We start from the raw sequence: 230686 nt of genomic DNA, 5'->3' as shown, positions 1-230686 counted from the left end.
TCCACCGCATGGCGATGGCGATGCTGTGCTCGTCCGCCACGGTGAACAGGTAGTTGGTGTACGCGGTGCACACCGCGCTCATGCCGATGCCGACGAGGACCAGCCGGTAGGTGTCCACGCCGCCGCGCCAGGCGAGCGCGTACACGAGCCCGACGAGGACGAAGGAGCCGGCGATCGCGGCCACCGGGGCGCCCACGACGTAGGCCGCCGGTGCGAACAGCAGCACGGTCACCGCGCCGGCGCCCGCGCCCGCCGAGATGCCGACGACGTCGGGGGTGGCCAGCGGGTTGCGGATCAGGCGCTGGTAGAGCGCCCCGGCGAGGCCGAACAGCGCCCCGGAGAGCAGCGCCGCGAGCGCCCGCGGCATCCGCAACTGGAAGATCATGTAGTCGGCGAGGCCGGTGCGCAGGCCGAAGGCGGCCGGCAGCACGTCGGCGGGGTCGACCTTGCCGATGCCGCCGAGCAGGACGGACGCGACGGTCAGCCCGAGCAGGGCGGCCACCAGCGCGGTGGCGACCACGGTGGTCCGGCGGTTGCGGGTGCGCCGGCCGGCCCGCAGCCGGGCCACGGTGGCGGCCCGGGTGGTGGGGTCCGGCGCGGTCCGGACGTCGGTGACGGTCATCAGACACGCACCAGGTTGCCGCGCCGGGCCAGCCAGACGAAGAACGGGGTGCCGACGACCGCGGTCATCACGCCCACCTGGATCTCGCCGTGGTCGAGGACCAGGCGGCCGGCGATGTCCGCGCCGGTGAGCAGGATCGCGCCGGCCGCCATGGACAGCGGCAGCGACCAGCGGTGGTCCGGGCCGGCCAGCATCCGGGAGCAGTGCGCGGCGACCAGGCCGACGAACGCGACCGGCCCGACGGCGGCGGTGGCCGCCGCGCAGAGCAGGACGGCGACCGCGGCGCAGACCAGGCGGGCGCGCTGCGTCCTGACGCCGAGGCCGAGGGCGGTCTCGTCCCCGAGGCTCAGGATGTTGAGCGTACGGCCCAGCGGCAGCGCCAGCAGCAGCCCCACGGCCGCGAACGGCAGGATCTGGCCCAGCACTTCGGCGCGCCCGGTGAGCTGGCCCACCGACCAGAACCGCAGGTGGGCGAAGACCGCCTGGTCGCGGATGACGAGCAGGGTCACCAGCGAGGACATCACGGCGGCCAGGGCGACGCCCGCGAGGACGAGGCCGATGGTGGAGCTGCCCGCGTTGGTGCGGGTGCCGATGAGGTAGACCAGCGAGGCGGCCACCGCGGAGCCGGCGAGCGCCAGCCAGAAGTAGCCGCCGACCCCGGTGACTCCGAGCGTCATGATGCCGATGACGACGAACATGGAGGCGCCCTGCTCGACGCCCAGGATGCCCGGGTCGGCCAGCGGATTGGCCGTGAGCGCCTGCATGATGAGCCCGGAGGCCCCGAGCGACGCGCCGACGGCCGTGCCCAGCAGGGTGCGCGGGATGCGTTCCGTCCAGAGCACATGGGCGTTGTACGCCTCGCCCGAGGGGTTGAGCAGGATACGGACGATCTCCGCGGGCGTGATGTCCCGGGCGCCGAGCCCGATGCCGGCGATCACCGTGACGACCAGCACCGCGGCGGCCAGGACCAGGACGGTGACGCCTCGCGAGGAACGGGTCCGGGCCAATGGCGGGGGTGACGTCACCGGCGGGGACGTAGCTGTCATGGGTCTTCTCTGCTCCTCGGGAGGTCGTACGCCGGGTTAGGTTACCCTTGCCTAACTCGAGCGGATCCAACCGGGAGACGCACGGATCACACTCAGGGACCGCCGGCCGGTCCCGCGGGGGGCGGGGGCGGGATGGCGGACGGGGTCGACGACGGATTCCTCACGGCGGAGGGGCACCCCACGCATGTGCACGCCTTCCACCAGTTCCTCTTCGTGCCGGTGGGGCGGGTGGTGGTCGCGGCGGGGGGCGCCGAGCACGAACTGTCGGCCTCCGTGGGGCTGTGGGTGCCCGCCGGGGTGCCGCACAGCGCGCGGTTCTCGCCCGACTCGCTGGTGCTGGGGGAGGGGTTCGACGCGGAGCGGCACTGGCTGCCGTACGCGGCGGCGACGCCGGTCCACCTCGACGAGGCGCGCCGCCGGAGGCTGCTGGGGCGGGCGCGGGTCTCGGCCACCGGGGACGGCGACCCGGGGCTCTTCGCCGTGCTCACCGCCGGTCCGGAGGGCTGCCTGCCGCTGCCGGACCCGGTGAGCGCGACGGCCGTGGCGGTGGCCGCGCGGCTGCGCGACCGCCCCGGGGACCCTCGCACCGTGACCGACTGGGCGCAGGAGCTCTACACCAGCTCGACCAGCCTGCGGCGGGCCTTCCGGACCGAGACGGGGCTCGCCTTCACCGAGTGGCGGACCCGGCTGCGCCTCAACCGCTCACTGGAGCTGCTGGAGCAGGGGCAGTTGGTGGGCGTGGTGGCGGCCCGGGTGGGGTTCACCAGCACCAACGGCTACATCCTGGCGTTCCGGCGGCACTTCGGGCGGACCCCCGGCGCGTATCTGCGCGAGCTGAACGACGGTGCCGTGATCCCCGGGGGGCCGGCGGCCTGAAGGCGCCGGGCGGGCGTCCTGGGGTGTGCTGTTAGGTTAGCCTAAGCTAAGGTCTTGCGGCGGGGGGCGCACGAGGCCGCCACGACGCGTCCGAACGCGCCTGCCCGGGCCCGGATCCGCGCCAAGCAGGGCACGGCGCCGAGGAGTTGCCACCTCGGACGGGGGACACACCCGTCCCGTACCACCGCGCCCCGTCGCCCCACGCGCCCGCCACCATCACGAGGAGTACGACCCATGAGTGCCACCAACCCGTTCGAGGACGCCGACGCCCGCTACCTCGTCCTGGTCAACCACGAGAACCAGCACTCGCTGTGGCCCGCCTTCGCGGAGGTGCCGGCCGGCTGGACCGTCGTGCACGGCGAGGACAGCCGCGAGGGCTGCACCGCCTACACCGAGCAGCACTGGACGGACATGCGCCCCGCGAGCCTCGCCGCCCGCGGCTGATCCGCCGGCGCCGGCGCGGACCGGCACACCACAGGCGCCACGCGCGACGCGTGCCGCGCCCGACACCCCTCACAGCAACGGGGAGAGGACACCACCATGGCCGACACGGCCGCACAGCACCCCTTCACTCTGGAGAGACTCGTCCGGGACGTCGCCGACGTGCTCTACCTCGACACGGACGACGTCTCGGCCGACGAGAACCTCCTGGAACAGGGCCTCGACTCCATACGGCTGATGACCCTGGTGGAGAAGTGGCGGGCCGAGGGCGCGCGGATCGCGTTCGTCGACCTCGCCGAGCGCCCCACACTGACGGAGTGGGCCGCACTCCTCGCCCCGGCGGGAGTCCCCCGTGCGGGTGCGTGACCTCCTCATCGACATCGAACCGCTGCGCACCAGCAGGGACTTCCGGGCCATCTTCACCGCCCGCGTGGTGTCCCTGTTCGGGCTCGGCATGGCGACGGTGGCGCTGTCCGCCCAGGTCTACGAGATGACCGGGTCGACGTTCCAGGTCGCCGTCACCAGCATGATCATGAGCATCACCGTGCTCGTGGGCTCCCTCTGGGGCGGCTGGATGGCCGACCGCACCGACCGGCGCACCCTCATCGTCTGCGCCCGCGGCGCGGCCGCCCTCGCCTTCGGCGGCCTCGCGCTCAACGCCTTCCTGCCCGAACCCCGCCTCTGGGCCGTCTTCCTGTGCGTCGCCTGGGACGGACTGGCCACCGGAGTGAGCGTCACCGCCCTCATGGCGGTCGCGCCGACCCTGGTGCGCCCCGACCAGCTCCCCGCCGCCGGCGCCCTGATCTCCCTCACCGGCGAGATCGGCTCCATCGCCGCCCCCCTCCTTGGCGGCCTGCTGCTCGCCGCCGGAGGCCCGGGACCGGTCTTCGCCTTCACGGCCCTCACCACCGCCGTCACCACCCTGCTCATCTCGCGCATCCGCCCCCTGCCCCCCGTCAGGGACGACGACGAGGACGCCGAGGATTCCGGATCGCTGCTGGTCGCCTTCAAGTTCGCGGTACGCAACCGCGTCGTCGGCGCCCTGGTGGCCCTGGGCGGCGTCACCGCCCTGTTCAACCTGCCGGTCGTCCTCTTCCCCGAGATGGTCGACAAGCAGCTCGGCGGCAACGAGGTCATGCTCGGCCTGCTCTACACCGCCCCGGCCGTCGGCGCCGTCGTCGTCTCCGCCACCAGCGGCTGGCTCACCCGCGCGGCCCGCCCCGGCCGGCTGCTGCTCGCCGCCGCGTTCACCGGCGGCATGGCCACCGTCGGCTTCGGCCTGAGCGGCCACATCCTGCCCGCCTTCGCCGCCCTCGTGGTCGCCGGAGCCGCCGGCACCGTCTACGAGATCCTCGAATACGCCCTGGTCCAGCACAACACCCCCGACCGGCTGCGCGGACGGATCGTCAGCGTCATCACCACCCAGGGCACCACCGGCGACGTCGTCGGCGACGTCGAAGTCGCCCTCGTCGCCCGCTGGTTCAGCCCCGCCGGAGCGGCCGTCGTCAACGGCGCCGTCTGCGCCGCCGCGGCCGTCGCGATCGCGGTGCTCGTCCCCGGCCTCCGCAAGGCCGTGCTGCCCCGCGACGACGAGCCCGGCGACGCACCGGGCGACGGCCCCGCCGGAACCGGACCCCCGGCCGCCGCCGGCGCCCCGGCGGCCACCGCCGGCTGACCCGGCCCACCCCGCGCGACGCCGGCCGGGCCGCCACCCGCGCCGGCGCGCCGCCCCGGCCCCGCACCCCTGCCGTACGACGCGCCCGCCCCCGTACCGCATCCGCACCCGCGCCGGACGTCCCCGACGGCCGGCCGTGACCCCGCCGGGACACGGGACTCCCCGGCCCCGTCCCCGCCCCGCCCCCACCGCCCTCCTCACGCGGTCGGTCCGCCCGGTCCGCCGCATGCCCACACTGGAGCAAGATCCCATGACCGAGCGTGCTTTGCGGCGTCTTCCCCTCACCGGGGCGCAGACCGGTGTCTGGTACGGCCAGCGGCTCGCCCCCGACTCCCCGGTCTACAACGTCGGGCAGTACGTCGAGATCGACGGTGCGACCGACCCCGCGCTCCTGGAGGCCGCCGTGCGCCGCACGGTCGACGAGTGCGAGGCCCTCACCGTCCGCTTCGAGGAGGACGACAACGGCGACCCGTGGCAGATCCCCGCCACCGGCCCGCTCACCGGACCCGTGCTGGAGATCCACGACCACACCGGCGCGCCCGACCCCCGCGCCGCGGCCCTGGCGTGGATGCGCACCGACATGAACCGGCCCGCCGACCCGCGGACCGAACCGCTCTTCGCCTTCTCCCTGCACCTCCTCGGCCCCGACCGCGCCCTGTGGTACCAGCGCGTCCACCACATCGCGCTCGACGCCTACGGCTTCTCGCTGCTGTCCCGCCGCACCGCCGAGGTCTACACCGCCCTGGCGCGCGGCGAGGAACCCGCGCCCACCCCCTTCGGCCCGCTCGCCGCCGTACTGGACGAGGAGCGCGCCTACCTGAACTCCGCGCGCCGCACCGAGGACCGCGACCACTGGCTTGCCCGCCTCGCCGACCGGCCCGAGCCCGAGCCGCTCGCCGGGGCGTCCGTCCCCGCCTCCCCCACCTTCCTGCGCGAGACCGCCACGCTCACCCCCGAGGCCACGGCCGGGCTCCTCGCCGTCGCCCGCGCCGCCCGCGGCAGCTGGGCCGACGTCGTCACCGCCGCCTTCGCCGCCTTCCTGCACCGCTCCACCGGCAGCCGCGACGTCCTGCTCTCGCTGCCCGCCATGGCCCGGCTCGGCTCCGCCGCCCTCCGCGTCCCCGCCATGGTCGTCAACGTGCTCCCGCTGCGCGTGCCCGTACACCCCGGCCAGACGCTCGCCGCGCTCACCGCCGACGTCGCGGGACGCGTCCGCGACCTGCGCCGCCACCAGCGGTACCGCGCCGAGGACATCCGCCGCGACCTCGGTCTCGTCGGCCGCGAACAGGGCCTCCTCGGGCCCATGGTGAACGTCAAGGCGTTCGACAACGCGCTGGACTTCGCCGGCGCCCCCGGCACCGTGCACAACGTCGCCGCCGGCCCCGTCGACGACCTCACCCTCGGCCTCCACCACGACGCCGCCACCGGCCGCATCCGCTTCGAACTCGACGGCAACCCCGGCGCCTACGACCAGGACACCCTGGCCGCCCGCAGCGCCGAGTTCGCCCGCTTCCTCACCGAGGCCGCCGAGGCCGGCCCCCAGGCCCCCGTCGGCCGCCCCGACCTGCTGGACGCCGCCACCCGCCGCGCCCTCACCGACACCGTCAACGACACCGCCCACGAGGTGCCCGCCGGCACCGTCGCCGACGCGTACCAGGAGCAGGCCCGCCGCCACCCGGACGCCACCGCCCTGATCGCCGGCGACCACCGCCTCACGTACGCCGAGTTGGACGCCCGCGCCAACCGGCTCGCCCGCCTCCTGATCGCCCGGGGCACCGGCCCCGAGACCTTCGTGGGCCTCGCCCTGCCCCGGTCCGCCGACCTCGTCGTCGCCATGGCCGCCGTGCTCCGGGCCGGCGGCGCCTACCTGCCGCTGGACCTCGACTACCCCGCCGACCGGCTGGAGTTCATGGTCCGCGACGCCCGCCCCGCCTGCGTCCTCACCACCCTGGACGCCGCCCCCGCCGCCCCGGACGTCCCCGGCACCGCCACCCTCGTCCTCGACGCCCCCGACACCCTGGCCGCCCTCGCCGACCTGCCCGCCGCCCCGCTCGACCCCGCCGAGCGGACCGCGCCCCTCTCCGGCGCCCACCCCGCCTACGTCATCCACACCTCCGGCTCCACCGGCCGCCCCAAGGGCGTCGTCGTCCCGCACTCCGCGCTCGCCAACTTCCTGCACATGCAGGCCCGCGAACTGGCCCTCACCCCCGGCGACACCCTCGTCGCCGTCACCACCGTCTCCTTCGACATCGCCGCCCTGGAGATCCACACCCCGCTGATCAGCGGCGCCACCGTGGTCCTCGCCGACCGCGACACCGTCCGCGACCCCGCCGCGCTGGCCGCGCTCGTCGACACCCACCGGCCCGCCGTCATGCAGGCCACGCCCTCCCTGTGGCACGCCCTGCTGGAGGACGGCCGCCCCACCTCCCTCGGCGGCACCAAGGTCCTCGTCGGCGGCGAGGCCCTCCCGGCCGCCCTCGCCGAACGCCTGGCCCGCACCGCCCGGTCGGTCACCAATGTCTACGGCCCCACCGAGGTCACCGTCTGGGCCACCTCCACCGCCCTCGCCCCCGACCACACCGGCACCCCGGACATCGGCACCCCCTTCTGGAACACCCGCGCCTACGTCCTCGACAGCTCCCTGCGGCCCACCCCCGCCGGCCGGCCCGGCGAGCTGTACCTCGCCGGCGCCCAGCTCGCCCGCGGCTACCTGGGCCGCCCCGCCCTCACCGCCGAGCGCTTCGTCGCCGACCCCTACGGCGAGCCCGGCACCCGCATGTACCGCACCGGCGACCTCGTCCGCCGCCGCCCCGACGGCCGGATCGACTTCCTCGGCCGCGCCGACGACCAGGTCAAGGTGCGCGGCTTCCGCATCGAACTCGGCGAGATCGAGAGCGCCCTCGGCGCCTCCGCCTCCGTCGGCCGCGCCGTGGTCACCGTCCGCGAGGACCGCCCCGGCTCCCAGCACCTCGTCGGCTACGTCACCCCCGCGGCCGGCGCCGAGAGCGCCACCGCCCCCGAACCGGCCGCGCTGCGCCGGGCCGTCGCCGACCGGCTGCCCGAGTACATGGTGCCGTCCGCGATCGTCGTCCTCGACGCCTTCCCCCTCACCGCCAACGGCAAGATCGACCGCCGCGCCCTGCCCGCCCCCGACCCGGCCGGCCTCACCGGCAGCGGCGGCCGGGCCCCGCGCGGCGCCCGCGAGGAGATCCTGACCGGGGTGTTCGCCGACGTCCTCGGCCTGCCCGCGACCGGACCCGACGACGACTTCTTCGAGCTCGGCGGCCACTCCCTGCTCGCCGCCCGGGTCGTCGCCCGCGTCTGCACCGCCCTCGGCACCGAATGCGGCATCCGCGACGTCTTCGAGGCGCGCACCCCCGCCGGCCTCGCCGCGCGGCTCGCCGGCCGCGCCACGGCCGGACGCCCCCACCCCGCCCGGGCCGGTGAGCGTCCGGAGCTGCCGCCCCTGTCGTACGCGCAGCGGCGCCTGTGGTTCCTCCACCAGATGGAGGGCCCCAGCGCCACCTACAACATCCCCTTCGTCGCCCGCTTCGACGAGCCGCTGGACGCCGCCGCCCTCGACGCCGCGCTCGGCGACGTCGTGGCCCGGCACGAGGCGCTGCGCACCGTCTTCGGCGAGCGGGACGGCGAGCCCTACCAGACGGTGCTCGCCCCCGAACGGGCCGGTGTCCGGCTGCGCGTCACCGACGTCACCCAGGACCGGTTCGACACAGAGGCGGAGGCCGCCCTCGGCCACCTCTTCGACCTCGCCACCGAGGCACCCGTCCGGGCGACCCTGCTGCGCGACCCGGCGGGCGGGGCGTACGCCCTGGTGGTGCTGCTGCACCACATCGCGAGCGACGAGTGGTCGATGGGTCCGTTCCTGCGGGACCTGGAGCACGCCTACGCGGCCCGGCTGGCGGGCCGGGCGCCGGAGCTCGCAGAACTCCCGGTGCAGTACGCCGACTTCGCGCTCTGGCAGCGTGATCTGCTCGGTGACGTACGGGACGAGGAGTCGGTGGCGGGCCGTCAGGCGGCGTACTGGCGCGAGGCGCTGGCCGGGCTGCCGGAGGAGCTGGCCCTGCCCACCGACCGCCCCCGCCCCGCGGTCGCGAGCAACGCCGGCGGCATGGTGCACCGCGCCGTGCCCGCCGAACTGGCCGACGCCGTACGGCGCCTGGCGCGCGAGAGCGGCACCAGCGTGTTCATGGTGGTGCACGCGGCGGTCGCGGCGCTGCTGCACCGGCTGGGCGCCGGTGACGACATCCCGCTGGGCACCCCGGTCGCGGGCCGGGGCGACGCGGCGCTGGACGACCTCGTCGGGTTCTTCGTCAACACCGCCGTGCTGCGCACCGACCTGTCGGGCACGCCGACCTTCGCCGAGCTGCTCCAGCGGGTCCGGGCGGCCGACCTTGCGGCGCTCGACCACACCGACCTGCCCTTCGACAGCGTGGTCGAGACCGTCAACCCCGAGCGCTCCCTCGCCCGCCACCCCCTCTTCCAGACGATGGTGTCCCACAGCACCGTCACCCAGGACGTCCAGGCCCTCTTCGGCCTGCGCACCCGGGTGGACCGGGTCGACCCGGGCGTGACCAAGTTCGACCTCGACATCACCTTCTCGGACACCGCCCACGGCGACGACCTCGACCTCGAAGTCTTCTACGCCGCCGACCTGTTCGACCGCTCCACGGCCGCCACCCTCGCCGACCGCCTGCTGCGGCTCCTCGCCCTGGCCGTGGCCCACCCCGCGACCCCCGTCGCCGACCTCGACCTCCACGACGACACCGAGCGCGCCCTGCTCGCCCAGTGGCACGACACCACCCGCGTCCACCCGGCCGGCACCGTCACCGACATCCTCGCCGAGCAGGTGGCCGCCACCCCCGGCGCCACCGCCCTCGTGTGCGGCGACACCCGGCTCACCTTCGCCGAACTGGACGACCGCGCCGACCGGCTCGCCCGCCTCCTCGTGCGCGAGGGCGTCGGCCCGGACTCCGTCGTCGCCCTCGCCGTCCCCCGCTCGGCCGACTCCGTGGTGGCCGCCTTCGCAGTGCTCCGCGCCGGCGGCGCCTACCTGCCGCTGGACCTCGACCACCCGGCCGAGCGGCTGGCCCACATGCTCGACGACGCCCGGCCCGCCTGCGTCGTCACCACCACCACCGCCGACGCCTCCGTACCGGCCGTGCCCGGCGTGCCCCGGCTCGTCCTGGACGCCCCCGCCACCGCCGCCCGGCTCGCCCAGGCCCCCACCGGGCCGGCCCTGCCCGCCGCCGACCCCGACGGCCTGGCGTACGTCATCTACACCTCCGGCTCCACCGGCCGCCCCAAGGGCGTCGCCCTCCACCACGCCGGCCTCGCCAACCTCTATTGGGACCACCACCGCGAGCTGTACGCGCCGGTCGCCGCACGGCTCGGACGACGCGTCCGGGCCCTGCACACCGCCTCGTTCTCCTTCGACTCCTCCTGGGAACAGCTCCTGTGGCTGGTCGCCGGGCACGAGCTGCACCTCCTCGACGAGTACGGGCGCCGCGACGCCGACGCCGTCGTCGCCCACGTACGCGAACACCGCGTCGACACCCTCGACGTCACCCCCTCCTACGCCCGCCGGCTCCTCGACGCCGGGCTGCTCGCGGGGGAGTGGCGCCCGCCGCTGTTCCTGCTCGGCGGCGAGGCCGTGCCGGCCGCGCTCTGGGACGAACTGCGCGCCCACCACGACGTGGAGACCGTCAACTACTACGGCCCCACCGAGTTCACCGTCGACGCCCTGATGGCGCGGGTCACCGACTGCGCCACCCCCGTCATCGGCCGCCCCCTCGACAACAGCCGCGCCCACGTCCTCGACGCCCGGCTGCGCCCCGTCCCGCCCGGTGTGCCCGGCGAGCTGTACCTCGCCGGAGTCCAGAACGCCCGCGGCTACCTCGGCCGGCCCGTCCTGACGTCCGAGCGGTTCGTCGCCGACCCCTTCGGCGAGCCCGGCGGCCGGATGTACCGCACCGGCGACCTGGTGCGCCGCCGCCCCGACGGGCTCGTCGAGTTCCTCGGCCGCGCCGACGACCAGGTCAAGATCCGCGGCTTCCGGATCGAGCCGGGCGAGATCGAGACCGCCCTGACCGCCCGCGAGGGCGTCGGGGCCGCCGCCGTCGTCGTCCGCGAGGACGTCCCCGGTGTGCCCCGGCTCGTCGCCTATGTGACCGGCACCGCCGACCCGGCGCAGCTGCGCCGCGACCTCGCCGCCGAACTGCCCGCGTACATGGTCCCGGCCGCGGTCGTCGCCCTCGACGCGCTGCCCACCAACGTCAACGGCAAGCTGGACCGGGCCGCCCTCCCCGCCCCGGCCCTCGGCACCGGCACGTCCTCCCGGCCCCCGCGCGGAGCCGCCGAGGAACGCGTCGCCGCCGTCTTCGCCGAGGTCCTGGGCCTCGCGGAGCTCGGCGCCGAGGACGACTTCTTCGCGCTGGGCGGCCACTCCCTGCTGGCCACCCGCGTCGTGGCACGGGTCCGCGCCGCCGGCACGGCGTGCACGGTCCGCGACGTCTTCGAGACCCGTACGGTGGCGGCGCTGGCGGCCCGGCTCGCCGAGCGGTCCGCGTCGGAGCGCCCGGCCCTGACCCGGGCCGGTGAGCGGCCGGAGCTGCCGCCCCTGTCGTACGCGCAGCGCCGCCTGTGGTTCCTGCACCAGATGGAGGGCCCCAGCGCCACCTACAACATCCCCTTCGCCCTGCGGCTGCGCGGCGCCGTCGACCCGGACGCCCTGCGCGCCGCCGCCGGCGACCTGGCCGCCCGGCACGAGGTGCTGCGCACCGTGTTCACCGAGACCGGCGGCGAGCCCCACCAGCGGGTGCTGCCCGCGGCGGACGCCGACGTCCCCTTCGCCGTCCGGCAGGTGGCCGCGCGGGACCTGGCCGACGAGGTGGAGCGCCTCGCCGGGGAGCCGTTCGACCTGGCCCGCGAGACCCCGCTGCGGATGACGCTGCTCAGCGCGGCGGACGACGACCACGTCCTGGTGGTGCTGCTGCACCACATCGCGAGCGACGAGTGGTCGATGGGTCCGTTCCTGCGGGACTTGGAGCACGCCTACGCGGCCCGGGTGGCGGGCCGGGCGCCGGAGTTCGCGGAACTCCCGGTGCAGTACGCGGACTTCGCGCTCTGGCAGCGCGATCTGCTGGGTGACGTACGCGACGAGGAGTCGGTGGCGGGCCGTCAGGCGGCGTACTGGCGCGAGGCGCTGGCCGGGCTGCCCGAGGAGCTGGCCCTGCCCACCGACCACCCCCGCCCCGCCGTTCCCACCCACCGCGGCGACACCGTCGTCACCGGTGTACCCGCCGACGTGGTGGCCGGACTGGACCGGCTGGTCGCCGAGTCCGGCGCGACCATGTTCATGGTGGTGCACGCGGCGGTCGCGGCGCTGCTGCACCGGCTGGGCGCCGGTGACGACATCCCGCTGGGCACCCCGGTCGCGGGCCGGGGCGACGCGGCGCTGGACGACCTCGTCGGGTTCTTCGTCAACACCGCCGTGCTGCGCACCGACCTGTCGGGCACGCCGACCTTCGCCGAGCTGCTCCAGCGCGTCCGGGCGGCCGACCTGGCCGCGCTCGACCACACCGACCTGCCCTTCGACAGCGTGGTCGAGACCGTCAACCCCGAGCGCTCCCTCGCCCGCCACCCCCTCTTCCAGACGATGGTGGCCTACGAGGGCGGCGGCCCGGACCTGTCGCACCTGCTGGGCACCCGGGCCGAGGAGCACAACATCCGCTCCGGGGCCGCCAAGTTCGACCTGGAGATCCTCTTCCGGCGCGGCGCCCCGGGCGACGGCACCGCCATGACCTGCGGCGTGCGCTACGCCACGGACCTCTTCGAGCGGTCGGGCGCCGAACGCCTGACGGCCCGTCTGCTGCGCCTCCTCGAGCGGGTGGTGGCCGACCCGGACGCCCCGCTGGCCTCGCTCGACCTGCTGGACGACGCCGAGCGGGAGCGGGTGCTCACCACCTGGAACGACACCGGCCGGGAGTTGGCCGGTCCGGTGACGCTGGCGGCGCTGGTGGAGGCGGGCGCGGGTGACCCCTCGGCGCCGGCGCTGGTCTTCGAGGGCGAGGTGCTGTCGCGCGGTGGGTTCGAGGAGCGGGTGAACCGGCTGGCGCGGCTGCTGATCGGCCGGGGCGTCGGCCCCGAGACCGTCGTCGGCGTGGCCCTGCCGAGGTCGTTCGACCTGCTGGTGGCGGTGCACGCGGTGGTCCGCGCCGGCGGCGCCTACCTGCCGCTGGACACCGGCCTCCCGGTCGACCGGCTCGCCCACATGACCGCCACCGCGACCCCGGTGTGCGTACTGACCGACCTCGCGTCGCTCGGCGCCCTGCCCGAGCGGCCCGGCACCGAGCCCGTGGTGCTGGACGCGCCCGAGATCCGGGCGGAACTGGACAAGCTGCCGGGCACCCCCGTGACCGACGCGGACCGGTGCGCGCCGCTGCTGCCGCGCCACCCGGCGTATGTGATCTTCACGTCGGGTTCCACCGGGCGTCCCAAGGGCGTGATGGTGGAGCACGAGGCGATCGTCAACCGCCTGGAGTGGATGCAGGGCGCCTACGGCCTCGGCGCCGGCGACCGGGTGCTCCAGAAGACGCCCATGAGCTTCGACGTCTCCGTCTGGGAGCTGTTCTGGGCTCCGGCGCGGGGCGTCCCGCTGGTGATCGCGCGCCCGGAGGGCCACAAGGACCCGGCATATCTGGCCGGTCTGATCCGTGAACAGCGGGTCACCGTGGTGCACTTTGTGCCGTCGATGCTGGCGGCGTTCGTCGCCGAGGTCGAGGTGGCGTCCTGCCCGTCGCTGCGGCTGGTGGTGTGCAGCGGCGAGGCGCTCTCCGGGGACCTCGTGGCGCGCTTCCACGCCTCGGCGGGCGCCATGGGCGTCGCGCTGGAGAACCTCTACGGCCCCACCGAGGCCGCCGTCGACGTCACGGCCGCCTCCTGCCCGCCCCGCGAGGCGTCCGCCGGTGCCGCGTCGGCCCCCATCGGGTCTCCGGTGTGGAACACCCGGGTCTACGTGCTGGACGCGGGCCTGCGTCCCGTGCCGGTCGGGGTGCCGGGTGAGCTGTACTTGGCGGGTGTGCAGTTGGCGCGCGGGTATGTGGCGCGTCCGGGGCTGACGGCGGAGCGGTTCACCGCCGACCCGTACGGCGTCCCGGGCAGCCGGATGTACCGGACGGGTGACCTGGTGCGGTGGCTGCCGGACGGCCGGCTGGACTACCTGGGCCGGGCCGACGACCAGGTCAAGCTGCGGGGCTTCCGCATCGAGCTGGGCGAGATCGCGGCGGTGCTGGCCGAGCCGGACGCGGTGGCCCAGGCGGTGGCCGTGGTCCGTGAGGACCGCCCCGGGCTGCAGCAGCTCGTCGGCTATGTCGTCCCCGCCCCGGGTGCGGCCGTCGACACCGGTGCGGTGCGGGCCCACGCCGCCGGACGGCTGCCCGAGTACATGGTCCCCGCCGTCCTCGTACCGCTGGACGCCATGCCACTGTCCCCCAACGGCAAACTCGACCGCCGCGCCCTCCCCGCACCCCCCACGGCGACCGCCGGGCCCTCCCGGGCCCCGAGGGACGCCCGGGAGGAGATCCTCGCCGGGATCTTCGCGGAGGTGCTCGACCTGCCCGCGGCCGGTGTCGAGGACGACTTCTTCGCCCTCGGCGGCCACTCCCTGCTGGCCACCCGCGCGGTGAGCCGCGTGCGCGCCGCCCTCGGCGTCGAGTGCGCCGTCCGCGACCTGTTCGAGGCGCGTACGGTGGCGGCGCTGGCGGCCCGGCTCGCCGAGCGGTCCGCGTCGGAGCGCCCGGCCCTGACCCGGGCCGGTGAGCGTCCGGAGCTGCTGCCCCTGTCGTACGCGCAGCGCCGCCTGTGGCTCATCGACAGCGTGCGCGGGCCCGGCACGGCGTACAACGTGCCGCTGGCCGTGCGGGTGCGCGGCGCGGTCGACCCCGCCGCCCTCGAAGCGGCCGTGGAGGACCTGGTGGCCCGGCACGAGGTGCTGCGCACCGTGTTCACCGAGGTCGACGGCGAGCCCTTCCAGCGGGTGCTGGCCGGGCGCGACGCGACGGTGCCGTTCACGGTCCGCCGGGTCGCCGCCGGGCGGCTGGCGGCCGAGGCGGAGGCCGCGGGCGGCCATGTCTTCGACCTGGCGCGGGAGATCCCGCTGCGGGTGACGCTGCTGAGCGCGGCCGAGGACGACCACGTGCTGGTGCTGCTGCTGCACCACATCGCCACGGACGAGTACTCCACCGGTCCGCTGCTGGCCGATCTCGACACGGCCTACGCGGCCCGGGTGGCGGGCCGGGCGCCGGAGTTCGCGGAACTCCCGGTGCAGTACGCGGACTTCGCGCTCTGGCAGCGCGATCTGCTGGGTGATGTACGCGACGAGGAGTCGGTGGCGGGCCGTCAGGCGGCGTACTGGCGCGAGGCGCTGGCCGGGCTGCCGGAGGAGCTGGCCCTGCCCACCGACCGGCCCCGCCCCGCGGTCGCCTCGCACGGCGGTGACGTCGTGCCGTTCGAGATCGACGCGGTGACGGCCGGCGCCCTGGCGCGGATCGCCCGGGAGACCGGCGCGACCATGTTCATGGTGGTGCACGCGGCGGTCGCGGCCCTGCTGCACCGGCTGGGCGCCGGCGACGACATCCCGCTCGGCAGCCCCGTCTCCGGCCGGGAGGACGAGCAGGTCGACCCGCTGGTCGGGTTCTTCCTCAACACCCTGGTGCTACGGGCCGACCTGTCCGGCGACCCGACCTTCACCGACCTGGTCGCCCGGGTCAGGGACACCGGTCTGGCCGCGTTCTCGCACGCCGACCTGCCGCTGGAGGCCGTGGCCGAGGCGGTGGGCCAGACCCGGGCGCAGTCGCGCAACCCGCTGTTCCAGACGATGGTCACGTACCACTCGGTGACCACCGAGGTGCCCGGGCTGTTCGGGGCGCCCGCCGAGGAGCTGCCGGTGGAGATCGGCGGGTCCAAGTTCGACCTGGAGTTCGCCTTCGGGGCGTCCTCCGGCGGTACGGGCATGAGCGGGGGCCTGCGGTACGCCACGGACCTCTTCGAGCGGTCCGGTGCCGAGCGTCTGACGGACCGTCTGCTGCGCCTGCTCAAGGAGGTCGCGGCCGGGCCCGACCGCCCGGTGTCCAAGATTGCCGTCATGGACGGCACCGAGCGGGAGCGGGTGCTGACCACCTGGAACGACACCGGCCGGGAGTTGGCCGGTCCGGTGACGCTGGCGGAACTGGTGGAGGCGGGTGCGGGTGATCTTTCGGCGCCGGCGCTGGTCTTCGAGGGCGAGGTGCTGTCGCGCGGTGGGTTCGAGGAGCGGGTGAACCGGCTGGCGCGGCTGCTGATCGGCCGGGGCGTGGGCCCCGAGTCGGTGGTGGCCGTGGCCCTGCCGAGGTCGTTCGACCTGCTGGTGGCGGTGCACGCGGTGGTCCGCGCCGGCGGCGCCTACCTGCCACTGGACCTCACGCTGCCCGCCGACCGCCTCGCCTACATGTGCGCGACCGCGGCCCCCGCCGCGATACTTACCGACACCGTGTCGGCAACCTTGCTGCCGGACGGCATTCAGGCCGAGCGCATCCGGCTCGGCTCGCCCTCCGTGACCGCCGAGCTGGACGGGCTGCCCTCGGGCCGGATCACCGACGCGGACCGGTGCGCGCCGCTGCTGCCGCGCCACCCCGCGTATGTGATCTTCACGTCGGGTTCCACCGGGCGTCCCAAGGGCGTGATGGTGGAGCACGAGGCGATCGTCAACCGCCTGGAGTGGATGCAGGGCGCCTACGGTCTCGGCACCGGCGACCGGGTGCTGCACAAGACCCCGGCCGGGTTCGACGTGTCGGTGTGGGAGCTGTTCTGGGCTCCGGCCCGGGGTGTTCCGCTGGTGATCGCGCGTCCGGAGGGGCACAAGGACCCCGCGTACCTGGCCGGTCTGATCCGTGAACAGCGGGTCAGTGTCCTGCACTTCGTGCCCTCGATGCTGGCGGCGTTCGTCGCCGAGGTCGAGGTGGCGTCCTGCCCGTCGCTGCGGCTGGTGGTGTGCAGCGGCGAGGCCCTGCCCACCGACCTGGTCGACCGCTTCCACACCTCCGCCGGCGGGCGCACCGTGGCCCTGGAGAACCTCTACGGACCCACCGAGGCCGCCGTGGACGTCACCGCCGCCTCCTGCCCCGCCGGGTCGGTCACGGCGGGCGGGCCCTCCGCGCCCATCGGGTCTCCGGTGTGGAACACCCGGGTGTACGTGCTGGACGCGGGCCTGCGTCCCGTGCCGGTCGGGGTGCCGGGTGAGCTGTATCTGGCGGGTGTGCAGTTGGCGCGCGGGTATGTGGCGCGTCCGGGGCTGACGGCGGAGCGGTTCACCGCCGACCCGTACGGCGTCGCGGGCAGCCGGATGTACCGGACGGGTGACCTGGTGCGGTGGCTGCCGGACGGGCGGCTGGACTACCTGGGCCGGGCCGACGACCAGGTCAAGCTGCGCGGCTTCCGTATCGAGCTGGGCGAGATCGCGGCGGTGCTGGCCGAGCCGGACACGGTGGCCCAGGCGGTGGCCGTGGTCCGTGAGGACCGCCCCGGGCTCCAGCAGCTCGTCGGCTACGTCGTCCCCGCCCCGGGTGCGGCCGTCGACACCGGTGCGGTGCGGGCCCACGCCGCCGGGCGGCTGCCCGAGTACATGGTCCCCGCCGTCCTCGTACCGCTGGACGCCATGCCACTGTCCCCCAACGGCAAACTCGACCGCCGCGCCCTCCCCGCACCCCCCACGGCCACCCCCACCGCGGCGCCCGCGCCCCGGGCCGGTGTCCCGGCGACCGGGGCCGAGGACACGGCCATCGCCCTGGCCCGCCTGATGGCGGAGGTCCTCGGACTGCCCGCCGTGGGCACCGGCGACAACTTCTTCGAGCTGGGCGGCGACAGCATCGTCTCCATCCGGCTGGTCAGCCAGGCCCGCAAGGCCGGCCTCACGCTCACCGCCCGGCAGGTGTTCCAGCACCCCACGCCCGAGCAGCTCGCCACCGTCTGCGAGCGGGAGACCGGCGGCGCCGAGCCGCGCACCGCCGACGACGGCGGCACCGGGCCGCTGGTCCTGCCGCCCGTCGCGCACTGGTTCGCCTCCCGCGGCGGCCCGATCGCCCGGTTCTGCCAGGCCCGGCTCGTGCGGCTGCCCGCCGGGGTCCGCCACGACGACCTCGCCGCCGCGCTGCGGGCGGTCGTCGACCACCACGACGGCCTCCGCCAGATCCTGACCGTCGCACGGCCGGGCCTGTGGAGCGCCGAGGTGCGCGAACGCGGCACCCTGGACGCCGCCGCGCTGCTGCGCACCGTGGACGCCACCGCGCCCGACGGCGGCGACCCGAGCGACCTGCGCGACCTGGTCGCCCGGGAGTCCGACCGGGCGGCCGGCGAACTCGACCCGGAGACCGGGGCCACCCTGCGCGCCGTCCACCTCGACGCGGGCCCCGCCCGGCCGGGCAGGCTGCTGCTGGTCGCCCACCACCTGGTGGTGGACGAGGTCTCCTGGCAGATCCTCCTCCCGGACCTCCGCTCCGCCTGGGAGGCGGTCACCGCCGGACGGCCCGTCGCGCTCGACCCCGTGCCCACCTCGCTGCGCACCTGGACCGCCGGACTGGCGGCCGAGGCGCACAGCGCCCGGCAACTGGCCGCGCTCGACCGCTGGCTGGACGCCGCGCCCCGCGAACGGGTGCTCACCGACCGGGCGCTGGACCCGGCGCGCGACACCGCCGCCACGGCCCGGCACCTCACCGTCCGCCTGCCCGCCGACCGCACCGCGCCCCTGCTCACCGCCGTCCCGTCCGCCTTCCACGGCACCGTCAACGACACCCTCCTGACGGCGCTCGCGCTGGCCGTGGGCGACTGGGCGGCACGCAACGGGCGCGCGGCGGCCGCCACCGGCCTCACCGTCGACCTGGAGGGCCACGGCCGGGAGCAGGAACTGGTGCCCGGCGCCGACCTCACCCGCACGGTCGGCTGGCTCACCAGCCTGTACCCGCTGCGGCTGGCCACCGGCGGCTACGACCCCGCTGCGGTCCTCGCCGGCCGCGAGGACGCCGGCGCCGCGCTCAAGGAGGTCAAGGAGCTGCTGCGGGGCGTACCCGACGGGGGCGTCGGCGCGGGGCTGCTGCGCCACCTCAACGCCGGCACGGCGCGGCTGTTCGACCCGGACGCCCGCCCCGAGATCCTGTGGAACTACCTCGGCCGCCAGACCGCCGGGGCCGCGGACGCCGACTGGGGCCCGGCGGCGGAGGCCGACTCCCTCGCCGTACGCCCCGACCCGGCCACCCCGCTCTCGCACCCGCTGGAGGTCAACGCGGAGATCGAGAACGGCGCGGACGGACCGGAACTGGCCGCGACCTTCATCTGGGCGGGCGACGCGCTCTCCCGGACCGCGGTCGGCGACCTCGCGGACGGCTGGCTGGCCGCCCTCGGCGCGCTGGCCGCCTGGGCGGACGGCGGCACCACCGCCGGGCACACGCCCTCCGACCTCGACCTGCTCGACCTCGACCAGGACCAGATCACCATGCTCGAAGAAATGTGGAGGGCCCAGCAGTGAAGCAGGCTCGTATCGAGGACATGCTCCCGCTGTCCCCCCTGCAGCAGGGCATGCTGTTCCATTCCGTCTACGACCAGGACGTCACCGACGTCTACACCGTGCAGGTGACGGTGGCCCTCGGCGGGCGGGTCGACGCCGCCCGCCTGGAGCGCGCGGCGGCCGCCCTGCTGCGCCGCCACCCCAACCTGCGGGCCGGCTTCTGGCACGAAGGCGTCCCGCAACCCGTCCAGTTCGTCCCCGCCGAGGTGACGATCGCCGTCGAGCGGACCGACCTCACCGCCTCCGGCGCCGACCCCGCCGAGGCGCTGCGCCGGGCCGAACAGGCCGAACTGGCCCGCCGGTTCGCGCTGCACCGGCCGCCGCTGCTGCGCCTGCTGCTGGCCCGCCACGGCGACGACGACCACCGGCTGGTGATCACCGTCCACCACATCCTGGTCGACGGCTGGTCCATGCCGCTGCTCGTGGGGGACCTCCTGGCGCTGTACGACAGCGACGGCGACGCCGCCGGGCTGCCGCCCGTCCGCCCGTACCGCGACTACCTGAAGTGGCTCAAGCGGCAGGACACCGGCGCCGCCGAGACGGCCTGGCGCACCGCCCTCGCCGGCCTGGAGGACCCCTCGCTGGTCGCCCCGGCCGACCACACCCGCCCGGCCGTCCGCCCCGGCACCCACGATCTGGAGCTGTCGGCCGGGGCCACCGCCCGGCTGACGGCCGCCGCCCGGCGCCTGGGCACCACGCCCAGCACCCTCGTCCAGTGCGCCTGGGGCCTGGTCCTCGCCCAGGCGACCGGCCGCCAGGACGTGGTGTTCGGGCTCACCGTCTCCGGCCGCCCCGACGAGATACCCGGCGTCGAGTCGATGCTCGGCCTGTTCATCACCACCGTGCCGGTGCGGATGACGCTGCGCCCCGGCGAGAGCGTCGAGCGGCTGCTGCGGCGCTTCCGCGACGAGCAGAACACCCTGCTCGCCCACCACCACCTGGGCCTGCGGCTCATCCAGAAGCAGGCCGGCGGCCGGGACCTGTTCGACACCCTCGTCGTCATCGAGAACTACCCGGTGGACCCCGACGCCCGGCCCGGCACGCCCGGCGGGCTGCACGTCACCGGCATCGAGGCGCGGGACGCCACGCACTACCCGCTGACCCTCGCCGTCGCGCTGGAGGAGCGGGCGCTGCTGCGCCTGGAGTACCGCCCCGACGTCTTCGACGCCCGCCACGCCGCCGCCGTCGCGGCCCGGCTGGAGCTGGCCCTGACCCGGATCACCGACGAGCCCGGCACCGCCGTCGGCGCGCTCGGGCTGCTGCCCCCGGCCGAGCTGGAGCGCGTCCGCCGGACCTGGCACGGGCCCGGCCGCCCGGTCCCGGCCGGCACCGTCGCCGACCGCTTCGCCGAACAGGCCGCCCGCACCCCCTCGGCGACCGCCGTGGTGTCCGGCGGGGTCCGCCTGACCTTCGCCGAACTGGACGAGCGGGCCGCCCGCCTCGCCGGACTGCTCGCCGCCCGCGGCGTCGGACCCGAGTCCGTGGTCGCCCTGGCCGTGCCCCGCTCCGCCGACTCCGTGGTCGCGATCCTCGCCGTCCTCAAGGCGGGCGGCGCCTACCTGCCGCTCGACCTGGACCACCCGGCCGACCGGATCGGCTACATGCTGGACGACGCCGCCCCCGTCTGCGTGGTCACCACCGCGCGGGCCGCCGGACCGCTCCCCGCCGGCGGGCCGCCGTGCCTCGTGCTCGACGACCCCGTGACCCTCGCCGAACTCGGGTGCCAGGACGCCCGGTTCGCCACCCGCCCGGCCGACCCCGCCCACCCCTCGTACGTCATCTACACCTCGGGCTCCACCGGCCGCCCCAAGGGTGTGGTCCTCACCCACGGCGGCCTGGCGAACCTGTACGCCAACCACATCGAGGACGTCTTCGGGCCGGCCGTCGCCGCCGCGGGCGGGCGCACCCTGCGCGCCCTGCACACCGCGTCGTTCAGCTTCGACACCTCCTGGGAGCAGCTGTTCTGGCTGATCGCCGGCCATGAGCTGCACGTCCTGGACGAGGTGGAGCGCCGGGACGCCGAACTGGTCGTCCGCCACGTCCGCGAGCACCGCGTCGACGCCATGGACGTCACGCCCACCTACGCCCGCCAGCTCCTCGACTGGGGCCTGCTGGACGCCGCGCACCACCGGCCCGCGCTGCTGCTGCTCGGCGGCGAGGCCGTGCCCGACGCGCTGTGGTCGGAGGTCCGCGCCGCGAGCGGGGTCATGTCGGTCAACCTCTACGGGCCGACCGAGTACACCGTGGACGCCCTCGCGGCCGACCTCGCCGACAGCACCGCACCGGTCGTCGGCCGCCCGATCGGCAACACCCGCGCCTATGTGCTGGACGCCGCGCTGCGCCCGGTGCCCGCCGGCACCACCGGTGAGCTGTACCTCGCCGGCCACGGCACCGCCCGCGGCTACCTGGGCCGGCCCGGGCTCACCGCCGAACGGTTCGTCGCCGACCCGTACGGCGGGCCCGGCGACCGGATGTACCGCACCGGCGACCTGGTGCGGCTGCGCGCCGACGGCGAGCTGGAGTACCTGGGCCGCACCGACGACCAGGTCAAGATCCGCGGCTTCCGGATCGAGCCCGCCGAGGTGGAAGCCGCCCTCGCCGCGCTCGACGGCGTCGCGGCGGCGGCCGTGGTGGTCCGCGAGGACACTCCCGGCGTCAAGCGCCTCGTCGGGTACGTCACCGGCACCGCCGACCCGGACGTGGCCCGGGCCGCGCTCGCCGCCGAGCTGCCCGACTACATGGTCCCCGCCGCCGTGGTGGTCCTCGGCACCCTGCCGACCACCGTCAACGGCAAGCTGGACCGGGCCGCGCTGCCCGCCCCGGTGCTCGCCGGGACGGCCGGCTCCAGGGCGCCGCGCGACGCGCGCGAGGAGACCGTCTGCCGGGTCTTCGCCGAGGTCCTCGGCCTCGCGTCGGCCGGCGTCGACGACGACTTCTTCGCCCTGGGCGGCGACAGCATCGTGTCGATCCAGCTGGTGACCCGCGCCCGCAAGGAGGGCCTCGTCCTCACCCCGCGGGACGTCTTCGAGCAGCGCACCCCCGCGAACCTGGCCGCCGCCGCCCGCGACACCGACGGCGCCTCCCCGGCCCGCCCGGCCGCCCGCGCCGGCGAGCCGCTGGTGGCGCTGGACGACACCGGACGGGACGCCGTCGAACGGGCCTTCCCGGACGCCGCCGAGGTCCTGCCGCTCGCCCCCCTCCAGGAGGGCCTGTACTTCCACGCCGTCTACGACGACCGCGCGCTGGACGTCTACCTGATGCAGAACTTCGTGGAGCTGCGGCACGCCGTCGACACGGCCGCGCTGCGCGCCGCGTTCGACGCCATGCTGCACCGCCACCCCAACCTCCGGGCCGGCTTCTGGCACGAGGGCCTCCCGGCCCCGGTCCAGGTGGTGCCCGCCGCGTGGGAGCTGCCCTGGGAGGTGCGCGACCTGACGCACCTGGACGCCGGGGCGCAGCGCGCGGCCCAGCGGGCGTTCTCCCTCGACGACGCCGCGACCCGGTTCGACCTGTCGGCGCCCCCGCTGATGCGGGTGACGTTGCTGAAGTTCGCCGAGGACCGCTGGATGCTGTGTGTGACGCAGCACCACATCCTCACCGACGGCTGGTCGGAGTCGCTGTTCTTCGAGGAGCTGTTCCAGCTGTACGGCCGGGGCGGCGACCCGGCCGGGATGCCGCCGGTCACCCCCTACCGCGACTACCTGCGCTGGCTGGCCGGCACCGACACCGACGCCGCCCTGGAGGCGTGGCGCGCCCACCTGTCCGGGCTCGACCAGGCGACCCTGGTCGCCCCGGACGACCCGTCGCGCCGCCCGGTGACCGCCGAGGTGGTCGACATCGCGCTGGGGGAGGAGACCAGCGACCGGCTGCGGACCCTCGCACGCGGCTGCGGCGTCACCCTCAACACCGTGCTCTCGGCGGCCTGGGCGCTGTCCCTGTCGGCCATGACCGGCAGGGACGACGTGGTGTTCGGCGCGACCGTCTCCGGCCGCCCGGCCGACATCCCCGGTGTCGACCAGGTGATCGGCATGTTCATGAACACCCTGCCGTTCCGGGTGACGCTGCGCCAGGGCGAGGCGCTGCGCGACCTGCTGGTGCGGATGCAGCACGAGCACGCCGGCCTGCTGCCCCACCACTACCTGGGCCTCGGCCGCATCCAGCAGGTCAGCGGGGTCGGCCGGCTCTTCGACACGCTGTACGTCTTCCGCAACACCCCGCTGGACGACGCCGCCCGCGAGGAGGCCGTCGCCCGCCACGACATCGGCTGGACCCACAGCGTCGACGGCACGCACTACCCGCTGACCCTCGCCGTCACCCCCGGCGCCTCCCTGGAGCTGTCCCTCGCCTACCGGCCCGACCTGTACGACCGGGAGGCCGCCGAGCGGCTCGCCGCGCGGCTGCGCCGGCTGGTGGAGCAGTTCGCCGCCGGCGGCGCCGCCCCGGTCGGCCGGCTGCAGCCGCTGGACGCCGCCGAGCGGGCGGAACTCCTGGCGCTCGGCGACGACATGGGGCACGACGTCCCCGACGTGCCGCTGCCCGACCTGTTCGCCCGCCAGGCCGTGGCCACCCCGGACGCCACGGCCCTGGTCTTCGAGGACGAGCGGCTCAGCTACGCCGAGCTGGACGCGCGCGCCTGCCGCCTCGCCCGGGCGCTGATCGCCCGCGGCGCCGGACCGGAGCGTGTCGTGGCGCTCGGCCTGCCGCGCTCGGCCGACTTCGTGGTCGCGCTGTTCGCCGTGCTCAAGACCGGCGCGGCCTACCTGCCGCTCGACCTCGACAACCCGGTCGACCGGCTGGCGGTGATGGTCGAGGACGCCCGCCCGCTGTGCCTGGTCACCAGTACGGCCGTCACCGGCCGGGTGCCCGCCGTGGCCGGGGTGCCGTCCCTGGTGCTGGACGCCCCGGACACCGCCGCCGGGCTGGCCGCCCTGCCGGACGGCCCGGTCCGGGACGAGGAGCTGACCGCCGCCCGGGACGGCCGCCACCCCGCGTACCTGATCTACACCTCCGGCTCGACCGGCCGGCCCAAGGGCGTCAGCGTCCCCTACGCGGGCCTGACGAACATGCTGGTCAACCACCGGGAGCGGATCTTCGACCCGGCGGTGAAGCTGGCCGGGGGGCGCCGGATGCGGGTGGCGCACACCGTGTCGTTCGCGTTCGACATGTCCTGGGAGGAGTTCTTCTGGCTGGTCGACGGGCACGAGGTGCACGTCATCGGCGAGGAGCTGCGCCTCGACCCGGCGGCGCTGACCGCCCACTACGACCGCGTCGGCATCGACGTGGTCAATGTGACCCCCTCGTACGGGCAGCAGCTCGTCGACGCGGGCCTCCTCGACGAGGGCAGGCACCGGCCCACGCTGGTGCTGCTCGGCGGCGAGGCGGTGCCCGACTCCCTGTGGACGCTGCTCCGGGAGACCGAGGGCACCATGGGCTACAACCTGTACGGGCCGACCGAGTACACCATCAACGCGCTCGGCGCGGCCGTGGACGGCAGCGACACCTCCTGCGTGGGCCGCCCCATCGCCAACACCCGCGCCCGTGTGCTGGACGCCGCCCTGCGGCCGGTGCCGCACGGTGTGCCGGGCGAGCTGTACCTGGCCGGCGCCGGACTGGCCCGCGGCTACGCCGGGCGCCCGGCGCCGACCGCCGAGCGGTTCGTCGCCGACCCGTACGGCGAGCCCGGCACCCGGATGTACCGCACCGGTGACCTGGTGCGGTGGCGCGCGGACGGCGGGCTCGACTACCTGGGCCGGGCCGACCACCAGGTGAAGATCCGCGGCTTCCGCATCGAGCCGGGCGAGATCGAGTCCGCGCTGACGGACGACCCCGCGATCGCCGCGGCGGCCGTCACCGTGCACACCGGGCCCGGCGGGGTGAAGCGGCTCGTCGCGTACACCGTCGCCGCGTCGGGCGCGGAGGCCGGGACGGCGCCCGAGGCGCTGCGCGCCCGCCTGTCGGCCGCCCTCCCGGAGTTCATGGTGCCCAGCGTCTTCGTGGCGCTGGACGCGCTGCCCCTGACGGTGAACGGCAAGGTCGACCGGGCCGCGCTGCCCGCGCCCGCCCTCGGCGAGACCGGTGCGGGCCGGCCGCCCAGGGACGGCCGCGAGGAGCTGCTGTGCCGGATCTTCGCCGAGGTGCTGGGGCTCGACCGGGTCGGTGTGGAGGACAACTTCTTCGAGCTGGGCGGCCACTCGCTGCTCGCGATGCGGCTGGTCGGCCGCATCCGCGCGGAGCTGGGCGTCCCGGTGCAGGTGGGCACCGTGATGTCGGCGCCCACGGTGGCCGACGTGGCGGAGCGGATCGGCTCCGACAGCCGGCGGGACGCCCTGAAGGTCCTGCTGCCGCTGCGCGAGAAGGGCGGAAGGCCGCCGCTGTTCTGCTTCCACCCCGCGTCCGGCTTCAGCTGGCAGTACACCGGTCTGCTGCGCCACCTGGACCCGGACCGGCCGGTGTACGGCGTCCAGTCGCCCGGCCTGTCCGGCGCGCTGCCCGACGTGGCCGACGTCGCCGAGCTGAGCGAGCTGTACCTGGCGGCGATCCGGGAGGTGCAGCCGTCCGGCCCGTACCACTTCGCCGGGTACTCCTTCGGCGGCACGGTGGCGCACACGCTGGCCGCCCTGCTCCAGGAGCGCGGCGAGGAGGTGGCGTTCCTCGCGCTGCTCGACGCCTACCCGCCGGAGCGCGACGACTGGTCCTACGCCGACGCGCCGGACTGGCGGGAGCGCCTGGAGCGGGAGGAGAGCGGCTTCCTGCTCTCGGTGGCGGGGGCCGGAGCCCCCGGGGCCGGGGAGGCCGGGGTGTCGCGGGAGGAGGCCGTCGCCGCGATCCGTGACAGCCAGGGCCTGCTGGCGGCGTTCGACGACACGCTGCTGCACGCCGTCGTGGACACCAATGTGCACTGCGTACGCCTGCTGTCGCGCAGCACGACCCGGCACTACCGGGGCGACGTGCTGTTCTTCACCGCGTCGCGCACCACGGCCGCCGAGGACGCCCCGGGGCTGGTGTGGCCCGCCCATGTGGACGGCACCCTCACCGAGCACGTCCTGGACCGCTCGCACGACGAGCTGATGGCGCCCGACGCGCTGGCCGAGATCGGCCCGGTGCTGGACGCGGCGCTGCGGGCGGCGGCGGTCCGCCACTGAGCGGACGGCACCGCCCCCTGGGGCGCGTACGGCGCGAAGGGCGCCGGTCCGGCTGCGGCCGGGCCGGCGCCCTCCGTACGTACGGGGAAAGCGCCTCCGGGGGAGGCGCCCGCGCGGGATGTCGGGGTGGACTTACTAGGACGTCCAACTATATCGTCGGGAGCACGAGGCCCGCGGTGTCGGGAAGCCGGACGGGAGCCCCGATCCGGGAGTCAGGACACCGGCCGCGGGTGTCCCGTGCTGTCCACGAGGATGGAGAAGACCCGCATGGCACCGGTCCGCACCCCTGGCCCTGGTGATCCGGCGAAGCACGCCCGCGTCCCCGCACACGGCCGTCGCTGAGGATCCCGCCCGCGCGTCCCACGGCCGGCCGTCGCACCGCACCCGACCGGTGCGGCCACGCCCGCCCGCCGTGCCCTCCCCGGATCCCTCCTGACGAGAGCAGGCTTCCATGGTCCGCGAACTGACACACTTCATCGGCGGCAAGCCCACCGCCGGCACCTCGGGTCTCTTCTCCGACGTGTACGACCCCAACACCGGCTCCGTCCAGGCCCGCGTGCCGCTGGCCGGACGCGAGGAGACCCTCGCGGCCGTCGCCGACGCCGCCGCGGCCCAGCCCGCCTGGGCCGACTGGAACCCCCAGCGCCGCGCCCGGGTCATGCTGCGCTTCCTCCAGCTCGTGGAGGGCGAGCGGGAGTCCCTGGCCCGGATGCTCTCCGCCGAGCACGGCAAGACCGTCGCCGACGCCCACGGCGACCTCCAGCGCGGACTGGAGGTCGTCGAGTTCGCCGCCGGCATCCCGCACCTCCTCAAGGGCGAGTTCACCGACAACGCCGGCACCGGCATCGACGTGCACTCGCTGCGCTCCCCCCTCGGCGTCGTCGCGGGCATCACGCCCTTCAACTTCCCCGCGATGATCCCGCTGTGGAAGGCCGCCCCCGCCCTCGCCTGCGGCAACGCCTTCATCCTCAAGCCCTCCGAGCGCGACCCCTCCGTTCCGCTGCGGCTCGCCGAACTGTTCCTGGAGGCGGGGCTGCCGCCCGGCGTGCTCAACGTCGTCAACGGCGGCAAGGACGCCGTCGACACCCTGCTGGAGGACCCGCGCGTCCGGGCCGTCGGCTTCGTGGGATCCACCCCGATCGCCGCGCACATCTACGCCACCGCCGCCGCCCACGGCAAGCGCGCGCAGTGCTTCGGCGGCGCCAAGAACCACATGATCGTGATGCCCGACGCGGACCTCGACCAGGCCGTCGACGCCCTGATCGGCGCCGGCTACGGCTCGGCCGGCGAGCGCTGCATGGCCATCTCCGTCGCCGTACCCGTGGGCGAGGAGACCGCCGACGCCCTCGTCGCCGCCCTCAAGGAGCGCCTCGGCACCCTGCGCATCGGCCGCTCCGACGACCCGGACGCCGACTTCGGCCCCCTGGTCAGCCGCGACGCCCTCGAGCGCGTCCGCGGATACGTCGACACCGGCGTTGCCGAGGGCGCAGAACTCGTCGTGGACGGACGGGACTTCACCCTGCCCGGACACGAGGACGGCTTCTTCGCCGGCGCCTCCCTCTTCGACCGGGTCACCCCGGACATGCGCATCTACCAGGAGGAGATCTTCGGTCCCGTCCTGAGCGTCGTCCGCGCCGCCGACTACGAGGAGGCCCTGCGGCTGCCCAGCGAGCACCCGTACGGCAACGGCGTGGCCGTCTTCACCCGCGACGGCGACACCGCCCGCGACTTCACCCGCCGGGTCGACACCGGCATGGTCGGCGTCAACGTGCCCATCCCGGTGCCCGTCGCGTACCACACCTTCGGCGGCTGGAAGCGCTCCGGCTTCGGCGACCTCAACCAGCACGGTCCCGACGCCATCCGCTTCTACACCCGCACCAAGACCGTGACCTCCCGCTGGCCCTCCGGGGTGAAGGAAGGCGCGAGCTTCACCATCCCGACGATGGGCTGAGCGCCATGACCACGACCACCACGCTCACCGCGGACCAGCTCCCCCTGGCCGAGGTGACCCTCGACTTCGCCAAGGAACACCTGGCGCCCAACGCCGTCGCCTGGGACCAGGACAAGCACTTCCCCGTCGACGTCCTGCGCAAGGCCGCCGAGTTCGGCCTCGGCGGCGTCTACGTACGGGAGGAGCACGGCGGCTCCGGACTCACCCGCGCCGACGGCGTCGTGATCTTCGAGGCCCTCGCCACCGGCTGCCCCTCCATCGCGGGCTACCTCTCCATCCACAACATGGTCGCCTGGATGATCGACCGCTACGGCGACGACGCCCAGCGCGCCCGCTGGCTGCCCGCGCTCTGCTCGGCCGAGACCCTCGGCAGCTACTGCCTGACCGAACCGGGGGCCGGCTCCGACGCGGCGGCCCTCACCACCCGCGCCGAGAAGGACGGCGACGCCTATGTGCTCACCGGCGTCAAGCAGTTCATCTCCGGCGCCGGCTCCTCCGGTGTGTACGTCGTCATGGCCCGCACCGGCGAGGACGGCCCCCGGGGCATCTCCGCCTTCGTCGTCGAACGGGACGACCCCGGCCTGTCCTTCGGCCCCAACGAACGCAAGATGGGCTGGAACGCCCAGCCCACCCGCCAGGTGATCCTGGACGGTGTCCGCGTCCCCGCCGACCGCCGCCTCGGCGCCGAGGGCGAGGGCTTCCGCATCGCCATGCACGGCCTCAACGGCGGCCGGCTCGGCATCGCCGCCTGCTCCCTGGGCGGCGCCCAGGACGCCCTGGACCGCAGCCTCGCCCACCTCGCCGACCGCGAGGCGTTCGGCGCCCGGCTCCTCGACGCCCAGGCCCTGCGCTTCCGCCTCGCCGACATGGCCACCGAACTCTCCGCCGCCCGCGCCCTGGTCCGCCAGGCCGCCGGCGCCCTCGACAGCGGCGACCCCGAGGCGCTCCAGCTCTGCGCCATGGCCAAGCGCTTCGCCACCGACACCGGGTACTCCGTCGCCGACCGCGCCCTCCAGCTCCACGGCGGCTACGGCTACCTCAGCGAGTACGGTGTCGAGAAGATCGTCCGCGACCTTCGGGTCCACCAGATCCTGGAAGGAACCAACGAGATCATGCGCGTGATCGTGGCCAGGGGCCTCACGGAGAGCCTCCGGTGACCGGCGGCACCGACGACGACGTCCTGCTGCGCACCGAGGGACGCGCCGCCCACCTCACCCTCAACCGGCCCAGGGCGCTCAACGCCCTGACCCACTCCATGGTGCGCACCATCGCCCGGGCCCTCGACGCCTGGGAGGACGACCCGTCCGTCGGGACCATCGTCATCAGCGGCGCCGGTGAACGCGGCCTGTGCGCCGGCGGCGACATCCGCGCCATCCACGACTCCGCCCGGGCCGGCACCGCCGAAGCGGCGGACTTCTGGCGCGACGAGTACCGGCTCAACGCCCGGATCGCACGGCTCACCACGCCGTACGTCGCCGTGATGGACGGCATCGTGATGGGCGGCGGCGTCGGCGTCTCCGCCCACGGCAGCGTCCGGATCGTCACCGAACGCTCCCGCGTCGCCATGCCCGAGACCGGCATCGGCTTCGTCCCCGACGTCGGCGGCACCCACCTCCTGGCGCGCGCCCCCGGCCTGACCGGCACCCACCTGGCCCTCACCGGAGCGCCGGTCGGCGCCGCCGACGCCCGGCTGGCCGGCCTGGCCGACCACTTCGTGCCCTCCGGCGACCTGCCCGCGCTGCTCGCCGCCCTCGCCGAGCTGCCCGCGCACGAGGCCGTCGCCCGGTACGAGCGGCCGGCCCCGCCCGGCGAACTGGCCGCGCACCGCGAGTGGATCGACCACTGCTACGCCGCCGGCACCGTCGAGGAGATCGTCCGCCGGCTGCTCGACCACGGCTCGCCCGCCGCCAAGGAGGCCGCCACCGCCCTCCAGGCCAAGTCCCCGACCGCGCTGAAGGTGACCCTCGCCTCCCTGCGCCGCGCCGGCCGGGCGGAGACCCTGGAGAGCGTGCTGGAACAGGAGTACCGGGTCTCCTGCCACATGCTCGCCCACCCCGACCTGGCCGAGGGCGTCCGCGCCCAGGTCATCGACAAGGACCGCGCGCCCCGCTGGTCGCCCGCCACCCTCGGCGAGGTGACCGACGAGGACGTGAACCGGATGTTCGCCCCCCTCGGCGACGCGCGCGAACTGCGCCTCGCCCCCACCGACCCCCAGGAGGTGCCCCGGTGAGCAGCGTCATCGCCTTCGTCGGCCTCGGCCACATGGGCGGCCCGATGGCCGCCAACCTGGTCAAGGCGGGCCACCGCGTCCTCGGCTACGACCTGGTCCCCGAGTCCCTGGCCGCGGCCACGGCCGCCGGTGTCGAGGAGGCCGGGTCCGCCGCCGCTGCCGCCCGGGAGGCGGACGTGGTGATCACCATGCTGCCCGCCGGCCGCCATGTCCTCGCGCTCTACCGCGAGCAGGGCCTGCTGGCCGCCGCCCGGCCCGGGACGCTCTTCGTCGACTGCTCCACCATCGACGTCGCCGACGCCCGGGCCGCCCACGAGGCCGCCGTCGCCGCCGGGCACCGGGCGCTGGACGCCCCGGTGTCCGGGGGAGTGGTGGGCGCCGAGGCCGGCACGCTCACCTTCATGGCGGGAGGCGGCGAGGCGGAGTTCACCGAGGCCGAGCCCCTGCTCCTCGCCATGGGCAAGCGGGCCGTGCACTGCGGTGAGGCGGGCTCCGGCCAGGCCGCCAAGATCTGCAACAACATGATCCTGGGCATCTCCATGATCGCGGTCAGTGAGGCGTTCGTCCTCGGCGAGAGCCTGGGCCTGTCCCACCAGGCGCTCTTCGACGTCGCGTCCACCGCGTCGGGCCAGTGCTGGTCGCTCACCGTCAACTGCCCCGTCCCGGGACCGGTGCCCACCAGCCCGGCCAACCGCGACTACCGTCCCGGCTTCGCCGCCCCCCTGATGGCCAAGGACCTCACGCTGGCCGCCAACGCCATCCGCGAGGCCGGTGTGGACGCCGCGCTGGGCCTGAACGCCGCCGCCCTGTACCAGGCGTTCGCCGAGGGGCCCGGCGCGGACCAGGACTTCTCCGGGATCGTCCGCGCCATCAGGGACCGGTCCGCGGCCCCCGCGACCCGCCCCGCCGACCAGAACGGAACACCCGCATGACCGCCCCCGCCGACCCCGCCACCGAGCCGTACGAGACCATCCTCGTCGAGCGCAAGGGCCGCACCGCGCTCATCACCCTCAACCGCCCCAAGGCGCTCAACGCCCTGAACCTCCAGGTGATGACCGAGGTCGTGGCCGCCGCCGAGGCGCTCGACCGCGACCCCGGCACCGGCTGCATCGTCCTCACCGGCTCGGCCAGGGCGTTCGCCGCCGGCGCCGACATCAAGGAGATGCAGCCGCAGGGGTACATGGACATGTACCTGAGCGACTGGTTCACCGCCTGGGACCGGTTCGCCGCCCTCCGCACCCCCACCGTCGCCGCCGTGTCCGGGTACGCCCTCGGCGGCGGCTGCGAACTGGCCATGATGTGCGACATCCTGCTGGCCGCCGACACCGCCGTGTTCGGCCAGCCGGAGATCAAGCTCGGCGTCATCCCCGGCATCGGCGGCTCCCAGCGCCTCACCCGCGCCATCGGCAAGGCCAAGGCGATGGACCTCTGCCTCACCGGCCGCACCATGGACGCCGCCGAGGCCGAACGCGCCGGGCTGGTCTCCCGGATCGTGCCCGCCGACGACCTGATCGGCGAGGCCCTCGCCGTCGCCGAGACCGTCGCCGGGATGTCCGCGCCGGTCGCCATGATGGCGAAGGAGGCCGTGAACCGCGCCTTCGAGACCACCCTCACCGAGGGCGTACGCTTCGAACGGCGCCTGTTCCACGCCGTGTTCGCCACCGCCGACCAGAAGGAAGGCATGGCGGCGTTCACCGAGAAGCGGCCGCCGGAGTTCACCCACCGCTGACCCCGGACCCGGCGCCGGCCCCGCCCCCGCACCCCGGGGACGGGGCCGGCGCCGCACCACGACCCTGGAGGCCGCACGTCATGAGCACGGACGAGGAGGCGGTGCCCGTCCTGCGGATCGCCGACGCCGCCACCGCGATCGCCTGGTACCGGCGCCTGGGCTTCGAGCCGCGGTGGGAGCACCGCTTCGAACCGGGCCTCCCCGCCTTCGTGGAGGTCGCCCGCGGCCCGGTGAAGCTCTTCCTGTCCGAGCACACCGGCGACGCCCGCCCCGACACCCTGGTCTACCTCCGGGTACGCGATGTCGACGCCGTCGCCGCCGAGTTCGGCGCCCCGGTCGCCACCGCCCCCTGGGCCCGCGAGACCGAGCTCCGCGACCCGGACGGCAACCGCCTGCGGGTGGGCACGCCGCACCCGTGAGCCCGGCCGTGCGCGGACCCTAGGTGACCACCGGGTACGGGACGTGCGTCCGCCGGTCCGGGTCGACCGCGAGCCGCCCGCCGGCCGGCGGCCGGGCGCGCTGGGCGCAGTCCCGGCGCTCGCAGATCCGGCACCCCAGCCCGATCGGGGTCGCCGCCCGGGGATCGTCCAGCGCCACCCCCTCGGCGTACACCAGCCGGTGGGCGTGGCGCAGTTCGCAGCCGAGCGCCACGGCGAACTCGGCGCGCGGCGCCCGGTGCCCGTGGCCGCCCCGCGTCACCGTGCGGGCCACCCAGAAGAACCGCTTCCCGTCCGGCATCTCGGCCACCTGCGTGACTATCCGGCCCGGCGCGGAGAACGCCTCGTACACCGTCCACAGCGGGCAGGTGCCGCCCAGCCGCGAGAAGTGGAAGTCCGTCGCGGACTGCCGCTTCGAGATGTTGCCCGCCCGGTCCACCCGCAGGAACGAGAACGGCACCCCCCGGCGGCCGGGCCGCTGGAGCGTGCTGAGCCGGTGGCACACCGTCTCGAAACCGACCCCGAACCGGGCCTGGAGCAGGTCTATGTCGTACCGCAGCTCCTCGGCCGCCGCCCGGAAGGCCGTGTACGGCATCAGCAGCGCGCCCGCGAAGTAGTTGGCCAGCCCGATGCGGGCCAGGGCGGCCGACTGCGCCGAGGACAGCGCGGTGCCGCCCGCCAGCGCGTCCAGCAGCGGGCCGTGCTCCAGCAGCGCCAGCTGGGTGGCCAGCTGGAAGGCCCGCTGCCCGTCGCTCAGCCACGGCGACAGGAAGAGCAGCCCCCGCCCGGCGTCGAACCGCCGCGCGTCCGCCGCCCGCTCCGGCGTCGACGCGATCGTCCGCACGCCGTGCAGGTCCGCCAGCCGGGCCTCCAGGGCGTCCGCGGTGCGCCCCGCCGTGCCCGGCCCCAGCAGCGCGGCGGTCCGCTCGGCCTCCTCGTCGAGCCGGCCGAAGTGGTTGTGGTGCGCGTAGAAGAAGTCACGCACCTCGTCGTGCGGCTCCACCGGCGGCAGCACGGTGTCGTCGGGGGAGGCGAGCGCCGCGACCCGCTCGGCGGCGTCGCGGTAGCGGTGGTGCAGGGTCACCAGGGCCCGCGCCAGCTCCGGGTGGTCGCGGGCGATGTCGCCGGCCTCCTCGGGCGGCACCGGCACACCGCACGCCTCGTCGGCCAGCGCGGCCCGCAGATCGGTGGTGAGCCGCTCCTCGGCGGCCTCCGAGAAGAACTCCGGGTCGACCCCGAGCACCTCGGCGATCCGCAGCAGCACCGGCGCGGTCAGCGGGCGCCGGCTGTGCTCGATCTGGTTCAAATAGCTGGTGGAGATGCCCAGTTCACGGGCCAGGTCCACCTGGTTCAGACCGCGCTCCCGGCGCAGTCTCCGCAGCTTGGCGTGGGCGTAGATCTTGCGGGCGGGTGGGCGTCCCATGAGCGGTTCCGTTCTCGGCGGGTGCCTCGACGCTTGCGAAGATACCATTCGCCGATTTCGCAACTTTCGCAGTTTCACCGCTCCGGACTGGACGGATTACACAGCGTGGAGCCGTGGCGGCGGCCCCGCCGGGCGGGAAGGCTGCAGGAGGCAAGCCGACCCACCGCACCGTCCGAGGAGTCCCGTGATCGACCACCAGGTACGCGTCCACCCCAGCGCCGACCGGCTGCCCCGCGAGGAGCAGCTCGCCTGGAAGCTGGCGGCCGTCGCCACCGGCACCCAGGACGCCGGGGACCTCGACCCCGAGGCCCGGGAGATGGCCGTCAACCGGGTCATCGACAACGCCTCCGTGGCCGTCGCCTCCCTCACCCGCCGCCCCGTCGCCGTGGCCCGCGCCCAGGCCCTGAGCCACCCGGCGGGCCCCGGCGCCTCGGTCTTCGGCGCCCCCGCAGCCACCCGCACGTCACCCGAGTGGGCCGCCTGGGCCAACGGCACGGCCGTCCGGGAGCTGGACTTCCACGACACCTACCTGGCCGCCGACTACTCCCACCCCGGCGACAACATCCCGCCCCTGCTCGCCGTCGCCCAGCACACCGGCCGCTCCGGCGCCGACCTGCTGCGCGGGGTCATCGCCGCGTACGAGATCCACGTCGCCCTGGTCAAGGGCATCTGCCTGCACCAGCACCGCATCGACCACGTCGCCCACCTCAGCGCCGCCACCGCCTGCGGCCTGGGCGCCCTGCTGCGGCTGCCCACCGAGACCGTGTACCAGGCCGTCCAGCAGGCCGTGCACACCACCACCGCCACCCGCCAGTCCCGCAAGGGCGAGATCTCCAGCTGGAAGGCGTACGCCCCCGCCTTCGCCGGCAAGGCCGCCATCGAGGCCGTCGACCGCGCCCTGCGCGGCGAGACCTCCCCCTCCCCGATCTACGAGGGCGAAGACGGCTTCCTCGCCTGGATGCTGGACGGCCCCGACGCCGCGTACACCGTCCCCCTCCCCGAGCCGGGCGAGGCCCGCCGGGCCATCCTCGACACGTACACCAAGGAGCACTCCGCCGAGTACCAGGCCCAGGCGATCATCGACCTGGCCCGCCGGCTGCGCGAGAAGACCGGCCCGCTGGACCGCGTCCGGTCCGTGGTGCTGCACACCAGCCACCACACCCACCACGTCATCGGCTCCGGCGCCAACGACCCCCAGAAGTACGACCCGAGCGCCAGCCGCGAGACCCTCGACCACTCCGTGCCGTACATCTTCGCCGTCGCCCTGGAGGACGGCACCTGGCACCACGAGCACTCCTACGCCCCGGACCGCGCCCGCCGCCCCGCCACCGTCGACCTGTGGCGGAAGATCACCACGGTCGAGGACGCCGAGTGGACCCGCCGCTACCACGACCCCGACCCGCTGCGCCGCGCCTTCGGCGGCCGGGCCGTGATCACCCTGGACGACGGCTCCGTCATCGAGGACGAACTGGCCGTCGCCGACGCCCACCCCGCCGGCGCCCGCCCCTTCGACCGGGCCGGATACACCGCCAAGTTCCGCACCCTCGCCGAGGGCATCGTCACCCCCGGGGAGCAGGACCGCTTCCTCACGGCCGCCGCCGGGCTCGACACCCTGGACACCGCCGGGCTCGCCGCGCTCTTCCCCGCCGTGGACACGGACGCGGTCGCCGCGTACGACGCCACCCTCCCGAAGGGGCTGTTCTGAGTGCTCCACACCCGCACCACCCCCGCCCAACGGCGGCGCGCCTTCCGGGAGAAGCTCGCCTCCGGACGCCTCCAGCGCGTCCCCGGAGCGATCAACCCCTACTCCGCCCGGCTCGTCCAGGAGGCCGGCTTCGACGCCGTGTACCTCTCCGGCGCCGTCCTCGCCGCCGACCTCGGGCTCCCCGACATCGGGCTGACCACCGCCACCGAGGTCGCCGGCCGCGCCCAGCAGATCACCCGCGTCACCGACCTGCCCGCGCTCGTCGACGCCGACACCGGCTTCGGCGAGCCGATGAACGCCGCCCGCACCCTCCAGCTCATGGAGGACGCCGGACTCGCCGGCCTCCACCTGGAGGACCAGGTCAACCCCAAGCGCTGCGGCCACCTCGACGGCAAGTCCGTGGTGCCCCGCGAGGAGATGACCCGCCGGATCAGGGCCGCCGCCGACGCCCGCCGCGACCCGGACTTCCTGCTGATGGCCCGCACCGACGCCCGCGCCGTAGAGGGCCTCGACGCGGCCGTCGACCGGGCCAGGGCCTACGTGGACGCCGGAGCGGACGCCGTCTTCCCCGAAGCACTGTCCGGCGAGGCGGAGTTCGAGGCGTTCCGCAAGGCCGTGGACGTCCCCCTGCTCGCCAACATGACCGAGTTCGGCAAGGGCCGGCTGCTGGACGCCCGCACCCTGGAGAACCTCGGCTACAACATCGTCATCTACCCCGTCACCCTGTTCCGCCTGGCCATGGGCGCCGTCGAGGACGGCCTGCGCACCATCGCCCGGGAAGGCACCCAGGAATCCCTGCTCGACCGGATGCAGACCCGCTCCCGGCTGTACGACGTGCTCGGCTACGAGCGGTACGCGGCCTTCGACTCGGCCGTGTACGACTTCACCCTCCCTCCCGGCAACTGACGCACCGGAGAACCGACATGACCAGCACCGCACCCGGGATCCACCGAGGTCTCGCCGGTGTCGTCGTCGACACCACCGCCATCTCCACCGTGGTCGAGGAGACCAACTCCCTCCTCTACCGCGGCTACCCCGTCCAGGAACTCGCCGCCCGCCGCTCCTTCGAGGAGGTCGCCCACCTCCTCTGGTACGGCGAACTGCCCGACGCCGGCCAGCTCCGCGAGTTCTGCGCCCGCGAACGCGCCCTGCGGCCCCTGGACCGCACCACGGCGGAAGTCCTCGCCCGGCTCCCCGAGACCTGCCACCCGATGGACGTCCTGCGCACCGCCGTCAGCTTCTTCGGCGCCGAGGACCCCACCGAGGACGACGGCAGCCCGGCCGCCAACCTCACCAAGTCGCTGGCCCTGTTCGCCCGGCTGCCCGTCGTGGTGGCCGCCGACCACCGGCGCCGCCACGGCCTGGCCCCCATCGCGCCGGACCCGTCCCTCGGCTACGCCGAGAACTTCTTCCACATGTGCTTCGGCCGGGTCCCGGACCCCGAGGTCGTCCGCTGCTTCGAGATCTCCCTCATCCTCTACGCCGAGCACAGCTTCAACGCCTCCACCTTCACCGCCCGCGTGGTCACCTCCACGCTGTCCGACCTCTACAGCGCGGTCACCGCCGCGGTGGGCGCCCTCAAGGGCCCCCTGCACGGCGGCGCCAACGAGGCCGTGATGCACATGCTCAACGAGATCGGCGACCCCGCGCGGGCCGAGGAGTGGCTGGAGGAGGCCCTCGCCTCCAAGCGGAAGATCATGGGCTTCGGCCACCGGGTGTACAAGCACGGCGACTCCCGCGTCCCCCTCATGCAGGAGGCCCTGGACCGGCTGGTCGCCCGCGCCGGCGACCCCGACGTCACCCGCCTGGCCACCCTGCACGGCGCCCTGCGGCACGCCATGGTCCGCCGCAAGGGCATCCACCCCAACCTGGACTACCCGGCGGGCCTGGCCTACCACCTGATGGGCTTCGACATCCCGGCGTTCACCCCGGTCTTCGTGATGAGCCGCATCACCGGATGGACGGCCCACATCACCGAACAGCTCGCGCACAACGCCCTGATCCGCCCCCTGGCGTCGTACGACGGCATCGGCCAGCGGCCGGTCCCCGCGGCCGGCTGAGGCCGGGCCGCACACCACGACGGCCGGGAGACCCGCTCGGGTCTCCCGGCCGTCGCCGGTGCGTCAGGACGTCAGTGCGTCAGACGCCGGAGCAGGACCTCACGAGGACGCCAGCTCCTCGCGGACCGTACGGGCCGCGGCCACCAGGTTCTCCAGCGACGCGCGGGTCTCGGGCCAGCCGCGGGTCTTCAGACCGCAGTCCGGGTTGACCCAGAGCCGCTCGGCCGGGATGGCCTCCAGACCCGTCCGCAGCAGGGCGGCGGCCTCGTCGGCGCTCGGGACGCGCGGCGAGTGGATGTCGTACACACCCGGGCCCGCCTCGCGCGGGTAGCCGTGGGCGGCCAGCTCACGCGCGACCTGCATGTGCGAGCGGGCGGCCTCCAGACTGATCACATCGGCGTCGAGGTCGTCGATGGCCTGGACGATGTCGCCGAACTCCGCGTAGCACATGTGCGTGTGGATCTGCGTGTCCGGACGCACCCCGCTGGTGCTGAGCCGGAACGACTCGGTCGCCCAGGCGAGGTACTCGGCGTGGTCGGCCTTCCGCAGCGGCAGCGTCTCGCGCAGCGCCGGCTCGTCCACCTGGATCACCGAGGTCCCGGCCGCCTCCAGGTCGTTCACCTCGTCGCGCAGCGCCAGCGCCACCTGCCGGGCGGTCTCGCCCAGCGGCTGGTCGTCCCGGACGAACGACCACGCCAGCATGGTCACCGGACCGGTCAGCATGCCCTTCACCGGGCGGCTGGTCAGCGACTGGGCGTACGTCGTCCAGCGCACCGTCATCGGCTCGGGGCGGGAGATGTCACCGGCCAGGACCGGCGGGCGGACATAACGCGTGCCGTACGACTGCACCCAGCCGTGCTGCGTGGCGAGATAGCCGGTCAGCTGCTCGGCGAAGTACTGCACCATGTCGTTGCGCTCGGGCTCGCCGTGCACCAGGACGTCCAGACCGGTCTTCTCCTGGAAGGAGATCACCTCCTGGATCTCGGCCTTGATGCGCTCCTCGTAGCCGGCCGTGTCGATCCGCCCGGAGCGCAGGTCGGCGCGGGCCGTGCGCAGCTCGCCGGTCTGCGGGAACGAACCGATGGTCGTGCTGGGCAGCAGCGGCAGACCGAGGTGGGCGCGCTGGGCGAGGGCCCGCTCGGAGTACGGCTGCGAGCGGCGGGCGTCGGCGTCCGTGACGGCGCCGGTACGGGCGCGGACGGCGGCGTCACGGGTGATGGGGGAGTTGGCGCGGGACGCCAGGTCGGCGCGGTTCGCGGCCAGTTCGGCGGCGATCGCGTCCGTGCCCTGGGCCAGGCCCCTGGCGAGGGTGACGATCTCGGCCGTCTTCTGCCGGGCGAAAGCGAGCCAGCGCTGGATCTGCGGGTCGATGTCGCGCTCCAGGGCCGCGTCGATCGGCACATGGAGCAGCGAGCAGGAGGCGGCCACGTCCACCCGGCCGGCGAGCCCCAGCAGGGTGCCGAGGGTGGCCAGCGACTTCTCCAGGTCGTTGATCCAGATGTTGCGGCCGTTGACCACACCGGCCACCAGGCGCTTGCCGGGCAGGCCGCCGACGGCGGCGAGCGCGTCCAGGTTGGCCGCGGCGGCACCGGTGAAGTCCAGGGCCAGACCGTCGACCGGCGCCTTGGCCAGCACCGGGAGGGCGTCGCCCAGCCGGTCGAAGTAGGAGGCGACCAGCAGCTTCGGCCGGTCGGCGAGCCCGCCCAGCTCGCGGTAGGCCCGCTCGGCGGCGTTCAGCTCGGCCGGGGTGCGGTCCTGGACGAGCGCGGGCTCGTCCAGCTGCACCCACTCGGCGCCGGCCGCCCGCAGGTCGGCGAGGACCTCGGCGTACACCGGCAGCAGCCGGTCCAGCAGGGTGAGCGGGTCGAAGTCCGCGGCCACGCCGGGCGCGGGCTTGGCGAGGAGGAGGTAGGTGACCGGGCCGACGAGGACGGGCCGGGCGGCGAGGTCCAGCGCCAGCGCCTCCTTCAGCTCCGCGACCTGCTTGGTGGAGTCCGCCGTGAACACCGTGTCCGGACCCAGCTCGGGCACCAGGTAGTGGTAGTTGGTGTCGAACCACTTGGTCATCTCCAGCGGCGCCACGTCCTGGGTGCCGCGCGCCATGGCGAAGTAGCCGTCCAGGGCGTCGGCGGCGACGGCCGCGCGGTGGCGCTCGGGGATCGCCCCGACCATCACCGTGGTGTCGAGCACGTGGTCGTAGTACGAGAAGTCGCCGGTGGGCACTTCCTGGACGCCGGCGCCGGCCAGCTCGCGCCAGTTGGACCGGCGCAGACCGGCGGCCGTGGCACGGAGGTCACCGGCGGTGACGCGGCCCTTCCAGTAGCCCTCGATGGCCTTCTTCAGTTCCCTGTTCGGGCCCTGGCGGGGGTAGCCGTAGACGGTCGCGCGTGCTGCCGCGGCTGCGGACTCGGTGGTCACGGAGATCTCCTTCGCGAGATGAATCCCTGAGGTCCCGGAGACGGACGGGGGCGCGAAGAAGCGACGGCCCGGGCGGGTACGGCCTCGCGCGACAAGCGCGGCCCTCCGCCTGGTGCATACGCCGACCCGCCCTCGAGGTCACCGGGAGCCGCGCGCGACGGTTCGCACGCGGACAGCGGGCAGGTCTTCGGACTCGCGGGCGCGTCCCGGACTTCGAGACACCTACTGGCCGTCGCTTCCCAGGCCCGGCACTCCGGGCCCAGTGCGTATGACGGCGGTCGTTCCCACTCACCGCTGCGGGGCAGTCCCGGATTCCCACCGGGTTCCCTCTTACGACGCGTCCCGTCTGGCGGACGGGGCGAACCAGCTGCGTCGGTCAGCCTACGGGCTGAGACCTCGGCCCGGAGTGGAGCGTCCATCATGCGGATGGTGAGATGAGACACCCGGGCAGGTCAGGGCCGGGAAACGGGGGAGGGGCGGGGCGCGCCGCGGCACGCTTCCCGCCCCTCCCGTCAGGGCCTCACCCGGGGTCCTACTCGTAGAGGTAGAACCCCCGGCCGGTCTTCCGGCCCAGCAGCCCCGCCTCCACCATCCGCTGGAGCAGCGGCGGCGGGGCGTACAGCGGCTCCTTGAACTCCTCGTACAGCGACCGCGCGATCGAGGCGACCGTGTCCAGGCCGATCAGGTCGGCCAGCCGCAGCGGTCCCATCGGGTGCGCGCAGCCCAGCTCCATGCCCGCGTCCACGTCCGCCGGGGAGGCGAAGCCCGACTCCGTCATCCGGACGGCCGACAGCAGATAGGGGACGAGCAGCGCGTTGACCACGAAACCGGCCCGGTCCTGCGACCGGATCGCGGTCTTGCCGAGCGTACGGGTGGCGAACTCCTCGGTGGCGGCGACCGTCTCGGGCGCCGTGTGCAGCGAGGTCACCACCTCCACCAGCGGAAGCACCGGCACCGGGTTGAAGAAGTGCAGTCCGATCACCCGGTCGGCGCGGCTCGTGGCCATGCCCAGCCGCATCACCGGGATCGAGGAGGTGTTGGTCGCCAGGATCGCGTCGGGACTCTCGACGATCTTGTCGAGGGCCGCGAAGACCTCGGTCTTGGCGGCGGGGTTCTCCACCACCGCCTCGACCACCAGCTGCCGGTCGGCCAGGTCCTCCAGGCTGCCGCTGAACACCATCCGGGCCAGCGCCGCCCGCGCCTGCGCCTCCTCCAGCTTGCCCCGCCGGACCGCCCGGTCCAGCGAGGAGGCGACCCGCTCCCGCGCGGTACGGGCCGCCACGGCGTCCACCTCGCACAGCACGGTGTCCAGGCCGGCCCGGGCGCAGACCTCCGCGATGCCCGCGCCCATCTGCCCGCCGCCGACCACCCCGACCCTGCGGATGCCGCCGCCCGGGAGGCCGTCGCTCACGAGCCGTCCTCCGCGCGCCGCACCAGGTGGCGGGTGTACGCGTCCGGGGTGAAGAACAGCGGCAGCTCGGCCGCCAGGGCCGTCCGCTCGAACAGCTCCCGCACCTCGATCACCGGCGACCGGGGCGACTCGGTGGCCAGCGCCGCGACCTCGTCGTCCAGCAGCCTCAGCACCGTCTCCCGGTCGATCACCCGGTGGCGCAGCCACTGCCAGATCTGCACCCGGGCGATCTCCGCCGTGGCGGCGTCCTCCATCAGCCCGTACAGCGCCACGGCTCCCTGGCCGCGCAGCCAGGCGTCGAAGTACCGCAGGGTGATGGCGATGTTGGAGCGCACCCCCTCGGTGGTGGGCGGGCCGCTGACGCGGCGCACCGACAGCAGGTCCGCGACGGTGACCTCCACGTCGTCCCGGGTGCGGTCGAGCTGGTGCGGCCGCTCGCCGAGGACCCCGTCGAAGACCTCCCGGCACACCGGGACCAGCCCCGGGTGGGCGACCCAGGAGCCGTCGAAGCCGTCCTCGGCCTCCCGCTCCTTGTCCAGCCGCACCTTCGCCAGCGCCGCCTGGTGGGCCTCCGGGTCCTTGCTGGGCACCTGCGCGGCCATCCCGCCGATCGCGTGGGCGCCCCGCTTGTGGCAGGTGCGCACCAGCAGCTCGGTGTAGGCGCGCATGAAGGGCGCCGTCATGGTCACCCGCGCCCGGTCCGGCAACAGGAAGTCGGTGCGGTGACCGAAGGTCTTGATGAGGCTGAAGAGGTAGTCCCAGCGGCCGGCGTTCAGCCCCGAGCTGTGCTCGCGCAGCTCGTAGAGGATCTCCTCCATCTGCACGGCCGCGGTGATGGTCTCGATGAGGACCGTGGCGCGGATCGTGCCGCGGGGGATGCCGAGCAGCTCCTGGGCGTGGACGAAGACGTCGTTCCACAGCCGGGCCTCGTAGCGGTTCTCCAGCTTGGGGAGGTAGAAGTACGGGCCGTACCCGGCGTCGATCTGGCGCTGCGCGCAGTGGAAGAAGTACAGGCCGAAGTCGACCAGGGACGCGGGCACCGGCTGCCCCTCGAACTCCAGGTGCTCCTCGGTGAGGTGCCAGCCGCGCGGGCGGACCACCATGGTGGCGGTCTTCTCGCCGAGGCGGTACTCCTTGCCGTCCTCGGTGGTGAAGTCGATCCGGCGCTCGATGGCGTCGAGCAGGGTGAGCTGGCCGCCGACGATGTTGTCCCAGGTGGGGGCGGTGGCGTCCTCGAAGTCGGCCATCCAGACCTGGGCGCCCGAGTTGAGGGCGTTGACCGCCATCCGGCGCTCCGGGGGACCGGTGATCTCCACACGCCGGTCGGTCAGACCGGGGGCGGGCGGCGCGACGCGCCACGTGGGGTCCTCGCGCACGGCGGTGGTGACCAGGGGGAACGAGAGCGGCGACCCGGCCGACAGGCGGATGGCCTGCCGCCGGCGCTCCTTGAGCAGCTCCAGCCGGCGCTCGCCGAAGGCGGCCACCAGGCTGCCCACGAAGTCCAGGGCGGCGGGGGTGAGGATCTCGTCGTGACGGGGGCCCGGGGCCGCGAGGACGCGGATCTGGCGGGTCAGTGCGCTGGTGGACATCACGTACTCCTGAGGCGGGAGCGGAGAGGGTGGCGGAGGGGGCGGCGGGACGGTGCGCCGCCCCCTCCACGGGGGGCCGGCCGGGCGGTGCATGGCGTCACCGCGCGGCCGGCGTCCGGGTGGGACGGCCTAGTGGAACTGCTCCTCCTCCGTGGAGCCGGCCAGGGCGGTGGTGGAGGAGGCGGGGTTGACGGCGGTGGAGACCAGGTCGAAGTACCCGGTGCCGACCTCGCGCTGGTGCTTGACCGCGGTGAAGCCCTGCTCCTGGGCGGCGAACTCGCGCTCCTGGAGGTCGACGTAGGCGGTCATGCCGTGCTCGGCGTAGCCGCGCGCCAGGTCGAACATGCCGTGGTTGAGCGAGTGGAAGCCCGCCAGGGTGATGAACTGGAAGCGGTAGCCCATGGCGCCCAGCTCCCGCTGGAACTTGGCGATCTGGTCGTCGTCCAGCGCGGCCTTCCAGTTGAAGGACGGCGAGCAGTTGTACGCCAGCATCTGGTCCGGGTGCTCCGCGTGGATCGCCTCGGCGAACTCGCGGGCCTGCGCCAGGTCGGGCGTGCCCGTCTCGACCCAGATGAGGTCGGCGTACGGGGCGTAGGCCAGACCGCGGGCGATGACCGGCTCCATGCCGTTCTGGACCCGGTAGAAGCCCTCGGCGGTGCGCTCGCCGGTGACGAAGCGGGCGTCACGCTCGTCGACGTCGCTGGTCAGCAGGTTCGCGGCCAGGGCGTCGGTGCGGGCGACGATCAGGGTGGGGACGTCGGCGATGTCGGCGGCGAGACGGGCCGCGTTCAGGGTGCGGATGTGCTGGGCGGTGGGCACGAGCACCTTGCCGCCGAGGTGGCCGCACTTCTTCTCGGAGGCGAGCTGGTCCTCGTAGTGGATGCCCGCGGCGCCGGCCGCGATCATCGCCTTGGTCAGCTCGAAGGCGTTGAGCGGGCCGCCGAAGCCGGCCTCGGCGTCGGCCACGATCGGCGCGAGCCAGTCGGTGGTGTCGGTGCCGCCCTCGGCCGTGGCGATCTGGTCGGCGCGCAGCAGCGCGTTGTTGATGCGGCGGACGACCTGCGGCACCGAGTTGACCGGGTACAGGCTCTGGTCGGGGTAGGTGTGGCCGGCCTGGTTGGCGTCGGCGGCGACCTGCCAGCCGGACAGGTAGATGGCCTGGAGACCGGCCTTCACCTGCTGGACGGCCTGGCCGCCGGTCAGGGCGCCCAGGGCGTGGATGTAGTCGCGCTCGTGGAGCTGGCGCCACAGCCGCTCCGCGCCGCGCCGGGCGAGGGTGTGCTCCTCGCGGACGCTGCCGGAGAGCCGGATGACCTCTTCGGCGGAGTAGGTGCGCTCGATGCCCTTCCACCGGGGGTCGGTGGCCCAGCGCCGCGCCAGTTCCTCGGCCGCCTGCGTGATCGCCTCTGCCATGACTGTCACCGTCTCCTCGGTATGTGTCGTCTGCCAACGCTCGTCCCTACCGGACGGTGGTGGCACTCTGTGTCGTGTTTCTGGGTGCGGCCCCCGTGACCCATGTCACGGAAGGGTGAGCAACGCTGCCGGAGCGAGCCGTCGCCTCTGCCGGGATCACCGACGTCAGGGCGTGAATCGAGCCCCGGTACCGGGCGCCGGCCGTTGGGTCCGGTGGGCCGCACCACCACTCTGGCACTGGCACTCAGTGCCATCAATCGTGGAACGCTGCCAAGTTTTGCGAATCTTCATTCGCTCTTTTGCCAAGGTTGTTAATGATTTTCCGTTCCCTGCTCACGTACGCTGAGCAGCACTCGGACCCCGAGGGAGCGCCACGCCCGGACCAGGAGGAACGCGCGGTGAGCAAGACCTACGCCGGAGCACGCCTGCGGAGACTGCGCGAGGAACGTCGCATGACCCAGGCCGAGCTCGCCCGCGTCCTCGCCATCTCCCCGAGCTACCTCAACCAGATGGAGCACGACTCACGGCCGCTGACCGTCCCCGTGCTGCTGAGGCTCACCGAGACCTTCGGCGTCGACCCCGGCTTCTTCTCCGAGCGCGACACCACCCGGCTCGTGGCCGACCTGCGCGAGGCGCTCACCACCGAGATCAGCGAAGCCCGGGTCTCCCCCTCCGACCTCGCCGAGCTGGCCTCCCGGATGCCCGCGATCGCCAAGGTCCTGCTGGACCTCGGCCGCCGCAACCAGCTCCTGTCCGAGCGGCTCTCGGCGGCGGCCGACGGCCGCGACGAGGCCGACATGCAGCCCCGCACGACCCACGAAGAGGTCCGCGACTACTTCTACCGCCGCCAGAACTACCTCCATGACGTCGACCTCGCCGCCGAGAAGCTGGCCGACGACATCGGCATCCACCCCGGCGACGTCATCCGCACCCTCACGGCCCGGCTCGCCACCGCCCACGGCGTCCGTCTCGCCGCCGAACCGGGGGACCGGCTCCACCACTACGACGAGGAGACCCGCACCCTCCACCTGGCGCCCGCCATGCGCCCCGGCCGCCGCGCCTTCCGCATGGCCACCCAGCTCGCCCTGCTGGAGCACGGCGAGATGCTGGACCGGCACGCCGGCGAGGACTTCACCGCCGGCACCCCCACCCACGCGCTCGCCCGCATCGGGATCGCCCACTACTTCGCCGCCGCGCTGATCCTTCCGTACCGCGCCTTCCACGCGGCCGCCGAGGAGAACCGCTACGACATCGAGCGCCTCACCGACCGCTACGGCCTCGGCTACGAGACCGTCTGCCACCGGCTCAGCACCCTCCAGCGGCCCCGCCTGCGCGGCGTCCCCTTCTCCTTCGTCCGCGTCGACCGGGCCGGCAACATGTCCAAGCGGCAGTCCGCGACCGGCTTCCACTTCTCCCGCGCCGGCGGCACCTGCCCGCTGTGGAACGTCTACGAGGCGTTCGCCTCCCCGGGCCGCATCCACGTCCAGATCGCCGAAATGCCCGACGGGCAGCGCTACTTGTGGACCGCCCGCGCCCTCACCCACCACCGCGGCGGCTGGGGCCGCCCGGGTAAGACCTTCGCCATCGGGCTGGGCTGCGAGATCCGGCACGCCCACCGGCTGGTGTACGCCGACGGCCTCGACCTCGGCAGCGCGGCCGTCGCCACCCCGATCGGCATGGGCTGCCGCGTCTGCGAGCGCCTCGACTGCCCCCAGCGGGCCGTACCGCCCCTCGGCAAGCCGCTGCGGATCGACCAGAACAGCAGCACCTTCGTGCCCTACCCCGTCGGGCCCTCCACGGCCTGAACCGGGCCCGTCAGGCGGCGGGGACGACGTCCTCCGGACCGGCCGGCACCGCCCCGCCCGCCACCGTCCCGGCGACGGACCCGGCGACGGCTCCCGCCACGGTCCCCGCGACCGGACGCCGCCGCGTCGCGGCCACGGCCAGCAGCCGGTCGGCGGCCGGCAGCGCGTCCTCCACCGCCCGCGTACCGGTCATCGCGCACAGCGCACCGCTCACCCGCTCCAGCTCCCGCCGCACCGCGGGGTCCTCCCGCCGCGCCAGCGTGATCCGCGCGTCGGCGTACCGCGCCAGCAGAACCCTCAGCTCCCGTGTGTCGGGCACAGCCACCGTGACAACCTCCCCATTTCGTCGGGCCCCCGCAGCACCTGCCCACACCGCGCCCCCCGCACACCTGTCCCCGGCGCGGAATGGGCCGGGCCCGCGCGGGCACCAGCAGCGTGTGGAGACCTCCGACGACACCGCTCCCCACCGCCCGGCCGCCCGCACGCGCCGCCGCCCCCTCATCGCCGTCACCGCGGCCCTGCTCGCCCTACTGCTTCTCTGGGCCGTCGCCGCCCGCCTCGGCCCGCTGTCCGCACTCGGCGGCCTCTTCGGCGAGGAGACCCAGGACCGCTCCGGACCCGCACTCCTCAAGTCCATCCAGGACATGAGCCGTTACGAGGGCGCCGCGGGGAACTTCCAGATCGTGGTCGACCTGGAGAAGGACGCCAACCTCCTCCCCGACGCCATCCGCGGCACCCGCACGCTCTACGTCGGCGCCGGCACCGTCAGCGCCTACGTGGACCTCGGCCGCACCGGCCCCCGCGGCGTCACGGTGAACAAGGACCGCACCGCCGTCACCCTGCGCCTCCCGCACGCCCGGCTCGGCGCGCCGGCCATGGACCCGGAGCGGTCCTACGCCGTGTCCAAGCAGCGCGGGCTGCTCGACCGGCTCGGCGACCTCTTCTCCGACAACCCCGCCGACGAACGGGCCGTGAACCGGCTGGCCGCGCAGCGCATCGCCGAGGCCGCCCGGCAGAGCGGCCTGACCGCGCGGGCCGAGAAGAACACCACCACCATGCTGGAGGGGCTGCTGCGCTCCCTCGGCTTCCGCAGTGTCACGGTCGTGTACGGCGACGACCCCGCACCCTCGTGACACTCCGGCCGTTCCGGGCGTGCCGCTCCGGGGACGCCCCGGAGCGCCCGGCCCGCACCCGCCGTCACGCCCGCAGCGCGAAGACCCGCTGGTTCAGCTCGCTCATCGCCCGGCGCGCCGCCCCGGCGTCCCCGCCGTCGTCGATCGCCTCCAGCGCGACGGCCGCCGCGGTGCGCACCCCGTGCGGCAGGCCCTCGTCCGCCGCGATCCGGTACGCCAGCGTCCGCCGCGCCACCCGCTCACCGGCCGACACCCCGCCCCCGGTGAGCGGGAACACCGCCGCCTCGTACGCCGCGACGCCCAGCAGCACCGCCTGGGCGAGCCCCTCGGCGTACCCCTGGTCGTGCGCGTCCCGCGCCGCCCGGGCCACACCGGCGAAGACCCGGCGCCTGATCACCACGGAACCGGCCAGCACCCCGGCGGCGGTCACCGCGCCCGCGACCGCCGCCACCACGGGCCCGCTCAGCGACAGCCCGCAGAGAGCGGCGAGCACACCCCCGGCGAGCGTCAGCTCCACCGACAGCAGCAGATGGACACGGGCCACGGCACGAGTGTTCATACCGGGCATTGTCGCCGGGCACCGGACGGAGCCACCCCGCGGCCCCGGACCCCCACCGGCGTACCCATAGGGTGCTGCCCATGCCTGCTTCACTCAGCTCCGCGAAAACCTCCGCCGCCCTGCGCACCACGGCGCGCACCTCCGTCGAACTGCTGCTGGTCCTGGTGGCGGCCTGGGCCGCGCTGTGGCTCCTGGGCCGGATGTGGTCGGTCGTCTGGCCGCTGATAGTGGGCCTGTTCCTCACCACCCTGACCTGGCCGGTGGCCCGCTTCCTGCGCCGCCGCGGCTGGCCGCCGGCCCTCGCCGCGTCCGTGGTGACCGTGGCGTTCCTGCTGGCGGTCGCGGGCATCGCGGCGCTGATCGCCGTCCCGGTGGCCTCCCAGTCGGGGGAGCTGGCCGACGGGGTCGCCGAAGGCATCCGGCAGCTGCGGGAGTGGGCCGCCGGGCCGCCGCTGAACATCGGCGACGACCAGATCACCGGCGCCCTCGACGCGGCCGTCGCCCGCCTCCAGGACAGCGCCAGCAGCATGGTCACGGCGGTGGTCACCGGGGTCGGCACCGTGCTGAACGGGGTGGTGACCGCCGTCCTCGCGCTGTTCCTGATGTTCTTCTTCCTCAAGGACGGCCCCCGCTTCCTGCCCTGGCTGACCCGCCAGCTCCCCGGCCGGCTGGCCACCGACGTCCCGGTGCTGGCCACCCGGAGCTGGGAGACGCTCGGCGCGTTCGTCCGCTCCCAGGCGTTCGTCGGCCTGCTCGACGCCGTCCTCATCGGCATCGGGCTGTGGATCCTCGGGGTGCCGCTGGTGCTGCCGCTGGCGGTGCTCACCTTCGTGTCCGCGTTCGTGCCCATCGTCGGCGCCCTGTTCGCCGGGCTGGTCGCGGTGCTCATCGCCCTGGTCTCCAACGGCCTGACGGACGCGCTGATCGTGCTGGCGATCATCGTGGTGGTGCAGCAGCTGGAGGGCAATGTGTTCCAGCCCATGATCCAGAGCCGGGGCCTCGGCCTGCACGCCGCCGTGGTGCTGCTGGCGGTGACCCTGGGCGGCAGCCTGGCCGGCATCGTGGGCAGCCTGCTCGCCGTCCCGGTGGCCGCGCTGCTGGCGGTGTTCTGGAACTATCTGCGCGAACAGCTCGCCGAGCCGGGGCAGACGGACGCGGCGGGTACGGCGCCGGGCGGGACGGACCCGGGGGAGCCGGGCGCCGGGGGGACGGGGCCCGGCGAGCCGCGGGACGGCGTGCCCGTCAGCCCGTGACGCCCGGCCGGCGGCCCGGCCCCGTGAGCGACTCCACCAGCCGCTCGGCCGCGTCCAGGAGCCGGTCCAGGCCGGGCCCGCCGCGCGCCACCCGGAAGCCGTGCCGCCGGCCCCAGAAGACGGCCGACACGGCGTGGAACTGGGCCCAGCGGTACACCCGTTCGCGGTCCAGCTCCGCCGCCTCGGCGAACACGTCCAGCACCCGGCGCACCGCCCCGGCCGGATCGTCCGCCCCCAGCAGCGCGGGCACCCGGGACTTGAGCAGCGTGCCGCCGTCGTAGGCGGGGTCCCCGGCGCACCCCTTGGGGTCGATCGCCAGCCACGGTTCCCGCTCGGCACGCAGGACGTTGCGGGGGTGCAGGTCGCCGTGGACCATCAAGTCCGGCTGGTCGCCGCCCAGTTCGCGTACGGTCGCCACCGCGGCGTCGACGGCCCGGCTCCCCAGCGTGTGCGGCACCTCCCGCGCGTCCCGCAGCAGTTCGGCCTCCCAGGCGTCCGCCCGGTCCCGCAGCAGGGGGACGCCGGGCGGCGCCGGCACCGCCAGCCGCCGCCCGAGCCGCGCCGCCACGGTCACCACCCGGTCGCCGTCCGCCACCTCCGCCAGGGTCTCGGGGCGGGCCCGCTCCAGCAGCATCGCGAACCGCGCGTCGTCCCGCGCGTACAGCCGTACGGCCCCCGCTCCGCCCCACGCCTCGAACGCGTCGGGCTCGTGCACATTGCCCGGGTGCGGGAACGACACCTTCACCACGGCCGGCACCCCGTCCCGCCACCGCACCGGGACGACCAGCCCGACACCCCCGTGGGTCACCGCACCGTCCCGCGTACAGTCCCAGCGCCCCAGCAACTCCGCTACCAGGCCCGGCAGTTCCGCGAGCCACACGCTGCCGCGCTCACCCTCCCGTTCGACGGTTCCGTGTGCGAGGGCCTCCGGTACGAGCGTCATCCGGGCACCCTACCCGCGCCGCCGCCCCCGCCACCCGACACCGCCGGTCCGGAGCCCAACGCCCCGCCGTCGCCGCCCCGTTCGCCGCGCCTGCCGGTCACCGTGACCCGCTCGGCGCCCTCCGGGCCGCTCAGAGTGCCGCGACCGACGCCGCCGCGCTGTCCAGGAGCATGTCCAGCGCCGTCGGATAGGCGCTGTCGTTCATCCGCGCCACCAGCAGCGGAGCCGTCGCCGCGATGTTCGGGTGGGTCTCCGGCGACAGCCGGGCGTAGGTCGCGCGCCAGACCGCCTCGTCGGCGCGGCGCGCCTTCTCCGGCAGCGCCAGGCTCGCCGCGTCCAGCGCCGCGAACGCCAGCGTCTGGTCGATGAAGGCGTGGTACACCCGCACCACCTCGCCGTCCGGCAGCCCCGTGGAGCGCAGCACGCCCAGCACCGTCTCGTCGGCGGCGATCTCGTGCGCCCGCCCGCTGACCCGGCTCGCCGTGAGCACCGCGGCCTCCGGATGCGCCAGGTACGCGGTGTAGATCCGCAGCCCCAGCCCCCGCAGGTCGGCCCGCCAGTCCCCGGTGGCCGCCCAGCCCCGCATCGCCCGCCCGATCAGCTCGTCGGCGATGGCCAGGGTCAGGTCGTCCGTGCCCCGGAAGTACCGGTACAGGGTGCTCGGGTCGGCCCCGAGGGCCGCGCCCAGCCGCCGTACCGTCAGCCCCTCCCGGCCGTGCTCGTGCAGCAGCCGCAGCGCCGTCTCCACGATCAGCCGCTCCGAGAGGACCACCCCCTGCTTGGTCGGCCTCCGGCGCCGCCGGTCGCTCTCCGGGACCACCTTCTTGGCCACGCCGCATCCCTCCTCCGCCCTCCCCGACACCTTATGCCAACACGCTTGACCTTCTCCCCGCCGGGCTCGTTACATGACGCCACCAGGCTTCGCCCCCCAGCGAAAGGCTTTCCCCTCCCATGCGCATCCTGCTTGTGGGCGCCGGCGGCGTGGGCACCGCGATCACCCGTATCGCCGCCCGCCGGTCCTTCTTCGACCACCTCGTCGTCGCCGACTACGACCTCGCCCGCGCCGAGGCGGCCGTCGCCGCGCTCGGCGACTCCGGCGGCCGGTTCAGCGCCGTCCGCCTCGACGCCTCCGACCCGGCCGCCGTCACCGCCCTCCTCCGCGACGAGCGGTGCGACGTCCTGCTGAACGCCACCGACCCGCGGTTCGTCCCGCCCCTCTTCGGCGCCGCGCTGGAGGCCGGCACGCACTACCTCGACATGGCCATGTCCCTGTCCGCGCCCCACCCCACCCGCCCCTACGAGGAGTGCGGCACCAAGCTCGGCGACGCCCAGTTCGAGCGCGCCGGGGCATGGGAGGAGGCCGGGCGCCTCGCCCTCGTCGGCATCGGCGTCGAACCGGGCCTCTCCGACGTCTTCGCCCGCTACGCCGCCGAGGAGCTGTTCGACGAGATCGACGAGATCGGTGTCCGCGACGGCGCCAACCTGACCGTCGACGGCTACGACTTCGCCCCCTCCTTCTCCATCTGGACCACCATCGAGGAGTGCCTCAACCCGCCGGTCGTCTGGGAGAAGGACCGCGGATGGTTCACCACCCCGCCCTTCAGCGAGCCGGAGGTCTTCGACTTCCCCGAGGGCATCGGGCCCGTCGAGTGCGTCAACGTCGAGCACGAGGAAGTGCTGCTGATCCCGCGCTGGGTGGAGGCCAAGCGGGTGACTTTCAAGTACGGACTCGGGGACGAGTTCATCGAGACCCTCAAGACCCTCCACAAGCTGGGGCTCGACCGCACCGAGAAGGTGACCCTGCCCGGCGGGGAGCGGGTGTCGCCGCGGGACGTGGTCGCCGCCTGCCTGCCCGACCCGGCCACGCTCGGCGACCGCATGCACGGCAAGACCTGCGCCGGCACCTGGGTGAAGGGCACCAAGGACGGCCGCCCGCGCGAGGTCTACCTCTACCACGTGGTCGACAACCAGTGGTCGATGGGCGAGTACGGCTCCCAGGCCGTCGTCTGGCAGACCGCCGTGAACCCCGTCGTGGCCCTCGAACTGGTCGCGAACGGCTCCTGGAGCGGCGCCGGCGTCCTCGGCCCCGAGGCGTTCGACCCCCGGCCCTTCCTGGACCTGCTCACCGCGTACGGCTCCCCGTGGGGCATGCGCGAGTAACCCGTACGGCCCTGCCGGGCGCGCCCCGCCCCCGTCCGGGCGGGGCGGCACGCCAGACCCGCGGGTCCCGGACCGGCGGGCCCGGACTGAGGATCATCCACTCAAGCCGCCGGTACCTCACAAGCGAGGCACGATGAACAAGGACATCACGGGCGCGGACCCGCCCCGCGAACTGAAGCACGACGCGATCGGGTTCACCGACGCGCTCGTCATCGGACTGAACTCCACCTCCCCCGCCTACTCACTGGCCGCGGTCATCGGCCCGGTGGTGGCCCTCGTGGGGGTGTACGCCCCGGGCATCATGCTCGCGTCGTTCGTCCCCATGCTGCTGATCGCGTCGGCGTTCTACTACCTCAACCGGGCCGACCAGGACTGCGGCACCACCTTCTCCTGGGTCACCCGGGCCCTCGGACCCTGGCTCGGCTGGATCGGCGGCTGGGCCGTCGCGATGACCGGCGTCCTGGTCGTCGGCTCGCTCGCCGACGTGGCGGTGACCTTCGGGCTGCTCACCGTCGGCCTCGACAGCTGGGTGGAGAACGACTGGACGCGCCAGGGCCTGACCGTCCTGCTCATCCTGGTCATGACCGCCATCTGCGTCATCGGCACCGAGGCGTCGGCACGGGTGCAGAACGTCCTCATCCTCGCCCAGGTCGCCTGCCTCCTGGTCTTCGCGATCGTGGCCCTCCAGCGCGTCTACGCCGACTCCACCACCCTCGAATCGATCACCCCGCAGTTCAGCTGGCTCGACCCCTTCGGGGCCGGCGGCGCGGCCCTCACCGGCGGCCTCCTGCTCGGCGTGTTCACCTACTGGGGCTGGGAGTCGGCCGTCAACCTCACCGAGGAGGTCAAGAACTCCGCCAGCGCCCCCGGCCGGGCGGGCCTCTGGTCGACCATCGTGCTGCTGGTGACGTACGTGTCGGTCGCCTTCGCCGTCGTCGCCTACGCCGGCACCACCTTCCTGAGCGAGAACGCGGGGGAGGAGGAGTACGTCTTCTCCCTGCTCGCCGAGGAGGTCATGGGCGGCTGGGACTGGATCGTGCTGCTCGCGGTCTCCACCTCCGCGCTGGCCTCCACGCAGACCACGATCATCCCCGCCTCCCGCACGGTGCTCTCCATGGCCCGCCGCCGGGCGCTGCCCTCCCTCCTCGCCCGCATCCACCCCCGCTTCCGCACCCCCCACGTCAGCACCTGGTGGGTCGCGGTCATCGCCATCGGCTGGTACCTCGTGGTGAACCGGATCAGCGCCAACGCCCTCTTCGACTCGCTGACCGCGCTCTCCCTGCTCATCGCCTTCTACTACGCCCTCACCGGCCTGGCCTGCGCGGTCTACTACCGCCACCGGCTCACCGAGAGCATCCACGGCTTCCTGTTCATCGGCGTCGGACCCGTCGTCGGCGCCGTACTGCTGCTCTGGCTGCTCGCGGAATCCGTCCTCGACATGGCGGACCCGGAGAACTCCTACAGCGGGGTCTCCTGGTTCGGCCTCGGCCCGCCGCTCGTCATCGGCCTCGGGATCGTCGTCGTCGGCCTGGTCATCATGCTGGCCCGGCGGGTGTTCGCCCCCGCCTACTGGACCGAGCCCCGCACCTCCGCCCCCCGGCCGCCCTCCCGCGAGGCGTAGCGGCGGGCGAGGGGCTCCACGCTCAGCCCGTGCAGCACGATGCTCAGCATCACGGTGATCACCATCACCCGGGAGATGAAGTCCCCACTGTGGTCGGGCAGCTCGACGGCCGCGAGCAGCCCGAACACGATGGAGGTCACCCCCCGGGGCCCCATCCACCCCAGGAACAGCCGGTCGGCCGGGCGCAGCCCCGTACCGGAGAGCATCAGCAGCACGGGCACCATCCGCACCAGGGAGATGGTGACCGCCGCGTAGAGGACGACCGAGAGATGGAAGCCGTCCCAGAACTCGTCGTTCACCATCTGCCCGAAGACGAACCACAACCCGAGGCTCAGCAGGGCGACCAGGTCGTCCGTCGTCGCCACCGCGTCCTCGGGCAGGTGCCGCATCGACGGCGCGAGGAAGACCCCGGCGACGAAGGACGCCACGAACCCGTTGCCGCCCAGGAACACCGACAGCGTGTACGCCGCCACCGGGACCATCAGCACACCGAGCCGGGTCGCCGAGGCCCGCGTCCACCCGCTCGCCCACGACCGGCGCAGCAGCCGCCCCGCGCCGTAGCCGATGCCCGCCCCCGCGAGCACCGCCCAGGCCGCCGCGCCGACCGCGTCCAGCAGCGCCTCGGTGTAGTCGGCGCTCCCGGTGTGCGACTCGACGGCCGCCGCCACGCACAGCAGGAACACCGGCGACACGATCCCGTCGTTCAGCCCGCCCTCCACGTTGAGCACCTCGCGCAGCCGCGCGGGGATCCGCTTGTCACGGACGACGGCGGAGGTGGGCGCCAGGTCCAGCGGCACGACGACCGTCGCCAGCGCGGCCAGGATCCAGCCGGGCCGGTCCGGGAAGAAGGCCAGCGCGGTGAGGAACGCGGCGAGCAGCGTGAGCGGCAGCGCACCGCCCAGCAGCCGCGCCACGAGTCCCCTCTCCCGCCGGATCACCCCCTGGGGGACCTCCGTGGCGTCCACGAAGAGGATCAACGCGAGCACCACCTCCACGGCGTGCTCGAACGCGGAGGTGTCGAAGTCGAAGCGGAGCGGCGGATCGTCCCCGTTGGTCAGCGCGATGCCGGCCACCATCATGGCGATCGGCGCGGTGATGCTCCAGCGTTCCAGCCGGTGCGACAGGACCGTCCAGAGGAACAGGATGGCCGCGATGACGGTGACGGCGAGCATGGCGTCCTGCGCTTTCGGGCCGGGCCTCTGCGGATGCTGCGCAGAAGCCTAGGCCCGCACGCGGGACACCACGGTACGAGCGCGCCGGTACCCGACAAGTCGGACAGTCCACCCGGGCCCCGCGGAAAGACGGCCCCGCCGAGCCGGAGGGCACGTTGACCGGCGGGCCCCGTCGCCCCGGAGGGCCCCCTGCCCCGGGAGTCCCGCCGAGCCGGACGGCCCGTCAGCGCCAGCCGAACCGCCGGTCCACCACCGCCGCGAACTCCTCCAGGGTCAGCACCGTGTCCCCGTTCTGGTCGGCGGAGTCGAACAGCGCCGACGACGCGTCCGCGTCACCCAGCCCCCAGAACGGCAGGTCGCCCGAGGCCGCCAGGGACGGCCCCTTCGTCCGCAGGGCGGAGATCACCTCTTCGCGGGTCAGCGTCCCGTCGTGGTCGAGGTCGAGCGCCTCGAACAGCTTGCGGGCCTTGTCACTGGTCACGGGGTCCCCGTCCCTTCCGGCGGCGGGCACCCCTCCGCGCCCGCTCACGTATCCGAACGTCTCCCGCCCCCGCCCCGGTTCCCGGCCCCCCTCCAGCACCGCCAGGACCATCACCAGCAGCACCACCGCGCCGTTCAGCAGACCGGCCGCCACATCGCTCGGGTGGTGCATGCCCCGGTACAGCCGGGACACCGCCACCGCCGGCGGCACGAGCAGCAGCAGCCCCGCCACGGCGTACCGCCACGGCCCCCGCAGCCGGGTGACCGCGAGCGCCGCCAGGGCGCCGTACAGCGCGAGCGCCGCACCGGCGTGCCCGGACGGGAAACCGGAGGTCGGCGGAGCGGGGTCGAGCCGCGGCACATCGGGGCGCGGACGGTCCACGCACAGGGTCACCACCAGGAACAGCGCCGACTGCGCGACCACCGCGCCGCCGAGGAACACCGCCTCCCGCCACCGCGCCGCCCGGGGCACCACCACCAGTCCCACCACGCACACCAGCGCCACCCCGGCCACGCACTCGGTGGAGGCGAGGAAGGTGAACCACTCCGAGACGGCCGTGGCGGTACGGGTGCGGTGCTCCGCCAGCCAGGACGTGACCGCGTCCTCCGCCGACAGCGGCCACCGGCTCGCCGCCGGACCGGTGATCAGCAGTCCGGCCGCCACCATCAACACCCCCAGGAACGGCAGCACCAGCAGTGCGCCGTACCGTCTCCCGCCCATGCCGCCTCCCGTCGCCATGGCGCTCGTATTGCCCGCCACGCCCGGGTGAACCGCCCGGCTGAACCGCGCCCCCGGCCCCGCCCCTCCCCGCGCCCCGCGCCCGGCGGCGAGCACAGCGGGCAGCGCCGCCCCGCGCCACGCGCCGGACAGGAGTCAGCGCCGCCCCGCGCCACGCGCCGGACAGGAGTCAGCGCCGCCCCGCCACACGCGCCGGACGGGACGTCAGGCGGCCTGCTCGCAGGGGTCCGGCCGCTCCGGCTGCCCGTCCCGCGCCAGCTCCGCGTTGAACTGCGCGCCCGCCAGCAGCACCACGTGCGACACCCACAGCCACACCAGGAACGCCACCACGCCCGCCAGCGACCCGTAGAGGCGGCTGTACGTCGCGATGTGCGCCGCGTAGAACGCGAACCCCACCGACGCCAGCAGCCACAGCAGCACCGCGAGCGTCCCCCCGGCGACCGTCCGCCGCAGTCCCCGCGCCTCCCGCGGCCCCGACCGGAACAGCAGCAGCACCAGACCGACCACCACCATGAACAACAGCGGCCACTTCAGACCCGCCCACACCAGGGCCACCTGATGGTCCGTCCCCGTGCCCCGGCCGATCGCCCGGGCGACCCGCTCGGCCGCCGTCAGCGTGAGGATCCCGCTCACCAGCAGCGCCAGCACCGCCAGCGCCCGCAGCAGCGTCGCCGGGAGCGCCCGCCACGCCGGGCGGCAGTCGGGCACGCCGTACATCGCGTGCAGCGCCCGCCGGAACACCGCCAGATAGCTGGATGCCGACCACAGGGCCGCCGCGCCGGTGAGCACGAGCAGCACCCGGCCCGCCGACGGGCTGTCGCCGCTGCCGGCCAGGGCCTCCGCCAGCACCGGGCGCGCCGCCGCCGGGACGAAGGCCGCCACCTGCGCGACCACGTCGTGCGGGGAGCCGGTGCCGAGCAGCGCGAGGGAGAAGACGACCACCAGACAGGCCGGGAACACCGCCAGCACCGCGTAGTACGTCAGCGCCGCCGCCCAGTCGGTCAGGTCGTCCTCCCAGACGGCGACCGGTGTACGGGCCAGGGCCCGCGCATACGCCCCCCGCTCGCGCGGGCCGGGGGCCGGACCCCGCCGGCCGGGAGCCGCACGGCCCGCCGGGACCCCGATTGTCATACGACCACCTTCAGCGCCGGTGCTTCCCCTTGGCGGGCTTGCCCTTGCCGGGCTTCCCCTTGGGCGGTACGGCCGTGGCCGCCTTCGTCCGCGTCTGCGGGGACTTCCCGGGCGGAGCCGTCCCGTCCGGCGTGTCCTGCCGCGTCGGCGTGTCCTGCGTCGTCGGCGCGTCGTCGCCCGGGGCGTCCGGCGCGTCTCCGTTCCCGCCGGCCACGCCGTCCGTGATCGTACCGTCGGCCGCCCCACCGCCGGTGTGCGCCCCGGAACGGGTCACCGCCGCGGCCTCGCGGACCGCAGGGGCGGGTGACGGGGCGGGCCGCTCGGCGGGCGCCGACGGCTCCGCCGTGACCGGCCGCGGCGGACGGGACGACGCCTGCGCACCGCCCGCCGCCCGGTCGCCCAGCGAACCGGTCAGCCCGACCCCGAGCATCGCCACCGCCGCGCCCGCCGACAGCAGCGCCCGCCCCGCCCGGCGCGCGGCCGGCCGCCGCCCGGACGGCGCCGGCGGCAGGGGCCCGGCGCCCTCCGTACGGGCCGGCCGCGCGGAAGGCGCCGCAGGGCCCTCGTGCCCGGGCGCGGACTCGCACTCCACCGCGGCGGCGGCCAGCGCCCGCCCGCACGCGGCCGCGTCCGGCCGGCGCGTCTCGTCCGCGTCGGTCATGGCGTCCAGGAGCCCCGCGAGGGGGCCCGGTATGTGCGGCGGCACCACCGGCGGACGGTGCAGCCGCGCGATCGCGGCCTCCAGCGGCATCCCGTCGTACTCCAGCTCGCCCTTCAGCGCCTCCAGCAGCACCAGGCCCAGGCTGTAGATGTCCGCCGCGGGGCCCGCGCCCCGGCCCAGCACCTGCTCCGGAGCCATGTACGCGGCGGTGCCCACCAGCGTCCCGGTGACCGTGTGCGCGGTGGTGTCGAGCAGCCGCGAGATGCCGAAGTCCGTCAGATGCGGGGCGCCGGACTCGTCCAGCAGGATGTTCGCCGGCTTCACGTCCCGGTGCACCACACCGGCCGCGTGCACATGCGCCAGCGCCGCGGCCAGCGCCGCACCGATCCGGCACGCCTCGGCGGGCGTCAGCCGCGACCGGGCGATGCGCCGCCGCAGGGTGGTGCCGCGGATCAGCTCCATCACCAGATACGGCGTCCCCTCGTCCCGGCCGCAGTCGTACACGGTGATCAGGCCCGGGTGCTGCAACTGCGCCAGCAGCCGCCCCTCGCCGTCGAACCGCTGCTCCGTGTCGGCGTCGCCGTCCGGGCGGAAGACCTTCACCGCGACCGGCCGCCGCAGCCGAAGGTCCAGCCCCTCGTACACATCGGCCGCGCCACCGCGCCCCAGCAGGTCGTCGAGCCGGTAACGTCCGGCCACCACATGGGCCGTGAGCCGGTGGTCCGGACGGATCGGCCACGAGCGGACTGTCATCACTGCGCTCCCCGCGTTCTGTTGTCACCTGCCAACGTCCGCCCGCCGCCTGCCGCGAGCACCATGTTTCCGCCTGCCCCCTGATCCGCCGGGCATACGCCCCGATCGTCCGGCGGCGCGGAAGGGTCCGGCATCATGGGACGCATGAGGACCCGTCCTGTACTCGTGTACGACGGTGACTGCGGCTTCTGCACGACGTCCGCGGGCGTCGTCGAACGGCGCCTGCGGCCCGACTGCGACATCGTCCCCCGGCAGTTCGCCGACCTCGCCTCGCTGGGCGTCACACCCGACCGGGCCGCCCACGAGGTGCTGTGGGTGACGCCCACGGGCACGGTGTACGGCGGCGCGCGGGCGGTGGCGAAGGTCCTGCTCCGCGCGGGCGGCGGCTGGGCGCCGCTGGGCGCCCTGCTGATGCTGCCGCCCGCCCGCTGGCTCGCCCCCCTCGTCTACCGGCTCGTCGCGGACAACCGGCACCGCCTGCCCGGAGCGACGGCGGCGTGCGCGGTGCGCCCCCCGGCGGCCGGGAGCCCCGGAGCACCGGGGCGCTGAGCGGACCGGCCGGGCGCGGGCGGGCGTGACCTCCGGGGTGGGGGACCCCTGCGTCAGGGCGCCGCGTCGCCCCGCTGCCGCTCCTGGTCGAGAAGCTCCTCCAGGTCCTTCAGCCGGTCGAGGCCGCGCACCGGCTGCGACATCCGCGGGTTGTGCTCCAGCCGGTCCCGGTGCCGGTGCAGGAACGCCCAGTACCCGGCGGTGTACGGACACGCCCGCTCGCCCACCCGCTCCTCCGGCCGGTAGGCGCAGCCGCCGCACAGGTCGCTCATCCGGTGCACGTACGCCCCGCCCGACGTGTACGGCTTGGTCGTCATCCGCCCGCCGTCGGCGTACTGCGACATGCCCACGACGTTCGGCACCATCACCCAGTCGTAGCCGTCGACGAAGCAGCGGTGGAACCAGTCCGTCACCGCCTCCGGGTCCCAGCCGCGCTGGAGGGCGTGGCTGCCCAGCAGCATCAGCCGGGGGATGTGGTGCGTCCAGCCGGTGTCGCGGACCTGCCCCAGCACGGTGGCCAGGCACCGGGCGGTGACCGCGTCCGCGTCCAGGTCCAGGAACCAGCGGGGGAGCGGCGCCCGGTGCCGCAGCGCGTTGCTGTGGCGGTAGTCCTCGCCGAAGTACCAGTACAGCTGCCACACGTACTCGCGCCAGCCGGCGATCTGCCGGACGAACCCCTCCACGCTGTTCACCGGCGCCCGCCCCGCCCGCCAGGCGTCCTCGGCCCGCTCCACGCACTCGGCCGGATGCAGCAGGCCGAGGTTGAGGGAGGACGACAGCAGGCTGTGGCTCATCACCGGGTCCGCCGCCAGCATCGCGTCCTCGTACGGCCCGAAACCGGCGAGCCGGTGCTCGGTGAACCGCCGCAGCGCGGCCAGCGCCTCCCGGCGCGACGCCGGGAACCGGCGCGGCCCGTCCCGCCCCACGAAGGACACCGCGCCCTCGCGCTCCCACCGGTCGAGGTCGTGCCGCACCTCCTCGTCGATCCCGTCCTCGCGCGGCCGGTAGGGCCGCGGGGCGTCCAGCGCGCGGGCGCCCCTGGGCGGCGGCTCGCGGTTGTCGTGGTCGTGGTTCCAGCGCCCGCCCGCCGGCTGGTCGCCGTCCATCAGCAGCTGGTGGCCGCGCCGCACCCACCGGTAGAAGTCCTCCTGCCGCAGCCGCTGCCCGCCGTGCCCGTCCGCCCAGGCACGGAAGTCGCCGAGCGGCACCAGGAACCCGCGCGCGGGCAGCACCGTCACCGCCTCCATCGACCGCACCAGCCGCAACGCCGCGTACGAGGTGGGGTGATGGACCGTCACGGGGCCGTCGCCCACCGCCTCGCGCAGCCCCTCCCGGTAGGTCTCCGCCCTGATGTAGCGGACGCGGTCGCCCAGTTCGACGGCCCGGTGCCGCATCGCGGACAGCACCAGATGGGCCTTCGCCCGGTGGAAGCGCCGGCGCCGGAACACCGACCGGGCCTCGATCATCACCACCGGCGCGTCCCGCCCGGGCCCGCCGTCGCCCGCCTCCAGGAAGTGCGGGCCGAGCTGGTCGCCGAAGAGCCAGTGGGGAGTGCCCATGAGCGCGCCGCCTGTCGTCGAATGTCCGTCCCGGGTCTTCACGGGGTGAGCAGCCGGCGCAGCGCCAGCCGGGCGACCGGGGCGTACGCCGCCAGGGCGAGCGCCGGGCCCGCCATCCGCAGCCGGGTCTCCGTCCCGTCCCCGTACGGCCGCACCTCGTGCGCCAGCCGCATCCGCACCGGACCGAGCCGCACACGCCACGACCAGTCGCGCCGCTCGTGGTCGACGGACTCCACCAGGAACGCGGCGCTCACCCCGAGGTAGGAGCGGACGGTGCCGCGCGCCCCCGGAAGGACGCGCTCGCCCGGGGCGTCCACCCGCACGATCTGCGGGGACCACACGGGCCACTGCCGGTACGAGGTGTAGCGGCGCCACACCGTGTCCGGGTCGGCACGGCCGGCGGCCCGCAGCGTCAGCGCGGCCACGACCGGCGGGCGTACGGCCGCGCGTGAAGACCTGGCCGCCGGATCACCGGACGTCGTCCTGGAGGAACTCGGTGAGCGCCTTGCCCGGCCGGAAGGACGCCGTGCCGCCGTCGCTGTGGAAGCCGCCGAAGCTGCCGAGGACGACCGTCTGGCCGTCGCGCAGCGCCCGGGCGATCGCCCCGGGCCGCTCCAGCGTGCCGAACAGCGCGTCGACCACCCGCTCGACGTCCTCCCGCGGCAGCGGCCGGCCGCCGCCCTGCTCTCCGGCGGTCGTCTCGATCAGCTGCGCCTTGTCCATGAGCCGTACCCGTCCGTTCGGTCGGAAGTCGGAAGTCGGAAGGAAGCCGTGGCACCAGGATCACGGGGCGCGCTGCCGCCCGCACGTCGAAGGCCCCCGGCACCGGCGGAGGCACTGCACCGGACGGGCCCGTGTCCGGCGAGCCTCACCCGGGGACGGGGCCGGCTGTGCAGGATCGATACGGCACATCGGCCGCGCACCGGAGGTCCCGCCGTGGAACTGCCCGACAGCCCGAGCCCCGGCACACCCCCCGGTACCTCCCCGGGCACACCCCCGGGCGCCTCCCCCGGTACGTCCCCCGGCGGTGACGGCCGCTACGGCGAGTCGGTGTTCCCCCCGGAGCGGCCGGGGGAGGGGGAGCGGATCGACCTCGGCGCGCTCGCCTACGACGGGATCACCCTCGCCCGGCTCACCGCGCTGGGAGCCGGCCCCGGCTGGCGCTGCCTCGACGTCGGCGCGGGCACGGGCACGGTGGCCCGCGCGCTGCTGGAGGGCGCCGGGGTCGACTCGGTCCTCGCCGTGGACCGCGACGTGCGCTTCCTCGCCGCGCGGCCCGTCCCGGGGCTGACCGCCCTGGAGGCCGACGTCACCGCCCCGGACTTCGACCCCGGGCGCTTCACGCTCGTCCACGCGCGGTTCGTCCTGATGCACCTGCCCGAGCGGCGCGCGCTCGTCGACCGGCTCGCCGGGCTGCTCGCCCCCGGAGGGGTCCTCGTCCTCAGCGACGCGATCGACGTGTCGTCCGCCGCGCCCGAGGCCGCCCCGGAGGCCGCCTCCACGCCCTGCGCGCGGGTGATGCGGGCGATGTGGCAGGGGCTGAAGGACACCATCGGGACGGACGTGGGCTGGGTGCCGTCCTACCCCCGCCTCCTGCGCGGGGCGGGTCTGACCTCGGTGGCGGCGGAGGTCCACGTCCCGCCGCTCCTGCCGGGCAGCGCCATCAGCCGGTTCTGGGCCGACACGTGGCAGCGCTCACGCCCGGCGATCACCGGCACCGGGCTCGTGGACGACACGACGGTCGACGAGGCGATCCGCTGTCTGGAGTCCCCGGACTGCGCCGAGTTGTCGCCCGGAATGATCACCGCCTGGGGCCGCCGGCCGGGCGGGGACACCACCTGACACTCCCTGGCACCACCTGACGGCGCCGTCCGGTGCGACCTCCGAAGGCCCGTCCCCGGCCGCCGGCCGACCGCGCGGGACGGCCGCCCTCACCCGGTGGCGTCGGAGCAAAAACGTATCTCTGCACCTGACTTGACGACTCACCACGCGTGACGCGCGACCGGGAGGACCGGCCACCCGAGCCACCCCGGCCACCCCGTCCGAAACCCATCGGTCGCCCCGGTAAACACCGCGCCGAGCAAGATCACTGCATCGAGGTACTCCGACGGCCTCATGGAGCCAGCCCGCCGCGCGGCCCGTTAGTGTTCCCGAGGATCTGGACGCATTCCCCAAGGTTCATCCGCATTCCTCCCCCCGCCTTCCCGTCCCTTCCGCCCGTCCGCTTCCCCACACCGAGCCGGTGCCGGCGTCCGCGCGCGACGCCGGAGCCGCTGTCGGTGCGGATGCCGGCGCGGAGGCCGGCCGGGAGAGGCGCCCCGTACACCCCCCGTCCCGAAGGAGACCCCGCCCGATGACCGTCGAGACCGGCCAGGGAGAACGGCAGGAGCAGTCCGGGCAGCAGCCGCGGCAGCCCCAGCAGTCCCTGAGCACCGCGGCCGCCCGCAACCTCGCCACCACCACCAAGTCCGCGCCGCAGATGCAGGAGATCACCTCCCGGTGGCTGCTGCGGATGCTGCCCTGGGTGGAGACCAAGGGCGGCGCGTACCGCGTGAACCGCCGGCTCACCCACACCGTCGGCGACGGGCACATCGAGTTCCTCCAGGACGGCGCCGACGTCCGGGTGATCCCGGGCGAGCTGGCCGAACTGGCCCTGCTGCGGGGCTTCGAGGACACGGCGGCGCTCACCGCCGTCGCCGACCGGTGCGTCCAGCGGGACTTCCGCGCGGGCGAGGTGCTGGTCGAGCGGGACACCCCGGCCGACCGCATCCACCTGATCGCCCACGGCCGCGTCCGCCAGACCTCCCTCGGCAAGTACGACGACGACGTCACCGTCGCCGTGCTCGCCGACGGCGACCGGTTCGGTGAGAACGCCCTGCTGGACGCCGACGCCACCTGGGACTACACCGCCACCGCCGAGACCTCCGGCACCCTGCTCACCCTCACCCGGGCCGACTTCGCCTCGGTGATGGCCGCGTCACCGAGCCTCCAGGCCCACATCCACGCCTTCAGCTCGCTCCCCCTCCAGCCGCAGAACCGGCACGGCGAGGCCGAGATCGCCATGTCCGCCGGACACACCGGCGAGGTCGAGCTGCCCAGCTCCTTCGTGGACTACGAACTCCACCCGCGCGAGTACGAACTGTCCGTCGCGCAGACCGTCCTGAGGGTCCACACCCGGGTCGCCGACCTCTACAACGGTCCGATGAACCAGACCGAGCAACAGCTGAGGCTCACCATCGAGGCGCTGCGCGAGCGCCAGGAGTACGAGCTGATCAACAACCGGGAGTTCGGTCTCCTCCACAACGCCGCCTTCAAGCAGCGCATCCAGCCGCACTCCGGCCCGCCCACCCCGGACGACCTCGACGAGCTGCTCTGCCGCCGCCGCGGCACCCGCCTCTTCCTCGCCCACCCCAGGACGATCGCGGCCATCGGACGCGAGCTCAACGCCCGCGGTCTGGTCCCGGGGCACACCGAGGTCGCCGGCGAGTACGTCACCGCCTGGCGCGGCGTCCCCATCCTGCCCTGCGACAAGATCCCCATCAGCCGGAACAACACCAGCTCGATCCTGGCGATGCGCACCGGCGAGGACAACCAGGGCGTCATCGGCCTGCGCCAGACCGGGCTGCCGGAGGAGTACGAACCGGGCCTGTCGGTGCGCTTCATGGGCATCAACGAGCAGGCGATCGTCTCCTACCTGGTGACCACCTACTACTCGGCCGCCGTCCTCGTCCCCGACGCGCTCGGCGTCCTGGAGAACGTCCAGATCGCCCGCAGGCGCGACTGAGAGCTCCCGCACCCAGGAACACGCCCACCGAACCCCCCACCAAGGAGCCACGGATGCCCGATTCCGGGCCTTCCCCGCAGCAGTCGAGCGTGCCTGCCGCCGCTGCCCAGTTCGGGGCCTACGTCCTGACGCAGTCGCTGTCGATGACGCGGACGACGACCCAGACGCAGGCACCCGCCGAGGCCCCGGCCCCGACGGAGACCCCCGCCCCGGCCTCCTCCGCGGCCTCCTCCCCGGCACCGTCTCCGGCCCCGGGCGACGTCCCGGCCCCCACCGCCGGCGTCACCCCCGGCCCCGCCGCCGGTGTCGCCGGGGCCGAACCGGCCGTCCGGAGCGCCGCCGCGCGGACCCTGCCCGGGCCGCCCGCCCCGCTCGTCCGCCCGGCCGGCACCCCGGACCCCTCCGGCACCGCCGGGGCCGCCGCCACGGCAGCACCGCCGGGGCCCGAGCTGGAACGCGTCATGCGCGGCCCCAGCGGCCTCGGCACCTCGGGCCTCTACTTCAACCCGCGCGACACCCCCGCCCCACCCGCACCCACCACCGCCCCCTCCGCCGCCTCCGTCGAAGGGCGGCCGATCCCCGGGCTCTACCACCACCCGGTCGCCGAGCCCGACCAGGCGCGGGTGGCGGAGGTCAGCCGCAGGATCAAGACGTGGGCGGTCGACGAGGTCCAGGCGTTCCCCCCGGAGTGGGAGGACCAGTTCGACGGCTTCTCCGTCGGGCGGTACATGGTCGCCTGCCACCCCGACGCCCCCACCGTCGAGCACCTGATGGCCGCCACCCGGCTGATGGTCGCCGAGAACGCGGTCGACGACTGCTACTGCGAGGACCACGGCGGCTCGCCCGTCGGCCTCGGCAGCCGCCTCCTCCTCGCGCACACCGCACTCGATCCGCTGCACACCACCGCGGAGTACGAGCCGGACTGGCTGGAGTCGCTCCAGTCCGACGCCCCCCGGCGCGCCTACCGCTCCGCCATGGAGTACTTCCTCCAGCTCGCCACCCCCTCCCAGGGCGACCGCTACCGCCACGACATGGCCCGGCTGCACCTCGGCTACCTCGCCGAGGCTGCCTGGTCCGAGGGCGACCACGTCCCGGAGGTGTGGGAGTACCTGGCGATGCGGCAGTTCAACAACTTCCGCCCCTGCCCCACCATCACCGACACCGTCGGAGGGTACGAGCTGCCCGCCGACCTGCACGCCCAGCCCGCGATGCAGCGGGTCATCGCGCTGGCGGGCAACGCGACCACCATCGTCAACGACCTCTACTCGTACACCAAGGAACTCGCGAGCCCCGGACGGCACCTCAACCTGCCGGTGGTCATCGCCGAACGCGAGGACCTGTCCGAACGGGACGCGTACCTCAAGGCCGTGGAGGTCCACAACGACCTCATGCGCACCTTCGAGGCCGAGGCGGCCGCCCTGGCCGCCGCCTGCCCGGTCCCCACCGTCCTCCGCTTCCTGCGCGGAGTGGCCGCCTGGGTGGACGGCAACCACTACTGGCACCAGACCAACACCTACCGATACAGCCTGCCCGACTTCTGGTAAATAAGGACTCCTCCGTGACCAACACCGAGCTCTCCACCGCCAACGGCGCCTCCGCGCACGGCACTTCCCCGCTCGTCCCCGCCCCGGCCTCCCCCTACCAGGGGGACATCGCCCGCTACTGGGACGAGGAGGCCAGGCCCGTCAACCTGCGCCTCGGAGACGTCGACGGGCTGTACCACCACCACTACGGCATCGGCGACATCGACCACGCCGCCCTCGGCGACCCCGAGGACAGCGCGTACGAGAAGAAGCTGATCGCCGAGCTCCACCGCCTGGAGTCCGCCCAGGCCGAAGTGCTGCTCGACCACCTCGGCACCGTCCGCCCCGGCGACACCCTCGTGGACGCCGGCTGCGGCCGGGGCGGCTCCATGGTCATGGCCCACCAGCGCTTCGGCTGCAAGGTCGAGGGCGTCACCCTCTCCGCCAAGCAGGCCGGGTTCGCCAACCGGCGCGCCGAGGAGCTGGGCATCGCCGACCACGTCCGCGCCCGCGTCTGCAACATGCTCGCCACGCCCTTCGAGACCGGCTCGGCCCGCGGCTCCTGGAACAACGAGTCGAGCATGTACGTCGACCTGCACGACCTGTTCGCGGAGCACTCCCGCGTCCTTGAGGTCGGCGGCCGGTACGTGACCATCACCGGCTGCTGGAACCCCCGGTACGGCCAGCCCTCCAAGTGGGTCTCCCAGATCAACGCCCACTTCGAGTGCAACATCCACTCCCGGCGCGAGTACATGCGCGCCATGGCCGACAACCGGCTGGTCCCGCAGGCGGTGGTGGACCTCACCCCCGAGACCCTGCCCTACTGGGAGCTGCGCGCCACCTCGTCCCTGGTCACGGGCATCGAGGAGGCGTTCATCGAGTCGTACAAGGACGGCTCGTTCCAGTACGTCCTGATCGCGGCCGACCGCGTCTGACCCCGCTGCTCCCCACCCGGCCGGGCCGTCCCCACGGACGGCCCGGCCGGTGGCGTTCGGGGACCGACCGCCGGTTCCGGAAATCCGAGGGTGAGATCGAGCCGGTGAACCCGGAGTGACCAGAAATCACCATTGGTGACCGGCTGTCAGTGCGACTCCCTACATTGGTTGTTGCGCGCGAGGGGCGCGTCACCGACCGTGGAGGGGGCTTCGGCCGTGCCATTCATCCAGCGTTACATCAAGCGGGACGGAACAGTGGTCCGGTCGCACTGGCGGGCTCCGGCCGGGGCGAACAGGGAGACGGCACTCGCCCTCGGAGTCGTGGCCGCCGTGGTCGTCTTCGGCGGCTCGGGGGCGCCGTCGGGGAGCGGGACGAGCACGGACCGGTTACCGGCGCCGCGGTCGTCGTCGGCGGTGACGTACCCGATCAAGTGGCCCGGCCGAGACGAACCGACCCCTCGCCCGACCCCTGCCGTGTCCTACCCGATCCGCTGGGCGGGGTGGGAGGAGACCACCCCGCGCCCGGTGCCGACCGTTTCGTACCCGGTCGCATGGCACCGGAGCGGGGGCGGGAAGTGAGCCGTGCCGCCCACCGCGCGGCGGCTTCGCCGAAGGCTCGCGGTCATGGGTGGCCCGCCCGGCTATGGCGCCACCTGGCCGGCGACGATTCCTGCCCACTGGGCGTAGCCGTGTGCGGAGGGGTGGAAGCGGTCCCGGGCGAAGAAGTCCGGGCCCATGGGCAGGACACCGGTGACGCCGCTCCAGGTCACGGTCGGGAGGTCTGCGCAGACCTGGCGCGACACCTCGTCCAGTGCTGCCGCGCGGGCCGCCAGGTAGCGGCGCAACGTGCCCGGCAGCGCGGGGAATTCACCGAACGGCGGGACCCCGGTCACCACTACGTGCTCCGCGCGGTCCGCGAGGGTTCCGGCCACCGCCGCCAGCTCCCGGCCCCACTCCCGGGGGTCGCGCCGCCGCAGTACGTCGTTGACCCCGGCCAGCAGGACGGCCACCGTCTGGCCCGGTTCCACCGTGGGCAGCAATTGGGACCGCATGCCCTCCAGCGTCGCCCCGTTCAGCCCGGCCACCGACCAGGCGACCGGGTGGCCCGTCCGCTCGTGCAGCGCCCGCGCGAACTGGCCGGTGAAACCGTCGGCGTGCCGTTCCACCCCGACGCCGGCCGCCGTGGACTCGCCCACCACCGCCACCCGCAGCACCCGCCGCGCCTCGGCCTCGTCCCCGTACACCCCGGTGACCGGACCGCCGGCGGGCGGCAGCGACTCGGTGGACCAGCGCACATAGAGGCCCTGTGCGGCGAGGACGGGCAGCAGGAAGGGGTTCACGACACACTCCCCGGCAGGTGCAGACCGGTGACCTTGGACGCCGCCGAGACCTCGTAGACCAGGACGACCGTGCGGTGTCCGCCCGGCGGGAGGGAGACGTTCCAGTGCGCCACGCCCTCCTCGTCGACCGCCTCCGGCGGCGGGGAGCACGCCTCCTCGCGCAACCGCACCTCCACCGCCGACACCTCCGAGACCGGGACGCGCTCCCGCACCGTGACCACCCGGTCGCCCCGCTCACCCGGGGCGGAGAACCGCGACAGGTGCAGCCGGACCGTGCGGGTGACGACCGTCCGGCCGGTCAGGGCGGCGGTCTGGCGGGTCTCCTCGGCGTACCGCACCACCCGGTGGTCGTCGCTGCTGCCGAAGGCCAGCTCGACCGGGGCGCCGGGCGCGGTGAACTCCAGCGTCCCGCGCCCGGTGAACCCACTGCCGCGCACCAGGTCGACCGGCCCGGCGAGCAGCGTGTGACCGGAGCGGTTGTCGCACCGTACCGACCGCGTCACCAGCGGGGACAGCTCCGGGGCGCAGGCGTACTCGCTGCGGGCGGGGGCGGTGAACGCGGACAGCGGTACGCGGTGGGCGCGGCCGTCCGACGGCACGGAGACCGGCGCCGGGGCGGTCAGCACCCGCGTCTCGCCGCCGTCGTCCACACCCGGCAGGCCCAGCACCGGAACCGGGCCCAGCTCGGTGATCTCCTCCTCGCGCAGCTCCACGTCCACGGCGCGGCGCTCGGCGGGGGAGCGGTCCATGAGCGTCAGCCGGTCCTCCGTGAGCCGGGGCGGGTCGGACGCGAGCGCGGAGCGGGCCGTCGACAGCGTCAGCCGTACGCCCGACCAGTCCTCACCCGTGCGCTGCCAGACCATCGCGTCGGTCTCCAGCGTGAGCGCTTCCCCGTCGAGAACGGCCCGGTAGGCGGGGCGCCACAGCGCGCACGGGGTGAGGTGCGTCAGCCGCAGCCCGGCCCGGCCGGCCGCCTCCGCCTCCACGGTCAGCTCGATGTGGCCGACCAGCTCGGCGGGCCCGGGCTCGGCGGCGTCCAGGGCGGCGAGGACCTCCCGCTCCTCGGCGCCGAGTTCCGCCAGGCGCGCCTCGGCGACGCGCAGCCGCTCGCCGTACGTGTCGCGCTCGGCGTCCACCCGGTCCAGCTCGCGGGCCCAGCGGGACGTCTCGCTCTCGCCCGCGCCGGTTCCCTCGCCGATCTCCCGCAGCAGGTCCGCCGCCAGACGGCCGAGCACATCGAGCCGGGTCCGCAGCCGGTCGCGGAGACGCTCGAACTCCGCACGCTGCGCTTCGAGTTCGTGCGCCCGGCGGCGCAGACCGGAGTCCTCGCCGGACGGCAGCGGTCCGCGCGGGGTCCACCGGCGCACGATCCGTACGTCGTGGACGGTCGCCGGCGGGCCGCCGGTCAGCTCGGCGTGCAGAGTCCGGTCGACGGCCGTCGCGCCGACCGGTCCCAGGCGCAGCCGCTGCACTCCGGCCGTCAGCACCAGCTCGGTGGCGCGCTCGATCTGGGCGCGGTCCTCCAGACAGGTGACGGCCGTGACCGGCAGGGGGAGTAGCGGGAGGAGGGGATCGGGGGAGTGGGCGGGCACCGGCTGGGGTGCGCCGGCGGGCGTGGCCGTGGTCATGGCGTGTGTCAGCTCCTGCGGTTGCCGCCGACCAGGGCCTTGCCGGCCGGTATGCGGATCTCGTAGCCGCCGTCGAGGGCGGCGGTGCCACCGGCGGGCAGGTCCACCCGCCGGACCCGGGTGCCCGGGGCGTGGTGGTCGGGGCCGGTGCCGGGCTCGGGCGCCGACCAGCCGGCCCGCTCCTCGATCCGGACGTCCGGGTCGGAGGTCACCGGCACCCGCTCGCGGACCTCCACGGTGACCGGCGCGGCGAGCCGGTTGGCCAGCTCCACATGCACCCGGTGGTCGAGGACGGTGGTGTTGCCGCGCAACCCGGCGGTCGACTCGTGCAGTTGCGTACGCCGGGTCACCTTGACGCCCTCCGCCGGCCCCAGGCCCACCCGGCTGACCCCGCCGGGAGCGAGCGTCGGCAGGGCGGCGGTCAGCAGGAAGTCGTCGTCGACGGTGACCTCCACCGGGCCGGCCAGCAGGGCCTGCCGGGTCGCGTTGGACAGCACCAGCGTCGCGTACACGGTCTGCTCGACGGACGGCACGGCTAGGTACTCGGTGCGCAGACCGACCGCGATCTCGCCGACGGTGACCGTGTGCCAGGTGCCGTCCGAGGGCACGTCGGCCGGGGCGGCGGCGTCGAAGCGGTGGTCGAAGGAGCCCGCCGACTCCCGGGGCCGCACCGCGTGGCCCGGCAGCGGGAGCGAGGCGACCGCCTCGGCGCGCCGCCGGTACTCCACCGCGACCGGGTCGTGGGAGGAGTCCGGGAAGAGCCGGCCCCTGCGCTCGCCCGGCTCGTCCGGGCCGGACAACGTCAGGGCCGCGTAGTCCAGTTCGGCCCCGCTCGGCCGGGGCGGGCCCGCCACCGGAGCGGCCGGGGGAGGAGGCGGAGGCGCGGCGGCCCCCGGAGCGGACGGCGCCAGGGCCGGGGGCGCCGCGACGGCACCCGTACGGGCCCGGGGCCCGCCACCCGGCCGGGGCCCCGCACCCGGCCGGGGCCGGGCCGCCTGCGCCGGTGCGGGCATCCCGCCGAAGGCGTCGACGGCCGCCCCGGCCGTACCGGGCGGCGGCGGGAAGGCCCCCGGTGGCGCGCCATAGACCGGAGCGGCGGCCACCGGCATCGGCACGGGCGGCGGCGGTGGCGGCACGGAACCCGGAGCGGGGGCGGCGGCACCCCCCGCGGCCACCCTCCCGGCCCGGGCCGACACCGGACGGGCGCCCACCGCGTCGTACCCCGTGAACAGGTCGGCGAGCCCGCCGGGCGGCTCCCGCCAGCCGGACGGCGCGGGCGCCGGCTGGCGCCGCCCGATCCGCAGCGACCGCAGCTTCGGCAGCCCGTTCTCGCGCCGCAGATCGGCGGTGGCCAGCGCCAGCCGTACGCCCGACCAGTCCTCACCGGTCCGCTGCGCGACCGACGCGCGCAGCACCAGCCGCCCCTCGCCGCTTCCCTGACGGTACGTCAGACGGTAGCCGGGCACCCACACGGCGCCCGGCACCCCGTACTCCAGCTCCACCTCGACGGCCACCCCGGCCGCCGCGTCCACACCGTCGCCCTCCAGGACCAGGAGCGCCGAGACGGTGCTCACCACATGCGCGGACGGCGCGTCCGTGGAGGCGCGGGCCAGCCGGTCCGCCGCCACCTCGTGCGCGTGCTCCGCGACCAGCAGCTCCTCCTCCAGCTCCGCCAGCCGGGCGTGCAGCGCCGCCAGCCGCTCGTCGACGAACGCCGCCAGCTCCAGCCACGTGTCCACCGCGGTACGCCGGTGCGGGTCCTCACGCCTGCGCGCCGGAGGCACCGGGCGCAGCGCCCCGACCTCCTCGATCAGGCCCAGGTGCCGGTCGCGCCGGGCGTACGCCGCCGCGCACGCGTCGGCCAGCCGCTCGACCTCCTGCCGCAGCCCCTCCGGCGCGTCCGCCGCCGGCGGCTCGGCCTCGACCTCCACCCGCGCCTCGGCCACCCGCACCCCGGCGGCGCCCACCACCCGCGCACGCAGGGAGCCCGGGTCCATCGAGCGCGGCAGCCCCGTCACCCGTACCCGGCCGTCCGGCGGCACGGTGCCCCGCGCCAGCCGGCGGCAGAGTGCGCCCCGCGCGTACACCACCACCGCGTCGAGGTCCGAACCCCAACGCTGCGCCGTCCCAGCCGTCATCCGTCACGCCCCCCACCACGTCCGTACCGACCGAAGCCTACGCCGGGCCGCACCGGACACGCCCGGGACCCGGGTCAGCCGATCCGCTCCGCGGCCTCCAGCACACCGGGCCGCAGCCGCGCACGCGCGTCCGGCACCTCGATCCCCAGCAGCCGCCCGTCGGCGTCCAGATCGAGCAGCGCCACACCGTCCTCACCGGCGGGCACCTGCCGTACGGCCTCGCCGGGGCCGATCTCCCCGCCCAGGCTGATGTACGCCATGTCCACCGAGGCGTCGTACTGAACCCGCATCGCTCTCTCCTCCGTACCTTTCATGATCACCGCAACGGCCGGACTCCGGCCCGCGCCGGGGAGGCCCGTTCGGCGGCGTGCCCGGGCGGGCAACCGCTGTGCGCCGGCAGCACACTTCGGCCCGCGCCGGCTTCCTACGGTGAGCCCACCCCGCACGAACCGGGGCACGCTCGACGAAAGGCTCACCGAGATGTCCGACGACCAGTCCAGCCCCTCCCCGGTGCTGGAGACGGCCGCCGCGGAGTTCGCCGCGGCCACCGCGGCGCCCCCGTACCTCTATCAGATCCCGGTCGACGAGGGCCGCAAGGCCGTCGACGAGGTCCAGTCGGGCGCCGTCGCCAAGCCGGAGGTCGACGAGGAGTGGGTGACCGTCGAGGGCGGTCCCACCGGCACCGTACGGGCCCGGATCGTGCGCCCGGCCGGCCACGACGGACCGCTGCCGGTGATCCTCTACATCCACGGTGCCGGCTGGGTGTTCGGCAACGCGCACACCCACGACCGGCTGGTGCGCGAACTGGCCGTGGGCGCACGGGCGGCCGTCGTCTTCCCCGAGTACGACTGCTCCCCGGAGGCGCGTTACCCCGTCGCGATCGAGCAGAACTACACCGTCGCCCAGTGGGTCGTCCGCGAGGGCGCCGCCCACGCGCTCGACGGGACCCGGCTCGCCGTCGCCGGCGACTCGGTGGGCGGCAACATGGCCGCGGCCCTCACCCTGATGGCCAAGGAGCGCCGAGGCCCCGGCCTCGCCCTCCAGGTCCTCTTCTACCCGGTCACCGACGCCGCGTTCGACACGCCGTCCTACCACCGGTTCGCCGAGGGCTACTTCCTGCGGCGGGACGCCATGAAGTGGTTCTGGGACCAGTACACCACCGACGAGACCGAGCGGGCCGCCGTCACCGCCTCCCCGCTGCGCGCCACCACCGACCGGCTCACCGGGCTGCCGCCCGCGCTCGTCGTCACGGCCGAGGCCGACGTCCTGCGCGACGAGGGCGAGGCGTACGCCGAGAAGCTGCGGCAGGCCGGTGTCGAGGTCACCGCCGTCCGCGTCCTCGGCGTCATCCACGACTTCGTGATGCTCGACGCCCTGCGCCCCACCCGCGGCGCCGAGGCGGCCATCACCCTCGCCGTGAACGCGCTGCGGACAGCGCTGTACGCCCTCTGACCAACCCCCCTCTCCCTGCCAGCCAGTTCTCATCCGATCCAGGAGGCTCCCGTGACCGTATTCAGCCCGGACGACGTCGTCGCCGCTCCCAGCCCCGACCTGCTCACGCCCGACAACGCGGTCTTCCTCTTCGTCGACCATCAGCCCCAGATGTTCTTCGGCACCGGCAGCGGCGACCGCGCCGCGATCGTCAACAACACCACCGGCCTCGCCAAGGCGGCCAAGCTCTTCGGCGTACCGACCGTCATCACCACCGTGGCCGCGGAGTCCTTCTCCGGCCCCGCGCTCCCGCAGCTCGTCGCCGTCTTCCCGGACCACAAGCCCGTGGACCGCACCTCCATGAACGCCTGGGAGGACACCGCCCTCGTCGACGCCGTCCGCGCCACCGGCCGCAAGAAGATCGTCATATCCGGCCTGTGGACCGAGGTGTGCCTCGTCCTGCCGGTCCTCTCGGCGCTGAGCCAGGGGTACGAGGTGTACGTCGTCGCCGACGCCTCCGGCGGCGTCACCCCGGCCGCCCACGAGCACGCCCTGGAGCGGATGAGCCGGGCCGGCGCCGTCACCGTCACCTGGGTGCAGGTGCTGCTGGAACTCCAGCGGGACTGGGCGCGCCAGGAGACGTACGACGGCGTGATGGAGATCGTCAAGGAGCACGCGGGCGCCTACGGCCTCGGGGTCGTCTACGCCAAGCACTTCCTCGGCGCCGACGCGGCCGGCTGATCCGGCCGGCCCGCCCCCTCACCGCCGCCGCCGGGGCCCCACCATCCGGCGGCGGTCCGCGTGGTGCCCTGCCCTGAGGCGCGTTGTCCGGGAGCGGTGTGTTCGTGCCTGTCCGCGCACACCTCCCGGTCCATCGCCGGGAGCGCCCGGCGCCGCCCAGCAGGATGGGGCGTGACCGCCCGTACCGGGCGGCGGGCGGGGAAGGAGGGCGGCGCGATGCCGTACCCGGGGCGCGGGGCCGGACAGCACTCGCTGCACGCGGAGGAACTGGGGCGCGGCCCGCACTGGCGGGCCCTGCGCGAGGCGATCGAGTCGGTGACCGGCGGGGGCCGGGCCCTGTGGCTGACCGGGGAGCCGGGCATCGGCAAGACCGTGCTCCTGGACCAGGCCGGGCGCCTCGCGGCGGAGCACGGGCTGCGGCTGCTGCGGGCGGCCGGGGCCGAGAGCGAGAAGGACCTGCCGTTCGCCGCGCTGCACCAGCTGCTGTGGACCCTGGACGACGAGACACGCGCTCTGCCGCCCGCCGCCCGCGCCGCCCTGGAACGGGCGTGGGGCAGTTGCCCCGACGCCTTCCTGGAGCCCGGCCTGGTCGCCGCCGCGCCCGGTCCGGCCGCCACGGAGTCCGGGGCGGGCGCCACGGAGTGCGGCGCCTTGTCGGAGCCCGGCCGGGTCGCCGCCGCGTCCGGTCCGGCTGCCAGGGAGTCCGGGGCGGGCGCCACGGAGTGCGGCGCCTTGTCGGAGCCCGGCCGGGTCGCCGCCGCGTCCGGTCCGGCCGCCACGGAGTCCGGCGCGGGCGCCACGGAGTGCGGCGCACTTTCGGAGCCCGGCCGGGTCGCCGCCGCGTTCGGTCCGGCTGCCACGGAGTCCGGCGCCCGGCCGTACGACGGCACCGGCCCCGCCGCCACCGGCCCCGTCGTCGCCGCGGCCACCGGCTCCGCTGTTGCCGCCGCCACCCTGGACCTGCTGGCCGCCGCCGCGCGCCGCCGCCCGCTCGCCCTCCTCGTCGACGACCTCCACTGGACGGACGCCTCCAGCGCGGAAGTACTCCACCACCTCCAGCGCCGCCTCGCCACGCTCCCGGTCGTCCTCATCGCGACGCTGCGGACCGGCGCGGCGACCGGGCTCGACCCCACCGGCTGCCGGACCCTCGACCTCGCCCCCCTGACCGGGCCGGACGCCGACACCCTGCTGCGCCGCCTGCACCCCGACCTCGCGCCCGCCGCGCGCGCCCGCGTCCTGCACGAGGCGGCGGGCAATCCGCTCGCGCTCGTCGAACTGCCCGCCCAGCTCACGCCCGACCAGCGCACCGGGCGCCTTCCGCTGCCGGACCGGCTGCCGCTGGGCGAGTGCCTGGAGGGCGTCTACGCCCAGCGGGTGGCCGCCCTGTCGCCCTCGGTACGCCGCACCCTGCTGCTGTGCGCCCTCGCCGGGCACGACGAGCGGTCCCCCGACCTGATCGCACGTGCCGCCCGTGAGGCGGGCTCCGCCGCGCCGGACGAGGACCTGGAGGCGGCGGCCCGCGACGGGCTCGTCCGGTTCGGCGAGCCGGCCGCCCCGGTCACCTTCCGCCACCCCCTGGTGCGGTCCTCCCTCGTGGCGGGCGCCACCGGGGCCGAGCGGCGCCGCGCCCACGCCGCCTGGGCGCGGGTGCTGCCCGCCGGCGACCTGCGCCAGGTCCAGCACCGTGCCGCCGCCACCGCCGTCCCGGACGAGACCGTGGCGGCGGCGCTGGACCGGGCCGCCCGCGTCACGGCCGCGCGCGGCGCCGAGGCGGAGGCCGCCCGGCTGTACGCCCGCGCGGCAGCGCTCAGCGGCGACGCGCCCGGCCGGGGCCGACGGTTCGTGACGGGCGCCGCGGCGGCGCTGCGCGGCGGACGGATCGACCTGGCGGCACGGCTGCTCGGCCAGGCCGAGGCGACCGGTGTGCCCGAGGACGCCCGCGGCACCCTGGACCTCGCCCGGGCGCACGTACGGATGCAGGCGGACGGCGACTTCGGCCCGGCCGTCGCCCTGCTGACCCGTACGCTCGACCTGCTCCCGGCGGGCCCCGATGAGCGGGCGAACCCGGCCGCCGACCGAGAGGCACACCCCACCGACCGGACGGCCCCGGCCTCCACCCCGGCAGCCCTCACAGGCCAGTTGGCCCCGGCCTCCGCCCCCGCCGCCGCTGGCCAACTGGCCCCCGCCGCCCCCGCCGCGCACATCGCCGCCGCCACCGACCCCGTACGCCTTCAGGCACTCTTCCTCCTGGCCCTGTGCGCCGGGTTCACCGCCGACCCGCGCGCCTGGGAGGCCGTACGGTCCCGACTGGCGCCCGGGCCCGGCCTCATGGCGCTCTGCCACGACGTCTGGAACGACCCCGCGCGCCACGCCCACGGTGCCACGCGGCGGCTGGAGGAGGCGCTGCGCGGCCTCCCGGACGCCGGGGACGAGCCGCGGCCAGCCCCGGAGGTCTGGGCCCTGCTGTGGTCCGCCGCCGGGCTCGGCGTGCTCGGCGACCACACCGCCCTGTGGGAACGGTTGGTCCGCCCGCACGCCTACGTCACCCAGAACCTCCTGGAGACCCTCGGCGCGTACGACGACTACCTGCGCGGGCACTGGGACCGGTGCGTCACGCGCGCCGGCACCGCGGCCGCCGCCGCGCGGGCCCGGGGCTTCCGCTTCAACGAGCGAGTGCTCTCCTACCAGGCGGGATACGTCCATGCCGCCCGCGGCCGGCACGACGAGGTGGAGCAGCTGGTGGCCCGGCTGGGGCCGTGGGCCGCCGCGCGCGGGCTGACCCTGGTGGTGCTCCGGCTGCGGGCGATGCGCGCCGCGTGCGCCCTCGCGCTGGGCGACCACGAGTCGGCGTACGCCCACGCCGCCGCCCTGACCCCGCCCGGGACGCTGCCGGCCGGCGTCGGCCAGTTCCAGCTCGTCTTCCTCGACCTGGTCGAGGCGGCGGTGCGCTCGGGGCGGGTGGAGGGCGCCCGGCGGCACGTCGCCGCCGGCGCGGCGGCCCACCTGGAACGGATCTCCCCGCACCACGCGTTCGTCCTGCTGGCCGCGCGGGCGCTGGCGGACGAGGACACCGACACCGCCTGCGCGGAGGCGTACGCCTGCCCCCATGCCACCCGGTGGCCCTTCGAACTCGCCCGCGTACGACTGCACCACGGCGCCTGGCTGCGGCGGCGCGGCCGGCGCACCGAGGCCCGGGAGCGGCTGGCCGAGGCCCGTGACACCTTCGCCGCCCTGGACGCACCGCCGTGGCTGGCCCGCGCGGAGGAGGAGCTGCGGGTCTGCGACGAGATCCGCCCCGCCCCGGCGGGCGGCGACACCGTCCCGCCCACCCCGCAGGAGCTGCGCGTCGCCCGGCTGGTCGCCGAGGGGCTGACCAACCGCGAGATCGGCCTCCGGCTCCAGCTCTCCCCACGCACCGTCTCCAACCACCTCTACCGCCTCTACCCGAAGCTGGGCGTCACCCACCGCGCGGCCGTCGCCCACGCCCTCGACGACCACGCGCACCTCACCTGACGCAACGTCAGTCAAAGTTGGCGGCCGGTACACGTGCCCCCACGGTCAACCCCTGTGCGCGCGGGGCACACCTCGGGCCTCCGTCCCCTCCTACGGTGAGCCGCACCCGGGCGCCGGCAGGCCCCGGTGATCCCCCTGGAGGTGAACGGCGTGACCAGCATGCCGGTCGCGGGCGTGGTGCCGGCTCGGCAAGCCGACGCCGAGCCCGCCGAACTGCTCGTACGCAACGCCAAGGTCCACACCGGCGACCCCGCCCGCCCCGAGGCGCACGGCGTCGCCGTCCGGGGCGGCAGGATCGTCGCCCTCGGTGACGACCACGCCCTCGCCCACCTCGTGGGCCCCGGGACGCGGGTGGTCGACGCCCTCGGCAGACGGGTGGTGCCCGGGCTCAACGACTCCCACCTGCACGTCATCCGGGGCGGCCTCAACTACGTCCTGGAGCTGCGCTGGGACGGGGTGCCCTCCCTCCGCCAGGCCCTGGCGATGCTGCGCGAGCAGGCCGGGCGCACGCCCACGGGGCAGTGGGTCCGGGTGGTGGGCGGCTGGACGCCGGAACAGTTCGCCGAGCGCCGGATGCCCACCGTCGCCGAACTCAACGAAGCGGCCCCCGACACACCCGTGTTCGTCCTGCACCTCTACCAGTCCGCGCTGATGAACCGGGCCGCCGTACGCGCCGCCGGCTTCACCGCGGGAACCCCCGACCCGCCCGGCGGCCGGTTCGTCCGCGGCCGTGACGGTTCCCCCACCGGGGTGCTCCTCGCCGCGCCCGGCGCGCTCATCCTGTACTCGACCCTCGCCAAGGCGCCCGCCCTCGACGAGGCCGACCGGCGGTTGTCCACCCGCCACTTCCTGCGGGAACTCAACCGGTTCGGGCTCACCTCCGCCGTGGACGCGGCCGGCGGCTTCCAGAACTTCCCCGACGACTACCGTACGGTCGTCGACCTCGCCCGCGCCGGTGAACTCACCCTGCGCATCGCCTACCACCTCTTCCCGCAGACCGCCGGACAGGAACTCGCCGACCTCACCCGGTGGGTGGAGACCGTCGACCCCGCCGACGGCGACGAGTGGCTCCGGCTCAACGGCGCCGGGGAGAACCTCACCTGGGCCGCCGCCGACTTCGAGAACTTCGTCCAGCCCCGGCCCGAACTCGGCCCGTACGAGGCTGAGTTCGAACAGGCCGTCCGGCTGCTGATGGAGAACGGCTGGGGCTTCCGCCTCCACGCCACGTACGACGAGACGATCCGCCGCGACCTCGCCGTCTTCGAACGGCTCGCCGCCGAGGGGCTGTTCCCGGCGGGCAACCGGTGGCTGTTCGATCACGCCGAGACCGTCAGTGACACCAGCCTGGACCGGATCGCCGCCCTCGGTGGAGCGGTCTCCGTGCAGAACCGGATGTCCTTCCAGGGCGCGGCGTTCACCGAGCGCTACGGCGCCGAGGCCGCCGCCCGCACCCCGCCCGTACGGCGCATGCTCGACCGGGGCCTGGTTGTCGGGGCGGGCACCGACGCCACCCGGGTGTCCTCCTACAACCCGTGGGTCGCCCTCCACTGGCTGGTCACCGGCCGGACGGTCGGCGGCCTCACCCTCTACCCGCCCGCCAACCGGCTCGACCGGGCGACCGCCCTCGAGCTGTACACCCGGGGCGGCGCGCGCCTGACCGGCGAGGCCGACGTCAAGGGGCGCCTGCGCGAGGGCTGCTACGCCGACCTCGCCGTGCTGTCCGACGACTACTTCACCGTCCCCGACGAGGACATCCCGCACATCGAGTCCGTCCTCACCGTCGTCGGCGGGCGCGTCGTCCACGCGGCGGCCGAGTACGCCGGACTCGACGAGCCCGTCGAACCCCCGCGCCCGGCCTGGAGCCCCGTGGCGCACTTCGGCGGCTACCGGGCCACCCCCCGGCCCCGCCTCACGGGCACCCGGCAGGCCGACCTGGTCGCGGAGGCGGTCGCCGAGTCGGAGCTGCACCGGCAGTGGCGGGCGGCACGGGGCGACACCCCGCCCACCCCGCCCGGGCCGTTCCCCGACCCCTGCTTCGCGCACTGACCCGCCCCACCGGAGGAATCCACCATGACCACGGGCATGACCACCGGACTGCTCGTCCTGCGCCTGATCGCCGGCCTGCTGATCGCCGGCCACGGAGTGCAGAAGGCCAGCCACCTGCTCGGCGGCACCGGACTGGCGGGCGGCGCACGGGAGTTCCGCGAGGACGGCTTCCGCGGTGGGCGCCTCACCGCGCTCGCCGCCGGCGCCGGACAGATCGGCTCCGGCCTCTTCCTGGCCGCCGGGCTGCTGACACCCCTCGCGGCGACGGCCGCCGTCGGCGTGATGACGGTGGCGCTCACCGTCAAGTGGCGCAACGGCCTGTGGGTCCAGCACGACGGGTACGAGTACCCGCTGGTCCTGATCGCCGTCGCGGCCGCCCTGTCCGCGACCGGCCCCGGCACCTGGTCGCTCGACCAGGCGCTCGGCCTCACCCCCTGGCCCGGCTGGTGGGCGCCCGTCGCCGTGGCGGCCGGCCTGGGCAGCGGGCTGCTGACCCGTGCCGTACTGCACCGGCCGGCCCCCGGGGTGCCGGTGCCTGTGGCGCACGAGACGCCAGGGCGCGGGCCCGGGCCCACCCCCACCGACGGCACCCCTCAGGAGGCGTGATGAGCGACGTACCCCCCGTACCGGCACGAAGCCCGGAACCGTCGCCGGATCCGGTGACCGACCCGGGGCCGCACCGGCCGGAACGCGCACCAGGGGCCGGGGCCGACGCATCCGGGGCCGACTCCCGGGCCGCCGAGCCCGAGCCGGAGCCCGAGGCAGGGGCGTCGCGACCCGCGCACGGAGGGCGGCACTTCGAACCCGACCTGCGGCCGATGACCCGCATCAACCTCCGGCCCATCGCCTCGCCGATGCCCGTCGGCTTCTTCGCCGTCGCCATCGCCTCCGTACTGGTCGGGTGCCTCCAGCTGGGGCTGTTCGGCGACGACGCCCACCGGGCGGTCGCCCTGACCATCCTGCCCGCCTTCGTCCTCCAACTGCTGGTCGCCGTCCTGGCGTTCGGCGCCCGGGACGTGCTCGCCGCGACGCTGATGGGCTGCTTCTCCGGCACCTGGCTGGCGTCCGGACTGGTCCTCGCCCTCGACCCGCCCGCCGGGGCCCGGGTGCTCGGCGTGCTGAACCTGGTGTTCGCGCTGTTCGCCCTGATGATGGCGACCGTCGCGCACCGCAAGCGGGCCATGTGGTTCGTCCTGTGCGTCGCCGTCCCGCGCTTCTCGGTCGCGGCCCTGTACAACCTCACCGGGGCGGACTGGCTGGCCCCCTTCTCCGGCGGCCTGGGACTGCTCCTCGCGGCCGTCGCGATGTACGCCGCGTTCGCGCTGATGCTGGAGGACATGCGCGGCACACCGGTCCTCCCGGTCGGGCGGCGCGGACCCGCGCACCACGCGGTGGAGGGCGACCTGGCCGTACAACTGCGGGACCTCGAACGCCAGGCGGGTGTCCGCCGCACCCTGTGAACCGGCCGGGCGCGCGCCGTACCGTCGGATGACCTAACCGGCGCGCCCCGCCCGCGCGCAGGGTGGAGCCATGGACCACACCACCGCACCCACCCTCCCGTACGTGTCCTGGGACGGCGCCGCCCACCCGGCGGGCGACCGCCTCGGGCCCCTGCGGGTGTCGACCCACCGGGGCACCGCCCCGTACGAGCTGCGCTCCTCCCGCGCCCGCCCCGGCCTCGTCGGCGTCGGGACCCAGCCCGAGGGGCGTGCGGTCCTCACCGGCCCCGGCACATCCCTGCCGTGCGCGCCCGGAGACGTCTTCGTGGCGGACCTGGCCCGCCCCTGGGCGCTGCGCGAGCGCGACGACTTCCGGCTGCACCTGTTCGTGCTGCCCCAGCGCCTGATCGGTACGGCCGAAGGCGACCTCGGGCCCCTGTGGGGCGTCCACCCGGCGTCCGGGGGAGTGGCCCGGCTCCTCGTCCCGCTGCTGGTCACGGTCGCCGAGTCGGCGGCGGCGTACCCGGCGCACGTCGGGCAGGGCGTCGCCGGGACGGTCGCCGACCTCCTCGGGACCCTCGCCGCCGGCCGCGGCCCGGGCGCCCGTGCGCTGTCGCGGGCCGGTGACCACGCCGGAATGGCCCGCCGCGTACGGCAGTTCGTCAACGAGAACCTGGGCGACCCGGCACTTGGACCGGAACTGATCGCGGCCCGCCACCAGGTGTCCGTGCGCTACCTGCACAAGGTCTTCGAGGGCGAGGGCACCACGCTCAGCCGCTGGATCCGCCGGCGCCGGCTGGAGGAGTGCCGCCGCGAACTGGCCCGGCCGGTACGCGGCGACGCCGGTACGTCCCTGGCCGCCGTCGCCAGACGGTGGGGGTTCGCCAACGCGGCGCACTTCAGCCGCAGTTTCCGCGCCGCGTACGGGATCTCGCCGAGCGAATGGCACCGGCTGCGCGCCCGCTCCGGCACGGTCTCCTGACCCGGGCCTCACGTTCCGTCGTCCGCGCGCATCCCGCCGTTGTGCGTCCGGTCCGGCGATCGCCCCGGCCTCCGCGTACCCCCGGTCCAGTGGTCGCCCGTGCGCCCTCGGTACAGCGCCGTGCACGGACGGGCGACCCGGGCCGCCCGCCCCGCCCTAGCGTCCGGAGCGGCAACCGCCCCTCCCCGCCCCCGACTCACCTGTGAGGAACCCGTGCCCACGTCCCACGACCTCGACCGGATCGACCGCGCCAACGCGGACGGCCGCACGCCCGTCGTCTTCATCCACGGCCTGTGGCTGCTGCCCAGCAGCTGGGACCGGTGGGCCACGGTCTTCGAGGCCGCCGGCTACACCCCGCTGACCCCCGGCTGGCCCGACGACCCGCAGAGCGTCGCCGAGGCCAACGCCCACCCCGAGGTGTTCGCGGGCAAGAGCGTCGGCCAGGTCGCCGACCACTTCTGCGACCTCATCGGCCGCCTCGCACGCAAGCCGGTCGTTGTCGGGCACTCCTTCGGCGGCCTCATCACCCAGATGATCGCCGGCCGGGGCCTCGCCGCCGCGTCAGTCGCCATCGATCCGGCGCCTTTCCGCGGGGTGCTGCCGCTGCCCTTCTCGTCGTTGCGCGCGGCCGGTGTGGTCCTCGGCAACCCGGCCAACTACCATCGCGCGGTGCCCCTGACGTACGACCAGTTCCGTTACGCCTTCGCCAACGCGGTGAGCCAGGAGGAGGCGGAGGAGCTGTACGAGCGGTTCGCCGTCCCCGCGTCCGGTGAGCCGCTGTTCCAGGCGGCCGTCGCCAATATCAACCCCTGGACCGAGGTGAAGGTCGACACGCTCGCCGCCGACCGCGGCCCCCTCCTGGTCGTGTCCGGCGAGAAGGACCACACCGTGCCCTGGGCCATCGCCAACGCCTCGTACAAGAAGCAGGTCCGCAACACGCACGCGGTGACTGAGATCGTCGAGATGCCGGGCCGCGGCCACTCCCTCACCATCGACAGCGGCTGGCGGGAAGTCGCCGACACGGCGCTCGCCTTCGCCCGGCGGTTCACCGGCTGACGGCCGGGGGGCGGGAACCAACGGTAGGGGGCGCCGAGCGACACCGGCGCCCCCGTACTCGTACCGGCGCCCCCGTACTCGTACCGGCGCCCCCGTACTCGTACTGCGGCCCCCTTCCCCGTACCGGCGCCCCTTTGCCCGTACGGCGCCCCCGTGTGCGCGTACCGGCTCAGTCGCCGTCCCCCAGCGCGCGGGCGAGCGCGGCGCGGGAGGAGATCCCCAGCTTGGGGTAGACCCGGGACAGGTGGTCGGCGACCGTGCGCGGCGACACCCGCAGCCGGTCCCCGATGTCCCGGTTGGTGAGCCCCTCGGCCGCGAGCCGGGCGATCCGCAGCTCGTGCGCCGTCAGCAGCTCCCGCCCGCCCGGCGCGGCACCGGTCGCCCGCCCTGCGGCGCGCAGCTCCTCCTCCGCCTGCCGCGCCCACGGCCCGGCGCCCAGCGACAGGAACGTCCGCCGCGCCTCGGCCAGCGCCTCCCGCGCCCCGGTCCGCTGCCGCCGCCGCAGCCAGGTGCCGTGCGCCAGCCGCAGCCGCGCCGCCGGGAACACCCACTGCTCGGCGCCCGGCACGGCGTAGGCCGACGCGAACAACTCGTCCGTGGAATAGTCCGGTTCGGCCAGCGCGACCGCCGCGGCCAGCAGGAACGCGTGGTGCGGCGAGATGTCCGCCATCCGCGCCGCACGGCCGGCCGCGATGTGCGCGCGGGCCTCCTCGTACCGCCCGGTGCGCGCGGCGGCGGCCACGAAGTCGAAGAACGGCAGGTGGAACCAGGGCAGGCCGGACGGGAGTTCACCGGGCGGGGTGAGCCGCGCCAGCCGCGCGTACGCCTCCTCGTGGCGGCCGTGCGCCAGGGCGGCGAGCGCCCGCAGATGCGCCAGATGATCCTGTACGAACACCATCCCGGCCCGCGCCGCCACCGGCCCGATGAGGCTCTCCATCTCGGCCAGCCCCGCCTCGTCGCCACGCCCGGCCAGGAAGTGGGCGTAGTGGTGACGGAACATCAGAGCGTTGCAGTGGTAGCCCAGTTCATCGGCGGCGCGCGCCTCGCGCAGGCACACCTCCGCCTGGTCCCAGCGGCCCTGGAGGAAGTCCTGGTACCCCCTGGCCTTGGCGATCGTGCCCTGCGTCGCGTACGCGTGCTGGCCGGTGAACCGGCGCCACATCGTCCCGTCCGCAGCGTCCACCGCCGCCGCCGTCCACAGCAGCAGCCAGGCCGCGCCCGCCTCCTGCTCCTCGCTCATCGCCCCGGCCAGCGACCGCAGTTCGCCCGCCACGCCGTGGGCGGTGCGTGCCGGGTCGGACCAGGCGCGGTGACACAGCCGGGCCAGCGGGGACACCCTGTGCCGGTGCCGGGCCAGCGCCTCACGGCCCCTCGGGTCGCCGGTGTACGTGGTGGCGAGCAGCAGCTTGAAGTACGCCTGCTCCGCCAGCCCGCCGAACGACTCCGCGCCCGGCTCCGCCAGCGCGTCCAGCGCCGCCGGCAGCAGCGTGAACGACGAGGCGAAGTCGACGCGGTGGCTCTGGTCGACATAGACGGCGGCGTACGCGAACAGCGGCGCGATGTCCGGCGGAACGGGGCCGCCGCGCAGCCCGGCCACGATCCGCTCGGTGTACGGCAGCCGCCCGCCGCGCGCCGCCATCACGGCCGCCCAGGTCAGGCGCCTGGTGCGGTCCCCGGGGTCGGGGCTCAGCCCGGCGGCGCGGTCCAGCAGCAGCGCGGCCTCCGCGTCGCCGCCCCGCCCCGACAGGCGCCGTCCCGCCGCGTCCAGCCGCGCCGCCAGGGCCTCGTCGGGGCCCCGCGCCGCGGCGGCCTCGTGCACCAGCCGGCGCGCCTCGTCGGGGGGTAGCGCCTCCGCCAGCTCCCGGTGCGCGTCACGCTTCTCGTCGTCCGGGGCACGGGCGATGACCGCGCTGCGCACCAGCGGGTGCCGGAACACCAGCCGCCCGGCCGGGTCCAGGTGCGCCAGCCCGCCGGCCTCGATGACGTCCAGGACCTCCACGGCCCGCTCACCCGCGTGGGCCCGCAGCCACCGCCCGGCGGACCAGGCGGCCGGCCCGCCGCCCAGCGCGACCAGCAGCAGCACCCGCAGCGCCTCGGGCGGCAGGGCGTCGAGCCGGTCGGCGAACAGCCCCTCCAGCCGGTCGCCGAGCGGATACGCGGCGGGCGGACGGCCGGGCGCGGGCAGGTCACCGTTCCACTGCTCGGGACTGCGGCGGCGGGGCAGCTCCACCAGGGCCAGCGGATTGCCCGCCGCCTCCCGCAGGATCCGCCGCATCGCCGGCGCGCCCAGCTCGGGGTGTTGCCGCCGCAGCAGCCGGGCCGCGTCCTCCGGGGCGAGGGCCCCGACGGTCAGGGCGCGTCCGGGGCGCCCGTCCGGGTCGGCGGCGTGCGGCCGGCCGGCGCTGACCACGACCAGGGGCAGTTCGGCGATCCGGCGCCGCAGGAACGCGAAGACGGCCGCGCTGGAGGAGTCCACCCAGTGCAGGTCGTCGACCAGCACCAGCAGCGGCCGGTGCCGGGTCGCCTCCGCCAGCAGGGACAGCGCGGCGGCGCCCACCAGTAGCCCGCCGAGCGCCGGCCCCTCCCGGAGCCCCAGCGCGCCCCGCAGCGCCTCCCGCCGGGCGGGCGGCAGGTGCGCCGCGTACCCCATCAGCGGCCGGAGCACCTGGTGCAGCGCGCCGAACGCCAGCCCGGTGTCCGCCTCGGAGCCGACCGCCCGCAGCACCGCGAAGCCGCGCTCACGCGCCCGGGACGCCGCCCAGTCCAGCAGCGCGGTCTTCCCGATCCCGGCCTCCCCGCGCAGGTGCGTGGCCGACCCCCCGCCGGGCCCGGCCGCCGCCTCGTCCAGCGCGCGCAGCAGCGCGACCGTCTCGCGCTCCCGCCCCATGAGCTCCATACGTACCCCGCCCCCCTGCCACCGGACCCCCCCCACGCCCCGATCCTCCCCCGCCCGGCCGGCCGATTCTGGCCCGTCCGCGCACGGTTCTGGCCCAGGACGGCACTCCTCCGGCGAACGGGCTGCGCCGGGGTCGGGCAGCGGTCGCAGCGGCAGGACGTCGCGCCGCCCCCGCCCGTCGCCCGGCGCCGTGCCCCGACTACAGCCCCGGGCAATCAGGGGCCGGACGCAGCAGTTCGGCGGTCCTCCCCTGTACGCAGGGTGAGTTGAAGAGCCGTCACTTCGGTCCCTCAGGGGGCCTGGAGGCGGAATATGCCGTCTGAGTTTCCCGCTTCCCGGCCTGATGCGCGCCCCCTACATTGGACGGATGGGGCAGAACTGGTGGTTGCATGCCGGCCGAGTCCTCGGTGCCGCGTGCGGTGTCGTGACCGGCGCCCTCATCGGCGCCTCGATCAGCTCATGGACCGGAGCTGTGGTGGGTGCCTACGGCGGCTTCGTCAGCGGGACGACCATCGGCAGCGGGTTCGTCCGTTCGATCGCCGGCACGGAGGACAAGGGGCGCCGCGAGGGGATCGGCAGGCTCGGCTACGGCATCGGTGCGGCCCTCGGAGCCATGCTCGGGTACTGGGCCGGAACGAGGGGTATCGACCGCCTGCCGCCGATGGGGGGCTTCTTCGGCGGGCTCGCCATCGGCAGCCTGGTCGTCGGGCTCACCGTCTCCGGTCTGGCGCGGGCGGAGATGCTGCCGCCCGCGCTTCCCGGGCTGCTCTGCACCGCGGGAGCGGGATGTGGCGCCTGGGCGGGGACGGCGCTCGGCCATCCGGGGTACGTCGCGACCCTGCTCGTGCTCGGGTGCGCCGTCGGCCTGCTGCTCAGCCACCTCCTGCTGCGCGCGATGGAGAGGGCCATCGACGACCATCTCGAGCACGGCAGAGCCGGGGAGCACGAGCGGCGCGGCAACTGGCCCGGTATCTACTGATCGTGGTCCAACCCGGTCGCCGGCCCGGGCCTTGAGTGCAAAGGCGGTGTGGAGCACGGCCGCACCGTCCGTCGTCAGGCCGAGCACACGCGGACGCCGGCAGCCACGGGGCACCCGTCAGGCGACCGCGCGGTCCGCCGGGTGGGCGGAGGGCGTGCGGAGCCAGTGGCGGGGGGCGTGGCCGTGGACGGACTTGAACAGGCGGCTGAAGTGCGCCGGGTTGCGGAACCCCCAGGTCTGCGCGACCGCGGAGATGGCCGGGCCCGACGGGCCGTGGCGGCGCAGTTCGCGGGCGCACTCCTGGACGCGGCGCCGCTGGATCAGGCGCCGTACCGTCGTCTCCTCGTCCTCGAACAGGCGGTGCAGATACCGGACCGAGATCCCGTGGGCCCGCGCCACCCGCTCCGGCGTCAGGTCCGGGTCGCGCAGGTGGGCGTCGATGTACCGGTGGACCGCCGCCACCAGCGGGTGACGGTCCGGGGCGGGCCGTTCCGCGGCGTCGTGCCGGGCCACCTCGTCGACCAGGGTGGCCACCAGGTCGGCGAGGTGCCCGCCGAGCCGGTCGCCGACCGGTACCACCGAGCCGGCCGTGTCCTCGGCCAGCGCGGTGAGCAGCGGGCCCAGCAGCGCGGCCACGCCCTCCCCGCCCGCGATCGGCCGCCCGGTCAGGCGGCGCGCCGCCGCGGCCGAGTCGCCCAGCGCCCGGCCCGGCACCCGCAGCAGCTGGACCAGGGACCGTTCCCGCTGCTCCATCACGAAGGGCCGCCCCAGGTCCAGCAGCGCCAGGTCCCCGGGCGGCACCCGCCCGCCGCGCCCCTCCTGGTGCACCGCCGTCGCGCCGGACACCGCCCGCAACAGCACCAGCCGGCCGCCCGGCCCGCCGGCGGGGGTACGGGGGCCCCGGCCGATCCGCAGCGGACCGGTCTCCAGCGACAGCAGCCGCACATACCCCAGGTCCACGGCGCCCAGCCGCGCCGCGAACGCGGGGTCCCTAAGGGTCACGTCGACCGGGCCCAGCCAGCGGCGCACCGCCGACCCCCACACCGCCGCCCCTTCCGGTCCGGCCGACGGCTTTGTACTCGCCACAGGTCGCACCACGCCTCCTCGTACTCCGATGTGCTCCGACGCTCCGACGCTCCGACGCTCGGATGCTCCGACACGCTCAGAGGCGCGCCGACTCCGCTCAGTCTCGGCCGCACCGGCGCGGTCCGCGTGAGTCATCCGGCGGGTGCCGTACGACGCCGGCCGCCGCCTTGCGCTCGGGTACGGTGACGACTGCCTCTCGGCGCCCTGTCGGGGCGTCAGGGGGCCAAGGACCGTTCAGAACTCATCGAGGGGGTGGCCCCGTTGCGGGTCAGGGATTTCGACCACGTGGTGCTCAATGTGGCGGACGTCGAGCGGTCGCTGGACTTCTACTGCGGGAGCCTGGGCCTGGAGCCCGTACGTGTCGAGGAGTGGCGCGCCGGGAAGGTGCCGTTCCCGTCCGTGCGCGTCACGCCCACGATGATCATCGACCTGTTCGGCCGCGCCCGGGGCGAGTCGAACGTGGACCACATCTGCCTGGTGGTCGACCCCCTCGACTGGCAGGAGGTCATCGACTCCGGCACCTTCGACGTCATCGAGGGCCCGGTCAGCCGCTTCGGCGCACGCGGCACCGCCCAGTCGCTGTACGTGCGCGACCCCGACGGCAACACCGTCGAGCTGCGCTGGTACCCCCAGGACGCCACCGACGCCTGAACCCACGCCTGGACCGGCGCCGATACAAGGACCGGCGCGGACACCGATACCGACGCCGGGTCCCGCGCCTGACGTGGCCCCGCCGCCGCCCGCGCCGTGCGGGCGGCGGCTGCCCCGCCCTCGCACCCCGCCCGCCGCGTCACCCGTCGTCCGTGCCCCACGCGCCGCAGGCGCCCCGCCGCATCACCCGGCCGACGCCCAGCCAGTCCGGGGCGCCCAGCCGTGGCCGGTCGTCCACCCGCGCCCCGGCGCGCGGGCGGAACGACCCGGCCAGCGCGGCCGTCTCGTACGCCACCCCGCCCCGGACCACCGTGACCGTACGCACCAGGGACCGGAAGTCCGCGAACGGGTCACCGTCCACCACCGTCAGGTCCGCCACCTTGCCGACCTCCACCGTGCCCAGGTCTCCGTCCAGCGCGAACACCCGCGCCGGCAGCAGGGTCACCGTGCGCAGCGCCTCCGCCGGGGACAGCCCGCCCAGGTGCAGCGCCCGCAGATTGAGGTGCAGCGACAGCCCCGGCGGCACGATCGGCGTGTCGGTGCCCAGCGCCACCAGGCCGCCCTCCCGGAGCACCCGCCGGTACACCCCGACCTCCGTACGCAGCGCCTCCAGCCGCGCGGCATCCGGCGGCTGCGCGGCCGTGTCCCGCAGCGCCGCCGCGTCCCACGGCGGCATCAGCGACGCCACCCGCTCGTCCCGCACCAGCTCCGGGTCGTCACCCACCAGCCACATCGCGGAGAACGGCGTGGCGATCAGCGAGAACCCCGCGCCCCGAGCGGTGTAGATCTCCCGCACGTCCTGGTACGCCCGCCCGGCGGCCGTCACCGCGTGTCCGGCCTCCGCCCGCTGCGTCGCCTGGAGGTGGCTGGTGAAGTCCTGCCCCGTCTGCACCCCCGGCGAGCAGAAGTGGCTGCCCACCCGCACTCCGAGGCGTTCGTGCGCGAACCGCGCCGCCTCCTCCATCACCCAGGCCGGGGCGCGCACATACGTCTTCACCACGTCCCAGTCCAGCGCCGCGCCCCGCTCCAGCGACCGCCGCAGCCCCTCGCGGGTCCGGTGCGCCCTGCCCATGCTGTACGCCACCCGTGAGCCGTCCAGCAGCTCGCCGCAGCCGAGCAGCCGCGGGCCCGCCAGCAGACCGGCTTCCACGGCCTCCCGGACGCGGGCCTGCTCGTGGGCGAAGCCGCCCAGCGAGACGGCGGTCGTGATGCCGTACGCCAGCTGACACACCGTCTGCCGACCGCCGTAGGTGTACTGCCACGGGTGGGTGTGGGCGTCCCACAGCCCGGGGAGCACCGTCCGCCCGGAGGCGTCGATCCGCCGCACCGCCGCCCGCGCCCGCCCCGGCCGGTGCGGCTCGACCGCGGCCACCCGCCCGCCCCGCACCACGATGTCGACGTCCTCCCGCACCGACGCGTCACCACCGGTGCCGTCCCAGAACCGGCCGGCCCGCACCACCGTGTCGGCGGGCTCCGGGCGCCGGAAGTCCAGCGGGACCCGCACCGTGCGTGCACCGCCGCCGTCGACCCCGGTGAGCCGGAGGCGGGTACCGGACAGGTACAGCAGGGTGCGGGAGTCGCCCGACCAGGTGGGGTGGTCGGCCGGTTCGGTGGTGAGCGTCCTCGGCGGTCCCGCCGGGCGGCCGTCGGGCGTCACCGGCAGCAGGCACAGCGCCGACTCCACCACCAGCGCCATCCAGCGGCCGTCCGGCGACCACACGGGCCCCGAGCCGTACCGGTCGGAGACCGACACATGCGGCGCGACGGCGTGCAGCCGCGCCGCGCCGGTCGCGGTGTCGACCACCCGGATCAGGTTGTAGCCCTCCCGGAACCGCTGGTTCAGCCGGTTGCGGTCGCACAGGGCGAGGAAGCGGCCGTCGGGCGACCAGCTCGGCCGGCCCGGCAGGCCGCCACCGCCCAGCGCGTCCACGAGCACCCGCTCGGTGCCCTCCGCCAGGTCCTTCACCACCAGGCGGCCCGTCAGGTCCAGGCACGCCAGCCGGGCGCCGTCGGGGGAGAGGGCCGGGTGGACCCGCCCGCCGCCGGCCAGCGCCGTGCGCGTACCGCCGGCCACATCGAGGCGGTACACGCCGAGCAGGCCGTCGGAGTCGTCCGCGTACACCAGGGACCGGCCGTCCGGCGCCCACGCCGGACCCATCAGGTAGCGGGTCGGGGCGGCGCGCACCAGCCGGCGCGGCGGGCGCCCGCCCCCGGTGTCCGCCAGCCACAGCGCGTCCAGCGCGGCGAACGAGATCCGGCGCCCGTCCGGCGACAGCGCCGGCAGATGCACGCCCCGCACCGGAAGGGTCCGGCCGGGCGTGAAGTCGTACCGCTTAGCCCGGTAGCGCGGCCGTCGCAGCCGTGCGACCGCCTCGAACGGCACCGGCCGCGCGTCGCCCGGCGCCTCCGGGCGTACGAGGGTGAAGCGGCCGTCGACGGTGAGCAGCAGCTCGCCCGCCGCCGTCCAGCGGGGCGGCACGGCCGCCAGGTCGCCGGGGACGGCCACCGGCTCACCGTCCACCACCAGCGTGCACCCGCCGCGCGGCGGGGCGGTGACCCGGAGGTACGCGAGCCGGGCCCCGTCCGGGGACAGCGCCGGGGCCATCACCTGAGCCCCGGTGGTGGCGTCGGTCCGCTCGACGGTCACCGGTCCGGTGCCGTCCGCCGGTACGGAGACGATGCTCCGGGCGTCCGGGGCGGCGCCCCGTACGGCCGCGCGGACGCACCAGATCCGACCGCCGTCCGGCGACCAGACCGGGTCGAAGTCCTCCCACCGGCCGTCCTGGAACGGCCCGCCCTGGCCGGGCAGCCCCGTCACGGCGGTCTGCCGCCCGGTCCGCAGGTCCAGCACGCGGATGCGGTACGGCGTACCGCTCGCGGGGTCGAGGCCCACCGGCATGCCGCCGACCGAGCCCGCGCCCACCGGGTCGCCGTCCGCCCCGTTCCCGCGCTCGGACGCGAAGGCGATCCTCGTGCCGTCGGGCGACCACGCCGGACCCCGGTCGTCGAAGGGCCCGTCGGTCCGGCGGCGCAGGTCCGTGCCGTCGGGCCGCACGGTCCAGATGTGGTAGGTCCCGTCCCGGTACGCGCTGAAGGCGATCAGCGAGCCGTCGGGGGAGTGGACGGGCCGGCAGGGCTCCAGATCCGGAGGGGTGAGCGCGACCGCCTCCCCGCCGCCGGCCGGTGACGACCAGAGGGCGTGCTGCACCTCGGCGACCAGCCGGTCGCCGGAGGGCGCCAGGTCGGCCGCGCCGTTGGTGGCCTCGGTGAACCGCAGGGGGACGACCCGGTCCCGGGCACCCGGCCCGGCGGCCGTCGCGGGCCCCGTGACCGCGGCCCCGGCCGCCGCCGAACCGGCGCCCGCGAGGAAGAGGCGCCGCGAGAGCGCCGGGGCCGCCGGTGTCCGGTCGTCACCCGGGGTGCCTGAGTCGTCGCCGGTGTCCAACTGTCCTCCCACTGACCGGGGTCGGCTCCGCCGGGTCGTGGCCGTCCGGGGGTACGGAAGCCGACACGAGGCCCATGATTCCGCACCCGGGCGGCCCCTGGGGGGTGGACACCACGACCGGGGCGGCGGTGAGGCATGATCGGGGGATGTCCGAACGCATCATCGCCGCCTGTGACGGGGCGGCCAAGGGAAACCCCGGCCCGGCCGGCTGGGCCTGGGTCATCGCCGACGCGGAGGGGCGCCCGGAGCGCTGGGAGTCCGGTCCGCTGGGCCGTTCCACCAACAACGTCGGCGAACTGACCGCGCTGCAGCGGCTGTTGGAGGCCGTCGCCCCGGGCAGCTCCCTGGAGGTGCGGATGGACAGCCAGTACGCGATGAAGGCCGTCACACAGTGGCTGCCGAACTGGAAGCGCAACGGCTGGCGGACCGCGGGCGGCAAGCCCGTGGCCAACCAGGATCTCGTCCGGGACATCGACGCCCTGCTGACCGACCGGGACGTCGAGTTCCGCTACGTCCCCGCCCACCGGGTCGGCGGCGACCCGCTCAACGCCATCGCCGACCAGGCCGCCAGCGACGCGGCCCTCACCCAGGAGGCCGCGGGTACCGCGCACGGCACCGCCGAGTGGCCGCAGCCCGCCCCGGAGCGCACCGGCCCGGCGCGCAAGCAGGCCGCCGCGCCCCGCAAGCGCCCGGGCGGCGCCTCGGGCTCGTCGCGCACCCTGAAGGCGAAGTTCCGCGGCACCTGCCCCTGCGGCACGCCGTACGCCGCGGGGGAGCCGATCACCAAGGTGGGCGCCCGCTGGGGCCACCCCGCCTGCGCGGCCACGGCCCCGGAGGAAGCGGGCCCGGCCTGACCGCCCCCGCGTGCGGGTGGCGCCGCGCGTACCTCGCGCAGCGGAGGGCACCGCCCAGAACCCGTGGTGGCCCTCGCGTTCCTCGCGATCTGGGTGAACGGCCTCATCGCCCTCTTCGACTGAGGCGAGCCGCCCCGGACGACCGGCCCCACAGCCCTACCGGCCGCCCGCCGGCGTCAGGCGGTGGTACGTGCCGTTCAGGTAGTGCTCGCCGATGTCGCGCAGCCGGTGCGCGGTGGACGAGCCGTGGGACGTCAGGACCCTCGCGTCGCGCCAGAAGCGGTCGAGGCCCGGGGCGTCGGCCAGTTCCAGGACGCGCGTGGTGATGTGCAGGGCCGCCCGGGCGGTCACGGTCTCGGCCGTGGCCACCAGGGCGGCGACGTCGGCGGGCTCGTCCACGTCGAGGTGCGGCCCGGCCTCCAGGGCGTTCGCCATCGATTCGGTGGCCCGTTCGACCACGGCGGCGGCCGTCCGGGCCGCGGACGCCAGCTCCCCGTACGCCAGCAGGAGGTCGGGGTCCCGGTCCGGTGACGGGCCGGGCGGGGGCTCGCGCAGCGGGTCGGGCGCCCGGCGGGGCGGCGGCCCGCTGCGGACCGCGTCGCGCGCCTCACCGAGGGCGCCCTCGGCGACCCCCAGCGCCACCTGGCACAGCGCCAGCCGGAGCGCGGGCCCGGCCAGTGCCGTGAAGGGCGCGGTCGACTCCGCGTCGTGCGGCCGGGCCCCGATCACCCGGCCCGGGGAGACGGCCACCCCGTCGAACGTCACCGACCCCGCACCGGCGACCCGCTGGCCCAGCCGGTCCCGCGCCGGTTCGGCGCGGACTCCGGGGTCGCCGCTCCGCACCCGTACCACCAGGAGGTCACCGGTCTCGGCGCACACCGCGTCCACCACGTACACGTCCGCGACCGTCACCGCCGTGTCCACCGCCGCGCGTCCCGTGAGCAGATGGCCGGCCCCGCGCGGGGTCAGCGTCAGCTCCGGCGCGCCGGGGCCCCCGACCGCGCCCGCCCACAGCCACCGCTCGCGCGCCGAGTCCCGTTCGAGGGCCGCCGCCTGGCGCCCGGTGCCGTAGAACCGCCCGCTCCAGGTGTGCGCGTAGTGGCGGGCGAGCACCTCGCCGACGGAACCGTCGGCGGTGGCGATCTCCCGCACGACCGCGCAGCCGGTGCGCCAGTCCGTGCCGCGGGCGCGACCCGGCGGGACCAGGGCGGCCGGCAGTCCGGCTTCCCGGAGCCGGGCCGTCTCGTCGGAGGGCGGCAGGCCCGCCCGGTCCCGGGCCACCGCGTCGGCGGCGAGGTCCTCCGCGACGTCCCGGGCGGCACGCAGCACCCGGCGGGGATCGCGGCCGCCGGCCGGCGCCGCGCGCTCGGCGGCGTCCGGTCCAGCGTCCGGTCCGGCGTCCGTTCCGGCGGAAGTCACGTCGGCGGGTTCGGCGGGTTCGGTGGCCGGCCGGGCGGCGAGGGGGGTGGCCGTGGTCATCTGGGGCACTCCTGAAGGTCCGGTGGGGTCGGGCTCTCGGGTACGGGTACGGGGGCGGCTTCCGGCCGGGGTCACGGCGCCACGCCCGCCTCCTCCCTGCCGGACGGGCCGGCGGCGTCCGGCGAGGCAACGGCCCCCGCCGGGGCGGCGCCGACCGCGGAGGGCGACGCCTGGCGGCGGTGCTCCCGGACCGCGTACGCCACGGCCGCCGCCCACAGCGCGTAGAGGAGGCCGTACACGGCCCACTGGGTGCCGTCGCCCGCCGCGAGCCAGTCGCTGCGCAGCAGCGTGCGGACGTTGGTGAGGATGATGAGTCCGCCGACCGCCGAACCGAGCACCCGCGGCGGCACATGGCGGACCAGCCAGGCGGCGAGGGGCGCCGCGATCAGCCCGCCGACGAGCAGGGCGACGGCCCAGGAGGCGTTGATCCCCTCCGAGCCGAGGCCGAGGAGGAATCCGGCGCTCGCGGCGACGGCCACCAGGAACTCGCTGGTGTCGATGGATCCGATGACCTTGCGGGGTTCCAGGCGCCCGCTCGCCAGGATGGCCGGTGTGCCGACCGGTCCCCAGCCGCCGCCCCCGGTGGCGTCGAGGAATCCGGCGACGACACCGAGGGGGGAGAGGAACCGCTTGCGCAGCGGCTTGCCCAGGTTGCCCGTGGGCAGCCCCATGAAGGTGAAGCGGCCGAGCACGTACACCCCGAGGCCGAGCAGGATCAGTGCCATCACGGGCTTGGCGAGGTCGGTCGAGAGCTGCGACAGGACGGTCGCCCCGGCGAACGCCCCGACCGCCCCCGGGATGCCGATCTTGGCCACGACGCGCCAGTCCACGTTGCCGAACCGCCAGTGGGCGGCGCCCGAGGCGAGCGTGGTGCCGATCTCGGCGAGGTGCACGGTCGCGGACGCGGCGGCCGGATTGGTGCCCACGGCGAGCAGCAGGGAGGTGGAGGTGACGCCGTAGGCCATGCCCAGGCTCCCGTCCACCAGTTGGGCGCCCAGCCCGGCAAGTGCCAGCAATATCAGGGTTCTCACGGCCACCTCACTGTTTCCCTAGTTTCCCTATCGGGTTGGTAGGGATAGTGATCGCACAGGAGCGGACGGGCAAGAGCCCGCCCGTATGGTGGACGAATGCGTCCCGTCAGGTGAGAAGGAGCAGGTCGGAGGCGTGCGACCGTGTCTCAGGGATTGGACCAGGCGGCCGGGTCCTCGGCCAGGGCGTGCACCTCGCCCGGAAGGTGACCGGACGCCACATCGGCCAGCGAGACACCCTCCAGGATGCGCCGGACGTTCGCCCGCAGCGCGATCCACAGGGGCAGCAGCGACTCGGCGGGCCCGCTGTACGACAGCTCCGGCGGCCGGACGTCCCGTACGGACACCAGCGGTCCGTCCACCGCGCGGACGACGTCGGCGACACTGATCTCGGCAGCGGGCCGGGCCAGTTGGTACCCGCCGTGCGCACCGCGCCGGCTGGTGACCAGACCGCCCCGCCGCATGTCGTTGAGGATGCCTTCGAGGAACTTGTGCGGAATGTCCTGCGCCTCCGCGATGGACTCCGCCTTCAGCGGTCCCTCGCTCTCGCCGGCGGCGAGCAGCAGGGCGGCACGCACCGCATAGTCCGCCCTGGCCGAGATCCGCATGGCGTCATTATCCCGTACGCCCCCACGGCCCGCCGCCCGCACGGCCCACGCGCCCCGATCAGCCGCGTGCCCGCGCCTCGGACGCCCGGCCCGGACGCCCGGCTCAGGCCCTGGACCCGGGCTCTCCGGCCTCGGCCTCCTTCTCATGGGCCCGGTCCTCCACGGAACCCACGACATCCGCTCCGGCCGACGGGCCGTCAGGGGCCGCCGCCCGGGCGGGGGACGGGGCGGGGCTGACGGCGGCGATCGCCGCCCCGGCGACCAGGGACGCGACGGCGAGCATGCTGCGCTTCTTCATGCCCTGTTCAACTCCCGAGCGTCGACACCGTTACGCCGCCCGACCCGCCGAACGGTTGTTCCCGCCCTGCTCCCCGTGTCCGGCCCCCGGGGTGCGGGCGCGGTGGCGGGGCGGTAGACACGGGAAGGTGCAGACCTTCCTGCCGTACCCGCGGTTCTCCCGGTGCGCCGAGGCGCTCGACCCGCGCCGCCTGGGCAAGCAGCGCGTCGAGGCGCTCCAGGTGCTGCGCGGGCTGACCGTGCCGGGGTACGGCTGGCGCCGCCACCCGGCCGTACGGATGTGGACCGGCTACGAGGAGGCCCTGGTGCGCTACGGGCTGGAGGTGTGCGGGGCGTGGACCCTCCGGGGGCACCGCGACACCTGCGCCGCCTCGCTGCTCACCGGCTTCCACGCCGTACACCCCGGTGCGCCGGTCCGCACCCAGGAGGAGCTGGCCGCGCTCGGCGAGACACCGCCCTGGCTGGGCGACCCGGACTTCCACCGGAGCCACCAGTCGGCCCTGCTGCGCAAGGACCCGGACTTCTACGCGGACCGCTTCACCGGCGTACCGGACGACCTGCCCTACGTGTGGCCGGGCTCCGACCGGGACGGCTGCTGACGCACCCCCCGGTGGCAGCGGCCTTTACCTGTGCCATACTCGGCCGCGCTCCAAGCACATCGCAGTCGGGGGATCATCGTTGAGGTTCGAGCACACCCGTAGGGGTGCTGTCCGCGGAGGCGCCGCCACAGGCGCCTCCAGAGGCTTCGCCGCATGAGCGGCATAGCCCTGACGGCACCGTACCTGGACACCGACGCGGACCAGCTCTCGTTCGCGCTCGGGCGGTCCCCGCGCGAGGCGCTCGCCGTGCGCGACCTCACCGTCGGCGGCATCGACGTGCAGCTCCGGCTGCTGGGCGCCTCCCACCAGGTGTTCGCCGGACCGGTCGGGGAGACCGTCGCCTGCCTGCCCGGTGTCGAGGGCGGCCTGCCGGACACCGAGACACGGGACGTCGAGGGCTGGCAGTACGCCTTCACCGCCCGCGTACACGTGTGCGGGCCCGGCGAGTTCGGCTCCCGGGTGGCCCGGATCCGGGACCTCTCGGAGGACCACCCCCGGGCGCTGCACGGAGTCTTCCCCGGCTCCCCGGACGCGGTCACCGCCCTGATCTTGGAGCCGGAGACCGCCGGACTGAGCTGGCGCACCTGGCACACCTACCCGCAGAGCCGCCGGATCGTGGCGACGCACACCCGGCTGGAGGCCCGATGAAGACCGCTCGACGCATCACCGCGACGCTCCTCGCGACGGTGGCGCTCGCCGCCTGTTCCAGCGACTCGGACGACGACGACGGCGGCAACGCCGTACCGGCCGGCTGGATCCGCGGCACGTACTCCTCCAGCGGTACGGGCTATGTCGACCGGACCGACCCGGTCTCCAAGGTCTCCGACGAGATACACGGCAACACCAGGTCCGTCGACCGGATCGCCGACGGGCGGATGGCCTTCCTCCGCTACCGCGACGACATCGTGGCCATCAGCCCGCACACCAGCGGCCGGGGCAGCCTGATCGAGATCGACGACTACCGCACGGGCTACAGCCGCTGGCGCACGCACCTCGGCTCCTGGCCGGACCCCAGCAGCGCGTCGTTCCGCGGCGGCGGTCCCGGCTCCGGCAAGTGACGCGCCGGGCGCGGCCCTCCGGGGCCCGCCCGCCGCCCCCGTACCTCCCGCAAACCCCGTCCCGCCCGTTCCGCCCGTCCCGCCCGTTCCGTCCGGACTCCCCGACGACGTCCCCGAAAGGCACACCGTGACAGAGATCTACGAGTCGGCAGGCACCGCCCTGCTCTACGGCCTCGTCGGCTTCGTCGTGATGGTGGTCGGCTTCATCGCTCTCGACCTCGTCACTCCCGGCAAGCTCGTCCATGTGGTGTGGACCGAGCGCAACCGCGGCGCGGCGGTCCTCCTCGCCGGCCAGACCCTCGCCATCGGCCTGGTCATCGAGGAGTCCATCCGGGCCAGTGAGTCCGAACTGGGCCTCGCCCAGGGCCTGTTCAGCACCCTGCTGTACGGCCTGGCCGGTGTCGCGGTGATGACCTTCATCTCCGTCGTCGTCGGGCTGCTCACCCCCGGCCGGCTGGGCCACGCCGTCCTCGACGACAACGGCACCAGCCCCCACCCCGCCGCCTGGGTGCAGGCGGCCATGTACCTCGGCACGGCCTTCATGGTCGGCGCCGCCGTCTCCTGAACCACCCATGAGCACCACCGCCCAGGACGACCGCACCACCCCCACCGCCACCGCGGCCGGCCCGGCCGCCGCGACCGGCGCCGGCACCGCACGGCCGGCGCCGGCGTACCCCCGGGGCACCCGCTTCCTGCTGCTGCTCGCGGTGTTCGTCTGCGCGGCCTGCGGCCTGGTCTACGAACTGGCGCTGACGGCACTGGGCAGCTATCTCATCGGCAACTCCGTGATGCAGACCTCCGTGGTCATCTCCGTCATGGTGTTCGCCATGGGCATCGGTTCGCTGGCCGCCAAGCCCCTGCAGCGGCGCGCGGTCGGGGCCTTCGCCCTGCTGGAGATCCTGCTCGCGCTGGTCGGCGGGCTGTCGGTGCTCGTCCTGTACGTGGCGTTCGCCTGGCTGCGCCTGTACATGCCGGCGATGGTGGTGGTCTCGTTCGTCGTCGGCCTCCTGGTGGGCGCCGAGATCCCGCTGCTGATGACGCTGCTCCAGCGCATCCGGCGCCAGGAGGCGGGCAGCGCCGTCGCCGACATGTTCGCCGCGGACTACGTGGGCGCCCTGGTCGGCGGCCTCTGCTTCCCGCTGCTCCTGCTGCCGGCCTTCGGCCAGCTCAAGGGCGCGCTGGTGGTGGGGGCGGTCAACGCCGTGGCCGGGGTGGTCGTGGTGCTGTGGATCTTCCGGCGCGAGACCCGGCGGGCGGTGCGGGCCGGACTGCTGGCGGGCGCCGCCGCCGTGCTCGCCGTCCTCGCCACCGTGTACGTCCTGGCGGACGACATCGAGGTCACCGCGCGCCAGCAGCTGTACCGCGACCCGATCGTGCACGCCGAGACCACCCCGTACCAGGACATCGTGGTCACCCGGTCCACCGCCTTCACCGGCGAGCAGGACACCCGGCTCTTCCTCAACGGCGACCTGCAGTTCTCCTCCGTGGACGAGTACCGCTACCACGAGGCGCTCGTCCACCCCGCCCTGTCGGGCAAGCGCTCCTCCGTGCTGATCCTGGGCGGCGGTGACGCGCTGGCCCTGCGTGAGGTGCTGCGCTACGACGACGTCGACGCGGTGACCCTGGTCGACCTCGACCCGGCCATGACCCGGCTCGCGCGGACCTTCGCCCCGCTGTCCGGCCTCAACGGCCACGCGCTGTCCGACCCGCGTGTCACCGTCGTCCACGCCGACGCCTTCAACTGGTTGCGGGACGCCACCCGCCGCTACGACGCGGTGCTCATCGACTTCCCCGACCCGGACACGGCCGCGCTGGCCAAGCTGTACAGCGTGGAGTTCTACCACCTGCTGGGCCGGGTGCTGAACCCGGAGAGCCGGGTGGTGGTGCAGGGCGGCTCACCGTTCTTCGCGCCCAAGTCGTACTGGTCGATCGCCGCCACCCTCAAGGAGGCGGGCTACGCCACCACCCCGTACCAGGTCGACGTGCCCAGCTTCGGCAACTGGGGCTACCTCCTGGCGGCGCCCGGCGCGGACGGGCCGCCCCCGGCGCTGCGCCTGGCGGGGGACGCCCCGCCCCTGCGGTTCCTCGACGACGAGGTGCTGGCCGCGGCCACGGTCTTCCCGGTCGACCGGCGCCCCGCCGATGTGCGGGCGAGCACCCTGATGGACCCGGCCGTGCTGGAGTACACGCGCCACGAGTGGCGGAACTACTGACGCTCGCCCCGCCCGGGGGAGGGGCCCCGGTCGCGAAGACGGCGGCGGGGCCGGCCGCGGGTGAGCGGCCGGCCCCGTGCGGCACGGAGGTGCGGAAGGATCAGTACGGGCCGTTGACGTTGTCGATGGAGCCGTAGCGGTCGGCCGCGTAGTTGCAGGCGGCGGTGATGTTGGCGACCGGGTCGTAGGCGTCCTTCGCCGTGCCCGGCACGTGGTACGCCTCGAAGGTGGGCGCGATGACCTGGAGCAGGCCCTTCGAGGGGGTGCCGGCCGCCGCGTTGGAGTCCCAGTTGTTGATGGCGAGCGGGTTGCCCGAGGACTCGCGCATGATGTTGCGGTGGATGCCCTCGTAGGTGCCGGGGATGTTGTGCTGGGCCATGATGTCCAGCGCCTCGCGGATCCAGCCGTCGAGGTTGTCCGGGTACGAGGTGGTCTTGGCGGCGGCCTGGACGGCGGTGCGCTCGGCGGACCGGTCGGCCCGCTCGGGCGCCGCGGCGCGGTCCGCTGCGGCCTTCGCGCCGAGGGTGAGCTTCAGCCCGGGGCGGATCAGGGACGGGTCGGCGCCGACGGCCTCCCGGTTGTCCTCGTACAGCTTCTTCCAGCCGCCGGCCACGTCGTGCTCGTCGGCGATCGAGGACAGCGAGTCGCCGGCGACGACCGCGTACGTGGCGGGGGCGGCGGCCTTGACGGGGGCGGCCGGGGCCGCCTGGGCGGTGGTGGCGCCGATCACGGGGAGCGCGAGGGCGGCGCCGCCCGTGCCCGCGGCGATGAGCCGGCGGGCGAGCGGGTTGTTCCTGGGACGACGGTGCTTACCCTGTGCGGGCATGGCGAATTCCTCTCCGTCGCCTGCGAGGTGAGCTGTCGGGTTCGGGCTGGAGATGCCCGGCCGGGCTTTCACCGCGGCTTCACCCCTAGCCGTCCCCGGAGTGTTCCGGAGACGGCGTCCTACCTGGTTCCCCCGCTCCTGCCGTGCGTACGTGAGTTGGGTGGGTTCCCGGACGGCGGCAGGATTCGGCGGTCCATCCGGATTGAGGGGACCGTAAACGAGAGAAGCCCGGCGGAACAAGGCGCGGATTTCCGGGCGCTGTTGATCCAACTCGCCTGGTGAACCGTCAACTTCACAGTCGGCAGAAGGGAATCCGCACCCCCGGGCGGAGCTGCCTCGCTGAGTTCCGGTGATTCTTGTCACGCCGGGGAAAGGCAACCAACAAGTCCCTTATGTTGCCCGCAATATGGCTATGAGCCAGCGTTAACGGCAAAGCGCCCAAAAGAGAGTAAAACGGGCGCGGCGGAGCAAGTCACCGCCCGTGCATCCCGGTCGGCCGCCGGTTACTCGCGGGGAACGCCGCAGGTGAACTATGGTGAGCGCCTCGATCATCTTCCCTGTGGATCCCAGGACAAAACGGTCCTGGCGGGCATGATCGAAAGGTGTCCTGTCAACCAGGACGCGGATTGTTAGTGCAGGGCGACGTGATGTCGGCAACTCCGCCACCGTCGGCTCCGTACGGGCCGGCGAGGCCTCGTCCTGTCACCCCCGGATCCGAGGCGTTGGCCGCTCTCTCATTCACCTACCTCGACGAAGGCAAGGCAGAGATGGCACGAGTCTCCCGACAGCGGTCCGCGACGCGGACGCACCCCGTCGACGAGCTGCTTCCCCTCCCCAAACTCACCCTTTACGGATTTCAGCACATTCTCGCGTTCTACGCGGCCGCGGTCATCGTCCCCGTTCTCCTCGGCAACGCCCTCGGCCTCTCCCGCGAAGAGCTGGTCCACCTGATCAACGCCGACCTGCTCACCTGCGGAGTGGCCACCGTCATCCAGGCGCTCGGCGTGTGGAAGATCGGGGCGAAACTCCCCCTGGTGCAGGGCGTCACCTTCACCGCCGTGTCCCCGATGGTCGCCATAGGAATCGGCGCGGGCGGCGGAACGGCCGGTCTGCTCGTCGTCTACGGCGCGGTCATCACCGCCGGAATCGCCACCTTCCTGTTCGCCCCGTTCTTCGGGAAACTGGTGAAGTATTTCCCGCCGGTCGTCATCGGCACGATCCTCACCATCATCGGGCTGACCCTGATCCCGGTGGGGCTCCAGGACGCGGCGGGCGGCGCCCATCTGAGGGGCGAGCCCGAGTACGGCTCCGCCAAGAACCTCGCGTACGCCCTCGGCACCCTGCTGCTCGTCCTGGCCGTGGTGCGGGTGGGCAAGCCCTTCCTCAGCAGCCTCGCCGTGCTCTTCGGGCTCACCGGCGGCACGGCCGTCGCCTGGTTCCTCGGCGACGCCCACTTCGGCGGGGTCGGCGAGGCGGACTGGTTCGGCGTGACCACACCCTTCCACTACGGCATGCCGAAGTTCGAACTGCTCCCGATCATCGCCATGGTCGTCGTCATGCTGATCACCATGGTGGAGACGACCGGCGACGTGTACGCCATCGGCGAGATCACCGGCAAGGAGGTCGACGGCGACACCGTCACCCGCGCCCTGCGCGCCGACGGCGCGGCGACCGTCCTCGGCGGCGTACTGAACTCCTTCCCCTATGTCGCCTTCGCCGAGAACATCGGCCTGGTCCGGATGTCCCGGGTGGTGAGCCGGTTCGTGGTGGTCGCGGCCGGGGTCTTCATGATCGTGCTGGGGCTGCTGCCCAAGGCCGGCGCCCTGGTCGCCGCGGTCCCGCACCCCGTCCTCGGCGGAGCGGCCATCGCCATGTTCGGCATGGTCGCCACCGTCGGCATCCAGATCCTCGGGAAGGTCGACCTGCGCGAGGAGCGCAACGCCCTCGTCCTGGCCGTCAGCCTCGGCGCGGCGATGCTCCCCTCGGCGGTCGGGCCCTTCTTCGAGCGGATGCCGGACGACGTCCGGGCGGTGCTCGACAGCGGCATCACGCTCGGCGGGCTCACCGCCATCACGCTCAACCTCTTCTTCACCGCGTTCGGCCGCCGCCGGGCCACGGAGATCGACTGGGAGGAGTACCAGGACCAGGAGGAGAAGCAGGAATACGGGGGATACGGGGGGTACGGGGGCGACGGCACCCCGCCGCCGGCCGCCGGCGCCGCCGCGCGCTGACCCGCCCGTACCCTGCCCACGGCCGCGGGCCCGTACGCGGCCCGAGACCGCGGTCCCTGCCCTGCCACGGCTGCGGCCGCCCGGAGTTTCCCGGGCGGCCGCGGCCTCAGTGGCCCGCCGGGCCGAACGGGGACTCCTCGCCCACGTCACCGATCAGGTCCCAGAAATGGTCGACCAGCCGGTGCAGATAGGCGGAGCGCTCCGCCGCCACCTCCCTCAGCCGCGCGTCGTCGTTCCGCGCGACCAGGTGGCCCATGTACCGCTCCGAGAACGCGGCGAACTCGGCGTGCATCGTGCGCAGCGCGTCGCCCACCAGCGTCTCGTTCACCACGACGATCTCGGCGACCGGGGCCACCCGGGTCTTCCAGCGCCCCTCCAGGGCCGCCCGCAGGTGCTCCGCCAGCTCCTCGTCGCGCCCCATGATCCCGACCAGCTTGCGCAGGGACAGCCCGAGCGCGTCCACCAGGGCCCGCGTCTGCCGCAGGTCGCCGTCCCACCGGCGGGCCGTCTCCGCCGCGCGGTACGCGCCGGGGTCCATCCCGATTCGGTACGCCACCCGCTCCACGCTCAGACCGCGGGCCAGCCGGTGTTCGGCCAGGGTGCGCGGCTCCACGCCCATCAGCGTGGTCGGCGCGCACCACAGCACGTCGGCGAGCGCGAAGAGCTGGGGCTCGGACGGCACCTGGGCGCCCTGCTCCCAGGCGGTCACCAGGCCCGGGTGGACGGGGACGCCGCATGCGGCCATCGCCCGGGCGACCTCGGCGGTGCCCAGCCCGACGCGGGCCCGGGCCGCGCGGGCCTCGGCGGGGGAGAACGGAGTGCTGTGCACGGAACACACACCTCACGGCGCCCGGCGAGCGCGGGGCGCTGGGGGAGAGGGACGGGTGGACGAACATCCGGGAGCGGGCAGGCTAACAGACCGAGGATTCGTGTGAACGTCTCATTCTGCCTTTGATCTCAAGGCGTGATGTGGGTGTCCACATGAAAGACAGGGATGGAAGCGGTCATTCTCGCCTCAATCGAAGGTTGCTGTCCGCTGGCCGGAAGCTCCCGGCCGGTAGTCGGACGGACGCGCTCCGCCACCGTCGCCCCGATCCCGGGCCGTGTCACCAGGACACGTCGTCCAGCAGCAGCTCGACCGGCTGCCGCGGCCCCGCGTCCGGGGACTGCTCGGTCCACATCACCTTGCCCGTGGGGGTGTAGCGGGTGCCCCACCGCTCCGCGAACTGCGACACCAGGAACAGCCCGCGCCCGCCCTCGTCGGTGGTGGCGGCCCGCCGCAGGTGCGGGGAGGTGCTGCTCCCGTCGGACACCTCGCACACCAGGGTGCGCTCGTACAGCATCCGCACATGGATCGGCTCGGAGCCGTAGCGGATCGCGTTGGTGATCAGCTCGCTGAGCATCAGCTCCGTACTGAACCCGATCTCGTCCAGGCCCCACTCCTCCAGCTGCCGCCCGCACGCGGCGCGCACCCGGGAGACGGCCTCCGGGTCGCGCGGCACGTCCCAGTCGGCCACCCGGTCGCGGTCCAGCAGATGGGTGCGGGCCACCAGCAGCGCGATGTCGTCCCACCGGTGCGGCGGCAGCATCGCGTCGAACACCGCCTGGCAGGTCTCCTCCGGCGTACGCTCCGGACGGCCCGACAGGGTGTCCCGCAGCAGGCGCAGCCCGGTGTCGACGTCCCGCTCGCGGTGCTCGATCAGCCCGTCGGTGTAGAGGACCAGCCGGGACCCCTCGGTCAGCCGCACCTCGGCCGTCTCGAACGGCAGGCCGCCCAGGCCCAGGGGCGGGAACACCGGCACCTCGGGGCAGTCCACCACCCCGTCCGGCCGCACCACCGCCGGGGCGAAGTGCCCGGCCGTCGCCATGGTGCACCGGCCGGACACCGGATCGTAGATGGCGTACAGGCAGGTCGCGCCGGTGATCCCCTCCCCGTTGCCGTTCCCGCCCTCCTCCTGGTCGATCCGGGACACCAGCTCGTCGAGGTGGCCCAGCAGCTCGTCCGGGGGCAGGTCCAGCGCCGAGAAGTTGTGCACCGCGGTCCGCAGCCGGCCCATCGTGGCGGCGGCGTGCAGCCCGTGCCCCACCACGTCACCCACCACCAGCGCCACCCGCGCCCCGGGCAGCGGGATCACGTCGAACCAGTCGCCGCCCACCCCGGCCTGCGCCGGGAGATACCGGTACGCGATGTCCAGCGCGCCCTGCTCCGGCAGCACCCGCGGCAGCAGGCTCCGCTGGAGCGTCACCGCCATGGCGTGCTCCCGGGTGAAGCGCCGCGCGTTGTCGATGGCGACGGCCGCCCGCGCCGCCACCTCCTCCGCGAAGGCCACGTCCTCCTCGTCGAAGCGCTCGGCCCGCTCCGAGCGCCAGAAGTTCGCCATCCCCAGCACCACCCCGCGCGCCTGCAGGGGCACGGTGACCAGCGAGTGGATCCCGTACGCCAGCGCCTCGCCCGCCCCGCGCGGGTCCTGCGCCCGCCAGCCGTGGGCCAGCCGCAGGTCGGACTCCAGCACCGCGTGCCCGGCCGCCAGGGCCGCCGCCATCGGGGTGTCCGGTCCCGCGAACCGGATCGGCTCGCCCACCGGCTGGAGCGGGTGGTCCGCGCGGATGCCGCTCACCGCCGTGCGCCGCATCTCGGTGTGCACCCCCGACGGCTCCTCGCCCCGCAGCACCGGGTCGAGCAGCTCCACCGTCACGAAGTCGGCGAAGCCGGGCACCGTCACCTCCGACAGCTCCTCGGCGGTGCGCACCACGTCCAGCGTCGTCCCGATCCGCACACCCGCCTCGTACAGCAGCTTCAGCCGCTCCCGGGCCACCTCCGCCATCCCGGACACCGCGCGCAGCTCCGTGGTGTCCCGGAGCGTGGCGACCGTGCCGGAGGCGCCGCCGTAGGGGGCGGTGGGCCGGGTGTTCACGGCCAGCAGGCGCTCGCCCGCCAGGTGCACCTCGTCGGTCACCGCCCGCCCCGAGGCCAGCAGCGCGGCGGTGCCCTCGTCCAGCCCCAGGTCCGTGACGTGGCTCCCCTCCGCGTCCGGCGGCAGGTCCAGCAGCCGGCGGGCCTCGTCGTTGGCCAGCGTCAGCCGGGCGTCGTCACCGATGATCAGCACGCCCTCGCGCGTCGCGTGCAGGACGGCGTCGTGGTGTTCGTACATCCGGGTCATCTCGGTGGGGCCGAGGCCGTGCGTCTGGCGGCTCAGCCGCCGGCTCACCAGGGTCGAGCTGCCCACCGCCAGGACGAGCGCGGCGGCGGCCGAGCCCAGCAGGACCGGCAGGTGCCGGTTGACCGCGTCGCCCACGTTCTCGATCGACACACCGGCGCTGACCAGGCCCACCACCGTCCCGCCGTCCTCCCCGACCGGCACCACGGCGCGCGCCGCGTCGTTCGGCGCGCCCGTGAAGATGTCCGTGAAGCCGTCCCCCGTGGCCGCGCGCTCCACGCCCTCGGCGCGCGTGCCGATCAGCCTCGGATCGCTGTCGGCCAGCCGCACCCCGCCGGGCGTCATCACCGAGATGAAGTCGAGGCCCGAGCCGTCCCGGGCCTCGACGACCGCGCTCTGGAGCGCCGCGGTGGGATCGGGGCCGGTCAGCGCCGTCACCGTGCCCGGGGCGTCCGCGAAGGACTCGGCGGCGGCCAGCGACCGCCGCTGGGCGCTGCGCTCCCCGTCGTACCGCGCCTGCACGGCCAGGCCGACCACGGCCGCCGCGATGAGCAGCACCGCGACCAGCACCTGGAGCAGCAGCACCTGTCCGGCGACGGTGTGCACACCGGGCCAGGAGCGCACCCCGTCGCGGGGCGGGCGGTGCGCCCCTCGCGGCCTCGGCCGGGCCTGAGCGCCGGGCCCGCGTCCCGGGGCCGGGCGGCCCGACGCTCGCCTGGTCCGTCCGAGACGTCCGCTCATGCCCCATTTCTAGCACTGCATCCACCCGCGCAGCGACCGCGAGCGGCCCGTACGCGGCACCGCTGAACGCTGCGGCCTCCCCGTCCGTACCCAGGGGCGGACGCGTCCCCCGGCCGCCGACGGCGACCGGAGTCCCGAACCAGCAGCAGGAGCAGCGGAGTTGAGTCACAGGCGCATACCCAAGCGAAAAGCCGTCCTCGCGGGAGCGGGGGCGGTCGGCATTGCCGCGGCGGCGATCCTGCTGCCCAACGCCAACGCCTCCCAGTCCGGATCCGCCGCACCGCAGCAGGTCACCGCCACGACCATGAGCGCCGCGTCCGCCGCGCGGGTGGCCGGGCAACTGGGCGAGTCCCTCGGCGACTCCTACGGCGGTGCGTACTACGACGCCGCCAAGAAGCGGCTCGTCGTGAACGTGGCCGACGGCGACAAGGAGGACGCCGCCCGGGTCGAGCAGGCGGGCGCGGTCGCCCGCACCGTACGCAACAGCACCAGGGAACTGACGTCGGCCACCCGGACGCTGTCCCGCGAGGCCGGCATCCCCGGCACCGCGTGGGCCGTCGACCCCCGGACCAACCAGGTCCTGGTCACCGCCGACCGCACCGTCACCGGCGACCGCTGGAACACCCTGGAGTCGGCGGTCGAGGACCTCGGGCCGGGCGTGGCCCGCATCCAGAAGTCCAAGGGCGAGTTCAAGACGTTCGTCGACGGGGGCGACGCCATCTTCGGCGGCGGCGCCCGTTGCTCCCTCGGCTTCAACGTCACCACCCAGGACGGGCAGAACGGCTTCCTCACCGCCGGGCACTGCACCGCCTCGTCCCAGGAGTGGACCGACGAGAACGGCGCCCCGCTCGGCACCGTCCAGCAGAGCGTCTTCCCCGGCGAGGGCGACTTCGGCCTCGTCACCTACGACGACCCCGCCACCGAGGCCCCGAGCGTCGTCGACGTCGGCGGCGGACAGACCCTGCAGATCAGGCAGGCCGCCGACGCGGCGGTCGGCCAGCAGGTGTTCCGCATGGGCAGCACCACCGGCCTGCGGGACGGCCAGGTCACCGGCCTCAACGCCACCGTCAACTACCCGGAGGGCACCGTCACCGGACTCATCCAGACCAATGTCTGCGCCGAGCCCGGCGACAGCGGCGGCTCCCTGTTCACCCGGGAGGGCGACGCGGTGGGCCTCACCTCGGGCGGCAGCGGCAACTGCGACGTGGGCGGGGAGACGTTCTTCCAGCCCGTGACGACCGCGCTCGCCGCGGTCGGCGCCCGCATCGGCGGCTGACCCTGGGCCCCGGAGCCCCGGGCCCCCGGACCCCGGGGCCCCCGAGCCCGGGGTCCTGGGCCCGGGCCCGGAGCCCGGGGCCTCGGCCACCCGGCCATCCGGCCACCCGGCCATCCGGCCCGGTGGCGGGCACCCACCCGCCACCGGGCCAACCCGGGCCCGCCCCACCGGGTCCACTCGCCACCGCCCACCGGGCCCACTCGCCACTGCCCACCCGGGCCAACTCGGGCCCGCCCCACCGGGCCCACTCGCCACCGCCCCACCGGGTCCGGGCCCTTCCGGGTTACGCGCCCGGGATCAGCAGCAGTGGCATCGGCCGCCTCCCCGCCCCGGCCCTCCGGCGGGGCGGGGTGCGGCGGCCCCGCGCCGCCACCAGCGTGAGTGTCGCCAGCGCGACGGCCGCACCGGCCAGTTCCAGGGGCGTCACGCCCGCTCGTCGCCGTCCCGTCATCGTTCCTCCCTCGTACAGCCCACCGGATCCCCCCCACCCTCCGCCCGCCCGCCCCGGCGCGGCCGCCCCACCGGGCCGCATGCCGCTCGTTCGGCCCAGTGGGTCACCGCCCCGGGCTCCGCCGGCCGGGGGAATCCGGGTGTCCGCGCCCCCGCCGGGCGCGCGGCGTCCTCCAGGGTGTGGGGCATGCCCTCGTACTCCTCCACCGGTGTGGCGCCCGCGCCCACCGCCTCCCCCTCCCCGGCGCTCCCCGCGCCCCGCGCGGGCGGCCCGCTCGCCGGGCGGATGTTCACCGCGCTGCACGACCGCAAGCTCGTCTACAACGCCTGCTGGGAGGACCCGGCACTCGACCGCGAGGCGCTCGGCATCGTCCCGGACGACCACGTCCTGGTCATCACCAGCGGCGGCTGCAACGCACTGGACTACCTGCTCGCCGGGGCCGGCCGGGTCACCGCCGTGGACGTCAACCCGCGCCAGAACGCCCTGCTCGAACTGAAGGCCGCCGGTGTCCGCCGGCTCGCCCACGCCGAGTTCTTCGAGCTGTTCGGCACCGGCCGCTCACCGCGCGCCGGGGAGATGTACCGCGACGCCCTGCGCCAGGACCTGTCGCCCTTCGCGCGGCGCTACTGGGACGGCCACATGGACGCCTTCGCCGGCCGGGGCTGGCGCGACTCCTTCTACTACCGGGGCACCTCCGGCCTCCTCGCCAAGGGCCTGATGCTCTTCCTGCGGCACTGCAAGGGCCTCGGCCCCCACCTGGAGGAGCTGCTCGACGCGCCCACCCTCGCCCACCAGCGGGACCTGTACGAGTCCCGCCGGATCAGCGACCGGCTGCGCTCGGCCACCCGGCTAGCCTCGCGGCCGCTCGCGCTCAGCCTCGCCGGCGTACCGCCCGAGCAGCGGCGCGAGATCGCCGAGGAGTACGCGGGCGGCACCGCCCAGCTGGTGCACGACGGGCTCGACGCCATCCTCGGCCGGCTCCCGCTGGCCGACAACTACTTCTGGCGCGCCTACATCACCGGCTCGTACACGCCCGAGTGCTGTCCCGAGTACCTCAAGGCCGCCAACTTCGCCCGGCTCCGCGAGGCCCTGCCGCGCCTCGACGTGCGCACCGCGACCGTCACCGGCCACCTCACCGGGGCGGTGGACCGCCCGGACGTCTCCAAGTTCGTGCTGCTGGACCACATGGACTGGATGGGCTGGTGCGACCAGGCCGGGCTGGCCGCCGAGTGGCAGGCCATCGTCGACGCGGCCCGCCCCGGCGCCCGGGTGATCTACCGCAGCGCCGGCCTGCGCACCCGCTACCTCGACCCCGTACGCGTCGTCCACGACGGCCGTACGCGCCGGCTGACCGAGCTGCTCCACCGCCACCCGGAACGCGCCGCCGCGCTCCACGAACGCGACCGGGTCCACACCTACGGCAGCTTCCACATCGCCGACCTGCCCTGACCGGGGGACCACCCATGGCCATCCGCACCGACCGTCCCACCACCGGCCGTTTCACCGCCGGCCGTCTCCGCACCGACCTGCGGACCATCCGCCACATGGCCTTCCCGCGCGTCACGGGCAGCACCCCCGCCGAGCGCATGGAGTCCTACTACCGTTCGGCCGCCACGGACTACGACGCCTTCCGCGAACGCCTCCTGCACGGCCGCCGCGACCTGATGCGGCTGCTGCCCGCCCGGCCCGGCAGCCACCTCGTCGACATGGGCGCGGGCACCGGCAGCAACATCGCCCACCTCGACGACCGCCGCCGCGCGGAGTACCGCCGGATCACCCTCGTCGACGTGTCGGCGTCCATGCTGGCCGTGGCGCGGCACCGGGTCGCACGCTCCGGCTGGCACAACGTCGAGACCGTCCACGCCAGTGCCACCGACTACCGGCCGGAGGACGGACCGGCGGACGTGGTGATGTTCTCGTACGCGCTGACGATGATGCCCGACTGGTTCGCGGCCGTCGACCACGCCCGCGCCATCCTCCGGCCCGGCGGCACCCTCGCCGTCTGCGACTTCTACGTGTCGCGCAAGCACCCCGGCCGGGGCGCCCGCCACGCGGCGTGGCGGCGGCATTTGTGGCCCGCCTGGTTCGGCCACAACGACGTCTTCCTGTCGCCGGACCACCTGCCCTACCTGCGGGCCCGGTTCACCGCCGTCCACGAGGAGGAGCGCCTGGCGCCCGTGCCGTACCTGCCCGCCCGGGTGCCCTACTACCTCTTCGTCGGCACCAGGGACTGAGCCGCCGGACGCAGGGCCGGGACCCACCAGTTGGCCCGGCCCAGCAGGGCCATCAGCGCCGGCGCCAGCAGCAGCCGGATCACCGTGGCGTCCACGAGCACCGCCACCGCCAGGCCCACGCCGACGACCTTCAGCAGCAGCAGCCCCGACGCCGCGAGCGCCGCCATCACCACGACCACCACCAGCGCGGACGCGGTGAACAGGCCCGCCGTCCGCTGCACGGCCCGCGCCACCGCCGCCTTCGTCGGGGCGCCCGCCGCGTGCTCCTCCACGGTCCGCGACAGCAGCAGCACCTCGTAGTCCATCGACAGGCCGAACGCCACGCACAGCACCAGCACGGGCACCACGGTGTCCGTCACCCCGGTGGGCGTGACGCCGAGGAGCCCGCTCAGCCACCCGTCCTGGAACACCAGCACCATCACCCCGAACGAGGCGCTCAGGCTCAGCACATTGAGGACGAGCGCCTTCAGCGGCAGCACCACACTGCGCGTGCACCACCCGAGCAGCAGCAGGGTCACCACCGCGATCAGGGACAGCGCCGGCACCAGCCCGGCCCGGATCGTGTCGCCCAGGTCCGCCAGCCAGGCCTGCACCCCGCCCACCAGCACCGGCACCGGGGACGACAGGGCGCGGACCTCCCGCACCACCCGCGTCCCCTCCGGGGTCGAGGGGCCCGCCCCGGTGACGACGGCCGCCCAGCTGCCGGCCGCCGACGCGTACCCGTGGCCGGGCGGCGCGGCGCCCACCCGGCGGCCCTCCCGGTACGTGCCGGTCGCCGTCTCCACCCGGGTCACACGGTCCAGCGCGGACAGCCGCCGGGCGTAGCCGTCCAGCGCGACGGCGCCCGCGCGGGCGTCCAGGCCGGGCAGCACCACCTGCACCGGGTCCAGCGCGTGGTGGTCGAAGTCCCGCCGCACGGTGTCGGACGCCTGGCGCGTCGCCGAACCGGCGGGCAGCGCCCGGTCGTCGAACGTCCCGAACCGGGCCCCGGCGAACGGCAGGACCAGGGCCGTCAGCAGCGCGCCCAGCACCAGCGCCACCGGCACGGGCCGGCGCATCACCGCGTACGCCAGGCGGTACCAGCGGCCGTCGTCCCGGCCGGCCCACAGCGGCCGGCGCCGCCGTACCGACAGGGCGTCGATCCTCGGGCCCAGCAGGAGCAGCGCCGCCGGGAGCGCGGTGAGCGCCAGCACGGCGCTCAGGCCCACCACGGCGATCCCGCCGTACGCCACCGACCGCAGCATGCCGAGCGGGAAGACCAGCAGCGCCGCCAGGCCGGCCATCACCGTCAGCGCCGAGCAGACCACGGTGCGGCCCGTGGTGCACACGGTCGCCAGGAGCGCCTGGTGCACCGCCTCGGCCGCGTCGCTCTCGCCCCGGTAGCGGGTGCGCTCCTCGCGGTAGCGGGCCATCATGAACAGACTGAAGTCGACCGCCAGCGCGAAGCCGAGGGCCGTCGCCAGGTTCAGCGAGATCACCGACACCGTCGTCAGGTGCGACAGGCCGTGCAGGAACGCCACGGCGCCCACCACCGCGCACACCCCGACCAGCAGGGCGAGCCCCGCCGCGACGACCCCGCCGAAGACCACCACCAGGACCGCCGCCGTCAGCGGCGCGGCCAGCAGTTCGGTACGCCGCAGATCCAGCCGGCTCTGCCGCTCGATGGCGAGACCCACCGGGGTCGCCCCGGTCGCCGCGACCTCCAGCGGGCCATGACGCCCCGTCAACTCCTCCAGCAGCGGCTCCACATACCGCTGCGCGGACGCCTCGTCGCTCGCGACCCGCAGCAGCACCAGCGCCGCGCCCCCGTCCCGCCCGCGCAGCGGGGCCGCGCGATGCTGCCAGTACGAGCGGACCTCCACCACCCGGGGCAGCCGCCGCGCCCGCTCCGCCAGCCGGTTCCCCGCCGCCACCACCGCCGGATCGTCCACCGAACCGCCGGGCGGGGCCTTCGCCACCAGAGAGACGGTCGGGCTGCCGCCGCGGAACGAGGTGGTCAGGGCGTGCTCCGCCCGCGCCCACTCGGCGCCCGGGGCGGTGGTGCCGCCGTGGTGGAGGGTGCCGCTCACCCCCACGGCGACCGCGGCGGCGGCGAGCAGCGCGCAGCCGGCCACCACCAGGACGCGGACGGGGAAGCGCAGCACCAGATCCGCGAGGGAGCCGAGGGGGTCGGCGGGCCACAGTCGCGGACGCCTTCTCACCGTGCCGTGCCGCACGCCGCCTCCTCCGTCTCGACGCCGGGACCGCACGGGCCGCCGCCGCTCATACGCCGCCGGGCTCGGGGTCGGCCTGCGGACGGGCGTGGCCGGGGGAACCGGCCCGGGTGTGGATGAACAGCTCCTGCCGTCCGGGCGGCGCGGACCGGCGCTTGGGCAGCGGCAGTTCGTACCGCACGTGCCGGTGGTGGTCGGCCATCTGCCGCCCCACGTTGTAGACGCTGCCGAACTTCCACAGCATCCGCGCGAAGTTGGTCTGCCCCCGGGCCAGGTTGCGGCCGAGGACGCTCATCGCGCCGATGGCGTTGCGCAGCCCGAGGTGCTTACGGTTGAGCACCGCCTGGGTGCGCACCAGCTCCCGGTAGAACTCCTCCAGCGGCAGCGTGGTGGGGACGACGGCGTGCTGGATGTCGAAGAGGCGGTAGTCCCGGGTGGTGAGCTGGCGGGACTCGGTGTGCCAGATCTCGGTGCCCGGGTAGGGGGTCATCACCGTCAGGTGCACGATCTCGGGCACGGACAGCGCGAACTCGCGGACCAGGCGGAAGCGGTCGGCGTCCCAGGCGGGGTCGACGATGAGGTTGATGGCCACCATGATGCCCAGCCGGCGGGCCGTCTCCAGGGCGCGGAAGTTGTCGTCGGGGCTGACCCGTTTGCGGTAGAGGTCCAGTCCCTCGGCGTCCAGGGCCTCCATGCCGAGGAACATGTACCGCAGCCCGAGCCGGGTCCAGCGGGCGAAGACCTCCTCGTTGCGCAGCAGGACGTCGCTGCGGGTCTCCAGGTAGTACTGCTTGCGGATCCGGCGCCGCTCCAGCTCGGCGGCGATGCCGTCGCCGTGCTCGGGGCGGATGAAGGCCACGTCGTCCACGATGAAGACGTTGGGCTCCCGGATCGACGCCATCTCCTCCGCCGCCGCCTCCGGGGACGCCTTGCGGTAGCTGCGGCCGTAGAACGTCCACGCGGAGCAGAACGAGCAGTCCCAGGGGCAGCCGCGGGTGAACTCGATGGACGCGCACGGGTCCAGCTCGCCGATGAAGTAGCGGTTGCGGCGGCGCATCAGGTCCCGGGCGGGCCGGGGGCTGTCCAGGTGGTCCAGCAGCTTGGGGGCGGGGCCGCGCCCCTCGGGGCAGACGACGCCCGGGACGTCCTTGACCCCGCCGTCGCGGGCCGCCGCGAGGAGGGGTTCGACGGCGGGCTCGCCCTCGCCGCGGACGATCGCGTCGACCGCGCCCTCGGCCTGTTCCAGCACGTGCTCGGCGATGAACGACACGCTGTGCCCGCCCAGGAAGACGAAGCAGCCGGGCGAGGCGGCCTTGGCGCTGTGGGCGATCTCGAGGGCCTCGGGGATGTTGGCCAGGTAGTTGAGCGAGATGCCCAGGGCCTCGGGCGCGAACGACCGCAGCTCCCGGTCCAGCAGCTCACGCGAGAGGACCTGGAGGTCCACCACCCGCACCTCGTGCCCCGCGTCCCGGGCCGCCGCGGCCACACGCTCCAGTCCCAGCGGCTCCAGCCGCAGGAAGATCTCCGAGTACATCAGGGCACTCGGATGGACCAGCATCACACGCATCTCAGTCTCCAGCCGACGGCGGCGCGGGGGAGCTCCCCCCACCATTTCGGCCTCTTTGGCTGGATGCGTGCGGTAGCCACGCCGGTCCGGCCGTACGGGCGGGCCCGTACGGGGGCGCGTGCGGGGGCACCTACGGGGGCGCCGACAGGGACGAGAGGGGGCGTCAGCCGGCCGGGGCCTTCGCCGACGAGACCAGCACGCCGACCTTGTCGATGCGGTGCTCGGGGTTGCCCAGGGCGTCCCGCCAGAAGTTGCCCGCCGCGTCGTCCTCGGGCGTCGCGCACGTCGAGAGGGTGATCATCGCCTTCACGGGCCGGGCGCCCGGCTCGCCCGGGACGGCGGCGCGCTGCTCGGCGAGGGAGCGCGCGGAGCGGAACGACGTCGTACGGGTCTCGGTGATCCGGTACTCGTACACCGTGCCGTCCGCGGTGACCCGTACCGTGTCGCCCTCCTTCAGGGCCGGCAGGTCGCGCAGCGGGGCGCCCGCGGAGAGCCGGTGGGCCGTCACCAGGTAGTTGCCCTTCTCGCCGGGGCCCACCCCGCCCTCCGGGCCGTACGGGCTCGCCGCCACGCCCCGGTCCTGGATCCTGGTGCCCGCCCGGTCGTCGGTGGTGCCCTGGTACGGGACCACCTTCAGCTCCTCGACGCCGATCGCGGGCACGGACAGCACCGCCGGTCGGGTGCGGGCCGTCTCCGCGGGCGGAGGCTCGGGGGAGGGCGCGGCGGGGGCCGCGACCGCGGGGGAGAAGGGCGGTGAGGAGGCCGGGGAGCCGGCGGCGGTCGCCACGGCCGGGGCCTCGGTGGCACCGCTCCCGCCGGTGGCGCAGCCGACGAGCGCGACGACGAGCGCGCTCGTGAACAGGGCGGAGGCGGTACGGGGACGGATCATGAAGTTCCGGATCGGTGGCCGGGGCGGCTCGGCGCCCCGGACGGGACAGGTCCTCCCAACGTAAACCGGACATCTCGCAATGAACAGGCCCCGCGACGCCCGGTGACCGCACGTGCGGGTGCGGTCACCGGGCGTCGCGGGGTCGCAGGTCGCGGGCGCCCCGGACTCAGCCGCTGCCCCGCTGGGCGCGGCGGGCGGCGCGGCGGCGCTTCAGGGCCCGCCGCTCGTCCTCGGTCGTGGCGCCCCAGACCCCCGCCTCCTGCCCGGATTCGATCGCCCATTCCAGGCACGCGTCCCGCACGGGGCAGCGGCGGCACACCTTCTTGGCCTCCTCCGCCTGAAGGACCGCCGGGCCCGTGTTCCCGATCGGGAAGAAGAGGTCGGGGTCCTCGTCGCGGCACACCGCCTGCTGACGCCAGTCGTTCATGGGGCTCTCCCGGTCCGTCGATGGCAACTCCGTGGATGTTTCGCTCTCATGCGGGTCGCCGGGACGGGCGGACTTGAAACGGGTGACTTCCAGATCGCCTCAACTCGCCTGTACGCGAAGCCTCACGGGCGGTTCCGCCACCGGCTCCGGCAGGCGCAGGCCGTTGCGGCCGGGAGTGAGCGAACCGAGGACGCTCGCGTGCCGGGCGCCGGTGCACGCCGGGACGGTCCCGGCGAGCCCATGCACCGTCAGAAACCCCAGCACCGCGAAGGCGTACGCCTCCTTCGCCCCCGGCGGCAGCCCGAACTCGCCCGAGTCCCGCAGCGGCACCCCGCCCAGCTCCGCGCGCAGCCCGGCCATCAGCACCGGATTGCGGGTGCCGCCGCCCGAGGCGACGACCTCCGTCGCCCCGGCCCGGCGGACCGCGTCCGCCACCGTCCGGGCGGTGAGCCGGGTGAGGGTCGCGACCACGTCCTCCGGCGGCAGGGCCTCGAACCCGGCCAGGGCGTCCCGCAGATACGGCAGGTGGAACAGCTCCTTGCCGGTGGTCTTCGGCGGGTCCAGGGCGTAGTACGGGTCGGCCAGCAGCCGCCGCAGCAGCTCCCCGTCGACCCGGCCCCGGGCGGCCAGCGCGCCGCCCTCGTCGAACCCGTACCGGCCGCCGGTGAAGTGCCGCACGGCCGCGTCGATCAGGGCGTTCGCCGGGCCCGTGTCGAACGCCGCCGGAGGCGCGCCGTCCGGGGCGACGGTGATGTTGGCGATGCCGCCCAGGTTCAGCGCCACCGGCACCCCCGGCCGCCCGCGCAGCCAGAGCACGTCCACCATGCTCACCAGCGGCGCCCCCTGCCCGCCCGCGGCCACGTCACGGGTGCGCAGGCCCGACACCACGGGCCGGCCGGTCGCCTCGGCGATCCACGCGGGCTCACCGAGCTGCAGGGTGCCGTGCACGGCGCCGCCCTCCGACCAGTGGTAGACGGTCTGCCCATGGCTGACCACCAGCTCGGCGCGCCCTCCGCACAGCTCCTCGTCGGCCCGTACCGCGAGACGCGCGAACGCCCGGCCCACCCCGGTGTCCAGCCGGCACACCTCCCGCATGCTCGTCGTCGCCGGCGGCAGCGCCCCGGCCAGCGCCTCCCGCAGCTCGCCGGGGTAGGGGGCGGACACCGTCCCCAAGGGCGTCAGCACCAGGGTGCCGCCCTCCAGCCACAGGTCGGCCGCCGCCGCGTCCACCGCGTCGTACGACGTCCCCGACATCAGCCCGACGATCCGCATGGCGCTCCTCGCCCTCTGCCCCGGAATGGTCAGCCGCGCAGCGCACGGCGGTGGTCGTCGCCCCGCAGGGTCGCCAGCGCGAGGGCGCTGAGCGCGCAGGTCACGGCCACGTAGTAGGCGGGGACGCGGACCTCGCCGGTGCGCCGGACCGCCTCGGTGACGATGAGGCCGGCGCAGCCCGAGAAGACCGCGTTGGACAGGGCGTACGCCAGCCCCAGGCCGGTGTACCGGACCCGGGTGGGGAACATCTCGGCCAGCATCGCCGGACCGGGCCCCGCCATCAGGCCCACCACCGCGCCCGCCGCGCACACGGCGAGCCCCTTGGCCGCGGTCGGGGCGCCCGGGTCCCGCAACAGGTCCAGCAGCGGGAACGCCGCCGCCGCGGCCACCACCGCGCCGGTCAGCATGACCGGCCGCCGCCCCACCCGGTCGCTCAGCGCGCCCGCCGGGAGGATGGCCGCCGCGAAGCCCGCGTTGGCCAGGACGGTGGCCGTCAGCGCCTGCCGGAACGACGCGTCCAGCACGCTCTGCAGGTACGACGGCAGCACGACCAGGAAGGTGTAGCCCGCCGCCGACCAGCCCATCAGCCGCCCCACCCCCAGCACCACGGCCCGCACCGTCTCCCGCGCCGGGGCGGCGGCCGGCTCGTCCTCCTTCCGCGTACGGGCCCGTTCACGGGTACGGAACGACGGCGTCTCCTCCAGCCGGAGCCGCAGCCACAGCGCGGCCAGCCCCATCGGCAGCGTCATCAGGAACGGCACCCGCCAGCCCCACGCCCCGAGCTGCGCCCCGGTCAGCACCGTGCCCAGCACGGCCGCCACCCCCGCGCCGCCGAGCAGCCCGAGCGCCACGGTGAACGACTGCCACGCCCCGTACAGCCCCCGCCTGCCCGGCGGGGCGAACTCCGTCATCAGGGACACCGCCCCGCCGAACTCCCCGCCCGCCGACAGCCCCTGCACGATCCGCAGCAGCGTCAGCAGCCAGGGGGCCCAGACACCGGCCGTCGCGTACGTCGGGAGCAGCCCGATCAGCGTCGTGGCGGCCGTCATCAGCGACACCACCAGGATCAGGGTGGGCCGCCGCCCGAGGCGGTCACCGGCCCGGCCGAACAGCCACGCCCCGGCGGGCCGGAAGAAGAACGCCAGCGCGAACGACGCGTACGTCCTGATCAGCGCCTCCGCCTCACCGCCGCCCTCCGGGGTGAAGAAGGCCGCGGCGATGACCGTGGCGAAGTAGCCGTAGACCCCGAACTCGTACCACTCGATGAAGTTGCCCACCGACCCCGCCACCAGCGCCCTGCGCGAGCGGACGGCAGCAGGGGGAGGGGTGGCGGGTCCGGGCGCGGCGGCGGCCCTGGGGCGGGAGAGGTCCCCGGGGCCGTGCGCGGAGGTCGGCATGCGGGGCCCTCCCGGCGTCGGCGGTCACCTCATCGCTTCCCTCCCCGGCCCACCGAGGAAACGGTCCAGCAGGGCGTCCAGCCCGGTGGCGAGCAGCTCCTCGCCCCCCGGCTCCGCGAGCGCGGGCACCGTGGCGCGCAGCCGGGGCAACTCCCGTACCGGCATGCGCTGGAGACCCAGCCGGATGGCCGCCTCGGGCTCGCCGGGGTCGTCCACCACGGCGTTCAGCTCCATCAGGGTGTGGCCGAGGGCCCAGGCCGACACCGCCCGGTACGCCACCTGCGTACGGTCGGCGTCGAGACCGGCGCGGGCGAGCGACCCCAGGACGCGTTCCTGCACGCGCAGCACCGGACGGGGGCGGCGGGCCAGCGGCACGGTGAGCATCCGGGTGGCGAACAGCGGGACCACTCGCGGGTGCCGCAGCGAGCCGCGGTACAGCTCCCGCACCGTGCCGTGCAGCTCGTCCCGCCAGTCCCCGGCGCCGGGTGGTGCCGCCTCCAGGGCGTCCACGACCTCGGTGAACACCCGCTCGACCAGGCCGTCCAGCAGCGCGTCCTTCCCCGGCGCGTACCGGTAGAGGGCCATCGCCTCCACCCCCAGCTCGGCCGCCAGCCGCCGCATGCTCAGGGCCGGCAGCCCCTCGCGGTCGGCGAGCGCCAGCGCCGTGCCCAGCACCAGGTCCCGGCTCAGCCGGCCACGCCGGCTCGTCCGCCGCCCGGAACCTGCCTCTGGAGGCATCCCTTGACCCTCGTCACATATCGGAGCAAGGTGTGCATATACGTCGTAAATATAACCCGTTCGGGCGATACCAGAACCCCCTCGGCAGGTCATCGTGGAGCCGATCACCCGTTTCGCCAACTGGCTTCGGCCGCGCGACGGCCAGGCGTCCGGTCATGAGTCCAGCCACGCGTCCAGCGATGCGTCCGGGGCCACCACCGGTCGCAGGCCGCCGGTCTCGCCGAACCGCCTGATGGTGCTCTACGTCGTCTTCGTGACCCCGTTCACCATCGTGTACCTGACGGTCCCGGAGCGGCACACCAGCATGTGGGCCGTCATCGGTGCCGCCGGCGTCGTGGCGATGCTCATCGGCATCCGGATCCACCGCCCCACGAGACGCTGGCCGTGGCTGCTGCTCGCCGCCGCCAACCTGACCTTCACGGCCGGGGACACCACGTACAACATCCTGGAGTCCTTCGGGCAGATCAATCCGTTCCCGTCGCTCGCCGACGTGTTCTACCTGATGACCTACCCGCTGTTCGCCGCCGGGTTCTTCGGCTTCATCCGCTACCGCACCGAGTCCCGCGACCTCGCCAGCCTGCTCGACGCCCTGATCCTCACCTCGGGGCTCGCGCTGCTCTCCTGGGTCCATCTGATCAACCCGCTCACCAGGACGGGCGCCGACGGCTGGACCGAGCAGGCGGTCGCCCTCGCCTACCCGCTGGGCGACGTGCTGATCCTGGCCATGCTCGTCCGGCTGCTCACCCTCGGCGGCACCCGCGAGCGGTCCGTCCAGCTGCTCGCCCTCGGGACCTTCGGCATCCTCGCCTCCGACGTCCTCTACGGCCTCCTCCAGCTCCAGGGCACCTGGCGCGTCGGCACCTACATGGACCTGGGCTGGGTGGTGTTCTTCACCGCCTGGGGCCTGGCCGCCCTGCACCCGTCGATGGTGCGGCTCACCGAGCGGGTGCCCCAGCCCGGCCCGGGGCTGGCCAAGCGGCGGCTGGCCATCCTCGCCTGCGCCTCGCTGATCGCCCCCGTCCTGCTGCTGGTCGAGGCGCTGCTGGGCACGGTCCGGGACGCGGCGGTCATCGCCGTCTTCTCGGCGCTGATGTTCCTGCTGGTGATGGCCCGGCTGTGGGAGCTGGTCTCGCAGCACCGGCGCGCCGTCACCCGGGAGCGGAGCCTGCGGGTGGCCGCCGCCTCGCTGGTCGGCGCCGTGACGCCCCGGGACGTCGCGCGCTGCGTCGAGACGGCCGCCGCGACGCTGTTCGGGCCGGGCGTCCGCCACGAGGTGGTCCTCCTCGCCGTGGACGGCGACCGGCGGCTGCGGCCCGTGTCCACGACCGGCCGGCCGTGGGTGCGCGGGATCGACCTGCCCGCCGAGGTACTGGGCCCGGCGGGGCCGCTCGCCGCGCGGGAGGCGGGGGCGACGACACCTGCCGGGGCGGACGCGCCGGACACCGAGCAGGCCGCCGACCCGGTCGCGGGAGTGGCGCGTACCACCTCCCCGTGCGCGCCCGCGTCCGTGCGGACCGGCGGTGGCGGTGACGGCGGTGAAGCCGGTGACGGCAGCGATGGGGTTGATGGAGCTGACAGGGTCGATGGCGTCGGCGGGTCCGGCGAGGCCGACGCGAATCCCGGGGCCGGTGGGACCGGAGCGGCCGGTGGGGACGGGAGCGGCGGCCGGCCGGGGGCCGTACCGCCCGCCGGGGCGACCCGGGGAGGCGAGGGCGCACGGCTCGTGGACACCACCGTGCTCGGACCCCAGGCCGCCACCGCCCTGGCGCCCGGGACCCGGGCGCTGCTCAGCCCGCTGACCCTCGAAGCGCCCCAGGGGGTCAACCCGCTGATCGGCGCGCTCGTGGTGTCCGGGCCGCGCCGCCGGCTGGAGCGGCTCGGCCCGTCCGTCGAGTCCCTCGCCTCCCAGGCCGCGCTCGCCCTCGAACGGGTCGGGCTCAGCGAGGAGATCAACCGCCGCAGGAGCGAGGCGTACTTCCGTACCCTCGTGCACAACGCCTCGGACGTGATCCTGATCGTGGACGACGACGACACCGTCCGCTACGCCAGCCCCTCCGCCCAGGGCATGTTCGGCGGCACCCTCCTGAGCGGCACCCCGCTGACCACCCTCGTCACCGGCCGGCACCGCGTCCGGGCCGCCCGCACGCTCGCCCGGGTCCGGGCCGGCGACGCGCGGGACGTCCACGACGACTGGCGCGTGCTGCGCTCCGACGGCCAGCGGCTGGACGTGGAGGTGCGGTGCAGCAACCTCCGCCACGAGCAGACCGTCCACGGCATCGTCCTCACCCTCCGGGACGTCACCGAACAGCGCGAACTGGAGCGGGAACTCACCCATCGCGCCTTCCACGACTCGCTGACCGGGCTGCCGAACCGCGTCCTGCTGCTGGAGCGCATCGAACGGGCCCTGCTGCGCGGCCGCCGGGACTCCACGCTGACCTGCGTCCTCTTCGTCGACCTCGACGACTTCAAGATCGTCAACGATATGATGGGCCACTCCGTGGGCGACGAACTGCTCGTCGCCGTGGCCCGCCGGCTCACCGCCGTGCTGCGGCGCACCGACACGGCCGCCCGGCTCGGCGGGGACGAGTTCGCCGTCCTGATGGAGGGCGCCAAGGGGCCCGAGGACGCCGAGCGGCTCGCCGCCCAGGTCGTCGGGGCGCTGGACGAACCGTTCCGGCTCACCACCGGCTCGACCAGCGTCTCCGCGTGCGTCGGGGTCGCCACCGACCGCGACGGCGACGAGGCGGAGGAACTCCTCGGCCACGCCGACCTCGCCCTGTACGCCGCCAAGACGGCCGGCAAGGGCCAGTGGCAGCGCTACCGCCCCGACCTGCACGCCGGGATGGTCGAGCGCCACGAACTCCAGGCCGGCCTCGACAGCGCCATCGGCGAGGAGGCGTTCGCCCTGCGCTACCAGCCGGTCGTGGAGATCAACGGCGGTGCCGTCGCCGGTTTCGAGGCGCTCATCCGCTGGCCCCGCCACCGCGGTGTCGTCCCGCCCGACCAGTTCATCACCCTCGCCGAGGAGACCGGCCACATCATGCCGCTCGGCGCCTGGGTGCTGGAGCGGGCCGCGAGCGACGTCGCCCGCTGGCAGCGCGAGCACCCCCGCACCCCGCCCCTCTGCCTCAACGTCAACGTCTCCGCACGCCAGTTCATCGACCCCGGCTTCGTGGAACAGGTCCGGCACGTGGTCGACACCTCGGGCCTCGCCCCCGCCTCGCTCGTCCTGGAGATCACCGAGACCGTCCTGATGCGCCGGGACGAGCAGATCCGCACCGCCATGCGGACGCTCAAACGGCTGGGCGTGTCCATCGCCATCGACGACTTCGGTACGGGATTCTCCTCGCTCAGCTATCTGCGCGAGTTCCCCATCGACGTCCTCAAGGTCGACAAGTCGTTCATCGACGACATCGTCACCGACGGCCAGCAGGTCGCCCTTGTCGAGGGCATCGTCCGGATCGCCGACGTCCTCGGCCTCCAGGTCATCGCCGAGGGCATCGAGAACGCCGGCCAGCGCGACCTGCTCGGCGCCATGGGCTGCCGCTTCGGCCAGGGCTACCTCTTCGCCCGGCCGATGGCCGCGGACGAGGCCCTCCGCTTCCTCGGCACCTCCGGGGAGCGGCAGGCGTCGCCCCTGGTCGGACGGCGCGGCGAGCGCCGTACCGTGACCCACCCGGCGAACCGGGGCGAGCAGCGCGTCGGCGACCTGTCCCGCCTCCAGAAGAGCAGCCGGATGTGCGACGCCGTCATCGACGAGGTGCACGGCCGCCGCATCCGCTGCGGCGACAAATGGCTCGCCGACTTCGCCTCCTGCAACTACCTCGGCTTCGACTTCGACCCCGAGATCATGGACGCCATCGCCCCGCACGTCCGCCGCTGGGGCACCCACCCCAGCTGGTCGCGGCTCATCGGCAACCCCCGCCTCTACACCGACATCGAGGAGCGCCTCGCCGACCTGCTCGGCGCCCCCGACACACTGCTGCTGCCGACCATCACCCTCATCCACTCCTCCGTCATCCCGGTCCTCGCCGGCGGGGGACAGGTGTGCGTGGAGGCCCGCGCCCACCGCACCATGTACGACGGCTGCATGGTCGCGCGGGGCCAGGGCGCCTCGGTACGCCGCTTCCATGCCGAGCGGCCCGACGAACTGGAGCAGCTCCTCGCCTCCGCGCCCCCGGGAGCGACCCGGCTGGTCTGCATCGACGGCGTCAACAGCATGACCGGCAACCTGCCCGACCTGCACCGCCTGGCCGCCGTCTGCCGCTCCCACGAGGCCTTGCTGTACATCGACGACGCCCACGGCTTCGGCGTCATCGGCGAGCGCGACCCCGCCGAGACCTCGCCCTACGGCCGCAGGGGCAACAGCATCGTGCGCCACCTGGCCGAGTCGTACGACGGCATCATCCTGGTGGGCGGGTTCTCCAAGTCGTACTCCTCGCTCCTGGCGTTCCTCACCGCGACACCCGAACTCAAGGCCCACCTCAAGATCGCCGCCGGGCCGTACCTCTACTCCGGGCCCTCCCCGACGGCCTCCCTGGCCACCGTGCTCGCCGGGCTCGACGTCAACGAGCGGCGCGGCGACGCCATCCGCGCCGACCTGCACCACAAGACCAAGCTCGTCCTGGACCATGTGCGCGCGCTGGGAGTCGCCACCCCCAACACCGACGGACTGCCCATCATCGAGATCCCCCTCGCCGACAGCTGGGACCTCGACGCGGTGGGCGACTTCCTCTGGGACCACGGCATCTACGTCACCCTCGCCGGCTACCCGCTCGTCCCGCGCAAGCAGGTCGGGTTCCGGGTCCAGCTCACCGCCCTCAACACCGTCGAGGAGATCGAGCACCTCAACGCGACACTCACCGAACTGGCCGACCGCTTCCCGCTCCAGCAGCGCCTCACCGGCGCCGGGGCCGGAACGCCGGGGGAGTGGCCCGCATGACCGCCGCCCGCGCCGGAGCGCCCGGCCCCCCGCACCACCGGCACAACGCCGAGGCCGACTGGGACCAGTGGCCCGTCGCCGCGTACCTCGCCGAGAACTACCGGCTGCTGCACGCCTCCGACGCGGCCGTCGTCCGCCACCACTCCGCCTTCTACCGGCAGTTCCCCCCGGACGGCGTCCCGGCCTCCCTGGAGTTCGGCGCCGGACCCAACCTCTACCCGCTGATGGTCGCCGCCGCCGTCTGCCGCCGCATCGACGCGCTCGAACCCAGCGCCGCCAACGTCGCCTATCTCACCGGGCAATTGAGGCACCCCGACACCAGCTGGGACCCCTTCTACGCGCTCTGCCGCGACCTCGACCCGCGCCTGCCGCCCGGCCTCACGACGGCCCTCTCCCGGGTGCGGGTGCTGCACGCCGACGCGAGCGCCGTCCCGCCCGGCCGCTACGACCTCGCCTCGATGAACTTCGTCGCCGAGAGCGTCACCGAGGACGCGGACGAATTCGCCGCCCTGTGCCGGACGTTCGTCCACGCCGTACGGCCCGGCGGCCACCTCGTCGCCGCCTTCATGGAGAACATGCCGAGCTACCGCATCGGCACGGGACCCGCCGCCTGGCCGGCGTTCCCGGTGGACGTCCCCGCGCTGCGGCGCGCCTTCGCCCCGTACACCGAGGAACTGACCCTCACCCGGGTGGAGAAGGACCCCACCCTGCCCGACTACGGGGACAGCGGCATGGTGCTCCTCCGCGCCGTCCGCACCCCGGCGGCGTCACCCGGCACCGGGTGGGCTCACCGCACCGCCTCCCGGTAGAGGCGCCCGTACTCCTCCGCGCACCGCCGCGGCCCGAAGCGCTCCTCCACCGCGGCCCTGCCCTGCTCCGCCAGCACCTGCCACCAGTGCGGCCGGTCCAGCAGCTGGCGCACCAGCCGCCCGGTGCGGGCCGCGTCCCCCACCGGCGCCCGCAGCACGGCGTCGCCCAGCGCGGCGAACTCCGGATGGTCGCCCAGGATCACCGGCCGCCCGGTGCTCAGCGCCTCCAGCACGGTCAGCGGCACCTCCGGGCGGAGCCCCGGCGGACCCGGCAGGTACAGCAGCACGTCCGCCGAGACCACCAGGTCCCGCATGCCGGGCACCCGCCCCAGCACCTCCACGTCCCGCAGCCCCTCCCGCTCGGCCAGCTCCCGCACCGGGGCGGCGTCCTGCGCCCGCGCCCGCCGGTCCCCGTACGGGCGCAGCGCCAGCGTCAGCCGGAACCGCGCCCCCGCCCGGGTCGCCGCCCCGGCCGCCCGGACGGCCTCCTCCGCACCGCCGTGCGGCCCGTGCCGGCCCAGCGCCAGCACCCGGGGCGTCGGCCCGGGCGAGCGCGCCGTGAACGGCCACCGCTCCAGCCGGACCGCCGGAGGGACGACCTGCACCCCGCCGAACCCGGCGGCGCCCAGCTCCCGGGCGGTCCCCGCCGACAGCGCCACCGTCCGCCCCAGGGGCCGGGCGCCGCGCAGGAGCCGGGGGTCCGCCACCCCCGGCACGGTGTGCACCACCGGCCTGCCCCGCAGCAGGCGCGGCAGCAGCCGGGCGTACGCGGCGAAGTCCTCGTCCACGTCCAGCACCGCGTGCACCAGGTCCGCCCGGCGCGCCAGCGCGGCACCCACGACGGCCGTCAGCAGCGGCGGCGGGACGCCCGGGGAGCCGTCCGGGGCGGGCCACGGCACCGGACGGCCCCGCTCCACGGGCCGGGGGGCACCCCGGGAGGGCCACCGGGCGAAGTACGTGAAGTCCGCGTCCGTCACCGACTCCGCGACCGCCGCCGCCAGCCGGGTGTCCGCCGCCGACGGACGGTCGAGCGGGCCGCTGGTGAGCAGCAGGACGCGCGGACGGCGCCCTCCGGCGGTCATGGCCGCCCCACGGCGACGGCGCTCCCGGACCGGCGGGTCGTGCCCCGGCCCGGGAGCGGCGGCGCCGCGGTGCCGGGGGCCGCCGGACCGCGGGAGGCGCGCGGCACCGGCGCACTCACCCGCGGCGGCCCGGCGGTCCGGTCCGGCACCGCCTCCCCGGGGGTGGTGGCCCCGGAGCGGGGCGGCCGCATCCGCCCGTGACCCCGGAACCACCAGGTCGGAAGCGCACGGGCCGGCGCGCGCCCCGAACCGCCGCCGTGGGCGCGGGCATGGGCGTGGACGGGCACGTGCGCGTGCGTGTACGTGTGCGTGAGCGGGTGCGGACGGCGCGCGGGAGGGAGCGCGGGCGCGCCGGAGGGCGGCGCGCGGAACGGCCGGGAGGGCCGGAGGGACGGTGACGGCCGGGAGGGCCGTGCGGACCGGGGCGGCCGGGAGGCCGGGGGAGCCCCTGGTTCGCCGTCCGGACCGCCGTCGGAATCGTCGGCGCGGCGGCGGGCCGCGGCATGCGCCGCGGCGGCGCGGCCACGCCGGCGGCGGGCCGCCGTACACGGCCTGCGGACGCGCGGGAGGGGTGCGGCCAGGGGGCGCGCCAGCCGGTCGGAGACCCGGCGTGCCGGGTGCGCGGCGGGGCGGGGCGCGGACGACCGCGCGGCGGCAGGCCAGTCGGTCACCCGCCGCAGCGGGTGCGGGGCGTAGAACGCCGGAGTCCGGCTTGCCTGGACGGAGGACACGGGGGACCTCTTCCTGCGACGTGGCTGCCAGGGCATGGCCTGTTCGTCCATCCGTAGCACACGCCAAAAGGCGAGTCAATGGACAATGGAAAACCATGGAAAGGGGCGGGAATCTATTCCGGGAAAAGCGGTTCGGTTCCTCTCCGCCGGACGCCCGTTCCCTGTCCGATTCCCCCGCCCGGACTACAATTCAGTGCATGGTCGGGCGAATCGAGGACTACGCCCTCATCGGAGACCTGGAGACGGCTGCCCTGGTCGGTACCGACGGGGCGATCGACTGGATGTGCGTGCCGCGATTCGACTCGCCGGCCTGCTTCGCCGCCCTGCTGGGCGGGGACGAGAACGGCCGCTGGCGCCTCGCACCCGCCGGCGCCGACCGGTGCAACCGGCGCTCCTACGTCACCGACACCCTCGTCCTGGAGACCGTCTGGGAGACGGCGGGCGGCGCCGTGAAGGTCACCGACTTCATGCCGCCCCGTGGAGGATTCCCGCAGGTGGTACGGCGCGTCGAAGGTCTGTCCGGACGGGTCGCGATGCGCGGCGAGCTGACCCTGCGCTTCGACAACGGCCGGATCGTGCCCTGGACCAGGGAGGTGGACGGCCGGACCGTGGCCGCGGTCGCCGGCCCCGACTCGGCGCTCCTGGTGGCCGACGCCCCGGTCGAGACCTCGGTGACCACGTCCCGTACCTCGTGCGCCTTCTCGCTGGCGGCGGGGGAGCGGGTCACCTTCGTCCTGCGCTGGAGCCCCTCGCACCTGCCCGCCGCCGTCGGGGCGGACACCGGGAAAATTCTCGCCGACACCCTGGAATTCTGGCGCAATTGGGCCTCGAAATGCCTGTACCGGGGGCCCTGGCGGGACGTCGTCGTGCGCTCCCTCGTCACCCTCAAGGCGCTCACCTATGAACCCACCGGCGGAATAGTCGCCGCCGTCACGTCCTCCCTCCCGGAGGACCTGGGCGGGGAGCGCAACTGGGACTACCGCTTCTGCTGGCTGCGGGACTCCACCTTCACGCTCTCGTGCCTGCTGCGCTCCGGCTACCGGGAGGAGGCCGTCGCCTGGAAGGACTGGCTGGTACGGGCCGTCGCCGGGGAACCCTCCGACCTCCAGCCCCTCTACGGCCTGGCCGGCCAGCGCCGCCTGGACGAGACGGTGGCCGCCTGGCTGCCCGGCTACGAGGGCTCCCGCCCCGTACGGTTCGGGAACGCCGCCGTGGACCAGCTCCAGCTCGACGTGTACGGCGAGGTCCTCAACACCGTGTACTCGGCGCTGCGCGCCGGAGTCGCCATCGACGCCCACGTCTGGCGCCTGATCGCCTCCTTCATGGAGTACCTGGAGGAGCACTGGCGGGAGCCGGACGCGGGCCTGTGGGAAGTGCGCGGTCCCCGGCGGCACTTCGTCCACTCCAAGATCATGTCGTGGGTCGCCGCCGACCGCGCCCTGCGCATGGCCAGGGTCGCCGGGCTGCGCGGCTCGGCGGAGCGCTGGCGGGCGATGCGGCGGGAGATCCGCAAGGACGTGCTGCGCAACGGCTGGGACGACGAACTGGGCTGCTTCGTCCAGTACTACGGCTCACGCCGTGTCGACGCGTCGGCGCTGCTGATGCCCCGGCTCGGCTTCCTGCCCCCCGGTGACCGCAGACTGCGCGGCACCCTGGAGGCGGCCGGGCGGCTGGACCACCACGGCTTCCTGCGCCGGTACGCGGACACCGGCGGCGCCGGCCATGTGAACGAGGTGGACGGGCTGTACGGCGGCGAGGGCACGTTCCTCGCCTGCTCGCTCTGGTTCGCCGACTCACTGGCGCTCACCGGGCGCCGGGACGAGGGCCGGGAGCTGTTCGAGCGGGTCCTCGACGTGCGCAACGACGTGGGTCTGCTGTCGGAGGAGTGGGACCCGGTGACGCGCCGCCAGCTCGGCAACCTGCCGCAGGCGTTCAGCCATGTGGCGCTGGTCAACACGGCGTTCGCGCTGCACGGCACCCGTACCGGCAGCCGCAACGGCAACGGCAGGCACGGCGACCCGGCGTACGGCTCCGCGCACGGCGACGGTCCCGGCTCCCTAAACGGCTCCGTACACGGCGACGGGAGCCGCGTGGAGAGCGGCTCCCGTGCGAGGACGGCCCCCTGAGGGCCACGGCCGTCATGTGCCGTTGGTCGCGTCGGGCTCTCTCTCGCGGCGCAGGAGCGCCGAACCGGCCAGCAGGGCCGTGAGCATCGCGCACATCACCGCCGCGACGCCCGACCAGGCCCACGACCGTCCCAGACTGCTCGCCAGGACGGCGAACCCGCTGCTGCCGGCCAGGCCGTGCAGGGCCACCACACCCACCGACGTCACGGCCGCGAAGCCCCAGACGCGCGGGGAGTCCCGCACGATGAGCCACTCGCCGAGCACCAGGCAGACCACCGTGACCACCAGGGCCATCGCGTCCGCGTAGCCGCCGGACCGCAGCCCGGTGAAGTCGGTCGGCAGGTGAATGATGCCGCACGCGAACAGCGCCGCCGCCGCGGGCCAGCGCAGCCCCGACCGGGACGTCCGGGCGGGTTCGCCGCCGCTGTCCGGTTCGGGCACGAGGACCTTGGGCTCCGGCGCGGGCGCCGCCGCGACCGTGGCCGACCGGGGCGGCCGCACGTGGGGGTTCTCGGGCACCACCGGGAAGGCCGGGCCACCGGGCTGCGCGGTGGCCGGAGCGGTGCCGGCCGGTGCGTCCGCCGCCGGTCCGGTGCCCGTGCCGGGCGCCGCCGGGACCGGGGTGTCGCCGGTGCCGAGGATGCTCACCAGCTGGACGACGTCCTCGATGGGCCGGCCGACGGCGGCGGCGCGCAGCGTGGTGTCGCTGTCGTCGAGGGTGTGACCGGCCTCGTTGAGCATGGCGACCAGCTGCCGCACCTCGTCGAGCGGCCGGGCCACGGCCGCGGCGCGCAGCGCCTCGTCCGCGGGGCTGTCCACCGCGTTGGCGTGCTTGAGCTGGGTCACCAGCGCGGTGACCTCCTCCAGCGGGCGGTAGGTCGCGGCCGTCCAGATCAGTGTCCGTATGCGCTCGTCGCTGTCCTCGTCGTCCGCTCCCGTGCCCGAGGTCTCCGCGAGGACGGCGTCCACCAGCGCGGTGTCCACGGCGCCCGCGGGCTCACCGTCGGCCGCCGCGCCCTCGGCGGACGACCCCTCGGGGGGCGCGTCCTCGGCGGCCGTACCGTGGCCGTCGGTCGCCTCGCCCGGGACGGCGGCCGTCACGGCGGTGTCGGCCGGTGCGGCGTAAGTCGCGGCCTCCTGGGGGGCGTTGGCCTCGGGCCGGGTGTCGTACACGTGCGGCCGGGCGGTGTTGGCCTCGGGCCGGGTGTCGTACGCGTCAGGCCGGGCGCCGTTCGCCTCGGGGCGGGCCCCGTGGGTGTCGGGTCGCGCGGGGTCGGCGGGCGACGCCGGGTCGACCGGGTGCGCGGCGGTACCGGGAGCGCCGGGCGCGGGCGCGGGACGCGTGCCGTTCGCCGGCGCGGGCGGCGCCAGGGGCGCGTGCGTGCCGTTCGCGTGGGTCGTCGAGGCCGTGGGCACCTGGACCGCGCCCGCGGGCACGGCGCCCATGCGCAGCGCGTCCGCGTGCGCCGGGTCGACGGGCACCGTGCCGAACGGCTGCGCCTGGGTGCGCGGCGGTTCGGCCGGCACCGAGCCGAGCGGCGGCGCCTCCGGGTGCGAGGCGTCGAGCGGTACCGCGCCGTGGGACGGCGGCTGGACCGGACGCGGCCCCCCGGCGGCGGGGGCGGCGGGTGCGGCGGGCGTCACGGGCGCGGCGGCCGGGTCCTCGGCGGCCGGGTCGGTCATGGCCGCCGGGCCGGTGGCGCCGGTGGCGTGACCGGGTGCCGCGTCGGGCGGGTGGGGCGGCATGGTCCGCTCAGGGACCGCCGCCGCGGGGCGAGTTGTGGGGTCATCGGTTGTCATGGCGTGGCTCCGTTCGCCGGACTCCGGTGAGGCACACACCGTGTCGGTCGTCGTGCGCCGACTGGGCGCGCGGTTCTGCCCCATCTAATGGGCACACCGGTGAATTGCGCCATCCGGGAAGGGCAGACGGGGTACGCCGCTCTCCCTCCCTTTCGTCACGACATGTCCTGCAGGCGCACGACCGGCACCGGCACCGCGCGCGCGGCTCCACCGGGCCCCGTCCCGCCCGCCGTTCCCCGGGTTGTTGCCCGGGCCGGGCGCCGGAGCCCGCGGAAGTGGGGCCAGGGAGTTGAATGTTGTAACGAATTGCCGTTTTGCGCCATTTGCGTGTTGTTGGCGTCTGCGGTCCACTGGAAGAGCAAGCGAAACATTCCTTTCCGCATGAGGGGATGGTGGCGCATGACGTCGACCGAGTTTGAGCTCCGGTCCCGGACCACGGTCCAGGACACCGACATCGAAGCGGCCCTCGACCCGGGTGAACTCCAGGGCTTCTACCGCGACACTCGTGAGTGCGCGGCGCTGGCCCTCCAGGCGGGCGGCGGACAGCTGCTGCTGGCGCCCCCGACGCCACGCCCGAAGAAGGGCTGAAGGGCAACTGCATGGAGCAGCCCAGCACCCCCACGCCCCTGACGGGCGCGGTGCGGGAACTGTCCGCACACGTGGTCTCCGCCCTCACGGGCGGGGACCACTCCCGGCTGTCCGCCCTCCCGGCGGTCACCGCCGGTGACGACGACCTCGGCCTCGCCGCCGTACGCGTCGTCGGGGCGGACGTCCTGCTGCCGAGCGTCCTCCACCGCCTGCCCGCCGCGGCCGTCGACCTGGCCGTGTGCGAGAAGGCCGCCCTCGCCCACCCGCCCGGACCCGACGCCTCCGCCACCTCCCGCTGGAGCCACTGGGCCCTCACGCGCACGCTGCGGGAGCTGGGCGGCCTCACCGGCCCGCCCCCGCCGCCCCCCGTACCGCCGGACAGCACCCACGCGCTGGACGACCTGCCCTGGCAGGCGCTCACCCACCAGCTGTCCCTGCTGGCGGCGCTCGCCGTGCCGTCGGCCGACAGCGCGGTCGCCCGGGTCGCCGCCCGGCGGACCGTGGACGTCGCCCGGGGCTTCGCCCGCGCCGTACGCCGCCGGGGCTGGCTCCAGGCGGCCGGCGCGGGACGCTGGCTGTGCCTGGCCGGCGACGTACCGGAAACCCTCGGGCTGGACGCCGGGCTGGAGTTCGTCGCCCTCATGGGCGGCGACGACCCGCGCGTGGCGCTCCAGCTGCACGCCGCCCGGCTCCTGCGCCCCGCCGCCGTACCCGAGGCGCCATGACCGCCCCGGCCACCACCGACCTGCGTCGGCTGGCCGGAGCCGCCCTGGGCTGGCTGTCGGACAACCGCTCCTCCTTCCGGCTCGGCGAGGAGGCACTCGCGGTCGACGCCGACGTCAACCGCTGCTGGAAGCCCGTCGGCGAACTGGCCCAGATGTGCGTCTCCGTCCGCCGCCACACCGGCCCCGGCACCCCCGCGCACGACACCGCCACCGACCTGCTGCGGCACGCCTGGCGCGAGACCCGCGAGGGCGCCCTGCTGCTCGACGTGCAGCGGCTGGAACCCTGGGCCACGTACCCCCTGGAGGTGTACGCCGCCTTCGCCTCCGCCGGGCTGCGGCACCCGGCGTACGAGGAATTCACCGCCCGCCTCGTCCGCACCCGCGGCTGGCGCGGCCAGGAGATGCTGCCCAACCGCCTGCTCAGCGTCCTCAACTCCGAGCGCCGCACCGGGCTTCCGCCGCACGAGGACGCCGCCGCCGTGCTGCGCCGCACCTGGCTCGGCGGCCTCCCGGAGCCCTGGGCGTTCGAGCGGACCGCCGGCTACACCCTGACCCACGTGGTGTACCACCTCACCGACTGGGGCCACGACCCGGGCGGCGTCCCCGACGACCTCGCCCGCTACCTGCGCACCTGGCTGCCCGTCTGGACCGACGGCTGCGTGGAGACGCAGTCCTGGGACCTGTGCGGCGAGCTGCTCGCCGTGGCGGCCAGTCTCCCCGGCCCCCCGGACCCCGGGCCGGCCGAGGACGCCTGGCGGGCCCTGGCCCTGGCGCAGCACCCCTCCGGGGCGATCACGGAGCAGGGCCGGGGCCCCCGGGGCGAGGACGTCCCGCCGGTCTTCCTCAACTGCTACCACTCCACGCTGGTCGTGGCGTTCGCCGCCACCCTGACCGACGCCCGCCGGTCCGGGACGCCCGCCGGCGGGGCGACCCACCGAGGAGCGCCGGCATGACCACCGCCCCCACCCGGCTCGTCCACACCGTCGGCGTGAAGGCCCTGGAGTGGCTGCACGCCCACCGCGACGGCTTCCGGCCGGAACCGGACGCCGACCCGGAGACCGGATACCTCGAACGCCTCAAGCCGGTGGGCGAACTCGCCGTGATCTGCGCCGTGCTCTTCCGCGAGGGCGTCGCCGGCTCCCGCCAGGCCGACCTCGCCCGCCGCCTGCTCGACCACGCCTGGCGGGACGTCCTCGACGGCGGCCGGGTACTGGTGCGCGGCCAGCGCACCGAACCCCTCTCCCCGATCCCCTTCGAGACCTATGTGCCCTTCCGCGAACTGGGCCACAGCCAGCCGGAGCTGGAGCGGGCGATCCGGCTCAACCACCGGCTCGGCAGCTGGGCCGCCCTGGAGGTGCCTCCCGTGCGCCGGCTCGGCCTCAGCGCCTTCGAACGCCGCTACGGGCTCCCGCCGAGCCTCCCGGAGGACGAGGCGTTCCGCCGCACCTGGCTCGCCCGCCGCCCGGAGCCGTGGACCGTCGACACCCGCGTCGGCTACGACATCACCCACACCGTCTTCCACCTCACCGACTGGGGCGAACGCCCCGGCGGCCTGCCCGCCGCCACCGCCGAACACCTCGACCGGTGGCTCCCGGTGTGGCTGGACGACTGGCTCGACCTGCGGCGCTGGGACCTGCTGGGCGAACTGCTCGTGGTGGACGCCTGCCTGCCCCGCCCCACCCTGGACGCCACCGCCTGGGAGGGCTTCGCCGCCGCCCAGCGGCCCGACGGGGCCATGCCCGCCCTGGGGGAGATGCCCACCGGCGACCCCCAGGACGTCTTCGACATCGTGTACCACTCCACGCTCGTCGCCGCCTTCGCGTCCGTCCTCGCCACCTCGCGCGCCCTGACCTCGCTCACCGCCGAGGACCCCGCGTGACCGGCGCGGAGCCGGACGTCGGCCTGCTGGACGAGGCCGTACGGGCGGTCGACGCGCCCGACGTGGTCTTCGGCATCTCCCGCGACGGCCACCGCACCGTCCGCAGCGGCGGCACCCGGCCCGCCACCTCGCCCGTGCCGCGCGACCGGCAGCGGTACGAGATCGGATCGGCCTCCAAGACCCTCACCGGGCTGCTGCTGGCCGACCTCGACCACACCGGCGTCCTGTCCGCCGCCGACCCGGTCGCCTCGCTCCTCGACCCCAACAGGCCCCCCGGGCGCCACCCCGCCACGCTCTGGCACCTGATCACCCACACCTCGGGCCTGCCGCCGCTGCCCGCCGACCTCTACCCGCGCGCCCTGCCCCGCTGGTACACCAACCCCTACGCCGGCTACCCCTCCGAACGGGTCGTCCGCGCCTTCTTCCGCGCCCGCCCCGCCCGCCGGCCCGGCACCCGCTGGCGGTACTCCAACTTCGGCGTCGCCGTCCTCGGCCACGCCCTCGTCGCGGCCACCGCCACCCCCTGGGAGCGGCTCCTCACCGCCCGGGTCCTGCGCCCCCTCGGGCTGGACGACACCGTGCTGAGCCCCACCGGCCCGGGCACCGACGCGACCGGCCACCGCGCCGACGGGGTGACCCCCGTGCCGCCGCTCCGGATCGGCGGGTTCCAGGCCGCGGGCGCCGTCCACTCCACCCCGTACGACCTGCTGACCTACCTGGAGGCGCTCCTGCGCCCGGAGGGCGGCCCGCTGGCCACCGCGCTCCTGGAGATGCGGCGGCCACTGCTGCGGCGCGGCCGGGGGCACGAACACACCCACACCCTCGCCTGGTTCTGCCACCCCGTCGAGGACGGCACCATGTACTTCCACATCGGGGCGACCAGCGGCCAGGTGGCCTTCCTGGGTTTCCGGCCCGACCGCGGCACCGCGCTGGTCGCCCTGTCCACCCGCCGCTACAGCCGCACCGACGCCCTCGTGCCCACCGCCTACGCGCTGCTCGCCGGCTGCTCCCGGAGGAACCCCCCATGCTGACGACCGACTTCGTCCCCGGCACGCCCAACTGGATCGACCTCGGGGCCTCCGACACGGACGCCGCCGCGGAGTTCTACACCGCGGTCTTCGGCTGGACCCACCAGCCGGCCGGCCCCGGCTCCGGCGGCTACGGGTTCTTCCTGCGCGACGGGGCCACGGTCGCCGCGCTGGGCCCGCTCACCGGCGAGGGCGCCAACCCCGCCTGGACGCCCTACTTCCACACCCGGGACGCCGAGGCCACCGCCGGGGCCGTGGAACGGGCGGGCGGTGCGGTGCGCGTACCGCCCATGGACGTCTTCACCGCCGGGCGCATGGCCGCGTTCACCGACCCCCAGGGCGCCGAGTTCGCCGTGTGGCAGCCCGGCGACCGGGTCGGCGTGGACGCCGTGATGGAACCCGCCGCCCTGTGCTGGACCGAACTCCGCACCACCGACGCCGCGGCGGCCCGGGACTTCTACCGCGCGGTCCTCGCCTGGCAGTACGAGGACATGGACATGGGCGGCACCGGGCCCTACACCGTCGTCTCCGCCCCCGGCGGCGGCGCGGGGGGCGACGCCGGGCAGGGCGGCATCGTCGAACTGGCCGCGCTCCGGGGCGAGAACCTCCCGGACCGGCCCGCCGCGGCCTGGCTCCCGTACTTCGGCGCGGCGGACTGCGACGCCACCTTCGCCGCCGCCACCTCCCACGGCGCCACCCCCGTGGTCGTTCCCACCGACATCCCCGGGGTCGGGCGCACGGCGGTGCTGGAGGACCCCGCAGGCGCGCGTTTCGCGCTCATCACGGGCGACCCCACCACCCCCTGACCCCACGTGCCGGGCCACGTACCGGGGTGCGCCGGGAACCACCGGCACACGCGCCGGTGACCGCCGCCGCTCCAACACCGCGCCAGCGCACCCCAGTTGATAGTATGACTAGCTTTTGTCGCGCTTTCGGCGGACCGCCGCGCGGACATCCACAGGGAGGCAGGACACATCCCTGGAGGAGGTCGCATGGTGGACGTCGAGCGGTTGCTGGCCGACTGCCTGCGGGACGCGCGTACCGCACCCGGGCCCCTCGGTACGCTCCCCTGCGCCGGCGAGGGCGCCGCCTACGCCGAGGCCCGCCGCACCTTCCTCGCCGCCGGACTCCGGGCCCTGCGCGACGACCTCCCGGAGACCGGCTGGGTCCAGCTCGGCCTGGCGCCGCGCCCCGGAGCCCGGCCCGCGCTCTACCGGCGCCTCGCCGACACCGCCCGTGAACTCCTCGGCTGCGGCTGGGCCGACGACTTCTTCTTCATGCACAAACCGCCCGGGCTGCGCGTGCGCTTCCACGCCCCCGGCCGCGCCGGCGCCGCCGCGCTGCGGACCGAGCTCCTGCGCCGCTTCGACCACCGCGAAGGCGCCTGGACCACCCCCACCGAGGGCGTCTACGAACCCGAGATCTACCTCTTCGGCGGCGCCCGCGCCATGCCCCTGGCCCACGCCCTGTTCACCGCCGACTCCCTGGCCTGGCTGGACCACCACGCCGCGCCCGCCACCGCGACCGCACCGGCGCCCGCCGACTGGCGCGTCTCCCTCACCCTGCTGCGCGCCGCCCTGGACGGCCTCGGCGTGGTCGGCTGGGAGGACCGCGGCGTCTGGCAGGTGGTACGGGAGGAGACCGGGCGCCGCCTCGCGGGCGGCCTGGACGACGCGTCCCTGCGCCGGGCCGCCGCCGGCATCCGCGCCTACTGGAACCTCACCGCCGACGACCAGCTCGCCGCCCTCCCCGGCGAGCGGCGCGAGGCGCTGCGCGCCCACGGCGACGCGGTACGGCGGGCCGCCGCCCGCTGGCGCACCGACTACTTCGAGGCCCCGGGGGCCACCACCGGACCCCGCAGGGCCGCCGCCCACCACGTCATCTTCCACTGGAACCGGGGCCACTTCTCCCTCGCCCGGCAGAGCCTGCTCACCGAGGCACTGCTGACCCGGGACGCCGAGTCCCGGGCGTACGCGTCCGAGAGGTACGAGCCCGAGGGCCACGAGCCCCGGGAGCAGGAGCCCCGGGCATGCCCCGCCCCGGCGTACGCGTCCCACGACGGCCACCGGGCCGCCGCCCCCGCCGGAGAGGGGCGCTGACATGGGCGAGCACCCGACCGTGCTGCTTCGCGTCGCCGGCATGCCGTGCGCCGCCTGGACGTCGGCGGCCGACCCCGCCCTGTTCGAGCGGATCGCCCGGCACGCGCGCGAGGAGGAGGAGCACACCGCACGCGCGCGTGCCCTCGCCGAACGGCTCGGCACCGACGCCGTGCCCCACCCCGCCCTGACCGGCACCGACCGCCGGGCCGTCCTGGCCCTGCGCCGCCGGCTGCACGCCGGGCACCCGCCCGCCGCCGACGGCCTCGACCTCCTGGACCGGCTGCCGGACGCCGTCCCGCCCGAGACCGCCGCAGCGGCCCGCGCCCTGGCCGGCGACGCCGCACGGGCCGGCGCCGAACGGGCCGCCCTGGAGCGGGCGGTGGCCGACGGGCAGCGGCGGGCCGCCGCCCTCGCCCGCGACCTGGCCCACACCCACCCCGTCCTCCGCGACCTCCTCGACAGCGCGTCCCCCGGACTGCGCGACGACATCGACCGGCGCCTGGCCGACGGCGAACCGTACGACGGCAAGGCCCTGCGCAAACGGACCGGCTACATCTGGCGTGTCCTCGGCCGGGCCGCCGCCAAGACCACCCCCCGCGGCTGGGCCGGCCAGCTCGCCCAGACCGGGCCCGGCCCCACCGGCACTCCGGCCGGCACGGAGCTGCTCGCGGACGGCACCGCGCTCGGGGCGCTGGCCGGGGTGTGGACGGAGAACGTCCACCTCGTCCGCGCCCGCCCCCCGGGCCCGCCCGACCTGCGGACCGCCGACCCCGGCACCCTCCTGGCGCCCGCGCCCCTGCACTTCACCGACGGACCGGCCGCCCTGCGCGCCTACGTCGTGGACCCCCGCGAACCCGGCCGGCTGCGCCATGTCGCCCTGCGGCGCACCCCGCTCCTCGGCACCGTCCTGGCCCTCCTCGCCGAAGGGCCGCGCCCCCTGGGCGACCTGGAGAAGGCCCTGCTCGCCCTGGTGACCGGCCCCGGCACCCCGGACGCCACCGTGCTGCGCGGCTTCCTCCAGCACCTGCACACCACCGGCCTGCTCCAGGTGTGCGCCCCGCCCCGCCTCCGCCACAGCGCCTGGCTCCCGCCCGGCGACCTCACCGCGCACGGCACCCTGCCACGGCCCCTCGCCCCCACGGACGGCGCGCCGGGGGACTGGTACCTCGACTCCTACCGCACGGTGACCGCCCCCGTGCCCGCCGCCGCCACCGACCGGGTACGGAAGGGGCTCCGCGTCGCCGCCCGGATCGCCGCCCTGCGCGACGCGGACACCACGAGCGCCCCCGGCACGGAACCCCCCGAACTCGCCGCGATCACCGAACAGCCGCGCCCCGTCAGCGAGATCCTCGCCGTGCTCCTCCCGCTCACCCCCGGCGAGAACCGTCCCGCGCCCCCCGCACCCCCCGCCCACCGGGGCTGGCCCCCGCCCGCCGCCCCCACCACCGGCTACGCCCGGCTGCTGGCCCACCTCGCCGCCCACCCCGGCCCCGGCCCGGCCGACGTGGACGACGCGCTGCTCGACGCCCTCGGCGCCCCGCCCGCCGACGAGGCCCTGCCCGACTGGCCCCTCGACTGCCTCCTGCGCCCGCTCACCGGCCCCGGCCCCGCCGCCGTCCTGGAGACGGGCTCCGCCGCCGGAGTGCTCGACGCCCGGTTCGCCGACGGCCTCGGCACCCTGTACGGCGCCCACCCCGCCGCCGACGCCCACCGCGCCTTCCTCGCGGCCGTCGAACACCACAGCGGCGTACGGTTCGTGGAACTCCTCGTCCCCCCGCTCGCCGAACGCGCCGCCAACGCCGTCCGCCGCCCCGTCACCACCGGCTGGTGGACCGGCGACCCCGACCCGACGCCCTACTACGGCCCCACCGCCACCCCGCCCCGCTACCTCCCGCTGGACCGCATCACCCTGCGCCGCGCCGGCGGAAGGATCGTCGCCGAGGCGGACGGCCGGCGCGTCGTCCCCGTCCACCACGCCACCCGCAGCCCGCTGCCGCCCTACGACACGCTGCTGCGCCTCCTGCTGCGCGCCGGGCACCCCGCCACCTCCACGCTGCTCCGCCTCGACGGCCTCGACGCCGCCCTGCCGGGCAGCCGGCTGCCCCGGGTGACCGCCGCCGGCGAGCTGGTCCTCGCCCCGGCCACCTGGCGCGTCGACCGCGCCCGGCTGTGGCGGCCCGGCGACGACACCCTCACCAGGGCCCGCGCCCTCACCGCCCTGCGCGCCGCCACCGGCCTGCCCCGGCACGTCTTCCTCCGCACCGCCGCCGGCGCCAAACCCGTCCCGGCCGACCTCGACGCGCTGACCGCCCTCCCGGTCATCGACCGGCTGTGCGCCCGGGAGCCCGGAGCGGAGCTGCTCGCCGAGGAAATGCTCCCCGCCCCCGGCGACCTGCCCCTGCGCGACCCGCTGCACGGCGGCGCGGCCGTCGCCGCCCAGCTGCTGCTGCGCATCCCGTACGACCCCGGCGCCGCCGAGCGGCTCGCCGCCCGTGCCGCCCGCGCCCTCACGGGCGGCACCACCCCAGACGTCCCCGGAACCCGGTCCGCCGCGCGCGGGCGGACTGCCGGGGCGGCCACCGCACACCAGTGAGAGAAGGGAACCCACCATGCCCGGAACCATCGAACTCGCCGACCTCGACGCCCTCATCGAGGACCTCGACGCCCGGATCACCGACACCGAGCTGCCCGAGGCCCAGGCGGTCACGGCGGCGTGCAGCGGCCTGTGCACCGTGGTCATCTGCACCCTCATCGTCTGCGCCTGAGCCGGCCCGCCCGGCTCACCCAGGAGCCGCCCGGCACGTCCGGGCGGCTCCGTCCACACCCACCCCCCACACCCCCGCGCCGCCGGCCCGGTCCCCCCGACGAGGAGCCCGATGGACCTCCGCACCGCCCCGGCCCTCGGCCTCGCCGTGGCCCACCTGGACACCTGGACGGCGGCGCCCCCCACCACCGAGAACCCCGGCGACCCCGGCATCCCGGTGCTCGCCCGCCTGGTCGCCGGCGCCGGCGACCCCGAGGCCGCCGCCGTCGCGGCCCGCGCGGTCGCCGGCTGGGCGGCCGGCGCCGGACGCGGCCCCGGCGGGCCCGCGCTGCACGGGGGCCTGGCCGGCACCCTCGCCGGCCTGCGGCTCGGCGCCCGGCTGCACCCCGCGCTGCACCGCGCCGCCGGCAAACTGAGCGACCACCTCGCCGGCGCGGCGTCCGGGCTCCGCCGCGAGGACGTCGCCTTCCCCGACTACGACCTGATCAGCGGCCCCTCCGGCACCCTGCTGGCGCTGTGCGCCGGCGACGTACCCGGCGAGGGAGCGCTGACCACCCTCGCCGGGCACCTGACGGCGCTGTGCGACCACGACGACCTGCCCCGCCTGCGCACCGGCCAGTACGCCGGCCACCCCCTGCTGTCCTGGACACACGGCCGCGTCAACACCGGCATGGGCCACGGCGCGGCCGGTGTCGTCACCGCGCTCACCGCCGCGCTGCGCCGCACCGCCGACCCGGCCACCGCCCTCGCGCTGCGCCGCGCCACCGGCTGGCTGGCCGCCCGCTCCCACGTCGACGCGCGCGGGATCCGCACCTGGCCGGGCGCCGGCCCGGACGGCGACCTCCCCCCACCGGGCGCCGACCCCCGCCAGGCGTGGTGCTACGGCACCCCCGGCGTGTCCTGGGCGCTCTGGGACGCGGCCGACGCGCTCGGCGACCCGTACACCGCCGGCTGGGCCCTGGCCGCCTTCGACTCGCTCGCCACCCGGTACGACGAGGACTTCCACCTCTTCGGCGACACCCCCGGCGACCTCCTCGGGCTCTGCCACGGCGCCGGCGGGGTCCTCGCCGTCGCCGACGCCTTCGCCCGGCACACCGGCCTGCCCGCCGCCCGGGACCTCACCGGCCGCCTCACCGCGCACCTCCACGACCGGCTGCCCGCCGCCCTCGCCGCCGGCTGGCCGCCCGGCCTCCTCGGCGGCCCCGAGGGCGCGCTGAGCGCCCTGCTCACCGCGTGCGGCGCCGCGCGGGACTGGCTGCCCTGCCTGGGACTTCGCTGAAGCCCCTCGCTAGGGTGAAGCGTCATGATCGCAAAGGTCTTCGACGACTACCTGGCCCGGCTCGGCGTGCCCCACCCCGGAGCGCCGTCCGCCGAGGCGCTGAGCGTCCTCATGCGGGCGCACCTGGAACGCGTGCCGTACGAGAACATCGGCATCCAGCTCGGCAGGCCGCCCGGCATCGAACCGGAGCTGTCCGCGCGGCGGTTCGCGGCCGGGCAGGGCGGCTACTGCTTCCACCTCAACGGCGGCTTCGCCGCGCTGCTCGAAGCCCTCGGCTACGACGTCACCCGCCATGTCGCCGGCGTCCACGAGACGCCCGAGGGCCGGGGCGCGAGCGGCAACCACCTGGCGCTGACGGTACGCGTCGGCGGCACCGCCTGGCTGGCCGACGCCGGCCTCGGCGACGGCCCGTACGAACCGCTCCCGCTGCGCGCCGGGACGTACCGGCAGGGGCCGTTCACCTACCGGATGGAACCCTCGGTCACCGAACCGGGCGGCTGGACCTTCCACAACGCGGCCGGAAGCCCCTTCCCCGTCATGGAGTTCGCCGCGCGGCCCGCCACCATGGCGGACTTCGCCGCCGAGCACCTGCGGCTGTCGACCGCGCCCGACTCGCCGTTCCTCACCACCTTCGCCGCCCTGCGGCGCGACGCCAAGGGCATCGACCTGCTCCGGGGCCGCGTCCTCGGCCGGATCGACGCGGCCGGGCACACCCAGCGGACCCTGGACACCCCGGAGGAGTGGTTCGGCGTCCTCACCGACGTGTTCGGCCGCGACCTCGCGGACGTGGACGCCGCCGACCGGGCCGCCCTGTGGGAGCGGGTGAGCCGCGCCCACGAGCAGTGGCTCGCCGCCGCCCGGAAGCTCCGGCCGGCCGCCCCGTAGCGCCCCGGCGCCCCGCGGGGACCCCGCCGGCCCGGTCCCGCCCGGCGGCCCAGTCCCGCCCGGCGCCACGCGGCGGCCCCGCCCCGCCCGGCGGCGCGGCGCGTCACCGTGCCAGGTCCGCCACCAGGCGCGCCGCGTCGGCCCGGAACACCGCCGCGCCCGCCGCCACCCGCCGGTCGCGCGCCGGGCCCGGCGGGACCAGCCGGTCCAGCGTCACCAGCAGGGCGGCCAGGTCGGCGGCGTACACCGTGAGGCCCTCGGCCGCCATCTCCCGTACGCCCACGGCGCCGTGCCCGGCGATGGGGCGGTGGCCGACCACGGGGAGCCCGGCGGCCAGGGCCTGTACGGCCGTCTGCCCCGCCGCGTTGTCGACCAGCGCCCGCGCCGACGCCATCAGGCCCGGCACGTCGTCGGTCCAGCCGAGCGCCCGGACGCCCGGCAGCCGCGCGGCGCGCCGCCGCAGCCGCTCGTCCCGCCCGCACAGCAGGACCGGCCGGTAGCCCCGGCGCGCCAGCTCCCGGGCGGTCTCCAGCAGCCCGGGCCCCACGCCCCACGCACCGCCGGACAGCAGCACCTCCGGCGGCCCGGCCCCGGCATCCCCGGCCCCCTCGGCCCCGGCGGCCCCGGTGAACTCCGGCGGCACCACCGGGCCCGTGGCGACCGCCGCCCGGCCGGTGCCCTCGCGGGCCGCCCGGGCGGCGGTGTCACTGACGCACAGGTACAGGTCGTTGCCGGAGTCCAGCCAGGCGCGGTGCACCGCGAAGTCGGTGACGAACACGGCGCACGGCACCGCGAGCGTCCCCCGGCGGCGCATCCGCCCGGTGATCTGCCCCGCCAGGTGGAAGGTCGACACGACGACCTCGGGCCGCCACGCCGCCACGAGCGCCCCGGTCCGCCGCTCGGCCAGCGCCGCCATCGGCGCCACGTCCAGCCCCCGGCGCCGCTCCGGCCGGGGCGCCAGGAACACCGCGTGAATCGCCTCGTACACCCGGGGCACCCGCCGCACCACGAACCGGTAGAAGCCCCGCACCGCCCGCCCCGTGCCGGGCGGCAGGAGCGTCAGCACGTCCCGGACCAGCACGTCGTGGCCCTGGGCGCGCAGCCGGCGGGCCAGCTCGCCCGCCACCGCGTCGTGACCCGCGCCCATGCTCGCGCTGAGGACCAGGCATCGCCGACCCATGTGGCGTCCTTCCGTTCCGTCCCGTCCCATCGTGGGCCGACCGGCCCGGCGGCGCGGCCCGGAGGGCGGCCCAATCGGACTGTTCGGGTGGATCACCGGGCGCGCTGGCCGCCGCCGGGAGGCGAACCGGCCCGAAACCAGGAGGCTGGAGGGGCACGGTCGACGAGAGCACGGAGGATCGCCATGCCCCCTACGCCGCGTCACGAGGCCACGCCCCCGCGCGGGACGAGGACCCGTCACGAGGCCGGGCCGGGGAGGACACCGCCGCCCGGCGCCCGTCCGGTCGCCCGCCCGGTCGCCCTGGTCACGGGCGCGTCCTCCGGGATCGGTGAGGCGGTCGCGGACCGGTTCGCCGCCGACGGCCGCTGGCGGCTGCTGCTGGGCGGCCGGGACGAGGAGCGGCTCGCGGAGGTGGCGCGGCGGACCGGCGGCGAGGCGCTGCGGGCCGACCTGGCCGGGCGGGCGGAGGTGGAACGATTCGCCGCCGAGGCGCTGGAGCGGGAGGGCCGGGTGGACGCCCTGGTCGCGGCGGCGGGCATCGGCTGGGCGGGCCCCTTCACCCGGATGCCGGGCGACGCCGTGGACCGGCTGATCGCGCTGAACCTCACCTCCGTGGTCCACCTGGTGCGGCTGGTGCTGCCGGGGATGGTGGAGCGAGGGGTGGGCCGGGTGGTGATCATCGGTTCCATGGCCGGCCGGGTCGGGGTGGGCAACGAGGCGCTGTACGCCGCCACCAAGGGCGGGCTGCTGGCCTTCGCCGACAGCCTCCGCTACGAACTGGCGGGTACCCGGGTGGGCGTGACCGTGGTGCTGCCCGGGGCGGTGGAGACGCCGTTCTTCAGCCGCCGGGGCGTCCCGTACCACCGCGAGCATCCGCGCCCGGTCCCGGCCGGACGGGTGGCCGAGGCGGTGTGGCGGTCGGCGGTGCGGGGCGCGGACGACGTCTTCGTACCGGGCTGGCTCGCCTTCCCGGCCCGGCTGCACGGCGCCGTGCCGGGCTTCTTCCGGGCCATGGCCAAACGGTTCGGCTGAGCCGGTGCTGGCGTTGTCGATCTGCCTGGCGCTGCTGGCCGCGCTGGGCAACGCGGGGGCGTCCGTGCTCCAGCGGCAGGGCGCGGCGGCCGTCGGCCCCGGCCCGTCCGAGCGGCACGGCTCGTGGATGGCGGGGCTGGTGCACCGCCGGGTGTGGGTGTGGGGCGCGGTGCTGCTGGCCGTGTCGGGCATCCTCCAGGCCCTCGCGCTTGCCACCGGCCCGCTGTCCGTGGTGCAGCCGGTGATGAGCACGGAGCTGATGTTCACGCTGGTCGTCGGCGGGGTGGTGTTCCGTCGCCGCCCCGACGTCCGCACCCGCTGGGCGTTCGCGGCGATGGCGGTGGGCCTGGGCGTGTTCCTGGCGCTGGCCGACCCGTCGGGCGGGCGTTCCACGGTGCCGCTGGCCGACTGGGGCTGGACGGCGCTGGGCACCGGGCTGTTCGTGATCGTCCTCGGGGTGCTGTCCCTGCGGCTCTCCCCGTCCCCGCGCGCCGCCGTCCTCGGCATGGCGACCGCCACCGGCTTCTCCTGCACGGCGGCGCTGCTGAAGGACGCCCTGGGACTGCTCCCGGACGGAGTGGGCGCGGTGCTGACGACCTGGCAGCCGTACGCGGCCGTCGCCGTGGGCCTCGGGAGCTTCGTCCTGCTCCAGGTGACCCTGCGCGCCGGGAGCCTGGTGGCCTCGCAGCCCGCGCTCACCCTGGGGGACGCCCTGCTGAGCGTGGTGCTGGGCGTGGCGCTGTTCGCGGAGCGGGTGCACCTGGGCTGGCGGGTGATCCCCGAGGCGCTGGCGCTGGCGCTGCTGGTGGCCGGCTGCGTGGGCCTGGCCAGGTCCCCGCTGGTGACGGACGACGGCGAGGACCAGGAGGCACGCTGGTGACGGACGACCACGAGGACCGGGAGGCACACCGGTGACCCCGACCGAAGCGGCGGTGCGCACCGCCCCGGCCGCCGTGCTGGGCGCGGTGGCGGCCTGGCACGTCCTGCCGGCCGCGACCTGGCTGCCCGGTGCGCGCGCCGCGCTCTGGCCCGGCCTCGACGGGCGCGGCGACCCGGGCCATGTGGCCCTCACCTTCGACGACGGGCCCGACCCGGTCAGCACGCCCCGGTTCCTGACGGCGCTGGACGCCCTGTCCGTACGGGCGACGTTCTTCGTCCTGGGCAGCCGGCTGGAACGCCACCCGGGGCTGGGCCGGCTGATCGCGGGGGAGGGGCACGAACTGGCGGTGCACGGCTGGCACCACGACCGGCCCTGGCGCCCCCGCCCCCTGCGGGACGCCCGCGACCTGGCGCGTACGGCCGGCCTGGTCGCCGAGGCGGCGGGCGCCCGGCCGCTGTGGTACCGCCCCCCGTACGGCATCCTCACCGGCGGCCGCTGGACGGCCGCCCGGGCGGCCGGGCTGCGCACGGTGCTGTGGTCGGCGTGGGGGCGCGACTGGACCGCCGCGGCGACCGCGCGGAGCGTCCACGACGAGGTGGCCCGGACGCTGCGGGGCGGCGCGACGGTGCTGCTGCACGACTCGGACGTGGTGAGCGCGCCCGGCGCCTGGCACGCCGCCCTGGACGCCCTGCCGGGGCTCGTCGCCGAGTGCCGCCGGCGCGGCCTCGCGGTGGGGCGCCTCGCCGACCACGGCCTGCCGGGGCCCGGCGGCGCCGCCCCCGCCTGATCGAATAGCTCAAACTTTCGATTGCCCCGTACGCTGGGAGCATGCCGGCACACCTCCAGGGCTCCCTCTTCGACCAGACCGACGAGATACGGCTCGGGCCGCTCACCGGGCTGCGGCGGACCGCCCTCGGCGACGGCGCCTGGACCGACCTCCTCCCGGGCTGGCTGCACGGCGCCGACGCCCTGTTCGAGGAGCTCGCCGCACACGTCCCCTGGCGCGCCGAACGGCGCCGGATGTACGACAGCGAGGTCGCCGTCCCGCGCCTGCTCGCCCACTACGGCGAGAGCGACCGCCTGCCGCACCCGGTGCTCGACGAGGCCCGCGCCGCCCTGTCCGCCCACTACGCCGCCGAGCTGGGCGAACCGTTCGCCACCGCCGGCCTCTGCTACTACCGCGACGGCCGCGACTCCGTCGCCTGGCACGGCGACCGCACCGGACGCGGCGCCCGGGAGGACACCATGGTCGCCATCCTCTCCGTCGGCGCACCCCGCGACCTGGCGCTGCGCCCCCGCGCCGGCGGGCCCTCGCACCGCGTCCCGCTCGGCCACGGCGACCTGCTCGTCATGGGCGGCTCCTGCCAGCGCACCTGGGAGCACGCCGTCCCCAAGACCACCTGGGCCGCCGGCCCCCGCATCAGCGTCCAGTTCCGCCCCCGGGGCGTACGGTGAGCGGGCCCCGGCCCGCGCTCGCGCCGAGTGACCACCCATTGACCGGCGGTCACTCATGGTCGCCCGGGCCCGACCGGTGTTAGAAAGGGGAACGTGGTCCACTTCTTCGACCGGTTCCGCGGCGCCTCGGTTCGGTCCCTGGCCGAGAGGCTCCCACGGAGTGTCGCGGGACAGGTCTTCGTCCTGCAAGTGGCCCTCGTCGTGCTCCTGGTGCTCGGCGCCGTCCTCGCGCTCCTCCTCCAGTCCCGCGGCGACAGCGACCGCGAGGCCCGCAACCGGTCCGTCGCGGTCGCCGAGACCTTCGCCCACTCCCCGGGCCTGGAGGACGTCCTGGAGAACGACCCGAACCCCACCCGGGTCCTCCAGCCGCTCACCGAGGAGGCCCGCAAGCAGGCCGGCGTCGACTTCCTCGTCGTGATGGACACCAACGGCATCCGCTACACCCACCCCCAGCCCGACCGGATCGGCGGCCGGTTCGTCGGCACCATCGAGCCCTCCCTCGACGGCGAGGTCACCGTCGAGAGCGTCGACGGCCCCCTCGGCGAGGAGGTCCAGGCCATCGTCCCCGTCGAAGGCTCGGACGGACGCGTCATCGGCCTGGTCTCGGCCGGGCTGGAGGTCCGCAACGTCACCGGCGTCGTCAACCGCCAGCTGCCGGTCATCCTCGCCACCAGCGCCGCCGGCCTCGCGGTCGCCACCGCCGGCACCGCCCTGGTCGCCCGCCGGCTGCGCCGCCAGACGCACGGCCTCGGCCCCACGGAGATGACCCGGGTGTACGAACACCACGACGCCGTCCTGCACGCCGTGCGCGAGGGCGTCGTCATCGTCGGCGGCGACGGCAGGCTCCTTCTCGCCAACGACGAGGCCGAACGCCTCCTCCAGCTGCCGCCCGACGCCGAGGGCCGCAGCATCCGGGAACTGCCCGGCCTGGACCCCGGCATGGCCGAGCTGCTCTGCTCCGGCCGCGTCGCCACCGACGAGGTCGTCCCCGCGGCCGACCGGCTGCTCGCCGTCAACCAGCGCCACACCGACCGCCACGGCGGCCCCGCCGGCACCGTCGCCACCATCCGCGACACCACCGAGCTGCGCTCCCTCACCGGCCGCGCCGAGGGCGCCCGGCGGCGGCTCAACCTGCTGTACGACGCCGGCGTCGGCATCGGCACCAGCCTCGACGTCGTCCGTACCGCCGAGGAACTCGCCGAGGTCACCGTCCAGCGCTTCGCCGACTACGTCACCGTCGACCTCGCCGACCCCGTCCTGCGCGGCGAGGAACCCACCGGCACCGCCGCCGACATGCGCCGCACCGCCGTCGCCGGCATCCGCGACGACCACCCCCTCTACCCGCGCGGCAAGATGATCGGCTTCGTCCCCTCCACCCCCCAGGCGCGCGGCTTCGGCAGCGGCCGGGCCGAACTGGTCCCGCACCTGTCCGAGGCCCTCGGCTGGCAGGCCCAGGACCCCGAGCGGGCCGGCCGGATCGTCGCGTACGGCATCCACTCCCTGATCGCCGTCCCCCTCAAGGCGCGCGGCGTCGTCCTCGGCGTCGCCAACTTCTGGCGCTCCGAGAAGCCGGAGCCCTTCGAGGAGGAGGACCTCGAACTGGCCGAGGAACTCGTCGCCCGCGCCGCCGTCTGCATCGACAACGCCCGCCGCTACACCCGCGAGCACGCCATGGCCGTCACCCTCCAGCGCAGCCTGCTGCCCCGGGCCCTGCCCGAGCAGAGCGCCCTGGAGGTCGCCCACCGCTACCTGCCCGCCCAGTCCGGCGTCGGCGGCGACTGGTTCGACGTCATCCCCCTGCCCGGCAGCCGCGTCGCCCTCGTCGTCGGCGACGTCGTCGGCCACGGCCTGCACGCCGCCGCCACCATGGGCCGGCTGCGCACCGCCGTGCACAACTTCTCCACCCTCGACCTGCCCCCCGACGAACTCCTCGGCCGCCTCGACGACCTCGTCGGCCGCATCGACCAGGACGAGGACGAGGACGACGCGGGCGGCGGCGCCGGAATGACCGGCGCCACCTGCCTGTACGCCGTCTACGACCCGGTGTCCCGGCGCTGCTCCATGGCCCGCGCCGGACACCCGCTGCCCGCGCTGATCCACCCCGGCGGCGACGTCGAGTTCCCCGACCTCCCGGCCGGCCCGCCCCTCGGCCTCGGCGGCATACCCTTCGAGACCCGGGAGCTGGAACTCGCCGAGGGCAGCCACATCGTCTTCTACACCGACGGGCTGATCGAGGACCGCACCCGCGACATCGACGTCGGCATCGAACTGCTGCGCACCGCCCTGGGCCGCCCCGCCGCCACCCCCGACGACCGCTGCCGGCTCGTGCTCGACGAACTCCTGCCCGCCCACCCCAAGGACGACGTGGCGCTCCTGGTCGCCCGCACCCGCGCCCTGGGCGCCGACCGCGTCGCCGACTGGGACGTGCCCTTCCACCCCGAGGCCGTCGGCGGCATCCGCTCCGCCGCCGTGCGCAAACTCGCCGAGTGGGGCCTGGACGAGCTGTCCTTCGCCGCCGAGCTGATCCTCAGCGAGCTGATCACCAACGCCATCCGCTACGGATCGGCCCCCGTCAGGGTCCGCCTGCTCTACGACCGGGGCCTCACCTGCGAGGTCGCCGACACCAACAGCACCTCACCGCACCTGCGGTACGCCGCCACCACCGACGAGGGCGGCCGGGGCCTGTTCCTCGTCGCCCAGCTCGCCGAACGCTGGGGCACCCGCTACACCGCGCAAGGCAAGGTCATCTGGGCCGAACTGCCGCTCCCCGGCGCCGGGGGCGGCGACACCGGCACCGCCCTCCCGTTCGACGTGTTCAACGCCGGAATCCTCTGACACCGGCCCCACCAGGAGTAACCCCCTTGTTCTCCCCGCACGGCCCGACGCTCCGCGAACTGGCCGCCCAGGCCCTCTCCTCCACCCGGGGCGGCTACGACCTGCTGGCCCCGAAGTTCGACCACACCCCCTACCGCACGCCCGACCGGGTGCTCGACGCCGTCGCCGGCGCGCTGCGCCCGTACGGGCCGTTCCGCGCCGGGCTCGACGTGTGCTGCGGCACCGGCGCCGGGACCGGCCTGCTGCGCGCGCTGTGCCGGGAGCGGGTCACCGGCGTCGACTTCAGCGCCGGCATGCTCGCCCGCGCCCGCACCGCGCACCCGCCGGCCCCCGGAAGGCCCGAGACGCACTGGGTGCGCGCCGACGCCCGCGCCCTGCCCTTCCGCGCCTCCTTCGACCTCGCCGTCAGCTTCGGCGCCTTCGGCCACTTCCTGCCCGCCGAACGGCCCGCCCTGTTCGCCGGGGTGCACCGGGCGCTGGTGCCCGGCGGCCGGTTCGTCTTCCCGCTGCCCGCCCCGCCCCGGGTCGGCTCCGCGCCCTACTGGCAGCTGTGGGCGTTCGACACCGCCATGCGGGTCCGCAACGCCCTGTGGCGGCCCCCGTTCGTGATGTACTACCGCACCTTCCGCCTCGCCGACGTCCACGCGGAGCTGTCCCGGGCCGGGTTCACCGTGCGCCTCGACCCGCTGGAGGAGTTCGGCCGCGACTCCGGCGGGGCGCCCCGCTGCCGGCTGGTGACCGCGACGCGCCGTTGAGCCGGGTGGGCGACGGCCGGTTGCGGAGCCCCCGCCGGGGCGGTCGAGTGGGAAACCGGTCCGCGGTGCGGCGAATCCGGGCACGCGCGCGGACAACGGCACCGGCCCGAATCACCTCTTCGGTGGCGTACCAGTGGTCTTTCCGAGAGGCAGTGAAGAAGACATGGCCGTCGGCGCATCGCGTGTCACCGTCCCACCGGACCCGGGCGAGGCCCCCGGGCCCGGCCCGGAGCAGGGCGGCGGCCCGCGCGGGACGACGCGCCGGGCCACCGTGTGGACCGGACTCGCCCTGCTGCCCCTCGGCCTGCTCGCCGCCGCCTCCGTCCTCGGCCGGTACGTCCGCCCCAGCGCCGACGAGTGGTGCTTCCTGCCCGTCGTGCGCGACGAGGGCATCTCGGGCCTGGTCGGCAAGTTCTACTTCACCGACAACGGGCGCGTCGGCAACGGCCTCCTGGTCGGGCTGTACGCGAAGTTCCCCGTCGCCGGGCACCAGTGGTACGGCGCCGTCAGCGGCGTCCTCGTGCTCGGCCTCCTCTGGGCGCTGACGGCGCTCCTGGTGCGCCGTACCGGCCGCACCGTGCCGCGCGGGGTGCCGCTGCTGGTCGCGGCGATGGTCACGGCGGTCTTCCTGTTCGCCACGCCGAACACGTACAAGACCTTCTTCTGGCCCGCCGCGTCCGTCTCCCACACCCTCGCGCCCGTCCTCGCCTGCGCCGCCGCCCTCCCGCTGCTGCGCGCCCGCGGCCGGCGCGGCCGGATCACCGCCCTCGCCGTGGTCGCGCTCGCCGGCGTCTTCATGGGCACCCTGTCCGAAGAGGCGTCGGTGGTGGCCCTGGTGGTGCTGTCCGGCGTCGTCCTCTGCGCCCACCTGCTCTTCACCGAGCGGGTCCGCGGATACGCCCGGATCTGGGCGCTCACCGGCATGGCCGGCGTCGCCGCCGGCACCCTCGTCCTGGTCACCTCACCCGGTTCGCGCAACCGGCGCGAGCGGTTCGGCGCCGAGACCACCTCCCTGCTGGCCCCCGAGTCGCTGATCGCCTCCCTGAAGGCGTACGTCCGCATCCTGGAGACCGTCCTCACCACCTGGCAGTACGCCGGCGCCCTCGCGGCCGGGGTGATCCTCGGCCTGCTCGCCGCGCCGGACGGTGCCCGCCGGGGCCGGGGGGTCCTGCTGCCGTGCCGGCCGCTGCTGCTGACCGGTCTGGGCGCCGCCGCGTTCCTCGTCTCCGGCTATCTGTGCACGGTCATCACCTACCCGGTCTTCGGCCCCCGGGTGGTCACGGCGGAGCGCACCTGGAACGACTACCTGCTGCTCCTGGTGCTGCTCCTGGTGGGCGCCGGGGCGCTCCTCGGGCGGGCGCTCCGGGTGCGCGGGGTGCGGACGGGCGCGGTGACCGGGCTGGCCGCCGCGGTGTGCGCGGTGACCGTCCTGGGCCTGGCGGGCCCGCTGTACGAGCTGGGCCACGACATGCGCGTACGGGCGCAGAAGTGGGACCGGCAGGACCAGTGGCTGCGGGAGGGGGCGGCCGGGGGAGCGAAGGTCCTCCCGTACACGCCGGTGTCGGTGAGCGGGATGCTGGAGCCGTTCAGCGCGAACGGCACCCGGATCTGGCCGGCGCAGTGCGTCGCCGACTACTACCACCTGGACAAGGTCACTCGCGGGACGCGCCTTCCCTGACCCGGTCCTCGCCGGGCGGCCGCCGCGACGCGCGCGTGGCGGCCGCCCCGGAGACGATCGCCCAGCGGGCGAGGAGGAACGACAGCGGGGTCACCAGCAGGCCGGCGGCGAGGGCCGCGAGGTTCTCGTCCATCCCGAGCCTGCTGACGGCGAGGTGCAGCAGGATCCCGCTGCCCACCACATTGGCCGCGCCGGACAGCGGATAGCGGGCGAAGGCCCGCCAGGTCGGCCGGGTGCGCAGCGTGACGTACGAGTTGAGCAGGAACGAGCCGGTGACGCTCACGCCGTAGCCGATGACATGGGCCGCGAGGTAGGGCATCCAGATGTTCAGCGAGGCGTACACCGCGTAGTACACGGCGGTGTTGGCCAGGCCGATGGCGGCGAAGGTGACGAACTGGCGGACGGCGGGCGTCCGCACGCGGGCCGGGAGTCTCACCGCTCGTGCCGTGCCCGCCCCGCGGGTTCGAGCGGGGTGCCGCCGGCGTCGTGGTGGTGGCGGACGGCCGCCGAGCGCTCCGTCTCGCGCACCACGTAGTGCGGCCGGCGCTTCGCCTCGTGGTAGATCCGGCCGACGTACTCGCCGATGACGCCGAGCGTGGCGAGCTGGATGCCGCTGAGCGCCACGACGGCGGTGATCAGCGTCGCGTAGCCAGGGGTGTCCACCCCGTCGAGGAGGGCGTTGGCGATGATCCACAGCGCGTAGAGGAGCGCGGAGAGGAACAGCCACAGGCCGGTGTGGATCGCCAGCCGCAGCGGCCGGCTGTTGAACGACAGCAGCCCGTCGATGCCGTAGTTGAGCAGCCGCCGCCCGCCCCACTTGGACCGCCCGGCGGCCCGCTCCACGTTCTGGTAGGTGAAGCTGACGGTGTCGAAGCCGATCCAGGAGAACAGCCCCTTGGAGAAGCGGTTGCTCTCCGGCAGCGACAGCAGGGAGTCGACCGCGCGCCGGGACAGCAGCCGGAAGTCGCCCGCCCCGTCGGCGATCTCGACGTCCATGAAGCGGCGCACCAGCCGGTAGTAGGCACGGCTGACGGCGGAGCGCACCGCTCCCTCGCCGGTACGGTCCCGCTGGGCGATCACCTGGTCGTAGCCGTGCCGGTGCAGCTCCAGCATGCGGGGGAGCAGCGCCGGGGGGTGCTGGAGGTCGGCGTCCATCAGGACCACCACCTCGCCCCGGGACATCCGCATGCCCGCCAGCAGCGCGGACTCCTTGCCGAAGTTCCGGCTGAAAGAGGTGTAGCGCACCCGCCCGTCGGTGGCGGCCAGCGCCCGCAGGTGGTCCATCGTCCGGTCGCCGCTGCCGTCGTCGACGTAGCAGACCTCGAAGGACACCCCGGTGGGGTCGAGGGCCGCGATCAGGGCGGTGTGGAAGACGTCGATCACCTCGCTCTCGTCGAAGCAGGGGACGACGACCGACATGTGGACCATGGCTGCTCACTCCGGGCACTGGTGTGCGGGCGGCGTCCGGGAGTTCGGGCCGCCGCTCAGGGAGGATGGCCCCGGGGCCACCGGGGTTGCCTGGCGCGGCGCTGGACTTCGCCCCGTCCAGCCAGTGGAGCGCGGCGGCGGCTCGCGCACCGCCCCACGCCGTCCAGTCGGGTGACTCCGCCTCAGGGGCGGATGGCGGCGCACATGCCGGTGTCACGACGAGGGTGCACAGTCCCCCTTTCTCCCCCCAACCCGCCCCTTCTTCCCACGCTGCGCGAAACCGTCACGGTTGCATCACAATGTCGTGTGAGGACCGGAGAGCGTGGGCACATGCTTGTGCGGGAGGGCGACCCGGTTCGGGGACCGGCGCATCGCCCGGTCCCGGGGAGGCCGGCCCGTCGAAGGCTCCGGCGTCCCCTCTCTCCTTGCTTCGTGGCGTGGGAAAGGCAGGTACGTTCATGCTGTTGGCGCATCCCGCAGTGCTTCGTGAGCTCGTGGCCCGTTACGAATCCCTGTGCACCGCCTCCCAGGGGCTGGCCCTCGCGCCCGACCTGAAACGACGGCTCGACGATGTCACGTACACGCTCTGCGTGACCACCGGTACGCGGCAGCTGGACCAGGCCCTCGCCGCGGCGCGCGCCCGGCTCGCGGCCACCGCCGGAGCGGCCACCGCCTCCGTCTCCGCGACGGCCTCCGCGGCCGTGGCGACCGCGGTCCCGGCCGGCTGACCGGAAGAGGGATTTCGGCGGCCCCGGCCCAGGGGTTGACCGGGGCCGCCACGGGTGTCCGCGGGGAGTGCGGAGCGCCCGGCCAAAACACCGGGGGGCGACGCGAGGAGGGAGCGCCGTCACGACGGTGTTCTGTCTGGTCCCCCGGGGCGTTCCACCGGGGGTGTCCGAGCAGTAAATATATTTACCGTCGAGTAAGCAAGCGCATGAAAAATTTCATGCTTGGTGACGCGTGAAAACGGCTGAAAACGCCCTGGCCAAACGGTCCCCGCACCGTTCCGGGCGGCTCAGTCCTCCAGGAAGAAGTTGTGCTGCTCGGCCGCCTGCTCGTACCCCTCCAGCCGGAGCTGGGTCCGCTCCGGGTTGGCGTCCGCCATCGCCTGGAGCACCGACGCCGACAGCACCCCCGGCGCCGCGTACGAGTCGAACACCAGCCGCGACCCGGTCCCGGCGGTCAGCGACACGTCCGCCTCCTCCACCAGCGGCCCCAGCGTCAGATCCGTGATCAGCGCGATGCGCAGCCCCGCCCGCCGGGCCGCCCGCATCGCCGACAGCGTCTCGTGGGCGTGCCGCGGCATCGCGAACGCCAGCACCCACGTCCCGCCCGCCTCCCGCGACTGCAGCAGCGCGTCATAGGCGACGCTGCCGCCGCGGGTCACCAGCCGCACATCGGGATGGATGCGCCGGGCCGCGTACGCGAAGTACTCCGCGAGCGACACCGAGATACGCAGGCCCAGCACCGTCAAGGGCACAGAAGTGGCCAACTCGCGCCCCACGTCGAGGATTCGCTCCGGATCGGCCAGGACCCGGCGCAGCTGCTCCAGGTTCTCGATCTCGGCGTCGATGGCCGCCTGCAGCTCGTTGCGCCGGATCTCCTCCCGGGTCTCCGGCGTCCCCGCCACCGCGCTGAGCGCGATCGGCTGGAGAGCCTCCCGCAGCGCGGGGAAGCCGCTGTACCCCAGCGACGTCGCGAACCGCGTCACCGACGGCTGGCTCACCCCCACCCGCTCCGCGAGGTCCGTGATCGACAGGAACGCCGCCTCGGTCAGATGGTCGATCATGTACTGCGCGATGCGCCGCTGGGCGGGCGACAGCCGGTGACCGCCGAAGAGCGCCATGACCCGGTCCACGGGCACGGAGGACGACGACCGCTCCTGCCGGGAGGACGGCTCACCCGGCGTGATCGCAGCCGCCTGCGCGCGTGCCTGCTGCCCTGATGGCACCGGTGTGCCTCCTTCTCGTCCCGGTTGCGCACAACATAGCTCAACCCGCCCGGCCCCTCCCGGGCCACCGATGTGCGCGACGCGGCCGCTTCGGAGCATCCTGGCTGTGTGCCCCGGCACCGCGCCGCACCGGCACGGCGCCGGGACCCCGCTGAGTGAGGCCGGAACATGCCAGGCAAAGCGCACGACCACGGCGGGCCGGACGTACTGCCCCGGGAACTCGCCCGCGCCACGGTGGACGCCGTCGAGGCCACCGGCGGCTTCGCGGGCGGCGTCTACCTGCGCGCCACCGAGCCCGGACTGCTGCGGCTCGCCGCCCTCGCCGGGCTGCCCGCCTCCCTGTACCGCCCCTGGTGGCGCATGCACATCAACCGGCCCTTCCCGGTCGCCGCCTCCTTCCGCACCGGCCGGGCCGTCCACCTCGCCGACGCCGAGGAGGCCATGCGGCGCTTCCCCCAGCTCATGGCCGGGCTCCCGTTCCCCTTCGGCTCGCTGTACCAGCCGGTCACCCACGACGGCGCCTCCTACGGCGTACTCGTCGCCCTCCGCAACGCCACCCCCGGCCGCCGCGTCGGCCAGGCCGACCGCCGCCGCATCCGGCAGGCCGCGCAGCGCCTCGGCGCCCGGCTCGCCGCACTGGACGCGCACGGCACCCCCGTCGGCTGGGACGCCCCGCCCGTGGGCGTCCAGCTCCCCACCCGCTTCACCCCGCCCGTGCGGACCGGCCACCTCGACTGGGACCCCGGCACCGGCGCCGTCACCATGGACGACGCGCTGTCCCTGATCCTCGGCCCCGGCGCCCCGCCCGCCGCGGCCGCCGAGCCCGGGCCCGAGCCCGGCCCCGCCCCGGAGCCCGAGCCGGACCGGCCCGCCGGCCTCGACGCCCTCGCGGGCCTCCTCGCCCCCGAGGACACCTACGGCCTGTGGGCGGTCGCCCGCCAGGTCGCCGACGCCGGCCGCCCCCTCACCCGCCGCATCTGGCTGCGCGCCGCCGACGGCCGCCCCTGTCTCATGGAGGTGTCCGGCGGCCCGGACGGGCTGCACGGCTCCCTGGTCGAGCCGGGCGCCGGACCCGTCGTCGCCACCGCCGCCGACCGGCTCACCGACGGCGTCTGCTCCCTCGACCGGCTCGGCCGCCTCGTCTTCGTCAGCCGCACCGCCGAGACCCTCCTCGGCCGGGGCCGCCCCGACCTCATCGGGCGCGGCCTCTGGGACGCCCTGCCCTGGTTCGGACGGCCCGCGTACGAGGACAGCTTCCGCGCCGCCCTGCTCGCCGACGAACCCGTCCACTTCCTGGCCCAGCGCGACGACGCCGACACCTGGCTGTCGGTGGCCCTCCACCCCGGCCACGAGGGCCTCACCATGATCCTCTCGCCCGCCGAGCACCCCGCCTACACCCCCGGCTCCGTCGCCGCCCCCGGCGCCGGACTCGGCTCCCCGGCCGACCGCGCCTCCGTGCTCTACCGCCCCGTCGCCCTCGCCATCGCCCTCACCGAGGCCGTCACCGCCCGCCAGGTGTCCGCCGTCGTCACCGAGGAACTGCTCCCCGCCTTCGGCGGCCGGCAACTCGCGATCTACCTCCTCACCGAACGCCAGCTCCACCTCGCCTGGGAGACCGGCTTCCCCCAGGGCTTCCTCGACCGCTTCGACGGCGTCGGCCTCGACGCCCGGCTCCCCGGCGTCGAGACCCTCACCACCGGCCGGCCCATCTTCTTCGAGTCCATGCAGCGGCTCGCCGCCGCCTACCCCGGCATCCCCATGGACGCCCACGTCGGCGCCCGCGCCTTCCTGCCGCTGATCGCCTCCGGCCGCCCCGTCGGCTCCTGCATCCTCGGCTTCGACCAGCCCCGCGGCTTCAGCCCCGAGGAACGCACCGTCCTCACCGCGCTCGCCGGACTGATCGCCCAGGCCCTCGAACGCGCCCGGCGCTACGACTCCGAGGCCGCCCTCGCCCGCGGCCTCCAGGACGCCCTGCTGCCGCACCGGCTGCCCCGCCTCGACGACGTCGACACCGCGGGCCGCTACCTCCCCGGCACCCAGGGCATGGAGGTCGGCGGCGACTGGTACGACGTCATCGACACCGGCCGCGGCATCGCCCTCGTCATCGGCGACGTCCAGGGCCACGGCGTCGCCGCCGCCGCCACCATGGGCCAGCTCCGCAGCGCCGTACGCGCCTTCGCCCTCAGCGGCCACGACCCCGAGGAGGTGCTGAGCGGCACCAACCGGCTGCTCATCGACCTCGACGCCGGCCAGTTCGCCACCTGCTGCTACATCGTCCTCGACACCACCACCGGCCTCACCCGGGCCGTACGCGCCGGACACCTCCAGCCCCTGCTGCGTCACCCGGACGGCACAACCGAGGTCCTCGATCTCCCCGGCGGCGTCGTCCTCGGCGTCGACCCCGGCGCGACCTACCCCGTCACCACCCTGACCCTCGCCCCCGGCGACCTCCTCGCCCTCTACACCGACGGCCTCGTCGAACAGCCCGGAACCGACATCGACCAGGGCATCGAACGGCTCCGCGGCGCCCTGTCCCGCGTCGGCGGATGCCCACTCGCCGACGCCGCCGAACGCCTCATCCGCGAGGCCATGCCCAGCGGCGACCGGCCCGACGACATCGCCCTGCTCCTCGCCGCCCGCCACCCCCGCTCCGGGCCCCGCGGCCCCGGCGCGGTTGTGCCCCGCGGTGCGCCGACCGACGATGGGGAGACGTAAGAAGGCAGGTGCCATGAGCGCGGTGCACGCGGCCGAGGGTGCCGACTTCCGCGGCCCCCTCGACGTCACGAAAGCGGCCACGGCCGTCCTGGACGCCGACGGAACAGTCGTGGGCTGGGGACCGGCGGCCCAGGTTCTGCTGGGCTACCCGCCCGAGGAGGCGGTGGGCCGGCCCATCGGCGCCCTCATCGTCGAGCGCCCCGGCGAGTACTCCATGGCCAGCCCCGTCCCCGGGGCCGCGCAGGCCCGCCGCAAGGTGGTCCACATGCGCCACCGGGACGGCCGCATCGTCCGCGTGGCGACCGCCACCCTCCCGCTCTCCCACACCGGCGCCGCGCCCGCCCGGCTCCTGATCGTCGCCGACGCCGACGAGACCGAACGCTGGGAGGCCCTCCAGTCGATGCTGCGGGGCCTGGCCACCCAGTCGCCCGTCGACCTCGCCATCTACGACACCGACCAGCGCGTCGTCTGGACCAACCACGCCCTCTACCGCGAGATGGGCGCCTTCCGGTTCGACGGCCTCGGCCCCGACGAGATGGTCACCCAGGGCCAGGTCCTCGACGAGGGCGGCCCCACCACCCTCGCGGAGGCCATGCGGCAGGTGATCGCCACCGGGGAGCCCATCATCGGCCTCCACTTCCGGGGCCGCCCGCCCATCGACCCCGACCACGACCACGTCTGGTCCTGCTCCTACTACCGCCTCCAGGACGCCGACGGCCGCGTCCTCGGCGTCTGCGAGGAAGCCGTCGACATCACCGACCGCTACCTCGCCCAGCAGCGCCTCGACCTCCTCGTCCGCGCCGGCGAGCGCCTCGGCACCTCCCTCGACATGAGACGCACCGCCCAGGAGCTGTCCTCCGTGGCCGTGCCCCGGTTCGCCGACGGCCTCACCGTCGACCTCGTCGACGTCGTCCTGGAAGGGGAGCAACCCGCCCCCGGCACCGGCGCCGCCCGGCTCGTACGCCTCTGGCAGGGCCCCGCCCCCGAGACCGCCCCCCGGCCCGCCGCACCCGACCCGGACTCCCTCCAGGCCCGCTGCCTCACCGCCGGACACGCCGTCCTCGACGCCTCCACCCGGGCCGGCGGCCCCCACTCCCGGCTCGCCGTCCCCCTGCTCACCGGCGGCACGCCCCTCGGCGTGATCACCTTCACCCGCGACCGCAACCCCGACGCGTTCGACTCCGCCGACCTGCCCCTCGCCGACGAACTCGCCGCCCGCGCCGCCGTGTGCGTCGACAACGCCCGCCGCTACACCCGCGAACACGCCGCCGCCCTCACCCTCCAGCGCAGCCTGCTGCCCCGCCACCTGCCCCGGCTCAGCGGCGTCGACGTCGCCCACCGCTACCTCCCCGCCGACAGCAGCGCCGGAGTCGGCGGCGACTGGTACGACGTGATCGCCCTGTCCGGCACCCGCGTCGGCCTCGTCGTCGGCGACGTCGTCGGCCACGGCGTCCGCGCCGCCGCCACCATGGGCCGGCTGCGCACCAGCGTCCGGGCCCTCGCCCGGCTCGACCTGCCGCCCGACGAACTCCTCACCCGCCTCGACGAACTCATCACCCAGGACGCCCACGAACAGTCCGCCGTCGAGGCCGGCGACGACGACGCCACCCTCGGGGTCACCTGCCTGTACGCCGTCTACGACCCCGTCACCGGACGGTGCAGCATGGCCCGCGCCGGCAACCCGCTGCCCGTCCTCGTCGACCCCCTCACCGGCGAGGTCAGCAGCCCCGACATCCCCGCCGGACCCCCGCTCGGCCTGGGCGGACTGCCCTTCGAGAGCGCCGAGTTCACCCTCCCCGACCACAGCCTCCTCGCCCTGTTCACCGACGGCCTCGTCCAGGGCCGGGGCCGCGACCGCGACGCCGAACTCGACGCCCTGCACGGCATCCTCGCCGACCACCGGCGCCCCCTCGACGACCTCAGCGACGACATCGTCTCCACCCTGCTGCCCGGCCGCGTCGACGACGACGCCGCGCTCCTCCTCGTCCGCACCCGCACCCTCGACAGCGACGAGGTCGCCGCCTGGGACCTGCCCGACGACCCCGAAGTCGTCGGCCGCGCCCGCGACCTGGCCACCGGACAGGTCGACGCCTGGGGCCTCGACGGCGAACTCTCCTTCACCACCGAACTCGTCGTCAGCGAACTCGTCACCAACGCCATCCGCTACACCTCCGGCCCCGTCCAGCTGCGGCTCATCCGCGACCGCACCCTGATCTGCGAGGTCTCCGACACCGGCCACACCTCGCCCAACCTCCGGCGCGCCGGCAGCGACGACGAGGGCGGCCGGGGACTGTTCCTCGTCGCGCAGATGACCCAGCAGTGGGGCACCCGCTACACCCCCACCGGCAAGACCATCTGGGCCGAACAGGCGCTCCCGCCCTGACCCCGCGCGTTTGCCGGCGCACCGGCCGGGGACCCGCATGCCGGGAGACGAGGAGGTCACCTTGCGCCTGCACCACAGCCGCCCCACCGACCCCGGCCACCGCCGCAAGCGCCACGGCCGGGGCTTCCGCTACCTCGACCCCACCGGCGCACCCCTGCGCGACCCCGCCGAGATCGCCCGCATCAAAGCCCTCGTCATCCCCCCGGCCTGGCAGGACGTGTGGATCTGCACCCGGCCCAACGGCCACCTCCAGGCCGTCGGCACCGACACCGCGGGACGCCGCCAGTACCTCTACCACCCCCGGTTCCGCGCCCAGCAGGAACAGGCCAAGCACGACCACGTCCTCGACGTCGCCGACGCCCTCCCCACCCTGCGCGAGACCGTCGAGGGCCACCTCGGCGACCGCGGCCTCAGCCGCCGGCGCGTCCTCGCCACCGCCGTACGCCTCCTCGACCTCGGCTTCTTCCGCATCGGCAGCGACCGCTACACCGAACTCAACAACAGCTACGGCCTCACCACCCTGCTGCGCGAACACTCCGCCTGCCAGGGCGGCGCCGTCCTCTTCACGTACAACGGCAAACACGGCAAGGAGATCGTCCAGACCGTCGCCGACCCCGCCGCCTGCCGCACCCTCACCGCCCTGCTGCGCCGGCGCGGCGGCGGAGACCGGCTCCTCGCCTACTGGGACCGGCCCGACTGGCGCGACGTCACCGGCGAGGACGTCAACGGCTACCTCCGCGAGATCGCCGGCCTGGAGATCAGCGCCAAGGACTTCCGCACCTGGCACGCCACCGTCATGGCCGCCGTGGCCCTCGCCGTGTCCGAGTCCGTCGCCCGCAGCGAGAGCGCCCGCAAACGCGCCATCGCCCGCGCCGCCCGTGAAGTCGCCGGCTACCTCGGCAACACCGCCGCCGTCTGCCGCGCCTCCTACATCAACCCCCGGATCGTCGAGCTGTACGAGGAGGGTGTCACCGTCGCCCCCGCCCTCGCACACCTCGGCGACGAGGGCGCCTACGGCGTCCCCGCCACCCAGGGCCCCGCCGAACGGGCCGTCCTGCACATGCTGCGCACCGGGAAGCCCCCCGCCTGATCACGGCCAGGACGGCTCCTTGCGCGGCACCACCACCAGCTCCGACACCGCGCTGCCCGCCGGCACCGACAACGCGTACAGCACCGTGTCCGCCACGATGTCCGGACTCTGCAGCATCGACACGTCCGCGTCCGGGAACCGCTCCAGGATGAACGGCGTCTCCATGCCGCCCGCGATGATCCCCGTCACCCCGATGCCCGGACAGTCCCGCTGCGCCTCCTTGAACAGCGTGTGCGTGAACGCCCGCAGCCCCGATTTGCCCGCCGCGTAGGGCCCCGCCTCCGTCCAGGTGCGGTTCGACGCCGTGGACAGGATGTTCACGATGTGCCCGCCACCCCGGGCGATCATCCGGCGGTACGTCTCCAGGCACAGGTACATCGGCCCCAGCAGGTTCGTCGACACCACCCGGGTCACCTCGTCGGCCGTCAGGTGCTCGATCGGCTTGGACACGTCCACGGCCGCGTTGTTCACCAGGACGTCCACCGCCTGGCCGTCCCGCTCCAGCTCCTGGAACACCTCCGCCACGGCCTGCGCGTCCCGCACGTCCAGCTCCACGAACCGGGCCTCCCGCCCGTCCTGCGCCAGCTCCTCGCACAGCTCCCGCGCCAGCTCCTTGCGCACGTCCGCCACCAGCACCGAAGCGCCCGCACCGGCCAGCGCCCGGGTGATCGAGGCACCCAGCCCCCGCGCCCCACCGGTCACCAGCGCCTGCTTGCCCCGCAGCTCCATCCCACCGCACCTCTCTCTCGGTCCGAACCTCCACTGTGGCCTGCGCCACTACCGAAAGCACCTCGGGCAGTCACTGTGAGCAAGCGCACCAGAAGTACGAAAAGCGCAGCTCAGCACCCCCGCAGCCACCGAAACCACCCGTCGTCGGCCCCCTCGAGGCGCCGCTTCCCCCCACCCCTTCTGCCACCATGGTCGACGCCGCCGGAACGCCTCCCACGAGGCCCGCGGCAGCGATCCGATACCGGTGGACCGGCCGTGCAGCGCAGCAAGAGCCCCCATCTCCGCCGTGTTCCGCCATCCGAGTCCCCCGGTCCACTGTGTCTCCTTCCTCCCCCCACTCCCCGTGGCGCTCCCTGACGTACCGCAGCATGCGCTGGTGGTCCGTCGCGAACCTGGTGTCCAACGCCGGTACGTGGATGCAGCTCACCGTGCAGAACCTGCTCGTCCTCCAGATCACCGGCTCCGCCGCCGCGACCGGCCTGTCGCTCTCCGTCCAGGCCGCGCCCGGCCTGCTCATGGGCGCCCTCGGCGGCGCCGTCGTCGACCGCTGGCCCCGCAAACTCACCGCCGCCGTCAGCCAGGCGCTGCTCGGCGCGGTCGCCTTCACCACCGCCCTGCTCATCGCGTTCGACCAGCTCGACCTGGGCGTCCTCATGGCGCTCGCGGCCGTCACCGGCCTCATCGCCACCGTCGACGGCCCCGCCTGCGCCCTGCTCGGCAACGACCTCGTCCGCCCCGAGGACGTGCCGTCCGCCATCGGTGTCGGCTCCCTCGTCAGCAACGCGGGACGGCTCGCCGGCACCGGCCTCGCCGGCCTGGCCGTCGGCGTGTTCGGCACCGGCGCCGCGTACGCCGCCAACGGGCTGTCCTTCCTGTTCGTCGCCGCCGTCGTCCCGTTCCTGCGCCCCCTCACCAGCGCGCCCGCCCCCTCCGCGGCGCCCACCCGCGACGACGCCATGACCGTCCGCGAGGGCCTCGCCTTCTTCGCCCGCCGGCCCCGGCTGCTCGCCCTCGCGGGCATCACCGGCATCAGCGCGATCTTCGGCCGCAACTACGGGCTGACCCTCGCCGTGCTCGTCACCGGCCCCCTCGCCGGGGGCGCGGGCTCCTTCGGTACGGTCTCGACCGTCCTGGCCGCCGGCGGCATCGTCGGCGCCGTCCTCGGCGCGCGGCTGCGCAAGCCGTCCGTACGCCTCGTGGGCACCCTGGCCGCCGCCGGCGCGCTGCTCCAGGTCGTCGCCGGGCTCTCCCCGTCGCTGGCCGTCCTGCTGGTCCTCGTGCTGCCCATGGCCGTCGTCGAGTCGGTGTCCGACACCGCCGGGACGACCGTCCTGCAGACCGACCCGCCGGCGGAGATGCGCGGCCGCGTGCTGGGCGTCTGGGGCACCATCAAGACCGGCTGGGGCCTCGCGGGCCCGCCGGCGCTGGGCCTCCTCATGGAACTGGCCGGCGCGCGCGGCGCCCTGGTGGCGGGCGGCCTGCTGATCGCGTGCGCGATCGGGGCGGGCCACGTACTCCGCCGCCGGGCGCCGGAACCGTTGCTGCTCGCCCCCCACCGCCCGGCCCCGGCACTCTCAACGGCGGCCTGACCCGGGGTGCCCCCGCGTCTGGGCAATCGTCCCGCAGGGCGAGGGGGGGAGGGTGGGCACAACGGTGCCGGTGCGGCGCGTCCCCACCCCGTTGTGGGCATTCGTTCCGCTGGGGCGGAACGGGTGGGCACAACGCACCCGGGGCGGTGCCTGTTCCTGGGGTGCGCCCCGGGGCGGTGCCGGTGGGTGGGGGGTGTGGCCCCTCCGGGCTCACCTCCTCGCGGTCGGCGGGTTGCCCTACCGGTCCGGTGACCGTGCGACGCCGCCAACCGCTGCGGGGGCGACCCTGCACGGCCCCACCCCGGCCGTCGGCCGACTGCGGGCCGTGGAGGGTGCCAACCCGCCAGGGCTCAGCGGCCCGGGGGGCGGATCGGGGTGGCCGCTTCGGCGGCTCGGCGGGCCAGCAGCGTCGTGGAGCGGCCGTCGAGGTACGGGAGCACCACCGCCTGGCCGCCCCAGGCGCGCAGGGTCTCCGCCTCCGGGAGGTCCTCCGCCGAGTAGTCGCCGCCCTTCACCCACACGTCCGGCCGCAGCCGGCTCAGCAGCTCCGACGGCGTGTCCCCGTCGAACACCGCGACCGCGTCCACGCTGCCCAGGCCCGCGAGCACCCGCACCCGGTCGACCAGCGGGTTCAGCGGGCGGCCGGGGCCCTTCAGCCGCTCGACCGACTCGTCGGAGTTCACGCACACGATGAGGCAGTCGCCGATGCGCCGGGCGCTCTCCATCAGGCCCACGTGCCCGGCGTGCAGCAGGTCGAAGCAGCCGCCCGTCGCCACCACGGTGCCGCCCCGGGCGCGTACCTGTTCGGCCAGTACGAAGGGGTCGGTCTCGGGCACGTCCTGGGGCGCGATGGTGACCGGCGTACGCCAGAGGGACGGGTTCGCGGCGCCGCCCGCGGCGACGAACGCGGCGGACTCGGCCACCGCGCGCTGCACGGCCTCCTCCGGCAGGGCGCCGTCGGCGAGGGCGGCGGCGGTCGCGGCGGCGAAGCAGTCGCCGGCACCGCAGGCGTCCCCGGCCGCCTTGTAGGGCGCGGGCACCAGCATGGGGGTCGAGGCGCCGGGCCGGGTGAGGAGCACGCCGCGCTCGCCGAGGGTCACGGCCACGGCGGCCGCCCGCCAGCGTTCGGCCAGCTCGGCGCCGCGTTCCGCGAAGGCGCGCAGCGAGTCGTCGCCGCCGCGGCACAGGGCGGTGGTCTCGGCGGCGTTCGGGGTGACGATGCGCGCGCCGGGCACGGGGGTGTCGCCCTTGAGGTGCGGGTCCCAGACGACGGGCACCTTGGGCGCCACGGCCGCCAGGTGCTGGCGCACCGCGCTCGCGGTGTGCCGGCCGTAGTCGGCGACCAGCACGGCGTGGGCCTGTTCGAGGGTGTCGCGCACGGCCGCATCGGGTTCGCCGGGGTCGCCGCCGCCGCGGTCGATCCGTACGAGGGGCCGGCCGCCGGCGAGGACCCGGGTCTTCACCGGCAGGGTCCCGTTGAGCGGCAGTTCGACCAGCCGGACCCGGCCGCGCAGGCCGCGGCGTACGGCGTCGCTGGCCGGGTCGTCGCCGAGCGCGGTGACCAGGACGACGTCCCGCCCGCCGCGGGTGGCGAGGGCGGCGGCGAGGCCCGCACCGCCGGGGCGGCGCTGGTCGCCGGTGACGTCGACGACCGGGGCGGGGGCGTCGGGCGCCAGCCGGGTGGAGACGCCTTCGATGTCCTCGTCGAGGAGGACGTCACCGACGACGACCAGGGGCTTGTACTCGCTCATGGCATCCTCCGTCGGACCGCGACGGGCGCTGCCGCGCCCGCCGCACGTGCGGGCCGGGCGGCCGGCCCGGTGGCGGTGGCGCTGGGGGCGGCCGTGCCGACCGCGGCGTCGAAGAACGCGCACAGCGTGTGCACGGCGACCAGGTGGGTCTCCTGGACGGTCGCCGTGCTCGCGGCCTCGACGCAGCACGCCTCGTCGGCGGCCTCGGCGAGCGGGTTGGGCCGCGGGCCGGTGAGCGCCCAGACCCGCAGCCCGGCCCGCCGCCCGGTGACCGCCGCGGTGATCAGGTTGGCGCTGTGGCCGGAGGTGGACAGCAGCAGGAGGACGTCGCCGGGGCGGCCGTGGGCGGCGACCTGGCGGGCGTAGACGTGGTCGAAGCCGTAGTCGTTGCCGATGGCGGTGACGCTGGAGGTCTCGGCGTGCAGGGCGAGGGCGGAGAAGGCGGGCCGCTCGTGCTGGTAGCGGCCGACGAGTTCGGCCGTCAGGTGCTGGGCCTGGGCGGCGCTGCCGCCGTTGCCGGCGGCCAGCAGCCGGCCGCCGACGGGCAGGACGGCCGCGAGGTGGCCGCCCCACTCCGCGATCCGGTCGAGGTGGTGGCGCCGGAACCGGCCGAGCGCGTCCTGGAGCGCCTGGCAGTGGGCGTGCGCCGCTTCGAGGCTGGGGGGAGGGGCGAGGGGATCGGTCATGGCGTCCGGGCGTCCGGCGTGCTCCGCGTGGGACACGGGAGCGGTGGCCGGGCCCGCACCTCCTTCGGTGGTCGTCGGTCGGGACGGGGGGTCAGGCCGCGCCCGTCACGGCGGGCCGGGCGGCGAGCACCGCGGCGTACTCCTTCTCGGTGGCGGCCGCGACGCGCGCCCAGCCGTACCGGCTCAGCACCCGCCGGCGGCCGGCCGCCCCGCACGCCGCGCGCTGGGCGGGGTCGGCGAGGAGTTCGCCCACCGCGCGGGCCAGCGCGTCGGGGTCCCGGGCCGGTACGAGCCGTCCGGTCGCGGGGTCGTCCACGGTGTCGAGCTGTCCGCCCACGGCGCTGGCGACGACGGGCCGCCCGCATGCCATGGCCTCCAGCGGCACGATGCCGAACGGCTCGTAGTCCGCCGGGCAGAGCACCACGTCCGCGCCGCGCAGCAGCGGCGCCACCTCCTCGGGCGGTACGGCGCCGAGGAACCGGACGTGGGAGGCGACCCCGGCGAGCCGGGCGATCTCCCGCAGCCGGCGGACCTCCGGGTCGTCGTCCAGCCGGTGGGCCGGCGGGCCGCCCGCGATGAGCAGCTCGGTGCCGGGGAGCCGGGTGAGCGCCGTGATGGACACGGCCGCGCCCTTGCGGGGCACCAGGCGCCCGAGCTGGAGGAGCCGGTGGGCGTGGGTCCCGTCCCGGCCGGCGGCGGGGCCGTGCGGGCTGAACTGCTCGGTGTCCACGCCGCAGGGCACGACGGCGACCTTGGCGGCGGGTATCCGCATCCGGCCCAGTTCGTCGACCTCGTCGTGGCAGGTGGCGATGATCCGGTCGCAGCCCAGGCCGATCTCCCGTTCGCGGTCGACGCGTTCGGGCGGGCTGGTGTCGGCCTGCTTCTGGTGGCGCCGCTTCACCGTGCCGAGGGCGTGGTACGTGTGCAGGAGCGGCAGCCGGGCCTCGCGGGTCGCCCGCAGGGAGGCCAGGCCGGACATCCAGTAGTGCGAGTGCACCAGGTCGGGGGCCGGGCCGGTGCGCCACTCCCGGGCCATCCAGAGGCCGAAGTCCTCCATGTGGGGGAGGAGCTGGTCCTTGGGGAGGGCTTCGGGCGGTCCGGCGGGGACGTGGTGCACCGTGACGCCGGGGCGCAGCTCCACCCGGTCGGGGAGGTCGGGGGAGTCGCGGCGGGTGTAGACGGTGACGCGGTGGCCGCGGTCGGCGAGGGCGCCGGCGAGGCGGGCGACGTGCACGTTCTGGCCGCCCGCGTCGACGCCGCCGAGTGCGGCGAGCGGGCTGGCGTGCTCCGAGACGAGCGCCACGGACAGCGGCCGGGGCCCGCCGGCCGCCGCGCCGCCGGGACCGCCGCCGTTCAGGAGGCGCACCGGGTCGCCCAGCGCCCGGTCGCCCAGCACCGGGTCGCCCAGCACCGGGTCGCCCAGCACTTCGTCCACCTCGCCGCCGGCGAGCGTCGCGTCGAGCGTGTCACCGAGCGCCTCGTCGAGCGTCCCGGTGTCGGCGGGCCGGCGGCCGGGCCCGGTGTTCAGGGGGTTGAGGGATGTCATGACCGCACCTCCGTCATCACGCGCTCCCAGTCGGCCAGGAAGCGCTTCAGCCCGTACCGTTCGAGCGCCGCCTGACGGGCGCGGGCGCCGTCCTCGGCCGCGGCCTCCGGCTCGTGGCAGTAGTGGCGGGCGGCCCGCGCCAGCACCTCGGGCCGGGTGGAGAGGGTCCCGGCGCCCGGCGGGACCGCCTCGACGGCCTCGGTCGTGGCCAGCGCGACGACGGGCATGCCCAGGTGCATGGCCTCCAGCAGCGACAGGCCCAGCGACGTCCAGCGGATCGGGTGCAGGTACAGCCGCCGTTCCGCCATCGCCGCGTGCAGGTGGCGCTGCGGCAGTTCGTGACTCCGGCACCGCTCCCCGGACAGGCCGAGGTGGGCGGCGAGGCCCTCGGTCCGCATGCCGAAGACGTCCAGCGGCGCGGCCTCGGACAGGGCGGGCAGCAGGTCCGTCCCGGTGTGGCGGCCGCGCCGCACCGGCTCGTTGACGACGACCGCCGCCCGGGCGAGACGCCCGGTGTAGAGGTGGCCGGGGTCCACGATGCCGTGCTCGACCACCTCGGTGCGGGTGGTGCCATTGTCCCAGAACAGCCGGTTGAAATGAGTGACGTGAACGATCGTCAGGTCGTCGTGGTCGGCGTACGGGTGCCGGGTGCGCGGGACGTCGCCGTCGGGGGCGTTGTGTTCGAGGTACACCGCCGGGACGTCCCGGCCGGGCCGGCGTCCGCCGAGCCACCGCTCGGCCAGGTCGCGTTCGTGGGGCCGCTGGAGGACCACCAGGTCCACCGGCGTGTCCCGCAGCTGTTCGGGTGTCACCTCGCGCACCGAGTCGGGCCAGGTGAAGGTCTGGGCCCGGCCCAGCCCGTCCGGGCCCCGGTCGGGGGTGACGGGCACCAGGTAGGTGTGGGGTCCCTGGACGAACGCCGTCGTCCAGGACCCGTGCACGTGCCACAGCAGGATGTTCATCAGCCGTCCTCCCGCCGTCACCGCGCGGCGTCGTCGGTGTCGTCGGAGCGGAAGAAGTCCCCGCGGCGCACCGCGTACGGGCCGATGGCCAGCAGGTCGACCGGCGAGGAGCCGAAGCACTCCAGGGCGTCGCGCGGGTCGTCCACCATGGGCCGGCCCGCCGTGTTGAGGCTGGTGTTGACCACCACCGGCAGGCCGGTGCGCCGCTCGAACTCGGTGAGCATCCGCGCCACCAGCGGTTCGGTGCGCCGGTCCACCGTCTGGATGCGGGCGGTGCCGTCGACGTGCACCACCGCCGGGATGCGCTCGCGCCAGCCGGGCGCCACGTCGTGGGTGAACAGCATGTACGGGCTGGGGATGACGCCGTCGAAGATCTCCGCCGCCCGGTCGGCCAGCACCATCGGCGCCACCGGCCGGAACTGCTCGCGGCCCTTGACGTCGTTGAGCCGTTCCAGGTTCCCCGCGTGGCCCGGGTGCGCCAGCAGCGAGCGGTGCCCGAGCGCCCTCGGCCCGTACTCCGAACGCCCCTGGAACCAGGCGACGATCGCGTTGTCCGCCAGCGCCCCGGCGACGGTCTCGGCGATGTCCGCCGGCCGGTCGAAGGGCACCGCGGCCGTCTTCAGCCAGGCGCCCAGCTCCGCGTCGGACCAGTCGCGCCCCAGGTCGGCGCCCGGCATGGGGGCGGGGTCGTCGCCGCCGCCCGCGGCGAGCAGCAGCGCCCCGCCCAGCGCCGTACCGGCGTCACCGGCGGCCGGCTGGACCCACACCCGGTCGAAGGGCCCCTCGCGCGCGATCCGCGCGTTGGCCACGCAGTTGAGGGCGACGCCCCCGGCCAGGGTGAGCAGCCGGTCGTGGGTCTGGCCGTGCAGCCAGCGCACCAGGTCCAGCAGGGTCTCCTCCAGCACGGCCTGCGCGCTGGCGGCGGTGTCCGCGTGCTCCTGCGTCCACGCCTCGTCGGGGCGGCGGCGCGGGCACAGCTCCGCCCACGGCACCCCGGTGGCGCGGAACCCGCCGTCGCCGGTGGGGTGCACATGGCGGCGCAGCTCGGCCAGCATCCGCGGCCGGCCGTGGGAGGCGAGCGCCATCACCTTGAACTCGTCGGACGAGCGGAGGAAGCCCAGGTGGTCGGTCAGCTCCTCGTAGACGAGGCCGAGGGAGTGCGGCAGCTCCTGGGAGCGCAGCGCCTCCAGCCGGTCGTGGACCCGCCGCGCCGCCAGGTGCGAGGCCCGCTCGCCCCGGCCGTCGAGGACCAGGACCGACGAGGTGCCGGCGTCCTCGGCGGCGAAGGCGCCGGAGGCCGCGTGGGCCATGTGGTGCGGGACGAAGCGGACGATGTCCGGGTCCAGGCCGGGCAGCGCGGCCCGGAGGAAGCCCGGCGCCTCCCGGGCGTACGTCCGGCGCAGGTGGTCCCAGGGGTCGTCCAGGCCCATGTCCTCGGCGGGGCGGGCCAGTTCGGGGTCGAAGGAGTACGCCACCGCGTCCAGGTCCTGGGGGCGCAGCCCCGCCCGCTTCAGGCACCAGGCGGCGGCCTGCTCGGGCATTTCCCAGGCGGAGAACGGCACCGGGCGCTTGCCGTGCTTGCGGCGGGAGAAGCGCTCCTCCTCCGCGGCGGCGACGGTCCGGCCGTCGACGACCAGCGCGGCGGCCGGATCGTGGAAGAGGGCGTTGATTCCGAGAATGCGCATGGGGGCCTGGCCTTTCGGCGAGTGGGGGAGGGGACGGGGCGCGTGCGGGGTCAGCCGCGGGAGCCCTCGTGGTCGCGGAACCAGGCGATGGTGCGCCGCAGACCCTCGTCGGCGTCCACCTGCGGCTCCCAGCCGAGCTTGTCGCGGGCGAGGGTGATGTCCGGGCAGCGCACCGCGGGGTCGTCCGTCGGCCGCTCGATGAAGCGGATCTCCGAGTCGGAGCCGGTCAGTTCGATGACCAGGCGCGCCAGCTCCAGCATGGTGATCTCGGTGGGGTTGCCGATGTTCACCGGGCCGCGCAGGCCGTGCGCCGCGGCCGCGAGGATGCCGCGCACGGTGTCGTCGACGTAGCAGAGGGACCGGGTCTGCCGCCCGTCGCCGGTGACGGTGAGGGGCTCGCCGTCCAGCGCCTGGCGGACGAAGGTGGGGACGGCCCGGCCGTCGTGGCCGCGCATCCGGGGCCCGTAGGTGTTGAACAGCCGTACGATGCCGGCGTCCGTGCCGTGTGTTTCGGCCTCGGCGGTGGTGAGCGCCTCACCGAACCGCTTGGCCTCGTCGTAGACGCTGCGCGGGCCGACCGGGTTGACGTTCCCCCAGTACCGCTCGTTCTGCGGGTGCTGCTGCGGGTCGCCGTACACCTCGGAGGTGGAGGCGAGGAGGAATCGGGCCTCGGCGCGGTGGGCGAGGGCCAGCGCGTGGCGGGTGCCGGAGCTGCCGGCCTCCAGGGTGTGCAGCGGGAGGCGCAGGTAGTCCGCGGGCGAGGCGGGGGACGCGAAGTGCAGGACCAGGTCGGGGCGGTGGTCGACGGAGAAGGGCTCCGAGACGTTGGCCTCGACGAGGGTGAAGCCCGGGCGGCCGAGCAGCCCCGATATGTTCTCCGGCCGTCCGGTGCTGAAGTCGTCGACGCACGTGACGGCGCTGCCCGCGTCGAGCAGGGCGTGGCACAGGTGCGAGCCGACGAAGCCGGCGCCGCCGGTGACCACGGCATGCTGCCATCTGCGGGCGGAAGCGGTGTCCATTCGGTCTCCTCCGGACAGGGCGCGCGAGGCGCGAACGGCGGGCGAGTGCCCACCGCACCTGTCACCAGGCTCGGCCGAACGGGGGCCGGGGGCGCGGTGGTGTGCGCCGTTGGGGTGGTCGCGGAGGGTGAGGCGGTACGGGGGCGGGGCCCACGCGGCCCCGGAGTGCGGTCCGGCGGCGCCGTCCCCGGGCCCCGGGGGCGGGCGCCCGGGGTCAGTAGGCGACCGTCTCGCTGGTGATGAAGTCCGCCAGGGCCGGCAGCCCGCCCTCGGCGAGGGCGCGGCGCTGCTGGTCGGCCGGGGTGCCCTGCTGGAGCAGGCGGTGCACCAGGGAGGTCACCTCGCGGGTGTCGCCCGCCTCGTCGAGGGCGGGCGTGACGTGGTCGAGCATCATCACCAGGACGTCACCGGCCCGGCGGGCGCGCCCCTCGGGGTCGACGAGCAGGCCGCTGAGGCCGTGCCGGGCGGCGTGCCAGTTGGCCGCCTGGAGCAGCTCCGGCGGGCACTCGGGCAGCGGGAGCCCCGCCTTCTCCTCGCGGATGGCGGTGGCGATCAGCCCGCGCACCAGTCCGGCGAACATCACCGCGGCGTCGGCCCGCAGCTGGACGTCCGCGCAGCGCACCTCGACCGTCGGGTACTTGTCGGACAGCCGGGCCTGCCAATACAGCTGGCCGGTGTCGGTGATGATCCCGGTGTCCAGCAGGGTCTGGACGCGGTTCTCGTGGTCGGCGAGCGAGGTGAAGCAGGGCGGCGGCCCGCTGACCGGCCAGCGCCCGAAGACCACCGTGCGCCAGCTGGCGAAGCCGGTGTCCTTGCCGTCCCACATCGGGGAGTTCGCCGACATGGCCACCAGGACCGGCAGCCAGACCCGGATGCGGCTGAGCACGGCGACGCCCGTCTCCCGGTCCGGCACCGCCGCGTGCACGTGCATCCCGTTGACGAGCTGCTCGGCCACCAGCTGGGGGGCCTGGGTGCGCATGGCGAGATACCGGGCCTTCTGCGTGACCGGCACCGGCGCGACCTCCCGGTAGGGGGCGGTGGCGCACGCGGCGATCCGGCAGCCGTTCTTCTCGGCCGCCGAGGAGAGGGCGTGCCGCAGCCGCAGCAGGTGCCCGCCGGCCTCCTCCAGGTCGGTGCACACCGGGGTGGCGACCTCCACCTGCGCCTGCAGCAGCTCCGACTGGACCTCGGCGTCCTCGACGATCGGCTCCAGTCCGGCCGCCGCCCGCACCTGGTCCGCGAGCGGGACCGGCAGGCACGTGTCCGGGTCGAGCAGCAGGTACTCTTCCTCGACCCCAATGGTGATCATGCCGTCCCGGGTACCCGCGGAAGCCCCGGATGAATCGGCTGTGTCGGCCATGCGCTCGTCCCGTCAGCTCGTCCCGGCAGTGCGCGGCTCACGACGCCCGCGCGGTGTCCCCACCGCGCCGATCCGGCTCCCGCCGGTCACGGGACTCGTCATGGCCGGGCACCTCCGGGTGGTCGGACAGGGCCTTCAGGACGTCCTCGGGCCCGATGCGCAGCAGCCGGGGGTCCGGCTCCCGCCCATGGGGGTCGCCCGGTGGACCCGGGTGCCACAGCGCCACGTGCCGCGTACCCGGCGGAGGCCCCCACAATCGGGGCGAAACCGGTCCGAAGAGCGTGACCGACGGGGTGCCGTACGCCACCGCCAGGTGCGCCACCCCGGTGTCGCCGCTCACCACCGCCGCGGCCCCCGCGAACAGGGCGCTCAGCCGGTCGAACGGCAGCCCGCCCGCCAGCACCCGCAGGGCGCTCCCGGGCGCCCCGCCCACCCCCGCCACCACCCGCTCCAGCAGCCCGTCCTCACCCGGCCCGCCGGTCAGCGCCACCCGGTGCCCGCGCCGCAGCAGCTCCCGCACCACCATCGCGTACCGCTCGGCGGGCCAGCGCCGCGCCCCGGAGTCGGCGCCCGGGTGCACCACGAACGCCCCGGGGGCCGGAGACGGCACCGCCGGGGGCGGCAACCGCAGGTCGGCGGGGTCGGCGGGCAGGCCGTACCACTCCAGCAGGCGGCACCAGCGGACCCGCTCGTGCTCCCCGGCCCGCCACACCGGCCCCGCGATCTCCGGTGTGCCCGGGTGCGCGAAGGCCAGCAGCCGGCCCGGCCGCGTCCGCCGCAGCAGCAGATGGCTGGACGGGCCGCTGCCGTGCAGGTCCACCGCCACCTCCGGCGGCGGCCCGGTCCAGTCCAGCCGCACCGGCACGGCCCGGCCGGGCGCGGCCGCCGGCAGCAGCCGGTCCACCGCCCCGCAGGCCGCCGCGGGCGCCGCGAGCACCTGCGGCGCGGCCAGCACGATCTCGTACGCCGGGAAGACCCGCCGCAGCGCCCGCAGCGCCGGGACGCCCGCCAGCAGATCGCCCAGGCCCAGCGCCCGCAGCACCAGCACCCGGGGCCTCACGCCCCGGCCCCCAGCAGCTTCTCCACGGCGGCCAGCACGTCCTCCGCCGTCACCCCGTCCAGGCACGGATGCCCCGGCACCGGGCACTCCCGCGCCCGGCTGAGCGCGCACGGCGCCTGCTGGTCGCCGAGCAGCACGTACGGCACCCCGTGGGGGCCCCAGCGCTCCGCCGGGACGACCGGCGAGAACAGCGAGACGACCGGGGTGCCGACGGCCGCCGCCAGGTGCGCCGGGCCGGTGTTGCCGACCACCACCGCACCGGCCGCCGCCAGGACCGCGGCCAGCTCCGGAGGCCGGGTCCGGCCGCCGAGGTCCAGCCCGTCCCGGCCCGCCACCAGCGCCGTCAGCTCCCGCTCGCCCGGGCCGCCGGTCACGACGACCCGGTGCCCGGCACCGGCCAGCAGCCGCACCGCCTGGGCGCACCGCTCCGGGCTCCACCGGCGGGCCGGGACGCTCGCCCCCGGGTGGACCACCACGTACGGCCCCGGGCCGGTCAGCTCCGGCGCCCCCGGGGCGTGCCGGACGCGCAGCCGCCCGTCGTCCCCGTCCGGCGCGGGAAAGCCCGCCGCCACGGCGAGGTCCAGCGCCGCCCGCGCCTCGTGGGCGCCCGGCGCCCGCCGGTGGCGCAGGTCCAGCAGCGAACCGGGTGCGTCGACCGAGTCGGCCGCGACGTACGGCACGCCCGCCATGCGCAGCAGCAGCGCGGCGGGCAGCGGCGACTGGTGGAAGGAGGTGAGGACCAGGGCCCGGTCCACCCGCGCGGCGGCGAGCCGGCCCACCAGCCGGTCGACGGAGGCGCGTTCCACCGGGGGAGGGTCGAAGCCCACCCAGGGCGCCTCCCACACCATCACCTCGTCCACCCCGGGCAGGAGCCGCGCGGCGGGCGCCCCGCACGGACCGCACAGCACGGTCACCCGGTCCGCCCGCCCGGCCACCGCCCGTACCGCGGGCCCGGCGAGCAGCACATCGCCGAAGCTGTCCAGGCGCACCACCAGGGCCCTCACCGGACACCCCTGGGCGCCGCCCCGCCGGCCCGCGCCACACCGTCCGCGTCCGCCCCGCCGGCCCGTGCGCCGTCCAGGGCCCACCGCACCGCGCTCAACAGGTCGCCGCGGACCAGCGGCGCGGACGCCACCTCACCGGGCAGCGTCCGCGCGGTGGGGACCAGCACCGCCCGCGCACCCGCCGCCAGCGCCGCTTCCACGTCCGCCCCGATGTCACCGATCACCACACAGTCCGCCGGGCGCACGCCCAGCCGCCGCGCCGCCTCCAGCACCAGGCCGGGCGCCGGCTTGCGGCAGCCGCAGTGGTCCTCCGGGACGTGCGGGCAGTGCACCCACACGTCGAACGGGCCGGTCAGCTCCTCCACGCGCGCGTTGACCGCCCGGACGTCCGCCTCGGTGAGCAGGCCGCGCCCGACACCGGACTGGTTGGACACCACCCCGGCCCGCACCCCGTGCTCCCGCAGCGTCCGCAGGGCCTCGCGCGCCCCGGGCATCAGCCGCACCTTCGCCGGGTCGCCGTTGTACGGGACGTCCACCACCAGCGTGTCGTCCCGGTCGAACAGCACCGCCGCCGGGCGCCTCACAGGACGCCGTCCCAGCTCCCCGCCGACCGGTGCCGCCACTCACCGGCCAGCCGGTGCCAGGTCGCCAGTGCCGGGATCACCGCGCTGGTCGCGGCCATCGCCATGATCTCCCCGGCGGTCCCGGGGCCCGGCGCGATCCGCGCCCGGGCGAACTCCGCGGTGCCCAGCGCCCAGCCCGCCGCCGCCAGTGCCGCGGCCCGCCGCCGCCCGGCCGCCGCCAGCACCACCGCGCCCAGACCCGCCGCGGCGACCGCCGCGTGCCGCCTGATCCGCCCGCGCGGCGCCGACGCCCGCTCCCACCAGTCCGGGCCGTGCAGCCGCCGCATCAGCGCGTCGTCGGCGTTGCCCCGCTGGAGCCGCACCGACACCCACCGGCCGGCCGGCCGCACCGGGTGGTCGGTGCGCCGCTCCCCGCGCACGATGCGCCAGCCCGCGCCGATCACCCGCAGCGCCAGGTCGGCGTCCTCGCGGAACGCCCGGGGGAACCGCTCGTCGAACCCGCCGACGCTCTTCAGCGCCTCCGTGCGGTACGCCATGTCGGCGGTCGCCCACAGCGCGTCCTGGAGTCCGGCCGTGTTGCGCTCCCAGTCGGTGGGGCGCCGGTCCGGGGGCAGCGGCACCCGCAGCACGCCCTGCACGCCGCCGGTGTCGGGGCCCGCCTCCGCCAGGTCGCGGGCCAGCTGCTCGCGCCAGTGCGCGCCGACCCGTACGTCGTCGTCGAGGAACACCGTCCACGGCTCGTCCACCGCGCGCGCCCCGGTGTTGCGGGCCGCCGCCGGGCCCCGGCCGCCGCCGCGCAGCACCACCGCGCGGTCCCCGAGCCCGCCCAGCGCGTGCAGCGGCAGCGGGTCGCCCGGCGGGCCGGGCCGGTCGTCCACCAGCACGATCCGGCTCGGCTCCGGGCCCTCGCAGGTGGCGAGGGCGGTGAGGCAGTCGGCGAGGCAGGGGCGTCCCACGGTGGGGACGACCACGGCGTACGAGGCGAGCGAGGGGATCATGTGTCCGCGTCTCCACAATCCGGTCCGGTTCCACCGTGGCGTACGGAAATGCCCACGTCCGGTCACTTTATGCGGATGTGTCCCGCCCCGCCCTCCGGTTGGCACCCCGGGGCGGGGCCGCGCGGCCCCCGGCTCAGCCCGTGAGGTACCGCTCCATCCAGTCCGCCGCCCTCCGGCGGAACAGCCGCCGGTTGTCGGCCCGGCGGAACTCGTGCCCCTCCTCGCGCAGCACCAGCAGCTCCGCCGCGTGCCCCCGCTCCCGGGCCGCCCGCACCACCTGCTCCGACTCGCCCGGCGGCACATTGGTGTCGTGCTCGCCGTGCACCGCCAGCAGCGGGACGCGCAGCTCGTCGATCCGGCTCATCGGGGACAGGGACCGCAGCAGCTCCCGGTCGCGTACGGGATGGCCGTACTTGTGCGCCGCCGACTCCGCGATCCACGGCTCCGTCCCGGCGAAGAAGGTGGCGAAGTCCGACATCCCGCACACCGCCACCCCGGTGCGGAACAGATCCGGGTGCCACATCAGCGACGCCAGCGTCAGGTAGCCGCCGTAGGAGCGGCCCATCACCGCGAGCCGCGACGGGTCGGCCCGGCCGGTCAGGACCAGGTGCGCGGCGCAGTCCGCCACGTCCTGGATCGCCGCGAACCGCCCCGTCCCCAGGTCGGCGTCCACGAAGGACCGGCCGTACCCCGACGAGCCGCGCACATCGGGCGCGAACACGTCCAGGCCCCGCCCGGTCAGCTCGTGGTACAGCGGCTCGAACACCGGCCGCTCCTGCTCCTCCGGGCCGCCGTGCAGATGGATCACGCACGGCGCCGGCCGCCCCTCGGCCCGCCCCGGCGCCCGGTAGTACCAGCCGCCCAGGACCAGCCCGTCCCGGGCGGTGGGCCGCAGCGGCGCGGGCCGCACCGGGGAGCGCCCGGGCGGGACGGCGTCCTCGTCCCGCGACGACCACGGGGTACGGGCGGGGAAACCGGCGCGCGGCAGCCACCACACGCCGGGGCGGCGCTGCGACCCGGCCAGGGCCAGCACCAGCCCGCCGGGGCCCGCCCGGCCGATCCGGGTCACCACCTCGTGCGGCAGCGCGACGTCCCGGGCGGCCGGCGCGAGCGCCCCGCGCGGCAGCGGCAGCGTCTGGAACGCGGTGGCACCCCGCACGTTCCACGCCAGGGCGGCCGTCCGCCCGTCCTCGCCGAACGCCAGCAGCTCCAGGTCGCAGCCCTCCCGCTCCGCCGCCACCGACAGGCCGGTCCGCCGCCCGTCCTCGTCCAGCCCGACCGCCAGCAGCGCCGCGAACTCCCGGTCGTGGTCGCTGCGCAGCCACACCGTCCGCCCGTCCGGCGCGAACCGGCCGATCCACGGGTCGCCGTCCGCCACCCGCAGCACCGCGCCGGTGCCCAGGTCGGCGGTGCGCACCACCACGGCCTCCCGCCGGCCGCGCGGACCCCGGCGGACCAGCGCCAGCCGCCCGTCCTCGCCGATGTCGCACACCCGCAGGGTGGCCGCACCGCTCTCGGCGGCCACCAGCACGGGCGACACCGCGCCGTCGGGGTCGACCAGATAGGCGCTGAGCCGGTCCCGTACCGCCCCGTCCGGAGCCGGCCCGGGCACCGGCGGCCCGACCCGGCCGCGGTGGGCACCGCCCAGCAGGGTGGCGGCGCCGTCGCGCTCGGCCCAGTCGGCGGGCAGCTCGCCGAAGCCCGGCGCCCGGTCCTCCGGAGGCTCCTCGCCGCCGGGGGAGCCCCCGGTGAGCGGGGCCTTCGGCGGGGGCTCGGCGACGGTCACGGCGAGGGCCGCCCCGTCGCGCGTCCAGCACCCCAGGTAGGCGGAGGTCCCGGCGTCCGCCCCGGCCACGATGCGCCGCCCGGTGCCGTCCGGGCGTACGCACAGCACCCGGGTGTGCTCCCCGCCGCCCGGGGCGACGGTGTACGCGATCCAGCGCCCGTCGGGCGACCACGCCACCTCGGTCACCGGGTCGGGGTCGGCGTCCAGCAGGTGCAGGTCACCCGCGTGGCCGCCGTCCCCGGCCGGGCCGGTCCACAGCTGCGGCACCCCGGTGCGGTCGCAGATGAATGCCACGTACTCGCCGGTGGGGTCGGCCGACGGGTACCAGCAGCCGTGCGAGACGAGCGGCTGGGGGGTGTCGCGCGGGCCGGCCGTGTCGGCGAGCGGCACCAGGAGAGGTGCCGCCGACGTGGCCCCGGTCAGCTGATCCTGTGCGTTTGCAGCCATATCTCCAGCAGCGCCACGTGCCACAGGGCGTTCGCCCCGCGCCTGGTCCGGTGGTCGTCGGGGGCGGCCAGCAGCTCGGCGAGGTACTCCTCGCGGAAGATCCCGCGCTGCCGCGCCTCGGGGGCGTGCAGGGCTTGGCGCACCCGTTCCAGTACGGGACCCGCCATGTGACGGATCGCGGGCACCGGGAAGTACCCCTTGGGCCGGTCGACCACCTCGCGGGGCAGCAGCTTGCGGCCGGCGTCCTTCAGGACGCCCTTGCCGCCCTGCGCCAGCTTCAGCTCGGGCGGGCAGGCCGCCGCCAGCTCCACCAGCTCGTGGTCGAGGAACGGCACCCGGGCCTCCAGGCCCCAGTCCATGGTCATGTTGTCGACCCGCTTCACCGGGTCGTCGACCAGCATCACATGCGTGTCCAGGCGCAGCGCCGCGTCCAGCGCGGTCTCGGCGCCGGGCTCCGCCATGTGCTCGCGGACGAAGCGCGCGGAGACGTCGTGGTCGGTGAGCAGGTGCGGCTGGAGGATTCTCGCCATGTCGGAGTGCGGCCGGTCGAAGTACACCTCCGCGTACCGCTCCGGCTCCCGCTCCCGCTCCACGTCCGCCAGGTCGGGGTACCAGCGGTAGCCGGCGAGCACCTCGTCGGCGCCCTGCCCGCTCTGCACGACGCTGACCTCCTTGGAGACCAGCTCGGACAGCAGGTGGAAGGCGACCACGTCATGGCTGATCATCGGCTCGCTCATCGCCGCGACCGCCCCGTCCAGCGCGGTGGACACCCGGTCGGAGGGCACCATCAGCTGGTGGTGGTCGGTCTCGTACCGCCGGGCCACGAGGTCCGAGTAGAAGAACTCGTCGCCCTCCTCGCCGCCCTCCGACTCGAAGCCCACGCTGAACGTCGCCAGGTCCTTCTGGCCCTCCTCGGCCAGCAGGCCCACGATCAGCGACGAGTCGAGCCCGCCGGAGAGCAGCACGCCCACGGGCACGTCGGCGACCATGCGGCGGCGCACCGCCGTGCGCAGCGCGTCCAGCATCGCGTCCCGCCAGTCGGCGGCGTCCATGCCCGCGTACTCGGGGCGCCGTGTGTAGGACGGCTGCCAGTAGCGGTGGTCGGTGTACGAGCCGTCCGGCTCGACCACCCGCACCGTCGCCGGCGGCAGCTTGCGCACCCCGGTCAGGACGGTCCTGGGCGCCGCCACGGTGGCGTGCCAGCTGAGGTACTGGTGCAGCGCGACCGGGTCCAGCGACGTGTCGACGCCACCGCCCGCCAGCAGCGCGGGCAGCGTCGAGGCGAACCGCAGCCGCCCGGGGGAGTGGGAGAGGTACAGCGGCTTGATGCCCAGCCGGTCCCTGCCCAGCACCACCCGGCCCGTGTCGTTCTCCACGATCACGAACACGAACATGCCCTTGAAGCGGTCGACGCAGTCGGTGCCCCACTGGCGGTACGCCTTGAGGACGACCTCGGTGTCCGAGGTCGAGAAGAACCGGTGGCCCAGGGCGCGCAGCTCGTCCCGGACCTCCTGGTAGTTGTAGACGCACCCGTTGAAGACGCCGGTCAGCCGGGCCTCCGTGTCGGTCATCGGCTGGGCGCCGCGCTCCGAGAGATCGATGATCTTCAGGCGCCGGTGCCCCAGGGCCACGGGCCCCTGCGACCAGATGCCCCGGCCGTCCGGCCCGCGGGCCGCCAGCCGGTCGGTCATGCGCTCCACCGCGGCCACATCGGGCCGGCGGTCGTCGAAGCGGATCTCACCGCTCAGCCCGCACATCGGGCACCCCCCATCACGCCCGGGACCTCGACGTCCTCCTCAACCCCACGCGAATCAATCACCACAACTCCTCCAAGACGGGGAGCGGGCCTCCGCCTGCCGCTGGTTCCAGCCGAGCACGGCGGCCCGCTCCGTCCAGCCGGGTTCCCCATTGATCGCGGGGCATTCCTGACCGGGTGTGCACGGGGCTGTGGTCGGGGCCGGGTCACCCCTTGTCGTGGCCGGCGGGGTCCGCCCCCTCCTCGTCCTGGGCGAGGCGTTCACCCTCCGCCTGCGAGGGCGTCGAGCGGGCGACGTCGGGGTGCTCGTCGACACCCGGCTCCCGCTCGCCCTCCGCCTGGGACGGTGTCGGGTAGTCCCACGCATCACTCATGGCTGCGCCTCCGGCTGCTCGTCCCGCGCCCGAGGTGCCGGGCCGGGGCGGGACGAGTACCCCGCCGCCCCCGCCGCTACCGGCTCCGGGAGCCGCAGGAACAGCGTCAGCACCGCGCTCGCCAGGTACAGCCCCGCGAAGATCCACATCACGCCCTCCACACCCAGCGGCCCGAGGAACAGGCCCACCAGCGCCGGCCCCAGGAAGGTGCTGACGCCCGCGCCCAGGTTCAGCGCCGACATCGCCTGGCCCTTGTGCGCGGGCGCCAGCGACGGCATCAGCGCCGACAGCGGCACATAGCCCGCGAGCGTCGCACCGAACAGGCACACCAGGACCAGCGCCAGGCCGAAGTGGTCACCGGCCGCGACCGTGCCGTAGTGCAGCAGCAGCGTGGTCACCGCACAGCCGACACCGCCGAACCAGGTGACGGTGCGCCGCCAGCCGATGCGGTCGCCGACCACACCGAAGAGCAGGTTGAAGAAGATGTTGGCGGCGAACATCGCGGACAGCAGCCGCAGCCACTCGTCCAGCCGGAAGCCCAGCGTGTCCGTGAAGAAGACCGGCAGGAACACCAGGAAGCCGAACTGCGGGGCGGTGTTGATCGCCCGCACCACCGCACCCGTCCCGATCCTCGGGTCGCGCCAGATGATCGCCAGCGAACCCGCCAGTGTGGCGAGCGGGCGCTCCCCGGCCGGGGCGAGGCGCCCCCGCCCGGTCGGCTCGCGCACCAGCAGCAGGGCGATCGCCCCGCCCGCCACCACGAGCCCGAGCGACAGCCACAGCGTGGCGTACGCACCGGCGCGCGGCACCGCGAGGCTCGCCACCAGCGACCCGAGCGTCGGCAGCCCGCCCGTGAACGCGAACCAGAACCACCCGACCGCCGAGCCCAGCCGGCGCCTCGGCGTCACCGCCGTCACCCACACCAGGAAGCCGTACGCGAACAGCGGATAGCCGAAGCCCCGCAGCCCGTACCCGGCCAGCAGCAGCCCGTAGTCCAGCGTCGGCACCGCGAACACCAGGAAGACCACCTGGAAGACGACCCAGATGCCCAGACCGAGCATCATCACCCGGCGCGGCCCCCACAGGTCCGACAGGGCGCCGGAGAACCAGGCCGCGACGCTGGCGGTGACGCCGTACACGGTGAACAGCAGCGCCACCCGCTCCTTGGAGAGGCCCTCGTCCAGCAGGTACGGCGACAGATAGCCGGACTCCACCCCGTCACCGATCATGAAGACCAGGACGCCCAGGAACCCCCAGGCGAGCGGCCGGGGGATGCCGATGCGGTCCAGCCAGTGCCGGGGAGCGGAGTCGTCCGGTGGCGGGGACGGGTCCATGACGACGGCCATAAGTAACCCCTTCTGTCGAAACTCTGGGCGCGCGGCGCCGAAAGGCGAGGGCGAAAAACGAAAGGCGAAAGGCGAAAGGCGCCGGAAAAGCGCGGGGACATCGCCGGAGAAGTACCGCCGAAGTATCGGCGGAGCAGTGGGAGAACACCGGCAGGGCACGGCGGAAAACCGGGAAAACGCCGGCCGGGTAACGGTTGGGAAAGCACCCCGCCGGATGCCGGGCGGCGCCCGGCGGGGCGTCACGATGAAAAGGCCGGGCGGGAAAGGGCGTCAATGACGGTACGGAAAACCCCGCGGGCGGCGCGGCCCGCCGTGTGAGGTCGGCGCCCCGCCGGAGCCGGCCGACCGCCCCGGAACGGGCGGAGCGCCAGGTCGGGCGGGTGCGGAGGGGAGAGCGGGAGAGGCGGGCCCGGGTGATGCCGGTGTGAAGTTCACACGGCCGTAGCCCCGGGCACGCGCGCGTGGTGCCCGGCGGGCGTCACACGCGCGTACCCGGGCACCCCAGGCCCGGATGCCCAACCGGATCCCGTGCTCGCGTCACGCGCGCGTGCCCGGGGCGCCGGGCCCCGGATGCCCGACCGGATCCCGTGCTCGCGTCACGCGCGCGTGCTCGGGGCGCCGGGCCCCGGATGCCCGACCGGATCCCGTGCTCGCGTCACGCGCGCGTGCCCGGGGCGCCCACCGTCCGCACGTCCACGCCCGTCTCCCGCAGCCGCCGCACCTGGGCGGCCGGCGTCGCGTCGTCGACCAGGACCAGGTCGAAGTCGGTCAGCGGCGCCAGCGCGTACAGGCCCTGGTTGGCGAACTTGGTGTGGTCCACCAGCAGCACCCGGCGCGCCGCCGACGCCATCATGGCCCGCTTGACCTGCACCGTCTCCGGCGACATGTGGTAGCAGCGGTCCCCGGTCACCGCCGTCGTGGACATGAACAGCACATCCGCCCGGAACGCCTCCACGCTCTGCGCCGTGTGCAGCCCCATGAAGGCGTCGTACGCCGGGAAGTACGCGCCGCCCAGCGCGATCAGCGAGACGCCCGGCTCCCGGGACAGGGCGGTCACCGCGGGCAGCGAGTTGGTGATCACCGTCAGCGGAGTGCGGTCCCCCATCTGCTGGGCCAGGCTCAGACAGGTGGTCGAGTCGTCCAGCATCACGATCTGCCCCGGCGCCAGCAGCTCGGCGGCGGCCCGCGCCAGCCGCTGCTTGGTCCGCGCCATGGTCGTCAGCCGCTCGCTCACACTGCCGTGGAACTGCGTCGACGGCAGACAGCTCGCCCCGCCCCGGACCTTGCGCAGCCAGCCCTGCGCCTGGAGCGCGTCCAGATCGCGGTGGACGGTCATCACACTGACGCCGAACTCCTCGGACAGGTCGCCGGTGCGCACGAACCCCTTCGCGGTGACCAGCTCCCGCACCCTCCGCCGCCGCTCCTCCTGGACGTCCGACCGGTTCGTACGGCTCGTGGCGCGGCTCATGGGCGTGGTGCTCCTCGCGGGCGGTGAGAATCTCACGTGAACGTAACACGGAGGAACCACGCCGCCGCCCGGTCCGGACGGCTCCCGTGGCCGGGCTTCACACGGCGGTCACGGCCGGTCACGGGACAATCGCGCGGCTCGTTGACGCTCTCCCCGGCCGCGCGGTTGTCTGGCGTCCGCGAAGGAAGGGGCAGGTGATCCACTCATGGCGGTTCTCACCATCGACGTCGGCACGTCCGTCATCAAATCCGTCGTCTTCGACGACCGCGGCCGGGAAACGGCGCTGTCCCGGATCGGCACCGACGTCCTGCGCCCCCGCCCCGGCTGGGCGGAGCAGGACATGGACGCCGTGTGGGACGCCGTCGTCCGCACCGTCCGCGGCGCGCTCTCCCAGCTCGGCCCCGGCGGTGAACCCGTCCGGCTGCTGAGCTTCACCGCCCAGGGCGACGGCTGCTGGCTGGTCGACGCCGCGGGGCGCCCCACCGGGCCCGCCGTCCTCTGGTCCGACGGACGCGCCGCCGAGCTGCTCACCCGCTGGGCCGCCGACGGCGTCCTGGAGCGGGCCTACCGCCGCAACGGCTCCCTCACCTGCAGCGGCATGCCCAACGCGGTGATCGGCTGGCTCGCCGCCCACGACCCGGGGCGCCTGGAGCGCTCCCGTACGGCGCTGACGGCGGCCGGCTGGCTGTTCCTCCGGCTCACCGGCGTCACCGCGATCGACGCGTCCGACGCCTCCGCCCCCTTCCTCGACCACGCCACCGGCGGCTACGACCCGGAGATCGTCGACCTGTTCGGCACCGGCCCGTACGCCCGCCTGCTGCCCCGCGTGCTCGGCGAGCACGAACGCCTCGCCGAGATCACCTCGCACGCCGCCACCGAACTGGGCCTGCCCGCCGGCCTGCCGGTCGTCATGGCCCCGTACGACATCGCCGCCACCGCCCTCGGCACCGGCGTCACCGATCCCGGCCAGGCGTGCGCCGTCCTCGGCACCACCCTGTGCACCGAGACCGTCACCACCGCCGTCGACACCTCCGGCGAGCCGTGCGGCATCACCATCGCCCACGGCGCCCCCGGCCGGGTCCTGCGCGCCTTCCCCACCCTCTCCGGCACCGAGGTCCTCGACTGGGCCTCCCGGCTCCTCGGCGTCCAGGGGCCCGCCGCCCTCGGCGAGCTGGCCTTCGCCACCGAACCGGGGCCCGGCGGGCCGGCGTTCTTGCCGTACCTCTCACCCGCCGGGGAACGCGCCCCCTTCCTCGACCCCCGCGCCCGCGGCACCTTCTGGGGCCTCTCCCTCGACCACACGCCCGCCCACCTCGCCCGCGCCGTCTTCGAGGGCCTGTCGCTCGTGGTCCGCGACTGCCTCGCGGCGTCCGGCACCCGCGTCCACGAGCTGCGGCTGTGCGGCGGCGGCGCCGCCAGCGACCGGTGGTGCCGCCTCATCGCCGACGTCACCGGCGTCCCCACCGCCCGCAGCGCCGACACCGAACTCGGCGCCAAGGGCGCCTTCCTGACCGGGCTCGTCGTCAGCGGCGCCGAGAAGAGCCTGCGCGACGCCGCCGCGGCGCACGTACGGATGCGCTCCCGCTGGGAGCCCGACCCCGGCCGCGCCGCGCACTACGACGAGCTGTACGCGTCGTTCACCGCGTGGCGCGCCGCCGCCCGCTCCCTGGGCTGGTCACCCGCCACCGCCACCGCCGGCGTCCCGGAGGCCCCGCGTGTCTGACGCCCTCACCGCCGACGCCGTCCACCTCGGCCTCGACCTCGGCACCCAGAGCGCCCGCGCCGTCGCCGTCGACGGCACCGGCCGGCTCGTCGCCGCCGCCTCCCGCCCGCTGACCGGCCGCCGCGACGGCGCCCGCCACGAACAGGACCCCGAGCAGTGGTGGGAGGCGCTCGCGGCCGCCTGCCGCGAGGCGCTGGCCGGCATCGCGCCCGAACGGATCTCGGGGCTCGCCGTCGACGCCACCTCCGGCACCGTCCTGCTCGCCGACCGCAGCGGAAGGCCGCTCACCCCCGGCCTGATGTACGACGACGGGCGCGCCCGCGCGTACACCGCCCGCGCCGACGAGGCCGGCGCCGCCGTCTGGCGCGCACTCGGCTACGGCCGCATGCAACCCTCCTGGGCGCTGCCCAAGCTGCTGTGGCTGCTGGACAACACCGACTTCCCCGACGCCCGGCTGCTGCACCAGGCCGACCTGATCACCTGGCGGCTCGCCGGACACCAGGTGCCGGCCGACGCGAGCCACGCCCTGAAGACCGGCTACCACCTCGTCGAGGAACGCTGGCCGGACACCGAACTCGCCCGGGCCGGCGTCCCCGCGGGGCTGCTGCCGGACGTGGTGCGCCCCGGCACGGTCCTCGGCACCGTGTGCGCCGGCGCCGCCGCCGCGACCGGCATCCCCGCCGGCACCCCGATCGTCGCCGGCACGACCGACGGCTGCGCCGCGCAGATCGGCGCCGGGGCGCTCACCCCCGGCGCCTGGAACTCCGTCCTCGGCACCACCCTGGTCCTCAAGGGCGCGAGCCGCCACCTCGTCCAGGACCCCGGGGGAGTGGTCTACTGCCACCGCGGCCCCGGCGATCTCTGGCTGCCCGGCGGCGCGTCCAGCAGCGGCGCCGGAGCCGTCGCCCGGCGCTTCCCCGGCGCCGACCTCGACGCCCTCACCGCCGCGGCCGCCGCCACCGGCTCCACCGCCGTCGCCTACCCCCTCACCGGCGCGAGCGGCGAACGCTTCCCCTTCCGCGCCCCCGACGCCACCCCCTTCGTCCTCGGCGAACCGGCCGGCGACGCCGAGGAGTTCCACGCCCTGCTCCTGGGCGTCGCCTGCCTCGAACGGCTCTGCCTCGACCACCTCGACCACCTCGGGGCCCCCGCCGACGGCCCGCTCACCCTCACCGGCGGCGGCGCCCGCAACCCGTACTGGTGCCGGCTGCGCGCCGACGTCCTCGGCCGACCGGTGTCGCTGCCCGAGCACGCCGAGAGCGCCACCGGCATGGCGGTCCTCGCCGCCACCGCGTCCGGGGCGGGCCTGGAGGAGGCCGCCGCCGCGATGGTGCGCGTACGGGAGACGCTCCACCCCGACCCGGCCCGCACCGCCCGGCTGCTCCCCGCCTACCTCGACTTCACCGACGAACTGACCCGACGCGGCTGGCTCGACCCGGCCGTCGCGGCGCACGCCCGCAGAAAGGCCGAGCAGTGACCGACTTCGTCCTCGTACGCCACGGCGAGACCGCCTGGCACGCGGAGAACCGCTACGCGGGCCGCACCGACGTGCCGCTCACCGAGCGGGGCCGCCGGCAGGCCGCCGCGCTCGGCGCCTGGGCCGCCGGACAGCCCCTGGACGCCGTGCTCAGCTCACCCCTGTCCCGCGCCCGCCTCACCGCCGCGCCCGCCGCGACCGCGCTGGGCCTCCCCGTCCGCGTCGACGAGCGGCTGTACGAGGTCGACTTCGGGCGCGGGGACGGGCTCACGCGCGCGGAGATGGCGAGGGAGTTCCCCGACGAGCTGGCCGCGTTCCTCGCCGACCCGGTGGCCCACCACCTGCCCGGCGGCGAGGACCCGGTCGAGGCCGCCCGCCGCGCCGTCGCCTGCCTGGACGACACCGTGCGCGAACTCCCCGGCGGCCGGGTCCTCGTGGTCGCCCACTCCACCCTCGTACGCCTGGTGCTGTGCACGCTCCTCGGCATCCCCCTGGCCCACTACCGGCAGGTCTTCCCCGCCCTGGAGAACGGCGCCCTGACCGAAGTGCGGCTGCGCCCCGGCCGGCCGGCGTCCCTGCTGCGGCTCAACGCGCCCGCCACCCCCACCACCCACTGACGGGAGCACCACCGTGACCACCACCGTCCTCGCCGCCGGCGACCACTTCGTCCTGCCCGGGCTGCTCCACCGCGAGCTGCGCGCCGCCGTACCGGAAGGGACCGCCCTGGACGTGACGGAGCTGCGGCTGCCCTGGCCGCACACCCCCTTCGGGAAGGTCGCCGAGGTCGACGAGGCGTCCGGCACCGAGGACGAGATCATCGACGCGCTGCGCGGCGCCCGGATCTGCCTCACCCAGCTGGCGCCCCTCACCGAGCGGATCCTCGCCGCCTGTCCCGGCCTGGAGCTGTTCTGCGTCAGCCGGGGCGGCCCGGTCAACACCAACCTGGAGGCCGCCACCCGGCACGGCGTCGCCGTCAGCTACGCCCCCGGCCGCAACGCCGTCGCCACCGCCGAGCACACCGTCGCCCTGATCCTCGCCGCCGCGCGCGGCATCGGGGACGTCCACACCGACCTCCGGCACGCCACCTGGCGCGGCGACTACTACGACTACGACCGGTGCGGCATCGAGATCGACGGCTCGGTGATCGGGCTGGTCGGCTTCGGCGCCATCGGCTCGCGGGTGGCGCGCGTCCTGGTCGCCATGGGCGCCACGGTCCTGGTCCACGACCCGTACGTCCGGCCCGAAGCGGTGGCCGGTGTCGCCGAACTCGTCCCGCTGGACGAGCTGCTGGGCCGCTCCCGGATCGTCTCCCTGCACGCGCGCGTGACGGACGAGACCACCGGCATGATGGACGCCGACCGGATCGCGGCCATGCCCCGGGGCTCGGTGCTCGTCAACTGCGCGCGCGGGGCGCTGGTCGACTACGACGCCGTGTGCGACGCCCTCGACACGGGCCACCTCGCGGGCGCCGGGTTCGACGTGTACCCCACCGAGCCCGTCCCGGCCGGCGCCCGGCTGCTGTCCACCCCCGGTGTGGTGCTCACCCCGCACATCGCGGGCGCCAGCAGGGAGGTGGCGCACAAGGCGGCCCGCATCGTGGCGGGCGAGGCGGCCCGCTTCCTGCGCGGCGAGCCCCTGGCCCACTGCGCCAACCCGGAGGTCCTCGGCTAGGTCGTGTCCGGAAAGCCATGGGAGCCGCAGCGGCTTGGCAGTGGCCGGCGCGTTTGTCGTGGCGGGCGGCCAGGGCCCGGTTCTGCTCGAGCCGATTGCAGCAGCGCTCGATGACGGACCGGTCGCCGATGAGCGTGCCGGGGCAAGCCCGGGCGAAGGCCCGCATTCCGTCGATGTCGCCGCCGACCGAACCGCCTGGCCGGCACCCGGCAGGAGCAAAACCGGTCGGCTGACTGACCTGCCCAACTGCTGTCGGGCGGCGCACGACTCAGGCGCTCCGTGTGAACACGGAGTGCGGCACCGCACGCACCTTCGACTCTGGTGAGGGGAACCTCCTTGACCAAGTGGAATACGAGCGAGCGTGTCGATACCCCTCCGTCCGGTCGCCCGCTGAAGATGCGGCAGTTCGTCGGCTCGACGGCCACGGCGCGGATGCCGTGGTGCTGAGTGGCGGCGGTGACACCGGCGAACAAGCCCCCCGCCGGCCACGGCGACGACGACGGTGTCCAGATCCGGGACCTGCTGGGAGCCAGCAGCAGGCAGGGCGAAAGCAGGCCGGGCGGGAGCAGGCCGGGCTCGACGCACCCTCGGGTGCGAAGCGTCGCTGCGACGTCGGCTGCGGTGCGTCTCACTCGCTGCCAGCGTCCTTGGCAGCTCGGGGCGGACGCGTCCAGGTCAGGCAGCGGGCGCGGGCGGACCAACGGCACCTTGGCCAGGGCCCGATGAAGCCGGGCGACGTAGCTCCTGCCTGGTTGAGTGCGCCGTACCGCTCCGTGCAAAACCGCTGGCACCGGTGGCCTACCAACAACAAGACTGCACGGGTGAGCACCTTGCCGCCGCTGCCCGGACCGCTGCCTCTGCCGGTACCGGACCCACGTGCCCGCGACCTTGTTCGCAACTATGCGGGCATGCACGCTCTGGTTGCCGACTTGGTCCTGCCCGGTGGCGCATCCATGTACGTCATGAGTGCCATGGAAACGTCCCGCGAGCTCATCCGGCACTCGTACTATCGGTACGAGTTCGCCACCGTCGCCGTCACGCACTCCCTGTTCGCCCTGGAGCACGTCCTCGCAGAGCGTCTGGCCACGAACGAACCGCTTCACGACCTGATCGAGCGGGCCGCTGGCGCCGGTCTCATCACAGCCGCACTCGCCGCCGAACTCCACCAGAGCCAACGGCTCCGCGAGAGGCTCGTGCAGGGCTCCTCGTCAAGTGCCGCCCTCGGCCCGCTCCGGGCCCTCGCCATGGTGCGTGCCGTCTTTGATGCCGTCTCCCTGCTCCTTCACCCACCGGCCGAGGCACAGGCGCCGGCCTCCGACACGGGCGGAGCACGACCCGAAAGCGGACTGGCCCGACTGTGGGAGGACCACCTGCGCGCGCTGTTCCCCGACGGCTTCCGCGGCGTGGACGTCGACGGCGTGGATCTGGTCCTCCTGGATGCCGACACCGCAGGTCTCATACACAGGGAGCTGAACGGCGGACTCGACGACAGCGGCATCGCCTGCCTCTGGGGCTGCATCGCCGACCTCGACAAGATCCTGGCCCTGGCCAACGAAGAGTACTGCGTCTCCTACTTCACGCGACTTCGGACGATGGCCCATGTCGTAGCAGCGCGCCACACCCCCGCAGCGACCTGAGCCCGACCTCTGTCCTTCACTATCGAACGATGCGTCGAACGAGTTCACTCGCCTGGGCATTCGCAGGACCTCGGCATGAGCATTCGTTCCGTCAGGGAACCGGACTGACTCTTACGAAAGCCGCAGGGGTGAGTCAGCTGCACCACGATGCCCAACTCGAGGTGTTCGACCTGTTCGCGTGTCTGACGCGGCGCGGTGACGCGCTGTTCGAGCTCACAAACGATGCTGTGCGAGGACGGCCCGGTGACCTCGCCGGCGCAGCCCAGGGCCGCGGACGGGCGCCTGGTCCTGGCCGTCGATGTCTCCCGCGTGGCTGCGGCCCGACGCGCCGACCAGCCCCGATCGTCTGTTCTGTCACGTCCACGGATGCTCGGGACGCCATTCGGCTGGGACAACGACATCCCGGTCGTCTTCGACGCCGGCTATGACGCCCACGCTCAAGGAGCACATCCTCGCGCCTACCCCTAGGGCGGGCGGCCGCCGAGGCACGGCAAGGGAATCGCAGCGCATACCCAGCTGAGGCTCACCCGCGCCGCCGCCTATCTCCGCCGCCCGTAGGGGAAACCGGCTGAACCCGCCCGTCTCACCCCGGCCCGCGACCGCCGGAGGGTCAGGAGCCCTGCACAGCCCGGCCCGTGCGCCCAAACCCTCAACCCCCGGCTCAGGTCACCCACTCGGCTCGAAGAACCGGCGACCTGCCACCCGTACGAGGTGGGTAAATCAACCAGACGCCCTGAAAGCATCGCCGAACACAAGCAACTCGGAGCCCGCAAACCATGCTGGGCGTTTGCCCGGCTCAGGAGTCGAACGGTTTTGGTTCGGGCACCTGACACAGGTGCTGCGAGCGCGAATTGACTGACTGCCTGATCATCCGACGGCCCGTCGCGGAAGGTCGAAGCTAGTAAGCCTCGAAAGCGATCAGACTTCGCGTTTCCATATCTACCTTGTGGGTGAATGCAAGCGTGTCGAGCTGATCGTCCGAAACTCTTACCTCCACCACGCCGTGAGATTCTTTTGATACCAGCGGAACGATTTTCTCTTCCGCAGATTCGTTTGGCTGTCCCACGGCAAAGATCCGCCCGTCACGGTCGTGCCATACATACGCAGTCGTCTCGCGCATTCCTACTCCTGTCTCAGGATTGCCGGAACCGGTGGAGCTTGACCGAGATGAACGGCTGCGGCCCTACCGACATGTTCTTGACCCAGACTGTGCGGCCCCACACGTTGCCGGGGTGCGGCCCCACAGTTCCTAGGTTCATTTGCGCCTTCACATCCACCGCCGCTGGAGGGACGTTGCTGGCCAGGCGGCAGGTGATGCTGAAGTTGACGTACTCGTTCTCCCCATATCCCTGCATCCAGACACCCACTTCCTCGTCCCATAGAAGCTGTCTCCAGGAAAATACTTCCGCTACAGTTCCCATTCTTCATCGACCTTTCGTGGCGGCGGATTCGTGATTCTCCTCTCCATGTCTAACCCGCATCGTCACCTGCCGTGGGCGATGACTGTCGAGATCACGCACGTGGACTAGGGCGTTTCCTCAGTTGGCTGTACGCGCCTCGTCGCGGCCGGACTGAGGGAGATGACGGAATGCGAGCACCGGAGGCCTAGGTCGTGTCCGGAAATGCGTTCGGTCGTTACTCCGTTCGTGGTGCGTCGACATGAACTGACTGGATCGTGGGCGTTGATCGTTCCGATGCCGGCGCCGACCGGATGGGTCGGCCCGTTCGGGACCGGCGCCGGGTCGCGGGATCTCGTGGAAGACGGTCTACGAACGCTTCCGGCGCTGGTCCGCCGATGGCACCTGGGACCGACTCCTGGCCCATGTCCAGCAGCACTCAAACCCTGTCGGGCAGGTCGCCGGGACGATCCTCTGCGTCGACTCGACCGCGGTCCGGGCCCATCAACACGCGGCCGGGGCCCGAGAAGGGGGGCCTGGCAAGGCGAAGCACTCGGCTTCGCCGCGACCATCCCGGAGTGGACCGACCAGATCAACGGACGCATCCGGCGAGGCGAGAGCCTCTGCCGCCCCGGTCGGCGCCGTACTCTTTCGTCGCCGCCCTGGAATTGATCGTCCGGACAGCTCCTAGCGTGACCGCGGCGGTGTCGACAGGTACCGCTGCCCGGCCGCCTTGATGCGGTCGGGCAGCACCGCGGCCACCGCGCTCATCGCCTTCGTGCGCGGCGATCCCGCGACCACCCGGGCCCGGCCCCGGACCAGCGCGGCGAAGGCGTCTTCGGCCACCGTCGCGGGGTCGTCCTTCGCCATCCGGCCGATCCGGGTGCCGGCCAGGCCCGCCCGCCGGAAGAAGGCCGTCTCGGTGGCGCCCGGCATCAGCGCCGTCACCGTCACCCCGGTGCCGCGCAGCTCCTCCCGCAGCGCCTGCGCGAAGGACTGGAGGAACGACTTCGAGGCGTTGTAGACGGACTGGTACGCGCCCGGCGCCATCGCGGCCACCGACGAGGTGATCAGCAGCCGCCCCGAGCCCTGTCCGGCCATGTCGCGCAGCAGCCGGTGCGCCAGATGCACCGTCGAGGTGACATTGAGGTCCACCACGCGCGCGTGGTCACCGAGGTCGGTGGCGAGGAACGCCCCGCCCCGGCCCACGCCCGCGTTCAGCGCCGCGGCGGCGACCGGCCGGCCGTCGGCGCGGACCGCCGCGTACAGCTGCTCCACCCCGTCATAGGTGGCCAGGTCGGCGCGGACCGCCTCCACGGCGGCCCCGCCGCGCCCGCGCAGCGCCCCGGCGGCCTCCGCGAGGCCCGCGTCCTCGGCGCAGACGACCAGGTCGTAACCGTGCTCGGCGAACACCCGTGCCAGTTCCCGCCCGATCCCGCTGGAGGCGCCGGTCACCACGGCCAGGGGCTTCCTCGTGTCCATGCGCCCCGGGTACCACCGGACGGCGCCGTTTCACCGGATTGATCAAGGGGTACCCGCGCGCTGTTTACGCCTCGGAGGTGACCCATGAGTGAGCCGCAGCTCGGGCAAGCGTCGGACGGGACCGTGACGACCAAGGTCCCCGCGCGACTGGACAGACTGCCGTGGTCGCGCTGGCACTGGATGATCGTCATCGGTCTCGGGACCGTCTGGATCCTGGACGGCCTGGAAGTCACCATCGTCGGCAGCATGGCCGGGCGGCTCTCCGAGGAGGGCAGCGGCCTCGCCATCAGCAGCGCCCAGGTCACCGGCATCGCCGCGGCGCTGTACGTGGCCGGGGCCTGCTCGGGCGCGCTGTTCTTCGGCTGGCTGACCGACCGCTACGGTCGCAAGAAGCTGTTCCTGATCACCCTCGCGGTGTACCTCGCCGCGACCGCGCTGACGGCGCTGTCCTTCTCGTCCTGGTGGTTCTTCGTCTTCCGGTTCCTGACCGGCTTCGGCATCGGCGGTGAGTACGCCGCCATCAACTCGGCCATCGACGAGCTGATCCCCAGCAAGTACCGCGGCCGGGTGGACCTCATCATCAACGGCAGCTTCTGGCTGGGCGCCATGGGCGGCGCGCTGCTGTCCGTGGTGCTCCTCGACACCGACATCCTGCCCAAGGACATCGGCTGGCGGGTCTCCTTCGCCCTCGGCGTGGTCCTCGGCCTGGTGATCCTGCTGGTGCGGCGGCACGTCCCGGAGAGCCCCCGGTGGATGTTCATCCACGGCCGGGAGGAGGGCGCCGAGGAGCTGGTCGCGGACGTGGAGCGGCAGGTGGAGGCGGAGAAGGGCCGCCCGCTGCCCGAGCCGGACCGGGCCATCACCATCAAGCAGCGGCACAGCGTCGGCTTCATCGAGATCGGCCGCACCCTGTTCCGCGCCTACCCGCGCCGGGCGGTGCTGGGCCTGGCGCTCTTCATCGGGCAGGCGTTCCTCTACAACGCCATCACCTTCGGCTTCGGCGCGATCCTGGTGACCTTCTTCGACGTGGGCACCGGGTCGACCGGCTACTACTTCGCGGTGATCGCGCTGGGCAACTTCATGGGCCCGCTGCTCCTCGGCCGCCTGTTCGACACCTGGGGCCGCCGCCCGATGATCGCCGGCACGTACATCCTGTCCGGGGTCCTGCTGTTCGTCACGGCCTGGATGTTCTCCAACGGCTGGCTGACGGCCACCACCATGACGGTCAGCTGGTGCGTGGTGCTGTTCTTCGCGTCGGCGGGGGCCAGCTCCGCGTACCTCACGGTCAGCGAGATCTTCCCGATGGAGACCCGCGCCATGGCCATCGCCTTCTTCTACGCCATCGGTACGGCCGCCGGCGGCATCTCCGGCCCGCTGATCTTCGCCGGTCTCACCGAGAGCGGCGTGGTCTCCGACACGGTGCTGGCGTTCTGCATCGGCGCCACGCTGATGGTGCTGGGCGGGCTGGTGGCGCTGTTCTTCGCGGTGGCCGCCGAGCGGAAGTCGCTGGAGGACATCGCGACCCCGCTGTCGGCGCAGGCGGCCATGGGGGAGGCGTCACCGGGCGGTCCCGCCGCCGCGCCCTCCCGCTAGCAGGCCGGCGCCCCGGGCGGGGTGAAGCTCCGCGGGCGTCGAACGGGCTGCCGATTGGATCGAACGGCACTCGATGGTTTATCGTTCACGCAGTCGGTTGTGAAGACGTCTTCACGACCGCCACACACTGCCCCGGCTGGTTCCCCCGTCCAGCCGGGGCTTCTTTTGTGCCCCCACCCCGTCCCACGGCCACCCGGCTTCAGTTCCGGCAGGCCGGGCACCCGTCCCCGGGAAGAGCCCGAGCCGACCCCGACCGAGGAACGGTGGAGCGATGACCGAGTACGAGCGTTCCCGCACCATGCCGGCGCTGCCCGAGCACGTCTTCGACCAGGCCGCCAACGTCGACCAGCTCGACCACTGGCTCCCCGAGGAACTCCACGTCCACGCCGGGGAGCTGCCCGCCGTCACCGTGCACGAGGACCGCACCGACGAGGACACCAGCGCCCTGCTGCGCGCCCGGAAGGAGCAGATGCGCCTCGAATGGGGCACCCGGGAGCAGGGGAGCTACGCCGGATGGCTCCAGGTCGCCGGGATCGGCGGCGGCACCAGCGAGGTGACCGTGCACCTGTCCTTCTTCGACGAGAGCCACGACCCGGGCGAGAAGCCCGTGAACGACGCCCTGGACCGCAGCCTCGCCCGCCTGGAGGAGCAGGTCCGCACCCGCGTCGACAACGCCGCGGGCTGAGCGCCGCGCCGTTTTCGTCCCGGTACGCGGGGCACGGGGGTGCCATGGACCACTCACAGGCACCCGTGCTCGACGCCCTCGCCGCGTACCACACCGAGAACCAGACGCCCTTCACCCCGCCCGGCCACAAACAGGGCCGGGGGGCCGACCCCCGGGTCCGCGCGGTCCTCGGGGACGCCGTCTTCCGCTCGGACGTGCTCGCGATCAGCGGCCTGGACGACCGGACCTCCTCGCACGGCGTCCTCGCCCGGGCCCAGGAGCTGATGGCCGACGCCGTCGGCGCGGAGCACACCTTCTTCTCCACCTGCGGCAGCTCCCTGTCGGTGAAGGCCGCCATGCTGTCGGTGGCCGGCCCGCACGAGAAGCTCCTGGTGGGACGGGACGCCCACAAGTCCGTCGTGTCCGGCCTGGTCCTGGCCGGCATCGTGCCGGTCTGGGTCGACCCCCAGTGGGACGCCGAGCGGCACCTCGCCCACCCGCCGACCGCCGAGGCGTTCCGCGCCGCCTTCGCCGAGCACCCGGACGCCCGTGGCGCCCTGGTGACCACCCCCACCCCGTACGGCACCTGCTCGGACCTGCCGGCCATCGCCGAGACCTGCCACCGGCACGGCGTCCCGCTCGTCGTCGACGAGGCGTGGGGCGCCCATCTGCCCTTCCACCCGGACCTGCCCACCTGGGCGATGGACGCCGGCGCCGACGTCTGCGTCACCTCCGTCCACAAGATGGGCTCCGGGCTCGAACAGGGCTCCGTCTTCCACCTCCAGGGCGACCTGGTCCGCCCCGAGGTGCTGAAGAACCGCGAGGACCTGCTGGGCACCACCAGCCCCTCGGTGCTCCTGTACGCCGCGCTCGACGGCTGGCGCCGGCAGATGGTCCAGCACGGCCGCGCGCTGTACGACGGAGCCCTGGACCTCGCCTCGTCGGTACGGGCGCGGATCGCCGGCATCGACGGGCTGCACGTGCACGGCCGGGACGACTTCTGCGGGCCCGGCCGGGCGGCCGACCTCGACCCGCTCCAGGTGATCGTCGACATCACCGGACTCGGCACGACCGGCTACCGGATCGCCGACTGGATCCGCGAGCACCACCGGATCAACCTGCACCTGTCCGACCACCGCCGCACCAGCGCCCAGCTCACCCACGCGGACGACGAGCACACCGCCGACGCGCTGGTCGCCGCCCTGCGGGACGCCGCCGGCCACGCGGCCGAGCTGCGGCCCGCCCCCGAGGTGGAGGTGCCCGACCCGGCCGGCCTCCGGCTGGAGCAGGTCCTGCTGCCCCGCGACGCGTTCTTCGGCCGGACCGAGCAGGTGCCGTGCGAGAAGGCCGCCGGCCGGGTCAGCGCCGAGATGCTCACCCCGTACCCGCCCGGCATCCCCGCCGTCCTGCCCGGCGAGCGGCTCACCACCGAGGTGCTGGACTACCTGCGCAGCGGGGTCGACGCCGGGATGGTCGTCCCGGACGCCGTCGACACCGAGGTGCGCACCGTCCGGGTGAGCCTGGAGGACTGAGGCCCGCCCGGGGCTCAGGTCTCCACGCCGGGGCGCCGCTCGGCGCCTCCCGCGCCGGTCAGCCGGCGGCGGAGCGCGGCGAGCCGGGGGTGGCGCTCGCTCAGCTCCGCGGAGCGCCGGTCCAGCTCCTGCATCAGCCGCTCACTGCGCTTGTCGAGGTCCAGCTCGTCCAGGATCCGGTCGATCTCGGCGAGCAGCGCGCCGTGCAGCTGCCACTGGCGCGGGTGCTCCTGGACGTCCTCCAGCAGCAGGTCGGCCACCCGGTCACGGGTCACCCGGCTGGCGGCGAGGGCGTGGGTGAGCCGCTCCTCGGCGTGCTCGGCGTTGGCGGACGCCTCCGTGGTGATCAGCCGGGCGAAGCTCTCGATGGCGTCCGCCATCTGCGCGAACAGCTCCTCGAGCTCCGCCGACACATCGGCCGGGAACAGGGACTCCTCGGTGCGGAACTTCGCCAGGTCCGTCAGGCTCCGGGTCAGCACCCGCAGGACCACCGCGCAGATCTCCAGGGTGTCCAACCCGGTCCGGAGCACCACCCGGGACAGCAGCCCCTCCCGCACCCGCGGGTTCATCATCAGGCTCTCCTCGGCCTGCCGCAGCGAGGCGTCCACCTCCACGATGTCGTGGTCCAGCTGCCGCGCCTCGTGCAGCCGGGCCGCGGCGTGCGGGAAGGAGATGTGCCCCTCCGCGATCTCGGTGCCCATCGAGCGGAACATCCGCCCCATCCCGCGCGCCAGCCCGTCGATGGACGCCCCGGCCGACTGCGTCCACACCGGCGGTGCGAACAGCAGGTTGAACAGCAGCCCCACCCCGGCCCCGATCAGCGTCTCCAGGACCCGGTGCCAGGCCGCCGACGTCGCCTGGGACACCCCGAGGACCAGCATCGCGCTGATCGCCACCTCGGGCACGAACTCGTTGACCCGGACGAACCGCCCGATGATCAGCGCGGTGAAGATGGTCAGCCCCAGGCTCCACCAGGTCAGCCCGACCAGCGCGGTGAAGCCGATGGCGATCAGCACGCCGACCACCACCGAGTTCACCCGCCGGATCCCGGTGGTGAGCGTCGAGTAGAGGGTCACCTGCACGACCAGGAGCGCGGTCAGCGGGGCCGTCAGGGGAGCGGGCTGCGCGGGCAGGACCGTCAGGGCCACGACGAAGGAGATGACGGCGGCGGCCGTGGAACGCAGGGTCTGCGCCGCGACGGGTTCCGTGGTCCGCCGCACCAGTCTGATCACGGGTGCTGATACGTCCGGCATCCCTTTCTCGTTCCCGATCAAGAGTCACTCACCACACACGAGTCACAGGAACCCCTCGTACGCCGTTTCGCCTCACCCGTCACGTGGTACCGCCACAGTCCCGAGCGCACCCTCCCGCGCCCGGGCCCGTCCCGGACCACCCCTCCCAGGAGGCACGATGAACCCGCCCGCGCACCGGGGCACCCCCGTCGCCGTCGTCACCGGCTCCGACTCCGGCATCGGCCGCGCCACCGCCGTCCGGCTCGCGGCCGCGGGCATGGACGTCGGCATCACCTGGCACACCGACGAGGACGGCGCGCGGCGCACCGCCGAGGAGGTCCGGGGCCACGGCCGCCGCGCCGCCGTCGCCCGCCTCGACCTAACCCGGCTGCCCGGGGCGGCGGACGTGGTGGACGACCTGGCGCGCGAACTGGGCCGGATCGACGTGCTGGTGAACAACGCGGGCACCGGCACGGCCACGCCCTTCCTGGACATCACCCACGACACCGTGCGGGAGGTCCTCGACGTCGATCTGGTCGGGCCGTTCCTCTGCTCGCAGATCGCCGCCCGCCGCATGATCGAGCAGGGCGACGGGGGCCGGATCGTCAATGTGACGTCGGTGCACGAGCACCAGCCGCGCGTCGGGGCGGCGCCCTACTGCGCGGCCAAGGGCGGGCTGGGCCTGCTCACCCAGGTCATGGCGCTCGAGCTGGCCGAGTACGGCATCACGGTCAACGCGGTCGCCCCCGGCGAGATCGCCACACCGATGACCGGCCAGGACGCGGAGGACGTCCGCGAGCAGCGGCGGCCGGGTGTGCCGCTGGGCCGGCCCGGCGACGCCCGGGAGGTCGCGTCGGTCGTCGCGTTCCTGGCGGGGGAGGACGGCTCGTACGTCACCGGCGCCTCGTGGGCGGTGGACGGCGGCATGCTGCGGATGGGCCCGATGGCCGGCTCCCACCTGGAGAGCGACGCCTGGCGCCGCCCCTGAGGCCCGCGCGCACGACGAGGGCCCCGCCGGTCGGTGGCGGGGCCCTCGTACGCGTACGGACGCGGGGGACACGGGCGCCCGGGGGTGCCGGACGCCCGGCGGGGTCAGCGCGTGACCACGTGCCGCTCGTTCGGCACGCAGTGCGTCATGGTCAGCCCCTCGACGTCCCGGGGCGGGTTGTCCCCGAGGTTGGCCAGCCGCTTGCGGTCCTCCTCGGTGAGGTCCTGGCTCGCCAGCGGTTCGAGGTGGGAGACGTCCTGCGGGCTGATGCCGAGGCCCTCGCCGACACGCAGGCCCAGGTCGTTCTCGACGAGCAGGAAGTGCCAGACCATCCGCTCCTGCACCGGCCGGTCGCACTGCTTCAGCAGGGTGGTGAAGTTCCGCACCAGGTCGTCCCGCTCCCACTGCTCCATCAGCAGGTAGCGCTGGCCGGCCTGCGCGTAGTCGTTGGTGCGCGGGATGCGCTTGCGGGTGAGCCTGCCCCGGATCTCCGGGCCCTGCTCGTCGTGCGTGGGGTACGTGCCCTCGCGCAGCCCGCCGCGGATCGACGGCTCGTAGTTGACGTCCGCGTTCTCCCCGGCGCCGTCGACGTGGTACGTCATCAGGCCGTCGCGCTGGTTGGTGCGCACGTCCGCGTTCTTCGCCCGGTTCACCGGCAGCTGGAGGTAGTTCGGGCCGACCCGGTAGCGCTGGGTGTCGCTGTACGAGAAGGTCCGGCCGACCAGCATCTTGTCGTCCGAGAAGTCCAGGCCGTCCACCAGGACGCCGGTGCCGAAGGAGATCTGCTCGTTCTCGGCGAAGAAGTTCTCCGGCATCCGGTCCAGCACCATGCGGCCGACCGGCTTGGGCGGGAAGTCCTGCTCGGGCCAGGTCTTGGTGTCGTCCAGCGGGTCGAAGTCCAGCTCCGGGTGGTCGTGGTCGTCCATCATCTGGACGAGCAGCTCCCACTCGGGGTGGTCACCGCGGGCGACCGCCTCGTACAGGTCCTTCGTGGCGTGCCCGAGGCCCTCGGCCTGCACATTGGCCGCGTCCTCCTCGGTCATGCTCCGCACGCCCTGCTTGGGCATCCAGTGGTACTTGACCAGGACCGTCCGCCCCTCGGCGTTCACCCACTTGTAGGTGTTGACGCCGAAGCCCTGCATATGGCGGTAGTCGGCCGGGATGCCGCGCGGGCTGAACAGGTTGACCAGCATGTGCATCGACTCCGGCGTCTGCGACATGAAGTCGAAGATCCGGCGCGGCTGCTGCTCGAAGGTGACCGGGTCCGGCTTGAGCGAGTGGATCACGTCGGGGAACTTGATCGCGTCCCGGATGAAGAAGACACCCAGGTTGTTGCCGACCAGGTCCCAGTTGCCGTCCTCGGTGTAGAACTTCACCGCGAACCCGCGCGGGTCGCGGGCGGCCTCGGAGGAGTCCCGGCCGCCGATCACGGTCGAGAACCGCACGGCGAGGTCGGTGCGCCTGCCGCGCTCCTGGAACAGCTTGGCGCGGGTGAAGCGGCTGATCGGTTCGTCGCCCCAGGTGCCGTACGCCTCGAAGAAGCCGTAGGCCGTCACTCCGCGCGCGTGCACCACGCGCTCGGGGATCCGCTCCCGGTCGAAGTGGCTGATCTTCTCCAGGAACTGGTAGTTCTCCAGCGTCGCCGGGCCCCGGGCCCCGACCGTGCGCTGGTTCTGGTTGTCGTAGACAGGGTGGCCCTGCCGGTTGGTGAGTACCTTCCGGTCGTCGCCGGGTGCGGGACCCTGGCTCGAAACGTCCGTCACGATCCTCGGCTCCTCTGCTGTGCTTGTACGACTGTGTGGTGATGTGCCCTATGTGCGCAGTATGCCCCGTTACCCGCTCCTCAGGTATGCCAGGGCGTGCCAATCGCGCACGGCCGGCCCGGCCCGCCGCCCGCGCCCCGCGCGGGCGCGGCGAGCGCGCGTCCTCAGTGGGCGGCCACCCGGCCGGCCCCGGCCCTCGCGCCGCCGTCCCCGGCCGCGTTCCCGGCCGCGCTCCCGGCGGGCACCGGCAGGTGGTAGACCGCGTACGCCCGGCCGATCACCGGCTGGGCGACATTGCGCACCCGTGTCCCGGCACTGGTCATGCCGTGCTCGGTGCCCATATGGGCATGGCCGTGCACCGCGAGGTCCGCGCCGCCCTCGTCGATCGCCTCCGCGAGCAGATAGCTGCCCAGGAACGGATAGATCTCCAGCGGCTCGCCCGCGAGCGTGTCCGGCACCGGCGCGTAGTGCGTCAGGGCGATCCGCACCGCGCAGTCCGCCTCCCGCAGCATGGTCAGCGACTCCCGCAGACCGTCCGCGCAGCGCCGGGTGTAGCGGATGAAGTCCTTCATCACCGGCTCGCCGAACTCACCGCCGCTGCGCCCGGCGAACCCGCCGCCGAACCCCTTCGTCCCCGCGACGCCCACCGAGACGCCGCCGATCCTCAGGACGGTGCCCTCGCCCTCCAGGACGGTCACCCCGGCCCGGTCGAGCGCGGCGCCCACCTCCGCCTCCTGGTCGCTCTGGTAGTCGTGGTTGCCCAGGACGGCGACCACGGGCACGCCCAGACCGGCCACCTCGCCGGCCACGACCTCACCCTCCTCGGCCGTGCCGTGCCGGGTCAGGTCACCGGCGAGCAGCAGCAGGTCCGCCTGCTCGGCCAGCCTGTCGAAGGCGGGGCGCAGGGTGCCCTCGCTCCCCGGGCCCAGATGGATGTCACCGACGGCCGCTACACGGATCACAACAGCTCCTCGGGGTGGTCGGGGGCGTCCGCCCGGACGACGACCAGGTCCTCGTGCAGCGGCAGACCGGCCAGCTCCTCCCGGGCGATGCGCAGGATCTCGGCCCGGCAGTCGGCGCTGGCGACCGTGCCGTACAGCACCACTCCGGTGCCGCGCTGCTCGATCCGGACGCCCAGCTCCGCGATGTCCTCGCTCGCCAGCCGGTCCCGCAGATGGGCGATGCGGTACTCGGCGGTGTCGGCGGCGCTCATGGCGTTGCCTCCCGTGCTCGGGGCGGTTCGATGACGTTCAGGCGCTCCAGCAGGTAGAGGAACGCCTCGGGCATCGGTGAGCCCTCGCTCTCCCGGCGCAGCAGCTCCCAGTCGATCTTCTCCCGCAGGGTGCGGGCGATCGGCAGCACGGCGCCGAAGTCGCAGTGGTGCTCCGAGAACGCGGCCAGCAGGCTGCCCACCAGGTCGGTCGGCGCCAGCACCGGCATCCGCACCGAGTCGACCGGCAGCGTGTGCGCCCGCTCCAGCAGGTCGGGGGTCACCGGGTGCCGGGCCAGCTCGAAGATCAGGTCGATCTCCTCCCCGTGGCACCGGGCCTTGATCAGCCAGTCCTCCGGCGGGACCCGCACCTGGATCCCGGCGCCCTCCAGCAGCTCGGTGACCGCGTCGGCGTCCTTGCGCAGGATCGCGAAGTCGGTGTCGTGCTGGAGGCTCTGCGGCACCCCGTGCGCGTACGCCGCGACGCTCCCGGCCAGCGCGAACGGGTGCCCGGCGCCCTTCAGCAGCGCCGCCACCTGCTTGGTGGCCTCCAGGATGGCCTGGGTGCGGTCCGGAGGATGACCGCCACCGGGGTCGCCCTCGGTGGTGGGGCCGCCGGCCAGCCGCAGCCCGACGGGCGGCGCGCTCACATCGGCGGTCTCGGGCGGCTCACCGCGATGGGTGGCCTCTGGCGAGTGGTTCCTCACGGGTGCTCAGCCCTCCTCGTCGGCCTGTGGGAGGTCGATCGGGTACCCGGCGCGCCCCCTTTTATGGCTCGGTGCCGCCATGGCCCGGCGCCCGGCCCGGCGGCCGGTTCCGCGCCGGAGCGCCGGCGCGCATCTCCCGGGCGGCCTCTCCGGCGCCCCGCGTCAGCCCAGCTCCAGCGTGGTGATGCCGTACACCCGCTCCCGGGCGAACGGCCGCACCGGCCCGGTGTACATCCGGGCCGTCGCGAACGACGGCTCCAGCCCGCGCGCGACGGCCATCGCCACCGCCGCCGCGTTCGGCTCCGGTACGTCCACGGCGATCCGCTCCGCCCCGAAGCCGTCCACCAGCGCGTCCAGCAGCGCCTCCGCGTCCCCGGGCCCGTCGGCGAACAGCGGGCCCACCCGCGCCTCGTCCCGCGCCGGGCGGATCACCCCGTACCCCGTCACCCGGCCGTCCACCACCCGCGCCAGCGCCCGGTGGCCCGGCGCGGTCAGCCACCGCTCCAGGAACCGCGGCCGGTCCGCCGGGTGGCAGCCGCCGTCGTACGCCGCCAGCGCCGCCAGGCCCGCCTCAGCGGCCGGCACCACGCCCGCCCCCGGCCCGCGCGGAGCCACCCGCCCCACGTACCGCGCCGTCCGGTGCTCCAGGGCGAACCCCGAACGGCGGTAGTTGTCCTGCTGCTCGGGCACCCCGTCGAGACCCACCGTCCGGTCCCCGGCGTGCGCCAGCGCCGCCCGCCAGGTCGCCAGCCCGTACCCCCGCCCCCGCACGTCCGGACGGACCAGGTAGAACCCCAGGGAGGCGTAGCGGTCGTCGTAGGTGACCACCGAGATCGCGGACACCGGTTCGCGCTCACCGGCCACCCGGCCCAGGAAGAAGCCGTCCGGGTCCTGGGCGAAGAAGCACTCCGCGTCCGACGCGCCCGGGTTCCAGCCCTCCGCCGCCGCCCACCCCCCGACCAGTGCCCACTCCTCCGGCGTGGCCCGCGACACCTCGAACGTGGACAAGGGATCTCCTCCCGGCCGTCGTACGGTTGCCCCCGTACGCTACCGGCCATGTGCTGGAGCGCCACGGCCGATCTCGCGGCGGGCACCGTCATCGGCGCGGTCGGTGCCGTCTGCGTGGCCCGCGCCCGCAGCGTCCGCGAACTCCCGCTCGCCGCCCTGCCGTTGCTGCTCGGCGCCCACCAGATCGTGGAGGCCGCCGTCTGGAACGCCGGCGGCGGCAGCGGCGCGGCGACCCTCGCCTGGGCCGTCGTCGCGCTGCCGCTGCTGCCCCTGTGGGTGCCGCTGGGCGTCCTGCTCGTCACCCCTTCGGGGGACCGCGCCCGGCTGGCCGCCCCCGCCGCCGCCGGCCTGGTGACGGCCGCCGCGCTCGCGTACTGCCTCGCCACCCGGCCCGTCACGGCCCACATCCGGGGCCGCACCATCGGCTATGTACTCGACCTGCCGTACGCGCCGCTGATCGTGGCCGGCTACCTGTTCGCCACGGTCGGCGCCCTCCTGCTCGCCGCCGACCGGCTGCTGCGGCTGCTCGGCGCGGTGATCGCCGCCGGGGCGGGGCTGTGCGTGCTGCTGTGGCGCACCGAGTTCGTCTCCACCTGGTGCGCCTTCGCGGCCGTGGCCTCCCTGATCCTGCTCGCCCGGACCCGCCGCCCGGGCACGCCCTAGAGGGGCGGGCCGGCGGGCGGCCGGCAGCGGGGGCGTCAGGTCACGAGCCGCTTGCGGAAGCAGACCCGGTCCTGGCCCGGGCCGTCGTAGTCCCGGTGCACCGGCACCCCGCCGACCTCGTGGTCGCCGTCCACCACACTGAACCCCAGCGCTCGGTGGAAGGCGATCGCCCCCGCGTTCCCCGGCCGGGCCACCGCCCGCACCTCCCGCCGGCCCGCCTCCGCGGCCCGCTCGAAGAACGCCGTGTAGAGCCCCCGGGCGAGCCCCCGGCCCCGCAGCCGGGGATCGACGCCCACGAAGTGGACGCAGGCGTCCTCCTCGTTGTCGGCCGAGTGGAAACCGACCAGGAACGCCTTCACCCCCGTACTGTCCTCGGCGACCAGGCTCGTCCCGGCGAAGAACTGCAGGAACAGCCGCGGCAGCAGGAAGGACGGCTCACGCCCCCAGGCGGGCGGACGCGGCGCCTCCCACCGGTGCGCGCACTCCACGAGGGTGCGGTGGTCGGACACGCGCGCCCGGCGCATCATCGGCATGTCGATCCCCTTCGGACTCGGTACCACCCCCGCCTCGCACCCACCATGCAACCCGCCGTGCCGGGCGGCGACTCGGGCCGAGGGGTGCGGGGCGCGGCCGAACGGCGGTAGATTCCCCGCTGAGCCGAGCGGCACCCCGGACGGGTGTCGCCCGGACGGAACAACAGTGGTGGGTGTGGAGGTACGGCTGTGCTGTCGGTGGGAAAGATCCTCCGGTTCGACGAGGTCCGCGGGTACGGCTTCATCGTCCCCAGCGACGGGGGCGAGGACGTCTTCATGCACGCGAACGACCTCATGGACGACAAATACCTGTACCAGGCCGGCCGTGAGGTCGAGTTCCACCTGGAGATGGGCGACAAGGGCCCCAAGGCGTCCGGCATCCGGCTCGTCCACCAGCCGGTGCGCCGGGCCGCCCACGACACCCCACCGCCCCGCGACGACCACGACCACGACGACGACACGCTCGACGTGCTCACCGGCGCCGAGTTCCGCACGGAGCTGACGGAGGCCCTCATCGAGGCCGACGCCACCCTCACCACGGCCCAGCTCAAGCGCGTCCGCACCCGCGTCGCCGAACTCGCCCGCGCCCACGGCTGGGTCGAGGGCTGACGCCCCCGGCCCCCCCGCCCCGCCGCCGCTCCCGGCCCCGCCCCACCTCGCGCTAGGGGCGGCCGGGGCCGCCCGGTGCGCGCAGCACCGACACCAGCCGCAGCAGCCGTGCCTCATTGCCCGTCAGCCCCGCCCGGCGCAGCGCCTCGTCCGCCTCCGCCATCGGCCCCGACAGATACACCCCCGCCAGCGGCGCCAGCTCCGGATCGGTCAGCACCGAGCGCGCCGCCTCCATCAGCCGTATGTACGCCTGTGCCGCCGCCCGCTCCCGTGCGGTCAAAGTGGTCGTCATCTCTCGCTCCCCGCCGACCCGTTGCCTCCCCCGACACCTCCACTCTGGCGCACGGCACTGACAATCAGCCCCCGGCGCCCCCGTTCAGGTGCTCCGCCAGCCGCTCCAGGAAGACCCGCTGGCCCGCCACCAGCCGGGGCGCCGCCTCCTCCGGGGACATCCACGCCACCCGGTCGACCTCGGGGAACTCCCGCGTCCGGCCCGAGCCGCGCGGCCACTCCATGGTGAACGTCCCCGGCCGCACCGCCGCCGGGTCCAGGTCCGCCTCCAGCGCCCACGCCGTGACGACCTTCCCGTTCGCCTGCCGGATCTCGCCGAGCGGCACCAGCTCCCCGTCCGGCACCGGCAGGCCCAGCTCCTCCACGAACTCTCGCCGCGCGGCGGCCTCGGGCGTCTCGTCGTCCGTGTACTCGCCCTTGGGCACCGACCACGCCCCGGTGTCCCGGGACGCCCACAGCGGGCCGCCCATATGGGCGATGAGCACCTCCGGACCGTCGCCGGAGGTACGGAACAGCAGCAGACCCGCGCTTCGCTTCACCGTCATGCCGGAAAGTCTGCCCACCCGCCGCCGCGTTAGCGTCGGTGTCCGGAGCGATCACCGCCGAGCGAGGGAGCGACGTACCAGGTGGCCCTGCCAGAACGACCCGACGAGCCCGACTACCCCGTCCGGGAGGCGGCCGGCGCCACCGGGGTGCCCGCGCTCGACGAACGCGTCACCCACTGCCGCGCCTGCCCGAGGCTGGTCGCCTGGCGCGAACGGGTGGCCCGCGAGGGGCGCCCGGCCTACGCCGGCTGGGACTACTGGGCCCGTCCCGTGCCCGGCTTCGGCCCCGAGGACGCCCGGCTCCTGATCATCGGCCTCGCCCCGGCCGCCCACGGGGGCAACCGCACCGGCCGGATGTTCACCGGCGACCGCTCCGGGGACGTCCTCTTCGCCGCCCTGCACCGGGTCGGGCTGGCCAGCCAGCCGCACGCCACGGGGCCGCACGACGGCCTGCGGCTGTACGGGGTCCGCGTCACCGCCCCCGTCCACTGCGCGCCGCCCGCCAACAAGCCCACGCCCCTCGAACGCGACACCTGCCGGCCCTGGCTGGCCGGCGAACTGCGGCTGCTGCGCCCCACCGTGCGGGCCGTCGTCGTCCTCGGCGCCTTCGGCTGGCAGGCCGCCCTGCCCGCGCTGGCCGCGGGCGGCTGGTCGGTGCCCCGGCCCCGGCCCGCCTTCGGGCACGGCGCCCGCGCGACGCTGCCGGCCACCGACGGGGGACCCGCCCTGGAGCTGTTCGGCTGCTACCACGTGAGCCAGCGCAACACCTTCACGGGCCGGCTCACCCCGGACATGCTCACCGACGTCCTCGGCCGGGCGGCGGACGCGGCGGGGCTCAGCACACCGTGACCTCCACCGGCCCGCCCGCCGGGTCGGCCCGCGCGGCCCAGCCGCCCGGCAGCGCCACCGGCCGGTACGGGCCGGCGCACCGCCACCACCGCCGCCGGTACAGCAGCGCCCCGTCCTGGCGCACCACCAGCACGGGCGCCACCAGCGGCCGGTCCGCCCGCACCAGGAACCGGCCCCCGGCGCCCGGCGCCCCGAGCCGGTGGGGCGTCACCCACCGCAGCGGCGCCCCCGCCACCACCGGGGCGCCGCCCCGGGGCCACGCGCGCGTGGGGTCCGCCAGGAAGTCCAGCACCGGCCGCGCCACCGCCCGCCCCGCCCTGGCCGTACGGGAGGAAGGCGCACCGGGCAGCACCAGGCCGCCCACCGCGAAGACGCCCGGCACGGTGGTGCGGAAGGAGCCGTCCACCGACGGGCCCCGCGTCCCCGGGGCGGGCTCCGCGCCGGCCGACCGGGCCACCTCGTACTCCGGGACCCAGTCGCCGGTGAACACCACCGTGTCGCACCGGACGACCGCCGTCCGCCCGTCCTCGCGCCGCAGCCGCACCCCCGAGACCCGGCCCCGGCCCAGCACCTCCGCCACCGCCGTCCCGCCCAGCACCGGCAGCGGGCCGGTGAGCGCCCGGGGGCGGGATGGGGACTGCCCGGTGACCACGGCGGCCACCGCCACGCCCGCGCGGCGCAGCGTCCGTACCGCCTCCCAGGAGACCGGTTCGGCGCCCACCACCACCGCGCGCGTGCCGACGGGCCGCCCGAGGCCGGCCGTCCGGGTCAGCTCGCCGGTGGTGAGCACCCCGGCGGGCCGGGTGCCCGGCACCAGGCGGGCCCCGCGCGGCCGTTCCCGGGCGCCCGTCGCCAGCACGACCGCCCGGGCGGTCACCCGCTCCCGGCCGGCCGGGCCGGTGACGTCGAGGGTGAGCGGGCCGGACCAGCCGGTGGCCATGGTGCCGGTGCGCAGCACCGCCCCGGCGCGCACGGCGGCGTCCCGCCCCCGCCCGGCGCCCCGCTCCCGCTCCAGCACCTCGACCGTCCCCGCGCCCCGCGCGGCCAGCCGCCGCGCCGCCGCGAGCCCCGCCGGGCCCGCGCCCACGACCAGGACGTCCACCGCGCGCGTACCGGTCACCGGTCCTCCTCCAGCAGCGCCCGCAGCGCCGCGCCGCAGTAGTACCCCTGGCAGCGGCCCGCGCCCGCCCGGGTGCGCCGCCGCAGCCCGGCGGGCGAGACGGGCGGGACGACGGAGGCGCACGCGTCGCGCACCTCGCCGCGGGTGACCCGCTCGCAGAAGCACACGATCTCCCCGTACGCCGGGTCGGCGGCGATCAGGGCGGCGTCCGCGTACGGGCGGGGGAACGCCTCGCCCACGTTGGGCATCCGCAGTGCCGGGAGCCGCCGCGCGGTGCCGGTGCGCAGCCCCTCCCGCGCCAGCAGCCCCACCACGTGCGCGGCGATCGCCAGGGAGGCGGTCAACCCGGTCGAGCGGATCCCGCCGACGGTGACGTACCGCTCCCCGGGGTGGGCGGTGATGCGGTAGTCGTCCTCCTCGGTCGCCGCCCGCAGCCCGGCGTAGACCGCGGTGACCTCCTCGTCCAGCAGCGCGGGCAGGACGCGCCGGCCCCGCTCCCGCAGCAGGGCGAGGCCCTCCGCGGTGGAGCCGGTCGCCGTCCGGTCGTCGAGGTCCTCGGCGGTGGGGCCCAGCAGCACCTTGCCGTGCACGGTGGGGGAGACCAGCACGCCCTTGCCGAGCGCGGTCGGGACGGGCAGCAGGATGTGCCGCACCAGGCCGCGGGCGAACGCGTCGAACACGATCAGCTGGCCCCGCCGGGGCGTCACCGTGAAGTCGTGGTGCCCGAGCCGCCGGTCGAGGTCGTCCGCGTGCAGCCCGGCGGCGTTGACCAGGTACCGGGCGCGCAGCACGCCCCGGTCCGTCACCAGCTCGTGGCCCGGTCTGACGTCCCGCACCCGGCAGCCCAGGTGCAGGTCGACCCCGGCCAGCACGGCCTGGGTGGCGTACGCGAGGGTCGTCGTCCACGGGCAGACGATGCTCTCGCCGGGCACGTCCAGCGCGCCGAGCGCCCCCGCGCCCAGGTGCGGTTCGCGGGCGTACAGCTCGCCGGCGCCGATGATCCGGGTGTCCGGGCAGCCGTTCGCGGCGGCCTTCCGCGCCAGGCCGGGCAGGGCGGCGAGCTGTTCCTCGTCCCAGGCGACGAGCAGGGCGCCCAGCGGCTCCACCGGGATGCCCACCTCGGCCGCGTACGCCACCAGGCGCCGGTGGCCCTCCCGGACGAGCCGGGACTCCAGGGACCCGGGGACGGCGTCGAAACCGGTGTGCAGGATCGCCGTGTTGGCCTTCGACGTGCCCTCGCCGACGTCGTCGGCGGCGTCCACCAGGGCGGTCCGCAGCGGGAAGCGGGCCAGCTCGCGGGCGACGGCCGTTCCCACCACCCCGGCGCCGACGACCACCACGTCGTACGGTTCGGACGGCAGGGGCGTCATGGCGTCCGCTCCAGCAGCGCGGCCACCGCGGCACGGAAGGCGCCCATCCGCCCGGCGGCCTCACCGGCGCTCACCCTCGGCTCGTACACGGCGGACGGCCGCCACGCGGGGACGACGGCCGGCAGCGGGAGCCGCGGGTCGAGCCCGAGCCTGGCCAGCGCGCCGACGCCGAGCGCGGTGGCGTCCGGCAGCGCCGACACCTCCACGGGCCGCTGGAGCAGGTCCGCCTGGGTCTGCATCAGCAGCGCCGAGCGGGTGAGCCCGCCGTCCACCCGCAGCGCCCCGAGCGGGGTCCCGAGGTCGCGTTCCGCCGCCCCCGCCAGCTCCACCACCTGGGCGGCGATCCCCTCGCACAGCGCGCGCACCAGGTGCCCGGCGGTGGTGTCCAGCCCCAGCCCGGTGACCGACCCGCGCACGTCCCCCCGCCACCAGGGCGCGGCGAGCCCCGCCAGCGACGGGACGAAGGTGACCCCGCCGGTGTCGGGCGCGGTGGCCCCGACCCGGTCGAGGTCGCCGGGCCCGGCGATCACCCCCAGACCGGTGAGCCACCGGACGGCGGAGGCGGCCGTGTAGACCTGCCCGTCCAGGCAGTAGCTGGTGCGCCCCCCGAGCCGCCACGCCACACAGCTGACCAGCCCGGAGTCGCCGCGCCGCGGCCGGCCGCCGGTCTGGGCGAGCAGGAACGCGCCGGTGCCGTAGGTGCACTTGGCGGCGCCCGGCTCGAGGGCGCCCTGCGCGAGCAGCGCGGCCTGCTGGTCGACCAGCAGGCCCGTCAGCGGGACCTCGGCGCCGAAGGCACGGGTGCCGGCCACCGGGCCCGCCGCGTCCACCACCCGCGGCAGCCGCTCCCCGGCCAGCCCGTACAGCTCCAGCGCCCGGGCCGACCAGGCGGCCTCGTCCAGGCCGAGGAGCTGGGTGCGCCCCGCGGTCGCCGCGTCGGTGACGAAAGCGGCGCCGCCGGTCAGCCGGTGCACCAGCCAGGAGTCACTGGTCGTCACCACGCCCTCGCGGGTCAGGTGGCGGCGTATCCAGGCCATCTTGGGCGCGGCGAAGTACGGGTCGACGGGCAGTCCGGTGGCCCGCCGCAGCTCCTCGGCGTGCGGGGCGAGTCCGGCGCAGACGCTTTCGGCGCGCTTGTCCTGCCAGATGATCGCGTCGGTCAGCGGCTCCCCGGTCGCCGGGTCCCAGGCGAGGACCGTCTCGCCCTGGTTGGCCAGGCCCACCGCGACGACCGGCTCCCCGGCGTCGGCCAGGGCGCGGCGGCCCGCGTCGGTGACGGAGCCGAGCAGCTCCCTCGGGTCGGCCTCCACCCGGCCGCCGGGCAAATTCCGGGTGCGCACCGGAGCGGTGCCGGAGCCGATCACCCCGCGCTCGGGGCAGATCACCAGGGCCTTGGTGCCGGACGTGCCCTGGTCGACGGCCAGCACGGGCCCGGTCATCACCCAACTCCTCCTGGTCGGCGCGGCTCTTCCCCGTGGTGTTCGGTGGCGCGCGGGCGCCGGGGGAGCCGTGAAGATCGTCGGGGGAAGCCTGGTCGAGCCCGCCTCCGGCGTCAAGGCCCGGTCCCGCGCCGGAGCGGGGCCCGAGCCGGTGGCCGATGGCCGCCGATGAGGCATCAACACGCCTTCCTTTTCGAGTTGTTGCGCATTCTGCGCAATAGTGGACCGGGATCGTCCGTCGCGGCCTATAGTGATCGCCGATCAACGGCCGGTAGTCGGGGGGTGGTTCCGCCTCTCCCCGTGCTGCCGGCCCCGCCCCCACGCGTGCGAGCGAAGGACCCATGACCGTCATACCCACACCGGCCCGCCCGTCGACGGGGACGGGGTGATGCCCGGCCAGGGCTTCCGGCCGGTGTACCACCCGGCGGGCCACGACACCGCCCTGCGCGGCGTCCTCCAGGACCTGCGCACCGGGCGCTGGCTGTCGATGTCCCAGCTCCTCGCGGACACCGCCCGGGTGGCCGACCGCTCCCTGTGGACCCGCCGCACCCAGGTGCTGGCCGCGGTCGCCGCCGGGTCCGACGTCGTCCAGGCGTGGCGCGCCGAGGAGCCGCACAGCATCGCGGCGGCCGTGATGCACGCCAGGGTCGTCGTGGAGCGGACCCTGCGCGCCCACCGCGAGGCGCATCCGCGCACCGCCGAGCTGTGGGAGCAGTCCTGGGACGCCTGCCACGAGGCCGCCCGGGTGGCACCGGCCGACCCGGTGCCCTGGGTCTGCCTGCTGGCGCTCGCCGTGCTGGACGACGAGCAGCGCATGGAGGAGCACCGGGTGCGGCCGCCCGGCCCGATGCTGCCGCCCGGCCCCTGGGGGCTGCTCGCCGAGGCCGGCAAACGGGACCCGCACAACCGCGAGGCCCACCACCGGATGCTCCAGTTCCTGTACGCCCGCCATGCGGGAAGCGGCTCCCTGCCGGAGGCCGTCAACTTCGTCCAGTGGGCCGCCGCGTCCGCGCCGCCCGGCTCCGCCCTGCACGCCCTGCCGCTGTACGCCCGGGTGGAGCGCTACCGCCGCGAGGGCGGCCAGGACCGGGCGCTGGACCTGCACTGGGTCGCCGAGGACGCCACCCGGGACGCCGACCGCGCGCTGCGCGCCTGGTTCGACCACACCGACCCGGCCGGGGAGTCGCTCCTCGACCTCAACCACCTGGCGCACGCCCTGTGGGGCGCCCTCCACTTCGGGCCCGCCGCCCGGGTGTTCGCCGCGCTGGGCCCGTACTACACCCCGCAGCCCTGGGCGTACCGCACCCGCGACCCCGGCGACCCCGGCCCGGCCGAGGAGCTGTTCCTGCGCGCCCGCGCCCGCTGTCTGCACACGCCCCGCTGACCGCCCCGACCCACCACCCATCCACCCCCGGAGGTACACCCATGTCCCGCACCCAATGGGCCGGCCAGGACCAGCCGGTCCGGCCCACGGACGAGGAGGAGCGGCTGAGGGAGCTGGGCTACCAGCCCGTCCTCGCCCGCCGCATGGGAGGCTTCGGCAACTTCGCGATCAGCTTCTCGGTCATCTCCGTCCTGTCCGGCTGCATGACCCTGTACGGCTTCGGCCTGGGCACGGGCGGCCCGGCCGTGATGATGTGGGGCTGGGCCGGGGTGGGTCTGTTCGTGCTCTGCGTCGGCCTGGCGCTGGCCGAGGTCACCAGCGCGTACCCCACGTCGGGGGCGCTGTACTACATGGCCGACCGGCTCGGCGGGCGCCGCTGGGGCTGGTACACCGGCTGGCTGAACCTGCTCGGCCTGCTCGGCGCCATCGCCGGCATCGACTACGGCGCGGCCCTGTTCACCGGGGCGTTCCTCAACCTGCGGTTCGGCTTCGAGCCCACGCCCGGCTCCACCTTCGTCATCTTCCTGTGCATCCTGCTGCTGCACGCCGTGCTGAACCTGTTCGGCGTCCGGCTGGTGAGCGTGCTCAACTCCATCAGCGTGTGGTGGCACCTGACCGGTGTCGCGGTGATCGTCGGGGCGCTCGCGCTGGTGCCCGACCACCACCAGTCCGCCGGGTTCGTCTTCACCGAGTTCGTCAACGACACCGGCTGGGCCAACCCCTTCTACGTGGCGGCGATCGGCCTGCTGCTCGCCCAGTACACCTTCTCCGGCTACGACGCCTCCGCCCACCTCTCCGAGGAGACCTCCAACGCCTCCGTCTCGGCGGCCAAGGGCATCGTGCGGGCCATCTGGGTCTCCTGGATCGCCGGGTTCGCGCTGCTCGCCGGGCTGACCTTCGCCATCCAGGACTACGCCGGGACGCAGAACAGCGCCACCGGGGTGCCGCCCGCGCAGATCCTGCTGGACGCGCTCGGCTCCGGTGGCGCCACCGCCCTGCTGCTGGTGGTGATCGTGGCCCAGCTCTTCTGCGGCAACGCCGAGGTGGCCGCCGCGAGCCGGATGGTGTTCGCCTTCAGCCGGGACAACGCGCTGCCCGGCTCGGCGCTCTGGCGGAAGGTCAGCTCCCGCACCCAGACGCCGGTCCCGGCGGTCTGGCTCTCGGTCGCCGTCGCGGCGCTGCTGGCCGTGCCGTCGCTCTACTCGGCCACCGCGTACGGCGCGGTCACCGCCATCAACGTCATCGGCATCACCCCGGCGTACGCGATCCCCATCTACCTGCGGCTGCGGGCCGGCAAGCGGTTCCGGCCCGGGCCGTGGTCGCTGGGCCGCTGGAGCCGGCCGGTCGGCTGGACCGCGGTCGTCTGGGTGGCCGGGGTGACGGTGCTCTTCTGTCTGCCGCAGAAGTCCCCGGTCACCGTCGACACCATGAACTACGCGGTGATCGCCCTCGCCGTGGTGCTCGTCCTGTCCACCGCCTGGTGGTACGTCGCCCGCCGGTCGTACGGCACCCCCGCCCCGTACGGCACCGCGCGCGAGCAGGCGGAGATCTCGGAGGGCATCGTCTGACCGGGACGCTCAGCCGGTGAACTCGTAGGTCCACGAGGCCGCGTCGGGCGCGAACCGGATGTCCGTCACCTCCAGGACGTGGCCGTGCTGGTCGCTGACGACCCGGTGCACGGTCAGGCAGGTGGTGGCCACCGGGCCGTGCCCGACGCCGATCGACTCCCGGCGCGTCAGCCGCAGCCCGGCGCGGTGCATCCAGTGGTACAGCAGCCGCAGGTCCGGCCGGTGCGCGGGCCGGACGCCGGCGCCGCGGTGGCGGGCCAGCTCGGGCACCTCCGCCAGCGCGTACCGGGAGAACCGGGACACCGCCTCCTGCACCGGGGCCACCCCGTCGCCGGGCACCTGGTGGCGGTGGACGAGCGAGGGCTCGCCGGGCACCAGGCCCAGCTGCCCCGCCACTCCGCTCGGCGCCGGCTCCCACTCCAGCCGGACGACGGCGGGGGCGTCCGGCCTCCCGGTGCCGCACGGGAAGTGCAGCAGGCCCGGCGCGAGGGCGGGGCCCTCGGTCTCCGGCCCGGCGGACGCGGCGAACGTGCCGCGCCGCTCGGTCACCACCAGCCGCTCGTCGCGCAGCAGCTGGAGCGCGTTGCGGACGGTGTGACGGTTGACCCGGAAGCGGTGCACCAGGGAGCGCTCGGACGGCAGCCTGGTGCCGGGTGCGATACGCCCCTGGGTGAGGTCGTCGCGCAGGGCGGCGGCCACCTTGAGGTAGAGCGGAAGTGCCCGGGGGCTCTGGGGCTCAGCCATGTTCAACCCTCAATTTCCTTCGCTCACAGTAGTCGAGCGTGCCGTCTGGGTGAGCAATCCCTATCATTGGTCTATACCTCTAGGGAAGGGGGTCCCCGGCATTCCGCCGCACTCTGTCCGAAACGGATTCACCGCCCCGGCGCCCGGGTACCCGGGTCGCGCCCCGCAGGAGACGGCACAGAAGACGGTGAAGGGACAGTCACATGAGGGCCGTGACATGGCAGGGAAAGCGCGACGTCCGGGTGGAGACGGTGCCCGACCCGAAGATCGAGGAACCGACCGACGCGATCATCAAGGTCACCTCCAGCGGCCTGTGCGGGTCGGACCTGCACCTCTACGAGGTCCTCACCCCGTTCATGACCCCCGGTGACATCCTCGGCCACGAACCCATGGGCATCGTCGAGGAGGTGGGCCCCGAGGTCCCCGGCCTGAAGCCGGGCGACCGGGTCGTGGTCCCGTTCCAGATCGCCTGCGGCCACTGCTGGATGTGCACCTCCGGGCTGCCCACCCAGTGCGAGACCACCCAGGTCACGGAGGAGGGCATGGGCGCCGCCCTCTTCGGCTACACCAGGCTGTACGGCGCCGTCCCCGGCGGCCAGGCCGAGTACCTGCGCGTCCCGCAGGCCCAGTTCGGCCCCATCAAGGTGCCCGAGGGCCCGGCGGACGACCGCTACCTGTTCCTCTCCGACGTCCTGCCCACCGCCTGGCAGGCCGTCCAGTACGCCGACGTCCCCCCGGGCGGCTCGGTCGCCGTCCTCGGGCTCGGCCCCATCGGCGACATGGCCTGCCGCATCGCCCTCCACCAGGGCGCCTCCCAGGTCATCGGCGTGGACCTGGTGCCCGAACGCCTCCAGCGGGCCCGCGAGCGCGGCGTGGAGGTGTTCGACCTGAGCGCCTTCGACAAGGACGACGACCTGATCGAGGCCGTGAAGGACCGCACCGCCGGCCGCGGCCCGGACGCGGTGATCGACGCGGTCGGCACCGAGGCGCACGGCAGCCCCGTCGCCCGCACCCAGCAGAACGCCGCCGGGCTGCTGCCCAAGGCGTGGGCCGCCCGGCTCCACCAGAAGATGGGCGCCGACCGGCTGGCCGCCCTCTACCTGGCCATCGGACTCGTCCGCCGGGGCGGCACCCTCTCGCTCAGCGGCGTCTACGGCGGGGCGGCCGACCCCATGCCGATGCTCACCCTCTTCGACAAGCAGCTCCAGCTGCGCATGGGCCAGGCGAACGTGCGCCGCTGGGTCGACGACATCCTCCCGCTCCTCACCGACGAGGACCCGCTCGGCGTGGACGACTTCGCCACCCACCATGTCCCGCTGGCGGACGCCCCGCACGCCTACAAGATGTTCCAGCAGAAGGAGGACGGCGCCGTCAAGGTCGTCATGCGCCCCTGAACCCGTCCGCCGGGCCGCCCCCGTCCAGCCACCGGGGCGGCTCGGCCGGCGTCGGCGGCACCGGCCTGAGCAGCACCTCCCGGAGCAGGCGCGGGGTGAACAGCACCCCCACCGGGCTCCCCAGGGTCAGCACCGACCGGAAGGCCCTGCCCACCACCGGATTCCCGGTGTAGCGGTCCTGCACCCGGTCCAGGTACCAGGACACCGGCAGCTCGGCGATCCGCGCCCCCACCGCCGTGCCCACCGCGCCCGGCATGGTCCGGTCCGACCCGGCGGAGATGTCCCACGCTTGCCGCGAGGCGCCGAACACCGCCCGTTGCACCCGCCGGGTCGTCGCCGTCCGGCGCGGGTCCGCCAGCGCGTCGCGCAGCGCCACCGCGCCCATCGCGGCGACGGCCATCCCATGGCCGTAGATCGGGTTGAACGTGCACAGCGCGTCGCCCACGGCCAGGAAACCGGCCGGACGGCGTCCGGGACGGTCGTACCGCCGTCGCACATTGGCCGTGCGCCGGAAGCTGCGCACCGGCGACTCCCCGCGCGCCCCGCTGATCCACTCGTGCAGGATCGGGTGCGGCAGCTGCTTGGCGAAGTCCTCGAACGCCCCGGGGTCCGTGGGCGGTTCGTCCCCGCGCAGCCCCGACAGGGTCACCAGGTGCCGGCCGCCCTCGATCGGCATCACCACACCGCCCCGGGTCTGCCCCGGACAGGGCACCACGTAGTAGCCCAGGCAGTCCGCCACCGCCGAGTCCGCCCCGGACGCGCCCCGGTAGACCCGGGTCGCGTACGCCAGCCCGGTGTCGATGCTCTCCTCGTGCGGCGCCTCCGCGCCGATCCCGGCGAGCCACCGGGGCGCCTGCGTCCCCCGCCCCGACGCGTCCACCACCAGGTCCGCGCGCAGCTCGCGGGGGTCCGCACCGGTGCCCCGCTCCCGCAGCAGCACCCCCCGCACCCGGGCGGCGTCACCGGTGAGGCCGGTGACCTCGGTGCCCTGCACGGTCACGATCCGGGGGTCGGCCAGCACCCGGCGGCGCACCACGTGCTCCAGCACCGGACGGGCGCCGGTGAGCAGCTCCGACGTGCTGGGCGTACGCCGGAACCACCGGCCGGCCTGCCACGACACGATGTCCTCCGGCATGCCCACCCGGGGCGCCCCCAGCTCCCGCAGCTCGTCCAGCACCCCCGGCAGCAGCCGCTCCAGGGCGAGCCGCCCGCCCTCCACCAGGACGTGCAGATGGTGGCCCTGCGGCACACCCGGCCGGGCCTCCGGCTCCTCGGGGTACCGGTCCCGCTCGACGACGGTCACCCGGTCCGCGTGCTCCGCCAGCACCCGCGCCGCCAGCAGCCCGGCGATGCTCCCGCCGACGACCACGGCGTGCCGCGCCCCGTCCCTCGTACCCCACCGCTCGGCCATACCCGCCCCTTCGCGTCGGTCCACGACCTGCCAGTGTGGACCGCCCGGCCGGGCTGCCGGGACGCTTCGCCCACGTTTGGCGCAAGGACGCCACCAGGACGACGTGTTACCGCCCCCGGGCGGCCGCCTCAGCCGTCCCGGTCCAGCTCGGCCAGCGCCTCCGTCAGCCACTGCGTCCAGAACCGCTCCAGCTCGATGCCGCCCCGCAGCACCAGGTGCCGCAGCCGGTCCGGCTCGGCGGCCCGGCGCTCCGGCGGGAACTGCCGCTCCTCCATGCCCCGGTACTCCGCCAGCTGCGCCCGGTGCAGCTCCAGATGGCGGCGCAGCTCACCGGCGAGGCCCTCCGTCCCCACCACCGCGGCGGCCCGCAGCCGCAGCAGCAGGGCGTCCCGGATCGGCTTGGGGTCCTCGCTGCTCCGCACCCAGCCGGTCAGCTCCGCGACCCCCGCGGGCAGCACCTCGTACTCCTTCTTCTGCCCCCGCGACGGCACCGCGGCGGGCAGCGCCCGGATGTGCCCCGCCTGCTCCAGCTTCCCCAGCTCCCGGTAGATCTGCTGGTGCGTGGCCGACCAGAAGTAGCCGATGGACCGGTCGAAGCGCCGGGTCAGCTCCAGACCCGAGGACGGCTTCTCGAGCAGGGCGGTGAGGATCGCGTGCGGGAGTGACATGCCCGCATCCTAGGGACGCGCCGTGCCCCGGGAGCGCCCGGCCCGTCGAGGACGCGGAGCGGTCACAGGGTCGCCGCCAGCCGGGTCCCCTGGTCGATGGCGCGCTTGGCGTCCAGCTCGGCCGCCACGTCCGCGCCGCCGATCAGGTGCGCCGTCACGCCCGCGGCGGCCAGCTCCTCGAAGAGGTCGCGGCGCGGCTCCTGGCCGGTGCACAGCACCACGGTGTCCACCGGCAGGGTGCGGGCCTCGCCGTCCACGGTGAGGTGCAGCCCCTCGTCGTCGATCCGCTCGTACGCCGCGCCCGCGACCATCGTCACGCCCCGGTGCTTCAGCTCGGTGCGGTGGATCCACCCGGTGGTCTTGCCGAGGCCCGCCCCGACCTTGGACGTCTTGCGCTGGAGCAGGTGCACGGTGCGGGGCGGCGCGGGCCGCTCGGGCGCCCGCAGGCCCCCGCGTCCGGCGTAGGACGTGTCGACGCCCCACTGGCGGAAGTAGGTCTCCGCGTCCCGGCTCGCGCCCTCGCCGCCGTCGGTGAGGAACTCCGCCACGTCGAACCCGATGCCGCCCGCGCCGATGATCGCGACCCGCTCGCCGACCGGCGCGCCGTGCCGCAGCACATCGGCGTAGCTGACGACGGACGGGTGGTCGACGCCCTCGATCGCCGGTGTGCGCGGGTTGACCCCGGTGGCGACGACGACCTCGTCGTAGCCGGTGAGCGCGGCGGCGGTGGCGTACGTGCCCAGCCTCAGCTCCACCCCGCGCAGGTCGAGCTGGGTGCGGAAGTAGCGCAGCGTCTCGTCGAACTCCTCCTTGCCGGGCACCCGGCGGGCGATGTTCAGCTGGCCGCCGATCTCGTCCGCCGCGTCGAACAGGGTGACGTGGTGGCCGCGTTCGGCCGCGGTGACGGCGCAGGCGAGGCCCGCCGGTCCGGCGCCGACGACGGCGATCCGCTTGCGCAGCCGGGTGGGGGAGAGGACCAGCTCGGTCTCGTGGCAGGCGCGGGGGTTGACCAGGCAGGAGGTGATCTTCCCGCTGAACGTGTGGTCCAGGCACGCCTGGTTGCAGCCGATGCAGGTGTTGATCGTCTCGGGCCGGCCGGCCGCGGCCTTGGCGACGAACTCGGGGTCGGCGAGGAAGGGGCGGGCCAGTGAGACCATGTCGGCGCGGCCCTCGGCGAGGATGCTCTCGGCGACCTCGGGCGTGTTGATCCGGTTGCTGGTGATCAGCGGCACGGACACCGCGCCCATCAGCTTCCTGGTGACCCAGGTGTACGCGCCGCGCGGCACCGAGGTGGCGATCGTGGGGATGCGGGCCTCGTGCCAGCCGATCCCGGTGTTGATCATCGTGGCGCCGGCCGCCTCGACCGACCGGGCCAGCTCGACGACCTCCTCCAGGGTGGAGCCGCCCGGCACCAGGTCCAGCATGGAGAGCCGGTAGATGAGGATGAAGTCCTCGCCGACCCGCTCCCGGGTGCGCCGGACGATCTCCAGCGGGAAGCGCGTCCGGTTCTCGTACGACCCGCCCCACCGGTCCTCGCGCCGGTTGGTGGCCGACGCGATGAACTCGTTGATCAGATAGCCCTCGGAGCCCATGATCTCGACACCGTCGTACCCGGCGGACCGGGCCAGCTCGGCGGCGCGCGCGTAATCCTCGATCGTCTGCTCGATGCCGGCGTCGGTCAGCTCGTGGGGCACGAAGGGGCTGATGGGCGCCTGGAGCGCGCTCGGCGCGACCAGGTCGCGGTGGTAGGCGTACCGCCCGAAGTGCAGCAGCTGCATGGCGATGCGCCCGCCGGCCGCGTGCACCGCGTCGGTGACGACCCGGTGCTTCTCCGCCTCCTCCTCGGTGGTCAGCCGGGCCCCGCCCTCGTACGGCCGCCCGGCGTCGTTGGGGGCGATGCCGCCGGTGACGATCAGCCCGGCGCCGCCCCGGGCGCGCTCGGCGTAGAAGGCGGCCATGCGCGCGAAGCCGTTCTCGGCCTCCTCCAGCCCGACGTGCATGGACCCCATGAGCACCCGGTTGGGCAGGGTGGTGAAGCCCAGGTCCAGAGGGCTGAGCAGATGGGGGTACGGGGCCGTGGCCGGGTTCGCGGTCATGGGGGCGCCTCCTCGCGCGGTGTCGTCGCTCCCTGTTGTAGACGACACGGCGGAGGTTGTGCAACAAGTTGCATAACGGAGCGGGCGTGACCTGCGCTACGCCCGCGCCGTCCCGGAGGTCCCCGCGCGGCCCGGGCGCTGTCTTCGGGAACCCGCGCGGGCCGGGCGCTCCTTTCGGGAACCCGCGCGGGCCGGCTCGTCCTCGTCCGGGCCCCGCACGACGCCCTGCGCCCCGGGCCCTCCCTCAGGAACCCGCGCGGCCCGGGCGCTCCTCCCTCGGGAACCGGCGCGGGCCGGCGTCACTCCTTGCGGTAGCCGTACGCCTCGGCCGCCGCACCCGCCACCGCGTCCAGGTCACCGCCCGCCGACGCGGTGACCACCGCGGCCACCGCCCCCTCCACGAACGGCGCGTCCACCAGCCGGGTGCCCTCCGGCAGCTCGTCGCCCTCCGCGAGCAGCGCCTTCACCGTCAGCACCGCGCTGCCCAGATCCACCAGCACCGCCACCCCCGCCCCGCCGTCGACCGCCGTCGCCGCCTGGGTGATCAACTCCGCGCTGGTGCCCAGCCCGCCGTCCGGCCCGCCGCCCGCCGCCGCGACCGGCGCGGTGTCGCCGCCGCCCGCGAGGCCCCGGGCCAGCTCGGCGACCGCGGACGCCACCGCCGCGCTGTGCGACACCAGCACAATGCCCACCCGCGCGCTCACCGCGCCTCCTCCGCCCCGGCCAGGGCGCCGATCAGCAGCGCCGCGGACGTCGCCCCCGGGTCCTGGTGGCCCGCGCTGCGCTCACCGAGGTAGCTCGCCCTGCCCTTGCGGGCCACCATCGGCACCGTCCCCAGGGCGCCCTGCCGCGCCGCCTCGGCCGCCGCCGGGAGCGCCTGGCCCAGCGATTCGGCCAGCGCCGCAACGGCCGGCTCCAGCGCGTCCAGCATCGTCTTGTCCCCGGCCTTCGCCCCGCCGAGCCGCGCCACCGCCGCCACGCCCGCGCGCAGCGCCTCGGCCAGCTTCACCGGCGCCACCTCCGGCGCGTCGCCCAGCGCCTTGCCGGTACGGCGCAGCAGCGTCCCGTACAACGGGCCCGACGCGCCGCCGACGGTCGAGATCAGCTCCCGCCCCGCCAGCGTGAGCACCGCACCCGGCGTGCCGCCGGGCTCGCCCTCCAGGGCGGCGGCCACCGCCGCGAACCCGCGCCGCATGTTGGCGCCGTGGTCGGCGTCGCCGATCGCCGCGTCCAGCTCGGTGAGCCGGTCGGCCTCCCGGTCCACGGCGGCGGCCGTCCCGGTCATCCAGCGCCGGAAGAACTCCGCGTCGTACGTCATGGCCCTCACACCCCCCACCGCAGGGCGGCCGTGCGCACCGGCGCGTCCCACAGCCGCAGCAGCTCCTCGTCGGCCTGGCACAGCGTCACGGAGCAGCCCGCCATGTCCAGCGAGGTCACATAGTTGCCGACGAGCGTCCGGGCCACGGACACGCCCCGCTCGCCCAGCACGCGCTGGACCTCGGCATTGAACCCGTACAGCTCCAGCAGCGGTGTCGCGCCCATGCCGTTGACCAGCACCAGCACCGGGCCGCTCGGCCGCAGGTCCTCCAGGACCGCGTCCAGCGTCACGTCGGCGATCTCCCGCGAGGTCATCATGGCGCGCCGCTCCCGGCCCGGTTCGCCGTGGATGCCGACGCCCAGCTCCAGCTCGCCCGGCGGCAGGTCGAAGGTCGGCCCGCCCTTCGCGGGCGTGGAGCAGGCGCTCAGCGCCACCCCGAAGCTGCGGGAGCGGGCGTTCACCCGGCGGGCGACGGCCTCCACCCGCTCCAGCGGCTGCCCCTCCTCGGCGGCGGCACCGGCGATCTTCTCCACGAAGAGCGTGGCGCCCGTGCCGCGCCGGCCGGCCGTGAAGGTGCTGTCGGCCACCGCCACGTCGTCGTCGACCAGGACCGTGGCGACCTGCACCCCCTCGTCCTCGGCCAGCTCCGCCGCCATCTCGAAGTTCAGCACGTCCCCGGTGTAGTTCTTGACGACGAACAGCACCCCCCGCCCGCTGTCCACGGCCGCCGCCGCCCGCACCATCTGGTCCGGGACCGGGGAGGTGAACACCTCGCCGGGGCAGGCGGCCGCCAGCATCCCCGGGCCGACGAACCCGGCGTGCAGCGGCTCGTGCCCCGAGCCGCCGCCCGACACCAGGGCCACCTTCCCGGCCACCGGCGCGTCCCGCCGCACGACCACCCGCTTCTCCACGTCCACGGTCAGCTCGGGGTGCGCGGCCGCGATCCCGCGCAGCGCGTCGGCGACGACGGTCTCGGGTACGTTGATCAGCATTCTCAACGGGACTCCCTGCGGTGTCGGCGTACGGAACTCCAGTATCGAGCCGGATCGCCGCCGCGCCACGGCGTCAGCCGGAGATCTCCTCCACCAGCCCCGCCAGCGCCGCCCCCAGCGCCGCCACCCGGCCCGGCCGCGGCACGCCCCGTTCGTCCAGGTAGAGGTCGCGCCGGAGCTCCACCATCAGGGCGCCGACGCGCGGATCACGGCGGTGGAACCGCAGCGGCACGTACGCCCCGGCGAACGGCGTGTCCAGCTCGGTCCCGCCGAACCCGGCGAACGCCCGCCGGGCCGCCTCCACCAGCCCGTCCGGGGTGTGGAAGGCGTCGGTGCCCAGGCACACCGGCGGACGCGGCCCGCCGCCGTGCAGCTCGTACGGCAGCGCCACCGCCGGATAGGAGTGCACGTCCACCACGACCGCCCGCCCCACCGCCGCCAGCCGCTCCGCCACCGCCTCCGTCATCGCCCGCGCGTACGGCGCGAAGTAACGGGCGGTCAGCGGCCCCGGGTCGGTGCCCGCCGGGCGCAGCTCCGCGCCGCCGGTGGTCCGCGTGTAGACGGCGCCCATGCCCACCGCCAGCATCTCCTCCCGCTCGTCCGGGAACCGCTCCGGGTCCACCACCAGCCGCGACAGCCCGTTGACGAACCGCCAGGGCACCACCGGCGCCGACGCGGCGGCCACCGCGGCGATCTCGTCCGTGCGGGCGTCGGTGATGCGGTCCAACTCGGCCTCCAGTGCCGCGTCGTCCAGCACGATGCCCTCCCGCACCCCGGCGGGGATCTCCCGCGACGCGTGCGGCACATGCAGCAGCACGGGCGACCCGGGCGCACCCGGATGGAGCCGGAACGGGGCGGGGGAGGGGGACACGGGGCTCCTCGGGGTGACGTCGTGGCGGTGCCCGGACCGGGTAGGCGGGCGCCATGGGCGAGATCCTGATCGGTACATGTTCCTGGACGGACAAGGCACTTGTCGCGAGCGGCTGGTATCCGCCCGGCCGCCGCGACGCGGAGGGGCGGCTGCGCCACTACGCCGGACGCTTCCCCGTGGTGGAGGTGGACTCCACGTACTACGCGCTCCCCTCCGAGCGCAACAGCCGCCTGTGGGCCGAACGCACCCCGGACGGCTTCCTGTTCGACGTCAAGGCGTTCTCCCTCCTCACCGGCCACCCCACCCGGCCCGCCGCACTCCCCGCCGACCTCCGGGACCGGGCGGCGGCCCCCGGGGCCCGGAGCGACCCCGGGCTCCTCGACGAGGTCTGGCACCGCTTCGCCGGCGCGCTGCTCCCCCTGCGGGACACCGGCCGCCTGGGCACCCTCCTCTTCCAGTTCCCGCCCTGGTTCGCCCCCGGCGCCCGCGCCGAGGAGACCCTGCGCGACGCCAGGAAGCGGGCCGACGGCTGGCCCGTGGCCGTGGAGTTCCGCCACCCCGGCTGGTGGCGCGACGACCTGCGCGACCGCACCACCGCCCTGCTGCGCGACCTGGACACCGCGGCCGTGGCCGTCGACATGGCCCAGGGCCTGCCCGGCTCGATACCGCCGCTCACCCCCGTCGCCTCCACCGGCCTCGGCGTGGTCCGCTTCCACGGGCGCAGCGCCGCCTGGGGCACCGGCAGCAAGGAGGACCGCTTCCGGCACCACTACACCGACGCCGAACTGGCGCAGTGGCGGCCCCGGCTGCTCGGCCTCGCCGGGCGGGTGGACCGGCTGCACGTCCTGTTCAACAACTGCTGCGCCGACGCCGCCGTACGCGCCGCCGAGCGCATGCGGCAGCTGATGGTGCCCGGCGGACATCGACGGGACGCCGCCGGGTAGACGGGCCGTAGACGGTGCCCAGCGGTGACGAGGAGGAGCAATGTCCGGACTGATGACGCGCATCAAGCAGTTCACCCGAAGCCCCCAGGGCCGCAGGACCATCGCGTCGGCCCGCCGCGCCGCGGCCGACCCCCGCAACCGGGCCCATGCCCGCCGGCTGCTCGGCCGGCTGCGCGGACGCCGCTGACGGGAGGGGGCAGCACGATGGCGGGAACCCTCACCCGGTGGGAGCGGGCCCTGGAGCGCTGGCAGAGCGCCCTCGTCTCCAAGGCCTTCTCCCACGAGCCCGTCGAACTGCTCGACGCGCTGCGCCGCGAGTGCGACGAGCACGCCGTGGTGTGCAGCGGGACCAGAGTGGTGGTGCCCAACGCGTACGAGGTGGAGCTGGACGTCCCCGTACTGGAGGAGCTGACCCGGCGCGGCTGCGTCGACGACGTGGGGCGGGAGCTGACCGACGCGCTGGCCCGCCACGGCGAGCGCAAGGGCTACGAGTGGGCGGGGCCGCTGACGGTACGGATCAGCGCGGCCCCCCGCCCGGCCGGCGACCCCTACCGGGTCAGCAGCAGCCCCATGGCGCACGTCCGGGCGGACGCCTTCCCCGGAGCCGCCTGACCACCCGCGCGCGGGGCGTCCCGTACGTCCCCCGGGACGCCCCGGACTCCGGACGCCCCGGACGTCCGGGGCCCGCGATTCCGGCCCCGGGATGCCCCCGTCCCATCCCCGGGACGCCCCGGGCCCTTGGCCCGCACGTCCGGGGCCCCGGCAGCCGGGGTTCTCCGGACCCCGTGGCCCGGCCCCCGCCGGCCGCCCGCCGCTCCGCCCGACTGGCTGCCCCGGCTCGACAGGGCGCAGCATGGGGGAGTGGCGCCGGTCGGCGGCGCCCGCCGTCGGCTTCCGGCACAGGAGGCGGTGCACGCGGTGACCGGGCAGATCTTCGCGACCTGCGGGGTGGAGGTCGCCGCTGTCTACGTGCCGTCCGACAACATCGACGAACTCCGGCTCGCCGAGACCGCCGGCGACACCCGCGGGCCGCACCGGCCGCCGCCGGTCTACGCCCTCTCCGGCCGCTCCGCCGTCGCCGACGCCTGCCGCGCCGGCCACCCCCAGTGGCTCACCACCGAGCAGCCCGGCCCGGACGGCACCCCCCGCCCGGTCTCGATCGGCGCGCTGCCGCTCGGCGGCGACCCGCAGCTCCTCGGCTGCCTCCTGGTGGCCCGCGCCGGAGACGCCGGCTTCGACGCCGACCAGCGCGCCTTCCTGGAGCTGTACGCCGACCAGACGGCCGCCGGTCTGGAGGCCGCCGCCGCCCGGGTCACCGTGCCCGTCGAGGTCGGCCCCGCCTCCGGGCACGCCCTGCTGCCGGTGCGCGGCGGCACCTTTGTCCTGACCCTGCGGACCGGGCGGATGGACGTGGACACCCAGGTCCTCCAGCTCCTCGGGATCGCGCCGGAGGACTACGACGGCCATGTGTCCACCCTGCTGGCCTGCGCGGTCCCCGACGACGTACCGGCCCTGATGTCGGTGGTTGAACCGGACCGGGCCGAACCCCACCAGCAGCTCGCCTTCCGCATCCGCCGCCCCGGCGGCGAACTGCGCTGGCTGGGCCTGCGCTGCCGGGTCCTCGCCGGGCCCGACGGCAGGCCCGAGCGGATCCTCGGCGTGGTGGGCGACGCGTCCTACCTGCGGCCCACGCCCGACGAGGTGTCCCTGGTCCAGCGGCTGTCCACCTCGCTGGCCGGCGCCACCACCATCCGCGACGTCAGCCGGGTGGTCGTCGAGTCCCTGCGCGCTCCGCTGCACGCCACCCGTATCGCGGTCGCCGAGCTGGAGGGCGACCGGATCGTGGTCACCCTGCTCGACCCGCCCCGCCCCGACGCCTGGCCCGAGGTGTGGCGGTCCGAGTGGCGCTCGGAGTGGCCCGACGCCTCCTGCCACAGCCTGCCCACGCTCGAGGGCGCCGTCCGCGAGGGCCATGTGGTCCTCTGGCCGCCCGAGGCCCCGCTGGAACCGGGCCTCGCCGGCATCGGCCCCGGCGGGCTCGCCATCCTCCCGCTCCCCGCCGATGGAAGGATCGTCGGCGTGTGCCTGGTCGGGTGGGACGGCCGGCACCGCTTCGGCCCCGAGGAGCGCTCCCTGCTGACGGCCACCGCCGGACTGGTGGGCCAGGCCCTCACCCGGGCCCACGCGCTCAACGCGGGCCACGAGCTGGCCACGATGCTCCAGCGGAGCCTGCTGCCCCGCAAGCTCCCCGCCCTGCCCGGCGGCGAGGCGGTGGCCCGCTACCTCCCGGCGACCGCCGGACTCGAAGTGGGCGGCGACTGGTACGACGTCATCCCGCTCCCCGACGGGCACGTGGCGCTCGTCATCGGCGACGTTCAGGGCCACAGCGCCGGAGCCGCCACCATCATGGGCCAGATGCGCACCGCGATCCGCGCGTACGCGGTCGAGGGCCACCCGCCCGACGTGGTCGTCGCCCACGCCAACCGCCTCCTCGTCGGCATGGAGACCGACCTCTTCGCCACCTGCGCCTATGTCGACCTGGACATCGAGGAGGGCCTCGCCTGGATCGTCCGCGCCGGGCACCTGCCGCCCCTGCTGCGCCGCCCGGACGGCACCACGGAGACGGTGGAGACCGAGGGCGGCCCCCCGCTGGGGGTCACGGCCGAGGCGGAGTTCCCCCTCACCGAGATCGGGGTCCAGCCCGGCAGCCTGGTCGCCCTGCTGACCGACGGGCTGGTGGAGTCGGCGACGCTCCGCCTGGAGGACGGCATGCGGGCGGTGTGCGAGGCGCTGAGCGCCGCCGACCCCGCCGACCCCGGGCGGGTCGCCGACGGGCTGGTGGCGGGCACCCGCCGTCGGGACGACGACGTGGCGGTGCTGCTGATGCGCTACGACGGGCTGCGCGTCCGCCCGGTGCGCGCCCGCTGGACCGTGGAGCGGCTGCCCGACGCGGTCCTGCACGCCCGGCGCTTCACGGCCCGCACCCTGAGCGGCTGGGGCGTGACGGAGGAGGCCGACGTGGCCCTGCTCATCGTGTCCGAGCTGGTCACCAACGCCGTCACGCACACCCCGGGCGAGGTACGGCTCGACCTGACCCTGGCGGGCGACCGGCTGCGCATCGCCGTGAACGACGCCTCGCCCCGGGCCCCGGTGCGCTCCGCCGGAGTCGACTGGGAGGCCACCGGGGGCCGCGGGCTGCTGCTGGTGGAGGCGCTCTCCACCACCTGGGGCTCGGTGCCGCTCGGCGGCGGCAAGCAGGTGTGGTCGGAGGTGGCGCTGTCGCCCCGGGCGCCGGCTGCTACGCCTGACGGGCCGGGTGCGCCGAGATCGACGCGACCGGCGCCGTCTCGCTGAGGTGCCCCACCTGGTGCCGCCCCCGCTCCGCCGCGGGCGCCCCGGAGATGGCGGCCGTCGCGGGCGCGGGCTGCGGGCCGGCCTTGCCCCGCTCGTCGGGCGCGTTGGCCACCGAGGACCAGGTACGCAGCCGATGGCTGACCGCGTCGTCCAGACTCACCGGCGCCCCGCGCTGCTCCGCCAGCCGGCTGGCCTCCCGGCCGAGCGCCGCGATGTCGTCCCAGCGCAGCCGCAGCACCACCGACACCTCCGCACCGCCGTCCGGGAGTCCTCGCATCGTCGGCTCCTCGCGCTCGTTCATCGCCGCTCCTGTCGTTGCCGCAGAGACGTTCAACCGCACATGCATACGGATGGCGCCCCGGGGCCGTTCAGCGCGGCTCGCGGCGCCACCCGAACGGGCGCACGCTGGAGGGGTGAGGGAGCGACCCCGGAGGTGTGAAGGATGAAGACGATCGTCGGATGGCATGTGGACATCGAGTTCAGCGAGGACGAGGCCACCGGCAGGACCCGCGCGGCCTGCATGGTCCGGCTCCCCGACGGCACCGAAGTGCGCGCCCACGGCCACGCGAGGCGCCACCCGGACGACCGGGAGCAGCAGCGGGTGGGCGAGGAGATCGCCGCCGCCCGCTGCCTCAACGAACTCTCCCGGAACCTGATGAAGAAGGCGGGGGGCGAGATCGAGGAGGTGACCCACATCCCGGCCCACCTGGCCATGTGACCCCTCCACCGGCCGCGGCCCCGCCCTCACCGCCTCCCGGCGCACGGGACGGGACGGCGGCCCGCCGCGACCGCGCGGGACGGGGAGGCGCCCGCCTCCCGGACGCCGGTCGCGCTGAGCACGGCGGCGACGGCGAGAGCCGCGGTGGCGGCGCAGAGGGCGGCACCCGGCCCGGACGCGGAGTGGCCGGTGGCCGCCCCGCCCATCAGCAGCCCCATGACCGCCACGCCGATCAGCCCGCCGACCTGGCGCGACGCGTTGAGGACACCGGAGGCGACGCCCGCCTGGTCCGGGTCCACCGAGCCGAGCACGGCGTTGGTCAGGGCGGGGACGACCAGCCCGATGCCCAGGCTCGCGACGGCCAGTTGGCCGGCCATCGCCGCGTACGGCGCCGACCCGGCGACCGGCACGGCGGCCGCGAAGCCGGCGGCCGCCACCGCGTTGCCGGCGACCAGCACCGTCCGGACGCCGAACCGCCGCACGAGCGGCCCGCAGAGGAGGTTGGCGGCCAGGATCGCGGCCGTCATCGGAAGGAGGGCCAGCCCGGTGGTGAGGGGCGAGTACGACCGGACCTGCTGGAAGTGCACGCTGAGGACGAAGACGAGCCCGTAGAAGGCGAAGTTCAGCAGGACGCCGACGAGCGAGGTGTGGGTGAAGGCCCTCCGGCGGAACAGCCGCGGCGGCAGCATGGGGTCGGCGCCGCGCCGCTCCACGGCGACGAACGCGGGGAGGGAGACCAGGAAGACCGCCGCGCAGCCCAGGACGAGGGGAGAGTCCCAGCCCAGGGTGTGCGCCTCGGTGATGGCGGCGGTCAGGGCGCCCAGCCCGGTCACGGCGAGCACCTGCCCGGGCAGGTCGGCCGCGCGGCGGCCGGAGCGGCCGCGGGCGGGAGCGGGCGGCGCGTACGCCAGGGCGAGGGCGATGCCGAGGACCGCGAGGGGGACGTTGACGTAGAAGACGGAACGCCATCCGAGCCCGTCCACGAG

General features: G+C 75.2%; 179 protein-coding genes, 3 pseudogenes and 2 riboswitches (2 of these 184 running past the window's edge). Of the genes and pseudogenes, 93 read left to right on the top strand and 89 right to left on the bottom strand.

Going from position 1 to position 230686, the window contains the following annotated elements:
• Positions 1-622: the 5' portion of a FecCD family ABC transporter permease gene (locus tag ACF08D_RS17960; RefSeq protein ID WP_392223609.1), read on the bottom strand. It extends 452 nt beyond the left edge of the window; the window shows 622 of its 1074 coding nt (coding positions 1-622); its start codon is at positions 620-622; its stop codon lies beyond the left edge, outside the window.
• Entirely contained in the window at positions 622-1668 is a 1047-nt protein-coding gene (locus tag ACF08D_RS17955; RefSeq protein WP_392223607.1) for a FecCD family ABC transporter permease, read from the bottom strand. Before ACF08D_RS17955 ends, ACF08D_RS17960 begins: the two co-directional genes overlap by 1 nt.
• Positions 1669-1800: 132 nt before the next feature.
• Between ACF08D_RS17955 and ACF08D_RS17950 the strand changes: the two genes are divergently transcribed.
• The 12 genes from ACF08D_RS17950 to ACF08D_RS17895 all read left to right on the top strand — a co-directional run bounded on the left by ACF08D_RS17950 (position 1801) and on the right by ACF08D_RS17895 (position 32742).
• A complete protein-coding gene (locus ACF08D_RS17950) occupies positions 1801-2544 on the top strand; it encodes an AraC family transcriptional regulator (RefSeq protein WP_392223606.1) in 744 nt (247 codons plus the stop codon).
• A gap of 234 nt (positions 2545-2778) precedes the next feature.
• A complete protein-coding gene (locus tag ACF08D_RS17945) occupies positions 2779-2988 on the top strand; it encodes an MbtH family protein (RefSeq protein ID WP_392223605.1) in 210 nt (69 codons plus the stop codon).
• A gap of 96 nt (positions 2989-3084) precedes the next feature.
• The gene (locus ACF08D_RS17940) at positions 3085-3351 is read left to right on the top strand and encodes a phosphopantetheine-binding protein (protein ID WP_392223604.1); all 267 of its coding nucleotides are present in this window, start codon (positions 3085-3087) and stop codon (positions 3349-3351) included.
• Complete coding sequence (entS, locus tag ACF08D_RS17935; protein WP_392223603.1) at positions 3338-4660, top strand: enterobactin transporter EntS; 1323 nt, start codon at positions 3338-3340, stop codon at positions 4658-4660. Before ACF08D_RS17940 ends, entS begins: the two co-directional genes overlap by 14 nt.
• Before the next feature lie 250 nt (positions 4661-4910).
• A complete protein-coding gene (locus ACF08D_RS17930) occupies positions 4911-19232 on the top strand; it encodes an amino acid adenylation domain-containing protein (RefSeq protein WP_392223601.1) in 14322 nt (4773 codons plus the stop codon).
• A 20-nt stretch (positions 19233-19252) separates the two neighbouring features.
• Entirely contained in the window at positions 19253-26413 is a 7161-nt protein-coding gene (locus tag ACF08D_RS17925) for an amino acid adenylation domain-containing protein (RefSeq protein ID WP_392224094.1), read from the top strand.
• Positions 26414-26864: 451 nt separating this feature from the next.
• Positions 26865-28364 carry a CoA-acylating methylmalonate-semialdehyde dehydrogenase gene (locus ACF08D_RS17920; protein ID WP_392223600.1) on the top strand — a complete coding sequence of 500 codons (1500 nt, stop codon included), beginning with the start codon at positions 26865-26867 and terminating at the stop codon, positions 28362-28364.
• Positions 28365-28369: 5 nt separating this feature from the next.
• A complete protein-coding gene (locus ACF08D_RS17915) occupies positions 28370-29521 on the top strand; it encodes an acyl-CoA dehydrogenase family protein (RefSeq protein WP_392223599.1) in 1152 nt (383 codons plus the stop codon).
• Complete coding sequence (locus ACF08D_RS17910; RefSeq protein ID WP_392223598.1) at positions 29518-30594, top strand: enoyl-CoA hydratase/isomerase family protein; 1077 nt, start codon at positions 29518-29520, stop codon at positions 30592-30594. The genes ACF08D_RS17915 and ACF08D_RS17910 overlap by 4 nt, the downstream gene beginning before the upstream one ends.
• Positions 30591-31526 (top strand): 3-hydroxyisobutyrate dehydrogenase, encoded by a 936-nt coding sequence (mmsB, locus tag ACF08D_RS17905; protein ID WP_392223597.1) that lies wholly within the window; start codon positions 30591-30593, stop codon positions 31524-31526. The genes ACF08D_RS17910 and mmsB overlap by 4 nt, the downstream gene beginning before the upstream one ends.
• On the top strand, positions 31523-32323 hold the full coding sequence (locus tag ACF08D_RS17900) for an enoyl-CoA hydratase (RefSeq protein WP_392223596.1): 801 nt from the start codon (positions 31523-31525) through the stop codon (positions 32321-32323). The genes mmsB and ACF08D_RS17900 overlap by 4 nt, the downstream gene beginning before the upstream one ends.
• An 80-nt stretch (positions 32324-32403) precedes the next feature.
• On the top strand, positions 32404-32742 hold the full coding sequence (locus tag ACF08D_RS17895) for a glyoxalase superfamily protein (RefSeq protein WP_392223594.1): 339 nt from the start codon (positions 32404-32406) through the stop codon (positions 32740-32742).
• A 19-nt stretch (positions 32743-32761) separates the two neighbouring features.
• Here the strand turns inward: ACF08D_RS17895 and ACF08D_RS17890 are convergent, their stop codons facing one another.
• Positions 32762-34183 carry a short-chain fatty acyl-CoA regulator family protein gene (locus ACF08D_RS17890; RefSeq protein WP_392223593.1) on the bottom strand — a complete coding sequence of 474 codons (1422 nt, stop codon included), beginning with the start codon at positions 34181-34183 and terminating at the stop codon, positions 32762-32764.
• Positions 34184-34367: 184 nt separating this feature from the next.
• On the opposite strand from ACF08D_RS17890, the gene ACF08D_RS17885 reads away from it, so the two are divergent.
• Genes ACF08D_RS17885 through ACF08D_RS17875 form a run of 3 tightly spaced genes read left to right on the top strand, consistent with a single transcriptional unit; the run spans position 34368 to position 37948 of the window.
• Positions 34368-35888: an MmgE/PrpD family protein gene (locus ACF08D_RS17885; RefSeq protein ID WP_392223592.1), complete on the top strand. Its 1521-nt coding sequence runs from the start codon at positions 34368-34370 to the stop codon at positions 35886-35888.
• Positions 35889-36794: a methylisocitrate lyase gene (gene prpB, locus ACF08D_RS17880; protein WP_392223591.1), complete on the top strand. Its 906-nt coding sequence runs from the start codon at positions 35889-35891 to the stop codon at positions 36792-36794.
• 17 nt (positions 36795-36811) lie between these two features.
• Entirely contained in the window at positions 36812-37948 is a 1137-nt protein-coding gene (locus ACF08D_RS17875) for a bifunctional 2-methylcitrate synthase/citrate synthase (RefSeq protein ID WP_392223590.1), read from the top strand.
• A 99-nt stretch (positions 37949-38047) separates the two neighbouring features.
• Here ACF08D_RS17875 and metE read toward each other — a convergent pair whose 3' ends face one another.
• The 4 genes from metE to aceA form a co-directional block, all read right to left on the bottom strand.
• Complete coding sequence (gene metE, locus ACF08D_RS17870) at positions 38048-40366, bottom strand: 5-methyltetrahydropteroyltriglutamate--homocysteine S-methyltransferase (protein WP_392223589.1); 2319 nt, start codon at positions 40364-40366, stop codon at positions 38048-38050.
• A gap of 160 nt (positions 40367-40526) precedes the next feature.
• Positions 40527-40749: riboswitch (cobalamin riboswitch) on the bottom strand.
• 149 nt (positions 40750-40898) lie between these two features.
• A complete protein-coding gene (locus ACF08D_RS17865) occupies positions 40899-41777 on the bottom strand; it encodes a 3-hydroxybutyryl-CoA dehydrogenase (RefSeq protein WP_392223588.1) in 879 nt (292 codons plus the stop codon).
• Positions 41774-43366 carry a malate synthase A gene (gene aceB, locus ACF08D_RS17860; RefSeq protein ID WP_392223587.1) on the bottom strand — a complete coding sequence of 531 codons (1593 nt, stop codon included), beginning with the start codon at positions 43364-43366 and terminating at the stop codon, positions 41774-41776. The genes ACF08D_RS17865 and aceB overlap by 4 nt, the downstream gene beginning before the upstream one ends.
• Before the next feature lie 129 nt (positions 43367-43495).
• Positions 43496-44779 (bottom strand): isocitrate lyase, encoded by a 1284-nt coding sequence (gene aceA / locus ACF08D_RS17855; protein ID WP_392223586.1) that lies wholly within the window; start codon positions 44777-44779, stop codon positions 43496-43498.
• Positions 44780-45177: 398 nt separating this feature from the next.
• Here aceA and ACF08D_RS17850 point away from each other — a divergent pair, with 398 nt between their 5' ends.
• A complete protein-coding gene (locus ACF08D_RS17850) occupies positions 45178-46584 on the top strand; it encodes a short-chain fatty acyl-CoA regulator family protein (protein WP_392223585.1) in 1407 nt (468 codons plus the stop codon).
• Positions 46585-46594: 10 nt separating this feature from the next.
• On the opposite strand, the gene ACF08D_RS17845 is transcribed toward ACF08D_RS17850, so the two are convergent.
• Positions 46595-46909: a DUF5133 domain-containing protein gene (locus ACF08D_RS17845; protein ID WP_392223584.1), complete on the bottom strand. Its 315-nt coding sequence runs from the start codon at positions 46907-46909 to the stop codon at positions 46595-46597.
• 112 nt (positions 46910-47021) lie between these two features.
• Between ACF08D_RS17845 and ACF08D_RS17840 the strand changes: the two genes are divergently transcribed.
• Positions 47022-47717 carry a DUF4230 domain-containing protein gene (locus tag ACF08D_RS17840; protein WP_392223583.1) on the top strand — a complete coding sequence of 232 codons (696 nt, stop codon included), beginning with the start codon at positions 47022-47024 and terminating at the stop codon, positions 47715-47717.
• A gap of 64 nt (positions 47718-47781) precedes the next feature.
• Here the strand turns inward: ACF08D_RS17840 and ACF08D_RS17835 are convergent, their stop codons facing one another.
• On the bottom strand, positions 47782-48276 hold the full coding sequence (locus ACF08D_RS17835) for a hypothetical protein (protein ID WP_392223582.1): 495 nt from the start codon (positions 48274-48276) through the stop codon (positions 47782-47784).
• An 80-nt stretch (positions 48277-48356) separates the two neighbouring features.
• On the opposite strand from ACF08D_RS17835, the gene ACF08D_RS17830 reads away from it, so the two are divergent.
• Positions 48357-49529, top strand: a complete 1173-nt coding sequence (locus ACF08D_RS17830; protein ID WP_392223581.1) for an AI-2E family transporter — start codon at positions 48357-48359, stop codon at positions 49527-49529.
• On the opposite strand, the gene ACF08D_RS17825 is transcribed toward ACF08D_RS17830, so the two are convergent.
• Complete coding sequence (locus ACF08D_RS17825; RefSeq protein WP_392223580.1) at positions 49519-50472, bottom strand: aminoglycoside phosphotransferase family protein; 954 nt, start codon at positions 50470-50472, stop codon at positions 49519-49521. The genes ACF08D_RS17830 and ACF08D_RS17825 overlap by 11 nt on opposite strands.
• Positions 50473-50602: 130 nt before the next feature.
• Positions 50603-51304, bottom strand: a complete 702-nt coding sequence (locus tag ACF08D_RS17820; protein ID WP_392223578.1) for a TetR/AcrR family transcriptional regulator — start codon at positions 51302-51304, stop codon at positions 50603-50605.
• A 119-nt stretch (positions 51305-51423) separates the two neighbouring features.
• Here ACF08D_RS17820 and ACF08D_RS17815 point away from each other — a divergent pair, with 119 nt between their 5' ends.
• Together ACF08D_RS17815 and ACF08D_RS17810 are read left to right on the top strand one after the other, a co-directional pair.
• Positions 51424-52632 carry a saccharopine dehydrogenase family protein gene (locus ACF08D_RS17815; RefSeq protein ID WP_392223577.1) on the top strand — a complete coding sequence of 403 codons (1209 nt, stop codon included), beginning with the start codon at positions 51424-51426 and terminating at the stop codon, positions 52630-52632.
• A gap of 133 nt (positions 52633-52765) precedes the next feature.
• The gene (locus tag ACF08D_RS17810; protein WP_392223576.1) at positions 52766-54253 is read left to right on the top strand and encodes an APC family permease; all 1488 of its coding nucleotides are present in this window, start codon (positions 52766-52768) and stop codon (positions 54251-54253) included.
• Here the strand turns inward: ACF08D_RS17810 and ACF08D_RS17805 are convergent.
• The 5 genes and pseudogenes from ACF08D_RS17805 to ACF08D_RS17785 all read right to left on the bottom strand — a co-directional run bounded on the left by ACF08D_RS17805 (position 54199) and on the right by ACF08D_RS17785 (position 59189).
• On the bottom strand, positions 54199-55425 hold the full coding sequence (locus ACF08D_RS17805; protein WP_392223574.1) for a cation:proton antiporter: 1227 nt from the start codon (positions 55423-55425) through the stop codon (positions 54199-54201). The two genes, ACF08D_RS17810 and ACF08D_RS17805, sit on opposite strands and share 55 nt — an antisense overlap.
• A gap of 223 nt (positions 55426-55648) precedes the next feature.
• Positions 55649-55906, bottom strand: coding sequence for an EF-hand domain-containing protein (locus ACF08D_RS17800; RefSeq protein ID WP_392224093.1), 258 nt, complete (start codon positions 55904-55906; stop codon positions 55649-55651).
• 108 nt (positions 55907-56014) lie between these two features.
• Positions 56015-56572 (bottom strand): annotated as a pseudogene (locus ACF08D_RS17795) (phosphatase PAP2 family protein); the annotation flags it as partial.
• 276 nt (positions 56573-56848) lie between these two features.
• Complete coding sequence (locus tag ACF08D_RS17790; RefSeq protein WP_392223573.1) at positions 56849-57775, bottom strand: YihY/virulence factor BrkB family protein; 927 nt, start codon at positions 57773-57775, stop codon at positions 56849-56851.
• Between the two features lie 10 nt (positions 57776-57785).
• Positions 57786-59189, bottom strand: a complete 1404-nt coding sequence (locus ACF08D_RS17785; RefSeq protein WP_392223572.1) for a protein kinase — start codon at positions 59187-59189, stop codon at positions 57786-57788.
• Positions 59190-59333: 144 nt separating this feature from the next.
• On the opposite strand from ACF08D_RS17785, the gene ACF08D_RS17780 reads away from it, so the two are divergent.
• On the top strand, positions 59334-59738 hold the full coding sequence (locus ACF08D_RS17780; RefSeq protein WP_392223570.1) for a thiol-disulfide oxidoreductase DCC family protein: 405 nt from the start codon (positions 59334-59336) through the stop codon (positions 59736-59738).
• A gap of 53 nt (positions 59739-59791) precedes the next feature.
• On the opposite strand, the gene ACF08D_RS17775 is transcribed toward ACF08D_RS17780, so the two are convergent.
• From ACF08D_RS17775 to ACF08D_RS17765, 3 genes are read right to left on the bottom strand one after another with little or no spacing between them, the layout of a single operon-like run.
• Positions 59792-61297, bottom strand: a complete 1506-nt coding sequence (locus ACF08D_RS17775; protein WP_392223569.1) for a cryptochrome/photolyase family protein — start codon at positions 61295-61297, stop codon at positions 59792-59794.
• 38 nt (positions 61298-61335) lie between these two features.
• Positions 61336-61722, bottom strand: a complete 387-nt coding sequence (locus ACF08D_RS17770; protein ID WP_392223567.1) for an SRPBCC family protein — start codon at positions 61720-61722, stop codon at positions 61336-61338.
• A 43-nt stretch (positions 61723-61765) separates the two neighbouring features.
• Positions 61766-62020 (bottom strand): HU family DNA-binding protein, encoded by a 255-nt coding sequence (locus ACF08D_RS17765; RefSeq protein WP_392223565.1) that lies wholly within the window; start codon positions 62018-62020, stop codon positions 61766-61768.
• Positions 62021-62239: 219 nt separating this feature from the next.
• Between ACF08D_RS17765 and ACF08D_RS17760 the strand changes: the two genes are divergently transcribed.
• The 4 genes from ACF08D_RS17760 to ACF08D_RS17745 all read left to right on the top strand — a co-directional run bounded on the left by ACF08D_RS17760 (position 62240) and on the right by ACF08D_RS17745 (position 67539).
• Positions 62240-63139, top strand: a complete 900-nt coding sequence (locus ACF08D_RS17760) for a class I SAM-dependent methyltransferase (protein ID WP_392224092.1) — start codon at positions 62240-62242, stop codon at positions 63137-63139.
• A 511-nt stretch (positions 63140-63650) separates the two neighbouring features.
• Entirely contained in the window at positions 63651-65081 is a 1431-nt protein-coding gene (locus tag ACF08D_RS17755; RefSeq protein ID WP_392223563.1) for a family 2B encapsulin nanocompartment shell protein, read from the top strand.
• Between the two features lie 143 nt (positions 65082-65224).
• Positions 65225-66625, top strand: coding sequence for a family 2 encapsulin nanocompartment cargo protein terpene cyclase (locus tag ACF08D_RS17750; protein ID WP_392224091.1), 1401 nt, complete (start codon positions 65225-65227; stop codon positions 66623-66625).
• A gap of 14 nt (positions 66626-66639) precedes the next feature.
• Positions 66640-67539 carry a geranyl diphosphate 2-C-methyltransferase gene (locus ACF08D_RS17745; protein ID WP_392223562.1) on the top strand — a complete coding sequence of 300 codons (900 nt, stop codon included), beginning with the start codon at positions 66640-66642 and terminating at the stop codon, positions 67537-67539.
• Positions 67540-68180: 641 nt separating this feature from the next.
• On the opposite strand, the gene ACF08D_RS17740 is transcribed toward ACF08D_RS17745, so the two are convergent.
• The 4 genes from ACF08D_RS17740 to ACF08D_RS17725 all read right to left on the bottom strand — a co-directional run bounded on the left by ACF08D_RS17740 (position 68181) and on the right by ACF08D_RS17725 (position 72935).
• Positions 68181-68879, bottom strand: a complete 699-nt coding sequence (locus ACF08D_RS17740) for an SGNH/GDSL hydrolase family protein (protein ID WP_392223560.1) — start codon at positions 68877-68879, stop codon at positions 68181-68183.
• Positions 68876-70507 (bottom strand): mucoidy inhibitor MuiA family protein, encoded by a 1632-nt coding sequence (locus ACF08D_RS17735; RefSeq protein ID WP_392223558.1) that lies wholly within the window; start codon positions 70505-70507, stop codon positions 68876-68878. Before ACF08D_RS17735 ends, ACF08D_RS17740 begins: the two co-directional genes overlap by 4 nt.
• Positions 70508-70515: 8 nt before the next feature.
• Positions 70516-72645, bottom strand: a complete 2130-nt coding sequence (locus ACF08D_RS17730) for a DUF4139 domain-containing protein (RefSeq protein ID WP_392223556.1) — start codon at positions 72643-72645, stop codon at positions 70516-70518.
• Between the two features lie 74 nt (positions 72646-72719).
• Positions 72720-72935 carry a DUF2283 domain-containing protein gene (locus ACF08D_RS17725; protein ID WP_392223555.1) on the bottom strand — a complete coding sequence of 72 codons (216 nt, stop codon included), beginning with the start codon at positions 72933-72935 and terminating at the stop codon, positions 72720-72722.
• A gap of 190 nt (positions 72936-73125) precedes the next feature.
• On the opposite strand from ACF08D_RS17725, the gene ACF08D_RS17720 reads away from it, so the two are divergent.
• The 8 genes from ACF08D_RS17720 to ACF08D_RS17685 all read left to right on the top strand — a co-directional run bounded on the left by ACF08D_RS17720 (position 73126) and on the right by ACF08D_RS17685 (position 83853).
• On the top strand, positions 73126-74097 hold the full coding sequence (locus ACF08D_RS17720; RefSeq protein WP_392223554.1) for an alpha/beta hydrolase: 972 nt from the start codon (positions 73126-73128) through the stop codon (positions 74095-74097).
• A gap of 51 nt (positions 74098-74148) precedes the next feature.
• Positions 74149-74817 carry a hydrolase gene (locus tag ACF08D_RS17715; protein WP_392223553.1) on the top strand — a complete coding sequence of 223 codons (669 nt, stop codon included), beginning with the start codon at positions 74149-74151 and terminating at the stop codon, positions 74815-74817.
• Positions 74818-74988: 171 nt separating this feature from the next.
• On the top strand, positions 74989-78330 hold the full coding sequence (locus ACF08D_RS17710; protein ID WP_392223552.1) for an AAA family ATPase: 3342 nt from the start codon (positions 74989-74991) through the stop codon (positions 78328-78330).
• A 159-nt stretch (positions 78331-78489) separates the two neighbouring features.
• Complete coding sequence (locus tag ACF08D_RS17705; protein WP_392224090.1) at positions 78490-80376, top strand: amidohydrolase; 1887 nt, start codon at positions 78490-78492, stop codon at positions 80374-80376.
• Between the two features lie 36 nt (positions 80377-80412).
• Positions 80413-80982 (top strand): DoxX family protein, encoded by a 570-nt coding sequence (locus tag ACF08D_RS17700; protein ID WP_392224089.1) that lies wholly within the window; start codon positions 80413-80415, stop codon positions 80980-80982.
• 212 nt (positions 80983-81194) lie between these two features.
• Positions 81195-81836: a GPR1/FUN34/YaaH family transporter gene (locus ACF08D_RS17695; protein ID WP_392223551.1), complete on the top strand. Its 642-nt coding sequence runs from the start codon at positions 81195-81197 to the stop codon at positions 81834-81836.
• Positions 81837-81906: 70 nt separating this feature from the next.
• Positions 81907-82797: a helix-turn-helix domain-containing protein gene (locus tag ACF08D_RS17690; protein ID WP_392223550.1), complete on the top strand. Its 891-nt coding sequence runs from the start codon at positions 81907-81909 to the stop codon at positions 82795-82797.
• Between the two features lie 213 nt (positions 82798-83010).
• A complete protein-coding gene (locus tag ACF08D_RS17685) occupies positions 83011-83853 on the top strand; it encodes an alpha/beta hydrolase (protein ID WP_392223549.1) in 843 nt (280 codons plus the stop codon).
• A 169-nt stretch (positions 83854-84022) separates the two neighbouring features.
• On the opposite strand, the gene ACF08D_RS17680 is transcribed toward ACF08D_RS17685, so the two are convergent.
• Positions 84023-86749 (bottom strand): ATP-binding protein, encoded by a 2727-nt coding sequence (locus ACF08D_RS17680; RefSeq protein WP_392223548.1) that lies wholly within the window; start codon positions 86747-86749, stop codon positions 84023-84025.
• Positions 86750-87116: 367 nt separating this feature from the next.
• Between ACF08D_RS17680 and ACF08D_RS17675 the strand changes: the two genes are divergently transcribed.
• Positions 87117-87728: a hypothetical protein gene (locus ACF08D_RS17675; RefSeq protein ID WP_392223547.1), complete on the top strand. Its 612-nt coding sequence runs from the start codon at positions 87117-87119 to the stop codon at positions 87726-87728.
• Between the two features lie 117 nt (positions 87729-87845).
• On the opposite strand, the gene ACF08D_RS17670 is transcribed toward ACF08D_RS17675, so the two are convergent.
• Positions 87846-88814 carry a helix-turn-helix domain-containing protein gene (locus ACF08D_RS17670; protein WP_392223546.1) on the bottom strand — a complete coding sequence of 323 codons (969 nt, stop codon included), beginning with the start codon at positions 88812-88814 and terminating at the stop codon, positions 87846-87848.
• A gap of 261 nt (positions 88815-89075) precedes the next feature.
• On the opposite strand from ACF08D_RS17670, the gene ACF08D_RS17665 reads away from it, so the two are divergent.
• Positions 89076-89465: a VOC family protein gene (locus tag ACF08D_RS17665; protein WP_392223545.1), complete on the top strand. Its 390-nt coding sequence runs from the start codon at positions 89076-89078 to the stop codon at positions 89463-89465.
• A gap of 139 nt (positions 89466-89604) precedes the next feature.
• Here the strand turns inward: ACF08D_RS17665 and ACF08D_RS17660 are convergent, their stop codons facing one another.
• Complete coding sequence (locus ACF08D_RS17660) at positions 89605-92910, bottom strand: amidohydrolase family protein (protein ID WP_392223543.1); 3306 nt, start codon at positions 92908-92910, stop codon at positions 89605-89607.
• 146 nt (positions 92911-93056) lie between these two features.
• Between ACF08D_RS17660 and ACF08D_RS17655 the strand changes: the two genes are divergently transcribed.
• The gene (locus ACF08D_RS17655) at positions 93057-93764 is read left to right on the top strand and encodes a ribonuclease H (RefSeq protein WP_392223542.1); all 708 of its coding nucleotides are present in this window, start codon (positions 93057-93059) and stop codon (positions 93762-93764) included.
• A gap of 156 nt (positions 93765-93920) precedes the next feature.
• On the opposite strand, the gene ACF08D_RS17650 is transcribed toward ACF08D_RS17655, so the two are convergent.
• The 4 genes from ACF08D_RS17650 to ACF08D_RS17635 all read right to left on the bottom strand — a co-directional run bounded on the left by ACF08D_RS17650 (position 93921) and on the right by ACF08D_RS17635 (position 97177).
• On the bottom strand, positions 93921-95243 hold the full coding sequence (locus tag ACF08D_RS17650; RefSeq protein WP_392223541.1) for an acyl-CoA dehydrogenase: 1323 nt from the start codon (positions 95241-95243) through the stop codon (positions 93921-93923).
• 71 nt (positions 95244-95314) lie between these two features.
• On the bottom strand, positions 95315-96274 hold the full coding sequence (locus ACF08D_RS17645; protein WP_392223540.1) for a sulfite exporter TauE/SafE family protein: 960 nt from the start codon (positions 96272-96274) through the stop codon (positions 95315-95317).
• A gap of 146 nt (positions 96275-96420) precedes the next feature.
• Complete coding sequence (locus tag ACF08D_RS17640; protein WP_392223539.1) at positions 96421-96879, bottom strand: RrF2 family transcriptional regulator; 459 nt, start codon at positions 96877-96879, stop codon at positions 96421-96423.
• Between the two features lie 103 nt (positions 96880-96982).
• The gene (locus ACF08D_RS17635) at positions 96983-97177 is read right to left on the bottom strand and encodes a hypothetical protein (RefSeq protein WP_392223538.1); all 195 of its coding nucleotides are present in this window, start codon (positions 97175-97177) and stop codon (positions 96983-96985) included.
• Between the two features lie 127 nt (positions 97178-97304).
• Here ACF08D_RS17635 and ACF08D_RS17630 point away from each other — a divergent pair, with 127 nt between their 5' ends.
• The 5 genes from ACF08D_RS17630 to ACF08D_RS17610 all read left to right on the top strand — a co-directional run bounded on the left by ACF08D_RS17630 (position 97305) and on the right by ACF08D_RS17610 (position 101046).
• Complete coding sequence (locus ACF08D_RS17630; RefSeq protein ID WP_392223537.1) at positions 97305-97775, top strand: MSMEG_6728 family protein; 471 nt, start codon at positions 97305-97307, stop codon at positions 97773-97775.
• 153 nt (positions 97776-97928) lie between these two features.
• Positions 97929-98423, top strand: coding sequence for a DUF2617 family protein (locus ACF08D_RS17625; protein ID WP_392223536.1), 495 nt, complete (start codon positions 97929-97931; stop codon positions 98421-98423).
• The gene (locus ACF08D_RS17620; protein ID WP_392223535.1) at positions 98420-98833 is read left to right on the top strand and encodes a DUF4247 domain-containing protein; all 414 of its coding nucleotides are present in this window, start codon (positions 98420-98422) and stop codon (positions 98831-98833) included. Before ACF08D_RS17625 ends, ACF08D_RS17620 begins: the two co-directional genes overlap by 4 nt.
• Before the next feature lie 127 nt (positions 98834-98960).
• A complete protein-coding gene (locus tag ACF08D_RS17615) occupies positions 98961-99398 on the top strand; it encodes a DUF350 domain-containing protein (protein ID WP_392223533.1) in 438 nt (145 codons plus the stop codon).
• Positions 99399-99405: 7 nt separating this feature from the next.
• Positions 99406-101046: a polyamine aminopropyltransferase gene (locus tag ACF08D_RS17610; RefSeq protein ID WP_392223532.1), complete on the top strand. Its 1641-nt coding sequence runs from the start codon at positions 99406-99408 to the stop codon at positions 101044-101046.
• 100 nt (positions 101047-101146) lie between these two features.
• Here ACF08D_RS17610 and ACF08D_RS17605 read toward each other — a convergent pair whose 3' ends face one another.
• The gene (locus ACF08D_RS17605; protein ID WP_392223531.1) at positions 101147-101872 is read right to left on the bottom strand and encodes a transglycosylase SLT domain-containing protein; all 726 of its coding nucleotides are present in this window, start codon (positions 101870-101872) and stop codon (positions 101147-101149) included.
• A gap of 4 nt (positions 101873-101876) precedes the next feature.
• A riboswitch (cyclic di-AMP (ydaO/yuaA leader) is annotated at positions 101877-102073 on the bottom strand.
• Between the two features lie 566 nt (positions 102074-102639).
• Between ACF08D_RS17605 and ACF08D_RS17600 the strand changes: the two genes are divergently transcribed.
• Positions 102640-104103 (top strand): nucleobase:cation symporter-2 family protein, encoded by a 1464-nt coding sequence (locus tag ACF08D_RS17600; RefSeq protein WP_392223530.1) that lies wholly within the window; start codon positions 102640-102642, stop codon positions 104101-104103.
• A gap of 106 nt (positions 104104-104209) precedes the next feature.
• Here the strand turns inward: ACF08D_RS17600 and ACF08D_RS17595 are convergent, their stop codons facing one another.
• Both ACF08D_RS17595 and ACF08D_RS17590 read right to left on the bottom strand, forming a co-directional pair.
• Positions 104210-104932: a transcriptional regulator gene (locus ACF08D_RS17595; protein WP_392223529.1), complete on the bottom strand. Its 723-nt coding sequence runs from the start codon at positions 104930-104932 to the stop codon at positions 104210-104212.
• Positions 104933-105209: 277 nt separating this feature from the next.
• Positions 105210-108002: a SpoIIE family protein phosphatase gene (locus tag ACF08D_RS17590; protein ID WP_392223528.1), complete on the bottom strand. Its 2793-nt coding sequence runs from the start codon at positions 108000-108002 to the stop codon at positions 105210-105212.
• A 160-nt stretch (positions 108003-108162) separates the two neighbouring features.
• On the opposite strand from ACF08D_RS17590, the gene ACF08D_RS17585 reads away from it, so the two are divergent.
• Positions 108163-109278, top strand: coding sequence for a S1 family peptidase (locus tag ACF08D_RS17585; protein ID WP_392223527.1), 1116 nt, complete (start codon positions 108163-108165; stop codon positions 109276-109278).
• Between the two features lie 283 nt (positions 109279-109561).
• Here the strand turns inward: ACF08D_RS17585 and ACF08D_RS17580 are convergent, their stop codons facing one another.
• Positions 109562-109729, bottom strand: coding sequence for a hypothetical protein (locus ACF08D_RS17580; protein ID WP_392223526.1), 168 nt, complete (start codon positions 109727-109729; stop codon positions 109562-109564).
• A 186-nt stretch (positions 109730-109915) separates the two neighbouring features.
• Here ACF08D_RS17580 and ACF08D_RS17575 point away from each other — a divergent pair, with 186 nt between their 5' ends.
• Together ACF08D_RS17575 and ACF08D_RS17570 are read left to right on the top strand one after the other, a co-directional pair.
• Positions 109916-111178: a DUF3419 family protein gene (locus ACF08D_RS17575; protein WP_392223525.1), complete on the top strand. Its 1263-nt coding sequence runs from the start codon at positions 109916-109918 to the stop codon at positions 111176-111178.
• A 14-nt stretch (positions 111179-111192) separates the two neighbouring features.
• Positions 111193-111963 (top strand): class I SAM-dependent methyltransferase, encoded by a 771-nt coding sequence (locus tag ACF08D_RS17570; protein ID WP_392223524.1) that lies wholly within the window; start codon positions 111193-111195, stop codon positions 111961-111963.
• Here ACF08D_RS17570 and ACF08D_RS17565 read toward each other — a convergent pair.
• The 7 genes from ACF08D_RS17565 to ACF08D_RS17535 form a co-directional block, all read right to left on the bottom strand.
• Positions 111936-114179, bottom strand: coding sequence for an MMPL family transporter (locus tag ACF08D_RS17565; RefSeq protein WP_392223523.1), 2244 nt, complete (start codon positions 114177-114179; stop codon positions 111936-111938). The genes ACF08D_RS17570 and ACF08D_RS17565 overlap by 28 nt on opposite strands.
• Positions 114180-114225: 46 nt before the next feature.
• Positions 114226-115743 carry a hopanoid C-3 methylase HpnR gene (gene hpnR / locus ACF08D_RS17560; protein ID WP_392223522.1) on the bottom strand — a complete coding sequence of 506 codons (1518 nt, stop codon included), beginning with the start codon at positions 115741-115743 and terminating at the stop codon, positions 114226-114228.
• 163 nt (positions 115744-115906) lie between these two features.
• Complete coding sequence (locus tag ACF08D_RS17555) at positions 115907-116632, bottom strand: class E sortase (protein WP_392223521.1); 726 nt, start codon at positions 116630-116632, stop codon at positions 115907-115909.
• 166 nt (positions 116633-116798) lie between these two features.
• Positions 116799-117059 (bottom strand): WhiB family transcriptional regulator, encoded by a 261-nt coding sequence (locus ACF08D_RS17550; RefSeq protein ID WP_392223520.1) that lies wholly within the window; start codon positions 117057-117059, stop codon positions 116799-116801.
• Between the two features lie 99 nt (positions 117060-117158).
• Complete coding sequence (locus ACF08D_RS17545) at positions 117159-118331, bottom strand: anhydro-N-acetylmuramic acid kinase (protein ID WP_392223519.1); 1173 nt, start codon at positions 118329-118331, stop codon at positions 117159-117161.
• A 29-nt stretch (positions 118332-118360) separates the two neighbouring features.
• Positions 118361-119728, bottom strand: coding sequence for an MFS transporter (locus ACF08D_RS17540; protein WP_392223518.1), 1368 nt, complete (start codon positions 119726-119728; stop codon positions 118361-118363).
• Positions 119729-119752: 24 nt separating this feature from the next.
• Positions 119753-120466, bottom strand: coding sequence for a TetR/AcrR family transcriptional regulator (locus tag ACF08D_RS17535; RefSeq protein WP_392223517.1), 714 nt, complete (start codon positions 120464-120466; stop codon positions 119753-119755).
• Positions 120467-120560: 94 nt separating this feature from the next.
• Between ACF08D_RS17535 and ACF08D_RS17530 the strand changes: the two genes are divergently transcribed.
• Together ACF08D_RS17530 and ACF08D_RS17525 are read left to right on the top strand one after the other, a co-directional pair.
• A complete protein-coding gene (locus ACF08D_RS17530) occupies positions 120561-125408 on the top strand; it encodes an aminotransferase class I/II-fold pyridoxal phosphate-dependent enzyme (protein WP_392223516.1) in 4848 nt (1615 codons plus the stop codon).
• Complete coding sequence (locus ACF08D_RS17525) at positions 125405-126217, top strand: class I SAM-dependent methyltransferase (RefSeq protein ID WP_392223514.1); 813 nt, start codon at positions 125405-125407, stop codon at positions 126215-126217. The genes ACF08D_RS17530 and ACF08D_RS17525 overlap by 4 nt, the downstream gene beginning before the upstream one ends.
• On the opposite strand, the gene ACF08D_RS17520 is transcribed toward ACF08D_RS17525, so the two are convergent.
• Complete coding sequence (locus ACF08D_RS17520) at positions 126196-127299, bottom strand: glycosyltransferase family 4 protein (protein ID WP_392223513.1); 1104 nt, start codon at positions 127297-127299, stop codon at positions 126196-126198. The two genes, ACF08D_RS17525 and ACF08D_RS17520, sit on opposite strands and share 22 nt — an antisense overlap.
• A 928-nt stretch (positions 127300-128227) precedes the next feature.
• On the opposite strand from ACF08D_RS17520, the gene ACF08D_RS17515 reads away from it, so the two are divergent.
• Positions 128228-130156, top strand: a complete 1929-nt coding sequence (locus tag ACF08D_RS17515; RefSeq protein ID WP_392223511.1) for a glycoside hydrolase family 15 protein — start codon at positions 128228-128230, stop codon at positions 130154-130156.
• A 12-nt stretch (positions 130157-130168) separates the two neighbouring features.
• On the opposite strand, the gene ACF08D_RS17510 is transcribed toward ACF08D_RS17515, so the two are convergent.
• Positions 130169-131956 carry a hypothetical protein gene (locus tag ACF08D_RS17510; protein WP_392223510.1) on the bottom strand — a complete coding sequence of 596 codons (1788 nt, stop codon included), beginning with the start codon at positions 131954-131956 and terminating at the stop codon, positions 130169-130171.
• A 399-nt stretch (positions 131957-132355) separates the two neighbouring features.
• On the opposite strand from ACF08D_RS17510, the gene ACF08D_RS17505 reads away from it, so the two are divergent.
• The 11 genes from ACF08D_RS17505 (at position 132356) to ACF08D_RS17455 (ending at position 143203) form a co-directional block, all read left to right on the top strand.
• Positions 132356-132544 (top strand): hypothetical protein, encoded by a 189-nt coding sequence (locus tag ACF08D_RS17505; RefSeq protein ID WP_392223509.1) that lies wholly within the window; start codon positions 132356-132358, stop codon positions 132542-132544.
• An 11-nt stretch (positions 132545-132555) separates the two neighbouring features.
• A complete protein-coding gene (locus tag ACF08D_RS17500) occupies positions 132556-133269 on the top strand; it encodes a hypothetical protein (protein WP_392223508.1) in 714 nt (237 codons plus the stop codon).
• Positions 133266-134222, top strand: a complete 957-nt coding sequence (locus tag ACF08D_RS17495) for a DUF6895 family protein (RefSeq protein ID WP_392223507.1) — start codon at positions 133266-133268, stop codon at positions 134220-134222. The genes ACF08D_RS17500 and ACF08D_RS17495 overlap by 4 nt, the downstream gene beginning before the upstream one ends.
• On the top strand, positions 134219-135148 hold the full coding sequence (locus ACF08D_RS17490; protein WP_392223506.1) for a DUF6895 family protein: 930 nt from the start codon (positions 134219-134221) through the stop codon (positions 135146-135148). The genes ACF08D_RS17495 and ACF08D_RS17490 overlap by 4 nt, the downstream gene beginning before the upstream one ends.
• On the top strand, positions 135145-136179 hold the full coding sequence (locus tag ACF08D_RS17485; protein ID WP_392223505.1) for a serine hydrolase domain-containing protein: 1035 nt from the start codon (positions 135145-135147) through the stop codon (positions 136177-136179). The genes ACF08D_RS17490 and ACF08D_RS17485 overlap by 4 nt, the downstream gene beginning before the upstream one ends.
• Entirely contained in the window at positions 136173-136982 is an 810-nt protein-coding gene (locus ACF08D_RS17480) for a VOC family protein (protein WP_392223504.1), read from the top strand. Before ACF08D_RS17485 ends, ACF08D_RS17480 begins: the two co-directional genes overlap by 7 nt.
• Positions 136983-137168: 186 nt before the next feature.
• Entirely contained in the window at positions 137169-138275 is a 1107-nt protein-coding gene (locus ACF08D_RS17475; protein ID WP_392223502.1) for a thiopeptide-type bacteriocin biosynthesis protein, read from the top strand.
• A gap of 1 nt (position 138276) precedes the next feature.
• On the top strand, positions 138277-140868 hold the full coding sequence (locus tag ACF08D_RS17470; protein WP_392223500.1) for a lantibiotic dehydratase: 2592 nt from the start codon (positions 138277-138279) through the stop codon (positions 140866-140868).
• A 16-nt stretch (positions 140869-140884) separates the two neighbouring features.
• Positions 140885-141040: a hypothetical protein gene (locus tag ACF08D_RS17465; protein WP_392223499.1), complete on the top strand. Its 156-nt coding sequence runs from the start codon at positions 140885-140887 to the stop codon at positions 141038-141040.
• 111 nt (positions 141041-141151) lie between these two features.
• Complete coding sequence (locus ACF08D_RS17460; protein WP_392223497.1) at positions 141152-142318, top strand: lanthionine synthetase LanC family protein; 1167 nt, start codon at positions 141152-141154, stop codon at positions 142316-142318.
• A gap of 24 nt (positions 142319-142342) precedes the next feature.
• Positions 142343-143203, top strand: coding sequence for an arylamine N-acetyltransferase (locus tag ACF08D_RS17455; RefSeq protein WP_392223496.1), 861 nt, complete (start codon positions 142343-142345; stop codon positions 143201-143203).
• A 103-nt stretch (positions 143204-143306) separates the two neighbouring features.
• On the opposite strand, the gene ACF08D_RS17450 is transcribed toward ACF08D_RS17455, so the two are convergent.
• On the bottom strand, positions 143307-144383 hold the full coding sequence (locus tag ACF08D_RS17450) for a galactosyldiacylglycerol synthase (RefSeq protein WP_392223495.1): 1077 nt from the start codon (positions 144381-144383) through the stop codon (positions 143307-143309).
• A gap of 183 nt (positions 144384-144566) precedes the next feature.
• On the opposite strand from ACF08D_RS17450, the gene ACF08D_RS17445 reads away from it, so the two are divergent.
• From ACF08D_RS17445 to ACF08D_RS17415, 7 genes are all read left to right on the top strand, one after another.
• Positions 144567-145415 carry an SDR family NAD(P)-dependent oxidoreductase gene (locus tag ACF08D_RS17445; protein WP_392223494.1) on the top strand — a complete coding sequence of 283 codons (849 nt, stop codon included), beginning with the start codon at positions 144567-144569 and terminating at the stop codon, positions 145413-145415.
• A gap of 4 nt (positions 145416-145419) precedes the next feature.
• Positions 145420-146295 carry a DMT family transporter gene (locus ACF08D_RS17440; protein WP_392223493.1) on the top strand — a complete coding sequence of 292 codons (876 nt, stop codon included), beginning with the start codon at positions 145420-145422 and terminating at the stop codon, positions 146293-146295.
• Between the two features lie 31 nt (positions 146296-146326).
• Entirely contained in the window at positions 146327-147082 is a 756-nt protein-coding gene (locus ACF08D_RS17435) for a polysaccharide deacetylase family protein (RefSeq protein WP_392223491.1), read from the top strand.
• Positions 147083-147123: 41 nt separating this feature from the next.
• Positions 147124-147750, top strand: a complete 627-nt coding sequence (locus ACF08D_RS17430) for an alpha-ketoglutarate-dependent dioxygenase AlkB (protein WP_392223490.1) — start codon at positions 147124-147126, stop codon at positions 147748-147750.
• 138 nt (positions 147751-147888) lie between these two features.
• On the top strand, positions 147889-150585 hold the full coding sequence (locus ACF08D_RS17425) for a SpoIIE family protein phosphatase (RefSeq protein ID WP_392224088.1): 2697 nt from the start codon (positions 147889-147891) through the stop codon (positions 150583-150585).
• A gap of 26 nt (positions 150586-150611) precedes the next feature.
• Positions 150612-151340 carry a class I SAM-dependent methyltransferase gene (locus tag ACF08D_RS17420; RefSeq protein ID WP_392223488.1) on the top strand — a complete coding sequence of 243 codons (729 nt, stop codon included), beginning with the start codon at positions 150612-150614 and terminating at the stop codon, positions 151338-151340.
• Between the two features lie 163 nt (positions 151341-151503).
• Positions 151504-153018 (top strand): DUF6056 family protein, encoded by a 1515-nt coding sequence (locus tag ACF08D_RS17415; protein WP_392223487.1) that lies wholly within the window; start codon positions 151504-151506, stop codon positions 153016-153018.
• Here the strand turns inward: ACF08D_RS17415 and ACF08D_RS17410 are convergent.
• Positions 152993-153436, bottom strand: a complete 444-nt coding sequence (locus ACF08D_RS17410) for a GtrA family protein (RefSeq protein WP_392223486.1) — start codon at positions 153434-153436, stop codon at positions 152993-152995. The two genes, ACF08D_RS17415 and ACF08D_RS17410, sit on opposite strands and share 26 nt — an antisense overlap.
• A gap of 14 nt (positions 153437-153450) precedes the next feature.
• Positions 153451-154446 carry a glycosyltransferase family 2 protein gene (locus ACF08D_RS17405; RefSeq protein ID WP_392223485.1) on the bottom strand — a complete coding sequence of 332 codons (996 nt, stop codon included), beginning with the start codon at positions 154444-154446 and terminating at the stop codon, positions 153451-153453.
• A gap of 494 nt (positions 154447-154940) precedes the next feature.
• Here ACF08D_RS17405 and ACF08D_RS17400 point away from each other — a divergent pair, with 494 nt between their 5' ends.
• Positions 154941-155174: a DUF5133 domain-containing protein gene (locus tag ACF08D_RS17400; RefSeq protein WP_392223483.1), complete on the top strand. Its 234-nt coding sequence runs from the start codon at positions 154941-154943 to the stop codon at positions 155172-155174.
• Between the two features lie 287 nt (positions 155175-155461).
• Here the strand turns inward: ACF08D_RS17400 and ACF08D_RS17395 are convergent, their stop codons facing one another.
• The gene (locus tag ACF08D_RS17395) at positions 155462-156397 is read right to left on the bottom strand and encodes a MurR/RpiR family transcriptional regulator (RefSeq protein WP_392223482.1); all 936 of its coding nucleotides are present in this window, start codon (positions 156395-156397) and stop codon (positions 155462-155464) included.
• 168 nt (positions 156398-156565) lie between these two features.
• On the opposite strand from ACF08D_RS17395, the gene ACF08D_RS17390 reads away from it, so the two are divergent.
• The 3 genes from ACF08D_RS17390 (at position 156566) to ACF08D_RS17380 (ending at position 162585) form a co-directional block, all read left to right on the top strand.
• Entirely contained in the window at positions 156566-159112 is a 2547-nt protein-coding gene (locus tag ACF08D_RS17390; RefSeq protein ID WP_392223480.1) for a SpoIIE family protein phosphatase, read from the top strand.
• A 13-nt stretch (positions 159113-159125) separates the two neighbouring features.
• Positions 159126-161495 (top strand): SpoIIE family protein phosphatase, encoded by a 2370-nt coding sequence (locus tag ACF08D_RS17385; protein ID WP_392223478.1) that lies wholly within the window; start codon positions 159126-159128, stop codon positions 161493-161495.
• Between the two features lie 61 nt (positions 161496-161556).
• Entirely contained in the window at positions 161557-162585 is a 1029-nt protein-coding gene (locus ACF08D_RS17380) for a DNA topoisomerase IB (RefSeq protein ID WP_392223477.1), read from the top strand.
• On the opposite strand, the gene ACF08D_RS17375 is transcribed toward ACF08D_RS17380, so the two are convergent.
• Complete coding sequence (locus ACF08D_RS17375; RefSeq protein WP_392223476.1) at positions 162586-163314, bottom strand: SDR family oxidoreductase; 729 nt, start codon at positions 163312-163314, stop codon at positions 162586-162588.
• Between the two features lie 188 nt (positions 163315-163502).
• Here ACF08D_RS17375 and ACF08D_RS17370 point away from each other — a divergent pair, with 188 nt between their 5' ends.
• Entirely contained in the window at positions 163503-164903 is a 1401-nt protein-coding gene (locus ACF08D_RS17370) for an MFS transporter (RefSeq protein ID WP_392223475.1), read from the top strand.
• Positions 164904-165253: 350 nt separating this feature from the next.
• On the opposite strand, the gene rfaE2 is transcribed toward ACF08D_RS17370, so the two are convergent.
• The 16 genes from rfaE2 to ACF08D_RS17290 form a co-directional block, all read right to left on the bottom strand.
• On the bottom strand, positions 165254-166654 hold the full coding sequence (rfaE2, locus tag ACF08D_RS17365; RefSeq protein ID WP_392223474.1) for a D-glycero-beta-D-manno-heptose 1-phosphate adenylyltransferase: 1401 nt from the start codon (positions 166652-166654) through the stop codon (positions 165254-165256).
• Positions 166651-167340 carry an SIS domain-containing protein gene (locus ACF08D_RS17360; protein WP_392223473.1) on the bottom strand — a complete coding sequence of 230 codons (690 nt, stop codon included), beginning with the start codon at positions 167338-167340 and terminating at the stop codon, positions 166651-166653. The genes rfaE2 and ACF08D_RS17360 overlap by 4 nt, the downstream gene beginning before the upstream one ends.
• A gap of 91 nt (positions 167341-167431) precedes the next feature.
• Positions 167432-168886 (bottom strand): glycosyltransferase, encoded by a 1455-nt coding sequence (locus ACF08D_RS17355; protein ID WP_392223472.1) that lies wholly within the window; start codon positions 168884-168886, stop codon positions 167432-167434.
• A complete protein-coding gene (locus ACF08D_RS17350) occupies positions 168883-169848 on the bottom strand; it encodes a glycosyltransferase (protein WP_392223471.1) in 966 nt (321 codons plus the stop codon). Before ACF08D_RS17350 ends, ACF08D_RS17355 begins: the two co-directional genes overlap by 4 nt.
• A 17-nt stretch (positions 169849-169865) precedes the next feature.
• Entirely contained in the window at positions 169866-171533 is a 1668-nt protein-coding gene (locus tag ACF08D_RS17345) for a carbamoyltransferase (protein ID WP_392223470.1), read from the bottom strand.
• A 50-nt stretch (positions 171534-171583) separates the two neighbouring features.
• Complete coding sequence (locus ACF08D_RS17340; protein ID WP_392223469.1) at positions 171584-172552, bottom strand: NAD-dependent epimerase/dehydratase family protein; 969 nt, start codon at positions 172550-172552, stop codon at positions 171584-171586.
• A 214-nt stretch (positions 172553-172766) separates the two neighbouring features.
• Positions 172767-173861: a glutamate--cysteine ligase gene (locus ACF08D_RS17335; protein ID WP_392223468.1), complete on the bottom strand. Its 1095-nt coding sequence runs from the start codon at positions 173859-173861 to the stop codon at positions 172767-172769.
• A gap of 88 nt (positions 173862-173949) precedes the next feature.
• Positions 173950-174972, bottom strand: coding sequence for a glycosyltransferase family 9 protein (locus ACF08D_RS17330; RefSeq protein WP_392223467.1), 1023 nt, complete (start codon positions 174970-174972; stop codon positions 173950-173952).
• Positions 174969-175976, bottom strand: a complete 1008-nt coding sequence (locus ACF08D_RS17325) for a glycosyltransferase family 9 protein (RefSeq protein WP_392223466.1) — start codon at positions 175974-175976, stop codon at positions 174969-174971. The genes ACF08D_RS17330 and ACF08D_RS17325 overlap by 4 nt, the downstream gene beginning before the upstream one ends.
• A complete protein-coding gene (locus tag ACF08D_RS17320) occupies positions 175973-176560 on the bottom strand; it encodes a D-glycero-alpha-D-manno-heptose-1,7-bisphosphate 7-phosphatase (protein WP_392223465.1) in 588 nt (195 codons plus the stop codon). Before ACF08D_RS17320 ends, ACF08D_RS17325 begins: the two co-directional genes overlap by 4 nt.
• Positions 176557-177558, bottom strand: a complete 1002-nt coding sequence (locus ACF08D_RS17315; protein WP_392223464.1) for a glycosyltransferase family 2 protein — start codon at positions 177556-177558, stop codon at positions 176557-176559. Before ACF08D_RS17315 ends, ACF08D_RS17320 begins: the two co-directional genes overlap by 4 nt.
• Positions 177559-177691: 133 nt before the next feature.
• Complete coding sequence (locus ACF08D_RS17310) at positions 177692-179791, bottom strand: S9 family peptidase (RefSeq protein ID WP_392223463.1); 2100 nt, start codon at positions 179789-179791, stop codon at positions 177692-177694.
• Positions 179764-181548 carry an N-acetylglutaminylglutamine amidotransferase gene (locus ACF08D_RS17305; RefSeq protein WP_392223462.1) on the bottom strand — a complete coding sequence of 595 codons (1785 nt, stop codon included), beginning with the start codon at positions 181546-181548 and terminating at the stop codon, positions 179764-179766. Before ACF08D_RS17305 ends, ACF08D_RS17310 begins: the two co-directional genes overlap by 28 nt.
• Positions 181549-181753: 205 nt before the next feature.
• Entirely contained in the window at positions 181754-181921 is a 168-nt protein-coding gene (locus ACF08D_RS17300; RefSeq protein ID WP_392223461.1) for a hypothetical protein, read from the bottom strand.
• Positions 181918-183267: an MFS transporter gene (locus ACF08D_RS17295; RefSeq protein ID WP_392223460.1), complete on the bottom strand. Its 1350-nt coding sequence runs from the start codon at positions 183265-183267 to the stop codon at positions 181918-181920. The genes ACF08D_RS17300 and ACF08D_RS17295 overlap by 4 nt, the downstream gene beginning before the upstream one ends.
• Before the next feature lie 655 nt (positions 183268-183922).
• Positions 183923-184735 (bottom strand): DeoR/GlpR family DNA-binding transcription regulator, encoded by an 813-nt coding sequence (locus ACF08D_RS17290; RefSeq protein WP_392223459.1) that lies wholly within the window; start codon positions 184733-184735, stop codon positions 183923-183925.
• Between the two features lie 205 nt (positions 184736-184940).
• Here ACF08D_RS17290 and ACF08D_RS17285 point away from each other — a divergent pair, with 205 nt between their 5' ends.
• The 6 genes and pseudogenes from ACF08D_RS17285 to ACF08D_RS17260 all read left to right on the top strand — a co-directional run.
• Complete coding sequence (locus tag ACF08D_RS17285; RefSeq protein ID WP_392223458.1) at positions 184941-186458, top strand: FGGY family carbohydrate kinase; 1518 nt, start codon at positions 184941-184943, stop codon at positions 186456-186458.
• Positions 186451-187935: an FGGY-family carbohydrate kinase gene (locus ACF08D_RS17280; protein WP_392223457.1), complete on the top strand. Its 1485-nt coding sequence runs from the start codon at positions 186451-186453 to the stop codon at positions 187933-187935. Before ACF08D_RS17285 ends, ACF08D_RS17280 begins: the two co-directional genes overlap by 8 nt.
• Entirely contained in the window at positions 187932-188552 is a 621-nt protein-coding gene (locus tag ACF08D_RS17275; protein WP_392223456.1) for a histidine phosphatase family protein, read from the top strand. The genes ACF08D_RS17280 and ACF08D_RS17275 overlap by 4 nt, the downstream gene beginning before the upstream one ends.
• A gap of 13 nt (positions 188553-188565) precedes the next feature.
• A complete protein-coding gene (locus ACF08D_RS17270) occupies positions 188566-189606 on the top strand; it encodes a 2-hydroxyacid dehydrogenase (protein WP_392223455.1) in 1041 nt (346 codons plus the stop codon).
• Positions 189607-190427: 821 nt separating this feature from the next.
• Positions 190428-191243, top strand: a complete 816-nt coding sequence (locus ACF08D_RS17265; protein WP_392223454.1) for a hypothetical protein — start codon at positions 190428-190430, stop codon at positions 191241-191243.
• Between the two features lie 137 nt (positions 191244-191380).
• Positions 191381-191610: pseudogene (locus tag ACF08D_RS17260) on the top strand (transposase); the annotation flags it as partial.
• A 531-nt stretch (positions 191611-192141) separates the two neighbouring features.
• Here ACF08D_RS17260 and ACF08D_RS17255 read toward each other — a convergent pair.
• Both ACF08D_RS17255 and ACF08D_RS17250 read right to left on the bottom strand, forming a co-directional pair.
• Positions 192142-192363: a hypothetical protein gene (locus ACF08D_RS17255; protein ID WP_392223453.1), complete on the bottom strand. Its 222-nt coding sequence runs from the start codon at positions 192361-192363 to the stop codon at positions 192142-192144.
• A gap of 13 nt (positions 192364-192376) precedes the next feature.
• Complete coding sequence (locus tag ACF08D_RS17250; protein ID WP_392223452.1) at positions 192377-192664, bottom strand: hypothetical protein; 288 nt, start codon at positions 192662-192664, stop codon at positions 192377-192379.
• Positions 192665-192865: 201 nt separating this feature from the next.
• On the opposite strand from ACF08D_RS17250, the pseudogene ACF08D_RS17245 reads away from it, so the two are divergent.
• Positions 192866-193279 (top strand): annotated as a pseudogene (locus ACF08D_RS17245) (hypothetical protein); the annotation flags it as partial.
• A 48-nt stretch (positions 193280-193327) separates the two neighbouring features.
• Here the strand turns inward: ACF08D_RS17245 and ACF08D_RS17240 are convergent.
• Positions 193328-194122: an SDR family NAD(P)-dependent oxidoreductase gene (locus tag ACF08D_RS17240; RefSeq protein WP_392223451.1), complete on the bottom strand. Its 795-nt coding sequence runs from the start codon at positions 194120-194122 to the stop codon at positions 193328-193330.
• A gap of 84 nt (positions 194123-194206) precedes the next feature.
• Between ACF08D_RS17240 and ACF08D_RS17235 the strand changes: the two genes are divergently transcribed.
• From ACF08D_RS17235 to ACF08D_RS17225, 3 genes are all read left to right on the top strand, one after another.
• The gene (locus ACF08D_RS17235; protein WP_392223450.1) at positions 194207-195715 is read left to right on the top strand and encodes an MFS transporter; all 1509 of its coding nucleotides are present in this window, start codon (positions 194207-194209) and stop codon (positions 195713-195715) included.
• 271 nt (positions 195716-195986) lie between these two features.
• Positions 195987-196400, top strand: coding sequence for an SRPBCC family protein (locus ACF08D_RS17230; RefSeq protein WP_392223449.1), 414 nt, complete (start codon positions 195987-195989; stop codon positions 196398-196400).
• A 44-nt stretch (positions 196401-196444) separates the two neighbouring features.
• On the top strand, positions 196445-197911 hold the full coding sequence (locus ACF08D_RS17225; protein WP_392223448.1) for an aminotransferase class I/II-fold pyridoxal phosphate-dependent enzyme: 1467 nt from the start codon (positions 196445-196447) through the stop codon (positions 197909-197911).
• A gap of 14 nt (positions 197912-197925) precedes the next feature.
• On the opposite strand, the gene ACF08D_RS17220 is transcribed toward ACF08D_RS17225, so the two are convergent.
• Positions 197926-199164: an aromatic acid exporter family protein gene (locus ACF08D_RS17220; RefSeq protein WP_392223447.1), complete on the bottom strand. Its 1239-nt coding sequence runs from the start codon at positions 199162-199164 to the stop codon at positions 197926-197928.
• Positions 199165-199321: 157 nt separating this feature from the next.
• Here ACF08D_RS17220 and ACF08D_RS17215 point away from each other — a divergent pair, with 157 nt between their 5' ends.
• The gene (locus tag ACF08D_RS17215; protein WP_392223446.1) at positions 199322-200131 is read left to right on the top strand and encodes an SDR family oxidoreductase; all 810 of its coding nucleotides are present in this window, start codon (positions 199322-199324) and stop codon (positions 200129-200131) included.
• A gap of 104 nt (positions 200132-200235) precedes the next feature.
• On the opposite strand, the gene ACF08D_RS17210 is transcribed toward ACF08D_RS17215, so the two are convergent.
• The 5 genes from ACF08D_RS17210 to ACF08D_RS17190 all read right to left on the bottom strand — a co-directional run bounded on the left by ACF08D_RS17210 (position 200236) and on the right by ACF08D_RS17190 (position 204819).
• Entirely contained in the window at positions 200236-201894 is a 1659-nt protein-coding gene (locus ACF08D_RS17210) for a catalase (RefSeq protein WP_392223445.1), read from the bottom strand.
• Positions 201895-202058: 164 nt separating this feature from the next.
• Positions 202059-202856, bottom strand: a complete 798-nt coding sequence (locus tag ACF08D_RS17205) for a metallophosphoesterase (RefSeq protein WP_392223444.1) — start codon at positions 202854-202856, stop codon at positions 202059-202061.
• Positions 202853-203107, bottom strand: coding sequence for a hypothetical protein (locus ACF08D_RS17200; RefSeq protein ID WP_392223443.1), 255 nt, complete (start codon positions 203105-203107; stop codon positions 202853-202855). The genes ACF08D_RS17205 and ACF08D_RS17200 overlap by 4 nt, the downstream gene beginning before the upstream one ends.
• Positions 203104-203733, bottom strand: coding sequence for a nucleotidyltransferase family protein (locus ACF08D_RS17195; protein ID WP_392224087.1), 630 nt, complete (start codon positions 203731-203733; stop codon positions 203104-203106). The genes ACF08D_RS17200 and ACF08D_RS17195 overlap by 4 nt, the downstream gene beginning before the upstream one ends.
• A 240-nt stretch (positions 203734-203973) precedes the next feature.
• Positions 203974-204819 (bottom strand): GNAT family N-acetyltransferase, encoded by an 846-nt coding sequence (locus ACF08D_RS17190; RefSeq protein WP_392223442.1) that lies wholly within the window; start codon positions 204817-204819, stop codon positions 203974-203976.
• Between the two features lie 48 nt (positions 204820-204867).
• Here ACF08D_RS17190 and ACF08D_RS17185 point away from each other — a divergent pair, with 48 nt between their 5' ends.
• The gene (locus ACF08D_RS17185; RefSeq protein ID WP_392223441.1) at positions 204868-205482 is read left to right on the top strand and encodes a DUF6629 family protein; all 615 of its coding nucleotides are present in this window, start codon (positions 204868-204870) and stop codon (positions 205480-205482) included.
• A gap of 35 nt (positions 205483-205517) precedes the next feature.
• Here the strand turns inward: ACF08D_RS17185 and ACF08D_RS17180 are convergent, their stop codons facing one another.
• Positions 205518-206015, bottom strand: coding sequence for a GNAT family N-acetyltransferase (locus ACF08D_RS17180; RefSeq protein ID WP_392223440.1), 498 nt, complete (start codon positions 206013-206015; stop codon positions 205518-205520).
• 189 nt (positions 206016-206204) lie between these two features.
• On the opposite strand from ACF08D_RS17180, the gene ACF08D_RS17175 reads away from it, so the two are divergent.
• The gene (locus ACF08D_RS17175) at positions 206205-206624 is read left to right on the top strand and encodes a cold shock domain-containing protein (RefSeq protein ID WP_392223439.1); all 420 of its coding nucleotides are present in this window, start codon (positions 206205-206207) and stop codon (positions 206622-206624) included.
• A 52-nt stretch (positions 206625-206676) separates the two neighbouring features.
• Here ACF08D_RS17175 and ACF08D_RS17170 read toward each other — a convergent pair whose 3' ends face one another.
• Together ACF08D_RS17170 and ACF08D_RS17165 are read right to left on the bottom strand one after the other, a co-directional pair.
• Positions 206677-206916, bottom strand: coding sequence for a hypothetical protein (locus ACF08D_RS17170; protein WP_392223438.1), 240 nt, complete (start codon positions 206914-206916; stop codon positions 206677-206679).
• Positions 206917-206980: 64 nt separating this feature from the next.
• Positions 206981-207460, bottom strand: coding sequence for an NUDIX domain-containing protein (locus ACF08D_RS17165; protein WP_392223437.1), 480 nt, complete (start codon positions 207458-207460; stop codon positions 206981-206983).
• Positions 207461-207547: 87 nt separating this feature from the next.
• Here ACF08D_RS17165 and ACF08D_RS17160 point away from each other — a divergent pair, with 87 nt between their 5' ends.
• Entirely contained in the window at positions 207548-208309 is a 762-nt protein-coding gene (locus ACF08D_RS17160; RefSeq protein ID WP_392224086.1) for a uracil-DNA glycosylase, read from the top strand.
• On the opposite strand, the gene ACF08D_RS17155 is transcribed toward ACF08D_RS17160, so the two are convergent.
• Genes ACF08D_RS17155 through ACF08D_RS17145 form a run of 3 tightly spaced genes read right to left on the bottom strand, consistent with a single transcriptional unit; the run spans position 208296 to position 212238 of the window.
• Positions 208296-209429 (bottom strand): FAD-dependent oxidoreductase, encoded by a 1134-nt coding sequence (locus tag ACF08D_RS17155; RefSeq protein ID WP_392223436.1) that lies wholly within the window; start codon positions 209427-209429, stop codon positions 208296-208298. The genes ACF08D_RS17160 and ACF08D_RS17155 overlap by 14 nt on opposite strands.
• Positions 209426-210799 (bottom strand): FAD-dependent oxidoreductase, encoded by a 1374-nt coding sequence (locus ACF08D_RS17150; protein WP_392223435.1) that lies wholly within the window; start codon positions 210797-210799, stop codon positions 209426-209428. The genes ACF08D_RS17155 and ACF08D_RS17150 overlap by 4 nt, the downstream gene beginning before the upstream one ends.
• Positions 210796-212238 carry an FGGY family carbohydrate kinase gene (locus ACF08D_RS17145; protein WP_392223434.1) on the bottom strand — a complete coding sequence of 481 codons (1443 nt, stop codon included), beginning with the start codon at positions 212236-212238 and terminating at the stop codon, positions 210796-210798. Before ACF08D_RS17145 ends, ACF08D_RS17150 begins: the two co-directional genes overlap by 4 nt.
• Before the next feature lie 388 nt (positions 212239-212626).
• Here ACF08D_RS17145 and ACF08D_RS17140 point away from each other — a divergent pair, with 388 nt between their 5' ends.
• On the top strand, positions 212627-213622 hold the full coding sequence (locus tag ACF08D_RS17140) for a hypothetical protein (protein ID WP_392223433.1): 996 nt from the start codon (positions 212627-212629) through the stop codon (positions 213620-213622).
• 41 nt (positions 213623-213663) lie between these two features.
• Positions 213664-215190 carry an amino acid permease gene (locus ACF08D_RS17135; RefSeq protein ID WP_392223432.1) on the top strand — a complete coding sequence of 509 codons (1527 nt, stop codon included), beginning with the start codon at positions 213664-213666 and terminating at the stop codon, positions 215188-215190.
• Positions 215191-215199: 9 nt separating this feature from the next.
• On the opposite strand, the gene ACF08D_RS17130 is transcribed toward ACF08D_RS17135, so the two are convergent.
• Complete coding sequence (locus ACF08D_RS17130) at positions 215200-215934, bottom strand: GntR family transcriptional regulator (protein ID WP_392223431.1); 735 nt, start codon at positions 215932-215934, stop codon at positions 215200-215202.
• Positions 215935-216137: 203 nt separating this feature from the next.
• Between ACF08D_RS17130 and ACF08D_RS17125 the strand changes: the two genes are divergently transcribed.
• A complete protein-coding gene (locus ACF08D_RS17125) occupies positions 216138-217328 on the top strand; it encodes a zinc-dependent alcohol dehydrogenase (protein WP_392223430.1) in 1191 nt (396 codons plus the stop codon).
• Here ACF08D_RS17125 and ACF08D_RS17120 read toward each other — a convergent pair.
• From ACF08D_RS17120 to ACF08D_RS17090, 7 genes are all read right to left on the bottom strand, one after another.
• Positions 217315-218739 carry an FAD-dependent oxidoreductase gene (locus tag ACF08D_RS17120; RefSeq protein ID WP_392223429.1) on the bottom strand — a complete coding sequence of 475 codons (1425 nt, stop codon included), beginning with the start codon at positions 218737-218739 and terminating at the stop codon, positions 217315-217317. The genes ACF08D_RS17125 and ACF08D_RS17120 overlap by 14 nt on opposite strands.
• 128 nt (positions 218740-218867) lie before the next feature.
• A complete protein-coding gene (locus ACF08D_RS17115) occupies positions 218868-219407 on the bottom strand; it encodes a PadR family transcriptional regulator (RefSeq protein WP_392223428.1) in 540 nt (179 codons plus the stop codon).
• A 62-nt stretch (positions 219408-219469) separates the two neighbouring features.
• Positions 219470-221503, bottom strand: coding sequence for an FAD-dependent oxidoreductase (locus tag ACF08D_RS17110; protein ID WP_392223427.1), 2034 nt, complete (start codon positions 221501-221503; stop codon positions 219470-219472).
• A gap of 299 nt (positions 221504-221802) precedes the next feature.
• The gene (locus ACF08D_RS17105) at positions 221803-222207 is read right to left on the bottom strand and encodes a PTS fructose transporter subunit IIA (protein WP_392223426.1); all 405 of its coding nucleotides are present in this window, start codon (positions 222205-222207) and stop codon (positions 221803-221805) included.
• Entirely contained in the window at positions 222204-222821 is a 618-nt protein-coding gene (gene dhaL, locus ACF08D_RS17100; RefSeq protein WP_392223425.1) for a dihydroxyacetone kinase subunit DhaL, read from the bottom strand. The genes ACF08D_RS17105 and dhaL overlap by 4 nt, the downstream gene beginning before the upstream one ends.
• Positions 222822-222826: 5 nt before the next feature.
• Positions 222827-223819, bottom strand: a complete 993-nt coding sequence (dhaK, locus tag ACF08D_RS17095; protein WP_392223424.1) for a dihydroxyacetone kinase subunit DhaK — start codon at positions 223817-223819, stop codon at positions 222827-222829.
• 67 nt (positions 223820-223886) lie between these two features.
• On the bottom strand, positions 223887-224684 hold the full coding sequence (locus tag ACF08D_RS17090; RefSeq protein WP_392223423.1) for an N-formylglutamate amidohydrolase: 798 nt from the start codon (positions 224682-224684) through the stop codon (positions 223887-223889).
• A gap of 53 nt (positions 224685-224737) precedes the next feature.
• On the opposite strand from ACF08D_RS17090, the gene ACF08D_RS17085 reads away from it, so the two are divergent.
• From ACF08D_RS17085 to ACF08D_RS17070, 4 genes are all read left to right on the top strand, one after another.
• Positions 224738-225628, top strand: coding sequence for a DUF72 domain-containing protein (locus ACF08D_RS17085; RefSeq protein ID WP_392223422.1), 891 nt, complete (start codon positions 224738-224740; stop codon positions 225626-225628).
• Positions 225629-225668: 40 nt separating this feature from the next.
• Positions 225669-225815, top strand: a complete 147-nt coding sequence (locus ACF08D_RS17080; protein WP_392223421.1) for a hypothetical protein — start codon at positions 225669-225671, stop codon at positions 225813-225815.
• A gap of 17 nt (positions 225816-225832) precedes the next feature.
• Positions 225833-226240: a DUF3662 domain-containing protein gene (locus tag ACF08D_RS17075; RefSeq protein WP_392223420.1), complete on the top strand. Its 408-nt coding sequence runs from the start codon at positions 225833-225835 to the stop codon at positions 226238-226240.
• 306 nt (positions 226241-226546) lie between these two features.
• Positions 226547-228982, top strand: a complete 2436-nt coding sequence (locus tag ACF08D_RS17070) for a SpoIIE family protein phosphatase (RefSeq protein WP_392223419.1) — start codon at positions 226547-226549, stop codon at positions 228980-228982.
• Here ACF08D_RS17070 and ACF08D_RS17065 read toward each other — a convergent pair.
• A complete protein-coding gene (locus ACF08D_RS17065) occupies positions 228927-229283 on the bottom strand; it encodes a hypothetical protein (protein ID WP_392223418.1) in 357 nt (118 codons plus the stop codon). The genes ACF08D_RS17070 and ACF08D_RS17065 overlap by 56 nt on opposite strands.
• 141 nt (positions 229284-229424) lie before the next feature.
• Between ACF08D_RS17065 and ACF08D_RS17060 the strand changes: the two genes are divergently transcribed.
• Positions 229425-229700: a DUF1876 domain-containing protein gene (locus ACF08D_RS17060; RefSeq protein ID WP_392223417.1), complete on the top strand. Its 276-nt coding sequence runs from the start codon at positions 229425-229427 to the stop codon at positions 229698-229700.
• Between the two features lie 26 nt (positions 229701-229726).
• Here ACF08D_RS17060 and ACF08D_RS17055 read toward each other — a convergent pair whose 3' ends face one another.
• Positions 229727-230686, bottom strand: partial view of an MFS transporter gene (locus ACF08D_RS17055; RefSeq protein WP_392223416.1) — the 3' portion only. It continues 483 nt past the right edge of the window; only the last 960 of its 1443 coding nucleotides appear in the window; its start codon lies beyond the right edge, outside the window — the gene reads right to left on this strand; it ends in the stop codon at positions 229727-229729.

The sequence above is a fragment of the Streptomyces sp. NPDC015131 genome (genome assembly GCF_043079975.1).
GTDB lineage: Bacteria > Actinomycetota > Actinomycetes > Streptomycetales > Streptomycetaceae > Streptomyces.
The sequence above is the reverse complement of the archived record's forward strand: the minus strand, read 5'-3'. Positions and strand labels throughout refer to the sequence as shown.

Coding starts and splice junctions, on each gene's coding strand:
- ACF08D_RS17805 (WP_392223574.1), bottom strand. CDS start 55,425: ATGCTCGCCGTCACCGTCATCGCGGCCATCCTGTTCCTCTGGACGGTC.
- ACF08D_RS17145 (WP_392223434.1), bottom strand. CDS start 212,238: ATGACCGGGCCCGTGCTGGCCGTCGACCAGGGCACGTCCGGCACCAAG.
- ACF08D_RS17415 (WP_392223487.1), top strand. CDS start 151,504: ATGGCCGTCGGCGCATCGCGTGTCACCGTCCCACCGGACCCGGGCGAG.
- ACF08D_RS17700 (WP_392224089.1), top strand. CDS start 80,413: ATGACCACCGGACTGCTCGTCCTGCGCCTGATCGCCGGCCTGCTGATC.
- ACF08D_RS17405 (WP_392223485.1), bottom strand. CDS start 154,446: ATGGTCCACATGTCGGTCGTCGTCCCCTGCTTCGACGAGAGCGAGGTG.
- ACF08D_RS17450 (WP_392223495.1), bottom strand. CDS start 144,383: ATGGGTCGGCGATGCCTGGTCCTCAGCGCGAGCATGGGCGCGGGTCAC.
- ACF08D_RS17600 (WP_392223530.1), top strand. CDS start 102,640: ATGGCACGAGTCTCCCGACAGCGGTCCGCGACGCGGACGCACCCCGTC.
- ACF08D_RS17080 (WP_392223421.1), top strand. CDS start 225,669: ATGTCCGGACTGATGACGCGCATCAAGCAGTTCACCCGAAGCCCCCAG.
- ACF08D_RS17065 (WP_392223418.1), bottom strand. CDS start 229,283: ATGAACGAGCGCGAGGAGCCGACGATGCGAGGACTCCCGGACGGCGGT.
- ACF08D_RS17550 (WP_392223520.1), bottom strand. CDS start 117,059: ATGAACGACTGGCGTCAGCAGGCGGTGTGCCGCGACGAGGACCCCGAC.
- ACF08D_RS17575 (WP_392223525.1), top strand. CDS start 109,916: ATGCCCTCGTACTCCTCCACCGGTGTGGCGCCCGCGCCCACCGCCTCC.
- ACF08D_RS17655 (WP_392223542.1), top strand. CDS start 93,057: ATGTCCGAACGCATCATCGCCGCCTGTGACGGGGCGGCCAAGGGAAAC.
- ACF08D_RS17370 (WP_392223475.1), top strand. CDS start 163,503: ATGGTCGACGCCGCCGGAACGCCTCCCACGAGGCCCGCGGCAGCGATC.
- ACF08D_RS17490 (WP_392223506.1), top strand. CDS start 134,219: ATGACCACCGCCCCCACCCGGCTCGTCCACACCGTCGGCGTGAAGGCC.
- ACF08D_RS17675 (WP_392223547.1), top strand. CDS start 87,117: ATGGGGCAGAACTGGTGGTTGCATGCCGGCCGAGTCCTCGGTGCCGCG.
- ACF08D_RS17785 (WP_392223572.1), bottom strand. CDS start 59,189: ATGACAGTCCGCTCGTGGCCGATCCGTCCGGACCACCGGCTCACGGCC.
- ACF08D_RS17610 (WP_392223532.1), top strand. CDS start 99,406: ATGAGCACCACCGCCCAGGACGACCGCACCACCCCCACCGCCACCGCG.
- ACF08D_RS17625 (WP_392223536.1), top strand. CDS start 97,929: ATGAGCGGCATAGCCCTGACGGCACCGTACCTGGACACCGACGCGGAC.
- ACF08D_RS17315 (WP_392223464.1), bottom strand. CDS start 177,558: ATGATCCCCTCGCTCGCCTCGTACGCCGTGGTCGTCCCCACCGTGGGA.
- ACF08D_RS17695 (WP_392223551.1), top strand. CDS start 81,195: ATGACCCGCATCAACCTCCGGCCCATCGCCTCGCCGATGCCCGTCGGC.
- ACF08D_RS17940 (WP_392223604.1), top strand. CDS start 3,085: ATGGCCGACACGGCCGCACAGCACCCCTTCACTCTGGAGAGACTCGTC.
- ACF08D_RS17290 (WP_392223459.1), bottom strand. CDS start 184,735: ATGAGCCGCGCCACGAGCCGTACGAACCGGTCGGACGTCCAGGAGGAG.
- ACF08D_RS17305 (WP_392223462.1), bottom strand. CDS start 181,548: ATGTGCGGGCTGAGCGGTGAGATCCGCTTCGACGACCGCCGGCCCGAT.
- ACF08D_RS17120 (WP_392223429.1), bottom strand. CDS start 218,739: ATGGCCGAGCGGTGGGGTACGAGGGACGGGGCGCGGCACGCCGTGGTC.
- ACF08D_RS17110 (WP_392223427.1), bottom strand. CDS start 221,503: ATGACCGCGAACCCGGCCACGGCCCCGTACCCCCATCTGCTCAGCCCT.
- ACF08D_RS17755 (WP_392223563.1), top strand. CDS start 63,651: ATGACCGTCGAGACCGGCCAGGGAGAACGGCAGGAGCAGTCCGGGCAG.
- ACF08D_RS17515 (WP_392223511.1), top strand. CDS start 128,228: ATGGTCGGGCGAATCGAGGACTACGCCCTCATCGGAGACCTGGAGACG.
- ACF08D_RS17790 (WP_392223573.1), bottom strand. CDS start 57,775: ATGACAATCGGGGTCCCGGCGGGCCGTGCGGCTCCCGGCCGGCGGGGT.
- ACF08D_RS17525 (WP_392223514.1), top strand. CDS start 125,405: ATGACCGCCGCCCGCGCCGGAGCGCCCGGCCCCCCGCACCACCGGCAC.
- ACF08D_RS17835 (WP_392223582.1), bottom strand. CDS start 48,276: ATGAACACTCGTGCCGTGGCCCGTGTCCATCTGCTGCTGTCGGTGGAG.
- ACF08D_RS17295 (WP_392223460.1), bottom strand. CDS start 183,267: ATGGCCGTCGTCATGGACCCGTCCCCGCCACCGGACGACTCCGCTCCC.
- ACF08D_RS17825 (WP_392223580.1), bottom strand. CDS start 50,472: ATGACGCTCGTACCGGAGGCCCTCGCACACGGAACCGTCGAACGGGAG.
- ACF08D_RS17150 (WP_392223435.1), bottom strand. CDS start 210,799: ATGACGCCCCTGCCGTCCGAACCGTACGACGTGGTGGTCGTCGGCGCC.
- ACF08D_RS17385 (WP_392223478.1), top strand. CDS start 159,126: ATGAGCGCGGTGCACGCGGCCGAGGGTGCCGACTTCCGCGGCCCCCTC.
- ACF08D_RS17360 (WP_392223473.1), bottom strand. CDS start 167,340: ATGACCGATCCCCTCGCCCCTCCCCCCAGCCTCGAAGCGGCGCACGCC.
- ACF08D_RS17200 (WP_392223443.1), bottom strand. CDS start 203,107: ATGAGCGCCGCCGACACCGCCGAGTACCGCATCGCCCATCTGCGGGAC.
- ACF08D_RS17230 (WP_392223449.1), top strand. CDS start 195,987: ATGACCGAGTACGAGCGTTCCCGCACCATGCCGGCGCTGCCCGAGCAC.
- ACF08D_RS17545 (WP_392223519.1), bottom strand. CDS start 118,331: ATGCGGATCGTCGGGCTGATGTCGGGGACGTCGTACGACGCGGTGGAC.
- ACF08D_RS17285 (WP_392223458.1), top strand. CDS start 184,941: ATGGCGGTTCTCACCATCGACGTCGGCACGTCCGTCATCAAATCCGTC.
- ACF08D_RS17225 (WP_392223448.1), top strand. CDS start 196,445: ATGGACCACTCACAGGCACCCGTGCTCGACGCCCTCGCCGCGTACCAC.
- ACF08D_RS17580 (WP_392223526.1), bottom strand. CDS start 109,729: ATGACGGGACGGCGACGAGCGGGCGTGACGCCCCTGGAACTGGCCGGT.
- ACF08D_RS17130 (WP_392223431.1), bottom strand. CDS start 215,934: ATGGCTGAGCCCCAGAGCCCCCGGGCACTTCCGCTCTACCTCAAGGTG.
- ACF08D_RS17390 (WP_392223480.1), top strand. CDS start 156,566: ATGCCAGGCAAAGCGCACGACCACGGCGGGCCGGACGTACTGCCCCGG.
- ACF08D_RS17930 (WP_392223601.1), top strand. CDS start 4,911: ATGACCGAGCGTGCTTTGCGGCGTCTTCCCCTCACCGGGGCGCAGACC.
- ACF08D_RS17605 (WP_392223531.1), bottom strand. CDS start 101,872: ATGCCCGCACAGGGTAAGCACCGTCGTCCCAGGAACAACCCGCTCGCC.
- ACF08D_RS17445 (WP_392223494.1), top strand. CDS start 144,567: ATGCCCCCTACGCCGCGTCACGAGGCCACGCCCCCGCGCGGGACGAGG.
- ACF08D_RS17125 (WP_392223430.1), top strand. CDS start 216,138: ATGAGGGCCGTGACATGGCAGGGAAAGCGCGACGTCCGGGTGGAGACG.
- ACF08D_RS17520 (WP_392223513.1), bottom strand. CDS start 127,299: ATGACCGCCGGAGGGCGCCGTCCGCGCGTCCTGCTGCTCACCAGCGGC.
- ACF08D_RS17890 (WP_392223593.1), bottom strand. CDS start 34,183: ATGGGACGCCCACCCGCCCGCAAGATCTACGCCCACGCCAAGCTGCGG.
- ACF08D_RS17460 (WP_392223497.1), top strand. CDS start 141,152: ATGGACCTCCGCACCGCCCCGGCCCTCGGCCTCGCCGTGGCCCACCTG.
- ACF08D_RS17115 (WP_392223428.1), bottom strand. CDS start 219,407: ATGTCACTCCCGCACGCGATCCTCACCGCCCTGCTCGAGAAGCCGTCC.
- ACF08D_RS17340 (WP_392223469.1), bottom strand. CDS start 172,552: ATGGACACCGCTTCCGCCCGCAGATGGCAGCATGCCGTGGTCACCGGC.
- aceA (WP_392223586.1), bottom strand. CDS start 44,779: ATGGCAGAGGCGATCACGCAGGCGGCCGAGGAACTGGCGCGGCGCTGG.
- ACF08D_RS17250 (WP_392223452.1), bottom strand. CDS start 192,664: ATGGGAACTGTAGCGGAAGTATTTTCCTGGAGACAGCTTCTATGGGAC.
- ACF08D_RS17955 (WP_392223607.1), bottom strand. CDS start 1,668: ATGACAGCTACGTCCCCGCCGGTGACGTCACCCCCGCCATTGGCCCGG.
- ACF08D_RS17140 (WP_392223433.1), top strand. CDS start 212,627: ATGCCCGGCCAGGGCTTCCGGCCGGTGTACCACCCGGCGGGCCACGAC.
- ACF08D_RS17915 (WP_392223599.1), top strand. CDS start 28,370: ATGACCACGACCACCACGCTCACCGCGGACCAGCTCCCCCTGGCCGAG.
- ACF08D_RS17780 (WP_392223570.1), top strand. CDS start 59,334: ATGAGGACCCGTCCTGTACTCGTGTACGACGGTGACTGCGGCTTCTGC.
- ACF08D_RS17570 (WP_392223524.1), top strand. CDS start 111,193: ATGGCCATCCGCACCGACCGTCCCACCACCGGCCGTTTCACCGCCGGC.
- ACF08D_RS17510 (WP_392223510.1), bottom strand. CDS start 131,956: ATGACAACCGATGACCCCACAACTCGCCCCGCGGCGGCGGTCCCTGAG.
- ACF08D_RS17640 (WP_392223539.1), bottom strand. CDS start 96,879: ATGCGGATCTCGGCCAGGGCGGACTATGCGGTGCGTGCCGCCCTGCTG.
- ACF08D_RS17650 (WP_392223541.1), bottom strand. CDS start 95,243: ATGACCACGGCCACCCCCCTCGCCGCCCGGCCGGCCACCGAACCCGCC.
- ACF08D_RS17920 (WP_392223600.1), top strand. CDS start 26,865: ATGGTCCGCGAACTGACACACTTCATCGGCGGCAAGCCCACCGCCGGC.
- ACF08D_RS17255 (WP_392223453.1), bottom strand. CDS start 192,363: ATGCGCGAGACGACTGCGTATGTATGGCACGACCGTGACGGGCGGATC.
- ACF08D_RS17215 (WP_392223446.1), top strand. CDS start 199,322: ATGAACCCGCCCGCGCACCGGGGCACCCCCGTCGCCGTCGTCACCGGC.
- ACF08D_RS17085 (WP_392223422.1), top strand. CDS start 224,738: ATGGGCGAGATCCTGATCGGTACATGTTCCTGGACGGACAAGGCACTT.
- ACF08D_RS17180 (WP_392223440.1), bottom strand. CDS start 206,015: ATGCCGATGATGCGCCGGGCGCGCGTGTCCGACCACCGCACCCTCGTG.
- ACF08D_RS17765 (WP_392223565.1), bottom strand. CDS start 62,020: ATGGACAAGGCGCAGCTGATCGAGACGACCGCCGGAGAGCAGGGCGGC.
- ACF08D_RS17375 (WP_392223476.1), bottom strand. CDS start 163,314: ATGGAGCTGCGGGGCAAGCAGGCGCTGGTGACCGGTGGGGCGCGGGGG.
- ACF08D_RS17730 (WP_392223556.1), bottom strand. CDS start 72,645: ATGACGGCTGGGACGGCGCAGCGTTGGGGTTCGGACCTCGACGCGGTG.
- ACF08D_RS17235 (WP_392223450.1), top strand. CDS start 194,207: ATGAGTGAGCCGCAGCTCGGGCAAGCGTCGGACGGGACCGTGACGACC.
- ACF08D_RS17310 (WP_392223463.1), bottom strand. CDS start 179,791: ATGGCTGCAAACGCACAGGATCAGCTGACCGGGGCCACGTCGGCGGCA.
- ACF08D_RS17185 (WP_392223441.1), top strand. CDS start 204,868: ATGTGCTGGAGCGCCACGGCCGATCTCGCGGCGGGCACCGTCATCGGC.
- ACF08D_RS17535 (WP_392223517.1), bottom strand. CDS start 120,466: ATGCCTCCAGAGGCAGGTTCCGGGCGGCGGACGAGCCGGCGTGGCCGG.
- ACF08D_RS17075 (WP_392223420.1), top strand. CDS start 225,833: ATGGCGGGAACCCTCACCCGGTGGGAGCGGGCCCTGGAGCGCTGGCAG.
- ACF08D_RS17900 (WP_392223596.1), top strand. CDS start 31,523: ATGACCGCCCCCGCCGACCCCGCCACCGAGCCGTACGAGACCATCCTC.
- ACF08D_RS17815 (WP_392223577.1), top strand. CDS start 51,424: ATGCGCATCCTGCTTGTGGGCGCCGGCGGCGTGGGCACCGCGATCACC.
- ACF08D_RS17690 (WP_392223550.1), top strand. CDS start 81,907: ATGGACCACACCACCGCACCCACCCTCCCGTACGTGTCCTGGGACGGC.
- ACF08D_RS17750 (WP_392224091.1), top strand. CDS start 65,225: ATGACGCGGACGACGACCCAGACGCAGGCACCCGCCGAGGCCCCGGCC.
- ACF08D_RS17355 (WP_392223472.1), bottom strand. CDS start 168,886: ATGACATCCCTCAACCCCCTGAACACCGGGCCCGGCCGCCGGCCCGCC.
- ACF08D_RS17925 (WP_392224094.1), top strand. CDS start 19,253: ATGCTCCCGCTGTCCCCCCTGCAGCAGGGCATGCTGTTCCATTCCGTC.
- ACF08D_RS17135 (WP_392223432.1), top strand. CDS start 213,664: ATGTCCCGCACCCAATGGGCCGGCCAGGACCAGCCGGTCCGGCCCACG.
- ACF08D_RS17505 (WP_392223509.1), top strand. CDS start 132,356: ATGACGTCGACCGAGTTTGAGCTCCGGTCCCGGACCACGGTCCAGGAC.
- ACF08D_RS17220 (WP_392223447.1), bottom strand. CDS start 199,164: ATGCCGGACGTATCAGCACCCGTGATCAGACTGGTGCGGCGGACCACG.
- ACF08D_RS17350 (WP_392223471.1), bottom strand. CDS start 169,848: ATGAACATCCTGCTGTGGCACGTGCACGGGTCCTGGACGACGGCGTTC.
- ACF08D_RS17335 (WP_392223468.1), bottom strand. CDS start 173,861: ATGATCACCATTGGGGTCGAGGAAGAGTACCTGCTGCTCGACCCGGAC.
- ACF08D_RS17470 (WP_392223500.1), top strand. CDS start 138,277: ATGGGCGAGCACCCGACCGTGCTGCTTCGCGTCGCCGGCATGCCGTGC.
- ACF08D_RS17480 (WP_392223504.1), top strand. CDS start 136,173: ATGCTGACGACCGACTTCGTCCCCGGCACGCCCAACTGGATCGACCTC.
- ACF08D_RS17945 (WP_392223605.1), top strand. CDS start 2,779: ATGAGTGCCACCAACCCGTTCGAGGACGCCGACGCCCGCTACCTCGTC.
- ACF08D_RS17300 (WP_392223461.1), bottom strand. CDS start 181,921: ATGAGTGATGCGTGGGACTACCCGACACCGTCCCAGGCGGAGGGCGAG.
- ACF08D_RS17635 (WP_392223538.1), bottom strand. CDS start 97,177: ATGAAGAAGCGCAGCATGCTCGCCGTCGCGTCCCTGGTCGCCGGGGCG.
- ACF08D_RS17555 (WP_392223521.1), bottom strand. CDS start 116,632: ATGATCCGTCCCCGTACCGCCTCCGCCCTGTTCACGAGCGCGCTCGTC.
- ACF08D_RS17950 (WP_392223606.1), top strand. CDS start 1,801: ATGGCGGACGGGGTCGACGACGGATTCCTCACGGCGGAGGGGCACCCC.
- ACF08D_RS17680 (WP_392223548.1), bottom strand. CDS start 86,749: ATGGAGCTCATGGGGCGGGAGCGCGAGACGGTCGCGCTGCTGCGCGCG.
- ACF08D_RS17830 (WP_392223581.1), top strand. CDS start 48,357: ATGCCTGCTTCACTCAGCTCCGCGAAAACCTCCGCCGCCCTGCGCACC.
- ACF08D_RS17895 (WP_392223594.1), top strand. CDS start 32,404: ATGAGCACGGACGAGGAGGCGGTGCCCGTCCTGCGGATCGCCGACGCC.
- rfaE2 (WP_392223474.1), bottom strand. CDS start 166,654: ATGAGCGAGTACAAGCCCCTGGTCGTCGTCGGTGACGTCCTCCTCGAC.
- ACF08D_RS17475 (WP_392223502.1), top strand. CDS start 137,169: ATGGTGGACGTCGAGCGGTTGCTGGCCGACTGCCTGCGGGACGCGCGT.
- ACF08D_RS17465 (WP_392223499.1), top strand. CDS start 140,885: ATGCCCGGAACCATCGAACTCGCCGACCTCGACGCCCTCATCGAGGAC.
- ACF08D_RS17720 (WP_392223554.1), top strand. CDS start 73,126: ATGTCCGACGACCAGTCCAGCCCCTCCCCGGTGCTGGAGACGGCCGCC.
- ACF08D_RS17165 (WP_392223437.1), bottom strand. CDS start 207,460: ATGACGGTGAAGCGAAGCGCGGGTCTGCTGCTGTTCCGTACCTCCGGC.
- ACF08D_RS17705 (WP_392224090.1), top strand. CDS start 78,490: ATGCCGGTCGCGGGCGTGGTGCCGGCTCGGCAAGCCGACGCCGAGCCC.
- ACF08D_RS17240 (WP_392223451.1), bottom strand. CDS start 194,122: ATGGACACGAGGAAGCCCCTGGCCGTGGTGACCGGCGCCTCCAGCGGG.
- ACF08D_RS17495 (WP_392223507.1), top strand. CDS start 133,266: ATGACCGCCCCGGCCACCACCGACCTGCGTCGGCTGGCCGGAGCCGCC.
- ACF08D_RS17590 (WP_392223528.1), bottom strand. CDS start 108,002: ATGAGCGGACGTCTCGGACGGACCAGGCGAGCGTCGGGCCGCCCGGCC.
- ACF08D_RS17725 (WP_392223555.1), bottom strand. CDS start 72,935: ATGCGGGTTCAGTACGACGCCTCGGTGGACATGGCGTACATCAGCCTG.
- ACF08D_RS17060 (WP_392223417.1), top strand. CDS start 229,425: ATGAAGACGATCGTCGGATGGCATGTGGACATCGAGTTCAGCGAGGAC.
- ACF08D_RS17170 (WP_392223438.1), bottom strand. CDS start 206,916: ATGACGACCACTTTGACCGCACGGGAGCGGGCGGCGGCACAGGCGTAC.
- ACF08D_RS17875 (WP_392223590.1), top strand. CDS start 36,812: ATGACCAGCACCGCACCCGGGATCCACCGAGGTCTCGCCGGTGTCGTC.
- dhaL (WP_392223425.1), bottom strand. CDS start 222,821: ATGACGTACGACGCGGAGTTCTTCCGGCGCTGGATGACCGGGACGGCC.
- hpnR (WP_392223522.1), bottom strand. CDS start 115,743: ATGCGTGTGATGCTGGTCCATCCGAGTGCCCTGATGTACTCGGAGATC.
- ACF08D_RS17540 (WP_392223518.1), bottom strand. CDS start 119,728: ATGCCGACCTCCGCGCACGGCCCCGGGGACCTCTCCCGCCCCAGGGCC.
- ACF08D_RS17455 (WP_392223496.1), top strand. CDS start 142,343: ATGATCGCAAAGGTCTTCGACGACTACCTGGCCCGGCTCGGCGTGCCC.
- ACF08D_RS17430 (WP_392223490.1), top strand. CDS start 147,124: ATGCCGGCACACCTCCAGGGCTCCCTCTTCGACCAGACCGACGAGATA.
- ACF08D_RS17500 (WP_392223508.1), top strand. CDS start 132,556: ATGGAGCAGCCCAGCACCCCCACGCCCCTGACGGGCGCGGTGCGGGAA.
- ACF08D_RS17345 (WP_392223470.1), bottom strand. CDS start 171,533: ATGCGCATTCTCGGAATCAACGCCCTCTTCCACGATCCGGCCGCCGCG.
- ACF08D_RS17775 (WP_392223569.1), bottom strand. CDS start 61,297: ATGGGCACTCCCCACTGGCTCTTCGGCGACCAGCTCGGCCCGCACTTC.
- ACF08D_RS17620 (WP_392223535.1), top strand. CDS start 98,420: ATGAAGACCGCTCGACGCATCACCGCGACGCTCCTCGCGACGGTGGCG.
- ACF08D_RS17735 (WP_392223558.1), bottom strand. CDS start 70,507: ATGACCACGGCCACGCCCGCCGGCGCACCCCAGCCGGTGCCCGCCCAC.
- ACF08D_RS17810 (WP_392223576.1), top strand. CDS start 52,766: ATGAACAAGGACATCACGGGCGCGGACCCGCCCCGCGAACTGAAGCAC.
- aceB (WP_392223587.1), bottom strand. CDS start 43,366: ATGTCCACCAGCGCACTGACCCGCCAGATCCGCGTCCTCGCGGCCCCG.